Origin of the sequence: Ferrovibrio sp. (genome assembly GCF_041906005.1) — a bacterium.
Classification (GTDB): domain Bacteria; phylum Pseudomonadota; class Alphaproteobacteria; order Ferrovibrionales; family Ferrovibrionaceae; genus Ferrovibrio.
Genome location: NZ_JAYRJY010000001.1, coordinates 505,833 through 730,204 on the forward strand (window position 1 = coordinate 505,833; position 224,372 = coordinate 730,204).

Sequence of the window (224,372 nt, forward strand, 5' to 3'; positions counted from 1 at the left end):
ACCAGTTCGCCATTCTCATACCGCAGGCTGGCCGACAGGCCGTCGATCTTTGGTTCGGCGATCAGGGTGAGGTCGTCGTCGATCTTGAGATTGAGGAAACGCCGGATGCGGCCGAGGAAATCGGCAACGTCTTCTTCGGCGAAGGCATTGTCGAGCGACAGCATCGGCCTGGCATGGCGCACCTTGGCAAACCCCGCCGCCGGCGCGGCGCCGACCCGGCTGGAGACGCCGCCCAGAGTGGCAAGATCGGGAAACTGCGCCTCGATTTCCAGCAAACGACGCTTCATCGCGTCATAATCGGCATCCGAGATGACCGGGGCATCCTGCTGGTGATAACGCTTGTCATGCTCGGCGATTTCCTGTTCCAGCCGGGCATGCTCCAGCTTGGCCTGGCGCGGCCCCAGTTCGGCCACCGGCTTGGCGCGCTGGCGGCTCATCTTTAAGCCTCCTGTCCGGCCAGCAGGCTGTCGGCAGCGGCGCGGGCCGCGTCGGTGACCGTGGCGCCAGCCAGCATGCGGGCGATTTCCTCGCGCCGCTCGGTGGCCGCCAACGGCGCGACTTCAGTTAGCGTTGTGCGATTCTTCACCGGGCCGGTCTCACGCTTGGCAATGCGCCAGTGGTGGCTGCCCTTGGCGGCCACCTGCGGCGAATGCGTCACCACCAGCACCTGCACGCGCTCGGCCAGCCGGGCAAGTCTTTGGCCCACGGCAGCGGCCGTCGCGCCGCCGACGCCGCGATCGACTTCATCGAAAATCAGCGTGCCGGCCGAGCCACGGCCGGCCAGCACAACCCGCAGGGCCAGCATGAAACGGCTGAGTTCGCCACCCGAGGCGATCTTGGCGAGCGAACCCGGCGCCGTGCCCTGGTTGGTGCTGGCCAGAAATTGCACGCGGTCGGCACCTTCGGCACTCCATTGCTCGGGCGGCAGCGCCTCGACCGATGTGGAGAATTTCGCCGCGCCGAGTTTCAGGGGGCTAAGTTCAGCCGCCACCGCCTTGTCGAGTTTGGCGGCTGCCTTGCGACGTGCGGCAGAGATCGTTTCTGCTTTTGCTTGATATGCCGTCCTGGCCGCCGCGGCGGCCTTCTCCAGTTTGCCCAGGCTGGCGGCCTGATTGTCGATCAGGGCCAGCCGCTCGGCATAGCGGTCGGTCATGGCAGCCAAATCATCGACGGCGACATTATGCTTGCGGGCGGCGGCGCGCAGGGCAAACAGCCGCTCCTCCACTTTATCCAGCCGCTGCGGGTCGAGATCCAGCTCACGCGCGGTCTGGTCCAACGCCGCCGACAATTCGCCGGCCTGCAACAACACCTGGTCGGCCTGGGCAATCACCGCATCCAGCTTGCCGCCGGCTTTCTCGGCCACGCGTTCCAGAGCCCGCAGGCAGGCCCGCAGGCGAGCATCCACACCGCCACCCTGCTCCAGCGCGCCCTGCGCCTCCTGCATGGCGGCGGCCAGTTTTTCGCCCGCCTGCAGCAGGCTGCGCTGCTGCGCCAGTTCCTGCTCCTCGCCGGGTTTGGGCGACAGCTCCTGCAATTCGTTCACCACATGGCGCAGGAAATCCTCCTCGCGCCGCGCCTGTTCGGCCGTCTGGGCGGCATCGGTCAGGGCTTTCTCGGCATCACGCATCGCCAGATAGGCATCGCGCAAGCCGGCCACGTCTTTTTCCAGTCCGGCATACTCGTCCAGCAGCGCGCGATGGATAGTGGCATCCGTCAGACCCTGTTCGTCATTCTGGCCATGGATTTCCACCAGCGTATCGCCCAGCCGGCGCAGCAAGGCGATGCTGACCGGCTGGTCATTGACGAAGGCGCGGCTTTTGCCATCGGCGCCCACCACGCGGCGCAGCACGAGTTCATCGGCGCTGTCGAGCCCCTGTTCGGACAGGATGGCATGAGCGGGATGTTTGGCCGGCAGATCGAATACGGCGGAAACCACGCCCTGGGCTGCGCCGCTGCGCACCAGTCCGGCATCGGCACGACGACCCAGCGCCAGGCCAAGGGCATCGAGCAGGATGGATTTGCCGGCACCGGTCTCGCCGGTCAGCACACCGAGGCCATCGCCACAGGCCAGATCGAGCCGCTCGATCAGCACGATGTCGCGGACACTCAGGCCGGTCAGCATGGCGTCAGAAAATCGAATTCCAGGTGCGACCGAACCAGCCTTTGCCTTCGCCGTCAGCCGTCTTGGCGCCTGGCACCGTTTCGCCGGTCACCAGGGTATAGGTGTCGACATACCATTCGCTGCCCGGATAGTTGTAGCCAAGCACGGCCGCAACATTCTGCGCCTCGTCCAGCACGCCGAGCGACATATACGCCTCGGCCAGACGATGCAGTGCCTCCGGGACATGGGTGGTGGTCTGGTATTTTTCGATCACCGTGCGGAAACGGTTGATGGCGGCGATCTGCTGGCCCGAACGGAGATAATAGCGACCGATGGTCATTTCCTTGCCTGCCAGGTGATCGCGGGTCAGGTCGATCTTCAGGCGGGCGTCGCGGGCGTATTCGCTGTTCGGATAGCGGCGTACCACTTCCTCCAGGGCATTCAACGCCTGCTGCGTGATCTTCTGATCGCGGCCAACATCGGTGATCTGCTCGTAATAGCAGATCGCCATCAGATAATAGGCGTAGGGCGTTTCCTTGTTGCCGGGATGCAACTGGATGAAGCGATCGGCAGCCGAAATCGCGTCGGTGTAGGAATTCTTCTGGTAATAGGAATAGGCGGCCATCAACTGGGCCTTGGTCGCCCAGACCGAATATGGATGCTGGCGCTCGACTTCGTCGAAGCCACGGGCCGCAACGTCCCACTCATTTGCGGCCATGGCGTCCATGGCGGTGTTATAAAGTTCCTCGACCGGCCGCTCGACATAGGGCGGGTCTTTGGCGCCGCAGGCAGCCAGGGCCAGGGCAAGAGCAAGTGGCAGGAGCAGCCTGAGCCCCGCTGCGGTTTTCCGGCCATACGCCGCGCTCAGGGCCCGGTTCAGGGCCGGGGCGGCAAAATCGCGGCGCGCGGAAGGCACAACCCGCGACGAATCCAATCGGCGAAGCATCGGCATGGGCGGATTCTGTCGCATGGGGGCCTGTGAAAATCAAGGTTGCCGCCTGATTCGGCACCCTGCCCTCGGGATAACTCACTGTCCGGCTACGCCTTTGGGATAGCCCCATGGGCCGCACCAGCCTATGTATGCAATATTCCTGCGATTTTTCCCGCGCAATACAACCTATGCTTCTGAACGATTTTCACTATCTGTAAATTCTCCTATTACAGGTATCAACACCCGGTTTCAGACAGTTTCGGTATAGGTTTAATCGCGCGCCGCGAGTAGCGCCGGCCCGAAAGACGGCTAGAATAGGCCAAGGATAAAATCAGGGCACGGATGATAACTCCGCCCCCTGATCCGCCAAGATCGGCGGGCTGAATCGTTATCGCGTAAAACAGTTATCGAGTGACGTAGCTGTTATCGAGTGACACAGGATGCCGGCCCCGGCCGGCCTAAAGTATCCAAGGCCGGTTCGCCCGGCACCGCCATGAGGTGAGACTATGGGCAAGATCGCAACGCGTGTTGATGAATATGTCGGCGAACGGATTCGCGCCCGCCGTACTGAACTTGGCCTGACCCAGGAAGAACTCGCGAACTCCCTGAAGATTTCCTACCAACAGGTCCAGAAATACGAAACCGGTGCCAATCGCGTCAGCGCCGGCCGCCTGTTCGAAATCGCCCAGCGCCTGCAGGTCGACATGGCCTACTTCTTCGAAGGCCTGGAAGCCAAGCTGGAAAGCAAGCCCCTGGAGCATGGCGGCAAGAACCGCTCGACCATCGAGCTTGTGCGCAATTTCAGCGATATCGAAGACACGACGATCCGCTCCGCGGTGGCCGGCCTGATCAAGAGCATCGCCAGCCGCTACAAGGAAGAGGAAGAGGCCGCCAGCGCGGCCGACTGATCCGCACAACCGGCATCCGGATATGCAAAAAGCCCCGCTTGCGCGGGGCTTTTTTTATTGGAGCTATCAAACCGGTGTCAGAGCGAGGCTTCGGCCACTGCTGCGGGCCGCTGACGCAGGCCGGCTTCGGCCGCGGGCATCAGACGTGCCGTTTCGCGGCCCTTGGCATGCGTCGTCCAGACGTAAGCGCTCTGATCGGCAAACAGCGTCTTAAGCAGTTTGTTGTTCAGCGCATGGCCGGAACGACGGCCTTCGTAACGGCCAATGATCGGCGCACCGGCCAGATAGAGATCGCCCAGCGCATCGAGGATCTTGTGGCGCACGAATTCATCGTCGTAGCGCAGGCCGTCATCGTTCAGGATGCGGTCATGCCCGAGCACAACGGCATTCTCCAGCGAACCGCCACGGGCCAAGCCCATTGAGCGCAACTGCTCAACTTCCTGCACGAAACCAAACGTACGCGCCCGCGCGATATCAGCCTTGAAACGCCCGGGTTCCAACTGGAACTCGGCGCTCTGGCGGCCAATCATCTGGTTGGCGAATTCGATCTCGAAATCGATGGTGAAGCCATCATCGGGATGCAGGGCAGCACTGGCATTGCCTTCGCGCACGTCGATGCTCTTCAGCACCTTGAGATAACGGCGCGCCGCCACCTGCTCGATCACATCGGCACATTCGATCAGGAACACAAAGGGGGCCGAGGAGCCATCCATCACCGGCACTTCCGGGCCGTCGATATCGATCAGCACGTTATCGACGCCCATGCCCGAGAGGGCTGCCATCAGATGCTCGACGGTGCCGACCGACACCCCTTCGCCCGCGGCGACAGTGGTGCACATGCGCAAATCGGTAACCTGGTCGAAGCGGGCGCGGATCAGCGGCTGGCCGGGCAGATCGACGCGGCGGAACACCACACCGGTATCCGGCGCCGCCGGATTCAGCACCATATGGACCCTGGCGCCGCTATGCAGGCCAATACCCGAGCACTTGATGCGGTTCTTCAGCGTCTTCTGGGCGATTTTACCAGCAGTGAGCACGCATTGAACTCCTTGAACCGGAACGGCGAATCGGGCGACCCGCGCAAAAAACAAAACCGGGGATGGTTGTAGCAACCACCCCCGGCAACAACAAATCACTCTATGTTTCGAACTGTAACGCGGCCGATGCCATTTAACTCATTGAATCGGCTCTATTATTCGAACATCAATTGGCCTGGCGACGCAGGAAGGCCGGGATGTCGAGCAAATCGTCCTGCGGACGGCTCGGCACCGGGCGTTCGGCCGTCGTGATCAGGCCCAGATCGGCCTGTCGCGGCGCTGGCTCGGTACGGGTCACCGTGGCGGCTGGCGCCGCCGGGGCCTGAGGCGCCGAAGCCTGGGACACCGGAGCCTGGGCGGCAGGTGCCTGAACGCGGGTGAACTGCGGTTCGGCCTGACGCATCGGCGCCGGTTCGGCATCGGCCGCACGACCGCGAGCCGCGCCGGTGATGCGATCGAACAGGCTCGCCTTCTTCTTCGGCTCGGCCGGCTTGTTCACCATGTCGGCTTCAGCGAAGGGATCGGGCTGGCGCAGGGCTTCCGGCGCGCGGGTCGGCAGCGGCTGGGCAGCCGGCGGCACGAATTGCGGCGCGACAGCCTGGGCTTCAGCCAACTGGGCGGCAAACGGCCGCGCGGCAGCAGGCTCGAAGGCCGGCGTGGCGGCGACCGCAACGGCAGGCTGGGCCACCGGCTGGGCAACAGGCGCGAACTCCACCTCCGGCAAATCGGCCGGGGCCGGCAGATCGATGCTGGCCTCCATCGTGACAGGCGCAGCTTCCGGCATGGCCAGAGCGGTGGCGCCGGCCGTCATCGGCTGGGACGCCACCGGCATGGCCGGAGACTGAACCTGGGCCGCAACCGTCTGGGCCGGCCGCGGCATGGCACCGAAAGCGATCGGCTTGGCCTGCGGCGGGGTCACCAGACGCAGCGACGGGCTGGTCTGCGGCTGCGGCATTTGCTGCGCGGCGGCATCGATACCGGTGGCAACCACGGAAACCCGCATCTTGCCCTGCATGTTCTGATCCAGGGTGGAGCCGACGATGATGTTGGCCTCGGGATCGACTTCCTCGCGGATGCGGTTGGCGGCCTCATCCACCTCAAACAGGGTGAGATCCGGGCCACCGGTGATGTTGATCAGCACGCCGCGGGCGCCCTTCATCGAGATATCGTCCAGCAGCGGGTTGGCAATCGCCCGCTCGGCCGCCTCGATGGCACGATGCTCGCCGTCGGCCTCGCCGGTGCCCATCATCGCCTTGCCCATTTCGCTCATGACCGAGCGGACATCGGCGAAGTCGAGATTGATCAGGCCCGGCATGACCATCAGGTCGGTGATGCCGCGGACGCCCGACTGCAGCACGTTGTCGGCCATCTTGAAGGCATCGGCAAACGTGGTCTTCTCGTTGGCCACCCGGAACAGGTTCTGGTTCGGGATTATGATCAGGGTGTCGACATACTGCTGCAGCTCGCGGATGCCGGCCTCGGCCAGCTTCATGCGCTGGCTGCCCTCGAACGAAAAGGGCTTGGTCACCACGCCGACGGTCAGGATGCCCATTTCCTTGGCGGCCCGGGCAATCACCGGAGCCGCGCCAGTACCGGTGCCGCCACCCATGCCGGCCGCCACAAAGGCCATGTGGCTGCCCTGCATGTGCTCGAGGATCTGGTCGAGCGATTCCTCCGCCGCGCCGCGGCCGACATCCGGCTTGGCGCCGCAGCCCAGACCCTGGGTCAGGTTGACGCCGAGCTGGATGCGCCGCTCGGTGAGCGACATGTTCAGCGCCTGCGCATCGGTATTGGCCGCAACGAATTCGACGCCCTCAAGCTGGGCGGCGATCATGTTGTTGACAGCGTTGCCGCCGGCACCGCCGACGCCGAAGACGACGATGCGGGGCTTCAGCTCCCGCGTGGCCGGCATGGTGAGATTGATACCCATGTTCTCCTCCAGGGTTAACTGTTGCTTTGACCAAAGTCGCTGCGCGATGCAAGCGACAATGCAAAAACCGCGTGGATGCTGGTTGTTTTGAATGTGGTGTTCATCGTCTTGGCCACGCGATCAGAAATTGGCCCGCAACCAGCGGCCGATTCGTGAAATCGTGCCGTTGGGTGCGGGCTCGGGTTCGGGCAGGCGGATGGTGCGTTCAGCCGCCTGCTGTTGCGCATAAGAGAGAAGGCCGGCGCAGGCCGAAAAGGCCGGACCGCCGGTTGCTTCAGCCAGGCCGCCGACTCGAATCGGCCGGCCCAGTCGCACCTGTTTGTCGAGAATACGGGCCGCCAATTCGCGCACGCCCTGCAGCTGGCTGGCGCCGCCGGTCAATACGACGCGGCGCCCGGCCAGCTTCTCGAATCCCGATTGCGCGAGTCGCTCGCGCACCTGCTCCAGCGTCTCTTCCAGACGCGGCTTGATGATGCCGGTCAGAATCGAACGCGGCACCTGGTTATGGGCATGATCGTCGGTCTCACCCACCTGCGGCACGTCGATGGTCTCGGTGTCGTCGGACGGGCTGGGCAGCACGGTGCCATACAGGGTCTTGAGCCGTTCGGCATGGGCGAGCGGGGTGGAGAGGCCCCGAGCAATATCGTTGGTGACATGGCCGCCACCCAGCGGCACGACGTCCACATGCACGAGCTGGCCGTCGTAAAACACCGCCAGGCTGGTGGTGCCGCCGCCCATGTCGAGCAGGGTCACGCCCAGGTCCATCTCGTCCTCGACCAGGCAGGCCAGGCCGGAAGCGAACGGCGCCACGATACGGCCGGCGATGCGCAGGTGGCCGCGGGCGACGCAGGTGGCCAGGTTGCGCAACGGGCCGGAGCCGGCGGTGATGACATGCATGTTCACGCCCAGCCGCTCGCAGGCCATGCCGCGCGGATCCTTGATGCCGCGCGAACCATCGATGGTATAGCCGACCGGGATGGAGTGCACGATCTCGCGGTCGCCGGGATGCTCATGCCGGCGCCCCTGGTCGAGCACCAGGGCGACATCATGTTCCGTCACCTCATGGCCGGCCAGATCGACTTCAACACCGACGCTGTGCGATTGCGGGCTGCCGGCATTCACGCTGACATAGACGTCGCGGATGGTTTCACCGCACATGCGCTCGGCGGTTTCGACCGCGGCGCGGATCGACTGCTCGGCGCCGTCCATGTCGATCACATTGCCGTTGCGCAGGCCGCGTGAGAGCTGATGTCCGATGCCGATCACCCGCAGGGTGCCGCCATCGGCGCGGGCAATGAAGCAGCAGACCTTGGACGATCCCACGTCCAGGGCAGCGATCAATCCGTTACGCGATACAGCCATGGCTTACTTCCCCTCGCGCTTATGTGCGTTTGCCGGCCGGTTTCTTGCCCGGCGCCGTCTGCGGCACCGGTGACTCGGCTTCCGGGTTGAGCTGAACGGTCAGACGATCTTCGAGACGCAGGTCCACCGTCTTGATGTCGCGGCGCAACAGGCCGTATTGCCGCTCCAGTTCGATCAGGCGCAGCCAGGCCTGTTCCGGATTTTCTTCCGGCAGCCGAGCGACAATGCCGTTGTCGAATTCGATATCCCAGCGACGGTTGCGGATACGGATCGCATTCACGACCCGTCCTGCCAGCGCCGGTTCGGTCTGCAGCATGGCCAGCAGGTCATGCGCCTTGTCAGAAGCGCCGGCGCCGACCAGCAGGAAGAGATGGTGGAATTCGGCGCGGTCGCCCTCCTCCAGTATCTTGCCCTCGGCATCGATCAGATAGACGCGACCGTCGATCTGCCAGCGGGCGAAGGCCTCGCGCTCGACAACCTCGATGTGCAACGTATCCGGTAGTTGACGCCATACCGTGGCCTGACGGACCCAGCCGATCGCCTCGACGCGGCGGCGGATGGCATCCAGATCAAGCGAGAGCATCGGATCGCCGCGGTCCACGCCAACGGCTTCGGCCAACGCCTCCAGCGGGGCATGCTCGCGGCCCTGGAGATTCACCTCGCCCAGCCGCATGTCGACCGTGGCACCGGCCTCGCCGGCGAAATCCTGCACGGCCAGCCGAACCTGAGCCGGCAGATCGGTGCGGAACCACACGTAACCGCTGCCGCCTGAAAGACCGATCACGGCAGCGCCAAGCAAACCCCATTTCAACCGGCGCCATAGCACCGATTTCGGCTTCCGGCGCGCCGGCGGCAGTGGCCGGCAATAGCCCTTGGGCCGCGCTGGCGGCAGGCTGGGCGCGCAGGGTGCGCAGGGGCGATCTTCAGGCAGCACGACTAGCGACCGCATGAGGCATCCTCCACCATCCAGCGCACGAGCTGGCCGAACGAGAGGCCCTGATGCGCGGCAATTTCCGGCACCAGCGACAGCGGCGTCATGCCCGGCTGGGTGTTGATCTCAAGCAGGTAGAATTTGCCCGGCTCGCCAGCGGTGTCGTCATAGCGCCAGTCGGAGCGTGTCACGCCACGGCAGCCCAGCACCTGATGCGCCTTCAGCGCCAGCGCGCAGACTTCCTCATAAGCCGATTTCAGGATCGGCGCCGGCATCAGATGCGTGGCCTTGCCGTCGGTATACTTGGCTTCGTAATCGTAGAAGCGGCCATGGGCGCGGATCTCGATGGCGCCTAGTACCCGGTCGCCCATCACCGCCACCTGAATCTCGCGGCCGGGGATATAGCGTTCGACCAGCACATGCTCGCCGAAATGCCAGCCGGCATCGTCCTGCGGCTGGTAGTTGTCGCCGTTCATGACGATATGCACGCCAACGGAAGACCCCTCGTTCAGCGGCTTGATCACGTAGGGATGCGGCATCACCGCGCCGCCGGTGAAAGCCGAGCGGTGCACCACCTTGCCTTCGGCCATCGGCAGGCCATGGGCGCGCCAGACATCCTTGGCCATCGGCTTGCTCATCGCCAGCGCCGAGGCCAGCACGCCGGAATGGGTGTAGGGGATGCCCACGATCTCGAGCAGGCCCTGCACCGTGCCATCTTCGCCATAGGGGCCATGCAGGGCATTGAACGCCACATCGGGTTTGATCTTTGCCAGCTGTTCGGCCAGATCGCGACCCACATCAACCTCGGTAACCTTGAAACCTTCCTCGCGCAGGGCCTTGGCGCAGGCACGGCCCGAGGTGAGCGAAACCTCGCGCTCCGACGACCAGCCCCCCATCAGAACCGCAACATGCCGGGTCATTGGCCGCCATCCTTCTGCCTGCCGATACGCTTGATTTCCCAGCGCAGATCGATGCCGCTGGTTTCCTTCACCCGGCGGCGCACGGTTTCACCCAGCGTCTCGAGGTCGGCGGCCGTGGCATTGCCGCGGTTGATCAGGAAATTGCAGTGCTGCTCGGATACCTGGGCATCGCCGACCACCAGGCCACGGCAACCGGCGGCATCGATCAGTTGCCAGGCCTTGTGGCCTTCCGGATTGGCAAACGTGCTGCCACCGGTGCGCGAGCGGATCGGCTGGCTGCCTTCACGCGCCGCCTGGATCTCGTCCATGCGGGCCTGGATGTCGGTCTTCTCGCCCGGCCGGCCTTTCAGGCGGCAGGACAGGAAAATCCAGTCTTCCGGCACGCCGCAATGGCGATAGCCGAATTTCATCTCGGCCGGCGTCAGGCGATGCAGGTTGCCCTGCGCGTCCATGGCCTCGGCCCAGACCAATACATCCTTGAATTCGGTGCCGTAGGCGCCGGCATTCATGCGCAGGCCCCCACCGACGGTGCCGGGAATGCCGCGCAGGAATTCCAGCCCGGCGATGCCATGCATCTGCGCGGTCTGCGCCACGTTGACATCCAGCGCACCAGCGCCAGCCTCAAGCTCGCTGCCGTCTTTCGCTTCAATCCCCGCGAAATCGCGACCCAGGCGGATCACCACGCCATTCACGCCGCCATCACGCACCAGCGTGTTGGAACCCACGCCCAGCACGGTGACCGGCACATCGGCAGGCTTGTCCTTCAGGAAGGCGATCAGATCGTCGCGGTCGGCCGGGCGGAACATTACATCCGCCGGCCCGCCGACGCGGAACCAGGTGATATCGGCAAGGCCGGTCTGCGCCGACAGCCGACCACGCACGGCGGGCAGCCGCGCGATCAGGTCGTCATGCCGGAGCTGTTCGGCCGCCATCATGCCTGCTCCTTCGCCTGCAGAGCCTGCAATTCACCCGGCAGGGCATTCGCCCAGGTGGTGATGCTGCCAGCACCCAGGCAAACCACGAGGTCACCCGACACGGCTTCCTGCCTGATGATGCCGGCGAGTTGTTCCGGCGCGGGCAGTGGCAACACGCGACGATGGCCGCGATTGCGCAGGCCCTCCACCAGGGCATCGCGGCTGACGCCCTCGATCGGGCTTTCGCCGGCGGCATAGACATCGGCCACGATCACCGTATCGGCATCGTTGAAGCAGGCGCAGAAATCCTCGAACAGGTCGCGCAGGCGGGTGTAGCGATGCGGCTGCACCACGGCGATCACCTTGGCCCCTTCGCGGCCACCGATGGCCAGCCGCGCGGCAGCCAGCACGGCCGAGATTTCCACCGGATGATGGCCGTAATCGTCCACCACGGTGATGCCGCCCGCCTCGCCCGTGATGGTGAACCGGCGCTTCACGCCGCGGAAGCCGCCCAGCGCGCGTTTGATCACGTCGGCGCCGAAACCCATCTCGCGGGCTATTGCTGCAACCACCAGAGAATTCTGAACGTTGTGGCGGCCAAACATCGGCAGGTGCACGCCGGCCACGATGTCGCTTTCGCCGCGGGCACGATCAGCCATCAGGATGTCGTAATGGGCGCCACGATTGTCGAAGCGCACGTTCACGGCACGCACATCGGCCTGCGGCGAGAAACCATAGGTAACGATGCGGCGGTCGGTGATGCGGCCGATCATCGCCTGCACTTCCGGATGGTCGATACACAGCGTGGCGAAGCCGTAGAACGGAATGCTCTCGACGAACTGCTTGAAGCCCTCGCGCACCTTGTCGAAGGTGCCGTAATGGTCGAGATGCTCGGGGTCGATGTTGGTCACGACCGCGATGGTGGCCGGCAGTTTCAGAAAGGTGCCGTCGCTTTCGTCGGCTTCCACCACCATCCATTCCCCGGCGCCTAGGCGGGCATTGGTGCCATAGGCGTTGATGATGCCGCCGTTGATCACGGTGGGATCCATGCCGGCAGCTTCCAGCAACGCTGCCACCAGTGAAGTCGTCGTGGTCTTGCCATGAGTGCCGGCGATGGCGATGGCCCATTTCAGGCGCATCAGCTCGCCCAGCATCTCGGCGCGACGCACCACCGGGATCAGGCGGGCACGGGCCGCCTTCACTTCCGGATTGTCGGGCTTCACGGCCGAGGAGATCACCAGCACCTCGGCATTGGCGACATTCTCTTCGCGATGCCCTTCGAACACCGTGATGCCCAGGTCGCGCAGACGCTTGACGTTATAGTTGGCCGACAGGTCGGAGCCCTGCACCTGATAGCCGAGATTGTGCATCACCTCGGCGATGCCCGACATGCCGATGCCGCCAATGCCGACGAAGTGGATGATACCGATATCGAGCGGCAAAGCTCTCATGCCGCGGTCCTTTTCACTGACGGAGTCGTTGACTGAGATTGATTCTTGGCAGCTGTCGTTTTCGGCTGTGCATGGTGCTGTTCGGTCACGGCGCGCTCGACCAGATCGGCCAGCGCCTGGGTGGCCAGCGGCCGGCCGACGCTGCGGGCATGGGCCGCCATGGCAGCGAGCTGGGTGGGATCGGCAAGCAAGTCAGCGAAAGCGGCCGAGGCGCGTTCGATGGTGAACTTGTCCTGGGCGATCACCACAGCGCCGCCGGCCAGGGCCAGGGCCTGGGCATTGGCAGTCTGGTGATCGTCGGTGGCATGGGCATAGGGCACCAACAGCGAAGGCCGGCCGATCACGGCGATCTCGGCCGTGCTGCTGGCGCCGGAACGGCTGACCACCAGATGCGCGGTCGCGAGGCGGTCGGCCACGTCGCTGAAGAAGCTTGCGGTATCGGCGGCAATGCCGGCGGCGGCATAGGCGGCACGCACGCGTTCCAGGTCCTCCGGGCGGCATTGCTGCTGCACACGCAGGCGGCGCTTCATCTCAGGTGGCAGTTGCGCCAGTGCAGCCGGCACCACATCGGACAGCACGCGCGCCCCCTGGCTGCCGCCCATCACCAGCAGGCGCAAAGTCTGCTCCGGTGCAGCATAGGGAACATCGGCCGCCGTCAGGATCGCCGGCCGCACTGGATTGCCGGTGACGGTAACGGCCGCCTGGGCCGGCAGGAAATGCGTGGCAGGAAACGACGTGGCAATGCGCGCGGCCTGTTTCGCCACCAGGCGGTTGACGCGGCCCAGCACGGCATTCTGTTCGTGGATCAGGATCGGTGTCTTCTTCAGTCGCGCGGCCAGCAGCAGCGGCAACGACGGATAGCCACCAAAACCAACCACGGCTGCCGGCCGGGTCAACGCCAGCAGCGACAAGGCCGCCAGCACGCCCCGCACGATCTCGACCACGCTCAACAGCTTGCCCATGATGCCGCGGCCACTCGGCGTGCCGGCCGGAATGCGATACAACGGCAGTTCCGGCAGCGACTGGCCAAAGCCCTTGCCGCGCGTATCGGTGACCAGTCCAACACGGTGGCCGCGCCGCAGCAGTTCCGCCGCCAGCGCCTCGGCCGGAAAGACGTGACCGCCGGTACCGCCGGCTGCGAGCAGGATGGTCGTCTCGGAGGCAGCCATCATCGCATCGCTCCGCTATCGGGCCGCCAGCGGGTCAGCGCCAGCAGCATGCCCATGGCAAAGGCCAACGCCAGCAGCGAGGAACCACCATAGGAGATGAACGGCAGCGTCATGCCCTTGGTGGGCAGCAGATGCAGGTTCACCCCGATATTGATCACGGCCTGCAAGCCAAATTGCGTGGTGAGACCTGCTGCGGCCAGCAGCACAAACAGGTTGCTTTCAGTCATCAGGCGCGAGAAGCAGCGCAGCACGATGAAGGCAAAGATGCCGACGATGAACAGGCAGGCAAACAAGCCGAATTCCTCGCCGGCCACGGCGAAGATGAAATCAGTATGGGCGTCGGGCAGCACGCCCTTCACTGCGCCCTCGCCCGGGCCGCGCCCCCAGACGCCGCCAGTGGCAAAAGCCTCCATGGCGCGCTCGATCTGGTAATTTTCCTTGTTGGCCGGGTCGATGAATTTGTCGATGCGGCTGGCGACATGGGGGAAGACCAGATAGGCGCCGAAGATGCCGGCCAGGCCCATGCCGCCCAACGCCAGCACAAACACGATCGGCAAGCCGGCGATGAAGAACTGCGCCAGCCACACGGCGCAGACCACCACCGCCATGCCCAGATCGGGCTGCAGCAGCAGCAGGCCAACCACGAGGCCGCACAACCCGGTCGAGATTGCCCACCCGGGAAAACCGGTGCCCTTGCGCCATTCCGAAAACAGCCAGGCAGCCACCACGGCGAAGGCCGGCTTGACGAATTCCGAAGGCTGCAGCGACACGCCGCCGAACGAAATCCAGCGATGGGCGCCCTTCACTTCCATGCCCATGAAGAAGGTGAGCCCGACGCCGCAGAGCGCGCCAAGGAAGACAATGGTGGCCACGCGGCGCACACCCACCGGATCGAGCAGCGACGTGCCGATCATGATCAGCAGGGCCGGCATCAGGAAAACGAGCTGACGCTGTACGAAATGGAAACTGGCCAGACCGATGCGATTGGCAACGGCCGGCGAAGCGGCCAGGGTGAGCACCGTGCCTACGGCGATCAGCACGGCGATGGCGACCAGCAGCCAGCGATCGACCGTCCACCACCAGCGGCCCAGCACGGAGGTATCGGTGCGAGAAAAAGTGATCATGCCGCAGCTCCCTGTTCCGTCTGGCCGCCGCGCTCGGCCACCAGCCGGATGAATTCATCGCCGCGATGTTCGAAACTCTTGAACTGGTCGTAAGAAGCGCAGGCCGGCGACAGCAGCACCACCGCGCCTTTCAGCCTCTCGCGCTTCGCCGTCGCCAGCGCATCATCCAGCGCCTTGTCCAGCGTGCCGCACAACGTGTGCGATACCGCATCGCCCAGCGTGGCGGCAAAATCCTTGGCCGCATCGCCGATCAGGCTGGCATGACGGACGCGCGGGAAGAACGGCCGCAGACTGGCAATCCCGCCATCCTTGGCCTTGCCGCCGGCGATCCAGTAAATCGCCTCGAAGGAGGCCAGCGCCTTGGTTGTAGAATCGGCGTTCGTGGCCTTGGAATCGTTGATGCAGGGGATGCCATCAATGACCCCGACCCGTTGCAGGCGATGCTTCAGGCCCGGGAATGAGGCGATGCCGACACGGATCGTGGCAGCATCCAGTCCCGCCGCACGGGCGGCGGCATAGACACAGGCGATGTTCTGGCCGTTATGGGCGCCGGGCAGAGCCGGAAAATCCAGCGCAAACACTTCCCGGCCGTTATCGTACAGCTTGCCGTTCAGAGCGCTGATACCGTCTTTCTGGAGACGCTCGATGGAAACCGGCACGATGTTGCGGCCGCTATTCTCGCGCACCAGTTCGGCATGGATGGCTCGGCAGTGATCGTCGTCGACGCCGATCACGGCAATATCGCCGCTTTCCTGGCCGGCGAAGATGCGCGCCTTGATGGCAGCGTAATTCGCCAGTGTGCCATGGCGATCGAGATGGTCGGGCGTGATGTTGAGCAGGATCGCGATCTTGGCCCGCCAGTCCGGCGTGAGGTCGATCTGGAAAGACGACATCTCAAGCACATACACACCCGCGCCAGCGGCGAGGTTCGGCAGGGCCAGAACCGGCGTGCCGATATTGCCGCCCAGCGCGATCGTCCGGCCGGCATTGGACAGCACATGCGCCAGCAGAGCCGTGGTGGTGGATTTGCCGTTGGTGCCAGTGACGCCATAGACCACCGGCTTCAGTTCACGCAACAGCAGCTCGATATCGCCCAGCACCGGCACGCCCGCACGATGGGCATTCACGACCACCTGATGCGGCACCGGATGGGTGAGCGGTACGCCCGGCGCCAGCACCAGCCCGGCACAACCGGCCAAGGCGGCATCATCCAGCGGCGTCGTGCGGAATCCGGCCGCTTCGGCCGCAGCCCGCGACGCCTCGTTATCGTCCCATGCACGCACCTCCGCACCGCTGGCGACAAGCGCCTGCGCCGCTGCCAGCCCGCTACGTGCGAGGCCAAACACCGCCCAGGTCTGTCCGCGGGTATGCGTGAGTGCGATCATGCCAATATCACCGCAGCTTGAGCGTGGACAGGCCGGCCAGCGCCAGGATCACCGCGATGATCCAGAAACGGATCACGATGGTCGGCTCCTTCCAGCCCTTCTTTTCGAAATGGTGATGCAGCGGCGCCATGCGAAAGACGCGCTTGCCGGTCAGCTTGAAACTCGCCACCTGCACCATCACCGACACGGTCTCCAGCACGAACAGGCCGCCGATGATGGCCAGCACCAGTTCGTGCTTCACGATCACGCTGACAGTGCCCAAAGCACCGCCCAGGCTAAGCGAGCCGGTATCGCCCATGAACACCATCGCGGGCGGCGCATTGAACCACAGGAAGCCGATGCCGGCGCCCACCAACGCGCCACAGAACACGGACAGTTCGCCCGCACCGGCGACATTGTGGATCTGCAGGTAATTCGCGAACACCGTATTGCCGACCAGATAGCAAATCAGGCCGAAGCTCGCGGTCGCGATCATCACCGGCACAATCGCCAGGCCATCAAGACCATCGGTCAGGTTGACGGCATTGGATGCGCCAATCATGACGAAGGCGGCGAACGGGATCATGAACCAGCCGAGATTCAGCAGCACATCCTTCAGGAACGGCACGGCCAGGCTGGTATTGAGCGGCGCGGCGGCAATCTGGTTGATCCAAACCGCGGCAATGCCGGCAATGATGACCTGCAGGGCCAGCTTCAGTTTGCCGGGCACGCCCTTCGGGTTCTGCTTGGTGACCTTCAGATAATCGTCGTAGAAGCCGATCAGACCGAAACCGAAGGTAACCAGCAGCACCACCCAGACATAGCGGTTGGTCAGGTCGGCCCAGAGCAGCGTGCCGACGCCAATGCCGAGCAGGATCAGGAAACCGCCCATGGTAGGCGTGCCGCGCTTGGTGACGAGATGGCCTTCCGGACCATCTTCGCGGATCGGCTGCCCCTTGCCCTGCTTGGCACGCAGCCAGTTGATCAGCGGCTCTCCGATCACGAAAGACAGCACCATGGCGGTTAGGATGGCACCGCCGGTGCGGAAGGTGATGTAGCGGAACAGGTTCAGGACGTTGAACTCGTCCGCCAGGGGATACAGCAAGTGATACAGCATTCTTTCGGTGTCCTTATCACCAGCCGTTGGCGGCACGTGGCTGCGGCGCCGGATTCAGAAGATCGTCGACGATGAGGCGCATGCGGCTGCCGAGTGAACCCTTCACCAGCAACACGTCGCCGCTGCGGATGGCGCGACGCAAAGGCTGCACCAGTTCGGCCGAATTGGCGGCATGGTGGCCGCGCATCTGCGGCGGCAGGGCGTCGTAAAGCGCGCGCATCAACGGCCCGCTGGCGAAAACCAGATCAATCTGTTCGCGCACCAGATCGGCGGCCAGGCCGGCATGCGCCGCCTCGGCATCGGGGCCAAGCTCCAGCATGTCGCCCAACACGGCGATGCGCCGGCCACGCGCAGCACCCGGCTTGGCCATGGCGAGCACTGAGAAGGCAGCGCGCATACTGGGCGGACTGGCATTGTAACTGTCGTCGATCAGATCGATGCTGCCGCCATCGCGCCAGTCAATCGTGTGTCGCTCGCCACGGCCCTTTGGCGCGGTCACGCCGGCCAGCGCCATGCCGGCTTCGGCCAGGTCGGCACCCGCGAGATGGGCCGCAGCCAGCACAGCCAGGGCGTTCAGCACCCAATGCCGACCCGGCGCACCGATCTTGAATGTCATCGGATGGCCGAGGATATCGGCGGCAACACAAGAGCAGGACGTATGCGGCGCGTATTTCACCAGCTTTGCCTGCGCCTGCGGATGCTCACCGAAGCCGATCACCTCCGCCGCACCGGCCGCCTTCGCCGCGGCGGCAACGCGCTCGAAATGCGGATTGTCGCGGTTCATGATGGCGATGCCGCCCGGCTCGATGCCGGCGAAGATTTCCGCCTTGGCATCGGCAATGCCCTCGATGCTGGAGAAATTCTCAAGATGCACGCCTTCCACCGCCGTCACGATGGCGATATGCGGCCGGGCCAGCAAAGACAACGGCCGGATTTCGCCGGCATGGTTCATGCCCATCTCGATCACGGCGAAACGGCTGTCGACCGGCATGCGCGACAGCGTCAGCGGCACGCCCCAGTGATTGTTGAGGTTGCCGATTGTGGCATGGGTAGCCGCCTGTTCGGCCAGCACATGGCGCAGCATCTCCTTGGTCGAGGTCTTGCCGACGCTGCCGGTGACGCCGATCACTTTGGCTGCGCAGCGCTGCCGCGCCGCCGCCGCCAGATCATTCAGCCCCTGAAAGGTATCCTTGACGCGCAGCAGATTGGCGCCGGGCTGCAGCGTCTCGGGATCGCGATCCACCATCGCCGCGGCAGCGCCCTTGGCCAGCGCATCGGCGACGAAGACATGACCGTCGAAATTCGGCCCGCGCAGGGCGATGAAAAGATCACCGAAGGTAACGCTGCGGCTGTCGATCGAGACGCCGCTGGCGGTCCAGAAGCCGTCGCTGTTGCCATGGGTGGCAGAAGCGGCTTCGGCGGAAGTCCAGAGGGCGAAAGCTTCCATTAATATTTACCCCCGTATGGTGCGCTGCCCGAAGCAGACCCTGCATCCGCCACAAACACGGCTTCGCGTGCGACAGACAGGTCATCGAAGGGGCGCGTTTCGCTGCCGACGATCTGTCCCTGCTCATGCCCTTTGCCGGCCACCAGCAGCAGGTCGCCGCTCTCGAGTTCACGGATGGCGGTAAAAATCGCCGCGCGGCGATCGCCGATTTCCGTGCCGCCTTTTGCAGTCGCCATGATCGCGGCGCGGATCGCTTCGGGCTGTTCGCTGCGCGGATTGTCGTCGGTGACATAGACGCGATCGGCCAGCCGGCTCGCGATCTCGCCCATCAGCGGCCGCTTGCCGCGATCGCGATCGCCGCCGCAACCGAACACCACAACCAGACGCCCGCCCGCATGGGGCCGCGCGGCTTTCAGCACGGTTTCCAGAGCATCCGGCGTATGGGCATAATCGACATAGATGCTGGCGCCATTGGCGCGGCGCGCGGCCTGCTGCATGCGGCCCGGCACACCATCGAGACCCGCAAGAGTTTCCCAGGCTGCCGCCGGATGGGCACCGCAGCCAACAGCCAGGCCATAGGCGGCCAGGACATTGCCGGCCTGGAAACCACCGATCAGCGGCAGATCGACGGATCGGAGCACACCGAAGACTTCCGCTTCGACCTGCAAGCCGCCTGCGTGCGGCAGAGTGGAAATCAGTTTCAGTTCGCTGCCCAGCAGGCCGTAACGGATCAGACGATGGCCGCGCCGCAGGCAGATTTCCTCAACCTGCTTGCCGAAATCGCTGTCCATGTTGATCACGGCCACGCCCTTCTCGGACAGCAGCGTATCGAACAAACGCATCTTGGCCGCGAAATAGGCCTCGACCGTTGGATGGTAATCCATGTGGTCGCGGGTGAGATTGGTGAAGGCGGCGGCCTCCACCGTCACGCCATCGAGCCGGAACTGGTCAAGACCATGACTGGATGCTTCGAGCGCCAGGTGATCGACACCGGCCCGCTTGGCGGCACTGAGCAATTCATGCAGGCGCACCGGATCAGGCGTGGTATGTGCCACAGCTTCGTTCAGGCCCGCGCCATGCAGGCCGAGCGTGCCGAGGCTGGCGCTTTTCAGGCCAAGCCGCTGCCAGATCTGGGCCGTGAAACTGGCTACCGAAGTCTTGCCATTGGTGCCGGTCACAGCGGCGATGTGCCGGGGCTGCGCGTTGAAGAAGGCCGCCGCCATCAACGCCAGGCGGCGGCGGGGGTTGGCATCGGTGACGAAGGCGATCTGGTCGGCGAAGGCCGGATCGACATGATCGCTCAACACCGCGACAGCGCCCTTGGCGCGCGCATCGGGAATGAAGCGGTGGCCGTCGGCCTGCGTGCCCTTCAGTGCGGCAAACACATAGCCCGGACGCACGGCGCGGCTATCAGCCGTCAGACCGGCGACATCGAGCGATGCGGCGCGCGGGTCGAGGCTGAGATCGGCGCAGAGATCACTGAGACGCAAGTTTCTTCTCCTGCGTCCGGCCGGTGACAGTGACATTCGGGTTGCTGAAATTGGGCACCGGCTGGCCGGGGATGGGCACATACATCGCCTGCTTGAGTGCTGGCGATGACTCATCCACTGGCGGTACGCCGAGCAGCGGCGCGATGCGGCTGATGATACGGCCGGCAGCCGGAGCAGCAGTCCAGCCGGCGGTGGCGAAGCCGTAGGTGCTCTTGTTGCCCTTCGGCTCGTCGATCATCACCTGCACGATGTAGCGCGGGTTATGCATCGGGAAGCCGGCGACGAAAGTGTTGAAGTTGGCCTTCTTGTTGTAGCCGCCGCGCTCGTTGACCTTTTCCGACGAGCCGGTCTTGCCGCCGACCATATAACCGTCCACCTCGGCCTTCTTGCCGGTGCCTTCCTCGACCACCAGCAGCATGAGCTTGCGCATCACGTCACTAACGTCGCGCCGGATCACCTGGCGGCCAGGCGCCGGCAGACCGGGCGGACGCTTGATCAGGGTCGGCGGATGCAGCACACCGCCATTGACGATGGCCGCCGTGGCGGAGGCGAGCTGCAGCGGCGTGACCGACAGGCCGTGGCCGAAGGAGATCGTCATGGTCTCGACGGTCTTCCAGTTGCGCGGCACCAGCGGGCCGCCCACTTCCGGCAACTCTATGGCCGGCTTGTTCAGCATGCCCATGCGCTGCATGAACTCGCGCTGGCGCTCGGGCCCGACATCGACAGCCATCTTGGCCGAACCGATATTGGACGAATACATGAAGATTTCCGGCACGCTGAGCCAGCGCTTCTTGGGATGGTCATCCTTGATGGTGAAGCGCGAAATCTGAATCGGATGCGTGGCATCGTAACCGCTGCTCAGCTTGACGGTGCCGTAATCCAGCGCCATCGCCGTGTTCAGCGTCTTCATGGTCGAGCCCATTTCATAGACGCCCAGCGTGATGCGATTGAAACGGGAGTCTTTGCTGGCAGTGCCGGGCTCGGCCGGATCGAAATCCGGCAGGCTGACCATGGCGATCACTTCGCCGGTATAGACATCCAGCACGATGCCGCCGCCGCCGATCGCATTGAAGAATTCCACCGCCTTGGCGACCTCGTCGCGCACCACATGCTGCACCCGGATATCGATGCTCAGCTCGAGCGGATCGCCGGTCCGCGAAGGATCGCGCAGTTGCTCGTCGAAATACTGCTCGACGCCGGAAATACCCTTGCCATCGATATCGGTGTAGCCCAACACGTGCACGGCCATCGGCCCTTGCGGATAGACGCGGCGCTGCTCGTTGTGGAAATACAAACCCGGAATGCCCAGGCGGTTGACCTCATACTGCTCACGCGGCGTGAGGCCGCGCTTGAGCCACACGAAGCTCTTGCCCGAGGCCAGCTTGGCCTGCACCTCGCCAGCCGGCAGCTCCGGCAGGGCCTGGGCAAGCCGCGTGGCCGCCTCGACCGGATTCAGCACCTTGCGGGGATCGGCATAAAGCGAGGCAATCTTCAGATTGGTCGCCAGGATATTGCCGTTGCGATCAACGATGGGCTGGCGCTCCATCAGCGCGGTCTTGGCGATCAGCTCCGGATTGACACCACGCGCCACCACCGGTTCGGTTGCACCGCGCAGCACGGTGAGTTCGACCAGACGGCCAGCCAGCACGATAAAGGCCAGCGAGAACAGACCGATGCCGATCACCAGGCGGCCGCGGCTGGCCTCCAATGCCTGCTTGGCGGCGCCTTCCAGGCGCACCAGCCCCGGATTGCCGGGAATGTCGGCCGGCGTGCAAGGCGGCTTCGGTTTCGGCTGACGGCGGAACAGCGCCATTACTGGGCCCTCCGCTTGTCATTGGCGGGGCGCTGCATGGCGCCCAGCACGGCGGCGACTTCGGCGTCGAAATTGACGGCGGGCGCGGCTGCAGACGGCGCGGCTTCTGGCTTGGCGGCAACCTGCATCGACGGCACGGCCGGCGGCACGACCGGCGACGCGGCGCTGGCGGCGGCCGGCTGGGCTGGCTGCGCGGCGGGCGCGGCCGCCATCGGCTGACCTCGATCCGGGCCCCGATCCTGACGCCAGGGCAGCGCTTCGATGGCAACGATGTCCTTTGCCGTGGCGGGGCGCATTCCCAGCAGACGCAGCGCCTTGTCCTGCAAATATTCCGGCCGGCTGAGATAGCTCCACTCGGCTTGCAGCACGCCGATGGTCTCGCGCTCCTGGCTCAGGGCGCGATTCATCTCGATCAACTCTTCTTCCAGCCGCTGCACTTCGTAGGACAACTGATAAAGGCCGAAGGATACGGCAGCCAGCAGCAGCAGGGCGATGAGAGACAGGCCGCGGCTCATGCTGCCTCCCGCATGTCGTCGTCGGGCCAGACCGGTGCGGCCGTGCGTTTCGCGGCCCGCAGCTTGGCTGAACGCGCCCGCGGATTGCCGGCGATCTCCGCCTCGCCGGCCGCCAGCGCGCCCTTGTGCAGCGGCACGAAAGACGGCGCCCGCACCTCGCCAGCCGCCTGGGGCAGATGGCGGGACGCGCCGGCCTGCTTGCCGCTGCGCCGGTCCAGGAAACGCTTCACCACGCGGTCTTCCAGCGAATGGAACGACACCACAGCCAGACGACCTTCGGGCTTGAGCAGCCTCTCGGCGGCCAGCAAGCCGCGCTTCAGCTCGCCCAGCTCATCATTCACCACGATGCGCAGGGCCTGGAAGGTGCGGGTCGCCGGATGGATGCCCGGTGCAGCACGCACCACGCGGGCCACGATTTCGGCCAGTTGCCGCGTGCGGGCGATCGGTGCCTCGGCGCGGGCGGCGACAATGGCGCGCGCCACGGCACGGGCGCGGCGCTCCTCGCCATAAAGATAGATGATATCGGCCAGCTCGGCTTCGTCACGACTGTTCACGATGTCGGCGGCCGTCTCGCCCGCGGCCCCCATGCGCATGTCGAGCGGGCCATCCTGCTGGAAGGAAAAGCCGCGCTCGGCCTGATCAAGCTGCATCGACGAAACGCCGATATCGAGCGCCACGCCATCCACCGCCTCCACGCCAATACCGGCGAGCAGATCGACCATGTCGCCGAAGCAGCCCTCCAGCAGACGGAAACGATTGGGGTATAAGGCGCTGAGCCGGTCGGCATGGACACGGACGCGCGGATCGCGGTCGATGCCAATCACCTGGCACTCCGCCGCAGCCAACAGGGCCGAACTATAACCACCCGCACCGAACGTACCGTCCACCACCAGGTCGCCGGCACGAGGATCAAGCGCCGACACCACTTCCGCACACATCACTGAAAGATGCGCTGTCCTTGCGGCTTTTTCGTGGCCGGTTTTCGTGGCGGTGCGGGAACGGTCCGCCGCGCTCACGGTTTGCCCTCCCCGCGCAAATACGCGGCGGCCTTGGCGCGCGCCTCTGCGGCGCGGGCATCCCAGGCCTTGGGTTCCCAGATTTGGAAGGAGTGGCGCCGGCCAACGAAAACCGCCTCGCCCGGGGCGGCCAGGCCGGCGTGATCGAGGAATTGCGGGCCAAGCTGGATGCGGCCCTCCTGATCGAGATTCAGCTCGCTGAGAAACGGCAGCAGGCCGTCGATCAGCATTTCGCGCTCGGGATGCAGATCGGGCAATTCGTCGATGCGGCGGTTGACGCCATCGAGATAGTCACGGCCGCCAGCCACCAGTGCCGGCGCGGCGATATCGGGCCCGAGGATCAGGCCGCCTTCAGGCTGCTTGCGAGACAGCAGGGCGCGATACGGCGCGGGAACGGACACTCGTCCCTTCGCGTCGATCCGGTTCCGAAAGGTTGAGAGGAAAAACTCCACTCAGCCGCCCCCAAAGCTGCATCCCTGGTCGCACACCCCCCTCGGGTGGCCGTAACCTGGGATAAGATGGGATAACATGGGCCTATATGGGCGTCAATGGATTTTAACGGTTTAGAATGGCGATTCCTGCCAATGATCACGGATACTTGCGCCAAGTTCGATCCTACAAAATACCCTATATGTTCGATTAATATTCCAACGATCTTTGCTTGTCTCCCGACCCGGCTCCGTTTACACATCGACCAAGGGGAGCGCCGGCGCAAAGCAGGCCATCCATTGCGGCCATACAACCAAAAGAAAGCCTAGATGCGGGCAATTCTCTTTCTATGCGCGATGCTGCTGGCCACCCTGGCTACCTTCGGCGGGACCTTTGCCCAGGGGGCCGTCAACGAATTCCTGCCGCGTGACGTTCCGGCACTGAAGCGTTTTGCCATCGTTGCCGGCACCGCCAACAACCAGTGCTTCACCGCCCAGCTGGTGAACAACGACCCCAAGCGCGTGCGCGCCGCCGCCCTGCTCTCGCCCTGCGAATTCAACATCGATAACCAGAGCCAGGGATTTTTCGTCAGCCGCCCGCTGCAGCCCGGCGGCTATCAGATCTTTTTCGCCGCCAATCCCGCCTATTGCCTGGCCATGGAACCGCGCAGCCAGTTGCTGGTGGTTTCGGCCTGCGCGCTGAACACGTCGATGCTCGAGCAATTACCGCAATTGTGGGACATCAAGGGCGGCGGTCTGTCGCTGAAAGGCACCGATGGCAAGAAATGGTGCCTCGATACACGTTCAAAGCCTGGTTTCTCGGCGATCTTCGAACCGCATTTCAGCGAATGCCCGGAACAGATTCCGGATGCCTTCCTGTTACGCGTGAACCGCTAGGCATCCCGTTGAAAACTAATAAAGCGCCAGACGGCCTGTAAGCCGGGTTCTGTCCCCCTACTCGCGTAGGATGGACGGCCATTCCTCTGGGATGCCCGTTGCCGGACACCTCGCGCGACCGACCCGGATGGCGAGCCGAAAACCGCCCCGCAGGCTTGCGCCTGCCGCCATCCCTATTTGGTCTTGCTCCCGGTGGGGTTTGCCGTGCCGCTTCCGTTACCGGTCGCGCGGTGCGCTCTTACCGCACCCTTTCACCCTTACCATGAGATCCGGAGATGTCATGGCGGTCTGCTCTCTGTGGCACTGTCCCTGGGGTCGCCCCCGCCGGGCGTTACCCGGCACCGTGTTTCCGTGGAGCCCGGACTTTCCTCGACATCTTGCCCGAAAAGGCAGATGCCGCGGCCGTCCAGCCGTCTGGCACGGCGCACAGGTAGGCTCAGGCAACTCCGCCGTCAAGCTGAAAGCGCGTCAGGCGCTTTTTTCCGAGCAGGACCGCCGCATGCTGACCAGGGTTGAAATATGATGGATCAGGCTGGTGGTTTCCGCATCGCTGACCCCATCCACCTGGGATTGCCGATAATGTCGCTGGAAGGCGCGGACCACCGCCTCGGTGAGCGGATCGTAGGTGCCGCTGCCCTCGATGCCGTATCCGATGCGATCCAGCGCCACCTGCAATTCCAGTACCGCACCGCCGCGGTCGCCCGGCTGCAATGCCGGGGCAGTCTGGGACACTGTGAAGTCCCAGGCCGGCCAACGGCCGAAGCCGGCCGCTGCCAGACGATGCCAGGGAAACAGTTCGCCGGGATCTTCCTTACGCTGGGGCGCGATATCGGAATGACCGACATAATTGCCGGGCATTACCTCGTGTCGCGCGGCGATGTCGCGCAGCAGTTCGAGCAGCGCATCGATCTGCACGGTCGGGAATTCGCGATAGCCGAACTCATGGCCGGGATTGACCAGTTCGATCCCGATCGAGCGCGCGTTGACATCGCGCACACCACGCCAGAACGACACACCGGCATGCCAGGCACGCTTGTCTTCCGGTACGAGGCGGTAAATCGTGCCGTCTTCATCAATCACGTAATGCGCGCTGACCTTGGCCTCTGGATCGCACAATCGTTGCAGAGCCGCCGCTGCATTCGGCATGCCGGTATAATGCAATACGACAATGCTGACTGGGCGACGCCCGGTACGCTCGTCGAAATTTGGTGAAGGATGATCGATCAACCGCATAGCAACTACTCGCCTGCTACTTTACCAACTGATCTTTCCACGGCCGCGTCCAACGGCTTAACGCCTCGGGCCTCGGCCGCCTTGGCCTCACGCAAGGCCACGATCAGCACGCCGACCAGAGTGATGACGGAACCGATCACCACCCGTTCGCTGAGGCGTTCACCGAGGAAATAGACACCAGCCAGGATGCCGAAAACCGGCGCCAGCGTGAACCCGGGGTTAACGATGCTGATCGGATAGCGCCGCAGCAGGAAATACGTACCGCCATGACCGATCAGCGACACCGCGACTGCAGCATAGACAACCGAAGCCCAATGCCAGGGTGTGGCCGCTACCATCTGCTCGATCTGGTTATCTTCCATCACAAGCGAAATCACCAGCAGGCTGGGCGCGCTGATCACGCCGACCCAGGCCTGCATGGTGAAGGTATCCACATCGCGGATGCGCCGGACGACGATCTGGCCATAGGACATCACGATCACCGCGGCCAGAATCAAACCGATGGCGATCTGATAACTCATGACTTTCGGATCGAAGCTGATCACCATGGCACCGAGGAAGGCAAGTGCTATGCCCAGTCCGCGCTTCCAGCGCACCCGTTCGCCCAGCAGCACAACCGCCATCAGCGTCGCAATCGGCACGCCCAGTTGGGTGACGACGGCCACCACGGAGACATCGTCGGCCTTGGCGATGCCAATAATGATCAAGGCGAAATGCAGCGTCCCCATGCACAGGGCGGCCAGCAGCACGCTGCCCATCTGGCCGGGCTTCCATTTGAGCCAGGGCACCATCAGCAGGGCGAGCAAGGCAAAGCGCAAGGCCGTGAAGAGCACGGGCGGGAAATGGCCGACCGCGAGCTTGGAAACGACAAAATTGCCGCCCCAGATGGCGCAGATCAGCAGCATCAGGGCAAGGTGCTGGGGCTTCATGGGCGGGGACCCTAGCAAACCCGGCCGGTCAGGGGCTACGCTTCTTTCGGGTATGGTTATGCGCCCGATGCAAGGGGGGTATGCGCAAGGTCTTCCAGACCATGCGGACTGCCCGCCTTTGCGGCAGCGCAGAACATCAAACAGGCACAACATGGCAAAAACCAAAGCAACCGGGAAACGGACCAAAGCCGGCACCGCCGCTACGGCACCGCGACGCCCCATCGTCTCCTCCGCTCATCTGGCCAGCGAGAAACTGACGGCCCTGAGTGAATTCGAATTCGCCCTGATGATGAGCGGCAATGCCTTTGCGCGCTGGATCGTGCGCTGCATGACGGCGGCCGGACAACCCGACCTCGCCGCGCTGGATGTCATGGTGCTGCACAGCGTCAATCACCGCGACCGCCCCAAGCGACTGGCCGATCTCTGCCTGGTTCTGAATGTCGAGGACAGCCACACGGTGAATTACGGTCTTAAGAAGATGGTGCGGCTGGGCCTGGTCAGCGGCGAGCGGCGCGGCAAGGAAATCTTCTATTCGACCACAGCGAAGGGCCGGGCATTGTGCCTCGAATACCGCAAGATCCGCGAGGAATTGCTGGGCGAGGCCTACGCCCTGATCGGCCAGCCCCAGATGGGCCAAGCCCAGATGCGGGGAGCACAGATTGGAGAGGGCCAGGCCGATCTGTCGCGGATTGCCGAACTGATGCGGATTTTATCCGGGATGTACGACCAGGCGACCCGAGCGGCGGCCTCGCTTTAGCCGGCCACCCGGAACGTTGACAATTTATCAACGTTTTGTAACCGTGTGATCCCACCCTCGTTTTGCCCGAACCCTCCGGAGCCCCGCATGAGCCAGCCCACATCCACCGCCGCCTCCACTTCCGGCCAGTGGGAATTCTGGATCGACCGCGGCGGTACCTTCACGGATATCGTCGGCCGCAAGCCTGATGGCGGCATCGTCACCCACAAGCTGCTGTCGGAGAACCCCGAGCGCTACAAGGATGCCGCGGTGCAGGGCATCCGCGACCTGCTGGGCCTGAAGGCCGGCGACCCGCTGCCCAAGGGCAAGATCGCCGCGGTGAAGATGGGCACTACGGTGGCGACCAACGCGCTGCTGGAGCGCAAGGGCGACCGCGTTCTGCTGCTGGTGAGCGAGGGCTTCGCCGACCAGCTCCGCATCGGTTATCAAACCCGTCCGAAGCTGTTCGCGTTGCATATCGTGCTGCCCGAGATGCTGTATGAGCGCGTGGTGGAAGTGCCCGAACGCGTGCGCAACGATGGCAGCATCGAGACGCCGCTGGACCTGGCTGCTGCCGAAAAAGCGCTGAAAGCCGCCTATGCCGACGGCATCCGCAGCGTGGCAATCCTGTTCATGCATGGCTACCGCTACACCGCCCATGAGGCGAAGGTGGCCGAACTGGCGCGCAAGCTGGGCTTCACCCAGGTGTCGGCCAGCCACCAGGTCTCGCCGCTGATCAAGTTCGTCAGCCGTGGCGATACCACCGTGGTCGACGCCTATGTCTCGCCGATCCTGCGCCGCTACGTGAACCAGGTGGCCGACGAACTGGACGCCGCCAACACGGCCCTGCGGCTGATGTTCATGCAGTCGAATGGCGGTCTGGCCGATGCCCATTTCTTCCAGGGCAAGGACAGCATCCTGTCCGGCCCGGCCGGCGGCGTGGTCGGCCTGGTCGAGACCTCGACGCGGGCGGGTTTTGACAAGGTGATCGGCTTCGACATGGGCGGCACGTCGACGGATGTCAGCCATTATGCCGGCGAATACGAACGCGCCTTCGAGACGATGGTGGCTGGCGTGCGCATGCGCGCGCCGATGATGATGATCAACACCGTGGCGGCTGGCGGCGGATCGATCCTGCATTTCGACGGCGCGCGCTATCGCGTCGGACCTGACTCGGCTGGTGCCAATCCCGGCCCGGCCTGCTATCGCCGCGGCGGGCCTTTGGCGGTGACCGACTGCAATGTGGTGCTGGGCAAGCTGCAGCCCGATTTCTTCCCTGCCGTCTTCGGCCCCAATGGCGACCAGCCGCTGGATGCCGAGGTGGTAAAGCAGAAATTCGCCGAGCTGCAGGCGCGCGTGCAGGCCGAGACGGGCGATACGCGCAGCATCGAGGAGATGGCCGAAGGCTTCCTCGCCATCGCCGTGGAGAACATGGCCAACGCGATCAAGAAGATCTCGGTGGCGCGCGGCTATGACGTGACCAAATACGTGCTGTCCAGTTTCGGTGGGGCCGGCGGCCAGCATGCCTGCCTGGTGGCCGATGCGCTGGGCATGACGGAAGTCCTGCTGCATCCGCTGGCCGGCGTGCTGTCGGCCTATGGCATGGGCCTGGCCGACCAGCGCGTGCTGAAGGAGAAGTCGGCGGAAGTGACGCTGGAGCCCGCCGCCCTGCCCGGCCTGGCCAAGGAACTCGACGCATTGGCGGACGAGTCGCGCAACGACATGCTGAAACAGGGCGTGCCAGCCGAGAAGATCACGGTGATCCGCAAGCTGCATGTGCGCTATGGCGGTTCCGACTCCGCCCTTGAAGTCGAGTTCGGCGACATGGTGGCGATCAAGACCGCCTTCGAGGCGGCACATCGCCAGCGCTTTGGCTTCATCAGCCCGGAAAAGGCACTGATTGCGGCTTCCGTGGCCGTCGAGGTGGTGGGCCAGGGCGAGCGTGCCCCGGATGCCGTGGAGACGATCACCGATCCGCGTCCACAGGCTGCGATCCCCACGCTGGCCAGCCGCAAGGCCTATATGGCCGGCGCCTGGCGCGACACGCCGGTTTACGACCGCGCCGCCCTGCGGCCGGGCGAAACGATCAAGGGCCCGGCCATCGTGATCGAGCCGACCAGCACCATCGTGCTCGAACCCGGCTGGCAGGCCCGCCTGACCGAACGTCGCGATCTGGTGCTGAAGCGCATCGAAGCCCTGCCCGCCCGCAAGGCGATCGGCACCGATGTCGATCCGGTGATGCTGGAGATTTTCAACAACCTGTTCATGTCGATCGCCGAACAGATGGGCTCTGTGCTGGAAAAGACCGCCTATTCGGTGAATATCAAGGAGCGGTTGGATTTCTCCTGCGCCATCTTCGATCTCGACGGCGAGCTGATCGCCAACGCGCCGCACATGCCGGTGCATCTGGGCTCGATGTCGGAAAGCATCAAGACCATCATGCGCAAACGCGCCGGCCAGATGAAGCCAGGCGACGTGTACATGCTGAACGCGCCTTACGCGGGCGGCACGCATCTGCCCGACGTCACCGTCATCACCCCGGTATTCGACAAGGCCGGCAAGGACGTGCTGTTCTACCTGGGCAGCCGCGGCCATCACGCCGATATCGGCGGCACCACGCCGGGTTCGATGCCGCCCGACAGCAAGACGGTGGAAGACGAGGGCGTGCTGCTCGATAACGTGCTGCTGGTGGATGGCGGCAAATTCCTGGAAGCCGAAACCGTCGCCATCCTGAAATCGGGCAAATATCCCTCGCGCAATCCGGCGCAGAACATCGCCGACCTGAAGGCGCAGATCGCTTCCTGCGAAAAGGGCGCGCAGGAACTGCGCAAGATGGTGGACCAGTTCGGCCTGGATGTCGTGCGCGCCTATATGCGCCACGTGCAGGACAATGCCGAGGAATCCGTGCGCCGGGTGATCAGCCGCCTGAAGGACGGCCAGTTCACCTATCCGATGGATGACGGCTTTGAAATCAAGGTCAAGGTGACGGTCAACCACAAGGACCGCACGGCGAAGATCGACTTCACCGGCACCTCGGGCCAGCACCCGACCAACTACAACGCGCCGAAAGCCGTGTGCGTGGCCGCCGTGCTGTATGCCTTCCGCTGCCTGGTGGATGCCGACATTCCGTTGAATGGCGGCTGCCTCAAGCCGCTGGAGATCATCATCCCCGAGGGCTCGATGCTGGATCCGGTCTATCCTGCTGCTACGGTGGCCGGCAATGTCGAGACCAGCCAGTGCATCACCGACACGATGTTTGGCGCGCTGGGCGTGATGGCCGCGGCCCAGGGCACGATGAACAACTTCACCTTCGGCAACAACGACTACCAGTATTACGAGACGATCTGCGGCGGCAGCGGCGCCGGCCCGGATTTCGACGGCTGCGATGCCGTGCACACCCACATGACCAACGCGCGGCTGACCGACCCCGAAGTGCTGGAATTCCGCTTCCCCGTGCTGCTGGAAAGCTTCCGCATCCGGCGCGGCTCGGGCGGCAGGGGCCGGCACAAGGGCGGCGACGGCACCATCCGGCGCATGCGCTTCCTCACCGACATGGTGGCGACGCTGCTCTCCTCCCATCGCAAGGTGCCGCCGTTTGGCCTGGAGGGCGGCAGCGAGGGCGAGACCGGCCGGCAATGGGTGGAGCGCGCGGCGACCGGCGCGAAGGAACCCATGGAAGGCCGCTGCTCGACGCCGATGAAGCCGGGCGACGTCTTCGTGATCTCCACCCCTTCGGGCGGTGGCTTCGGCAAGGCGGACTAGCCTACAGCCGCATTCACCCGATCGACCGGTGGAATGATATCAGTGATATCACTGATATCATTTCGACCCTTTTGCGTCGGTTTTCGACGTGTTTGAGCCTTCCCGGACACTTTCCGGCGAAGGCGGCCGCTTGCCAGCCTGTGCGATCCGTTTTCCGTCAATTTGCGTCGTTTTGCGGGATTTTCGTCCGCCTGCTCCAAACCGGCTGGACAGGCCACACTGGAACATATATGGAACTCTAACCTTCCGCCTTCAACCTGAGTCCATCCGTGGCCGACGCCCTCAAGGATTTTTACAACAGCGCCGTCGTGGGCGGCATCGCCGAGCGCGTCAGCGCGGCCCATCCCGCCTTCCCGGCCGATCATTTCCGCAAGCAGGTGATGGCCGCCCTGCCGCCGCTGTCGCTGATGCAGCGGGCCCGGGCCATCGCCGATGGCCTGCACCACCATCTGCCGCCGGATTACCCCGACGCGCTGCAGATCCTGCTGAACAGCCTGGGTCCCGATGACAACAAGGGTGGCATCGACGGCATGGGCGGCTTCCGCCATCTGCCGTTTCTGAATTTCGTCGGCGCCTACGGGCTGGAGCATCCCGGCCTGTCGCTCAACGCCCTGCGCCGGATGACCAAATATTTCAGTGCCGAGTTCGATATCCGCTATTACGTGGAACGGCATTACGATCAGACGATGCAGGCCGTGCGCAGCTGGACCAACGATCCGCACTGGGCGGTGCGGCGGCTGTGTTCGGAAGGATTGCGGCCGCGCCTGCCCTGGGGTTTACGGCTGAAACGGTTTATCGCCGATCCATCGCCCGTGCTGGACATCATCGAAACGCTGCGCGCCGATCCACACGAGTCCGTGCGCCGGTCTGTCGCCAACACCCTGAACGACATCGCCAAGGATAACCCCGATGCCGTTATCGCCACGGTCCGGCGCTGGCAGGCCGAAGATCGCGACGGCACGGCGGACAGTGTGCGCCACGGCCTGCGGACCCTGGTGAAAAAAGGCGACCGCCGGGCGCTCGACCTGCTGGGGTTCGATCACAGGGCTCCGGTGACCGCGCTGGACTTCGCCATCGCCAAACAACGCTATCGCGTCGGCGATATGCTGGCCTTCAGCCTCAGCCTGCGCCATGACGGCAAAAAACCGGCCCGCTTATCGGTGGATTACGCCATCCACTGGCGCAATGCGCGCGGTGGTTTGCAGGCCAAGGTGTTCAAGCTGGCCAAACCGCAGCTCCGGCCCGGCGAAACCGTGACGCTGGAAAAGACCCATGCGCTGAAACCGATCACCACGCGGCGCTATTATGCCGGCGAACACCGGGTGGAAATCCTGGTGAACGGGCAAAGCCTGGCGGACGGAACCTTCAAGCTGCAAGTGTGAGTCAGGCCGTTACGCGCGGCAGGCTCAGGCCCTTGGCGATCTGCTGGGCGGCCTCCGCCGGCTTGAGCTTGGCGGTATCGACGGTCAAATCGGCTTTGGGCATATGCGCGGTGTTGAACACGCCGGCCGCTTCCAGCCTTTCATATTCCTCATGCGAGGTGAGCTTGCCGGTGTTGCGGCGCGATTTGTTGTCGATGCGGCGATAGACCTCCTTCATCGGGCAGGTCAATTCGACAAAATGCACCCGGCTGCCAGCTCCGGCGACGATATCGATGGCGCGGTCAACAAATGTTTTCCGCACCGTGGTTTCCGGGGCAAAGGTGAAAATCAGACCATTCAGCCTGGCCTTGGCGGCCTGCTCGAAGACTGACAGCCAGATCTGCTCGCGCAGTTCCACGAAGGGCGGGCTACCGAATTCAAAGACCGACAGCAGCAAATCGACGGTCTGGTGGTTGTGAAACAGCTTGTAGCCGGTCAACGCCGCCAGCTCGCGGGCAACGGTCAGCTTACCCGTGGCGGGTTTGCCATAGATGAATACCAGTTTCATGGACCTGTCATGCTCTTGTGGGCCGGTGGCCTGTTGTCAAATCCGGTGCCGCAATCTTGCCACAAGACTCTGCAAAATCGGAACCCTTCGCGTATGAGGGGGGAGTTGTCCTGGCCCGCGGTTCCGGCATCGTCGTCCTGATTCTCGCGCTCGTCGCTGGCGATGCAGCCGCGCAGTCGACCCTGCCCGACTGCCCGCTTTTCCTCAGCGCTGCGGCACCGGCCTTTTGCAGTGTCGAGCCGACATCGCCGCCCGGCCCGCCGGAGAGTTTTTCGCCGGGCTTTTCGCCGTTGAGCTTCGACCCCGATCTCGGCCTGCACCTGCTGGAGCGACGGCCGATCTTCGGCCCCGGCGATATCGCCCGGCTGGCCAATCCCCAGCCTTTCTATGGCCGCGACCCCGATGGCGATCTGAAGTTGCGTGTCTATAGCGAGGATCTGGCTGCGTTGCAGCCCGGCGGCATCAATGCCGATTACGATCTGCCGGTCTTCGATGGGCTGCGGCTCACCAATGCCAGTGCGCTGGGCCAAACCGACAGTGAGGATGACACGGCGGCGAAATCCTTCGACAGCCGCTTCGGCCTGGCCTACGAAGATTATGGCATCCGGTTCAGGATGAACCCGGCGGCCGCAATCAACTGGGGCGAACTGGCGGGCAGCGCCAGTCGGCGCGTCGGCATCGACAACCAGATCTCGACCACGCTGGCGCAGGACCTGACCCTGACGCTGTCGTCGGGTTATGACGCACAGTTCCATCCCGGCAACCCGACCGCCGACAGCAGCACCGAGCGCCACCGCATCGCCCTGGCCCGGCATTTCGCCAGCGGCTGGCGCCTGGGCAGCTCGGTACAGCGGCGCATCGAATATGGCTACCAACAGGAAAAAGACCTCAACATTCTTGGCCTGATGGTGGGCGTGCCGCTGGGGCAGGATCTGGCGCTCACCGCCAGCCACGAATTCGGCCTGAGCGAAAAACGCGATTTCAGCACCGGAAGCGCGCTGCCGATTGCCGGCAACCGCCAGAGCCTCGACCTGCAACTACACTGGACACCGGCGGCACTGGCCAGCCGCGCCATGACCCTGATGGCCGGCTACAGCCTGAGCCAGGAAGCCACCGACGGCGTGGCCGATCCCTACCTGACCCAGGCCCGGCTCAATCTGGCGATGAAGTTCTGACATTTTTCTCTCTTGCCCAAAGAAGTGAACCATGTTTCACTTCTTTGCAGGAGGAGATACCGGCATGGCCTATCGCCGCACCGAGACTGTGGTGGCGCGTCTGGCCGAGACGCGCGAGCGCATCGTCACGGCTGCGCTGAAGCTGGTGGCAAAGGAAGGCTATGGCGGGGCCGGGATTCCCGCGATTGCCGCCGAGGCGGGCCTGAGCACCGGCGCGCTGTATCGCTATTTCCCCTCCAAGGCCGAATTGTTCGACGAGGTGTTCCGTCGCGGTTCGCAGCGCGAGATCGACGTCTGCGCCGCGGCAGCCGGCCAGCCCGGCCCGGCGCGCCAGCGGCTGGCCCGCGTGGTCGAGGTATTTGCGCGGCGTGCCCTGAAAGGCCGGCGGCTGGCCTATGCCCTGCTGGCCGAGCCGGTCGACCCGCTGATCGAGGCCGAACGCCTGCGCTATCGCCTGCCCTATCGCGATATCTTCGTCGGCATCATCGAGGATGGCATGCGCGCGGGCGAGATCGCCGAGCAGGATGCGCTGCTGACCGCCTCGGCCATCGTTGGCGCGCTGAACGAGGCCCTGATCGGGCCGCTGGCGCCGCAGGCGAAAAAGACCGACCAGGAAAAACTGATCAACGGCCTGGCGCTGTTCTGCGTGCAGGCATTGGGGCCAATGCCGCCCCGCAAAATATAAAAAGAAAGGAAACGCCATGAGTACCGCCGCCTACGAGACTCACGAGGTGCTGAACCAGCCGCCCGCGCTGGAAAACTACAACCTTTTCACCAGCGACCGCGCGCTGATGGAAGCGGCCGAACGCGACGGCGCTGCCTGGGCGAAAGACCGCCTCACCGTTTATGGCAGCCGGCTGGGCGACGCCGAGACCATCGAAATGGGCCGGCTGGCGCATAAGTTTCCGCCGCAGCTGAAACTGTTCGACCGCTTTGGCCATCGCCGCGACGAAGTGGAATTTCATCCCGCCTGGCATGGCATCATGAGCCTGATCATCGGCGAGGGTCTGCATTCCGCGCCCTGGGCCGAGCCGAAAGCCGGCGCCCATGTCGCCCGCGCCGCCGCCTATATCATGCATGCGCAGATCGAGCCGGGCAGCCAATGCCCCACCACGATGACCTATGGCTGCGTGCCGGCGATCAAGCGCGATGCCGCGATCGCCGCCGAATGGCTGCCCAAGATCTATTCCCGGCAATACGACCCGGCCAACAGGCCGGTGGCGCAGAAGACCAACGCCCTGATCGGCATGGGCATGACCGAGAAGCAGGGCGGCTCGGATGTGCGCGCCAACACCACGAAGGCCACCCCCGTCGGCGCCGGCGGGCCGGGGGCGGAATACATCATCAGCGGGCACAAATGGTTTTTCTCCTGCCCGCAGATCGACGCGCATCTGGTGCTGGCGCAGTCGCCGGGGGGCTTAAGCTGCTTCTTCGTGCCGCGCTGGCTGCCCGATGGATCGAAGAATGCCATCCACATCCAGCGCCTGAAGGAAAAGGTCGGCAACAAGTCGAATGCCTCGTCGGAAGTGGAATTCCACAATGCCCATGGCTGGTTGCTGGGCGAGGAAGGCCGCGGCGTGCCGACCATCATCGAGATGGGCACCTATACGCGGCTGGACTGCGCGCTGGGCTCGGCCGGCCTGCTGCGCGGCGCGGTCAGCCAGGCGCTGCATCACGTGTTCCACCGCCGCGCCTTCCAGCGTCACCTGATCGACCAGCCGTTGATGACCAACGTGGTGGCCGACCTGGCGGTGGAATCGGAAGCCGCCACGGCCTTGGCCATGCGGCTGGCCCGCGCGTTTGATCGCGCCGAAACCGATGCGCAGGAGGCCGCCTTCCGCCGGCTGTGCACGCCGGCGGTGAAATACTGGGTGTGCAAGCGCGCGCCCAATGCCGTGGTGGAAGCGATGGAGGTGCATGGCGGCAACGGCTATGTCGACGAGGGCCCGCTGGGCATGCTGTACAAGGAGATTCCGCTCAACTCGATCTGGGAGGGTTCGGGCAACGTGATGTGCCTGGACGTGCTGCGCGCCCTGCAGAAGAACCAGGACGGGCTGGATGCCTATTTCGCAGAACTGAATTCGGCCCGAGGCGGCGACCGCCGGCTGGACGCCGCGATTGCCGGCGTGCAGGCCGAGTTTGCCGACCTGCAGGAGATCGAGCATCGCGCGCGACGCGTGGTGGAAAAGATGATGGTGACCCTGCAGGCGGCCCTGCTGGTGCAGCATTCCACGCCTGCCGTGGCGGATGCCTTCTGCGCCAGCCGCCTGGGCGGCGACTGGGGCCAGGCTTTCGGCACCCTGCCCAAGGGCGTGGATGCGCGCGCCATCGCCGAGCGGGCCAGGCCGGTTTAATTCAGGCCGCGGCCTCGCCGGGCATGCGCACCTTCAGCGCACGGGGCGCGACGCTGTAGCTGATCGGGCCGGGCAGCATCTCCACTTCGCCGTCGCTGGCCACCGGTTTCACGCGGTCGAAACCGATGCGCAGGTTATGCGCCTTGATCATTTCAAGGGCCGGGTCGCCGTCCAGCGTGCCGAGGAAAAGCCGTGCGAGCTGGCCGGCGGAGCCGAACCAGCGCTTCTCGTGGCTGACATAGACGGTAAGCTCGCCGCTCTGCAGGTCGGGCCGCCCGAACAGGCGCGCGGTGCGGAATTCGTATTCGCCCACCGCCACCACGATGGCCGGCGAGACGATCTCGCGCGTCTGGCCGCCGTATTCCAGGGTGATTTCCATCAGGCGGTGCCGACGCAGCGCGCGCCAGGCCGATTTCAGCATCGCCGGCCATTTCGCCAGGCCGAACAGGCGGCGGCGGCGTTCGCGGTCGACGATCATCTCGGGATAAAGGCCAAGTGCCGACTTGTTGAGAAAGATGCCGCGGTTGACCCGGCCGATATCGATAGGGGCGATCTCGGCCCGCGCCAGAGCGCGTACGGCCGCATCCACTTCCAGCGGGATGTTCAGATCGCGCGCCAGCAGGTTCATGGTGCCCAGCGGCAGCACACCCAGCACGCCATCGCGCCGCAGCATCAGCTCGGCGGCCGAACGCAGCGTTCCGTCGCCACCACCGACCCAGACCTCGTCGCTGCGCTCCGCCGCCTGAACCAGAGCCTGGGGCAGCAGCTTGGGCGGCACCACCTGCACATCGACGGCGCCCAGTCCGGCTTCCGTGGCAGAGGCCCCGATCAGGTCATGCAGCGCCACGGCACCATGCCGGCGCGCCGTGCCCGAAGCCGCATTGATCACGACCGACAGCGCCATGCGTCACCAGGGCAGCAGGCTGGTCAGAGAACCGCTGGCATTCACCACGCCCATGCCCAGCAGCACGAAGCCGGCGGTGCTGGCCAGACCGATGACATGGCCGGCCAGGGCGCCAAGCCCGTCGCCAGTCAGCAGACCCAGCGCGATGAGCACGATGCCAAAGGCAAATGGCAGATTGCCGAAGGGCAGCGGCAGGGCCAGGCCGATGCCCTGCACGATGATCACCAGCGCCGCGAGCACGAAACCGGCGCCGCTGACCAGCCAGGACAGGCGCGGCCGGAATTTCCGTTCCAGCCGGCGCACGAAGGGAATGGCAAAGCTCATGAAGCGATTCAGCAGGTCGGCAGACAGTCGACGTCGGCCGAGGCTGCGCGGAATCATCGGCTGGCGCGGCCGCAGCAGCATGCCGATCGCGATACAGACCACCAGGCTGCCGGTGATGGTGCCGAGCGGTATGCCGGGTGACGGCACCAGGCCGAGCAGCCCGAGAAACAGCAGAAGCAGTGGCGTGGAGCGGTCAGCCAGCGACTGCACGGCCTGATGCAGGGTCAGGCCATCGGCGCGGCCGAGACGGCGCAGGCGCGACAGGTCGCGGGCAATGCTGGCGGAGGGCAAGGGGCGCGACGCAGATGACGGCGTGCCGGACGACTCGTTGCTCATGAGCGGACCCTGCCGGAGGAATGCGGCGAAAGCGCGGCGGCCATGATGCCGCCGCGCGACGCAGCTTTAGCTGACCTGCTTGCGGGATTCCGGTTTTTCCGCCGTCAGCACCAGCGAGGCAACGATGCCCGCCGCGATCAGGCCGAGCGTGACGCCCAGCGAAATACCGGCCGGAATCTTGCCAATGATGTTGACCAGGAAGATCTTGCCGCCGATGAAGACCAGCACCGCCGCCAAAGCATATTTCAGATAATGGAAACGGTGGATCATCGCCGCCAGCGCGAAATACAGGGCACGCAGACCGAGGATGGCGAAGATGTTGCTGGTATAGACAATGAAGGGGTCCTGGGTGATCGAGAAGATCGCGGGCACGGAATCCACCGCGAAGACCAGGTCGGCGGCTTCCACCAGCAGCAGCGCGAGGAACAGCGGCGTGGCCCACAGAACCGGCCTGCCGCCCGGCACCTTGGGCTGGCGGACGAAGAAACGCTGGCCGTGCAGGTCCGGCGTCACACGCATGCGGCGCCGCAGGAACTTGAGCAGCCAGTTGTCGCCCAGGTCCTTCGGCTGGTCGGAGGCGAACAGCATCTTGATGCCGGTGAGCACCAGGAAAGCGCCGAAAATGTAGAGTATCCAGTCGAACTCGCTCACCAGGGCGGCACCGAGGCCGATCATGATGCCGCGCAGCACGATGACGCCGAGGATGCCCCAGAACAGCACACGATGCTGATACTGCCGGGGAACGGCGAAATAGCCGAAGATCAGGGCGATGACGAAGACGTTGTCGAGCGACAGGCTCTTTTCGACGAAGAAGCCGGTATACCAGTCCATGCCGGCGGTGGCGCCGAACTGCCACCAGACCCAGCCGCCGAAGATGCAGGCGACCGCGATATAGCCGGCGCTCAGCGCCAGGCTCTCGCCCACCTCGATCTCGCGCTGCTTGCGATGCAGCACGCCGAGATCGAAGGCCAGCAGAACGGCGACCAGGGCCATGAAGGCGGCCCAGAGCCAGAGCGGTTTGGTGAGGAACTCGGCTGACAGGAACGAGGTCCAGGCCGCGAGGAGGATATCCATGCTGGTGCTCCGTATCCGGAATGTGGCGGCGATGGCATCCGACATCGCTGCCGTCCGGAACGCGGCAACCAGAGGGGCCCGAATGCAAGGGCTGATCTAGGCAGCCCGCCGCCACCGTCAAGGCCCCGGAACCAAAAAAAGAGGCGGGTCTCCCCGCCTCTTTCCGTCCGCCCTGCGGGCAGGAGTCAGTCGGCTTCGCTGCGCCCTTCCGGATCGCGGATCGCGCGGTAGGCGCGGCTGAGCTGGGCACGGCGCGACAGCATGTTGAGCATCTCCACCGCCACCGAGAAGCCCATGGCGCCATAGATCATGATCTTGGGGATCTCGACGTCGAAGCCCTCGGCCACCAGCGCCATGCCGATCATCACCAGGAACGACAGCGCCAGCATGACCACGTTGGGATTCTTGTTGACGAAGCGGGCCAGCGGCTCGGCCAGCGCCACCATGATGGCCACCGACAGCAGCACGGCCACCACCATGATCTCGATCTGGCGCGACAGGCCAATGGCGGTGATCACGCTGTCCAGCGAGAAGACGATGTCGAGCACGGCGATCTGGCCGATCACCGCCCAGAACGCCGGGTATTTCTTCTTCGCCGGCGCGGCGGCAGAAGCGCCAGCACCGGCCGGGGCATCATCTTCCATCTCGTCGCTCGATTTCGGCGTGACGCGCTCATGGATTTCCATGGTCGCCTTCCAGATCAGAAACAGGCCACCCAGAATCAGCACCAGATCGCGGCCGGAAATCTCCATGCCGAACACCGTGAACCACGGCGCGGTCAGCGTGATCAGCCAGGCGGCCGAGAGCAGCAGCATGATACGGGTGATCACCGCGCCGAGCAGGCCGAGCTTGCGGCCCATCGGCTGCTGTTCCGGCGGCAGGCGACCGGTGAGGATGGTGATGAAGATCAGGTTGTCGACGGCAAGGACGAGTTCGAGGGCGACGAGGCCGGCCAAAGCCAGCAGGGCCGCCGGTTCGAGGAAAACCGAGAGATCCATGGATATATCCTGGGCGGGGGCTTTTTAAGGAAGCCGTCCGACATCACTGCCATCCCGTTCATGGCAGCCAGAGGGGCCCGGACGTGGCCGAGAATTTAAGAAATCCGCCGATAATTTCAAGTAAATTGAGATTATTCCGGACGACGGAACACATATTCGTCGCAGCCAGACCCCAGCAAGCCCGTCTGCAACCCTTCGACCCAACGGGCCACCGGTTGAAAATTCAGCTTCTGCATCAAGGCATCGACCTGGGATTCGGATATCTCCTCGTAAGGATATCCACCGATCCAGTCATGCACGTCATGGAGAAAGTCCATGCCGCGGGATCCCTTGTAGTCTCTTACATAGGCCGCGAAATCGCGGCCGGTCAGATAAAACCGCAGCCGCATCACCAGAAGGTACACAGCCCTGGCCCGGGCTTGGGCGGCTGGCGAGGCACTGGAATACCAGCGCTTGATCGCCGTCCATACCGGGCCGAGCCGAGTCTTTCGATACAGGGCAAAAACTAAGATGCCGCCAGGCTTCACCAAGGCGGCGGCCTGCTCGAGCGCACGATACATCGCGCCGGTGTGATGCAGAACGCCCCAAGAATAAACGATATCATGCAAGGCCGTCTCGCCACCCTCAAGGATGCTTAAGACCCGGATATCGCGCGCCGCGTGCGGCGCATGACGGGCAAACAGGGCTTCCGCCGTTGCGACGGAAACCGGATCGATGTCGATGGCGGTCACCTTGGCCGCGCCAAGCCGGGCCGCAGCAAGCGCATGCAACCCGGAGCCGCAGCCGATATCGAGGAAATGCCGACCCTGGATCGCCCCGGCGCCGATCAGGCGCTCCAAGCCGCGTTCCGCTTCGCGGATTCGCGTTTCGTCGATCAATTCGGCATAGCTCTCCCAGTTCTTTCCAAAGGCAAAATGGGATGAAAGCTTGGTGAGATCAGAGGAAGTCAAATGCCGTACCTGTTTAGAAGGACAAATTCCGTTCAGTATAAACGACTGAGGGAGAGCCGCAATCTGCCGCGATCAGTCGGCCGCGCCAGCAGCCGCGGCCGACTGGCGCAATTCGGCCCGGGCATGACGCAGCACCTGGACCGAGCCCCACAGCGCCAGCCCCGCCATGAACGCGGCCACGGCCAGGTCGGGCCAGGGCGTGCCGGTGACGAAGACACCGCTGGCGGCCAGCAGCACGGCGACGTTGCTGAGCGCATCGTTGCGACTGCAGATCCATACCGCGCGCAGATTGCTGTCGCCGCTGCGAAAGCGATAGAGCAGCAGCGCGACGGCCACATTCACCACCAGCGCGGCAAAGCCGACCGCGCCCATGGTGAAGGGTTCAGGTAGCGTGCCGGCCAGCAGGTGGCGGATCACCATGCCGGCAACCCACAGGCCAAACAGGCCCATGGCGATGCCCTTCAGCAGGGCAACGCGGGCGCGCCAGACCAGTGCCATCGACAGCACGGCCAGCGCCAGCGCGTAATTAACCGCATCGCCGAGGAAATCGACGGAATCGGCCAGCAGCGAAGTGGAACCGGCCGCCAGGCCAGCGCCGATCTCGACCATGAACATCGCGGCATTCAGCACCAGCGCAATCCACAGGGCAAACCGCGGGCTGCCGGCGCCATGGTCGTGGTCGTGGCCGTGATGATGGTGTTCGTCGTGCTGGCAGGTGGCGCCCATGACTTCAGCCCTTGTCATCGTGATGCGGTTCGCTGACATGCGCGACCATGTCGGCCAGCATGTGGCGCACATGGTCGTCAGCAATGTCGTAATGAATCTCGCGGCCCTTGCGCATCGCCCGCACCAGCCGCGCCGCCTTCAGCAGACGCAGGTGATGGCTGGCCAGCTGCGGCGACAGGCCGGCCCTGGCAGCGGCGGCCGAGGCCGCGCTGGGACCCTGGCAAAGGATCAGCACCAGTTTCAGCCGGCTGGGATCGCCAAGCAGGCGAAACATATCGGCCAGCAGGTCGGTACGATGATCGGCAAGAGGCTGCGCATCAAACATTTAAATAGTTGTTTAAATGTTTGATGCGGAACTGTCAAGCTCGGCCGTCCGTATCATGACAATTGACACAATTGTCGCCTCGCCCACCCCATACAACCGGGCTATGCTACGGTTCCATAACGAAAAAGCCGGTCCGTCCTGTTCATGCTCCCACCTGCCCGCCCCACCACCAAAGGGTTAGCCCCATGATCCGCACCCTATTGCTGGGGCCGCTGGATTATGTCGGCCGCCATGCCACCAAATTCCTGTTCGGCGGTGTACTGGTCGGCCTGGCCCTGCCCCCGCTGGCGGCCCTGCTGCGGCCGGGCCTGGTGGTTTTCCTGCTTCTGCCCTTGACCATGGCGTTGATGCGGCTGGACTGGAGCGCCTTCCATGCCTATGCGCGGCGACCGCTGCTGGTGCTGCCGATGGTGGTCTTCCTGCTGCTGGCCTGTCCGCTGCTGGTCTTCGCCACCCTTGAGCCGCTCGGCCTGCCGCGCCCGTTGATGGAGGCCATCGTGCTGATGGCCGCAGCGCCGCCGATCACCGGCACCGTGGCGATCTCGCTGATTCTCGGGCTTGATGCCGCCCTGGCGGTGATCGTGATGGTGATCGCGACCGCGCTGGTGCCATTCACCCTGCCGCCGCTGGCACTGATGCTGCTCAATATCGAGATTCAGATGTCGCTGGCCGAATTCATGGGCCGACTGGCGCTGATGGTGGGTGTCGCCTTCGGCGGCGCGCTACTGGTGCGCTGGCGCATCAGCAACGAGACGCTGCGCGCCAACAGCCGGCTGATCGACGGCTGTTCAGTGATGGCGCTGGTGCTGTTCGCCATCGCCATCATGGATGGTGTGGCCGCCAAGCTGATGGCCCAGCCGGGCTATGTGATCCTGGCCACGGTTTCCGCCTTTATCGCCAATCTGCTGCTGCAGGCGCTTGGCTATGTGGTTGGCCGTCATATCTTCCGCCTGGACCAGCCGGCGGCGCTCACCCTCGGGATTCTGACCGGCAATTGCAACATGGGCCTGGTAATGGTGTCGCTGGCCGACCGTGCGGTATTCGACATGGTGGTGTTCTTCGCCATGGGACAGTTGCCGATGTATATGCTGCCCGGACTGTTGCAGCCGATCTATCGCAAGCTGGCCGCGCGGCCAGCGAGAAGCTGAAGACTGTGAGAAGCTGAAGATTGTGAGAAGCTGAAGACTGGTGACAAGCTGAAGAGGAGTACCTTATGCCGACCCTGCTGATCACCGGCGCCAATCGCGGCATCGGCCTTGAATTCGTCAAACGCTATGCCGCCGAGGGCTGGCAGGTGATCGCCTGCTGCCGCGATCCGCAGGCTGCCGCTGCATTGCAGGCCGTGCCCGGCAAAGTGGTCATGGAAAAACTGGAAGTGACCGACTATGCCGCAGTGGATCGCCTCGCCAAGGCCTATGCCGATAGCGCCATCGACCTTCTGCTGAACAATGCCGGCATCTATGGCAACCGGGACGGCACCCTCAGCATCAGCGATTTCGATACCTACCTGAAAGTTCTGCAGGTCAACAGCGTGGCGCCGATGAAAGTGGCGCTGGCCCTGCTGCCCTCTCTCAAGAAAGCCAAGGCGGCGAAAATTGCCACCATCTCCAGCCGCATGGGCTCAATCACCCATGGCGCAGGCGGGTCTTATGTCTATCGCGCCTCGAAAGCGGCGATCAATGCGGCGATGCATAATCTGGCGCTCGACCTCAAGCCAGCAGGTATCACCTGCATCGTGCTGCATCCCGGTTGGGTGAAGACCGACATGGGTGGCCAGGGTGCGGATATCACGGTGGAAACCAGTGTCAGCGGCCTGAAGAAAACCATCGATGGCGCGACATTGAACGACACCGGAAAATTCTTCAATTACGACGGCAGCGAACTGCCATGGTGAAAACGATCCTGATCACGGGCGGCAGCAGGGGGATAGGTCGCGCCACCGCCATAATGGCGGGCCGGCGCGGCTGGTCGGTAGGCGTGAATTATGCCGGCAATGAAAAGGCCGCACAGGATACCGTACGTGCCGTGCAGCAGGCCGGCGGCAAAGCCATCGCCATCCGGGGTGACGTGGCCGTGGAGGCCGATGTGATCGCCATGTTCGATGCGGTGGAGAACACCTTCGGCAGGCTGGACGGCCTGGTGAACAATGCCGGCATCGTGGCGCCGACTGCCGATCTGGCCAACATGTCAGTGGAACGGCTGAAACGCCTGTTCGATATCAACATCCTGGGCAGCGTACTCTGCGCCCGCGAGGCGGCACGGCGGCTTTCGACCCGACGCGGCGGCCAGAATCCAGGCCGGGGTGGCGCCATCGTCAACCTCTCCTCGGCGGCGGCACGCATCGGCTCGCCCAATCTGTTTGTCGATTACGCCACCTCGAAAGGCGCCATCGACACTCTCACCATCGGCCTGTCGAAAGAACTGGGGCCCGAAGGCATCCGCGTGAATGCCGTGCGACCGGGTATCATCGAAACTGATATCCATGCCAGCGCCGGAGAACCGGATCGCGCCACACGATTGGGCCCCACGGCTCCGCTGGGCCGGGCCGGCACCGCCGATGAAGTGGCCGAGGCGATCATCTGGCTGCTGGACGATGCGTCAAGCTATGTGAATGGCGCGCTGCTGGACGTGGCTGGCGGACGCTGACGCTCAATTGGCGGCTGAGGTCACCAGGACAGGCTTCGGGTCGTTGGTCTGGGCGAATACCAGCATGAAGTAATCGGCCTTGGCACCAAGGGCGGCACGGCGATCCTCGAACTTCTTCACCCACCAGCGCACATCCTTCAGGGTGACATGCACGTTCTCGCCGTTCGGAAAAGTCTTGCCGGCCGGATATGTGGCGATGCAGACATAGACCATCTTGTTGGCGAAGCCATATAGCTCGTCGATGACCCAGTCCATATCCTGTTCGGGGATATGCTCCATCACGTCGGTACAGATCACGGCATCGAATGTCTCACCCAGCGGCAGCTTGGACAAAGGCTCGTAGCCGGGATCGTATAGCCGGATTTCGTCAACGCCCCAGAAGGTGCGCAGATCGACCTTGCGGGTGCCATCGGCCGACGGGAACAGCGGATCGCTGTAGAATTTGGCCTTGCCGGCACCGTAATCAAGCACAGTCTTGATGCCGAACTTCTGGATCAGCGATTTAATCGTGGTGATATGGGGCAGCAGGCTCATCCCTGTGAAGGTTTCCGCTGCCGGCAGCGCCTTGTTCAGTTCCAGCGTGCCTTCGGCATGCATCTGCTTGTAAAAGCCGACCAGCTCGTTATAGCGCGGACTGGGATTGGCACGGCTGTAGGTCATCATCCGGTCTCCGGAAACTGGCGCGGTGGGCGCGTTTTGGCCCGAAATATACCATAATCAGCCATAGCCGGCGTAAAGAAAGCGTTACGCAGAGCCTGCGGCGACCCGGTAAAACTCAATCCAGGGCCAACTTCATGCCCACATGGCTGGCCTTGAAGCCCAGGCGCTCATACAGGCGATGTGCGCCCTGACGGCTGTTGTCGGAGGTCAGTTGCACCAGCTTGCAGCCATGCTGCTTCGCACGGTCGATGGCATAGCTGATCAGCTGTGACCCCAGCCCCCTGCCGCGCAACGTGGACTCAATCCGCACCGCCTCGATCTGTGCGCGTGGCTTGCCCAGGCTGCCCAGGCCGGGCAGCACCAGCAACTGCAGGCAGCCGATGATGCGATCCTCGTCATCCAGCGCCAGGATCACCTCGGCGCCGATCCGCTGCAGGCCATCGAAGGCGATGCCGTATTCCGCCGGCAGCGGATCGACGTAACGCTCTCGTTTGCCGCCGAGATGGTCGTCGGCCAGCAGCCGCACGATCTCGGGCAGGTCGGCCTTGCTGGCGGAGCGGAATCTCACTCCGCCGCCTCGGCATCCGCACGGGCGGGATCATAGGCCAGGTTGGGCGCCAGCCAGCGTTCCATCGTGGCCAGATCCATGCCCTTGCGCCTGGCATAGTCGGCCACCTGATCGCGCTCGATGCGGCCGATGCCGAAATAGCGTGCCTCGGGATGGCTGAAATACCAGCCGCTCACGGCGGCAGACGGCCACATGGCGAAGCTTTCGGTCAATGTGATGCCGGCCTTTTCGGTGGCATCCAGCAGTCTGAACAATGTCGCCTTCTCGGTGTGGTCCGGGCAGGCCGGATAACCCGGTGCCGGCCGGATGCCGCGATATTTCTCGGCAATCAGGTCGTCGTTGGTGAGAGTCTCGTTGGCAGCATAGCCCCAGAATTCCCGGCGCACGCGTTCATGCATGCGCTCGGCGAAGGCTTCGGCCAGCCGGTCGGCCAGGGCCTGAGCCAGGATGCCGGAGTAATCGTCGTGCTTTGCCGTGAATTCGCGCTTGATCCAGTCGTCCAGCCCGATACCGGCCGTGACGGCGAAGGCGCCGACGTAATCGGCCAGACCGGATTCCTTGGGCGCGACATAGTCGGCCAGGCTGAAATTCGCCCGCCCGCCATCGCGTTTCATCTGCTGGCGCAGCATATGCAACCGCGCCACCTCCTCGCTCTGCGCCTCGTCGGCATACAGCGCGATATCGTCATCCTCGACCTGCGCCGCCGGCCAGAAGCCGATCACCGCACGGGCCTTGATCGGCTTTTCCGCCACCATGCGCTTCAGCATGGCCTGGGCGTCGCGGAACAGGTTGCGAGCCGCCTCGCCTACCGTCGCGTCCTGCAGGATGTCGGGGTATTTGCCACGCAACTCCCAGGAGGCGAAGAAGGGGGACCAGTCGATGCGCTCGATCAGTTCCGGCAAGGGATAATCGTCGAATACCTTGAGCCCGAGGAATCCCGGCCGCGGCGGGACATAGCCGCTCCAGTCCAGTTTCTGCTTGTTGCGGCGAGCATCCTGAATGCTCTGGCGCGGACCGGTATTGCGTTCGCGGGCGTGGATGTCGCGGATTTTCTGATACTCGTTGGCGATCTCGCCGGTATAAGCCGGCCGGTCATTGGCCGAGACCAGCTTGCCAGCCACGCCTACGGCGCGCGAGGCGTCGGTGACATAGACCACCGGGCCCTTGTAGTTCGGCGCGATCTTCACCGCCGTATGGACCTTCGAGGTGGTGGCGCCGCCGATCAGCAGTGGCAGCTCGAAACCCTCGCGCTGCATCTCGGAGGCCACATAGCACATCTCATCCAGGCTGGGCGTGATCAGGCCGGACAGGCCGATGATGTCGACCTTGTGCTTCTTGGCCTCTTCCAGGATGCGGGCGCAGGGTACCATGACGCCGAGGTCGATCACCTCGTAATTGTTGCACTGGAGCACGACGCCCACGATGTTCTTGCCAATATCGTGCACATCACCCTTCACGGTGGCCATCAGCACCTTGCCGTTGGTCTGGGCCGGGCCGGACGCCTTCTCGGCCTCGATGAAGGGCAGCAGATAGGCCACCGCCTTTTTCATCACGCGGGCGGATTTCACCACCTGGGGCAGGAACATCTTGCCGGCGCCGAACAGGTCGCCGACCACGTTCATGCCATCCATGAGCGGACCTTCGATCACCTCGAGCGGCTTCGACACGATATGCCGGGCCTCTTCGGTATCCTCATCGATGAAATCCGCGATGCCATGCACCAGGGCATGGGTGAGGCGCTCGCGCACATCTTTCTCACGCCAGCTCAAATCCGCTTCCTGGGTCTTGCCGGCGCCCTTGAAGCGTTCGGCGATCTCCAGCATGCGCTCGGTGGCATCGGGCCGACGGTTGAGCAGCACATCCTCGACGCGCTCGCGCAGTTCCGCCGGGATATCCTCATAGACCGGCAACTGGCCGGCATTGACGATACCCATATCCATGCCGGCCTTGATGCCGTGATACAGGAACACGGCATGCATCGCCTCGCGCACGGATTCGTTGCCGCGGAAGGAGAATGACACGTTGGAGACGCCGCCCGAGATATGGCAGTGCGGCAGATTCTCGCGGATGTGGCGCGCGCCCTCGAAGAATTCGACAGCGTAGTTGTTATGCTCCTCGATGCCGGTCGCGACCGCGAAGATATTCGGGTCGAAGATGATGTCTTCCGGCGGGAAGCCGATCTTCTCGGTCAGCAGTTTGTAGGCGCGGGCGCAGATTTCGTATTTGCGATCGGCGGTGTCGGCCTGGCCCTGTTCGTCGAACGCCATCACCACGGTCGCGGCGCCGTAGCGGCGAACCTTGCGGGCCTGTTCCAGGAAAGCCGCCTCGCCTTCCTTCAGACTGATCGAATTGACGATGGCCTTGCCCTGCACGCATTTCAGGCCGGCCTCGATCACCTCCCATTTCGAGGAGTCGATCATGATCGGCACGCGGGCGATATCCGGCTCGGAGGCGATCAGGTTCAGGTATTTCACCATCGCCGCCTTGGAGTCGAGCATGCCCTCGTCCATGTTGACGTCGATGATCTGGGCGCCGTTCTCCACCTGCTGGCGCGCCACCGTCAGGGCGGCTTCGTAATCGCCGCTGACGATCAGCTTGCGGAACTTGGCCGAGCCGGTGACGTTGGTCCGCTCGCCCACATTGATGAAGACGGGGCCGTTGAAGCCACGGTTCTCGGCTTCAGGCGAAAAGGGTTCGTCGATATCGGTCATGCGGCAGGCACTGCAAATGGTTCGAGGCCAGACAGGCGAAGTTGCGGCGGGATGGTGGGTACGCGGCGCGGCTTGACGCCTTTCACGCTCTCGGCGATCGCCCTGATATGATCGGGCGTGGTGCCGCAGCAGCCACCCACGATATTCACCAGGCCGGCTTCGGCCCATTCGCGCAGATGCGTGGCGGTGGCATGCGGCGGCTCGTCATATTCGCCGAACTGGTTGGGCAGGCCGGCATTGGGATAGGCACTGACCTGCACATCGGCCACGCGGCTGAGCTCGGCCACATAGGGCCGCATCTGCTGGGCGCCGAAGGCGCAGTTGAGGCCGACCGAAAACGGCCGGGCGTGGCGCAGACTGTTCCAGAAGGCTTCTGTGGTCTGGCCCGAGAGCGTGCGGCCGGACAGGTCGGTGATGGTGCCCGAGATCATGATCGGCCATTCCTCACCCAGCTCATCGAACAGCTCGTAGACGCCGAACACGGCGGCTTTGGCGTTCAGGGTGTCGAAGATGGTCTCGATCAGCAGCAGGTCAGCACCGCCCTCGACCAGGCCGCGCGCCTGTTCCTTGTAGGCATCCTTCAGCTCGTCGAAGGTGATATTGCGGAAGTCCGGCCGGTTGACGTCAGGCGACAGCGAGGCCGTGCGGTTGGTCGGGCCGATGGCGCCGGCGACAAACCGCGGCTTGGACGGATCCTTCGCCGTATATTCGTCGGCAGCCTGGCGGGCCAGTTTCGCGCCCTGCTCGTTGATGTCGCGCACGGCGGCTTCCAGATGGTAATCCGCCTGGCTGATCCAGGTGCCGCTGAAGGTGTTGGTCTCGATGAGATCGGCTCCGGCGTCAAGATATTCCTTGTGAACGGCCAGGATCACGTCGGGTCGCGTGATGTTGAGGATATCGTGATTGCCCTTCAGGTCGCTGTTGGCGCCCTTGAAGCGGTCGCCGCGATAATCGGCCTCGGTCAGCTTGCGCCGCTGCAGCATGGTGCCCATGGCGCCGTCCAGCACCAGGATGCGCTCGCTGGCGGCTTTCTTGAGTGCGGCGCGGCGCGCCTTGCGTTGTTCAGGCGTATCGAACATCAGGCCGCCGCCTCCCCGGCAATCGTCGGTTTCGGACGCACGCCGAGCACGTGGCAGATCGCATAGGTAAGATCGGCGCGGTTCAGCGTGTAGAAATGGAATTCGTCGATGCCGGCGGCCAGCAGGCGGCGGCACTGCTCGGCCGCCATGTGGGCGGCCACCATGCGGCGCGTCTCCGGGTCCTCATCAAGGCCATCGAACATGTCGGCCATCCAGGCTGGCACGCTGGCGCCGCAGGCGGCGGAGAATTTCACCACCTGGCGGAAATTGGTGACCGGCAGGATGCCCGGCACGATCGGCACGGTGATGCCGGCCGAACGAGCCCGGTCGAGGAAACGGAAATACACGTCGGTATCGAAGAAATACTGGGTGATACAGCGGGTAGCGCCGGCATCGACCTTACGCTTGAGATGCTCGAGTTCCACGCGCGGCGAGGTCGAGTCCGGATGGCCCTCGGGATAGCAGCCGACGCTGATCTCGAAATCGCCGATCTTCTTCAGGCCGGCGATCAGGTCGGTCGAATTGGCATAGCCCTGGGGATGCGGCGCGAAACTGCCCGTACCCTCCTGCGGATCACCGCGCAGGGCCACGATATGGCGAATGCCGGCCTGCCAGTAATGCTGCGCCACTTCATCGACCTCGCCTTTCGTGGCGCCGACGCAGGTAAGATGCGCGGCAGGCTTGAGACCGGTTTCATTGAGGATGCGGACCACCGTGTTGTGCGTGCGCTCGCGCGTCGAACCGCCGGCGCCATAGGTGACCGAGACGAAGCGCGGGCCGAGCGGCGCCAGGCGGGTGACGCTGCGCCACAGGCTTTCCTCCATTTCCGCCGTCTTGGGCGGGAAGAATTCGAAGGAAACCTTCAGCGGGCCAGGCCGGCGGGCGGCATAGGCATTGAAATCCGGGCTGGTCATTCGGCGGCACTCTTCTGCGCGGCGGAGAAAAGCTGGGTGGCGCGTTTGATGGCGCGCCAGACATGAACGGTGAGCGGCTGGCCCGGCAGGGCGGCGACCGGATCGAGGTCGAGTCCGGCGGCCGCGCACCAGCCACGCAATTCCGCATCGGCAAAACCGAGCCGGCGATGGGCATGGCGGGCGCGCAGGTCTTCCAGGTCATGCGGGGCGAAATCGACGATCACCAGGCGGCCGCCGGGCTTCAGCACACGGGCGGCTTCCTGGATCGCCTTCAACGGTTCGTCGGCGAAATGCAGCACCTGATGGATCACGGCGGCATCGACCGAAGCCTTATCCAGCGGCAGGGCATACATATCGGCCTGGCGCACCTGACAATGGCGGATGCCGGCGCGCTCCAGATTGGACCGGGCGATGCTGAGCATGTCTCGGCTGAGATCCACGCCCAGACCGCGCTTGATATGGGGTGCCAGCACTTCCAGCAGGCGGCCGGTGCCGGTGCCGATATCGAGCAGATCATTGATCGGCGCACCGCCCAGCAGCCGCAGCACCGTGGCCTCGACCTGGGCCTCGTCGACGTGCAGCGAGCGGATCGCCGACCATTGCGCGGCATTGTCGCGGAAATACTGTTCGGCTGCTTCGGCACGGGCGCGCTTCACGGCGGCCAGACGCTCGGCGTCACGGGCAAGCGTGGGGTCCTGCGGCGGCAGCAACGAGCTCAGCGCGCGCACCAGCGGCGCTCCGGCCAGCCGCTCGCCCACGCGATAGAAAGCCCAGGTGCCTTCCGGCACGCGCTCAAGCAGGCCGGCCTCGCAGAGCAGTTTGAGGTGGCGCGAGACCCGCGGCTGGCTCTGGCCCAGAATCTGGGTCAACTCTGAGACGGTCAGTTCCCCCTGGGCGCAGAGCGCCAGCAGCCGCAGGCGGGTCGGCTCGGCGGCCGCCCGCAGGGCGGCCATCAGGGTGTCTAGGGTCTGGGCAGGGTCGGTCTGCATGGCTCGAAAGACATAAACATATCTTTATCTATTTGTATAGGATGAAATGCGATGTGATCAAAAAAGGACATGGCCTTACACTTGGCAACAAGCTATGTATTCAGCCGTTACCATAGCCATATCCCAAGCCGAAAAGCCATTTTCTTCCATGGCTTAGACACATCCCCCGCATAGCATCGAGTCTTCAGGCCATCTCCATGTCCACCCTGCTTTCCCCAAAGCCTTTCTCCCGCCGGAATGTGCTGGCCATCTTTGCCAGCTTCGGCCTCGTCCTCGCCCTGACGGCCCTGCCCGCCCCAGCCGCGCCGGCCGCCGTACCGGCGGACCAGTTCATCCGCGAGGTTGGCACCGAGACCCTGCAGGCGCTGGGCGACCGCTCGCTGACTGCGGAAAAGCGCGAGGCGCTGGTGCGCGATCTGCTCACCACCCATCTCGATCTCGAGGCGGTGGGTCGTTTCTGTCTCGGCCGCTACAGCCGGGGCCTGAACGACGCGCAGAAACAGGAATACGCCAAGCTGTTCGAGGATTATCTGGTCAAGGTCTATGCCCAGTTGCTGTCGCAGTATAACGGCGAGACCCTGGATGTGCGCGACAATGCGCGCGCGGTCGGCAACGAAACCATCGTCGATTCCCAGATCAACCGGCCGAACGGCCCGCCGATCCGTGTGGAATGGAAGACCCACGAGAAAGACGGCAAGCCGTTGTTGACCGATGTGGTGGTTGAAGGCGTGTCGATGGCCTTCACCCAGCGCCAGCAGTTTGAATCGGTGATCCAGAATAACGGCGGCAAGATCGATGCCCTGTTCGCCGCCATGAAAAAGCAGATCTCCGGCCGTCGCTAAACCGGCCGGACACAAAAAAGCCCGGCTTTGGCCGGGCTTTTTTATTGGCTGCGTCGCCGCCGTTCAGGCCATCGCGGCCGCAGGCGTCAGCTCCAGGGCGTAGCCGGCCGACCGCACCGTGCGGATCACATCGGATTCGCCGCTGGCATTCAGCGCCTTGCGCAGGCGGCGGATATGAACGTCGACCGTGCGCTGTTCGACATAGATATCGCGGCCCCAGACCGCATCCAGCAGCTGGTCGCGCGACAGCACGCGGCCGGGATGTTCGAGGAAATACCGCAGCAAGCGGAATTCCGTGGGGCCGAGATGGATATCCCGGCCATTGCGGGTGACCTTGTGGGTGGCGATATCCATCACCAACCCGCCATAGGTGAGCACTTCCTCGGCCAGGGCCGGACGAATCCTGCGCAGCACGGCGCGAATGCGGGCCAACAGCTCGCTGGGTGAAAACGGCTTGGCGATGTAATCGTCGGCACCGGCATCCAGGCCGCGCACGCGGTCGGCTTCCTCGCCGCGCGCGGTCAGCATGATGATCGGCACGTTGCGGGCATTGGGATCGCGACGCAACTGGCGACAGACCTCAAGGCCCGACAGACGCGGCAGCATCCAGTCGAGCAGGATCAGGTCCGGCATATGCTCGGCCACCTTCAGCAGCGCCTGCTCGCCGTCCATCGCCTCGTCGACGATGTAGTTTTCCTTCTCCAGATTGTAGCGCAACAGCGCCAGCAGCGCGGCTTCATCCTCGATGACGAGAACGCGCGGCTTGATCGTCACGTTCATCGCGTGCCTCCCGGCGCGTTGACCACCGCATAAGCGGTGTCGTCGCCCTTCGGCCGGTCTTCCTTGGGCAACTCACCGGTCACGGTATAGTGGATCAGTTCGGCGATATTGGTCGCGTGATCGCCGATGCGCTCGATATTCTTGGCGATAAACAGAAGATGCGTGCATGGCGTGATGGAGCGCGGATCCTCCATCATGTAGGTCAGCAATTCACGGAACAGGCTGGTATACAGCTCGTCCACCTCTTCATCGCGCGCCCAGACCGCATCGGCCTTGGTGGCATCATCGGTGATATAGGCATCCAGCGTATCCTTGATCAGGGCCTGCACCAGGGCGGCCATGCGCGGAATGGCATGGACCGGCCGCACCAGCGGCGCCTGGTTCAGCGCCACCGCCCGCTTGGCCACATTCTTGGCATAATCGCCGATCCGCTCGATCTCCGAGGAAATGCGCAGAGCGGCGACGATGACGCGCAAGTCGGCGGCCATCGGCTGGCGCCGGGCCAGCAATTCGATGGCGAAATCGTCAACCTGGTTGCGGAGCGTGTCGATTTTCGCATCACCCTCAACCACCTTGCCGGCCAACTCGCTGTCGCGCTTTACGATGGCCTCCACGGCGGAAGCCAATTGCGACTCCGCCAATCCACCCATCTGTACGATGAGGGTTGAAAGCTTCTTCAGCTCTTCGTCGTATTTCTGGACGATATGTTGCGGCATTGCCTTGTCCTCGTTCTGCTCAGCCGAAGCGACCGGTAATGTAATCCTGGGTCTGCTGCTTGTTCGGGTGGGTAAACATCCGCTTGGTATCGCCAAACTCGATCAGTTCGCCCAAGTACATGAAAGCCGTGAAATCGGACGTACGTGCTGCCTGCTGCATGTTATGCGTCACGATCACGATCGTATAATCGGCTTTCAGCTCATCGATCAGCTCCTCGATCTTCGCCGTCGAGATCGGATCCAGGGCCGAGCAGGGTTCATCCAGAAGGATGATCTCCGGCCGCACCGCGATGGTGCGGGCGATGCACAGGCGCTGCTGCTGACCGCCAGACAGGCCCAGGCCACTGGTGTTCAGCTTGTCCTTGACTTCGTCCCACAGGGCGGCGCGGCGCAGCGCGCGCTCGACCCGTTCGTCCATCTCGTCCTTGGAAATCCGCTCATAGAGGCGAACGCCGAAGGCGATGTTCTCGTAGATCGACATCGGGAATGGCGTCGGCTTCTGAAACACCATGCCGATCTTGGCGCGCAGCATGTTGAGGTCCTGGCCACTGTCGAGGATATTCACCCCGTCCACGATCACCCTGCCCTCGGCACGCTGGCGCGGATACATCTCGTAGATCCGGTTCAGCACGCGCAAAAGGGTGGACTTGCCGCAGCCCGACGGGCCGATGAAGGCCGTGACCTTGCGATCATAAAGCGTGAGGTTGATGTCCTTCAGCGCTTTCGTATCGCCGTAATAGAACGCCAGATTCTCGATCGAAACTTTCGGCTGCAGCGCGGCAGACGTAGCGGCGGACGTCACGGGTTCCATGAGCTCGATGTTCATTGGGTCTTCTTTCCGCCGGCAAGGGCGCGGGCACCGATGTTGAGGGCAAGAATGGCGAGGGTGATCAGCAGCGCGCCGACCCATGCCAGCTCCCGCCAGTCTTCATAAGGGCTGAGCGAGAACTGGAAGATCACCACGGGCAGGTTGGCCATGGGCGCGTTGAGATTAAGGCTCCAGAACTGGTTGTTGAGCGCCGTGAACAGCAATGGCGCGGTTTCGCCGCTGATCCGCGCCACGGCGAGCAGGATGCCGGTGACGATGCCGTTGCGCGCTGCGCGGTATGCCACCCGGCGGATCACGAAATAACGCGGCGCGCCTAAGGCCGTGGCCGCCTCGCGCAGGCCATTGGGAACCAGATTGAGCATGTCCTCGGTCGTGCGCAGCACCACGGGGATCACGATGATCGCCAGGGCAACCGCGCCGGCCCAGGCCGAGAAATGCCCCATGTGGATCACCATCACTTCGTAAACGAAGAGACCGACGATGATGGAAGGCGCGCTGAGCAGCACGTCGTTGATGAAGCGCACCACCATCGACAGCCTGCTGGCCCGGCCATACTCGGCCAGGTAGGTGCCAGCGAGGATACCGATTGGCGTTCCAATCGCGACGGCAATGCTGGTCATTACCAGGGTGCCGGCAATGGCATTCCGCAAGCCACCGCTCTGTCCCGGCGGCGGGGTCATCTCGGTAAACACAGAAAGCGTCAGACCGCCGAAGCCTTCGATCAGCAATTCGGCCAAGATCAGAACCAGCCAGGCGATACCGAAGGCAGCAGCAGCCACGGACAGGGAAACGATGATCCGGTTCGTCATGCGCCGGCGCGCATACAAGCCAACCATGTTAGGCCCCCTTCACATTCGTACGCAGCAGCATGATCCGCGCCGCCGCCAGCACCACGAAGGTGATGAAGAACAGAATCAGGCCCAGCGCGACCAGCGACGAGGTATAGATATCACCCACCGCCTCGGTGAACTCATTGGCGATGGTGGCCGAGATGGTCGTGCCCGGCCCAAGAATGGATGCCTGGATCTTGTGGGCGTTGCCGATCACGAAGGTAACCGCCATCGTTTCGCCCAGCGCGCGGCCAAGGCCGAGCATGATGCCGCCGACCACGCCGACACGGGTATAAGGCAGCATCACGCTGCGCGCGACTTCCCAGGTTGTGCAGCCCAGGCCATAGGCGGCTTCCTTCAGCACGGGCGGAACGGTTTCGAACACGTCGCGGGTAACAGCCGTGATGAAGGGCAGGATCATGATCGCCAGGATCAGGCTGGCGGTGAGAATGCCGATTCCGTAGGGCGGGCCGGCAAACAGGTTTTCCAGCACGGGCACGCCACTGAAGGCGTTGATCAGGGCCGGCTGCACATGACGCTGCATGAAGGGAGCAAAGACGAACAGACCCCAGATGCCATAGATGATGCTGGGAATGCCCGCGAGCAGTTCGATGGCCGTTCCAATCGGGCGCCGCAGCCAAAGCGGGCAGATTTCAGTAAGGAAAATGGCAATGCCGATGCTGATCGGCACGCCGATCAGCATGGCGATGAAACTGGTGATCAGCGTGCCGGAGATTGGCGCCAGCGCGCCGAAATTCTCTTTTACGGGGTTCCATGCCTGCGTGGAGACGAACCCGAAGCCGAACTTGGCCAGCGCCGGGATGGCGCCTTCGATGAGGGCCACGATCACTCCACCGAGCAGCAAAAGAACCGTCACGGCCGCAGCGAAGGTCAAGCCATGAAAGAACTTGTCGGTGGGAGCAAACCAGCGTGAAACTGGCTTCCGGGGACTGGCCTCAGCCGGCGTCGTCACTGCCATATCGGTCACCTTGCACCCCGTCGTTTATCTGCTTGTACGCCATTCAAACCGAAACGATATACGGTCAACCCGCCGATGAACTTCTGTGGCGGGACACGGAAGGCCGGCTTAAGCACCGGCCTTCCGCTTTCCCAGAACAGGTTGGCCTTACTTGGCGGCGAAAATCGGCTTACCGCCCTGCTGGATCTGACTCCAGGCCTTATCCTGGACCAGCTTCGACACAGTTGTCGGCATGGCGATGTAATCAAGCTCGTCGGCCATCTTGTCGCCATTCTTGTAGGCCCAGTTGAAGAACTTCAGGGCTTCGGTGGCGGCAACCGGATCGGACGGATTCTTGTACATCAGGATGAAGCTGGCACCGGTGATCGGCCAGCTCTTGTCGCCCGGCTCGTCAGTCAAGATGACCTCGAAGCCCGGAGTAGCGGCCCAATCGGCATTCGCAGCGGCAGCCTTGAACGCATCCGAGTCAGGACGCACAGCCTTCCCGGCCTTGTTGATCATGCCCATGTAGGTCAGCTTGTTCTGCTTGGCATAGGCATATTCGACATAGCCAATGGCGCCATCGGTCTGGCCCGACATATTGGCCACGCCTTCATTGCCCTTGGCGCCGATGCCCGTGGGCCACTGTACGGCAGTGCTCGCGCCGACCTTCTCGTTCCAATCCTTGCTGGCCTTGGAGAGATAGTCGGTGAAGAGGAAGGTGGTGCCCGAACCGTCCGAACGATGCACCACGGCAATGGCGGTGGCCGGCAGGTTGGCGCTGGGATTCAGCTTCTTGATGGCTGCGTCGTTCCAGGTCTTGATCTCGCCCATGTAGATCTTGGCCAGCGTCTCGCCGTCGATCACCAGCTCGCCGGGCTTGATGCCCTTGATGTTGGCCACCGGCACCACGCCGCCCATGATCATCGGAAACTGCACAAGACCGGCTTCATCCAGTTCCTTGGGCTTCAGCGGCATGTCCGAGGCGCCGAAGGTCACGGTCTTGGCCTTGATCTGCTTGATGCCGCCGCCGGAACCGATCGACTGGTAGTTCAAACCAATGCCGGTCTCCTTTTTATAGGCGTCAGCCCACTTCGCGTAGATCGGGTACGGGAAGGTAGCGCCGGCGCCAGAGATGTCGGCGGCCTGGGCGGCGCCGAGGCCGAGCGTGGTCGCAAACGCGACAACGGCGGCCTTGAGCAGGATTGGCTTGAACTTGAGCACGGGTCTCTCCCTCTGCTGAAAATGTATAGACGTCGATCACCTGATCGGACGCCGCGGAAGATAGAGAGGGCATATGACGGATAGTTTGCAGGAATATGACAGTTGCAAGAATCATCCGGCCTGCCGAGCCTGCTGGCATAAATAATTCTTGTGAATATCAACCTTTTCCGACTGTCACATTCCGGAGATCCAAGAAACGAAACTCAGTAAAAAAACAACATATGATATTTATTATTTTATTCTATCTTCTGTTTTATTATCGCTTCACTGATTTAAAATATTCAATATTCTCCAGTAGCCTTAATAAATAATAATTACAGTTGATCTACCTTTGCCGCATTCATCCAAGCCCGGGCAAAGCCGGGCGGCGGTTTACGGCGCCTGGGACCCCGCGGGCAGACGCACCATGAAATGGCTGCCCTGCCCCGGTTCCGACTCGATCACAAGACGGCCCCGGTGCCGGTTGATGATGTGCTTCACAATGGCCAGGCCCAGGCCGGTGCCGCCCAGATCGCGGCTGCGGGCCGAGTCGACCCGGTAGAATCGCTCGGTCAGGCGCGGCAGGTGCTCGCGGGGGATGCCCTCGCCATGGTCGCGTACCCCCACCTCCAGCAAACCGGCCTCGGCCCCGCGCAGACTGACCTCGACCGCGGTTTCAGCACGGCCGTACTTGATCGCGTTGTCGATCAGGTTCTGGAATACCTGCATCAATTCATCCCGGGCGCCGCGTACCGGGGGCAGGTTTTCATCCAGCGTAAGCTGGATCGGCATCTTCTTTGCCCTGGCCTGCGGCTCCAGCGCGGCGGCGGCATCACGCAGCAGCGGCGCCAGGGCGATGGTTTCCGAGGGCCGGTCGTGTTCGCGCATCTCGATCTGCGACAGCGACAACAGGTCCTGGATCAGCCGGGCCATACGCGCCGCCTGGTCGCGCATGATCCCGAGGAAACGGATGCGCGCCGCCTCGTCGTCGCGGGCCGGCCCCTGCAGGGTTTCGATGAACCCCACCAGCGAGGCCAGTGGCGTACGCAGCTCATGGCTGGCATTGGCGACGAAATCGGCGCGCATTTTCTCGGCCTTGCGCAAAGCGGTCAGGTCATGCAGTGCCAGCACCGCGGCCGAGCCTTCGCGGCTGACCGGCAGGGCCACCACGCGCAAGCTGAAGCTGCGGCCATCGGGCACCGGCAGGGTAAGATCGGCCGAAGCCATGCCGGTTTCGCCCCGCAGCACGGTGTCGGCGGCATCCAGCACAGCCGGATGGCGCATCGCCACCGAAAGGTCGTTGCCGATGATGTCATTGCCGAAGAATTTGCGGGCGGCAAAATTGGCGCGCGCGATATTCCGCCCGCCATCCAACAACAACACCGGATCGGGCAGCGCATTCAGGATGGCATCGGAGGTGGTGCTGTGCAGGGCCACCTGGCCCTGCTCGTCCAACAGGGTCTGGCGCAGCCGCTCCACCGTCGCGCCAAGCTCGCCGATCATGGTGAGAGCGTCCCATTCGCCGCTTTTGCGCGGCTCGCCACCGAGAATCTCGTCGGTACGTCGCAGCACGCGCCAGGCAGCATGGGTGTGCCAGGCGGCGAACAATGCCGATACCGCCAGGAGGGCAAAAAGCATCAGCCAGGCGGTAGCATCCGTCAGGGCGTCGCCGAGCCGGGCGAGCAGAACGATGACCGCCTGTGGCGCGCCCAACAGCAGAAACAGCGCAAACCAGCGAGTGACGGGAAAACGGGCACCATTGCCAGCTGGCGGTGTAGCCGGGGAAATGCTGGATGGTGCGTGCGATACGCCCGGTGGCTCGCTCACGGTTTACTCCTCCCGACTCCTGCCATTCGGCCCATTCAACGATGGCCAGCCGGCTGCCAGCGCAACAGGGCTTCTACCAGTCGCCGCAGCACGGCGATCAGCGGCGCGGCACGGACAGCATCCCAGTGTTCAAGCCGCGCCTCGTCCATGTAACAGTCACGCGCGATCTCCAGCTGCAGGGCATGCAGGCCCTCGGCCGGGCGCCCATAATGGCGGGTGATGAAACCGCCCTTGAAGCGGCCGTTATGCACATGGCTGAAGCCTTCGGACGCACTGAGTATACCATAAGCGCATGCGGCAAGGCCGGGATCGCAACTGGCGCCATCATTGGTGCCGAGATTGAGATCGGGCAGCCGGCCGGGAAAAAACCGCGGCACCTCGGCCGCGATACTGTGGCCATCCAGCAGGATGGCATAACCGTGACGAGCGCGGATCGCCTGCAATTCGGCGGCCAGGCGCTGGTGATAGGGATGCCAATAGACGGCGGCCCGTGCCGCAACTTCCGACGTATCGGGCCCAGCGCCCTCGCGATAGAGTGGTTCACCGTCGAAACCACGGGTCGGGCAGAGTTCGGTATTGTCGGCGCCGGGATAGAGCGCGCGGCCCTGCGGGTCGCGGTTGAGGTCGACCACATAACGCGAATGGGTTGCCACCATCAGCCCAATGCCCAATTCGGCGGCAAAGCCATAAAGCTTCTCGACATGCCAGTCGGTGTCGGTCAGACGACGGCCGGAATCGGTCAGGCGGTCAGACAGGCCGGGGCTCAGGCCCAGACCGGCATGGGGCACATCGACCAGCAATGGCGTTTGGCCGGGAACAAGAGTGAACAGTGCGGCGGGTTCGGTCATGTCTGCGGACTGGAAAAATGGGGCTGACATAGGTAACAAAGCGCACTGCCCGCGCCAAGCCGCGTTGCCCGCCGACATGGATATTTCACAGGCCATCTCCGTATGGCCGGCGCGGCATTTGAGCCCCGGCGCGCTTTACCCTAGAGTGCGGCGGTTTTTCGACGCTTCCCCAGTCGCATAACGCCCCAGTCGCATAACGTAAGGCACAGTTCGATGGACCTCACCCTGCTCGGCTATACGATCAGCGCTTCGCATATCAGCGCCTTCCTGCAAGTCATCATGATCGACGTCATCCTGTCGGGTGACAATGCCATCGTCATCGGCCTGGCCGTCGCCGGCCTGCCGCCGCAACAGCGCAACAAGATTATTATATACGGCATCCTCGCCGCCACGGTGCTGCGCATCATGTTCGCCGGCATCGCCGTGCAGTTGCTGCAAATCATTGGGCTGACGCTCGCCGGCGGCATTCTGCTGCTGTGGGTGGCCTGGAAGATGTGGCGCGAACTGCGCGAACAGGCCAAGGGCGAAACCGGCGAGGACGGCGATACCGGCAAGCCCGCCCCCAAGACACAGCGCGAAGCCGTGATGCAGATCATCATCGCCGACCTTTCGATGTCGCTGGACAACGTGCTGGCTGTCGCCGGCGCGGCCCGCGAACACCCTTATATCCTCGGCTTCGGTCTGGTGCTGTCGATCGCGCTGATGGCGGTGGCATCGAAATTCATCGCCCGCCTGCTCGATCGTTATCACTGGATCGCCTATATCGGCCTGCTGATCATCGGCTACGTGGCCTTGCGCATGATCTGGGAGGGTGGCTTCCAGGTGATGGATGCCACCGGCCTGCAGGCCATGCTGAGCAGCAAATAGCGCTATTCGGCCCAGAATTTGGCGATCGCGTCGGCGAGGTCCTCGCCATAGAGATCCTTGAAGAAATGATCCGCACCATCCACCGTGATGGTGCGGATTTTTTCTGCGCGCGGCGCCGCCTGCAGTTTCTGCGGCAAATCCTTCACCACCTCGTCGCCGCCGGCAACCGCCAATAGCACCGGCCGCCGGATCCGCGACAACTGACTGGGCGCATCGTTACGGCCATCGCCGTTGTGGTAATCAAGGAACGTAGCCGCCGCGACGCTGGTTTTCGGGCAATACATGAAATCCGTGTTGGTCAGCAATTCGTCACCCTTGCCGGCAGAAGCCAGTGTCTCGGCCTTTGCAATGACCGCGTTGAAATCACCGCCGAAACGCGCCTTGTATTCGGCTGGCGCAACGGCGCGATCGAAGGTTGCCGGCGCGGCCAGCACGATCTTCTGCAAAGCCGGTGGCAATGCATCGCCTTTCTGCGCCGCGTAATACGCCACCTGCGCTCCGCCGCGCGAATGGCCCAGCAGACCGATCTTGCCTGCGCCGGCCTTGCCGGCCCAGTCGATCCAGGCCGCGATCTCGGCCACCGCCTGCGCGTTGCTGTGGCGGTGGGGCACGGCGCAGTCATACATGCCTTTGCGATCCGACACGCCGAGCGACAGCGTCACCGCGACCGTCGAGAGTCCACGCTCGGCCAGCGTCTCCTGCAGGGCCTGCATGATCTCCATGCGGTTATGCGCCAGTGTGCCATGCACCAATACCATGAGGCCGTCGCGCGGCGTCTTGCCTGCAGCCAGTTTAAGTTCGCCATCGAGGCCCCGGCCCTCATGAACCAGCCGCACCGGCTCTGCCCGGGCTGTGGCGAAGCCCGCGGGCGACAGGATCACGGCCAAGCTCAACACAAGACTGTGACGCAGCGACATCTGTTTCTCTCCCCCATTGGCCGGTCCGGCTATTGATCGCATACGGACCCTGAAATAACGTCAGCCTATGCTATTTCATCGATTAGCACAATTTGTTTGTGTTATAATGACTATCCTGGCAGCAACGGCTTCCCCCCTTGCTCAGGCCCAGACCATGGAACTGGTCATGTTCGAACGCGAGGACTGCGCCTGGTGCCAGGCCTGGCACCGGGAAATCGGACCGGGTTACGGGAAATCGGCGGAAGGCGAATTGGCGCCGCTGCGCCGGGTCGACCTGGATCGTCCGTGGCCAACCGACCTGCCTAAGCTTGGCATCCGCTTTACGCCAACCTTTGTACTGATGCTATGTGGCCGCGAGTCAGGGCGACTCATTGGGTATCCAGGCGCGGATTTCTTCTATCCTAAGGTAGAAAGCCTTCTGACAGAGTCGCAGGAAAAGGGAAAAACCCCGGGAAACTGCGGTTAATTTGCCGTTACGGAATACCACTTGCAATGTGTGAAAAGAGTTTGCTATGGACACAACAACACTCAGCTCAGAAGCTGACCTGACCGGACCTAGCCCGGCAGAGACAACGGGAGGAACGATGCGCCACACGCGCCTTGCCGATATTAGCCTTGTCGCCGGCATCATGGCCGGAACCGGGCTCATGCTGCTGGCGGTTCCAGCCCCGGCCCAGGAAATCCGCGACGCCAATCTGGTTCCTTACGCAGTCAAGGATTATGCGATCGAAAAATCCCTGACCGGCAAACCGGGCGATGCCGCCAAGGGCCGGCAATGGGCCATCACCAGTGGCCAGGGCAATTGCGTGATCTGCCACAAGCTGCCGATCCCCGAAGTGGCCTTCCGGATCGGCAATGTGGGCCCGGACCTGACCGAGGTGGGCAGCCGGCTGACGCCGGCCGAAATCCGCATGCGTATCGTGAACCCCAAGCTGCTGAACGAACAGACGATCATGCCAGCCTATTATCGCGTGACCGGTCTGCATCGCGTGGCCAAGAACGCTGAAGGCAAACCGATGCTGACTGCCGAACAGGTGGAAGACCTGGTCGCCTATCTCTCCGCCCTGAAGTAACGCCCCGGATCTGGAACAGGAGTGTCCGATATGACTGCAACCTCTGAAGCCCTGCCCCGCCGCGGCCTGAGCCGTCGCCAGGCTGTCGCCGCGCTGGGCGCCGGCACCGTGGCGATCACACTGGTTCCCTTGAGGGCCGAAGCAACACCGGAAAGCGCCAAGAAGCTGCTGGGCGAGTTGGTCAAAGCTGCGCCGAAAGCCGGCAAAGTGCAGATCAAGACCCAGGAAATCGCCGAGAACGGCAACACCGTGCCAGTCACCATCGCGGTCGAGAGCCCGATGACCGACGGCGACTATGTGAAGGAAATCCACGTGGTTTCCGACAAGAACCCGCAGCCGGGCGTTGCCAGCTTCATGCTGACGCCGGCGAACGGCAAGGCGGAAGTGCAGTTCCGCATGCGCATGGCGGAAACGCAGAACGTGATCGCCGTCGCCCTGATGAGCGACGGCAGCGCCTGGACCGCGGCCCGCGAGGTCAAGGTCACCATCGGCGGCTGCGGCGGCTGAAGCGGCGGCATCCAGGCACACAGACACAGGAAAGGATCGAACCATGGCTGAAGACATCAAGCCGCGCATCCGCGTCCCGCAGACCGCGAAGAAAGACGAAGTCATCGAGATCAAGACCCTGATCTCGCATCCAATGGAATCGGGCCAGCGCAAGGATTCGCAAGGCAAGATCATCCCGCGCAAGATCATCAACAAGATGACCGTGGCCTATAACGGCAAGCAGGTCTTCGAGGCCAAGCTGGAACCGGCGATTTCGGCGAACCCATATCTGTCGTTCTTCCTGAAATGCACGGCCAGCGGCAACCTGGACTTCACCTGGACCGACGATGACGGCAGCGTCTACAAGGCGACGCAAGCCATCACCGTGGCCTGAGGTGGTGCAGATGCCCCACCTGCACCGCTCCCTGTTCACCGCCGCCGCCGCGCTGGTCCTGATCGGCAGTCTGACAGCGTGTGATGGCGACAAGTCGAAATCTGCCGCCACCGCCGACAGTGGCGATCCGCTGGCCCAGTATCGCGCCAATCCGAAATACAAGGATTTCATGGTTGGCGAAAAAATGTCGGGCTACGTCTTCGCCTCGCCGGAAACCCAGGCTATGCAGGATGACGAGTTTGAAAACCCCGGCATGTTGGCCGTGCAGGATGGCGAAGCGGAATGGAGCAAGGTGGAGGGCGCCGCCGGCAAATCCTGCGCATCTTGCCACCAGGATGCGGCGAAGACCATGAAGGGCGTCGCCGTCGCCTATCCGAAATTCGAACCCAAGCGCGGCAAGCTGGCCAGCCTGGAACACCGGATCAATCTCTGCCGCACCGAGAATATGAAGGCGGCCGAGCTGAAATGGGATTCCAAGCCCCTGCTGGGCCTGACCGCCTATGTCGAATACCAGTCGCGTGGTTTACCGATCAACGTGAAGGTGGACGGCCCCGCTGCCCCCTTCTTCGAGGAAGGCAAGAAATTCTACTACACGCGTCGCGGCCAGATGGATATCGCCTGCGCCCAGTGCCATGAGCAGAATGCCGGCATGAATATCGGCGTGGAGAATCTGAGCCAGGGCCAGTCGAACGGTTATCCGACCTATCGCCTGAAATGGCAGTCTTTCGGCTCGCTGCATCGCCGTTTTGAAGGCTGCAATGAGGAAGTCCGCGCCCTGCCTTATCCGCGCGGCTCCGACGAATACACCAATCTTGAGCTTTACGTCGCCTGGCGCGGCAACGGGCTGAAGTCCGAAGCGCCTAGCGTCCGCCGCTGAACGCCGGCCACTCCGCTTTTTGGAGTGGCCGTTTGCATATTTTGTACAGAAAAATACTGCTGATAAATGCAGCTGATTAAACAGGAAGCGAGCGCCCCATGCTGAGCCGTCGCGACATTCTCCAGGCCTCTGCTGCCGCTGCCGTTCTGCTCGGTGGCGGTGCGCGGATCGGCGCAGCCGCCGCCGCGCAGAAGATCAGCCAGGCCGATCTCCTGCGGTTCCAGCCGCTGGGGCAGGTTACCCTGCTGCATTTCACCGACATCCATGCCCAGATCGTGCCGCTGCATTTCCGCGAACCCAGTGTCAATATCGGCGTGGGCGAGGCGCTTGGCCTGCCGCCGCATCTGGTGGGCCAGCATCTGCTGACGCAGTACGGCATCAAGGCTGGCACGCCCGAAGCCCATGCGCTGGCCTATCCCGATTTCGTCCAACTGGCGAAAGACTACGGTAAGCTGGGCGGCATGGCGCATCTGGCGACGCTGGTGAAGGCGATCCGCGCCGAGCGACCGAACAACACGCTGCTGCTGGATGGCGGCGATACCTGGCAGGGCAGCTATACCTCACTGGCGACCAAGGGCGCCGACATGGTGAAGGTGATGGAAGCCCTGGGCGTCGATGCCATGACGGCACACTGGGAATTCACCTACGGCGCCGAACGGGTGAAGGAGCTGGCCGGCGGGATGAAAATCCCGTTCCTGTGCGGCAATGTGAAAGACAACAGTTTCGGCGACGCCGTCTTCGACGCGATCAAGATGTTCGAACGCGGCGGCGTGAAGATCGCCGTGATCGGCCAGGCCTTCCCCTACACGCCGATCGCCAATCCCCGCTACATGATCCCGGAATGGTCGTTCGGCATCGAGGAAGAGAAGGTGCAGGAGCATGTGGAGACCGCGCGTGCCCGGGGCGCCGACCTTATCGTGCTGCTGAGCCATAACGGCTTCGACGTCGACCGCAAGCTGGCCGCCCGCGTGAAAGGCATCGACGTCATCCTCACCGGCCATACCCATGATGCCATCCCGGCGCCGGTGAAGGTAGGCAATACCCTGCTGATCGCACCGGGCAGTCACGGCAAATTCCTCGCCCGCCTCGACCTGCAGGTGAAGGACAAGCGCGTTGCGGATTATCGTTTCCGCCTCATCCCCGTATTCTCGGATGCCATCACGCCTGATCCGGCGATGGCGAAACTGGTGGACGATATCCGCGCGCCGCACAAGGCAGTGCTCGACAAGGTGCATGGCCGGGCCGACTCGCTGCTGTATCGCCGGGGCAACTTCAACGGCACCTTCGACGACCTGATCTGCCAGGCGATGCTGGCCGAACGCGACGCGGAAATCGCCCTGTCGCCCGGCTTCCGCTGGGGCGCCACTTTGCTGCCCGGCCAGGATATTACCGGCGACATTCTTTATTCGCAGACCGCGATTACCTATCCCAATGTCTATCGCAACCAGATGACCGGCGAATTCCTCAAGACCGTGCTGGAGGATGTGGCCGACAATCTGTTCAACCCCGACCCCTATTACCAGCAGGGCGGCGACATGGTGCGCGTCGGCGGCATGGCCTACACCATCGATGTGGCCAAGTCGATCGGCCAGCGCATCTCGAACATGACGCTGCTGCGCACCGGCCAGCCGATCGATCCGGCCAAATCCTACACCGTGGCCGGCTGGGCCTCGATCAACGAGGGCACCGAAGGCCCGCCGATCTATGATCTGGTCGGCAAATACATCGCCACGCAAAAGACGGTGAAGATCGAAGAAAACCGCAGCGTGAAAGTTGTCGGCGCCGACCAGCGCGGCATCGCCGGCTGACCGGACCCCGGAGGAGGAAACGACAATGACCGAGACGAAAGACAAACCTTCGCGGCGCAGCTTCCTGAAAAAATCCGCGGCCGCCGGCGGTTTCACCCTGCTGGCCGGGGCGGGCGTGGGCGAGGCGATGGCGGCCGGCGACGACAATCTGCCGCCGAATGTGCCGGAATGGATGAAGTCGCTGGGCCCGGGCGTTACGGCCAATCCTTATGGTTCTCCCTCGCCATTCGAAAAAAATGTGGTCCGCCGCAATGTCGGCTGGCTCACAGCCACCGAGGAATCCTCGATCAACTTCACGCCGATCCATGAACTGGATGGCATCATCACGCCCAGCGGCCTGTGCTTCGAACGCCATCATGGCGGCGTACCCGAGATCGACCCCGAACAGCATCGCCTGATGATCCACGGCCTGGTGGATCGGCCGCTGATCTTCAACATGAACGACCTGATGCGTTTCCCATCGGTGAGCCGCATCCACTTCCTCGAATGTCCGGCCAATGGCGGCATGGAGTGGAAAGGCGCGCAGATGGCCGGTGTGCAGTTCAGCCACGGCATGGTGCATTGCTGCGAATGGACCGGCGTGAAGCTCTCCACCCTGCTGGCCGAGGCGGGCGTGCAGAAGGCCGCGAAGTGGTTGCTGGCCGAAGGCGCCGATGCCGCCGCCATGACCCGCAGCATCCCGCTGGACAAGGCGATGGACGACATCATCGTCGCCTATTCGCAGAATGGCGAGCGCATTCGGCCGGAAAACGGCTATCCGCTGCGCCTGCTGGTGCCGGGCTGGGAAGGCAACGTCAATGTCAAATGGCTGCGCCGCATCAAGGTTGGCGACCAGCCCTGGCATCACCGCGAAGAAACCTCGAAATACACCGATCTGATGCCCGACGGCAAAGCCCGGCAATTCACCTTCGTACAGGAAGCCAATTCCGTGATCACCTCTCCCTGCCCGGAAAAGCCGATGAAGTTCGGCAAGGGATTTTACGAGATCCGCGGCATTGCCTGGTCGGGTTATGGCAAGATCAAGAAAGTGGATATCAGCATCGATGGCGGCATGAACTGGAAAACCGCCGAACTGCAAGCGCCGGTTTTCTCGAAAAGCCTGACGCGTTTCCGCCTGCCGCTGCAATGGGATGGCCGGCCGATGCTGCTGCAGAGCCGCGCCGCCGACGACAGCGGCTATGTGCAGCCGACCATCGAGGCCCTGCGCAAGGCGCGTGGCCTGAACTCGATCTATCACAAGAACTCGATCCATACCTGGCGCGTGCTGCCGACCGGCGAGGTGCAGAATGTCCAAGTCGCTTAAGCTGGTCTCTCTCCTTTTCGCCTGCAGCATTGCCCTGCCGGTGCTGGCGCAGGACAAGGCGCCAGCCAAGCGTTTCGGCTTCGGCCAGCCGGCCAGCAAGGAACAGATCGCAGGCTGGGATATCGATGTGCGTGGCCCCGATGGGGCCAATCTGCCGCCCGGCAAGGGCAGCGTGGCGGCCGGCGAGGAGCTGTATATGGCGCAATGCGCCGCCTGCCATGGTGAATTCGCCGAGGGTGCGGGGCGTTATCCCGAACTGATCGGTGGCAAGGGCACGCTGAAATCGGAAGACCCGCGCAAGACCATCGACAGCTACTGGCCGCACGGGCCGGGCCTGTTCGACTATATCCGACGCGCCATGCCCTTTGGCGCGCCGCAGAGCTTGTCGCCGGACGAAGTCTATTCCATCGTGGCCTGGCTGCTGAACCAGGCTGACCTGTGGCCCGCCGACAAGGACATGGACGCGGCCGCCCTGCGCCAGGTGAAGTTGCCGAACCGCGACGGCTTCATTGCCGGCGGTGACCCGCGACCTGACGTGAAGCCCGACACATGCATGACCAATTGCCGCAAGGACCCGCCGAAAATCACCAGCGACCTGGCCGCGCGCCTGGGCGTGACCCCGACGCAGAAGACCGGCGACTGAGCATGTCCGGGTCTGTGGGAAGGCGCAGCCTGCTGGTGGCAGGACTCGCCCTGCTGCCGGTTGCCGTCGCCACTCAAGTTCGGGCCCAGGCGCAGAAATTCGCCGATCCGCAGCCCAGTATCGACAATCCGCGCAAAATCATCATCAGCCTGGCGGAGGACGATCCGAAACGGATCAACGCGGTGATCAGCAATATCGTCAACATCCAGAAGTATTATGATGCCAGCCAGGTGAAACTGGCCGTCGTGGCCTATGGCCCCGGCATCGTCGCCGTGCTGAAAGACCAGAGCCCGGTGGCGCAACGCATCGCCGCCCTGCAGGACCTGGAGGTCGAATTCCTTGCCTGCGGCGCTACATTGGATACCCTGAAGAAATCCGAAGCCGACCTGCTGCCCGACGTAGCGGTAGTGCCCAACGGCTTGCCCGAGATCGTCGAGCGCAGCCTGCGCGGCTGGATTCACCTGCGCCCATGACCCGGAGGCCAGCCATGCTGTCGCGCCGCACCCTGCTCCACTCCGCTCTCGCCGCCGGCATCGTGCCCGCGCTGCTGCCCACCCTGGCGCGCGCGGCCAGGCTGAACGATGACGGCCTGCATGTACAGGACTGGTGGCTGGAGAGCTTCCTCGACCTGAAACAGGATATCGAGGATGCCGCCGCCAAGGGCAAACGCGTGGTGTTGAGCTTCGAGCAGCGCGGCTGCATCTATTGCGCCGAGATGCATGAGAAGCACCTGGCCAGCCCGGTGATCAGCGGTTATATCCGCAACCATTTCGAGATGATCCAGCTCAACCTGTTTGGCGCCCGCGAGATCACCGATCTGGACGGCAAGGCCCTGCCCGAAAAAGACATGGCGCGCAAATGGGCGGTGACGACCACGCCCACCCTGTTCTTCCTGCCACCCACGCCGGGCAGCGCCTCGGTGAAGGATGCCGCCCCGGCCCGCATGCGCGGCCTGCTGCCGCCGCCGGCTTTCCTGGCGATGTTCCGCTTCGTGGCTGAAAAGGCTTATGAGAAGGGCGAGTTTCCCGCCTATGCCCGCCAGCATGAAGCCGACCTTGCCAAGGCCATCGCCGCGGGCACGCCGATCAACTAGACTGGCGGCGTGACCCTGACGCGACAGGCCGCCTATGGCCTCACCCTTTTCCTCACGTCTGCTGCCGCGCTGATCGTCGAGATCGTTGCCGGGCGCATGCTGGCGCCTTATGTCGGCATGTCGCTCTATACCTGGACGGCGGTGATCGCCGTGGTCCTGGCTGGCCTGTCGGTCGGCCACTGGATCGGCGGCCGGCTGGCGGCGCCGCAGGTGGCTCATGCCACAGCGCTGCGCGGCATCGCGCTGGCCCTGCTGCTGTCGGGGCTGACCGCGGGCGGGGCCGCGCCGCTGCTGAAGGGCCTGGCCGCCCTGCTGGGTGGCGGGAACACGCCGCCGCTGCTGCTGATCAGCCTGCTGGCCGGCGGCGTCTTTTTCCTGCCCAGCCTGTTTGTCGGCATCGTCTCGCCGGTACTGACCAAACTGGCCATCGACGATGCCCCGCAGCACCAGGGCCCGATCATCGGCCGCATGTTCGCCCTCGGCGCCGCCGGCAGTATCCTGGGCACCCTCAGCGCCGGCTATGTGTTCATATCCTGGATCGGTTCGACCGGCACGTTGCTGGCCGTGGCGGCGCTGTATCTGGTTTTCGCCATCCTGTTCTGGGCCGGCACGAAGACCAAGGTCGCCCTGCCCCTTGTTGCGCTGGTTCTCGCTGGCGGCTTCGGCCTGGCGCAGATGCCCGGCTTCGCCGCGCCCTGCGAGCGCGAAAGCGATTACTACTGCATCCGCATTGTCGATTTCGCACCCCAGAGTGGCCGCGCCTCGGCGGCCATGGTGCTGGACCATCTGGCCCACAGCATCAACGACCGCGACGACCCCGGCCTGCTCTACAGCCCTTACCTGCATTTCGTGGCACTGCGCACCGAGCGCCTGCTGCAAGGCCGCGCCCCGCAGGCTTATTTCATCGGTGGCGGCGCCTTCACATTACCGCGCGCCTGGGCCGCGCGTTTTCCCGAGGCGAAACTCACCGTGGCCGAGATCGACCCGGCCGTGACGGCGATGGCGACAAAAGCGATGTGGCTCGATCCGGCCGCACCGGCACTGGATATCCGCCATGCCGATGCGCGCCGCACGCTGGACATCCTGCCCAAGGACCGGCATTTCGATCTGATCCTGGGCGATGCCTTTCACGATTACGCTATCCCGCCGCATCTGGTGACGCGCGAATTCCACCAATTGCTGCTGCGCCGCCTGGCGCCAGGCGGCGCCTACGCGATCAACGTGATCGACCAGAGCGAGAATCCGCGTTTCACCTTTGCGCTGGTGAAGACGATGCAACGCGATTTTTCCGCCGTGGAAGTCTGGCTGGATGACGACAGCCGGCGACGCGGCGGACGCGTGACGTTCGTGGTTTTGGGCTTGCGCGAACCCAGCGATGCCGCCGTGCTGCGGGCCACCGAACCATTCCGCCGCACCTGGCTGCGCTGGCCGCAAGAGGATCTCGATGCCCGGATCGCCGCAGCCGATGTGCCGGTTCTGACCGACGATTTCGCGCCTGTGGACCGGCTGATGGCGGGGTTTGTCCTGCGTCCGGACGAAATGCTGCGCTGAACAGCCTAGGACGGAATCTCGCCGGCATTCTGCGCGGCCTTGCGAGCACGAAACCGGTCGATTGCCTCGGCCACCTCCCCTGCCAGGGCCGATGCATCGCGATCGGGATTGAAAAAGGCCAACACGGCTTCGCCCAGAGTCTTGAGCAGCTCCAGCGGCTTGTGCCATTCGGGCCCGTAGACGAAAGTAACGCCCTGTTCGGCGATCTGTCGTGCGGCCTGCAGCAGCCGGTCACTGATCTGCCCCACATGGGCGAATTCGGTGTCGGCCACACGGCGCTGGATGTCTTCGGTGGAACTGATCAGATCGCCCAACATCGTCAGCGTCCCCTCGTCGGGCGACAAACCGGATTCATAGACCGGCACGATCTGCTCGGCGACGAAGGCGATGCGGAAGGCCGAAGCGCGCAGGCGCTGGCGGTTGATCTCCTCGTTCGCCACCATGATCTCGTGCTGCAGGCTATGCGGATCGAGCGGTTCGCCCGCCAGTTTGGCCCGCATCGGGTTCGGCACATGAATCAACTGGATAGCACTGCCGCCGCGCGCCTCGCTGCGTCGCCGGTCAGGCCCGATATAATCCGACGTCACCACGAAAGGCTTGCGTTTCAGCCCCACGGCCTCCACCCGATCCAGCAATGCCCGGGTCGATAACGGCTTGACCAGCAGGTCGTCGGCGCCGGCATCAATGATCTGCCGCACCCGGGATTGCTGCGGCTCCCAGGTCGTGAGGATGATCGGAAGGTAGGGATTCACCCCAAGCCGGCCGTGGCGCAGATCATTGGTCAGCGCGATGGCGTTGCCGCCCGGCATCTCCACATCCATGAAGACCAGATCGGGCTGCGCCACGTGCAGCAGATCGGCGAACCCGTCCAGGGTCTCGAATTCACGCAAATGCGTGTAGCCAGCGCTCACCAGAGCCTGACGGTACAGCCGTCGCGTGCCCAGTGCGGGATCGCCATAAAGTATCCGCACATCGGCGCGCCGCTCAGCAGGTATCATGCGCCGATCCTACGAAGCCTTCGCGCCTGCAACAAGAGACAGACTAGGATTTAGGCCGTGGTTTGGCGCGATTGGTTGGCTGGGCAGCCAACGGATTCTCCGGCCAGTCGTGTTTGGGATACTGGCCACGCATTTCTGCCCGCACTGCGCGATAACTCGTCTGCCAGAAACCCGCCAGATCGCTGGTCACTTGCAACGGGCGCCGTGCCGGCGACAGAAGATGCAGCACCAGTTTCACCCGGCCGCCGGCGATTGCCGGCGTATCGGCATTACCAAACATTTCCTGCAGGCGCACGGCCAGCACCGGCGCTTCGCCATGGGCATAGTCGAGCGGGATATTCGACCCCGAGGGGACATGCCAATGCGTTGGCGCCTCGGCATCCAGCAGTTTCTGCTGCGCGTAATCAAGCTGATGCGTCAGGGCCGCATGCAGATCGATGCCATCAAGCTGTGAGAATTTCGCCACGCCATCAAGATACGGTCCCAGCCATTGCTCAAGGCGATCCAGCAAGGCGGCATCGCTCATATCGGGCCAGCCGGCGGCCGCCGGCAGATACCGCCGCAACAGGGCGACACGCGCCTGCCATTGCCGCAAGGCCGGTGTCCAGGGCAGTACATCGAGACCAGACTTGCGAATGGCCTGCAACAATGCATTGCGGATGGCATCCTGTGGCGACTCCTTCAGCGGTTGCTCGCGCAGCACCAGCGCGCCCAGGCGTTTCTGCCGCCGCGCCGCCACGGCCTGGCTGCGTTCGTCCCACTCCACGGCATCGATGGTTTCGATCAGATCGCCGAACAGGTCTTCCAGATCGCTTTCGGCAATCGGTGCCGCCAGGAAAACCCGCGCATCGGCCTGGGCGCCATCCACTTCAGCAACCGCCAGATAGGCCTCCCCGCTCAGCGGATCGAGCGGATCGAGTTTGGCGCCGCGTCCGCCGCTGAGCAGAAAGCTGCCGGCTGCGCTGCGCTTCTTCGCCACGCGATCGGGATAGGCCAGCGCCACCAGCCGGCCAGCGTCTTCCACCGGCCCCGCATGCACCGGCACACCGATCTGCCGCCGCCAGTCGGACGCCAGGCGGCGAATCTGCCGCACCGCATTCATGTCGACCCGCAGGCCATGCGGGGCACTGTCTCGTTCGCTTTCGCCGGCCACGATTTCCAGGCGCCAGCGCAAATCGCTATCGCGCGCCGTGCCTTTGGGGATTCTCGCGATATCGCGTTCACCCAGCAAAGCCGCTAATGCGCAGGCCAAACCGCCCAGGCCGAGGTCTTTGCCACGGATCACCATATGCGCCAGGCGCGGATGCAGTGGCAGTTCGGCCATCGCCTTGCCATGCGGGGTGATCAGGCCGGCCCTGTCGATGGCCCCCAGTTCACGCAGCAATTCCTGCGCATAGGCCATGGCCGCATCGGGCGGCGGATCGAGCCAGGGCAGGGTTTTCGCATCGCGCACACCCCAGACCGCCAGATCGAGCGCCAGCGGCGTGAGATCGGTGACCGCGATTTCGGGAGCGGTGAATTTTGCCAGCCCGCCATGGGCGGCTTCGGCCCAGAGGCGATAGCAGGTGCCGGGCCCCAGTCGGCCGGCACGACCACGCCGCTGATCGGCGGAAGCCTGGCTGACACGCAGCGTTTCAAGCCGGGCCATGCCCGTGGCAGGCGAGAAGCGCGGCTGCCGCATATAGCCGCCATCGATCACCACCCGCACGCCCTCGATGGTCAACGAGCTTTCGGCGATGGACGTTGAGAGCACCACCTTGCGGCGCCCGGGCGGGCTGGGTCTCAGCGCGGCATCCTGCTCCTCACCGGCCAGATCGCCATAGAGCGGCATTATTGCCACCTGCGGCGGCAAGCGCGCCTCGGCCAGCAGGCTTTCCACGCGGCGAATTTCGCCCACGCCGGGCAGGAAAACGAGCATGTCGCCCTCGGTTTCGTCCAAAGCGGTGCGTATGGCATCGACAACGGCCGGTTCAAGCCGGCCCTGCGGTGTCATGGGCAGCCAGCGCGTGTGGACCGGATAGCTCTGCCCTTCGCCGGTCACCACCGGGCAATCGCCCATCAGACGGGCAAACGGTGCTGCGTCCAATGTGGCCGACATGGCGATCAGCTTCAGGTCGGGACGCAGCGCACCCTGGGATTCCAGACACAGGGCAAGCGCCACGTCGGATTCCAGGCCGCGTTCATGGCATTCATCGAACAGGACGGCCGCGATGCCTTTCAATTCCGGATCACGCTGCAGCCGACGCAAAAAGACGCCATCGGTATTGAGTTCCAGGCGCGTCCCGGGGCCAACCTTGCTATCCAGCCTGACGCGATAGCCAACCGTTTCGCCCACGGCCTCGCCCAGCAGGCCGGCCATACGCCTGGCCGCCAGCTTGGCCGCCAGCCGGCGCGGTTCGAGCACGATGATGCGGCCGGCCTTTGCCCAGGCTTCATCCAGCAAGGCAAGCGGCAGCAGCGTCGTCTTGCCTGAACCCGGCGGTGCTTGCACCACAAGGTTCGGCGATTGGTTCAATGCCTCGACGACAGCAGGCAGCACGGCCTGGATCGGAAGCGCATGGGTGAGTTGCAATTTTTGCAATGTTCGCGAGTCCGGCAACCTGAAATGTTAACGCTTTAGAGCCATTCCAGAGCAATGTCAGAAATTCCACTCCCCGCCGCCACCTCCGGTTCCACGACGCTTCTGAAAGCGATGGCGATGATGGTGGGGTCCACCCTCTGCTTCGTCATCATGCATGCCTTGGTCGCCAAGGTGTCGCAAGAGCTGCCGCCGGTGGAAGTGGCGTTTTTCCGCAACCTGTTCGGCTTTCTGGTGCTGTTCCCGGCCATCGTGCGCAGCCGTTTCACGGCTTTCCGCACCACCAAGCTGCATCTGCACGCGGTGCGCGGGGCGTTGAACAGCACCTCGATGATGATGTTCTTCACCGCGCTGGCCATCACCCCCCTGGCCGAAGCCACCGCGCTGTCCTACACCGCACCGCTGTTCATGACCATCGGGGCCGTTTTCGTGCTGGGCGAGACGCTGCATGCCCGCCGCATCGCCGCCCTGGTGATCGGCTTCGTCGGCGCGCTGATTGTCCTGCGGCCAGGCTTTGTACCAATCGGACTTGGTCCGATGCTGGTGATCGCGTCGACGGTGCTGTGGGCCGGTTCGATGATCGACATCAAGATCCTGGCCCGCACCGATTCAAGCCTGACCATTGCCACCTATATGACCGTGTTCCTGATGCCAATCACCCTGGTGGCGGCGCTGTTCGTCTGGCAGTGGCCGACCTGGGAGCAGCTCGGTTGGCTGTTGCTGCTGGGGACCTGCGGGTCGGCCGGCCATTTGCTGTTCACCGAATCGTTCCGTCATGCCGACACCACCGTCTTGATGCCGCTGGACTTCACCAAGCTGCTCTGGGCCTCGGCGATCGGTTTCCTGATTTTTGGCCAGGTGCCGGATATGTGGACCTGGCTGGGCGGCACCGTCATTTTTGCGAGTGCCACTTATATATCCTATCGCGAGCATCAGCTGGCCCGGCGGAGGGCCCGCGAGGCTGCAGATAGCGGATCGGCCGGCTAAATGCCGCGAAGTTGGGCATAAACTTCGTTAACTTCCGCTCAAAATGTTGTCACCACAGGGCTATTTACAAGTTCGGTCGAATCCCGTTTGATTTGCACCGCGTCCGGAATACCGGCGCCAGGGAGCAAACAACACACGTCCGGGATAATGGCCGAAGACAATATTCTTGCGACTGAAGGCCTGACGAAAGAATTTGCCGGCTTCGTCGCCGTCAAAGACGTCAATCTCAAAATCCGCAGGCACAGCATCCATGCGCTGATCGGCCCCAATGGGGCTGGCAAGACGACATGCTTCAACCTGCTGACCAAGTTCCTCACCCCCAGCCGGGGACGGATCACCTATAACGGCCGCGACATCACGAGCCAGAAGCCGGCCGATATCGCCCGCAGCGGCATGGTGCGTTCGTTCCAGATATCGGCGGTCTTCCCGCATCTCAGCCTGCTGGAAAACGTGCGCGTCGCCCTGCAGCGGCCGCTCGGCACCTCATTCCACTTCTGGAGGCCGGAAAACAGCCTGAATGTGCTGAATGCCCGCGCCGAGGAGCTGCTGGAAGCCGTCGGACTGATCGAATACCGCAAACACACCGCTGTCGAACTGCCCTACGGCCGCAAGCGCGCCCTCGAAATCGCCACCACTTTGGCGCTGGAACCCGAGATGATGCTGCTGGACGAGCCAATGGCAGGCATGGGGCACGAGGATATCGAGAAGATTTCCGACCTGATCAAGCGCGTGGCCGCCAAACGCACCGTGCTGATGGTGGAGCATAACCTGAGTGTGGTGGCCAAACTGTCGGATACCATCACGGTGCTGCGCCGCGGTGAGGTGCTGGCGGAAGGCAATTACGAGACCGTCTCGCGCAATCCGGAAGTGATCGAAGCGTATATGGGGACCGGCCATGCATAACGGCAGCAGCGAATTGGCGGTCCGCGACCTGAATGCCTGGTATGGCGAGAGCCATATCCTGCATGGCATGCAGTTCGAGGTGAAGAAGGGCGAGGTCGTCACCCTGCTCGGCCGCAATGGCGCCGGCAAGACCACGACGATGAAGGCCCTGATGGGCATGATCGCCAACCGCAAGGGCTCGGTGCTGTTCGAGGGCGAGGAACTGATCCACCTGCCGTCCAACAAGATCGCCAAGCGCGGCCTGGCCTTTTGCCCGGAAGAACGGGGGATTTTCTCCAGCCTGAATGTCTATGAGAACCTGACCCTGCCGCCGGCCGTGCGGCCGGGCGGCATGAGCCTGGACGATATCTACCAGATCTTCCCCAACCTGAAGGAACGCCTGAAAAGCCAAGGCACCAAACTGTCGGGCGGCGAGCAGCAGATGCTCGCCATCGGCCGTATCCTGCGCACGGGCGCGAATTTCCTGCTGCTGGACGAACCGACCGAGGGCCTCGCCCCGGTGATCGTGCAGCAGATCGGCGCCATGATCCGGCTGCTGAAATCCAAGGGCTATACCGTATTGCTGGTGGAACAGAATTTCCGCTTCGCCAGTACCGTTGCCGACCGCCATTACGTGGTCGAGCACGGCAAGGTGATCGACATGATTGCGAACGATCAGATCGCCGCCAATACCCAGAAACTCGAGTCCTATCTCGGGGTATAAGTTCAACCAGGAGGAAGCGACCATGCGATTCAAGCATTTGTTTGTGACGACGGCGGCCGTGCTGGCGGCCGGGGCGGCCAATGCCCAGATGTCTGACGGCGTGATCAAGATCGGCGTGATGAACGACCAGTCCGGCCTGTATGCCGACGTATCCGGTCCGGGCGGCACCTGGGCGGCCAAGAAGGCCGTCGAGGATTACGGCGCCGCCGCAAAAGGCCTGAAAGTGGAAGTGGTCTTCGCCGACCACCAGAACAAGCCCGATGTCGGCTCCAACATCGCGCGCCAGTGGTACGACGTCGACAAGGTTGACGTGATCGTCGACGTGCCGACCTCTTCGGTGGCCCTGGCGATCAACCAGATCACCAAGGAAAAGAACAAGGTGTTCCTCGGTTCCGGCCCGGCGACCGCCGACCTGACCGGCCCGGCCTGCTCGCCCAACACCGTGCACTGGACCTACGACACCTGGGCGCTGGCCAACGGCACCGGCAAGGCGATCGTGCAGACCGGCGGCAAGAGCTGGTTCTTCCTGACCGCTGACTATGCTTTCGGCCATGCGCTGGAACGCGACACCAAGGCGGTGGTTGAATCCAATGGCGGCAAGGTGCTCGGCGCCGTCCGCACGCCCTTCCCCGGCACCGACTTCTCGTCCTTCCTGCTGCAGGCGCAGGCATCGAAGGCGCAGATCATCGGTCTGGCCAATGCGGGCGGCGATACCATCAACTCGATCAAGCAGGCGTCTGAATTCGGCATCGTCGAAGGCGGCCAGAAGCTGGCCGGCATGCTGATGTTCATCACGGATGTCCACGCGCTGGGCCTGAAGACCGCCCAGGGCCTGAACTTCACTACCGCCTGGTACTGGGACGCCAATGACAACAACCGCGCCTTTGCCAAGGACTTCGCGGCGGCCAATGGCGGCAAGTATCCGACCATGGTTCAGGCCGGTATCTACTCCTCGGTGATCCACTACCTGAAGGCCGTGGAAGCGCTGAAGAGCGATGCCGACGGCGCCAAGGTGGTGGCCAAGATGAAGGAACTGCCCAGCGAGGATAAGCTGTTCGGCAAGGGCACCGTCCGCGAAGACGGCCGCCACATGCACGACATGTATCTCGTCGAGGTGAAGAAGCCGGGCGAGTCGAAGAAGCCCTGGGATTACCTGACCGTGAAGAAGACCATTCCGGCGAACGAGGCTTTCCGTCCGCTGAACGAGGGCAATTGCCCGCTGGTGAAGAAGAGCTGATCCAAGCTGCAACCGGAGCCGCCGCATAGCCGGCGGCTCCGGCCAGTCTTTGAGCCTGGGGTCGCCCGGCTGGCCCCAGCCTCAAAGACTGCCGATAGGCGGATTAAGTGAAACGACAGGGTAAAGAGGGGGCGTTTTAGCGATGTTCGAACTGCTCGGCATACCGCCGCAGGCATTGTTCGGCCAGCTGCTGCTCGGTCTGATCAATGGTGCTTTCTACGCCATGCTCAGCCTTGGACTGGCGGTGATCTTCGGCCTGCTCAACGTGATCAACTTCACCCATGGTGCCCAATACATGATGGGCGCCTTCGCGGCCTGGATGCTGCTGGAATGGGCGGGCGTGCCTTACTGGGCCGCCCTCGTCGTGGTGCCTGTGGTGATCGGCTTCACGGGCATCGTGCTGGAAAAGCTGTTCCTCAAACGGTTGTATCATCTCGATCACCTGTATGGCCTGCTGCTCACATTCGGCCTGGCCCTGATGATTGAGGGTTTCTTCCGCAAGCAGTTCGGCTCCAGCGGCATGCCCTATCCGAACCCGCTGCCCGGCGGCACGCGGCTGGACTTCATGTTCCTGCCCAATTACCGCGCCTGGGTCGTGGTGGCTTCACTGGTGATATGCTTCGGCACCTGGTTCCTGATCGAACGCACCAAGCTGGGCTCCTATCTGCGTGCCGCCGTCGAGCGCCCCGATCTGGTGCAGGCCTTCGGCATCAACGTGCCGCGCATGATCACGCTGACCTACGGCTTTGGTGTCGGTCTGGCCGCCTTGGCCGGCGTGCTGGCCGCGCCGATCTACAACGTCAACCCGGTGATGGGATCGAACCTTATCATCATCGTCTTTGCCGTGGTGGTGATTGGCGGCATGGGTTCGATCCTTGGCGCCATTATCACCGGTTTCGGGCTGGGCATCATCGAGGGCCTTACAAAAGTGTTCTATCCGGAAGCCTCCAACACCGTCATCTTCATCATCATGGCCATCGTGCTGATGCTGAAGCCGGCCGGCCTGTTCGGCACGCCGAAGTGAGGACCGGATCATGAGCATGATGACCGCCGGCACGACCAAAAACCGCGACCTGCTGTTTTTTGCCGTCCTGATCGCCATCGCCGCCGTCGCTCCGGCGGCGGTCTACCCTGTCTTCCTGATGAAGGTGCTGTGCTTCGCGCTGTTCGCGCTCGCCTTCAACCTGCTGATCGGCTATGTCGGCCTGCTGTCTTTTGGCCATGCCATGTTCTTCGGCGGTGCCGCCTATATCAGCGGCTATGTCGTGAAGGCCTGGGGCTGGTCGCCCGAGATGGGCATCCTGGCCGGCACGGCCTGCGCCGCCCTGCTCGGCCTGGTGACCGGCAGCCTGGCGATCCGCCGCCAGGGCATCTATTTCGCCATGGTGACCCTGGCACTATCGCAGATGGTGTTCTTCTTCTGCGTTCAGGCACCCTTCACCGGCGGCGAGGACGGCATCCAGGCGATCCCGCGCCGGCCGCTGTTCGGTGTATTCGATATCAAGGACGACACCAGCTTCTACTACCTCGTGCTGGCGATTTTCGCCTTCGGCTTCCTGGTGATCTGGCGCGCCATCCACTCGCCCTTCGGTCAGGTTCTGAAGGCGATCCGCGAGAACGAGCCGCGCGCCATCTCGCTCGGCTATCGCGTGGATCAGTACAAGCTGCTCGCCTTCGTGCTGTCGGCGTCATTGGCCGGCATGGCCGGCGCCACCAAGGCTCTGGTGTTCCAGTTGGCCTCGCTCACCGACGTTACCTGGCAGATGTCGGGGGAGGTGGTACTGATGACCCTGGTCGGCGGCATGGGCACGGTGTTCGGCCCCATCGTCGGCGCCGGTGTGATCATCACCATGCAGAACTACCTCGCCGGCTTCGGCGAATGGGTCCTGGTGATCCAGGGGGCTATCTTCGTGGTGGTTGTGATGGCCTTCCGCAAAGGCATCGTGGGCGAAATCCAGGCCTGGTGGCAGCGGCGCAGCCGCGGCCAGGCCTGAGCCTGGATTGAAAGCAGCAAAGCCGGCTCAGCCGGCTTTGCTTCCAAGCCCGATCCGGCCCCGGTCATAAGCCTGTGTCGCCCGACGGCACCAGGCCGAGTTATCCAGATACCATTGCACCGTCGCCTTCAGGCCGGCCGCCAGATCGTATTGCGGGCGCCAGCCCAGCTCGTGCTCGGCTTTCGACGGATCGATGGCATAACGGGCATCATGGCCGGGCCGGTCGGTGACGAAGGTGATCAGTTCGGCGTATTTGCGGCCGCCCTGCTGTGGCACCAGATCGTCGAGGATGGCGCAGAGTCGGTGCACCAGATCGATATTGCGCTGCTCCCCGCGTGCGCCGACCAGATAGGTCTCGCCCGCCTGCCCCTTCTCCACAGCCAGTTGCAGGGCGGCGGCATGGTCCTCGACATGGATCCAGTCGCGCACCTGCTCGCCCCGGCCATAGATCGGCAGGGATTTGCCTTCCAGGGCATTAAGGATGGTGAGCGGGATCAGCTTCTCCGGGAATTGGTACGGCCCGTAATTGTTGCCGCAATTGGTGACCAGCACAGGCAGACCATAGGTGCGACCGAAAGCGCGGGCCAGATGGTCGGCCGAGGCCTTGCTGGCGGCATAGGGTGAATTGGGTTTGTAGGGGCTGTTTTCATCAAACAGGCCGGTGGCGCCCAGCTCGCCATAGACCTCATCGGTCGAAACCTGCAAATGGCGGAACTGCCCCTGCGCCGTGGCATCAAGGCCGCGCCAGTGATCCAGCGCCGCCTCCAGCAGCACGAGGCTGCCGGTCACATTCGTCTCGATGAATGGCGCCGGGCTGTCAATCGAACGGTCGACATGGCTTTCGGCCGCCAAATGGTAGACCGCCACCGGCCGGGTTTCGGCGTAAATGCGCTTGATGGCTGCCCGGTCGCAGATATCCACCTGCTCGAAACGGTGCAGCTCGGGATGCGGCAGGCTGGCGATATTGTCCGGGTTGCCGGCATAGGTCAGCTTGTCGATGGTGACGACGCGACGCTTCTGCGCATTCAGCCGGCGGACAAGGGCGGAGCCGATGAAGCCGGCGCCGCCGGTAACGATGACGGTCATGGATGGGGTCTCCCTCGGCCCTATATAGCGGAGCCCTGGATGCCCCGGAAGGTCCGGACCGCCGGTGCTGCCAGGAGGTGGCAGCAGGATGGCAGCCAATCCCACCCTGCCGCTTGGCGCTGGCCCCGTCCCACCCCATATTGGCAGCCATGAGCCAGTCCCCCGCCCCCCAGAGCATGGAACGCGAGATCGAGGATCCGGACCGCTTCGCGGACGCGAATTTCCCGGATTTTGTGCCTCATCGACCGCCCCGCCCCGAAAAAAGCGAAGGCGGCATCGCCTATGACCTGCAGGCTCCTTACGAACCCCGCGGCGACCAACCGCAGGCCATCGCGGAACTGACCGGCGGCGTACAGGCCGGCGAGCGGGATCAGGTGCTGCTGGGCGTCACCGGCTCGGGCAAGACCTTCACCATGGCGCAGATCATTGCCCGCTCCGGCCGGCCCGCCCTGATCCTGGCCCCGAACAAGACCCTGGCCGCCCAGCTTTACGGCGAGATGAAAGCCTTCTTTCCCAACAACGCGGTGGAATACTTCGTCTCGTATTACGACTATTATCAGCCCGAAGCCTATGTGCCGCGCAGCGACACCTATATCGAGAAGGATTCGGCGGTTAACGAGCAGATCGACCGCATGCGCCATTCGGCCACGCGCGCCCTGCTGGAACGCGACGACGTCATCATCGTCGCATCCGTATCCTGCATCTACGGTATCGGCTCGGTCGAAACCTACTCGGAAATGACCCTGCCGCTGCAGGCCGGACAGGTGATCGAGCGCGACGCCCTGCTGCGCCGTCTGGTGGATCTGCAATACAAGCGCAACGATGTGGCTTTTGCCCGTGGCGCTTTCCGCGTGCGCGGCGATGGCGTGGAGATTTTTCCCTCGCATATGGAAGATCGGGCTTGGCGCCTGTCGCTGTTTGGCGACGAGTTGGAAAGCATCGTCGAGTTCGACCCGCTGACCGGGCAGAAGACCGGCGACATGACAACCGTCAAACTATATGCCAACAGCCACTATGTGACGCCAAAGCCGACGCTGAACCAGGCCATCAACCAGATCAAGGTGGACCTGCAACTGCGCCTGGATCAACTCACCAAGATGGGGCGTCTGGTGGAGGCCCAGCGGCTGGAGCAGCGGACGAGTTTCGACATCGAGATGATGATCGCCACCGGGGCATGCGCGGGCATCGAGAATTATTCCCGCTATCTCACCGGACGTGGCCCAGGTGCGCCGCCGCCGACATTATTTGAATACCTGCCGGATAATGCATTGCTGTTCGTCGACGAAAGCCATGTGACGGTGCCACAGATCGGCGGCATGTTCCGTGGCGACTTCCGTCGCAAGGCCACGCTGGCGGAATACGGATTCCGCCTGCCTTCCTGCATCGACAACCGGCCGTTGCGCTTCCGCGAATGGGATCGCCTGCGACCGCAGAGCGTGTTCGTTTCCGCCACGCCGGGCAAATGGGAACTGGAGCGCACCGGCGGCGTCTTCGTTGAACAGATCATCCGACCAACCGGCCTGATCGATCCGGTGACCGAAGTGCGCCCCGTGGAACACCAGGTCGACGACCTGCTGGCCGAATGCCGCGAGGTGATCCGCAAGGGGCACCGCGTACTGGTGACCACCCTGACCAAGCGGATGGCGGAAGACCTGACCGAATACATGACCGAGGTCGGCCTCAAGGTGCGCTATCTGCATTCCGATATCGATACCATCGAGCGCATCGAGATCATCCGCGACCTGCGTCTGGGTGTGTTCGATATCCTGATTGGCATCAACCTGCTGCGCGAGGGCCTTGATATCCCCGAATGCGCGCTGGTCGCCATCCTGGATGCCGACAAAGAGGGTTTCCTGCGTTCGGAAACGTCGCTGGTGCAGACCATCGGCCGCGCCGCCCGCAATGTCGAAGGCCGCGTCATTCTCTATGCCGACAAGATGACCAACAGCCTGCAGCGCGCCCTGGCCGAGACGGATCGCCGCCGCGCGCGACAACAGGCTTATAACGAAGAACATGGCATCACGCCGGAAAGCGTGAAGAAGCAGATCGGCGACATCCTGCAATCCGTATATGAGCAGGATCACTACACGGTGGATGCCGGCGTGGCGGCGGAAGGCCATCTGGTTGGCCACAACCTGAAAGCCTATCTTGCCGAACTGGAAAAGCGCATGCATGACGCGGCCGGCAATCTGGAATTCGAAGAAGCCGCCCGTCTGCGTGACGAGATCAAGCGCCTGGAAATGAATGAGTTGGAGCTGCCCGGTTCGATCGCGCGCAAGCCGCTGGGCTTGGCGGAAGACGCCGCCGCCGCGCCACGGCCGGCCGGCCGTTCGACGGCGGGTCGCGCCGGTTCGCGCCGAGCCTATCGCGGACGGAAACACTGATGCCCGTCTCTCCTCTTGCCCCCACGGCGCTCATCACCGGCGCCAGCCATCGCATCGGCCGCACCATTGCCCTCTTCCTGGCCGGGCGCGGCTATGCCGTTGCCCTTCATTGCAACAATTCGCGCGCGGCCGCCGAAGCTCTGCAGACGCAGATCCGCGATGGCGGCGGCCGGGCCACCGTCGTGCAGGGCGACCTGGCCCGTCATGCCGACGTGATGCGTCTGGTGGATGAAGCCGCAGCCCTTGGCCCACTCTCCGTATTGGTCAATAACGCTTCGCTGTTCGATTACGATCATGTGGAAACTGCCACCGAGGAAAGCTGGGACAGCCATCTCGATACGAACCTGAAGGCGCCGTTCTTCCTGTCGCAGACCTTCGCCCGCCAATTGCCTGAGCAAGTCGCCGGCAACATTGTTAACCTGGTCGACATGCGCGTCTGGCGCCTGACGCCCCATTTCGCATCCTATACCGTGGCCAAGGCCGGCCTGTGGACATTAACCCAGACGCTTGCCATGGCGCTGGCGCCCGGTATCCGGGTGAATGCCATCGGTCCCGGCCCGGTACTGCCCAGCCCGCGCCAAACCGAGGAACAATTCCGCAAGCAATGGGCCAGCACCCCGCTGCAGCGCGGCGCCGAACCGGGCGAGATTGCCGCAGCCGTCGGATTCCTGCTTGACGCACCCGCCATGACCGGCCAGATGATCGCCCTGGATGGCGGCCAGCACCTGCCCTGGCAACAGAGCGGCCGTCCCTTCACTGCAGGCACCAGCGAGCCGGAGGAGTGACATGACGATCCATGCCCGCGCCCGCGCCGCCTGGGCCGAAATTCCCGTTCCGGCCATTAGCGAGGCCAGCCAACCGGCCCGCCGCGTCTTCGTTCGCGACCTGCTGCTGGATGCCTTGATCGGGATTTATCCCGAGGAACGGGTCAAACCCCAGAAAATCCTTATCAATCTGGAACTCTGGGTGGCCGAGACGCCGAGCGAGCCGCCCCGCTCGTATGACGAGGTGGTGTGCTACGAACAACTGGTGAAGCGCACCAAGGCCTTGCTGGCTGAAGGTCATATCGATCTGGTGGAAACCCTGGCCGAACGGCTGGCGGTGCTTTGCCTAGCCGATGAGCGGGTATTGCGAACCCGGGTTCGCGTGGAAAAACCCGAAGCCATCGCTGAAGCTGCCGGAGTCGGAGTGGAAATCGAACGTCGCCGCCGCTGAGGTTGCAATCGATTACATCGGGCGTTTGAGTCTTGACTTTCACAACCGGCTTCTATCGCGCGCCGATTTGTACACAGGCATATTCAGCGACTCGGAATGGCGCAAAACCGCACCCGAGTCGGCAATATATCTGTGGATAACCCGTATTATCTTTATAAAGCAGATAGTTACGGGGAGTCTGGGATGCTGGATGCCGCCGCGGATTCCGTAACTGTTATCCTATGCGACATTCTGCCCTAAGTTTCCCCACAAAGTTATCCACAGCCTTGGGACGCTTTATGTCAACGCTGTGTAATCATTGAGTTTTTATGAGTATGGTAATGCGAATGACCGAACGCGATCCGCAGGCCGATCCTCTTCAGACGGGCATTGCGCCGGCTGACATCGGAGCCGCGGTCATCGCGCGCCACCTGCCGACCCTGCCGCTCGGGCCGGGCGTCTACCGCATGATCGATGCCAAGGGCGAGGTGCTCTATGTCGGCAAGGCCCGGTCGCTGCGCAAACGGGTCACCTCCTACACCAAGACCGATGCCTTAAGCATCCGCATCCAGCGCATGGTGCGCCAGGTTGCGCTGGTGGAGATCACCACCACGCATACCGAGGCAGAAGCGCTGCTGCTGGAAGCCAACCTGATCAAAAAGATTCAGCCGCCCTTCAATGTGCTGCTGAAGGACGACAAATCATTCCCCTATATCGTAGTCGAACGGGGGCATCCCTTCCCGCGCATCACCAAGCATCGCGGCGCGCGCGACATGCCGGGTGACTATTTCGGCCCCTTTGCCTCCACCGGCGCGGTGCATGTGACGCTGAATGCCATGTCGCGGGCCTTTCCACTGCGCAGTTGCACCGACAGCGAATTCGCCAGCCGCACCCGCCCCTGCCTGCAATATCAGATCAAGCGTTGCAAGGCGCCCTGCGTCGGACGCATCAACGAGGCCGATTACGCCGCCATCGTGCAGGAAGCCTGCGATTTTCTCAGCAACCGCAATCGGCATGTGCTGGAGGATTGGGGCCAGCGGATGCAGGCGGCCTCCGACGCGCAGGATTATGAAGCGGCGGCCGAACTGCGCGACCGCATCCGGGCGCTCGCCCATATCACGCAAAAGCAGGATATCAACCTGTCCGAGATCGAGGATGCCGATGTGATCGCCATCCATGCCGAGGGCGGCCTCGTGTGCGTGCAGATCTTCTTCTTCCGCGCCGGGCAGAATTTTGGCAACCGCGCCTATTTCCCGGCTCATGCCCGAGACGTGGAACTGAGCGAGGTGCTGGATGCCTTCATCGGCCAGTTTTATGCAACCCGCGAACCGCCGCGGCTGATCCTGGTGAACCACGCCGCCGAGAATGTGCCGCTGATCGAGGAAGCCCTCAGCAAGCATGCCGGCCATCGCGTGGAACTGCATTGCCCGCAACGCGGGGTGAAACGGCATCTGGTCGAACTGGCGGCCGACAATGCCCGCGACGCGCTGCATCGCCGCATGGCGGAAACCAGCACGCAGCAGCAGCTACTGGCCGGCGTGGCGGAACTGTTTGGACTGGAAGCCCCGCCGCAACGGATCGAGGTCTACGACAACAGCCATATCATGGGCCGTCATGCCGTGGGCGGCATGATCGTGGCCGGGCCGGAGGGCCTGCGTAAAAATGCCTATCGCAAGTTCAACATCAAAGGCGAAGACATCGAGCCCGGCGACGATTATGCCATGATGAAGCATGTGCTGACGCGCCGCTTTCAGCGCCTGCTGAAAGAGGATGCCGAGGATGATAACGCTGCCGACTGGCCTGATCTGCTGTTGATCGATGGCGGCAAAGGCCAACTCAGCGCCACGCTGAAGGTGCTGGAGGAACTCGGGATCGACGATGTACCGGTGGTGGGTATCGCCAAGGGCCCCGACCGCAATGCCGGCCGCGAGCAGTTTTTCCTGCCGAACCGCGAACCCTTCATGCTGGAACCGCGCCATCCGGTGCTGTTCTTCCTGCAGCGGCTACGTGATGAGGCACATCGCTTCGCCATCGGCACGCATCGCGCCAAACGGGCCAAGGACCAGATTCGCTCCCCGCTGGACGAGATCCAGGGGATCGGCGCCGCGCGCAAAAAGGCCCTGCTGCTGCATTTCGGCTCCGCCAAGGCCGTTTCACGGGCCGGACTGGCCGATCTGGAAGGGGTGCCGGGTGTGAATAAAACCGTCGCGAAACGCATCTATGACCATTTCCATGGCGGCTGATCTTCAGGCAGGCGCCGGCCGGCCCGACTCTGGCCCTGCGCTTCGGCCCATGCGATAATCCCGCCGCATGCTGAACGGCCTTCCCAATATCCTGACCGTCTCGCGCATCCTGGCGATTCCGGCGATCTGCGCGGCGTTTTTCCTGCCCGGCGCCTGGAGCGCCTGGATCCCGCTGGCTCTGTTTGCGGCGGCCGGCATCACCGATTGGTTCGATGGATACCTGGCGCGGAAATGGGGCCAGATGTCGGATCTGGGCCGGTTCCTCGATCCGGTGGCCGACAAGTTGCTGGTCGCCGCTGTGATCTTGATGCTGATCGCCTTCGAACGGATCGACCGCATCACCTGCCTGGCTGCTGTCGTGATCATGTGCCGCGAGATCACTGTAACCGGCCTGCGCGAATTCCTTGCCGAATTGCGGGTCAAGGTTCCGGTCTCCCGGCTGGCGAAGTGGAAGACCACCGTGCAGCTGATCGCATTGGCGATCCTTATCGTCGGCGATTACGGTCCGGCCGAACTGCCGGTGCGCCTGCTGGGCGAGATCGGCCTGTGGCTGGCGGCTATCCTGACCATCTATACCGGCTGGGATTATCTGCAAACCGGCCTGCGCCACATGGCGTCTGAGCCTGCGAAGGCGCCTGCCGCACCGGCTCAGGGCAAGGGGGCGGAGTGATGCGTGTGCTGTATTTCGCCTTGCTGCGCGAACGCGTCGGCGTGGCGGAGGAAACCATCGACCCGCCATCCGACATCCGCACCGTGGGGGATCTGGTTGACTGGCTGCGTCGCCAGAGCCCGCAACACGATCATGCCCTGGCCGACCCGGCAATGGTCCGCATCGCCGTCAACCAGGATTATGCGCGCCCCGATCAGACCGTTGGACCGAACGATGAAATCGCCTTTTTCCCCCCGGTGACCGGAGGCTAGGCCATGACGGTTCGGGTCCAGCGCGAGGATTTCGACACGGCCGCCGAGCTGGAACGCCTGTCGACCGGCAATCCCAGGATCGGCGCGGTGGTGACCTTCACAGGCCTCGTGCGGGATTTCGCCGCAGAGCAACCCGGCACCACCCCGCAAAGCATGACGCTGGAACATTATCCCGGCATGACCGAGCGGCAGTTGGGCGACATCCTGGCGGAAGCCGAAAGCCGCTGGCCGCTGGAAGCGGCCCTGATCATTCATCGATATGGCGAGCTGGCACCGGGTGATCGTATCGTTCTGGTAGTGACGGCCTCGGCACATCGCCAGGCGGCCTTCGAAGCCAATGCCTTTCTGATCGACTGGCTGAAGACCAAAGCCCCGTTCTGGAAACTGGAACAGGCCGGCGGTGAACGCCGCTGGGTGGAGGCGAAAACCAGTGACGATACCGCCGCCGCCCGCTGGCAACGCTGACCCGTTTACACACTACTGGAACTTAAAGAATATCGGTTTACTACTGCCTCCCCGTGTGGCATGTCGTATCTGTTAAAAGCCGGCACCTGTTCCGGTACCGGCTGCATACAGTGTGAAGCACATCTTTCCACGATTGCTTGCGGCTCATGGTCATTCCCAGCGTTCCGAATGCTCCTCCAACTGATGGTATTGCACCGGTTGCGCCAGATCGTATCCGCAGCAAGTCCTTGAGGAATCTGCTCAGCTACTGGGATTCCAAAGTCGCGCATCTGCAACGCCTGCCCTCGCGCGCCGATCTCCAGCCCGACGAAATGGTGCCGTTCCTGCCCTTCGTCGCCCTGATCAATGTGCAAAAGACCACCCCGCGATTTCAGTTCCGCCTGGTCGGTACCGGAATCGTCGGCGCCATGGGGCGCGAGGCCACCAACCGGAATGTCGACGAAGCCCTGTTCGGCGCCAACGCTCCGAATGTCGAGACATTCTTCAGCATGCCGCTTGGCAATCACGGGCCGGCCTATGCCAGCGGGCAATACACTGTTGCGCCAAGCGGACGGACGCTCGCTTTCGAGACGCTGCTGCTGCCGCTCTCCAGCGATGGCGCCGTCATCGACATGCTGCTGGGCGGCCTGGTGGGCGAGCGGGTGCAGCGGGACGAACAGATCTGCGGCTTCCAGTACGATTCCTTCTCGCCGCTCATGCAAACGGCCGCGCCATAGGCGCGGCCGTCAAATCACGCCTCGAATATTCCCGGCCTAAGCAGCCGCCTTACGCCGGGTTGCGGCATCAAATTCCGCTAGCAGGGTCTGGCAGATTTTGCCCGGCGTGAATTTATAGGGCCCGATTTCCGATACCGGCGTGACCTCGGCAGCGGTGCCTGTGAGGAAGCATTCCTGGAAACCACTCATTTCCTCCGGCATGATCGCCCGTTCAATCACCTCGATGCCGCGCGCCCGCGCCATTGCCATCACGGCTCGGCGGGTGATGCCATCAAGGAAACAATCCGGCGTCGGAGTGTGCAGTTTGCCGTCCTTGGCGAAGAAAATATTGGCGCCGGTGGCTTCCGCCACCTGGCCGCGCCAATCCAGCATCAGCGCATCCTGATAGCCATCGCGTTCGGCCTTGTGCTTGGACAGCGTGCAGATCATGTACAGGCCAGCCGCCTTGGCCTTGGTCGGCGCGGTGTTCGGTGCCGGCCGCCGCCAGTCGCTGATCTGCAGACGCAGCCCCTTCATCTTGGCCTCCGGCGAGAAATAGCTTGGCCATTCCCACACCGCGATGGCGACATGGATTTTATTCTGCTGCGCTGCCACGCCCATCATTTCCGAGCCACGCCAGGCCACCGGACGCACATAGCAGTTCGGCATCTTGTTCGCCGCGATGGTTTCACGCGTGGCGCGATCGATTTCCTCGACCGTATAGGGAATGGTGAAATCCATCAGCTTGGCCGAGTCGAGCAGACGCTGGCTGTGTTCGGTCAGGTGGAAGACTTCACCGTCATAGGATCGTTCGCCTTCGAAAACGCAGGAGGCATAATGCAGACCATGGGTCAGGACATGCAGTTTGGCATCCCGGAAGGGAACCAGCTTGCCGTCGAGCCAGATCAGGCCGTCGCGGTCATCATAGGGGATCAGGGACATCGGCTGCTCCTTTGGCAAAACGGGATCAGGTATTATTATTACCATTTGGATGCCCCATAAGTAACAATATGATCGATATATGTCAACACTACTGCCATATTTTTCGTACAATGCCGCCCGTCCGTTTTCCCGCTGCCGGCAAAGGTCGCCTTGAAGCCGGCTATCTCTTTGCGCCATATAGAACATCATGACTGACCTGAAATCGCTGGCGAACCCCCTGTTCCTGCGCGAGGACGAACTTCGCCAGGGCATCGAGCTGCTGTTTTACGCCTACCGCGATTTCACCCGCGGCCCCGATGAGATCCTCGATCGCTACGGCTTCGGACGCGCCCATCACCGCGCCCTGCACTTCATCGGCGGCAATCCGGGGATCACGGTAGCCGAACTGCTCGCCATCCTGCGCATCACCAAGCAAAGCCTGTCGCGCGTACTGTCTGCCCTGATCGAGGGCGGATTTGTGCGCCAGCAGCAGGGCACGCGAGACCGTCGCCAGCGTCAGCTCTTCCTCACCGAGCAGGGCAAGAACCTGGAAAAGCAGATCAGCATGGTACAGCAGGCCAAAGTGGCCCAGGCCTATCGCGAAGCCGGAGCCGAGGCCGTCGCCGGCTATCGCAAGGTGCTGGCCGGCCTGATCGACGAGCAGGACCGGCCGGCCATTCTGCGCACCATCCAGCGGCGCTGAACCTGCCCATGGATCTCGCCGAACCGCATATCCTGATCGTCGACGACGACGAGCGCATCCGCAGTCTGCTGACGCGGTATCTTGCCGGCCAGAACTTCCGCGTCACCGGCGCCGAGGATGCCGCCGATGCCGCAGCCAAGCTGGCATCCGTGAGTTTCGATCTGCTGATCGTCGACGTCATGATGCCGGGGCAGAATGGGTTCGATTTCGTCGCCGAGCTGCGGCGCAAGCAAAACCATGTACCAGTCATTCTGTTGACGGCGCGCGGCGAGGCCGAAGATCGCATCAAGGGTCTGGAAACCGGCGCCGACGACTATCTGCCCAAACCCTTTGAACCGCGCGAATTGACGCTTCGCATCAATTCGATCCTCAAGCGCGCGGCCCGGCCCGCGCCGGCGCCGCCCAGCGCGGCGATCCGCTTCGGTGACTTCTCATTCGATGCGGTCCGCGGCGAACTGAAGCGTGGCGATGAGATCATTCCCCTGACCACTGGGGAGGCGCAGTTACTGCGTATCCTGGCGCGCAATCCAGGCACGACTGTGCCGCGGGCCGCACTGGCCGACCCCTCCAGCGGCGGCGAGAGTCGCGCCGTTGACGTGCAGATCACGCGCCTGCGCCGCAAGATCGAAGCCGATCCACGCAATCCGCGCTATCTGCAGACCGTCTGGGGCGAGGGTTATGTGCTCTGGACCGAATAAAGCGCGATAGGCTGCAGCATGTGGCTTAAACGTTTTCTGCCGCGTAGCCTTTTCGGACGTTGGCTGCTGCTGCTTGTGGCGCCAATCGCCGTGCTGCAGGCCCTGCTGGCCTATATCTTCTATGAACGGCACTGGGACACTGTGACCCGTCGACTTGGTCTCGGCCTCGCCGGCGAAATCGCCCTGCTGATCGAAATGCGCGAAGCAGGCACCGATCCGGCCACCCTGACCGATATGGTCATACAGATGGGCCGCACGCTGGAACTTGAAGTCGATTTCAAGGCCGGCAGGAATTTCCCGTCCAATATTCCTCCATTGCGCCGCTTCTCGATTCTCGACCGGATGCTGGTGCAAGCCATGGGAGAGAGGCTGAACCAGCCTTATCAGATCGACGCACAACGCAACGACCGCACCGTGGTTGTCTATGTTCAGCTACCCGACGGGTTGCTGACGATCACCGCGCCGGAAAGCCGGGTGTTCTCGGCCAGCACCTACGCCTTCATGATCTGGATGACGGCCGCATCCGCACTGCTGCTCGGCATCGCCCTGCTGTTCCTGCGCAACCAGATCAAGCCGATCCGACGCCTGGCCGAAGCCGCCGACGCTTTCGGCAAGGGCCGCGAGATCAAGGATTTCCGGCCCAGCGGCGCCAATGAAGTGCGTGCGGCCGCACGGGCTTTTCTGGCGATGCGCGACCGCATTCGCCGCCATATCCGCGAACGCACCGACATGCTGGCCGGTGTGAGCCACGACCTGCGCACACCGCTCACCCGCATGAAACTGCAACTGTCGCTGATGCCACCGAATGCCGAGATCGACGAGTTGAAACACGATGTCGATGAAATGGACAAGATGGTGAGCGCCTATCTGGCCTTTGCCCGTGGCCAGAGCGAGCAACCCGCGGAACCGACCGACCTGGCCGATCTGGTCAACGAACTGGCCGATGATGTACGCCGGCGGGGTCGCGAATTGCAGATCGCGATGCCAGAGCATCTGACCCTGCCGCTGCGCCGCCTGAGTCTGAAACGCGCCCTGGCGAATCTGATCGAGAATGCCCTGCGGTTCGGCCGCACGGTACGGCTGAGCGTAATGCGCTTGGAAAAGAGCGTTGAAATCTGCGTCGATGACGACGGCCCCGGCCTGCCGGAAAAGGAACGCCACCGGGTATTCCGGCCATTCTACCGCCTGGATCAGGCCCGCCACGGCAGCGGCAATGTCGGCCTGGGCTTGACCATCGCGCGCGACGCCGTACTGGCCCATGGCGGCGAGATCACGCTGGATAAGTCTCCGCTGGGCGGCCTGCGGGTGAGAATCCGTCTGCCCGGATAGGCGGGCTTACTCTTCGGCCGGTTTTTTCGGTTCGGCGACAGTGAAGTGCCGTTCCGCCTGCAGGCGGCCACTGCCGTCTTTCAGCAACACCGCCCATTCGCCTGGAAAAATGCGCGACTGCGACCAGATACGCCAGTTGCGACTGACATCGACACGCGCCTTGGAGCGGCCAACTTCCTGGTCGTTGCGCATCCAGTGGAACCAGAACGTCTCGCCGGCCCCGACCTGGGTGCAGTCGAGGCGCGCAAAGGCGTAGGCCCGCTCCGTGCCCGGCGGATAATCGCCCTCGACCATGCCTTGCGGTTCCAGGTTGATCACATTGCGGGTCAGGGCGAATTGGCGCACGACGCAGTCATGGTCCTGCGCACCGGCGGCGGGTGCGAAGGTCATGAGGGATGCGAGTAAGGCGATGGCCAGAGAAAAAGTCTTTTTTGTCATTGGGCTGGTCCGTGGCGGGATTGTCGGCCGAGGCATGCGTCGGGGTCAATATGCGACAGGGCCGGACATGGCATTCGGGATCAAAACATCCGGCCGCCATTCGGCACCGGCTGGTCCGGGCCGATCAGCACCACCTGGCCATCCGGGTCGGGCAGACCCAGCACCAGGATTTCCGACATGAAAGAGCCGATCTGGCGCGGCGGGAAATTCACCACGGCCAGAACCTGCCGGCCCGGCAGAAGCTCGGGGCTGTAATATTTCGTGATCTGGGCAGAGGATTTCCTGACACCGACCGGGGCACCGAAATCGACCCACAATTTGATCGCCGGCTTGCGTGCTTCCGGGAACGGCTCGGCGCGGACAATCGTACCGACCCGGATATCGACCCGATGGAAATCGTCGATGGTTATCTCGCCCACCCGTGCACCCTCCCCTCATGCCGCAGACTGCCAAAAACAGAAACGGGCGGGATTTGTACCCGCCCGTTTGATATCTGGCAAATCGCCGGTTGAGCGCTGGGCCCTACTTCTTCGGTTGGGCAAACGCCTTGCGGAATTCTTCCAGGTTTTCGTTCATCCGCTGGTTGATAAGCTCGAAGGCTTCGCTGTTGGTCTTCGACATCATCTCGGCCAGTTCGCGCAGGTTGGCCATCGCCTTTTCCATCGCCAGCTTGGCGGCGTTCGGATCGGGCATGCTGGGAGAGACACCGCCCTTCACCAGGGAAGCCACCTCGGCCGCGGCTTCCTGGAAAATCTCGGCCTGACGCTTGGCCACCGCCTGATAGCCTTCCAGCGCCCGCTTGTTGGCCGCCGTAATGGCTTCGAGATTCTTCTGCTGGGTCGCCGCCAGGGAGGTCGGATCGATGCCCGGCAGCTTGAGTTCAGAGAACAGTTTGGTCGGATCGAAAGCAGCGAAGGCGGCGAAAGGATTCTCGGCACTCTTGCTCATGACTGTCTCCCGTGATGCGTGTCTGGAAATCGAGCGAACCATACCGGGGGCTGCGCGTAGCGTCAAGCATTTATTGTGCAGTGCACAATAAATTATTATTCAATTAATACAGTAATATAATTCGCTACCCCGCGACTTTCTCTCGCATATGCGAAAGTGGCCCCCGGGCCATCAGAAACCGCATCGCCTGCCCCAGCCGTTTATCCAGATGGGCCATCGTGGCCGACAGGTCGGCACTTTCATCCTTCAGCCAGACCCGCAAGGTATCGAGGTAGACCGCCCCCAGGGCCTTGCGTCGCAACAGGCCGCCCAGGCCGGGGCGATCAAGGCCGGCCGAAGCCAGCGTCCAGTCCAGACCACGCCGCAGGCCGCCATACAGAAAACAGGCCAGGGCGGGTGGATCGGCCGGCAATTCCCGCATCAGCACCCGGATCGCCGCCTTGTGTGTCGCCAGGGCATCCAGCCGGGCCATCACAGCCTCAAACAACCGATCCTTGGCATGATCGGGATTGCTGGCCTCCGACGGGGCGATATCACCCAACGCGGCCAGCATTGCCGCATCCATCCGATGGGCATATTCGGCCAGCATATCGGTTTTCGAGGCGTATTTCTGATACAGCGCGCCAAGCGTCAGGCCACTGGCCTCGGCGATCTGCGAAAGCGTGACCTGGCGCCAGCCATATTCGGCCACCAGGTTCAGCATCACGTCGACAGGATCATGTCCCGCACCCGTCGCGCTGCCGGCCTTGCCGGCCGCGCGCTTGCGGGTCGATTGTTTCGCTGCCTTGGCCATCGCCATCTCCCCATTCGGGATGCCTTTAATCTGGTATCGGCCATGGCCGCCGGCAAGGTGTCTCAGCCGGCCAATTCCCGCGACCGTTTCGCCGCCGCGGCCACGGCGCGCTCCATCAAGGGCGCCAGGCCATCCGCAGCCATCAGCACATCCAGCGCCGCCTGGGTGGTGCCGTTCGGGCTGGTGACATTCTTGCGCAATTGCGTCGGGTTGTCGGGACTCTGGCGCATCAAAAGACCGGAACCACTGACCGTGGCCCGCGCCAGACGGTCAGCCAGCGCTGCATCCAGCCCTGCTTTTTCGCCAGCCGCCGCCAGGCATTCGGCCAGCCAGAACACATAGGCCGGCCCCGAACCGGATACGGCGGTGACGGCATCGATCAGTTCCTCGTCCTCCACCCAGGCCACCTCGCCCACGGCAGCGAGCAGATTGCCGCAAAACGCGCGCTGGTCGGAGGTGACATCAGCATTGGAGCAGCAGACCGTGATGCCTGCACCGACTGCGGCCGGTGTATTGGGCATGGCGCGCACGATGGCGGCCTTGCAGCCCAACAGCCGGTTCAATGTGGCAATAGTTTTACCGGCGGCAATCGACAGGATGCAGGCGCCCCTGCCGGCATAGGCAGCATAGGCCGGCGCCACCGCATCCATCACCTGCGGCTTGACCGCCAGCATCACCAGAGCGGGGGAAAAATCGGCGGGAATGGCCTCTGCTGCCTTGGCCTGGCGGATGCCCGCAGGCAGATCCGGCACGGGGTTGGGCTCGACGATGATGATATCGCTGGCCGCAATGCCCTGATGCAGCCAGCCAGCCAGCAAGGCGCCGCCCATCTTGCCGCAACCGACCAAAAGAATGCCCCGGCTCATCCTGCTCTCCTCGCCAGCACCAGAAACGATGCGGGAAAAGTAACCGGATGCCGGGGCCGGGTTAAGGCTTGGCCCTGAAAATCAGGCCATGGAATTCAATCTGTGCGAATCAGGCCTCGCCGACACACTCGAACATGGCGGCGGCAACCGCGTCTTCCGGCGTGCGGCCACCCCAGACCAGGAACTGGAAAGCCGGATAGAAGCGTTCGCATTCCGACAGGCCGATTTCCATCAGGTCTTCGATCTGCTCGGTGGTGGCGCCATGGCCGCCGCGCAGCAGCAGGGCCTGGCGGAACACCACCATGCCTTCTTCCACCCAGTAATCGAAATGGCCAATCAGGGCCTTTTCGTTCACATAGGCCAGCAGGGAATGCAGGTCGCGCCGGCGATTGGCCGGCACTTTCATGTCAAAGGCGCAGGTGAAACTGAGCGCGCCGAGTTCGTCGCGCCAGGAAAACCACATCTGCTGTTCGCAATAGCGGCCGGACACGCCCACGGTAAGTTCGTCGGAACCCTGGCGGTCGAACGGCCATTCATGCTCGCCGACGATCTGTTCGACCAGGTCAAGCGGGTTGAGGCGGCTGGTGGTCTCGGCTTCGATCAGTGTCCGCATGCGCTAGCGCTCCCCCTCTGCGGCGTGCCGGTTCTCGGCAGGTGTTCCGAAACGGCTGATAAGGTTGGGAATTTGACCCCAGACGGGGACAACATCGGCCTTCGCCGAGCAAGCCCCCTTCCCCTCGGCTGACCATATATGTAGGTGTCGCGAAACAGTAGGCACCATAGATTTAGAGTATGCGGTGGAATCCCACTGTGCAAGGGCGTATTTACGAAAAATTCATGAAATTCGCCTGATCCGGGCGAGAGTTAGGACTGATCGCCGAATCAGCCATTCTGCTTGGATTCGAGGGCGGCGAGCCGTTCGGCCAGGCGGATATTTTCCTCCCGCGCGGCCTCGGCCATGGCCTTCACGGTGTCGAATTCCTCGCGGGTGACAAGGTCCATGTCGGCCAGGGCCTTTTCCAGCCGCTGGCGGAAGGCCTGTTCCACCTCGCCTTTCACGCCATGCAACGCCCCCAGCGCGCCGGTGGCGATGCGGCTGAGATCGTCGAGCAGGCGGTTATCGGTCTGCATGGGGCGACTCCGTGGCGGAATGGTCCTTCCGATATGGCGGGCCATGGCATGAGTCGCAAGCGCCGGGGCCCCTTTTCCACAGGTATTCCGCACCCAGATAGCCGGGGCCGAAGTGTTGGAAAGCCGGGGGGCGGGTGCTAGGTTCCGCCCCCAACGCACAGATTTACCGGCAGAATTATCGTGACCGAGCAGACCCCCGTCGACGTTTCCGGCGAACGCGCCAATCGTGAAGCCAAGCTGGCCCAACTGCGCCAGTTGGGGCTGGATCCTTATGCTGCGCCGAAATTCCCCAAATCGCACAAGAACGCGGCGGTGCATGAGGCCTATGCCCATCTGCAGCCCGACGAACGCACCGACGACAGCGTGGCCGTGGCCGGCCGCGTGATGGCGATCCGCAACAGCGGCATGTTCATCGATCTGGTCGACGATACCGTGAAACTGCAGGTCTATTCCGCCAAGGAAGACGTGCAGGGCATTTTTGCCACAGTGATGAAGGCGCTCGACCTGGGCGATATCATCGGCGTGCGCGGCACCGTGCGCCGCACCAAGCGCGGCGAGATCACGGTGGATGCCAAGGAGATAGTCCTGCTGGCCAAGGCGCTGGAACCGCCGCCGGAGAAATGGCACGGCCTGAAGAATGTCGAGCAGCGTTATCGCCACCGCGAATACGACCTGATCGGCAACGAAGAGAGTCGCACCACCCTGCGCACACGCTTCCGCATCATTCAGTCGGTGCGCAACTTCCTCAGTGGCGAAGGCTTCCTGGAAGTCGAGACGCCGATGTTGCACACGATCCCGGGCGGCGCCATCGCGCGGCCTTTCGTGACGCACCACAACGCGCTGGACATTCCGCTCTACATGCGCATCGCGCCCGAGCTGCATCTCAAGCGGCTGGTGATCGGCGGCCTGAGCGAGAAGGTCTTTGAGATCAACCGCTGCTTCCGCAACGAGGGCATCTCGCCGCGCCACAATCCCGAATTCACCACCATGGAACTCTATCAGGCTTATGCCGATTACGAGGACATGATGGACATCGCCGAACGCACCATCGCCAACGCGGCGATTGTCGCCACCGGCGGCACCAAGGTGAAGTTCGGCGAGCATGAGATCGATTTCACGCCGCCCTTCCGCCGCGCCACCATGCTGGGTCTGATCGAGGAACACGGCAAGGTGAAGCTGGAAGGGCTGGACGATGCCCAGGCCCGCGAAGCGGCGAAGAAGGCCGGCGTCGAGATTGCCGACGGCGCGAGCTGGGGCAAGGTGGTGGAAGCCTGCTTCGAGCATTTCGTCGAACCCAACCTGATACAGCCGACCCACGTGGTGGCCCTGCCCAAGGCGATTTCGCCGCTGGCCAAGGCCAATCACGCCAATCCGGCGATTGCCGAGCGTTTCGAGACCTTCTGCAACACCTGGGAAATCGCCAATGCGTTTTCCGAGCTGGCCGATCCGCTGGAACAGCGCGCCCGTTTCGAGGACCAGCAGAGCCAGCGCGACGGCGGCGATGATGAAGCGCATCGCATCGATGAGGATTTCCTGAAAGCCCAGTCGGCCGGCATGATGCCGATGGGTGGCCTGGGCATCGGCATCGACCGCCTGGCCATGCTGCTGACCAACTCGCCCACCATCCGCGAAGTGATCGCCTTCCCGACGCTGCGCCCGCGTGGCGCAGGCGAGCCACAGGACGAGTGATGCTGTTCTCCACCCTGCCCGTTCTCGCCTTTCCGGTGGTTGATCCGGTCGCGGTGGCGATCGGGCCGTTTGCCATCCGCTGGTATGCGCTCGCCTATATCGTCGGCCTGATTGCGGGCTGGCGGCTGGCGATGCGGATCGCGAAACGCCCCGGCAGCATGGTGACGCCCGAGCAGGTCGATGGCTTCCTGCTCTGGGCCACACTGGGCGTCGTGCTCGGCGGCCGGCTTGGTTATGTGCTGTTCTACAATCTGGGTTATTACCTGCAGCATCCGGCCGAGATCTTCGCGGTCTGGCAGGGTGGCATGTCGTTCCATGGCGGCATGCTGGGCGTGATTGTCGCCATGATCGGCTATTGCCGCTGGAGCGGCATTCGTTTCCTCGCCTTCACTGATACGATTGCCTGCGTGACGCCGATCGGCCTGTTTTTCGGCCGCATCGCCAATTTCATCAACGGCGAGCTTTGGGGCCGCGTTGCTCCGGATGTCGCCTGGGCCATGGTATTTCCCACCGGCGGCCCTGTACCGCGCCATCCCAGCCAGCTTTATCAGGCGGCGATGGAGGGCGTTCTGCTCTTTCTGCTGCTCAACCTCGTGCGCTGGAATTCCAGGGCGATGGATCGCCCGGGCCTGCTGTCGGGCCTGTTCCTGGTCGGCTATGGCACGGCGCGCATCGTCGGCGAGCTTTTCCGCGAACCGGATGCGCAGATCGGCTATCTGGTCGGCGGCACCACGATGGGGCAATGGCTTTCGCTGCCCATGGTGCTGGTCGGGATCGGCGTGATCTGGTGGTCGCGTCGCCTCAAGACCGCATGACCGACGCGCCGCTGCGCGACATCCTGCTTCGGCGCATCGCCGCCGAGGGACCAATCACGGTGGCGGCTTACATGGCCGACTGCCTGCTGCATCCCGAACATGGCTATTATCGCACCCAGCAGGCCATCGGCCTGGGCGGCGATTTCACCACCGCGCCCGAGATCAGCCAGATGTTCGGCGAATTGCTGGGTCTGTGGGCGGCCGATTGCTGGCTGAAACAGGGTGGCCCGTCGAAATGCTATCTGGTCGAACTCGGCCCCGGCCGCGGCACGCTGATGCACGATGCCCTGCGCGCCATCCGTGCCCTGCCGCCGTTCCGCAAGGCGTTGCAGCCGGTATTGATCGAGGCATCGGCCCGGCTGCGTGGCATGCAGGCCGAATTGCTGGCCGGCGAGGATGCCGTCTGGCACGAGGATATCGCGGCCATCCCAAAGGATGCGCCGATCTTCGTTTTGGCCAACGAATTCCTCGACGCTCTGCCAATCCGGCAATTCCAGCGCGGCGACGACGGCGCCTGGCATGAACGCTGCGTCGGTCTGGACGATTCCGGCAGCCTCTGTTTCCTGCTCGATCCGCGCGCCCTGCCCTTCGACGATCTGCTGCCACCGGAATTGCGTGAAGCACCACCCGGAGCCATCGTCGAATCGAGCCCCGCCATGCGCGCCGTTGCCGTCGATATCGCCGCACGCCTGCGCCTGCAGGGCGGGGCTGCGCTGTTTGTCGATTACGGCTATGCCACGCCGGGCATCGGCGAAACCCTGCAGGCGGTATATCGCCACACCTACGCCGATCCCCTGAGCGATCCCGGCCTGGCCGACCTGACCGCCCATGTCGATTTCGCGTCTTTCGCCTTGGCCGCAACGCGCGCCGGCGCCGCTGTCTTTGGCCCCGCCGGTCAGGGGACATTTCTTGAAGCGCTGGGCATCCGCGCACGCGCGGCGGCATTGAAACAGGCAAATCCCGCCGTGCAGGGCGATATCGAACGCGCCGTGCAGCGGTTGACCGGACCGGAAGCGATGGGCACCCTGTTCAAGGCTTTGGCCCTGTTGCCGCCAGAGTCGCCTATGCCCGCAGGATTTGCATGACGCACCCCGTGCCCGCTCAGATGTCCGGCGATATTGCACCCGTCACGGCCTCAGGCCTGGCGGGCCTGCCGCATGGTTTTTTCACCCGGCGCGGCGGCGTCTCGACCGGGCTGTATGCTTCGCTCAATTGCGGCCCCGGCTCGGGCGATGATGCAGCCGCAGTGCAGGAAAATCGCCGCCGCGTGGCTGCATATCTACAGGCCCCCCTGGGCCTGATCTCGTTATACCAGGTGCATGGCCGCGATGTCGTGACCGTCGATGCCGGCTACGATGCGGCACAACGCCCTAAGGCCGATGGCATGGCAACAACGCAACGCGGCATCGCATTGGGCATCCTGTCGGCCGATTGCGCCCCTGTGCTGTTTGCCGATGCGGACGCGGCCGTGATCGGCGCCTGCCATGCCGGCTGGCGCGGCGCGCTGGCCGGTGTGACTGATGCCACCATCGCCGCGATGGAACGTCTGGGCGGACGGCGCAATCGCATGCGCGCCGTCATCGGCCCCTGCATCGGGCAGGCTTCCTATGAGGTCAGCGTGCCATTCCGTGAGGAATTCCTGAAGGCTGACGCACAAAATGCCCGCTTCTTTGCCGACGGCAAGCGGGCCAGCCATTGGCAGTTCGACCTGCCGCGCTATCTGCTGCAGCGTCTTGAGCGCATGGGCGTGGAGGCCGATAATCTGAACCTTGATACCTGCAGCGACCCGGATCGTTTCTACAGCTATCGCCGCATGACGCTGGCTGGAGAATCCGATTACGGCCGGCAGGTTTCGGCGATCGCCCTGCCGGTCTGACATCCGTTCGGGCTAAACGGCAATGCCGCACCTGTTCATTTTTCTCGCGATGTTTCTTCTGGCCATGATGGTGAGCTGTGTCCTCGGTTAAAACCTTGCCCCTGTTCCTGATCCTGGCTGGCCTAGTGGCGTGCCAGCCGCTGCCGCAGCCGTTCCAGGCCGATTCCCGCACCAAGGCAAGCAGCTCGCTGGTGCGGCCGATTGGCGAGACCAGCATTTTCGTGCCGCCGGTGGCCGGTCTGCCGGCCGGGCAAGGCGCCGCCCTGGCCGAGGCCCTGGCCGAAGCCCTGGCGGAAAAGGAAGTCGCCGCCAGCGCCTTGGCGCGCAGTCGGTTGTCGTCCACCCTCAGTGTCAGCCTGGAACCGCGCGGGGACGACACGCTGTGGCGCTGGGCCGAAACATCGCTGGATGGCGGCCAGCCGCAGGCCGGCGGTCGCCCGCTCGGCGTGCCGGCGGCCCGTCTGGCGGCGGGGGATGCCGGCGCCGTGAAACAGGCGGCCGAGGTGATGGCCGTCGCCATTGCCGCCCGGCTGAGCGAACACACCATTGCCGCAACGCAGGGGGCCGAGGCGGCGCCGGCCAAACTGGCGGTACGGGAATGTCAGGGCGCGCCGGGTGACGGCAACCGCAGCCTGCGCCAGGCCATGCGCGAAATCCTGATCCTGGGGGGCCAGGCGCCGCTGCCCGATCCGGCCGGCGCGGATTTCGTGATCGCCTGCGAGGTTCAGGTCTGGGCCGATGGTCCGGCCTCGGAACGGGTGACCATCGAATGGACCCTGCTGGGCGCCGATGGCAGCAGGCTGGGGGAGGTGAAACAGGCCAACCGCATCCCCAAAGGCCAGCTCAGCCAGTCCTGGGGCACCACCGCCCATATCATCGCCCAGGGCGGCTGGCAGGGCTTAAGCCAGATCATCGAGAGCCGGCGCCGCACCCGCCCCGCATTACCACCTGCAAAATCCTGAAATTAAAGGATAATTCCGGGTTTACAGCAGTGTAACCGGCGGTTATAGTCCGCGCGGTTTTTCACCCCTGCTCCGGCGCATCCACAGAGCTCTGTCATGAAAGTTTTGGCGGGTAATTCCAATCGTCCGCTGGCGGAAGCCATTGCGGCTTATCTGTCGGTCCCGCTCGCCAAAGCCAGCGTGCGTCGCTTCTCCGATATGGAAGTCTTTGTCGAGATCCACGAAAACGTCCGCGGTGAGGATGTCTTCGTGATCCAGTCGACCTCCTATCCGGCCAACGACCATCTGATGGAACTGCTGGTCTGCATCGACGCGCTCAAGCGCTCCTCGGCCCGCCGCATCACCGCCGTGCTGCCCTATTTCGGCTATGCCCGGCAGGACCGCAAGCCAGGTCCGCGCACGCCGATCTCGGCCAAGCTGGTCGCCAACCTGATCACCGCTGCCGGCGCCAATCGCGTGCTGACGCTGGACCTGCATGCCGGCCAGATCCAGGGCTTCTTCGACATCCCGACCGACAATTTGATGGCCGGTCCGGCATTGACCGCAGACATCAAGCAGCATCTGCAGGGCGACGACCTGATGGTGGTATCGCCTGACGTCGGCGGCGTGGTGCGCGCCCGCAATATCGCCAAGCGCCTGGATGCCGACCTTGCCATCGTCGACAAGCGCCGTGAAAAGGCCGGCGTGTCGGAAGTGATGAACATCATCGGCGACGTCGAAGGCCGCCGCTGCATCCTGGTCGACGACATCGTCGACTCGGCCGGTACGCTGTGCAACGCCGCCGAGGCGCTGAAAAAGCACGGCGCTAAATCCGTTTATGCCTATGTGACCCATGGCGTGCTGTCGGGCGGTGCGGTAGCCCGCGTCACCGCCAGCCAACTGGAAGGCCTGGTCATCACCGACTCGATCCTGGCGACCGAAGCGGTCCGCCTGGCGCGCAATATCCGCCAGGTGTCGATCGCGCCGCTGGTTGGCGAGGCGATGCGGCGGATCAGCGAGGAGGCTTCGGTCTCCAGCCTGTTCGATTGAACGAGTTTCAGAGTTTCGGCGTGCGGCACCCCTGGAGGCCGGCGTCGGAAACGGGCCTGGCATGGTGTCGGGGCCGTACTTAAGTAAGGAGCGCAATCATGCGTGACGTAACCACCATCGCCGCCGAGGCGAGGTCGAGGGCCGGCAAGGGGACCGCCCGTGCAACGCGACTGAAGGGTCGTGTGCCGGGGGTCATCTATGGCGAAAAGCAGACCCCGGAACTGATCTCGGTTGATTCCCGTGAACTGCTGAAGGAACTGCACAAGGGCAGCTTCTTCTCGCGTCTGTTCACCATCGACATTGCCGGCAAGACCGAGCGCGTTCTGGCGCGCGACGTGCAGCTCGATCCGGTCAGCGACCGGCCGATCCACGTCGACTTCCAGCGCATCGGCAAGGACTCGAAGGTCCGCATCTTCATTCCCGTGCACTTCCTGGATCAGGACCAGAGCCCGGGCATCAAGAAGGGCGGCGTGCTCAATATCGTGCGCCACGAAGTCGAGTTCTTCTGCCAGCCCGACAACATTCCGGAAGCGCTGTCGATCAGCCTGGCCGGCATGGAAATCGGCCACTCGATCCACATCTCGGCCTTCCAGCTTCCTCAGGGTGTCAAGCCGGTGATCCAGGATCGCGACTTCACCGTTGCGACCATCGCCGCGCCGACCAAGGAAGACGAAGCCGCGCCGAAGGCCGAAGCTGCCGCTGCGGCTCCGGCTGCTGGTGCCGCTGCCCCGGCTGCCAAGGCCGCTCCGGCTGCGGCTGCCAAGCCGGCGGCCAAGAAGTAACGCTTATCCGGGTGGCGCCTTTTGCGGGCGCCACCCGGCCTTCTTCGCCCACTCACGATCTTTACCCCGGACGCTGAACCGCCATGCTGCTTCTCGTCGGACTGGGCAACCCGGGCAGCGAACACAAACGCCAGCGCCACAATGTCGGTTTCATGGCCGTCGATGCCATTGCCGAGCAGCATAATTTCCAGCCGTTCAAGAAGCGCTTCCAGGGTGAGCTGGCCGAAGGCGTGTTGAGCGGCACCAAGACCCTGCTTCTCAAACCGCAGACCTATATGAACCTGTCGGGTAAATCGGTCGGGGAAGCTGCGCATTTCTACAAGCTGCCGCCGGCCCAGGTGGTGGTCGTGCATGACGAACTGGACCTGGCCGCGGGCAAGATCCGCATGAAGACCGGCGGCGGCCATGCCGGCCATAACGGCCTGCGCTCGGTGGACGCCGCCATCGGCGCGGATTACCGCCGACTGCGCATTGGCATCGGCCATCCCGGCAAGGATCGCGTGCTGGGCTATGTGCTGCAGAATTTCGGGGCGGAAGAGCACGATTGGCTCGATCCGCTGCTGGCCGCCATCGCGGCCGAGGCCGGCTACCTGGCCCGGAACGACGATACCGGCTTCATGACCAAGGTGGCGCTACGCCTGCAGCCACCCAAGACAGAGAAAACGAAGGAAAGTTGATATGGGTTTCAAGTGCGGCATCGTCGGTCTTCCCAATGTAGGCAAGTCGACCCTGTTCAATGCCCTGACGCAAACCGCGGCCGCCCAGGCGGCCAATTATCCGTTCTGCACCATCGAGCCCAATACCGGCCTGGTGGGTGTGCCGGATGAACGCCTGGACGTGCTGGCCGGCATTGCCGGTTCCGCCAAGATCATTCCGACCCAGCTTACCTTCGTCGACATCGCCGGCCTGGTGCGCGGCGCCTCGAAGGGCGAAGGCCTGGGCAACCAGTTCCTGGCCCATATCCGCGAGGTGGATGCGATCTGCCATGTGCTGCGCTGTTTTGAGGATGGCGACATCACCCACGTCGAGGGTCGGGTCGATCCGGTCGCCGATGCGGAGACGGTCGAGACGGAGCTGATGCTGTCCGATCTGGAAAGCCTGGAACGTCGCGTCGACATGACCGCCAAACGCGCCAAACAGGGCAATGAAGAAGAAAAAGCCCGACTGGCGGTGATGGAAAAGGTGCTGGCCGCGCTTCGCGACGGCAAGCCGGCCCGCACCGTGGTACCGACCGACGACGAGAAGAAGCTTTACAGAGAGCTGATGCTGATCACCGCCAAGCCGGTGCTCTATGTCTGCAATGTCGAAGAGGCTTCCGCCGCGGAAGGCAATGCCTTCTCGGCCCGCGTGAAAGCCAAGGCCGATGCCGAGGGCGCCGCCATGGTGGTGATCTCGGCTGCCATCGAGGCCGAAGTGGCTCAGCTCGACTCCGATGAGGAGAAGCAGGCTTTCCTGGCCGATCTGGGCCTGAAGGAAACCGGCCTGGCCCGCGTGATCCGCGCCGGCTACAACCTGCTCGATCTGCTGACCTTCTTTACGATTGGCCCCAAGGAGGCCCGTGCCTGGACCGTGCGCAAGGGCGCCAAGGCGCCGGAAGCCGCCGGCGCGATCCATACCGATTTCGAAAAGGGCTTCATTCGCGCCGAAACCATCGCCTATGCCGATTATGTCGCCGGCAAGGGTGAGGCGGGCGCCCGCGATGCCGGCAAATTGCGTCTGGAAGGAAAGGATTACATCGTGCAGGATGGCGACATCATGCACTTCCGCTTCAACACATAAGAAACGACATGAAATATCTGGAAGATTTCGCCGTCGGGCAGGTGTTGGAATTTCCGCCTCGCACGGTGAGCGAAGAAGAGATCATCGGCTTTGCGCGCGATTACGATCCGCAGCCCTTCCATCTCGACAAGGAGGCCGCCAAGCAGTCGCTGTTTGGCGGCCTTTGCGCATCCGGCTGGCACACGGCCGGGCTGATGATGCGCATGCTGGTCGATCATATGATCGGCAAATACGCCAGCATGGGTTCACCCGGCGTCGATCAGTTGCGCTGGGTAAAGCCGGTTTTTCCAGGCGACACCTTGCAGCTTCGCGGCGAGGTTCTGGATGTGCGCCCCTCGCAGTCCAAGCCCGACCGGGGCGTGATCACCTCCCGCTACGAGATGCGGAACCAGAAGGGTGAGGTCGTGCTGACCATGCAGGCCAAGGGCATGTATGGCCGCCGGCCGACGCAGGCCTGAGGAAGGATCGGATGCAGTATTTCGAAGACATCGAGATCGGCGCCGCACGCGACCTGGGCAGCCATACCTTTACCCAGGATGCCATCATTGCCTTCGCCCGGCAGTTCGACCCACAGCCCTTTCACATCGACCCTGAAGCGGCCAAGTCATCGTCCTTCGGCGGCCTGGTGGCGTCTGGCTGGCATACGGCCGCGACGGTGATGCGGCTGCTGGTCGATGCTGCCGTCGACCTGGAGGCCAGCCTGGGTTCGCCCGGTTTCGACGATCTGGCCTGGCTGAAACCGGTGCGGCCGGGTGACACCATCCGCGCCCGTATGACCTGCGTTGAGAAGACCCCGTCGCGCAGCCGGCCCGGCATCGGCTCCGGCCGGTTCCTGATCGAAGCCTTCAACCAGAAGGACGAGCTGGTGATGCGCTACACCAGCATCGGCATCATGCGTTTCCGCAATCCGGCCTGAGGAGACCGTAATGGGTGCAATGACCAGCCTGACCGCCGCCGATGGCCATCGCTTCGGCGCATATATCGCCGAGCCGAAGGGCACGCCGAAGGGCGGCATCGTGGTGATCCAGGAAATCTTCGGGGTGAACGGCCATATCAAGGCGGTGACCGATGGCTTTGCCGCCGACGGCTATTACTGCGTCGCCCCGGCCCTGTTCGACCGCCTGCAGCCTGGCATCGATCTGGGCTACAGCGCCGAAGACGTGGCCAAAGGCCGTGAATGGCGCGGCAAGATGAACTGGTCGGATTGCATGAAGGATGTCACCGCGGCGGTGACGGCGGCCAACAGCGCTGGTCGCGTCGGCACCGTGGGCTATTGCTACGGCGGCGGCGTCACTTGGCTGGCGGCCGCGCTGGTGCCCGGCCTGGCGGCTTCGGTGGGTTATTACGGCGGCCCGTGGGCGGAACTGATCGATCGCGCTCCGCTCTGCCCTGCCCTGCTGCATTTCGGCGCGCGGGACGCCATGATCCCGCTCAGCCTCGCCGAGGGCATGAAAGCCAAACATCCGACCATCACGACCCACATCTACGACGCCGATCACGGCTTCAACTGCGACCAGCGCGCCAGTTATGACGCCCGGGCCGCCACCCTGGCGCGGCGCCGCACGCTGGCCTTTTTTGAAGCGATTCTCTAAAGCCGCTTAAGCCCGGCTGGAAAACTCCAGGAAGCAGCCATTGGCTGCGGCGGCCGGCACCAGCACGGTTCCATCCATGCTGCGTGCATGATCGATGCCGGCGGCGCTGAAATAAGACGCGGCCGCTTCGGTATTATGCACGCGCAGTCGCAGCCCGGCGATATAGGGCGTCGGCCGTGCCGGATGCTCGATATCGGGGAACAGCGTGTCGAGGTCATCGGGCGTGACGAACAGGATCGACTCGCCGCCGGCGCGCACCGCCAGCATACGGTCGGTGCGCACGGCACTGCCTGCGCCGACCAGGATTTCATAAGGCAATTCCAGTGCCGGCGGATCATCGGTCACCACGACGATGCCGTTGATGGTCTGGGCGCCGTTGGGATGCAGCAGCCATTCCGGCTTGCGCAGCAACTCCGGCGTCAGATGCTGGCACAGGAAGGCCGGCAGTTGCGGCGATGCTGCGGCGGGCAGCATCAGTAGCGTGAAGGCCGGCAATACCGTGCCCTCGGGCAGTTCCAGTTCGCGTTTCAGACTCTGCGGCTCGGGCGGATTGAGGCCGGACGCCGTCATCTCGGCCGCGGCGGCCAGCGCGTCATCGGTGGCGAAAGCCACTTTCTGCAGCCCCTCGCCTCGGGCCTTCAACGCATCTTCCAGCCCGGCGGTATAACCGCCCGGCTCGGCAATGCCGAGCAGTTCGTGGTAGTTGCGCGGAAACATGATGCAGTAATTGCCGGTGGCCCAGCCGATATGCCGGCCGCGCGGCGTGAGCGTGAACCCCAGCCGCTGCCAGTTGGCTTTTGCCGCCTCAAGGTCGGCGACGGCATGGACGGTATGGTCCAGACCGAGGATGCGGTGCGCCAAATCAGTGCCCCTCGAATTCGCAGAGCGACAGCACCTTCACATCCAGCGCTTCCAGCCGCTTGCGACCACCCAGCTCGGGCAGGTCGATGATGAAGGAGCAGCCAACCACCTCGCCCTTATGGGCGCGGATCAGCTTCACGGCAGCCTCGGCGGTGCCACCCGTGGCGATGAGATCGTCGACGATCAGAACCTGCTCGCCCGGCTGGATGGCATCAACATGGATTTCCATCGCATCGGTGCCGTATTCAAGCTGGTATTCCTGCGACAGGGTTTTGGACGGCAGTTTGCCGCGCTTGCGCACCGGCACGAAACCGATCGAAAGCTGATGCGCGATGGCGCCGCCCAGGATGAAGCCGCGCGCCTCGATCCCCACCACCTTGTCAATCCGGGTGCCGGCGAAGGGCTGCACCATCTCGTCGACGGTCTTGCGAAACCCGCGCGCATCCTGCAGCAGCGTGGTGATATCGCGGAACATGATTCCCGGCTTCGGATAATCGGGGATGGTGCGGATCTTGTCCTTGATGCCCTGCATGGCGATCGGAATCCTTCTGCGTATCAGGCTTTCAGAATGCGGCCGGCGACCGCATCGAGCTTCTTGATCAGCGCCGGATCGCGTTTTTCCGGCGCGGTAATCAGCGCGGTATCCAGAACGCGGTCACATCCCTGGTGGCAATGTTCCGGACGTTCCTTCAGATACGGCACCGCCTTGGCAACCAGGTTCTGGCCCTTTTCGGCATTTCCGAGCAGAACCCGGATCACCGAGGCGACATCCACATGGTCATGGTCGGGATGCCAGCAATCATAATCCGTGACCATGGCGACCGAGGCATAACAAAGCTCGGCCTCGCGGGCCAGCTTGGCTTCCGGTGCATTGGTCATGCCGATCACATCGCAACCCCAGCTCTTGTAGAGGAAGCTTTCCGCCTGGGTGGAGAATTGCGGTCCTTCCATGCACAGATAGGTGCCGCCACGCTGCACGACGATGCCGGCATCCCTCGCGGCCGCTTCCAGCGCGTCGCCCAGCCGGTGGCAGACCGGATGCGCCGCCGAGACATGCGCCACCAGGCCGGTGCCGAAGAAGCTTTTTTGCCGCATGAAGGTGCGGTCGATGAACTGGTCGACGATCACGAAGGTCCCCGGCGCCAGCGCTTCCTTGAACGACCCGCAGGCTGAAACCGAGATCACGTCATGGCAGCCGACCCGCTTCAGCGCGTCGATATTGGCACGATAATTCACTTCTGACGGCGAATGGACATGGCCGCGGCCGTGGCGCGGCAGGAACACCAGTTCGGCGCCATCCAGCGTGCCGAACAGCAATTCGTCCGACGGATCGCCCCAGGGCGTACCGACCTTGCGCCACTTGGTGTTTTTCAGGCCGGCCATGCCGTAGATGCCGCTGCCGCCCAGCACGCCGATACGCACGGGTTCGCCGGACTTCACGACATATGGCTTGGGGATGCCTGCGGCCCGGCCCGCACCACGCACCGAGCGCGCCGCCGCGCGTGCAAAACCGACTGTGGCCGCACTGGCGCCTTCCAGTTCGACCGGGCGCCGCTTGGCCACCTTCTTCGCCGGCTTGCCTTTGGCTGCGGATTTCGTCTTGGCCACCGCCACCTTGCGCCGCGCAGCCGTCTTTTTCGCCTTGCCGGCTTTTTTCGCCTTGAGCGCCATGGCCATTGCTCCTGCTATCCGTAATCGGCCCTGAACGAGCCGAAATGCCGCGCGCGACTTAAGCAAACCCCCCCACGCCGCGCAACAAAAAAGGCCGCCGAAATGGCGGCCTTTTCCGTGTTGTCAGAGTGTTTGCTCAGTGCACGCTGCGCCAGATGCGCTTCTTGGCGGCAAAGAACAGGCCGGTCAGCACGACCAAGAAAATGATGACCTTCAGACCCATGCGCTTGCGGTCTTCCAGCTTGGGCTCGGCCGCCCACATCAGGAAAGCCGAGACATCATGCGCCATCTGCTCGACGCTGGCCTTGGTGCCATCGGCATAGGTGACCTGATCGTCGTTCAGCGGCTGCGGCATCGCGATCTGGTGGCCGGCGAAGTACTCGTTGTACTGCAGGCCTTCGCCAACGGTGAAACCGGCCGGCGCCGGCTTGTAACCGGTCAGCAGGGCCTTGATATAATCCGGCCCGTGGACACGGGCCTTGGCGATCAGCGACAGGTCCAGCGGATAAGCGCCACCGTTGGAAGCCCGCGCCGCCTTCTCGTTCGGGAAAGGCGACGGGAACTTGTCCTGCGGCAGGCCGGGACGCTGGAACATCTCGCCGGAATCGTTCGGACCATCGGTGATCTGGAAGGTGGCGGCCAAGGCCTTCACCTCGGCCTCATTGAAGCCGATGTCGCGCAGATTACGGAACGCCACATACTTCATCGAGTGGCAGGCGGCGCAGACTTCCTTGTAGACCTGATAGCCGCGCTGCAGCTCGGCCCGGTCAAAGGTGCCGAACGGCCCGTTGAAGCTCCAGTTCTGCGCCGGCGGAGTCGGCTGGGTGCCGGCCGCGAAAGCCGGCGTGGCAGCGCCGAGCGCCAGAACGGCGAGGATCGCACGCATTGTCATTTTCATTGTCCGATCCCCCGCCTTAGGCCTTCAGCACTGGTTCGCTGATCGAAGCCGGCAGCTTGAGCGGCTTTTCGAACCAGCCGACCAGCGGCAACAGGATGATGAAATGGGCGAAGTAGTAGATGGTGCAGACGCGACCGATGATCAGCGCCATGCCTTCCGGCGGCTGGCCGCCGGCATAGGTCAGACCGATGCAGGCCAGCACGAAAACCCAGAAGAGCTGCTTGTAGATCGGCCGGAACTTGGCCGAACGCACCTTGCTGGTATCCAGCCAGGGCAGCACGAACAGGATCAGGATCGCACCGAACATCAGCAGCACGCCACCCAGCTTGTCGGGCACCGAGCGCAGGATCGCGTAGAACGGCAGGAAGTACCATTCCGGCACGATATGCGCCGGCGTCACCAGCGGGTTGGCCGGAATATAGTTGTCCGGGTGACCCAGGTAGTTCGGGGCGTAGAACAGGAAGAAGCTGAAGAAGATCAGGAACACGCCGACGCCGAACGCATCCTTGATGGTGTAGTAGGGATGGAACGGGATGCGGTCCTGCGGACCCTTGGTATCGATGCCCAGCGGATTGTTCGAGCCGTGCTGGTGCAGGGCCAGAACGTGCAGGATCACGATGCCGACGATCACGAACGGCAGCAGATAATGCAGCGAGAAGAACCGGTTCAGCGTCGGGTTGTCGACGGCGAAGCCGCCCCACAGCCAGGTGACGATCGGCTCGCCGACCAGCGGCAGGGCCGAGAACAGGTTGGTGATCACGGTGGCGCCCCAGAAGCTCATCTGGCCCCAGGGAAGCACATAGCCCATGAAAGCGGTCGCCATCATCAGCAGGAAGATGACAAGGCCCAGCCACCACAGGATTTCACGCGGCGCCTTGTAGGATCCGTAATACATGCCGCGGAAGATATGGATGTAGACCACGATGAAGAACATCGAGGCGCCGTTGGCATGCATGTAGCGCAGCAGCCAGCCATAGTTCACGTCGCGCATGATGTGCTCGACGGAGTCGAAGGCCATCGAGGTGTGCGGCGTGTAATGCATCACCAGCACGATGCCGGTGAGGATCTGGATGACCAAGCACAGCCCGGCCAGCGAACCGAAGTTCCACCAGTAGCTGAGGTTCTTCGGGGTCGGATACTGCGAACCGACCATGTGATCCAGGGTGGAGAAAACCGGCAGGCGGTATTCGATCCACTTGACGACGGGGTTGGCAAAAAAGCCGGAAGTATTGTCAGCCATCGGTTGGGGTCCTTAGCCGATGCGGATGCGGGTATCGTTCAGGAAGGCATAGTCCGGAACCGGCAGGTTCAGCGGAGCAGGGCCTTTCCGGATACGGCCGGAGGTGTCGTAGTGCGAGCCGTGGCACGGGCAGAACCAGCCACCGAAATCGCCACTCTGACCGAGCGGCACACAGCCCAGATGGGTGCACACGCCCATCATGACCAGCCATTCGGGCTTCTTGACGCGATCGGCGTCCTTGGCCGGATCCGGCAGGGCAGCGGTATCGTCCTTGCGGGCCTGCTCGATCTCGGCCTGGGTGCGGTGCCGCACGAAGACCGGCTTGCCGCGCCACAAGATCGTGACGCTCTGGCCGGCGGCGATCTGGCTCAGATCGACCTCGGTGCTCGAGAGCGCCAGCACGTCGGCCGACGGATTCATCTGGTGAATGAACGGCCAGACGGCCGCCGCCGCCCCTACGGCACCGAATGCCCCCGCTGCGACAACAATAAAGTCGCGGCGGGTCGGCTCAGTGCCGGCCTTTTGGGTCGCTGTCCCTGCCATAGCTCCCTCGAAGATAATAAGGACTTGGAAACGAGAGGGGATATTTCTCACTATATGTGGGCGAAGTCCAGCGCTTAGCCGGAAGCATGCGACAGGTTGCCGCAGGGGTCTTGGGGTTGGAATCGCCCCGGCAAACCGCGAAAAAACCGGCATATATCGGATCCCTTGGAAGACCCCATGCGGCTAGCCCTATTCGAACCCGACATCCCGCCCAATCTGGGCACGATTCTGCGCCTGGGCGCCTGCCTGGATATACCCGTGCATGTAATCGAGCCTTGCGGCTTCCCTTTTTCGGTACAGGCCGTCCGGCGCAGCGCCATGGATTATCTTGAGCATGCGGATATCACCCGTCATGACAGCTGGGAGCATTTCAAGGCCGAACGCCCGGTCGGGCGCCTGGTGCTGATGACCACCAAGTCGGCCATTCCCTATACCGAGTTCCACTTCGCCCCGGACGATATCTTGCTGATGGGCCGGGAAAGCAAAGGCGCACCGGATTACGTGCACGACGCTGCCGATGCCCGCCTGCTGATCCCGCTGAAGCCCGGACTGCGTTCCATCAATGTCGCAACCGCCGCAGCCATGGTATTGGGCGAGGCCTTGCGCCAGCTCGATGCCTTTCCGCGCCGCCCCTAGATTAAGGAGACCTGTCGCCATGACGACTGCCCCGATCACTGAACGCCAGACCCGCGCGCGCGAATGGTTTGAATCCCTGCGCGACCGGATCTGCGCCGCTTTCGAATCCCTGGAGGATCAACTGAACGGGCCGCTCAGCGACCGACCCGCGGGCCGGTTCGAACGTAAAAGCTGGGATCGCCCGGGCGGCGGCGGCGGCGTGATGAGCGTGATGCGCGGCCGTGTCTTCGAAAAGGTGGGCGTCAATGTCTCCACCGTGCATGGCGAGTTCTCGCCCGAATTCCGCAAGCAGATCCCCGGTGCGGCCGGGGATGGCCGGTTCTGGGCCTCGGGCATCTCGCTGGTTGCCCATATGCAGTCGCCGAAAGTGCCGGCCGTGCACATGAACACCCGCTTCCTGGTCACCAGCAAGGCCTGGTTCGGCGGCGGAGCCGACCTGACGCCGATGGTCCCCGATGAAACCGACACCCGCGACTTCCATGCCGCCCTGAAGGCGGCCTGCGATCGCTTCGACCCGGCCTACTACCCCCGATTCAAAACGTGGTGCGACGAGTATTTCTATCTGCCTCATCGCGACGAGCCCCGTGGGGTCGGCGGCATCTTCTATGACCAGCTCGACAGCGGTGACTGGGAACGCGATTTCGAGTTCACGAAAACGGTCGGCGAATCGTTCCTTGAAACCTACCCAAAAATCGTCCTCCGGCACCTCAATGATTCGTGGTCCGAGGCCGAAAGGGAGCATCAATTGATCCGTCGAGGCCGCTATGTCGAGTTCAATTTGCTCTATGATCGCGGCACCACATTCGGTCTGAAAACCGGCGGCAACACCGAAGCAATCCTGATGTCGATGCCACCGATGGTAAAATGGCCCTAGTTAAAAAAAGCCGCAATTCATGCGGATTTTTTTAATGTCGTGAAATTCTCAAGTCTTCGTTTTCGTTTTACTTGAGTGATGCTTTTCCGTTCGTGCAGTGTGCCGCCGGGCGTGGCGGATTCGCCACGCAATTAAGGATTTTTTAGTACTACGCAAGATTTAGTGGTTAATACCGCGGCGTTGTGCTACAGATACGCTTGTTCGGGAAACATTTCCCGAAACTTCGTTGCGGTGAAAACCGTACTCAAATCCATGGAGGAGAACATGGCTGCTGCGAAAAAGAAGGCCGCTAAGAAGAAGGTGGCTAAGAAGGCTGTGAAGGCGAAGAAGGCCCCGAAGGCCAAGAAGGCGCCGAAGGCCAAGAAGAAGGCCGCCAAGAAGAAGGCTGCCAAGAAGTAAGTCGTAGCGTTTCATAGTTCTTGGCCTCGAGCTCCACATCGACGTCCGGGTTTACGGCGCCGACGTGGAGCTCGAGTTCTTTCTAGGGGTATGTATTTCCGCATCGGACTAGCGTCCCACCCCAGCCGCACAACGGCGAACATTCGCGAAAAATCAAATAATTTTATATAGTTACGACGTTCCGCCGGTCCGGATTATGGTCCTTCGGCAGTCGTCTGCACCCGGGCGCGCAAGCGTTTGAGGCAGGCTTCGCGATCGGCCCGGAACCCCCCCGCCACCCACCAGGATTCCAGGTCGTTGAGCAGCGCGCTGACCGTCGGCCCCGGCGAAAACCCGAGGGCCAGGACGTCGGCTCCGCGCAACGGAAAGATCGGCCGCTGCCATGTGGCCGTGGCAACCGCCCGGCGGATGACCACGTCCTGCTGCTCCGGCGCCACGCTGGCCAGTAACAGCAACTGGTCGCGGCAGCGTTCGGTCCCACAGCGATAGAGAATTTCGGAAAAGGCCGTGTCGTCTGCCAGGGCGGCGATGTCGAACGTTGGCGGCGCCAGCAATCCGTTCAGCCGTAACCGCTGGGCATTCGACAGACGCAGCCGGTCGGCAATCCTGTCGGCCAGCCCTTCCCTCGCCGGGCCTGCATCGCCAGGCACCAGCAGCACCGCCAGCCGCGGCCAGACTTCCGGCTCCACGCCGCCGCTGGCGGCAACCGCCCGCTGCAGGTCGACCAGGGCATCGAAGCGCGCCGGTTCGAACCGTGCCTCCGGCAACAGGGCCTGTAATACGCCGCTTTGGTACATCAGTCCCAACGCGGCAGCGGCATTCGGCAGCGCCAGTATCTTCAGCAGTTCATCACGGATTCGTTCGCCCGACAGACGGTCGAGCCGGTTTTTCGCCGCGGCACAGGCGGCCAGAGAAGCCGCATCCGGCTCACCCTTGGCGAAACGGGCGTGAAAGCGGAAAAACCGCAGCACCCGCAGGTAATCCTCGGCCACGCGGCGCTCGGGATCGCCGATGAACCGCACGATGCCGGCAGCCAGATCGGCCCGCCCGCCGGTAAAATCATGCAACCGGCCATCGGCATCGGCATAGAGCGCGTTGATGGTGAAATCGCGGCGCTGGGCATCCGCGGCCCAGTCGGTGCCGAACACCACTTCGGCATGACGCCCATCGGTGGCAACGTCATGCCGCAGGGTCGTGACCTGGAAGGTGCCCGGCGGCGCCACCGCGGTAACCGTGCCATGGGCGATACCGGTGGGCACCGCCTTCAGCTTCGCCTTTTCCAGACGACGGATCACCACATCCGGCGTCTCCGGGGTTGCCAGGTCGATGTCATCGGGCTTGAGGCCGAGAATGGCATCGCGGACGCAGCCGCCAACGAATCGCACCGTCGCGCCGCCAGCCCCCAGAGCGGCCAGCACGGCACGGGTTGGCGCGGCCGTCATCCAGTCGGTGGGAGGGATATGTTCAGGCAGGGCCGCCGTCATTCGTCATGCGGCCTATTTATCGATGTGACCGGGTACGATGCGGCCATCCTCGAGTCGGGCCGGAATATAGCTGCCGGTGCCATCTTCGAAAAACGCACCCCAAACGACGAAGCTGACAATCACCAGGCCCAGGCCGATGGCCGCCAGCCAAAACCATGGCGTGGCCTCCGGACCATCCTTACCGCTGCGCTTCACATGCCAGATGTAAAGGCCATAGAGCAGGAAGGGCAGCAGCAGCGGCAGCAGATGAACGATGAAGCGGCTCATGCCAGATCTCCCGCGACGGCGCCGTGCAACAACTCATGCAGGTTGCGCAGCATGCCTGCCGTGGCGCCCCAGATGTAATACTCGCCATAGGGCATGGCCCACCATTGCCGCTCCACGCCGTTGAATACGCCCTTGTGGCGCTGATGATTGCGCCGGTCCATCAGGAAGCCCAGCGGCACTTCAAAAACCTCGGCCACCTCATGCTGGGCCAGTTTCAGGCTGAAGCCGGGCTGCACCTGGCCGACCACGGGCACAACCACAAATCCGGTGCCGGTGACATAGGGATCAAGCGCGCCGAGGATGGTGATATGGCTGCGATCGAGGCCGATTTCCTCCTCCGTCTCGCGCAGGGCGGTGGCGATCACGTCCGGATCGTCACGGTCGACCCGGCCGCCGGGAAAGCTGATCTGGCCGGCATGATTGCTTAAATGCGCCGTACGTTTGGTCAGGATGACTCTTTCGCTGTCGTCGTAGGACACCACCGGGACCAGCACGGCCGCCGGCATCAGCGGCCCGGACCGCAACGGCGCGAATCCCGGATTGAGCTGGAAATCGCCTTTCGCCGCAGCCTGGTATTCCCGCGGCAGATCGGCAAAGGCCGGCACCGGCTGCAACCGCTGGCGCAGCTCCTCCAACAATGGCGTGGCCTGGGTAATCAGGCGGGGCTCGGCATTCATGCCGCGTCTCCCCATGGCACGTCCCCCAATGGAAACCACCGCCCCGCGCTGCGCACGGCAAAAACTCGCCGTCCGCCAAGTTCCGTTTCTTCGGCCATATTCACCAGTTCATAATACACTGAACGCCCGATCAGCGCCTCCAGCCGGTCGCGCACCAGGATGTAGGGCGACGGCTCGCCGGTGGCAGGGTTCACAGACACATGCAGGGGGTGCTCGGCATCCAGCGGCACGATGTCATCCACATTGGTACGGAAGGCGATCAATCGCTCCTCCCCCTCGCCTGCCCCATCGCCCACCACCGTCAGTTCGACCGCCGTGAATGGCGCATCGTCGACCCGGATGCGGCATTTCTCGGCCGGGGTGACCAATACGTAACTTTCATCCGGCTCGCGCCGCAGGATGCTGGAAAACAGCCGGACCATGGCCGGTCGGCCGATCGGCGTCCCCATGTAATACCAGTCGCCATTGCGGGCGATCCGCATGTCGATTTCACCGCAAAATGGCGGATTCCACAAATGAACCGGCGGTTTTTTGCGCAGGTTGGCCTCGCCGCCGAACCGGGCGATCACATCTTGGAGACTGGGCGTTTTGGCCGAGGGGACTGTCATATGAGACATATGGGCTTTCGTTTCGCTTCTACTATATACTCATTTCCATGCACAATTTGAGCGATACCGCCGAACATATCCTTCCCGAGATCGAGCGGATCGGCGGCCGCCTCGCCACCGCTCGCGACGCGATCGGCCGGGTGATCTTCGGACAGGACGAAGTGGTCGAGGAGACGCTCATCACCCTGCTGGCGGGCGGCCATGCCCTGCTGGTCGGCGTGCCGGGCCTGGCCAAGACCAAGCTGGTGGAAACCCTGGCCCGGGTCCTGGGACTCGATGCGCGCCGGGTCCAGTTCACCCCCGATCTGATGCCAGCCGATATCATCGGCTCGGAAGTGCTGGAGGAAAGCGAAACCGGCCGCCGCGCCTTCCGTTTCCTGCCCGGCCCGGTCTTCTGCCAGTTGCTGATGGCCGATGAGATCAATCGCGCCAGCCCTCGCACGCAGTCCGCCTTGCTGCAGGCCATGCAGGAGCGCCAGGTTTCGGTGGCCGGCCAGCGCCATGAACTGCCCGCCCCCTTCCATGTGCTGGCAACCCAGAACCCGCTGGAACAGGAAGGCACCTATCCGCTGCCCGAAGCCCAGCTCGATCGTTTCCTGCTGCAGATCGACGTGCGCTACCCTGACCGCGAAGCCGAGCGGCGCATGCTGTTTGCCACCACCGGCGCCGCCGAGGAAGCCATCCCCACCGTACTGAATGCGCCCGATCTGATGGCCGCGCAGCGGCTGGTGCGACGGATCCCGGTCGGCGAAAGCGTGGTGGAGGCGATTCTCAATCTGGTGCGTGCCGGCCGGCCGCAGGAGAGCGACATCCCGGGCCTGCAGGATCTGGTGGCCTGGGGCCCCGGTCCTCGCGCCAGCCAGGCCCTGATGCTAGCAGTGCGTGCCCGCGCCCTGCTGCAAGGACGCCTGGCCCCCTCCATCGAGGACGTGCTGGCTCTGGCCGGGCCGATTCTGCGCCATCGCATGGCGCTGACCTTCGCTGCCCGCGCTGAAGGTGTCACCGTCGCCGACGTCATCGCCAAACTGACCGAACCGCTGCGATGAACCAGACGGCAGCGGCCGGGGCAGCACAAGCGAATGCCCGGCGCCAGCGCGCCGAACACTTTGCCGCATTCCTGCCGCCCCTGCTGGTTGCTGCCGAACGGGTCGCCGCCACCGTCGAACAGGGTGTCCATGGCCGACGCCGCGTGGGTCCCGGCGATGCCTTCTGGCAGTTCCGCCGTTACAGCCCCGGCGACGCCATCACCCGCATCGACTGGCGCCAGACCGCGAAACGCAGTCACGCCTTCATCCGCGAAAACGAATGGGAAGCCGCCGAAAGCGTGTGGCTGTGGCGCGACCCTTCACCATCCATGCGCTGGAAATCAGCACAGGGCATGGAGCAGAAGGACGAGCGCGGCGACCTGCTGCTGCTGGCTTTGGCCAGCCTGCTGCTGCGCGGTGGCGAACGCGTCGCCCTGCTTGGCCACCCCCAGCGTCCCTCCGCTGGTCGGCTGGTGCTGGAACGCATCGCCGAACGCCTGATCCGATCGCGTTTCGAAACCGCCGAGGCCAGCCTGCCGCCGGTGCAACCCCTGCCGCGGTATGCCCATGTGGTGCTGATCGGCGACTTCCTCTATCCGGTGCCCGAGATCGCGATCCGCCTGCGCGCCATTGCCGATATGGGCGTGCGCGGCACCTTGCTGCGGCTGGTCGATCCGGCCGAGGAGGATTTCCCTTACAGCGGCCGGACGCGCTTTCTCGGGCTGGAAGGCGAAAGCCCCATGCTGGCGCCCCGCGCCGAGTCGCTGGCCGAGGAATGGCGCAGCAGTTTTGCCGCGCACCAGCATGAACTGGCCGAGGTCTGTCGCCGGCTCGGCTGGCGTCACCTGAAACATCGTACCGACAAGGCGCCGCAGACTGCCCTTCTGGCTCTGTATCAGGCCATGCAGGGCGAACGGGCCCTCGGCCCCGCCGGAGGGCGCTGAGCATGCTGGCGCTCGGCAGCCTTGCCTTTGCAACGCCGCTGGCGCTGATCGCGCTACTCAGCCTGCCTGTGCTGTGGTGGCTGTTGCGCATCACCCCCCCCACTCCCAAACAGGTGACCTTTCCACCATTGCGACTGCTGTTGCTGCTGCGTCCAAAGGAAGAGACGCCGGCCCACACGCCGCTCTGGCTGCTGCTGCTGCGCCTCCTGATCGCAGCCCTGGTGATCCTTGCCCTGGCTGAACCGGTTCTGAATCCGCAAACCAGCCAGAACACCGATCGCCCCCTGCTGCTGGTGATCGACGATGGCTGGACCGCCACGCCGCGCTGGCGTGAACGCCTGACCCGCGCTGATGCAATCCTGGAAAGCGCCCAGCGCGACGGCCGCGCCGCGCTGCTGCTGACCACGGCCGCCCCTGCCAGCGGCGAAACGATCCAGCCCGGCCAATTGATGCCGGCTGGCGAATTGCGGCCCGTTGTTGCCGCCCTGCAGCCAAAAGCCTGGCCCAGCGACCGCGCCGCCACCGTTCAGGTGCTCAATCAGGCCCGCCTGCCCGAGGCGGCCGAAATCATCTGGTTGAGCGATGGCCTGCGCGATGATGAATCGGGTGAAGCCGCCTATGCGCTGGCGGAATGGCTGCTGCGGCTGGGTCCGCTCAGCGTGATCGACACCGGACGCGAGGATCTTTCGCTTACCCTGCTGCCGCCAACGACAAGCGCGCAGGGCGATACCGTCACCCTGCGTCGGCCGGCTGGAGCGAATGGCACGCGCAGCGTGACCCTGCGCGCGGCAACCGATCAGGGCCGCATCCTGTCGCGCGAAACCATATCCTTCGCACCCGGCGCTGAAACGGCAACGCTGAAACTCGACCTGCCAAGCGAATTGCGCAACCAGCTTTCGCGACTGGAAATCGAGGAGCAGCCGGCCGCCGGCACGGTGCAACTGCTGGACGACCGCTGGCGCCGGCGACCGGTCGGCCTGGTGTCCGGCGGCGCGGTGGAAACGCGCCAGCCGCTGCTGAGCGACCTGTTCTATCTGGAACGCGCGCTCACCCCTTACGCCGAACTGCGCAACGCCCCGGTCTCCGAGCTGCTGCAACGCGAGATTGCGGTGATCGTCATGGCCGACGTGGCGCAACTGGTCGGTGGCGAAGGTCGCCAGTTGGAGGACTGGATCGAACGCGGCGGCGTGCTGCTGCGTTTTGCCGGGCCGCGCATGGCGGAAGCCACCGATAACCTGCTGCCGGTGCGGCTACGCCAGGGCGCACGGCAACTGGGCGGCGCGCTGTCGTGGTCGCAGCCGCAGCGCCTGGGCCCAATGCCGGAAACCAGCCCCTTCTATGGCCTGGGCGGCGCCAGCGAGGTGAGCGTCAGCCGCCAGGTACTGGCCGAACCCGAACCGCAACTGGGGGAGAAAACCTGGCTGCGACTGGAAGACGGCACGCCGCTGGTGACCGCCGCCCAGCGCGGCAAGGGCTGGGTGATCCTGGTACATACCTCGGCCAATACGCTGTGGTCGGATCTGGCGCTGAGCGGTTTCTATGTCGATATGCTGCGCAAGGTGATCGACCTGTCGCAGGGTGTCGCCGGCAGCGGTGAAACCGCCGATCTGCCGTTGCCGCCGCTGACCATGCTGGACGGTTTCGGTCGTTCGGTGGAACCTGCTCCGGCCGTTAAGCCCCTGCCCGCCCGTGCACTGGCGTCAACGCAACCCAGCCCGCGTCATCCGCCGGGCTGGTATGGCCGCCTCGACAGCCGCCAGGCGCTCAACGCCGTGAATGCCGATACCCTATTGCGCGCCATTGATCGCTGGCCTGCCGATGCAACGCTGCTGAATCTCGACCAGACCAGCCGCGAAACCCGCCTGTTGTCCTGGCTGCTCACGGCCGCCCTGCTGCTGTTCCTGGCCGACTGGCTGATCGGCCTGGCCTTGCGCGGCCTGTTGCCGCGCCTGCGCCGGCCGGCGACCGCTGCCGCTCTGCTGTTGGCAATACTGCTCGCTGCCGGGGCCCAAGCCCAGCCACGCCGTGGCACACTTTCGGCCAGCGACGAATTTGCCTTGAAGGCTTCCCTCGACCTGCGCCTGGCCTATGTGGTCACCGGCCAGGCCGATATCGACCAGATGAGCCGTGCCGGCCTGTATGGCCTGACCGAGGTGATGTATCGCCGCACCTCGATCGAGGCCGCCGAACCGCTTGGCGTCAATCTGGAAGCCGACGACATCTCGCTGCTGCCGTTCCTCTACTGGCCGATCAGTCCGGCCCAGCCGCAGCTTTCCGACGCCGCCCTGCGCCGGCTGGACCAGTTCATGAAAACCGGCGGCTTGATCCTGTTCGATACCCGCGACCAGGCCATGGGCCTGAGCGGAACGGCAGCCAGCCCGAATACCGAAAAGCTGCGCCAATTGCTGGCCAAGCTTGATATCCCGCCGCTGATGCCGGTGCCGGACGATCATGTGCTGACCAAGGCGTTCTATCTGATGCAGGATTTCCCCGGCCGTTATAGTGGCGGCACATTATGGGTGGAACGGAATCCCGGCGGCGACAAGGATGGCGTCACCTCCATCGTGATCGGCAGCCACGATTACGCCGCCGCCTGGGCGATGGACGCCAATGGCCGGCCGCTGGCCGTCACCGTGCCGAACAATCCGCGGCAGCGAGAATTCGCCTATCGCTTCGGCATCAACCTGCTGATGTACACGCTCACCGGCAACTACAAGGCAGATCAGGTGCATGTGCCAGCCCTGCTCGAGCGGCTGGGCAACTGATGACCAGCGCCTTCACCTTCGACTTCGTCCCGCTTGTGCCCTGGCCGCTGCTGGCGGCCTGCGCGGTGCTGGCACTGCTGCTCACCGGCTTTGGCCTGTGGCGTGGCGCACGCGGCACGCTGCTGCGCAGCCTGGTGGCCCTGCTGGTGCTCGGCGCATTGGCCAACCCCGTCGCCCGGCGCGAGGAACGCTCTACCCTGCCCGACATAGCCGTGGTGGTGATCGACGAAAGCGCCAGCCAGGGCATCGCCGATCGCCGCCAGCAGGCCGAACAGGCCGAAGCGGCCCTGCGCGAGAAGCTGGGCGCCATCGAGAATCTGGAAGTGCGCTATGTCCGCGGCGGCAAGCCGGCGGCCGAGAATGCCGACCGCGACGAAGGCACGCGCCTGTTCTCGGCCCTGACCCTGGCCTTGAGCGATCTGCCGCGCCATCGTCTGGCCGGCAGCATCCTGGTCACCGATGGCCAGGTGCATGACCTGCCCGACATTGCCGCGGCCCAGGACGTGACCGGCGCGCCGGTACATGTGCTGTTGACCGGTCGGCCGGATGAACGCGACCGCCGGCTGGTGGTGAAGAATGCCCCCACTTTCGGCATGGTGAACCAGGACCTCGAGGTCACCCTGCGTGTGGACGATACCGCCGCAGCCCCCGGCGAGATGGCCGAACTGCGCTTCCGCCAGCAGGACGTCGGCGAACGGAGCCTGTCGGTGCCGGTCGGGCGCGACATCACGGTGCCGTTCAAGCTGCCGCGCGCCGGACGCAGCCTGCTGGAATTCGAGGTCCTGCCGGTGCCGGCCGAGCTGACGCCTCTGAACAACCGGGTCGCGCTGTCGGTCAATGGCGTGCGCGACCGCCTGCGCGTGCTGCTGGTTACTGGCGAGGCCCATGCCGGCGAACGCGTCTGGCGCAACCTTTTGAAAGCCGACCCCAATGTCGACCTGGTGCATTTCACGATTCTCAGGCCGCCCGACAAGCAGGACGGCACGCCGATCCGCGAGCTGTCGCTGATCGCCTTTCCGATCCGTGAATTGTTCGAACTCAAGCTGAGCGAGTTCGACCTGATCATCTTTGACCGCTATCGGCGGCGCGGCATCCTGCCGACCTCGTATTTCGAGAATATCGCCAATTACGTGGCGCGCGGCGGCGCCTTCCTCGAAGTATCTGGCCCGGCCTATGCCACGCCTTTGAGCCTGTATCGCACGCCGCTGGCCGATATCTTCCCCGGCCGCCCCACCGGCACCGTGCGCACCGAACCGTTTCAGGCGCGGCTGAGCGATCTGGGCCGCCGCCATCCCGTCACGGCCGGCCTGCCGGGATCGGTGGGCGAAAGCGGCAATCCAAGCTGGAGCCGCTGGTTCCGGGTGATCAATGTGGATGTCCTGCGCGGCAACAATCTGCTCGAGACACCAAACCGCGAGCCGTTACTGGTGCTGGACCGCATCGAAAAAGGCCGCGTGGCGCAGTTCTATTCCGATCATGTCTGGCTGTGGTCACGCGGCTTCGAAAATGGCGGGCCGCAGGGTGAATTGTTGCGCCGGCTGGCGCATTGGCTGATGAAGGAACCCGACCTGGAGGAAGAAGCCCTGCGCGCCGAGGCACGTGGCAACCGCATTGAGGTGGAGCGCCGCAGCCTGAAGGAAAGCCGGGAGCCGGTGACAATCACCCATCCCGACGGCAGCGAAACCAGGCTGATGCTGGATGAACGCGGCAACGGGCTAGCCAGCAACGCGCTGAGCGTCGAACAGCCCGGCATCTACCGCATCCGCGATGGCGAGAGGGAAACCGTGGCCACCATGGGTGCAATCAATCCGCGCGAATTCGCCGATCCACGTGCCACGCCGGCATTGCTCAAACCCCTGGCCGATGCCAGCAATGGCAGCCTGCGCTGGCTGCGCGACGGCATGCCCGACATCCGCATGATGGATAAACCGACCCGCACCGCCGCCCGCGAGGCCGGCGGCCGCAACTGGATGGGGCTGTATCGCCAGAATGATTATGTGGTGACCGGCCTGAGCATCACGCCACTGGTCCTGCCCCTGGCACTGCTGGCCGTGCTGCTCGGTGCGCTGATGCTGATGTGGCGGCGCGAGAGCCGCTAGCCGCGCCTCAGCAGCAGGCGGGCCGCCGCCTGCACCGTCATTCCCGTTTTCAGCCCCGCGGCTTGCGCGTCTCCGTTCAAAGCCGTGACGATCCCGTTCTGCCAGCCATCGGCCGCATCGCCGATCCGCGCGCTGGCATGGCTGTAGGCCAGCGTCGGGCAGGCCAGCAGTGACAGGCCGCTGATGCCGGCATGGTCCTTGCCGATGCCGGCGTCGTTGAAGAAACAGCCCAGCAGCGGAACTGCCAGCGCATAGCGCACGGCGCTGCCACCGCCATGGCTGCCCGCCACCACGATCTGGCCGGCATCCTCGGGGCGAATTTCGGTGATGCTGTCGAGCAGCAGGACGGCGCAGTCATCGCAGGCGACAACGGCGCGGGCCAAGTCACGCCGCCTTGCGCTTGCCGCGCGGCGGCTTGCCCACCATGCCCGATACATCCTTCAGCGCGCCGGCGGCCAGTTCCATCACCTGGAACCGCTCGCGCTCGACCCAGCCCGGCATTTCCATGCCACGATCGGCCGCATTCACGAAGCCGAAGGGTTCGTAATAGGGCTTGTCGCCGACCAGGATGCAGAGCCGGTGGCCCAGCCTTGTGGCGGCATAGAGGCTGTGGCGGATCAGCGCGCGACCGATCCCCTGGCCCTGATAGTCGGGATGCACGGCGACGGGCCCCAGCATGATGGCCGGCGATGCCTGTTCGCCGATGGCGACCGGCCAGTAGCGGATCGAGCCGAGCACGACGCCATCCTCGTCGCGCACGACGAAGGCCAGCGGCTTGAGATGCGCGACATTCTCGCGCAGCCGATAGACGGTCTTCTTGGTCCGCTCGGAACCAAAGGTGAGGTCGAGCAGGGTATCGATCTGGGCGGCGTCAGTCGGCCGCTCGGGCAGAATAGGGAACATCAGCTTGCTTCCGGCAACAAGTTCGGAGACCACAGGCGGACGGGTGGCCTGAGCCTTCCGTCCGTTCGGCCGGCGGTTCGCGCTCATCGGTGAAGCTGATATCGGTCGGAGTCTTGAGAGACGATGATCCCGCTTCAGTAGGCGCAAACGGCCGCCGCGCACCGCTTTCGCGATTGCAGATGCATTTGCATCTGTCGTCGCTGGGCCGGTGCGCCGGTACGAGCTCGTCGATGTCGCCACTGGCGGGTCATGAGACTGCGTCCTCTTGTCGCGCCCGTTCGATAGCATAGCCGGACGGGGTCGTAAACGGGCTTCATGCAGGCCGGCCACCGCCCTGTCCGGCTGTGTCTATCAGGACACACTCCCAGGGCGGATGGGGCGCGAAACGTTCGGCCAGGAAATCAATGAAGGCGCGCACCTTGGGCGTCAGGAAACGCTGGGCGGGATAAACGGCATGGATGCCCAGCGGCGCCGGCTCGTACGCCTCCAGCAGCGGCACCAGCCGGCCGGCGGCAATATCAGGGCCGGCGATGAAGCTGGGCGAGCGCACGATGCCATGGCCCGCCACGGCGGCGGCGCGCAGCACGTCGCCGTTGTTGGCCACCAGCCGGCCGCCGACTTTCACCGCCCAGGGTCCACCCGGCCCCTCGTAGCGCCACACGTCCGGTTCAGGCAGGTATTTGTAGAGCAGGCATTCATGCTGGCGCAGGTCATCGGGCTTCAGCGGCACGCCGGCCTTGCGCAGATACGATTCGGCGGCGCAGGTGATCGGCCGCACCGGTGCCAGCCGCCGCGCGGTCAGGCTGGAATCGGCCAGATGTCCGATACGGATCGCCACATCGACCTCTTCCTCCATCAGGTCGACCAGGCGGTCGTTGAAAGTGAGGTCGACGCGCAGTTCCGGATACAGGGCCAGCAACTCGGGCAGCAGCGGTGAGACATAGGCCAGCCCGAAGCTCATCGGCAGATTCACCCGCAACAGGCCACGCGGCATGGCCTGCAGGTTCTGCACAGCGGCCTCGGCGGCCTCGGCCTCGATCAACACGCGCTGGGCATGCTCCAGCACGATGCGCCCGGTTTCGGTGAGCGACAGCCGCCGGGTGGTACGCTGGAGCAACTGGGCGCCCAGCCGTTGCTCCAGCCGGGCGATCTGTTTCGACACGGCGGATTTCGACAGGCGCAGGGAATCGGCCGCCGCACTGAAACCGCCAGCTTCCACCACCCGGGCAAACACGGCCAAATCGGCTAAATGGTCCATGCCTCACATTTGTTTCTAAATGGAAACAATAATATTCCAAATATCAGATTGTTTCTTTCTGGTCCATGCATAAATGTCCTAGCGAGACCACACCACCCCACCGCCAAGGAGGCGACCATGACCAAGGTTCTCGTGCTTTACCACTCCATGTACGGCCATATCGAAAAGATGGCCGAGGCCATCGCGGCCGGCGCCCGTGAAGTGGCTGGCGCCCAGGTGACGATCAAGCGCGTACCGGAAACCATGCCGGAAGAAGCCTTCAAGAAGGCTGGCGGCAAATGGGACCAGGCCGCTCCCATCGCCAATCCGGCCGAGCTGGCCGACTATGACGCCATCATCTTCGGCACCGGCACCCGCTTTGGCAACATGAGCGGCCAGATGCGCACCTTCCTCGACCAGACCGGCGGTTTGTGGGTGAAAGGCGCCCTGGTCGGCAAGGTCGGCAGCGTGTTCGTCTCGACCGGTACCGGCGGCGGCAATGAAACCACCGCCAGCAGCTTCCACACCACCCTGCTGCACCATGGCATGGTGATCGTTGGCCTGCCCTACGCCATCCCCGAGACCATGGATGTCAATGCGGTGAAGGGCGGATCGCCGCTGGGCGCCGGCACCATCGCCGGTCCGGATGGCAGCCGCCAGCCGACCGAAGTGGAACTCAAGACCGCCCGCTTCCAGGGCAAACACGTGACGGCTATTGCCGCCAAGCTGAAAGCGTAACAATCATCTCCGGGGCGACGGCCTGCGGGCCGTCGCATCCGATGGAGGATACCGTGATCCATGTCATTCCCTTCGACCGCCTCGGTCGCATGCAGATCGATTGGCTGAACAGTCGGTTCCATTTCAACTTCTCGGGCGTTGCCGCGCCGATGGGCTACGGTTTTGGTCCCCTGCGCGTGTGGAACGACGACGAGATCCAGCCGCAATCGGGTTTCCCGATGCATGGCCACCGCGACATGGAAATCATCACCTATGTCCGCAAGGGCGCCATCAGCCACGAGGACTCGCTCGGGAACAAGGGGCGCACACCGGCCGGCGACGTGCAGGTGATGTCGGCCGGCACCGGCATCATGCATTCGGAATGGAATGCCGAGGATGAGCTGACGCATCTGTTCCAGATCTGGATCGAGCCGCGCCAGGCCCGGCTGAAGCCGCGCTGGGATCAGGCCCAGTTCCCCAAGGGCGACCGCGCCAACCGCCTGGTGCCGCTGGCCTCGGGCGAACAGCCGGTGCTGGATGCCAATCCGGGCACGCTGCTGATCCATCAGGACGCCACGCTGTACGGCGCCCTGATCGACAAGGGCGCCACGGCCAGCTTCGACATGCCGGAAAACCGCATGGGCTATCTGGTGGTGGCCGATGGCAAGGTGACGGTGAACAACCAGGAAGTCACGACCCGGGCCGGCGTCGCGCTGGTCGGCGAGGGCAAGCTGGAAATCACTGCCGCCGATGGCGCCGAAATCCTGCTGTTCGATCTGCCGCGACCGAATTGACCGTTGCACTGATCCGGAAGATCAACCTGCTTCAACCGGTCGCGGCTAGTCCGCGGCCGGTTTTTTGTTGCCCGCGAGAGTCAGGACCAGTTTTTCCAGTCGGTCGATATCGGCCAGATGCACATCGCTCTGGGCATAGGGGATCTCGATGCCATTGGCATTGCAGGCCTTGTAGATGGCAAAGCGCAGATCGCTTTCGATCGTCATCCGCCGCTCGACATCGGCGATGAAGCCGCGCAACGCGAACACCAGCGCGCTGTCGCCGAAATCGCGGAACACCACCATCGGCGCGGGGATGCCCAGGATGTCGGGGTGCTTGTTCAGGCAATCCAGCAGCACGTCGCGTGCCTTGTCTACATCGGTGCCGTAAGCCAGGCCGATATTGATGTCGACCCGGCCCAGGCGATTGCGATGCGTCCAGTTCATCACCGGGCTGGAGATCAGGTCGGAATTCGGAATGATCACCGAGGCGCGCGGGAATGTCTCGATTTCTGTCGAGCGCACATTGATGCGACGGACGTAACCCTCGCGGTCGCCGACCACCACCCAGTCGCCGACCTTGACCGGCCGCTCGATCAGCAGGATCAGGCCGGAGACGAAATTATTCACGATATTCTGCAGGCCGAAACCGATACCGACCGACAATGCACCGGCGATGATCGCCAGATTCGACAGGTCGAGGCCGACCGCGCCGATGGCAGCAACGCCGGCCAGCAGATAACCGGCATAGGTCAGGCCGGTGACCATCGAATTGCGCACGCCGGGATCGATGCCGCTCTGCTGTTCCAGCCGGGCATTGAGGCCGCCACTCAGCAGACGGGTGACGCCGATGCCGATCACCAGCACAACGACGGCCCCCAGGATGTTACCCAGCGATATGGTCACCGGGCCGATGGTGACGCCGTAGAAGAGTTCCAGCGTATAGGCAACCAGCGTTGCGCCACTCATGCCCCAGGCCAGCGCCAGGGCAATCAGCAACAGGAAAAACAGGACGATATCGATCAACAGGCCCAGGAAGATCTGGGTCGTGGTGCTCATCGGGCCGCTCAGGCCCAGCATCTGACGCCAGGTGCGGAACCGGCTGTCGGGGCTGTCCGCCAGGTTGTTCAGGCCATCGCGGATGGCCGTGCGCACGACGCTGTAGGCCGCCAGCGACAGGGCAGACCCCAGCAATGCAAAGGACAGGAACGCGGCGAAACTGTAATACCCGAGCAGGATTGCCGCCAACGCCACCAGATTGAGCGCGAAAACCACCCCCGTCAGCAGACGAAGTGGCCGCAATTCGTCGCCCAACTGCCGCCAGAGCCGGGGATCGGCAAAGCCCAGATTGACACTCGCCAGAAACAGCGCCACGGCGGCAATGACCAGATCACGGCCCGCCGTGCCGAAATCCGGCGTGCGCGATGGCGCCACCAGAATGCTTAGCAGCACGATACCGACGGCAAAAACCGCCACGCGGCGGAGCAGGCTGTCGCGTTGCGTCTGCGGCAGCTGGATCACCGCCCAGGCCGGGTTGCGCGGCGCCAGGATGGCATAGACCAGACCATGAGCCAGCAGGGCCATGCTGAGGGCCTGCATCAGGGCATGCAGCAGAGTTCCGACCAGACCACTCGCCCAGCCATTGCCGGCCACCACGCCATAGGCCGCCCACAATACGGCCAGAGGCATGGCCGTTCGGTTCATCAATTCCGTGAAGGCCGCGACCGTACGGCGAACCGGCGATGGTTCCTGCACATCGGAATGAACACCGTAATGACGATGCAACCAGCGCTGCATCGGGATGACCAGCACCACGGCCAGCAGGGCCACGACAGCCATCTGCATCAGGGTGGTTGACCCCGCACGGCGGTTATCAGCAGCCTCCCACCATGCCTGCGGCGCAGCCTTCACCGCTTCGGCAGCAGAAACGATATCGGCCAGTCCATCGCGCCAGAAAGCCGGACTGAAAGGCGATGCGCCGCGATAAATCAGTTGCCGGGTAAATTGCTGCCGCGCCTCGTCGGCCACCTCGTCCTGCATGGCGACAATCCGGGCCAGCGCCAGTTCGGACTGCTTCACGCCGTCCTGCATGGCCTGAAGCCGGGCGGAAAGCTGCCGGCGCGAATCGGCGATCGCCGCCGACTCGCGAGGCTGTCCGGCGGCAGGTGCCGGGCCGAGAGCATCGAGCTGGGTCTGCGCGGCGCTCGTCGCCTGCTTGAACTGATCCCGTTCCTCCGTGGCCGCCACGCGCAACCGATCCAGACTGGCGCGCAACGCGATGAAGCCCTCGTCGTCCATGCGGGGGTCGCGCAGTTGTCGCACCACGGCACCCAATGCCGCGTCCCAGTCGGTGGGCTTGCGGGATTCAATCGACCCTGCCGGCGCCGGAGATTGCGCCTGTGCCGAACCAACACTTGCTGCCGGCAATGCGAGGGTTATGGCGAGCGCAAGGCCGATGGCGCGACCGAACGCGCCCACCGCGCGGAGGATGGTTTTGGCTGAATGGAATATGTGCGGCATATGCAGATGGATGATGCGGCCGGATGGCAGGGTAACGTTTCGGTGAGTCGGGTCGGCCGGACGATCCGGCTTGGATGCATTTTACCCCCTTTGCTGTCAGATTGGGGCAAAAACAAGGCTCCGACAATTCGGTCTAGGAATACCCCAAAGATCAACCCTGATGCAGGCTCGACAGCTTTTTCCGTTGCTTCTGCTGGCCCTTGGCCTGGCGCTGTTCCTGGCCCTGGACCTGAACCGGTATTTCGACCTGGCCACGTTACGCGACCAGCAGGCCGGTCTGCGCCACTGGGTCGCCGGTCATCCGCTTCTGGCTGTCATGGGATATATTGCGTTTTACGCGGCGCTGGTCGCCTTCTCGCTGCCGGTCGCCAGCCTGGTCACCCTGACCGGCGGGTTCCTGTTCGGTCCCTGGCTCGGCACGGCATGGACTGTCCTGGGCGCCACTCTGGGAGCCATTGCGATTTTCCTGGCCGCCCGCGCCGCGCTGGGCAACCGCCTGGCTGCCATGTTGCATCACAAGGCCGGATCTCGGCTTGCCGCACTGGAGCACGAGCTTCGCTCCAACGGGTTTCATTATCTGCTGTTCCTTCGACTGGTGCCGGCCTTTCCGTTCTGGCTGGTGAATATTGCGCCCGCTTTCTTCGGGATTCCGCTTCGCACCTACATCGCGGCCACCGTGATCGGCATCTTGCCCGGTACGTTTGTCTTCGCCTATCTCGGTCATGGCCTTGACACAACGCTGGCACAATCCGGCAGCGTTGACGCGGCCGATCTGCTCAGCCTGGAAATCCTGATTGCCTTGACTCTGCTGGCGCTGCTGTCTTTGCTGCCGGTCTGGCTGAAGCGGCGGCGCCGTCCCGGACAGGAGTGAAGGCATGGCAGAGCGGATCGATTGTGACATCGCCGTGATCGGCGGTGGTTCCGGCGGATTGTCGGTCGCTGCGGGCGCTGCCCTGATGGGCGCCAGCACAGTGCTGATCGAACGTGGCCGCATGGGCGGCGACTGCCTGAATTACGGCTGTATTCCCTCCAAGGCGCTGATTGCTGCGGCACGGCAGGCCGTGATCTGGCAACACAGCGCCAAACTCGGCATCCGTTATGACGAGCCGGAAATCGATTTTCCGGCCGTGATGCGGCATGTCAAAAACACCATTGCCGCGATAGCGCCGCATGACTCGGCGGAACGCTTCGCCGCGCTCGGCGTCCGCGTTCTGCAGGCTGAAGCCTACTTTGCCGGTCCGGGCATTGTGCAAGCGGGCACAACGATGGTTCACGCCCGCCGCATTGTCATCGCAACCGGCTCGAAACCGGCCATTCCGCCGATCCCCGGGCTGGAGGCCATTCCCTACCTGACCAATGAAACCGTCTTTGACCTGACCGAAGCGCCGATCCACCTGATGATCCTGGGGGGCGGGGCCATCGGCGTCGAGCTGGCTCAGGCCTTTCGCCGTCTCGGCATCAGGGTCACCCTGATTGAGCGCCTCACCTGCCTGTCCCGTGAAGACGAGGAACTCAGCGACCTGCTCATCAATGCCCTGCGTGAGGACGGCGTCGTGCTGCACGAGCGGACCGAAGTGACGCAGGCGGAAAACACCGTCTCAGGCATCGTGCTGACCCTGCGCCATGCCGATGGCAGCACCGATCGCATTGCCGGATCGCACCTGCTGGTGGCCACCGGCCGCAAACCCGATCTCGCATCGCTCGACCTGGCCAGAGCCGGCATTCTCGCCGATGCCCGCGGCATCACGGTCGATAACAGGCTGCGCAGCACCAATCGCCGCGTCTTCGCGCTGGGCGACGCCACCGGACTCAGCCCCTTTACCCATACCGCGAGCTATCATGCCGGCGTGGTGCTCAAGAATGCCCTGTTCCGGTTCCCGGCCAGGGCCGATCACAGCCTCATCCCTCGGGTCACCTACGGCGATCCCGAGCTGGCTGCGGTGGGACTGAGCGAGGCCGAAGCCCGCGCCAGCCATGGCCGCATCACCATCCTGCGCTGGCCTTTTGCCGAAAATGATCGGGCCCGCGCGGAAGGGCGCATGGAGGGTTTGGTAAAGGCCATCGTGTCGCCGCGTGGACGCATCCTGGGCGTCGCGATTGCGGGACCGCAGGCGGGGGAACTGATCCAACCCTGGATTCTGGCCATGCAGAAGCGGCTGGGCATCGGCGCCATGCAGGCCATGCTGGTCCCCTATCCGAATCGCGGCGAGGCCAGCAAACGGGCGGCCGGCGATTTCTACCGTCCAAAACTGTTCTCCCCCCTTACCCGCCGCATCGTGCAGTTTCTCGCCCGCTTCGACTGACCGGCAGCGTATAATACCCGCCATGGATGCTTCGCCTTTGCATGATGGATCGGCCGTACCGCCGGACCGGCCAGCCAGCGCCGCCAGCCTGTCAAGCAGACTGCTGTTGCTGACCATCCTGTTTGTCATGTTGGCCGAAATCCTGATCTACCTGCCGTCGATGGCGCGTTTCCGCATCAGCTATCTGGAGGCACGCATCGAACTGGCTGACCAGGCAGCACTAGCCCTGCTGGCTGCACCCAACGGCATGGTCAGCGCCGAGCTGGAAAACGAGCTGCTGCGCAATGTTGGCGGCAAGCTGGTGGCGATGCGCCGGCAGGAATCGAATGCCCTCATCCTGAGCGACCGCCAGGAATTGCCGATGCTGGGCAAACCGGTCGACCTGTCGAAATGGATGTGGTGGGAAGCCATCGTCGACGCTGTCGTCACGCTGTCGGGTAATGCCGATCGTTATATCCGCGTGGTCGGCCCCTCGCCGCGCGATCCGCAAACCCGTATCGAACTCGTGTTGCCAACCGCACCGCTGGCCGAGGCGTTGCGCGACTTTTCGTGGCGCATCTTTTCATTGTCGCTGCTGATTTCGCTGGTTACCGCCGGCCTTGTCTACCTCAGCCTGCAATGGCTTCTGGTCCGGCCGATGCAGCGCCTGATCGGCAGCATCGTCGGTTTCCGCTCGGCCCCCGAAGATGCGCGGCAGATCATTCGCCCCTCGGCACGGCGCGATGAACTCGGCCTGGCCGAACGCGAGTTGCGCGTGATGCAGCAGGACCTGCGCCATGCCCTGACCCAGCGCGCCCGCCTGGCCCAGCTCGGCATCGCCGTCAGCAAGATCAGCCACGACCTGCGCAACATGCTGGCTTCGGCGCAGTTGGTGTCGGATCGCCTGGCCGCCTCTGACGATCCCACCGTGCGCCAGGTCGCCCCACGCCTGGTGAGCGCCGTGGATCGTGCGATTGCGCTCTGTGCCCAGACCCTGCGTTACGGCAAGGCCGAAGAGCGCGCACCGGAACCGGAAATCATTGCCCTGCGCGACTTCATCGAGGATGTGGCTGCCGGCCTGGGCCTGGCCGATGACGGCGGCATCTGCTGGCACAATGCCGTGCCGGAGGATCTGAAACTGCCGGCCGATGCCGAGCACCTTTATCGGGTGTTAAACAATCTGATGCGCAATGCGATCCAGGCCATGCCGGGAAATGGCGATCTGCGCGCGGCGGCGGCGGTCAGCAACGGCGAGGTCGTGATCGAGATTGCCGATACCGGTTCTGGCCTGAGCGAAACCGCAAAAAGCCATCTGTTTGAACCCTTTCGCGGTGGCCGCAACGGCGGCAGCGGCCTGGGGTTGGCTATTGCCCGCGAACTGGTCCGCGCCCACGGCGGCGAACTGGAACTGGTTCGCACCGGCCCATTGGGCACCACGTTTCGCGTCCGCCTGCCCGGTATCGGTTAACCATATCGTTTAACTGTATGTTGACTGCGGATCGCGCGATAATGCGTTCAGCCAGAATAGCTGACAGGCGCCCAAAGGGTGCCGCGCAGGAGAATGACCATGCGTACGATGACCATGCGTACCGCCATCTGCAAACTGCTCATGCTGCCACTGCTGCTGGCCGGACTTCTCGCCGGCTGCTCGACAGAACGTGAAAGCCTGACCCCAGCAACCCAGGCGTTGGCGCTTGGTGTTGGATTCGAGCTGGTCAAGACCAGGATCGAACGGCGGCTGGAGGTGACCTGCAATCCGCTCAATCTGGTCAGCGACGGCACCTATTGCGTCAGCAACTACAAGCCGACCGACCGCCAGGAGGTCTGGTGCTTCAAGACCCTGGGCGGCGTTGACTGCTATGGCGAACCAGACCCCTATTCTCTGGAAGGCCGCGCCCTGCCTGCGCCGCCGAGGCCGCTGGCCGATCCCCGCATGCCGATGACGCCGCCGGGCCGCCGCAATCCGCCACAGGTGGCCGTTGCGCCGACCGGCATGCAGATGGAAGAGCCCGAAGAGCCGATGGCGACAGACCCGCAGCCGATGCCCGTCGAACCGCCGGCTGTGCCCTCCCGCCAATAAACCTCCGGTAAATATCGTATCCGGCTGACCTCCTGCCCCTTGCCATGGCGGGCGATGCGCTAGTTTCTCCTGCGGGATTCCACGCATGCCACGCCAACATGATCGCGTCTGGGCCTGGGAGCTTGCGGCGCCGCCCGCCGCGCTCTGGCCGTACCTGTCCGACACCGCCCGCTTCAACGAGGCCGCCGGCACGCCACGTTATGCCGTGGAGGAAGTCGTCCAGCCCGACGGTTCGGTAAAACGCAGGGCCAGCGCCAACTACAAGGGTGTGGCGGTGGAATGGGACGATCCGCCGTTTGAATGGATAGCGGAACGGGAATTCCGCCAGCGTCGCGTGTTCCGCCGCGGCCCGCTGCGGTATCTGGCGCCGACCCTGAAACTGGAGGCAACCGCCGATGGCGGCAGCCGGGTCACCTATCGCCTGAGCGGCGCGCCGCGCGGACTAATCGGCCACCTGCTATTCGCCACCGGCATGCTCGACAGGATCGGCAAGGGTCTGGAAGACATGGTTCGCCATGCGGCCGCCTTTGTGCAGGGTGAAGCCGAAACCCCCTTCGCCTACACGCCGCCACCCGCCAGCCTGGAACAGCAGCAACGTTTGGCCGGACTGGCGCAACAGCTTGCGGCGGCCCCCTATGCCCACGATCTGACTGACAAACTGGTCACCCACATCGCAACCGCGCAGGAGGTTGATCTGGTGCGCTTGCGTCCGCGCAAACTGGCGCGGGACTGGCAGGTGCCTTTACGGCATACGGTGGAGCTCTGCCTGGAAGCAACGCGGGTCGGCATGCTCGGCTTGTCCTGGAACCTGCTCTGTCCACGTTGCGGCGGTGCCAAGGCCAGTGTCGCCAGCCTCGACCAATTGCCGCGCCACGCGCATTGCCCATCCTGCAATATCAGCTACGACGGCGATTTCACCCGGAATGTGGAGATCAGCTTCAGCCCCACATCCAGTATCCGCAACATTGCCGAAGGCGAATTCTGCATGGGTGGCCCGCATGTCTCGCGGCATATCCTGGTGCAGCAGATCCTGCAGCCGGGCGAGCAGCGCACAGCGTCGACCATCCTGCCGCCGGGGGAATACCGTCTGCGTACGCTGGAACCCGGCGGCGAAAGCCTGGTGCAGCATGACGGAGGCGCCTTCCCGACCGTGATTGCCGAAACCAGCACCGCGCCCGGCTTCATCATCCGCAATGAGCCAGGCCAGATGATCGGCGGCATCGTCTTCCACAACCGCACGAGCCGCGAACTGACCTTCGTGGTCGAGACGCGCGACTGGCGACGCGACGCGCTCACCGCGCATGAAGTCACCACGATGCAGGCTTTCCGCGATTTGCTGCCGAATCAGGTGCTGCGCCCGGGCGAAGATATCGGCATCGATCATGTGACGCTGATGTTCACCGACCTGGAAGGTTCGACCGCGTTGTACGAACGGCTGGGCGATGGCGCCGCTTATCGGCTGGTGCGCCGGCATTTCGCTTTCCTGGCCGCCACCATCCGCCAGCATGATGGCGCCCTGGTCAAGACGATCGGCGACGCCGTGATGGCCGCCTTCGCCACGCCCGAACAGGCGGTGCGCGCCGGACTGGAAATCCGCGACCGCATCGGCGCCTTCAATGCGGAATACCGGGCGGAAACCGTTGCGGAAGGTCGTGCCATAGACGCCGCGATCGGGCTGAAGATGGGCCTGCATGGCGGGCGCTGCATCGCCGTGAACCTGAACGAGCGGCTGGATTATTTCGGCAGCACGGTCAACCTCGCCGCCCGTTTGCAGGGACGATGCCGCGGCGGCGAGATGATCCTGTCACAAACCCTGGCCGCCGATCCTGCCGTCGCGCCCCTGCTGCAGGATCGCAACCTGTGCCAGGAAGCGGCCGAGCTGAAAGGTTTCGACCAGCCCGTGCCCTTCGTGCGTCTCCTGACCTGATCGGTTCAGTCTTCCGTCAGGGCAGACAACCCAAGCAATGCACGGCGGCGCAGCCACAGGCTGGGACGGTAGCGATCGTCGCCGGTGATGGCCTGCAATTGGGTCAGCACCGTATGCACGGCTTCGACGCCCATCGCATCCGCCAGCGCCAGCGGACCAAAGGGATAATTCAGGCCCATGGTCATCGCCTTGTCGATATCGTCAGGAGCGGCCACGCCGATCTGCGCCATCTCGCAGCCCAGATTGGCCACCATGGCAGCGATGCGCTGCCCGATGAAGCCGGGGCTGTCATGAATGGCGGTGACCGCTCGGCCGGCAGCATGGAAACGCGCCACCAGCCCATCCAGCAGATCGCGGCGTGCGCCCGGCGGCCGCATCAGCGTGATGCGCTTGTCCAGCTTGCCGGCGATGTCGAGACCGAATAACCGCCGGTGATCAAGCTGCAACCGGGCCGCATAGGTGGTGCAGTCTTCGCCCAGGGGCGCGCAAAGCATGGCGCTTTCGCCATCGTCGAACCCGCTGACTTCCAGGCCGAGTCCACGCAGCAATTCGCCCAGGGCCTCGTCTTCCTGGGCCAGCACCACGCGTGTTGCGGGCGACGCGGCGCTGGTGGTGTCGGCAGAGGGCGTCTGGGCCTTGCCGTCCTCGCCATAGGCGAAAAAGCCCTGCTTTGTCTTGCGGCCGAGCTGACCGCTTTCGCGCAGCGACTGGTGCAGCGGTGTCGTCGCCAGCCGGCGATCGTAGAAATAGCCCTCGTGGATGATCTGACTGACCGGAAAATTCACATCGATGCCGGTCAGGTCCATCAACTCGAACGGCCCCATGCGAAAGCCCCAGTTGTCGCGCATCACCGCATCGACCTGGGCCGGAGTCGCCACACCTTCCGAGACGATACGCAGGGCTTCCTGCGTATAGGCACGGCCGCCCAGATTGACCAGGAACCCCGGGCTGTCCTGCACCACCACCGGCACACGCCCCATCCGCTCGCCGGCACGAATCAGCGCCGCGACGGCGGCATCGCTGGTGGCTGGCGCGCGGATCACCTCGACCAGCTTCATCAACGGGACGGGGTTGAAGAAATGCAGGCCGGCAATCCGGTCGCGCTGCCGGCAGGCACTGGCAATGCTGGCAATCCGCAGGGACGACGTATTCGAGGTCAGCAGGCAATCCGGCCGCACAACGGCTTCCAGCTGACGGAAAACCTCCTGCTTCACGGCGAGGTTCTCGACAATCGCCTCAACCACCAGATCGGCCGGCGCAAAGGCATTCAGATTATCGACCACGCTCAGGCGCTGTTTGGCGGTCTCGGCGGCTGCCGGATCAAGCCGCCCCTTGGTGGCCATCTGGTCGAGCTGGGCCAGAATCGCGTCTTTCGCCTTTGCGGCCGCGCCGGGCGCTGCGTCATACAACAGCACGGCCATGCCGCCGGTCATGCCGACCTGGGCGATTCCACGCCCCATCGCCCCGGCCCCGACGACCCCTAAAGTCGCGATTTCCCGCCCCGAATCGACCACAATTCCCTCCATTTTCAGTATCGGTATCCTGCCGGGCCGGGTCTTGATCTGCAAGCCGCCACTCCCCACATCATTGTCGTTGAGGTGCCTCCCAGGGCCTCAACGGGCACTCGCTTACTCAAGGAGTCCAATGGCCATGACGCGCGTATCCGTTTTTTCCAGCCCCTTGCTGCTGGGTTTCGATCATGTCGAGCGCATGATCGAACGAGCCGCCAAAACCGGTTCGGAAGGCTACCCGCCCTACAATATCGAGCAGATCGGTGAAGACGGCCTGCGCATCACCTTGGCTGTGGCCGGCTTCGGCAGTGGCGATCTGTCGATCACCACCGAAGACAACCAGCTTGTCATCCGCGGCAAGCAGGTTGACGACAAGGACCGCGTTTATCTGCACCGCGGCATCGCCGCGCGCCAGTTCCAGCGCAGTTTCGTGCTGGCTGACGGCATCGAGGTGGTTGGTGCCGAACTGGTGAACGGGCTGCTGCATATCGACATGCGCCGGCCCAGGCCGGAACCGCAGATCCGCTCCATCGTCATCCGCACAGGCAATGGCGACAGCGGCAATACGATCGGCGTCAGTGGTAAATCAGGTGGCAGCGTCTGAGACGGGCCACGAAAGGAGTACAGTCATGAGCACCCCCAATAATCACGATAATGCCTATTACAATAACAACCCGCTTTATCCGGCAATGACGGCGGAAGGCTTTGCCAATCTCGGCGCGCCTGACCTTGCCTATGTTCGCCCGGTGCATATGCCCGAAGGCGATGGTTGGGGCATCTTCTCAGCCAATGGCACCCAGCTTGGCTGGGCGCCGGCCCGCGACCTGGCTTTTGCCGCCGCAGTGCAGAACGAGTTGATCCCGGTCAGCCTGCACTAAGGAAAACCGCGTCAGCCACCTGCCTGCGGGCAGGTGGCCGCGAGGCGGGGCTGTCCCTCGATCTCTCGCCCGCCCATGGAGGCGGCAACCTCGAAAACATGGCCCTGTCCGGTCAAGCTTCCCAATCCCCAGTCAAACTTCACATAGCTTGACTGATTCGCCACCGCCGCGATGGCCAGGGTATATGTCTGGTTGGCGCGAACCGTGATTTGGTGGCGCCCAGGCAACACATCACAGAAAAACACGCTGCCGGCCGGCACCTCGGCCACAGGTTTATCGTCCAGCGTCAACAATGGCCGAGCGACGGTGCCCAACAGGCCATTGTCGCTGCCGAGGCTGAATGTCGTGCGATAGAAATAAATCCGGCTAAGCCCGGCCGCCAACGGCGGATCGGCAACAGGGGCTTGGGGCACCGGCGCGCAACCGGCAAAGGCCAGCAACGCGGCCAAAACGAATACAGGGCGGATGATCATGCCCAGCCTCCTGATGCAAGATTTCCAGCGCAGGATTGGCGGTAACGCTTACCTGCATCTTACAACAGCCGCCTTGTCGGGCTGTCTCAGGCCGCGTGGCTGGCCGGACTGTCCGTCAGAAGGGCGTAAATTGCGTCCGCGCTTTCGGCGCCGCGCAGTTTTTCGCATACGGCCTTGTCGCGCAGCAGGCGCGACACCCGGGCCAGCGCCTTGAGATGATCGGCACCCGCCGATTCCGGCGCCAGCAGGAGGAAAACCAGGTCGACGGGCATTTCGTCGATCGAATCGAAGTCGATCGGCCGCTCGACGCGGGCGAACAGGCCATAGAGCTTGTCCAGCCCGGCCAGGCGGCCATGCGGGATAGCAATGCCGTTGCCAACGCCGGTCGTACCCAGGCGCTCGCGTTCCAGCAGCGTGTCGAAGATCGCCCGCTCATGCTGACCGGTGATCTTGGCCGCGCGCGCAGAAAGTTCCTGCAGCGCCTGCTTCTTGCTGTTGGCCTTGAGGTTGGCGATGACGCCGTCAGGGCTCAAGAGCTGAAAGATTTCCATAGGGAAAAATGCCTCCGCGGCTGAATGCCATATCGCGTCTGTCATCCTTGCGGATGATCAGGCGACATCTCCGGCATCGGGTAGCCGCGCATGATGATTGCGCCGCTTGCGCTTATCGCGCCGAATCTGCTTCGCCAGTTTTTCAAGTGCCTGATCGAAGCTGAGATATATCTCACTCCCCTCTGCCTCGGCCTGCGCATCGATGCCGGTGCCGACATGCACCGAACACTGGCAATGGTACATTCCGCGTTCACGGCGGAAGACCACCTGGGCCTCAATCGCATTGTCCATGTATTTGGACACTGCGGCAGAGAGATGTTCCTCGACATAGGCGCGAAGTGAGTCACCAAGGTCGAGCTGCTGTCCGGAAGTCAGGATTTTCATGATGTCTCGAAATCCGAGTTCGATCGGTCAGGGCATGATTGTAGTACGGCGCATCGCGCCCGTCATGCGGTCGCGGACCATAGAGAAGCCCCCTCTGACTGTCAACCGCATAGGCGCCTCCTAACTCTTTGATTTTATTAATATCCACAACCTTCTCTGCTGTGGATGCGTTAACCACTGGCTTAACCGCGCTCCGGCTTCGATTCAGTGCGGAAAATTTCCGCCAGAGCCTGTGGATTGGATATGGTAACGCCGAGATCGCGGATCAAGCCATTCGAAATGCCGTAGACCCAGCCATGCAGGCTCAGGTCCTGGCCGCGATGCCATGCGTTCTGAACAATGGTGGTTTTGGCCAGGTTAAGAACCTGTTCGCGCACATTCATTTCACATAGCGCGTTCAGGCGCTTGTATTCGTCCACGACGGTCGCCAGGTCGTCCTGGTTCTTGTCATACACATCCCGGATCGGCCGCAACCAATGATCGATCAGGCCCAGCTGTTGCGGCTGCATCGCCGCGCGCACGCCGCCGCAGCCATAATGGCCGGTGACGATCACGTGTTTCACCTGCAGGAATTCGATCGCATATTGCAATACCGCGAGGCAATTCATGTCGGCCGGATGCACCAGATTGGCCACGTTGCGATGCACGAAAAGCTCGCCTGGATCGAGGCCAACGATTTCATTGGCCGGCACACGACTGTCGGCGCAGCCGATCCACAGATAGGCCGGATTCTGCTGGTGGGTCAGGCGATCGAAAAAGCCGGGGTCACCCCGCAGCTTCGACATCGCCCAGGCGCGGTTGCTTTCAAACAGCGGTGCAATATCGGTCATGATCTCAGGCAGTTTTCAGCAGGCCAGCCTTCTTGAGGCGCCGGCGTTCCACGGATGATGGGATGTTCATGGCTTCGCGATATTTGGCGACGGTACGGCGGGCGATATCGACACCCTTGCCGGCCAGGATCTCCACGATCTTGTCATCTGACAATACATCATCGGCCGGTTCGGCATCGATCAATGCCTTGATCCGGTGGCGGATCGATTCAGCCGAAAATGCCTCTCCGCCATCGGTGGCTGCGATGCTGGCGGTGAAGAAATACTTCATTTCGAAGATGCCGCGCGGCGTCGCCATCGTCTTGTTCGATGTCACGCGACTGACCGTGCTTTCATGCATCTCGATCGCCTCTGCCACGGCGCGCAGATTCAGCGGCTTGAGATGCGCCACGCCATGGCGGAGGAACGCGTCCTGCTGCCGGACGATCTCGCTCGCTACCTTCAGGATCGTCTGGGCCCGCTGGTCGAGCGATTTGACCAGCCAATTCGCCGAATTCAAACAATCCGACATATAGCTCTTGGTCTGTTTGTCCTGCCCATTGCCGCCCTTCTCGGCCCGCGTCACCTTGGCGTAATAACGGCTGTTGACCAGAACGCGCGGCAGCGTATCGCTGTTCAGTTCCACCATCCAGCTGCCATCATTGGCCCGCCGCACGTAAACGTCGGGCACCAGCGTCTGCACCGGTTCGCTGCCGAACAGCAACCCCGGCTTGGGATTCAGCGCACGGATTTCCTGCACCATGTCGGCGATGTCTTCCTGGTCGACACCGCAAATCCGCATCAGGCCGGCAATATCCCGCTTGGCCAGCAACTCCAGGTTCTCCAGCAGAGCCTGCATGGCCGGGTCGAGGCGATCGCGTTCGCGCAGCTGCAGCGCCAGACACTCCTTCAGGCTGCGCGCGAACAATCCGGCCGGTTCGATGGTCTGCAGATCGAGCAGAACCGCTTCCACATCGTCGGCGCCCACGCCCAACCGTTCCGCGATCTCCTCCAGCGGCTCGGTGAGGTAGCCGGCCTCATCCAGCGCATCGATCAGGGCCTGTCCGATCAGGCGGTCGCCAGCATTGGCCGGCATCAGCAGCCATTGGTCCTGCACATGCTCGCGCAGGGAGCGGCTTTCGGTCAGGCTATTTTCCAGCCCGCCGCTTTCATCCTCAAAGCGCGGATCGCCGCCGCGCCCGCTGATGTAATTGCTGCCCAGGCCGCTTTCCGGCCCCATCGCATCATAGCCGCTGTCGTTATTGAAGGTGCTGTCGGCTTCGCTGTCGACATCGAGCGATTCCCGGGCCTTCTCGGCGATACCATCGGAAGCGAGATCGATCCGCTCGACCGCCGGCCCAGCTTCAGCCACTTCAAACGGGTCCTTGGCATCCTCGCCGCCGGGATTTTCAGAATCAACGCGCTCCAGCAGCGGATTGCGCTCGAGTTCCTGCTCGACATAGGCCATCAGCTCGAGATTCGACAATTGCAGCAGCTTGATCGCCTGCTGCAACTGCGGCGTCATGACAAGGGCTTGCCCCTGCCTGAGCTCGAGACGGGGACCGAGCGCCATGGGCTACAGCTCCATCACCAGCTGAACCGCTCGCCCAGATAGACACGCCGCACATTCTCGTCTGCAACGATCTGGTTCGGACTGCCTTCCATCAGAACTTTGCCGTCGTGCAGGATATAGGCGCGGTCGATGATATCGAGGGTTTCACGCACATTGTGGTCGGTGATCAGCACGCCGATGCCACGATCCTTCAGATGCGAGACCAGCTGGCGGATTTCCCCCACGGCGATCGGATCGATACCGGCCAGCGGCTCGTCCAGCAGCATGAAGGAAGGCTGGGTGGCCAGGGCGCGCGCGATCTCGCAGCGGCGCCGCTCGCCGCCCGAGAGGGCCAAAGCGGGTGTGCGCCGGAGATGGGTGATGGAAAATTCGGCCAACAGGTCGTCGAGCATCGATTCACGCCGATCAGCCTCGGGCTCCACCAGTTCCAGAACGGCGCGGATATTCTGTTCCACGGTCAGGCCGCGGAAGATCGAGGCTTCCTGCGGCAGGTAGCCCATGCCCAGTCGGGCCCGGCGATACATCGGCAGGCCGGTAATGTCGTGGCCATCCAGCGTGATGGTGCCGTGATCGGGGCGGATCAGGCCGGTCATGATGTAAAAGGTGGTGGTCTTGCCGGCGCCGTTGGGGCCCAGCAGGCCAACGGCCTCGCCGCGCTGGACATACAGCGACACATCGCGCAGCACCGGCCGTTTCTTGAAACTCTTGCCCAGGCGATGCGCGGCCAGCCCGGGAAAGGCATTCTCCGCCACCAGCCGCAGGCCGTCGCCGCCCAGTTTTTCGCCTTCGATATTCATCAGGGCTTGTCTCCGGCCTTCGGTGCCGTGCCGGCGGCCGGCTTCTCGTCGCTCTTCGGCACGAACACGCCGCGCACGCGACCACCGGATATCGGATCGCAGGTGCTGCGCCCGGTATCCTGATACATCACCGCGCGGGCGCAACGCACTGTGCCCTGGTCGTTGCTGAGCACCACATTGCCGGTCAGCGTGATGGTTTTCTTGTCCACATCATAAACGCCGAAATCGCCCTGGCCGCGCTCCTGGGGCGTCGAAACGAACACGTCGCCCTTGGCTTCGATCTTGGTGATCGAACTGGCATCCGGCCCGCCCCCGGAAGCCGGGGGCTGGGCTGGCTTGGCGCCGGTGGTCTGGCCCTGCGGGTTGCTGCGCTCGCGATAATAGACGAAAAGCTCGGCCGAACGCAGGCGGGTATCACCCTGTACGGCATCGACATTGCCGCGGAAAATCGCAAGCTGCTTGTCCTGCTGCACCTCCAGCGTATCGGAGGCGATTTCGATCGGCTGATCGCTGTTCTTGCGGCCGGTGAAACCGATCTGACCAAAAGCCGGCGCCAGGGCGAAAGTCGCACCGGCGGCTAGCATGACGAGGAAAAGCGCAGAACGACGCATTCCGATCATCCCCGTTGTTCGCGCGGGAAGATCGTGGTCTTCACGCCGTTGATAAACACGATACGCTGGCCTTTGTCGTAAATCCGCATGCCATTGGCATTGATCTTGCCCAGTGCGGATTGCCCCCAGACCTTCTCGTCGCTGGACACCACCTTGGTCTCCAGGTTGATCTCGGCCGAATGGCCGTGCATCTCATAGCCCTTGTCGCTGAACACGGCGATGTTCCCGTACAGGTCAAGCAGTTGCAGCTTGCCCTGATACAGGCCGGTATCGGACGTCAGCGACCACCATTCGCCATTGTTCATGGTGATGTCTGCCTGCACGCGATCAAGCGTCACCTGCTTGTCGTCCTGCGGATCCTGCACCGCGCGATCGGCAGTGACGATATAGGGCTGGCCGCTGGCATCGGTGCCGCGATATCGCGGATTGTTCATCACCAGTGCGGCATTGGTGCTGTCGACATTGCTGAAGGTCAGCGGCAGCATGTTGTGCTTCTTGGCAAGCTGCGGCCAGGCGATCACTGCAACCACGATGCCGAGCGCGATCAGCGGCAGGACGAATTTCATGAACCGCACGAAACGGCGACGGCGTGTCAACGCCGCCAGCGCCGTCGTGGCACTGCGCGGCGTGAAGCCAGCCGCACGCTCGCGCGGCCGCGGCGTGGCGACGATCGGATCGCTGCCGGCGGTCATGCACGATCTCGTCGCATCAGGTGATCCCGGCCCGCACGCAATCGTGCATGTGCAGGATGCCGATTGGATGCCCGTCTTCGACCACGAAGAAGGCCGTAATGCGGCGGCTGTTCATCAACCTCAGCGCCTCGACGGCCAGCAGCTGGGGCCCGATGGTGATCGGCGATTTGGTCATCACCGCATCCACGACCTGCGACAGCAGGTCGCCTTCGATATGGCGGCGCAGGTCGCCGTCGGTGACAATGCCCACCAGGCGACCCTTTTCGCGGCCCTTGGCGCCGACAATGCCGATACAGCCAAAGCTGCGACCGGCCATGGTCACCAGCGCCTCGCGCATCGGCGTGCCGGAAGCCACCAGCGGCATCTCTGGGCCGCCATGCATCAGGTCGCTGACCTTGATCAGCTGCTTGCCCAGGCGGCCGCCCGGATGAAAAACCCGATAATGGTCGTGGTTGAAACCCTTGCGTTCCATCAGCGCCACCGCCAGGGCATCGCCCAGGGCCAGCATCATGGTGGTGGATGTGGTCGGCGCCAGCCCCATCGGGCAGGCCTCTTCCACCGGCGGCAGGATCAGCGCCACATCGGAGGCCTGTCCCAGCGCCGAACGCGACTTCGAGGTGATCCCGATCAACGGAATGCCGAACCGCTTGGCATGGGCGATCAGGTCGGCCATTTCCGGCACGTCGCCCGAATTCGACAGGCAGAGCAGAACGTCGCCCTGCATCACCATGCCCAGATCGCCATGGCTGGCTTCGGCAGGATGCACGAAGAAAGCGGGCGTACCGGTAGAGGCCAGGGTGGCGGCGATCTTGCGGCCGACATGGCCGCTTTTGCCCATGCCCGACACGATCACGCGGCCGCGCACCCCGCTGGACAGGCCGGGATTGCTGCCGCTCACGCCCAGCAGCAGGTCGAGGGCACGATCGAAGCTTTCATTCAGGCCGGCCGCCAGGGCCGCGAGGCCATTGGCCTCCATGAGCAGGACGCGGCGGCCAGCAGCGATATCGGGGCCAGCCGAAGATTGCCGGCCGGCGACACTAACCACTTTCGACCGGGCAGCAGACGACCGGCTCTCTTTGGCGACGGCTTTCGCACGTTTCTTTCCGGCGCGCTTGGTGCGCGCGGCGGACGGCGCGGAGGTCATGGGCTACCCACGGCTTGCAAGATACAAACAAGAATCGTGCCAAGTATGGAGAATCGGCCGCCAAATTGCAAACCCGGCCGGCCTCTTACTGTCTGATTCCTCAGACAGGCTAAGAATTAATGGGCAAAAATGTCGTCTTCCGGCCAACCGGCCAGATCCAGCGCGGCCCGGGCCGGCAGGAAGTCAAAACAGGCCTGCGCCAGGACGGCACGACCTTCGCGGGCAAGCATGCCGTCCAGTACCGCCTTGAGCTGGTGCAGGTGCAGGACATCGGAGGCCGCATAGCGCTGCTGCGCCTCGGTCAGGTCCTTCTGCCCCCAATCGGAAGACTGCTCCTGCTTGGAGATTTCCACGCCGATCAGGTCACGGCACAGATCCTTCAGGCCATGGCGGTCGGTGAAGGTGCGGACCAGCTTGGAGGCCGTGCGGGTGCAATAGACCGGCGCGGTTTCGGCGCCCAGATACTGCTTCAGCGCCGCCAGATCGAAACGGGCGAAGTGAAACAGCTTGAGGATTTTCGGATTTTCCAGCAGCCGCTTCAGGTTCGGCGCGTCATAGCCGCTGCCGGCGCGGAACTGAACCAGATGGGCGTTGCCATCGCCTGAGGAAAGCTGCACCACGCAAAGCCGGTCGCGCAGGGTGCGCAGGCCCATGGTTTCGGTATCGACGGCCACGACGGGGCCGAGGTCAAGGCCGGCAGGCAGGTCGTTCTGATATACGGTGATCGCCATCTGCGGTGCACTCTCTAGGGTGCGGCACTCTCTTGCGGGTGCGCTCGGGATCCGGCGCGGCAATCGAGGAATTGGTGCCCAGGATAAGACTCGAACTTACACGACCTTTCGGTCACTAGCACCTGAAGCTAGCGCGTCTACCAATTCCGCCACCTGGGCAGGCGGTGCGGGGTCCGGATAGGCGACCGTCGCGACCGAGGCGTGTCTTTACGGCCCCGGCCGGGAGAAGTCAAGCGCCCCCAATGGTTATCCCGCAGGTATCTCACAGGTATCTCACGACGCCCCCCTGCAGGGCTTGCCTTGCCACGCCGCCCTGCCGATAACGGGCGGATCGAGCAGGAGATTGGCGGCCAATGGATACGGTGGAATGCTTGGTGATCGGAGCCGGCGTGGTGGGGTTGGGCGTGGCCCGCGCCCTGGCCCGTCGGGGCCGCGAGGTGGTGATTGTCGAGGCCGCCGGCCTGATCGGCAGCGAAACCAGCTCGCGCAATTCAGAAGTGATCCACGCCGGCATCTATTATCCGGCCCGCAGCCTGAAGGCACGGCTTTGTGTGGATGGCAAGCAGGCCCTCTATGCCTATTGCGCGGAACGCGGCATAGCGCATAAGCGCTGCGGCAAGCTGATTGTCGCGGCCGACGATGCGCAGATCGCCGATCTGGAAGCGCTGAAAAAGAAGGCCGAGGCCAACGGCGTCGACGACCTGCAATGGCTCACCCGCGACCAGGCCCTGGCGCTGGAGCCGCAGCTTCACTGCGTGGCCGCCCTGCTCTCGCCCTCGACCGGCATCATCGACAGCCATGGCCTGATGCTGGCCTATCTGGGCGAGGCAGAAGAACATGGCGCCATGCTGGCGCTGGGCTCGCCCGTGTTGCGCGGCACGGCGACAAATGATGGCATCGTGATCGAAACCGGCGGGCAGGATCCGATGCAGTTGAAGGCCAGGCTGGTGATCAATGCCGCCGGGCTCTCTGCCCAGCGCATCGCGGCGTCCATCGACGGCATCCGGACCGATAGCGTGCCAGGCTGCTATTACGCCAAGGGCAATTACTTCATCCTCTCAGGGATGAAGCCGCCGTTTTCGCGGCTGATCTATCCGGTGCCCGAACCCGGCGGTCTGGGCACCCATGTCACCATCGATCTGGGCGGACAGATGCGGTTCGGGCCCGATGTGGAATGGATCGACGCCATCGATTACGCGGTCGATCCGGCCCGCGGCGAGAAATTCTATGCTGCGGTGCGGCGCTACTGGCCCGGCCTGCCCGACGGCGCGATCCAGCCGGGTTATGCCGGCATTCGCCCGAAGCTTTCACCATCGGGGGGCAAAGCGGACGATTTCGTCATCCATGGTCCCGAACAGACCGGCCTGCCGGGCCTGATCAACCTGTTCGGCATCGAAAGCCCGGGCCTGACGGCGTCGCTGGCGCTGGGCGAATATGTCGCCGATCTCGCGGAAGCCACAGGGGGATGATCCGGGGATGACGACACCGGCCTGCATCCTCGACGGTCATTTCGACCTGGCGGAATCGCCGGTCTGGTCGGTTGCGGAACAGGCACTCTGGTTTGTCGACATCAACGCGCCAGCCCTGCATCGATACGATCCGGCGAGCGCCGCACATCGGCACTGGTCGATGCCGGAAGCCATCGGCTGCATCGCCTTGGATCGCCATGGCAGACTGATCGCTGCGCTCCGCGATGGCCTGTACCGCCTCGATCTCACCAGTGGCAGGCATCACCTGCTTGCGGCAGCGCCCTATGATGCGGGGCTTATGCGTTTCAATGACGGCCGTTGCGACCGCCAGGGCCGCCTCTGGGCCGGCACCATGACCGATGATCGCCGGCCCCATGGCGCGCTGTATCGTTTCGATGGCCGGCAATTCGTAAGGCAGGAACTGGCCGGCTCCATCGCCATCTCGAACGGTCTGGCCTGGAGTCCCGATGGCCGCATCCTGTATCACGCCGATACGCCGGCGATGCAGGTGCATGCCTATGATTACGACATCGCGACGGCGGAATTATCGAACCGCCGGCTGTTCCTCGACCTGCGCGCCGTCGGCGAACGGCCCGACGGCGCCACGGTTGACAGTGCCGGCAATTACTGGCTGGCGCTCTATGGAGCCGGCAAGGTGGCGCAGTTTTCGCCAGCCGGCGAACGTCTGCGTGAAATCCACCTGCCGGTGAAGGCGCCAACCATGCCCTGCTTTGGCGGGCCCGATCTGCGCACGTTGTTCATCACCACGGCACGCCAGAAACACACACCCGAAGAGCTGGAAAAGATGCCGCTGGCCGGCGGCATCTTCAGCCTTCGCGTCGAGATTCCGGGCTTGCCGGAGGCCCCGTTTATTTCTGCCTGATTACTTCTGCCTGACCACGCGGTTGCGCAGGATGCCGATCTTCTCGACTTCCAACTCCACCACGTCGCCATCCTTCAGATAACGGCCGTGTTCCAGGCCGCAGCCGTCGCCGACCGTGCCCGAGCCAAAGAATTCACCGGCATGCACGGTCTCATCAGCCGAGACGCGGGCCAGCAGGTCTTCGAAGGTGTGGTGGATGGTGCTGGAATTGCTGTCGCACCAGGTTTCGCCATTCACGCGCGCCTGCATGCGCAGCTTGTAGGGATCGCCGATCTCGTCCAGCGTCACCAGGAACGGCCCCATGCTGTTGCCGGTATCGAAATCCTTGCCCTTGCAGGGCCCCAGCATGCTCTGCATTTCGATGCTCTGGGCATCGCGCGCCGAGAAATCGTTGAAAATGGTGAAGCCAAAGATGTGATCGCGGGCTTCGCTCGGCTTGATGTTCTTGCCGCCCTTGCCGAGGAAGAAACCGAATTCCAGCTCAAAATCCATCACCTGGCTGTAGCGCGGCCAGATCACGTCGCCATCGGGTCCATTCACCGAGAAGCGGTTGGACTTGTAGTAGATCGGAATCTGATACCAGGTCGGCGCCACCTTGATCATGCCCAGCTTGACCAGCAGCGGGCCAAGGATCGGCTTGCGCATGATGGCGATACGCTCCATCGCCTGCTGCACATGCTTCTCGAACAGCATGGAATCGCGGATCTGCTCGGGCACCGGCACCGGCGCATGCAGTTTCGCCTCGCTCAGCGGCACGCGGATTTCCGCTTTTTCCTGCAGCGCGCGGGCTTTCGCCTTGGCCTCGTCGCCACCCTTGATGATGGAGAGCATGTCGGGGAAGGCATCGCCCAGATCAACGATATTGGCGCCGTCGCCGGTGAGTACGCCCGGACGCATGGAACCGCGCGCCGGATGGCTGAAAGTGCAGAATTTCATATCTGGTTATTCCTCGAAAATGGCAACCGCGCGGGTCCAGCCGGCGGAAGCGCCGCGAATCTTGTGCGGGAAACAGGAGATGGTGAAGCCGAACGGCGGCAGCACCTCCAGGTTATGCAGCTTTTCCAGATGGCAGTAGCCGATGTGGCGGCCAGCCTTGTGGCCTTCCCAGATCAGCGACGCGTCGTGGCTTTCCTTGAATTTCTCGGCCGTATGCACGAAGGGCGCATCCCAGCTCCAGGCATCGGTGCCGGTGACGCGCACGCCGCGTTCCAGCAGATACATCGTGGCCCTGTAGCCCATGCCGCAGCCGGTGCTGACATAGCTGGGCTGGCCATAGGCTTTGCCGGCCGCTGTATTCACCACGACGATATCGTGTTCCTTCAGCGTGTAGCCGATCCGCTTCAACTCGGCGTCCACATCCTTGTCGGTCACCACATAGCCGTCGGGCAGATGCCGGAAATCCAGTTTCACGCCATCGCCGAAGCACCAGTCCAGCGGCACCTCGTCGATGGTCCAGGCGCGTTCGCCATGGTTCATGGTCGAATGGAAGTGATACGGCGCATCCAGATGGGTGCCGTTATGGGTGTTGAGCGTGACATTCTCCACCGCCCAGCCTTCGGCATCGGGCAGGTCTTCCTCCTTCAGGCCGGGGAAGAACTTGATGACATCGGACGCGCTCTGCTGGTGGCGGATGTATTCGATCTTCGGGCTGAAGCCCGGCGGATCGGATTGCACGTCATTTTCCAGGTAGATGGAGAGGTCGACAAAGCGACGGGGCATTTTTCCTCCCAAGAAAATCTATTGGGCCGATTCTGAAAGGCGGCTTGCGGTAATAATAACGACGAAGATTTATTTTGTCGATTTTTTTTCTTTTTGTCGTTGACAGTCCCCCCTCGCGCCTCCCAGAGTGAGGCCATGACAGACGGGAGGACAAAAGCGGATATCCGCGATCTGGCAGCCGAAGCCGGCAGCCTGACCGAATTCGCATACCGGAATATTCGCTCCGACATCATCGCCGGCCTTTTCCCGCCCGGCGCCAAACTGCAGATCGACGAACTGAAAACCCGCTATGGGCTGAGCGCCAGTCCGCTGCGCGAGGCGCTGGCCCGGCTGATCAGCCAGGGTTTCGTCTCGGTGGAAAGCCAGCGCGGCTTTCGCGTCGCCGCCATGAGCCCCGACGATCTGGCCGATATCACCATCGCCCGCCAGGTGATCGAGACCGCGGCGCTGCAACGCGCCATCGAACGCGGCGATGATGCCTGGGAAGCCGGCATCCTGGCGGCCTATCACCGGTTGGATCGCTATGTCGCCCGCCTGGGCGGCCGGCCGGTGGAGAACCTGGCCGAGTTCGGCGAATTGCACAAAGCCTTCCATGTCGCCCTGGTCGCGGCCTGCGGTTCGCCGCGCCTGCTGGACGAACAGAGCCGCCTCTACGACCAGGCCGAACGCTATCGCCATGGCATGATGCAGAATTTCCTGGTCGAGCAGGGCACCGGCATCATGGACGAACACAAACAGCTCATGGAACTGGTGCTGGCACGCAAGGCAGAGGATGCCTGCGCCATGCTGCACCACCACCTGAGCCATACCTACGATTTCTGTTTCGGCCCTGACGGCGCCGGCAAGCGATTGGAGGACGCCGTCAACCAATAACCGCGGATAACCTTCGGGAGGAAACCAATGACCGCGATCAAGACCATGGCCTGCACCATCGGTGCCACGGCCGTATTGCTGCTGGCTGGCCATGCACAGGCCCAGACCGTGAAGATGACCGCCGTGGCGGGCCATCCGGTGATCTTCCCCTGGGTGAAGCTCGCTGACGAATTCTTCATTCCCGAAGTCGACAAGCGCCTCGCCGCCGCCGGCAGCAAGGCCAAGTTCGAATGGACCAAGGCCTGGGGCGGCACCGCCGTGAAGCTGGGCAGCGAGTCCGGCGCGATCAAGGACGGCCTGGCCGAGCTGGCCTTCGTCTCCACCATCTTCGAGGCGCCAAAATTCCCCCTGCAGAACGTGTCTTACGTCGCCCCCTTCATGACCGACGATGTCGCGGTCATGTCGAAGGCGATCAAGAACATGCAGGCCAAGATTCCGGCCATGGCCGAAGCCTGGACCAAGAACAACATGATCTTCCTGGGCGGCACCGGCCTGGACAGCTATCACCTGTTCACCAAGACGCCGATCAACACGCTGGCCGACCTGAACGGCAAGAAGATCAACGCGCCCGGCCCCTCGGCCAATTGGGTGAAGGGCACCGGCGCCGTGGCCGTCGCCGGCACGCTGCAGACCTACTACAACGACATCCAGACCGGCGTGACCGAAGGCGCGCTCACCTTCGCCACCGGCGCCTTCCCTGCCAAGCTGACCGAAGTCGCCCCCAACATCACCAAGGTGAATTACGGCGCGCAATTCGCCGGCGCCCTGGTGATGAGCAAGCGCGTCTTCGACAAGCTGCCGAAGGATGCCCAGAAGATCGTGATGGAGGTCGGCGCCGAATATGACGCCAAATTCGCCACCCTGCTGGCCGCCACGTCTGCCTCGCTGATGCAGAAGATGGTGGAAGGCGGCGCCAAGGTGCGCGACCTGTCGCCGGAAGAGCGCAAGCAATGGGCCGCCGTGCTGCCCAACGTGGCGCTGCCCTGGGCCAAGGATCTCGACTCCAAGGGCCTGCCGGGTACGCTGGTGCTGAACGCCTTCGTCGCCGAGATTCGCGCCGCCGGCGTGCAGTTCCCGCGCGACTGGAGCAAAGAGTAATCCCGCTTAATCGGTGGTGCCGTGATGTATAGCCGTCTGCTGGGGGCGATGAACGCCCTCGGCACCGTGTGGATTTTTCTCCTCATGGTGCTGATCAATACCGACATCCTGGGGCGCGAATTGTTTTCCAGCCCCGTGCGCGGCACCACCGAATTACTGTCGCTCTCCATCGTCGGCATCGTGTTTCTGCAGCTTGGCCATGCCCTCATGGTCGGCCGCATGACACGATCCGACATGGTGATCGAAACCCTGCTGATCAAACGCCCGCGGGCGGGCCGCGTGCTCCAGGGGCTGTTCGCCCTGCTCGGCGCCGTGTTCCTCGCCATCATCTTCTGGGGCAGCATTGCACCATTCCAGGAGGCCATCGAGATCGGTGAATATGTCGGCGCCGCCGGCGATTTCACCGCGCCGACCTGGCCGATCCGGCTGTTGATCCTGATCGGTTCGGCGGCCACCGGGCTGCAATACCTGATCATGGCCTGGCAGGATTTCCGTTTCGCTTTTGCAGGTGGCAAATGACCGGCCTAGAGATTGGTTTCCTTACCCTGGCCGGCATGATGCTGCTGATCTGGCTCGGCCTGCATGTCGCGGTCGCGCTCGGGCTCACCTCCTTCATCGGCGTGTGGCTGCTGAAAGACAGTCCTGATGTCGCCATGTCGATGCTGGCCCAGGGCGCTTCGGATTCGATCGCCAGCCACATCTTCGGCGTGGTGCCGCTTTTTGTGCTGATGGGCTTCCTCGTCTCGATTGCCGATATCGGCAAGGACGCTTTTGAAGTCGCCAATCAGGGGCTGCGCCGCCTGCGTGGTGGACTGGGCATCGCCACGGTCGCTGCCAATGCCGTGTTCGCCGCCATCACCGGCATCTCGATCGCCTCGGCCGCCGTGTTCACCCGCGTCGCCGTGCCCGAGATGCTGCGCTACGGCTACAAGCCCGGTTTCGCCACCGGTGTCGTGGCCGGTTCCTCCGTGCTGGGCATGCTGATCCCGCCCAGCCTGCTGATGATCCTTTACGGCTTCCTCGCCGAGGTTTCGGTCGGCAGCATGTTCATGGCCGGCGTGGTGCCGGGCCTGCTGCTGGCGCTCACCTATTCCGTCGGCATCATGCTGATGGCGCGCTTCTGGCCGTCTTATGTGGGCGGCCGTCCCGAGGGCGATGCCGGCCAGGAAACCCTGATGGGCGGGCGTGAAATGACCGCCAAGCTGCTGCCGATCATGGCGCTGATCGCCGTCGTGCTGGGCGGCATCTATGCCGGCTTTTTCACCGCCACCGATGCGGGTGCCGTGGGTGCGGCCGGCGCGCTGCTGATCGCGCTGTGGAAGCGCAAGCTGGATCCGAAGAAATTCTGGCAGGTCCTGGTCGAGACCGGCCACGTCACCGTGGCCGTCTCGTTCCTGATCATCGGCGCCAGCCTCTATACCCGCATGCTGGCGCTGTCCGGCGTGCCGCAATTCCTGGTCGCCGAAATCAGCGCGGCCGGCCTTGGCCCCTTCGCCTTCCTGGCCGTCTATATCCTGCTGATCATCATCCTTGGCTGCTTCATCGATTCCAGCTCGATCCTGCTGATCGTTCTGCCGCTGATGCTGCCGATTGCCAGCGGCTTCGACATGAACCTGATCTGGTTCGGCATCATCACCATCGTCGCCGTCGAGATCGGTCTGCTGACGCCGCCATTCGGATTGAGCGTCTTCGTCATCAAGAGCACGCTGAACGATCCGAAAATCACCCTGCGCACCATCTTCCTCGGCGCCCTGCCTTTCGCCGTGATCATGCTGCTGACCCTGATCATCCTGGTGATTTTCCCCAGACTCACCCTCGCCCTGGTGTGACATGCCCGCTGCCAACCCGCTGAAAGGCTTCCGCCTCAGCCGCGACGACCTGAATTTCATCGGCCACGACCTGCAGCGGCCGGAATGCATCCTGGCCGAGCCCGACGGCACGCTGTGGTCGGCCGATGCCCGCGGCGGCGTGATGCGCATCGCATCCGATGGCAGCCAGCGCCTGATCGCCCAGCAGGCCGATAGTCACTTCGCCGGCACGACCGATCTGGCCAAACGCTTCACCGAGGGCACCCTGCCCAACGGCCTGGCTTTCGCCCGCAACGGCGACATCCTGATCTCGAATTTCGGCACCGACCGGCTGGAAGTGATGGACCGCGACGGCCGCAGCCGCGTGCTCTATGACAGCATCGACGGCCAGCCGATCGGCAAGGTCAATTTCGTGCTGCGCGATTCGAAAGACCGCATCTGGCTTACCGTCTCCACCCGCATCAAGAACTGGATGGAGGCGATCCGGCCCGGCATCGATGACGGCTTCATCGCCCTGGCCGACGAGCGCGGCCTGCGCATCGTGGCCGATGGCCTGCATTTCACCAACGAAATCCGCTTCGATGCCCGCGAGGAATATCTCTACGCCGTGGAAACCTGCGGCCGCCGCATCACGCGGTTCCGCGCCGCTCCGGACGGCAGCCTGAGCGACCGTGAGATTTTCGGCCCCGGCGATTTCGGCCCAGCCGGCTTTCCCGATGGCTGCGCCTTCGATTCTTTTGGCAACCTCTGGGTCACGCTGGTGATGGCCGAGAAGCTGATCGCGCTGACGCCCGAGGGCGAGATGCTGACCCTGTTCGACGATGGAAACCCGCAGGCCGTGGCCGCGCTCGAGGCCGCCTATCAGGCCGGCAACGCCACGCCCGAGCTGATGATGGCCGCCCGCAGCAGCGTCACGCCCTGGATCGCCAGCGTCACCTTCGGCGGCCCCGATCTGCGCAACGCCTATATCGGCACCCTGTTCGGCACCAACATCCCGTGGTTCCGCAGCCCGGTTGCCGGCCTGCCCATGGTGCACTGGAAGGACCGCCCATGAACCGCACGCCCCGCCGCATCGTCACCGGCCATGATGCCAACGGAAAGTCCGTCGTCGCCATGGATACCGCCATGCAGCCGACCCTGGAAAAGCCCGAAATCGGCGTCGCCTTCTATGAAATCTGGAACACCAGCGGCAGCCCGGTGCGCGTCGACAATGGTGCCGACCCCACCACCCGCCCGCTGCAGATCGAGCCGCCGAAGCAGGGCAGCATCATCCGCTTTGTCGATTTCGGCCCGAAACAGGCCGCCCGCCCCGCTATGACGCGCGAAATGGCGGAAGCCGCCTTCGCTCTGGTCGGTTCGGGCCATGCCTCGACCTGGAAGCCAGACAGCCCGCATCCGATGATGCACCGCACGGAATCGATGGATTACGGCATTGTCGTATTCGGCGAGATCGTGCTGGTGCTGGACGACGGCTCGCGCACGCATCTGAAAGCCGGCGACGTGGTGGTGCAGCGCGGCACCGACCATGCCTGGGAAAACCCGTCCGAGACCAATCCCGCCCGCATGGCCTTCATCCTGCTGGATGGTGCATTTTCCCCGGAGATCGCTAAGCTGATCGAAAAGGCTTGAGAATCTCCGGAGGAAACATGAGCGCCAGCGACGCCCCAGCCCAGTTGTGGTCCCCCTCGGCCGAACGGATCGGCCGCAGCCGGCTGCACCATTACATGGACTGGCTGAAGCGCGAGCGTGGCCGCGATTTCGCCGATTACGACGCGTTGTGGCGCTGGTCGGTCAGCGATCTGGAAGGCTTCTGGGCCTCGCTGTGGGACTTTTTCGAGATCAGGGCGCACAAGCCCTATACGAAAATCCTGGGCAAACGCGACATGCCCGGCGCGGAATGGTTCACCGGCGCCGAGGTGAATTTCGTCGACCAGGTGCTGCGGCATGAAACCGATGCGCGGCCCGCCATTCTCTATGCTTCGGAAACGCAGCCGCTGCGGCAGATGTCGTGGCGCGAGATGCATGGCAGAGTCGGCAGCATGGCCGCCTATCTGCGTGGCCGAGGCGTCAAACGCGGCGACCGCGTGGTGGCCTATGCGCCGAATACGCCGGAAACCATCATCGCCTTCCTGGCGACCGCCAGCATCGGCGCAATCTGGTCGGTCTGCTCGCCGGATATGGGCCTGAACGCGGTGCTCGACCGCTTCCGCCAGATCGAACCCAAGGCGCTGTTTGCCGTGCCGTCCTGCGATTATAACGGCAAACACCATGACAAGGGCGAGGTGCTGGCCGAAATGGTCGCCGCCCTGCCCAGCCTGACCGATCTCATCCTCATGCCGGGCCAGGAAAGCGCATTCCTGGGCAGCCATGCCATGCCTGCGAATATCTGTATCGGCGACTGGGCCGACATCGTTGCCGAACCAGCCGAATTGAAGGTCGAACCCGTGCCCTTCGACCATCCGCTCTGGGTGGTCTATTCCTCGGGCACCACCGGCCTGCCCAAGCCGATTGTGCACGGTCATGGCGGCATCCTGATGGTCATCATGGCGATGATGGCCCTGCATAACGACATCGGCCCCGACGATGTCTATCACTGGTATTCCAGCACCGGCTGGATCATGTGGAACGCGCAGGTCTCCGGCCTGCTGGTCGGCGCCACCATCGCCATCTACGACGGCGCGCCCAGTCATCCCGACTGGACCACGCTGTGGCGGTTTGCCGGCGAGACCAAGGCCACCTTCTTCGGCGCTGGTGCCGCTTTCTATGCCAATTGCCAGAAGGCGGGCGTGCATCCGCGCCAGATCGCCGACCTGTCGCATCTGCGCAGCGTCGGCTCCACCGGATCACCGCTGTCGGAAGAGTCTTACGCCTGGATCTACGGCGAACTCGGCCAGGATGTCTGGCTGACCTCGATATCCGGCGGCACCGATTTTGCCGGCGCCTTTGTTGCCGGTTGCGTCATGCTGCCGGTTTATGCTGGCGAGATGCAGGTGCGCTGTCTCGGCGCCAACATCCAGGCTTATGACGATCAGGGCAAACCGCTCGACAATGAGGTCGGCGAACTGGTCTGCGTCTCGCCCATTCCCTCCATGCCGCTGTTCCTGTGGAATGACAAGGACGGCCAGCGCTATCGCGACAGCTATTTCGACATGTATCCCGGCGTCTGGCGCCATGGCGACTGGATCAGGATCACCCCGCGTGGCGGCGCGGTGATCTATGGCCGTTCCGACGCCACCATCAACCGCTACGGCCTGCGGCTCGGCACGGCGGAAATCTACCGTGCGGTGGAGGAACTGCCCGAGATCCTCGACAGCCTGGTGATCGACCTCGAATATCTGGGCCGCGACTCCTACATGCCGTTATTCGTGGTGCTGCGCCCGGGCATCACGCTGGATGCCGCGCTGAAGGAACGCATCAACCAGGCGATCCGCAAGGCGGTATCGGCACGCTTCGTGCCGAACGACATCTTCCAGGTGGCGGAAGTGCCCCGCACATTGTCGGGCAAGAAGCTGGAAGTGCCGGTGAAGAAAATCCTGCTCGGCCAGCCGGCCGAGAAAGTCTCCAATCCCGGCACCATGGCCAATCCCGGCAGCCTGGCCTGGTTCGTCGATTTCGCGGCGAAGCGCGCGGCCAGTTCGGCGGCCTAGCCGGCCTTGAGCTGGGCGCGACGCGCCAGCAGGATTCCGCCCAGCACCACGATGCCGCCGGCGATCTGCAACGGCTGCAGCCCCTCGCCCAGCCAGAGCCAGCCAAAAAAGGCCGCCGCCACCGGCTGGATCAGCACCACCAGCGAGGAAAACGACGCCGGCAGGTGGCCCAGCGCATAGGCGATCAGGCTCTGGCCCAGGGCATGGCTGATCCAGGCCAGGCCGAACAGCGTCGCCCAGCCGGTGAGTGTCGGCGGCAGCAGGCCCTCGCCCATCACCCACACCATCGGCAGCAGGGCCAGGCCGCTGACCAGGCTGGACCACAACATCAGTTGCTGCGTGCTGTGCCGACCACGCAGCTTGGCCACCGCGATCATGTAGGCGCCATAGAAAATCGCCGTGGTGAAAGCCAGCAGGTCGCCAAAAACATAATCGCCGCCAAGCTGGAAACTGGCCCCCACCAGCATCAGCGCGCCGCAGATCGATACCAGCAGCGCGACCAGGAAGGACGGCGTGATCTTCTCGCGCAGCACCAGCCAGGCCCCCAGCGTCACGATCACCGGGGCAAAGTTGCTCAGCAGGGTGGCATTCGCCACCGTGGTATACTGAATCGACAAATGCCAGAAAAACAGGTCGCCGGCGAACAGCAGTCCCGGGATCAGGATCAGGGGGGGCAGTCCCGGCGCATCCATGCTCTTTGTGCTGGCCGGGCGGAACTGCCAGAACAGCCAGAGCGGCGGCACGGCCAGGATGGTGCGATAGAACCCGGTGGCCGTCGGCCCCACTTCCGACAGGCGCACAAAGATCGGGGAAAAGGCGATGGCAAGCGCGCCGATCACCAGGCCGGCCAGGGCAAGGCGCTGACCACGGGTAACGAGATTGGCGGACGGGGACGGCATGGCGAACGGTATCGTTATGAATGATGTACCGGCTTAGCCCTGCCGCCGCGGAAACACAACCGCGACAATGTCATCCAATTGCCCCGATCCTGATATCGATGCACTTGGAGCTGTCCGGCTTGCCCTGTATCCTGTTCCGGTCCGTCGTCATGGAGTTGTCGATGCCGTCCGTCAGCCCCAATCGGCCTGCAGCCATATTCTCGCCCAGCCGCCGTGGCGTGTTGCGCGGTGCCGGGCTCACCGCCGGCGGCCTGCTGATCGGACTGGCCCTGCCGCCTGCGGCACGTGGCCAGACGGCGGTATCGGTACCACTGGTCGCGCGCCTCGATGCATGGCTGCATATCGGCCGCGACGACCGCATCACCTTCCTGATCGACCGTTCCGAGATGGGCCAGGGCGCTCATACCGGCCTCGCCACTCTGCTGGCCGAGGAACTGGATGTCGATCCCATGAAGGTGGTCATCCGCAACGCGCCGGCCGACAAGGCCTATCGCAATGTCTACATGATCAAGAGCATGCTCAGCGGCGGCAAGGCGGAAAGCCTGAGCGGCCTGCCGCTCTGGGGCCTGGAGCAGCTTGGCCGCCTGATCGGCCAGCAGGTGACCGGCGGCTCGACCTCGATCCGCGGCGGCTTCGACAGCCTGCGTCGCGCCGGGGCCGAAGCCAGATTTCGCCTGGTGCAGGCTGCTGCCGAGCGCTGGAAACTGCCGGCTGGGGAATGTGACACCGCCGATGGCATGGTGCTGCACAAACCAAGCAACCGCAGCCTCAGCTATGGCGCGCTGGCTGACACCGCTGCCGCGCTGGATGCCCCGAACGTACCTGTGCTGAAGCCGCGCTCGGCCTGGCGCCTGATCGGCCGGCATGACAAGCGGGTGGATACGCTCGACAAGATCAACGGCAATGCCGATTTCGGCCTCGATGTGCGCGAACCGGAGCAGCTTTTTGCCGCCATCCGCTGGGCACCCGCTTTTGGCGCCCTGCTGAAAACCCTGGATGACAGAGCCGCGCTGGCCCAGCCCGGCGTAAAGGCCGTGGTGCCGCTGGCAGACGGGTTTGCCGTCGTGGCCGACAACACCTGGCGCGCCATGCAGGCCTGCGATGCGGTGACGGCGGAATGGAACCGGCCGGAGGTGGATGGCGGCTTCGACGATGCCATGTTGTGGCGCCGACTCAATGCGATGGTCGACACCGAAGGCAAGGAGGCCCACAAGGCCGGCGATGTCGACAAGGCCCTGGGTGCGGCGGCGACCGTGATCAGCGCCGATTATCGCCTGCCCTTCCTGGCCCATGCCACGATGGAACCGATGAATGCCACGGTGCGCGTCGGTCCCGATGGCGTCGATGTGTGGGCGCCGACCCAGGCCCAGACCATGGCGCAGAAAGCCGCGGCGGCGGTGACGGGCGTATCGGAAGACCGCGTGCGCATCCACACGACATATCTGGGCGGCGGTTTCGGCCGCCGGGCCGAGGCCGATTTCATCGCCGTCGCGGCAACCGTGGCCAAGGCCATGATGGGCAAGCCGGTGCAGGTGATGTGGCCGCGCGAACAGGACATGCGTCGCGATTTCTATCGTCCCGCGGCATTGCATCGCGTGAAACTGGGCCTTGATGCCCAGGGCCGGCTGGTGGCCTGGAAACATGCGCTGGCCTCGCCGTCGATCATGAAGCGGATTTTCGTCGCCGCCACCTGGCTGGGACCTGACGAAACCGCCATCGAGGGCTGCCTCGACAACACCTACGCCATTCCCAGCACGGCACTGAAATACGTCAGCGTCGATACGCCGGTACCGGTCGGCTTCTGGCGCTCCGTCGGTCATTCGCATTCGGCCTTCGTGAAGGAGAGCCTGATCGACGAGGCGGCCCATGCGGCAAAGCAGAACCCGCTCGATTACCGCCTGCAATTGCTGGCCAGCCGGCCACGTCATCGCCGCGTGCTGGAACTGGCCGCCGAGAAAGCCGGCTGGGGATCGCCGCTGAACGAAGGCCAGGGTCGCGGCATCGCCCTGCATGAAAGCTTTGGCAGCATCGTCGCCATGGTTGTCCAGGTGACGATGCGCGATGGCGACGTTGCCGTCGACCGCATCACCATCGCCGCCGATGCCGGAACGGTGGTCAACCCGGCCATCGTGCAGGCGCAGCTATCCGGCGGCGCCATCTTCGGCCTCAGTGCCGCGCTGCACGGCAAGGTCACCCTGAAGGATGCCGCCGTGCAGGAAGGCAACTTCGACAGCTATCGCGTACTCCAGATGGCCGACACGCCGCCGATCGACGTGCATCTGGTGGACAGCGAGGCCCCGCCCGGCGGTATCGGCGAACCCGGCGTGCCGCCGGTGGCGCCGGCCCTGACCAACGCGATCTTCGCCGCCAGCGGCAAACGCCTGCGCGCGCTTCCCGTCGTCGTTTAAGGACAGGGCTTCAGGATCATGTTCTGATCCGGCGCACTGCCGGGGAAATAGCTGCCGACCGCCCGGCAATTGCCCTTGATGCAGATTTGCCAGTCGCTGCCGGTGTAGCCTGACCGCGTGAGGATCAGTTCGGGCTGTGCGGGCCGTTGCGGCCGCCAGATCCAGAAGCCGTTCTCCAGCGTCGCGCCGTCGCCCGGCTCCATGCCGGCGCCGCTGCCCTGCACGGCGGCAAGCTCAAGCTGCAGGCCGCCAGGCGTGGCGCGCCAGGTTTCGCGCCATTCGGTCTTCTGCACGCTGTGAGTCCAGCGCAGCTCGGCCATGTCGGCGCCGAGCACGGCAATCGCCGCCCCCAGCGCCAGACAGAGACCAGACATCAGGCGGCGGCCGGTGTGGCCTTCTTGGTCTTCCACCAATGATAGGCCAGCACGCCAGCAGCCAGGGCAAAACCAGCGATCTCGAACTCGCGGATACTGACCACCAGGAAGAAAGCGGCTGCCGTGGCGACAATGCGCTCCGGCCAGCCCATCCGGCCAATCAGCCAGGCGCTAGCGGCGCCGCCCCACAAGCCGACTGAAACCAGCGCCTTGAACAGCACATAGGTGGTGTCGAACCAGGTGCCGCCCTGCAGCATCAATGCCGGTGTATAGACCGCCATGAAAGGCACCACATAGCCGGCAAGGCCGATCTTGGTCGCGATCCACCCGATCGTCATGTGCGGCGCCTTGGCGATCGACTGTGCCGCCAGAGCGGCAAGCGCGACTGGGGGCGTCAGGTCGGCCATGATGCCGAAGTAGAAGCAGAACATGTGGCTGACGATCAGCGGCACGCCCATTTCCAGCAGCACCGGCGCGGCCATGGCGCTGGTGATGATGTAATTCGGAATGGTCGGCAGGCCGGTGCCCAGGATGATGCAGGCCACCATGGTCATGACCAGGGCCAGCAGCAGGTTGTCGCCGGCCACGGCCAGGATGCCGCGGGCGATATCGTTGGCCAGGCCGGTCAGCTGGGCGATGCCGATCAACACGCCGACCAGCGCGCAGGCCATGCCCACGCCGAGCGCGCTCTTGGCCGCGTCGGCCATGCTGTCGAGCAGCAGCTTCTGCGTCGCCACACCGCCCTTGATGAACCAGGTGCCGACCACCAGCACCGCCACCAGCAGGAAGCAGGCGCGTTCCAGTGCACCGCCCATCAGCTTGTACAGGCCGGCGGCGATGAAGCCGAGCACCAGCCAGAACAAGATGCGCATCACCATGGTTTTGGCCTGGCTGGTGACCTGGGCGCCAAGAATCAACGTCGCGGTCAGCGCCAGACCGACCACGCCCGCCAGCAGCGGGGTGAACCCGTGGAACAGCATGAACACCAGCACCACCAGCGGCAGGGCGAGGTACCATTTCTCCTTGATCGCCTGCCAGGCGCTCGGACATTCCGATTTCGGAATGCCGACCAGGTTCTGCCGGCCGGCCTCCAGATGCACCATCCAGAAAGCAGAGCCGAAATACAGCATCGCCGGTATCACGGCGGCCAGCGCGATCTCGGAATACGGCACGCCGATCGTCTCGGCCATGATGAAAGCGACAGCGCCCATCACCGGCGGCATGATCTGGCCGCCCATCGAGGCGCAAGCCTCCACCGCGCCGGCGAAGGCCGGCCGGTAGCCGAATTTGATCATCAGCGGAATGGTGAACTGGCCGACGGTGAGCACGTTGGCAACGCCCGAGCCGTTGATGGTGCCCATGAAGCCCGACGAGATCACCGCCACCTTGGCCGGACCGCCTTTCTGGTGGCCGACGGTGCCGAGCGCCACCTTGTTGAACAGATCGATCATGCCCGCCCTCTCAAGGAAGGCTCCGAACAGGATGAACAGGAAGATGTAGGTTGCCGAAACGAAGGTTGGCGTGCCGTAAACACCCTCGGTACCAAGATACAGCGTATCGATCACCTGATCGAAATCGAAGCCGCGATGCATCATGAAGCTTGGCAGCGAACGCCCCCAGAGCGCATAGGGAATGAACACCGCGCACATCAGCGGCAGTTCCCAGCCCATGATCCGGCGGGCGCCTTCGAAGATCAGGATAACGACAATGCTGCCGACCACGATGTCGGCCAGGATCGGATCGCCGGCCCTCTGGATCAGGTCGGCCTCGAATACCCAGTGATAGAAACCAAGCGCAAAGCCGCCAATGGCGAACAGCCAGTCATACCACGGCACGTGGTCGCGCTTCTGCCGCTCGCTGAAGCGGAACAGGATGAAGGTGAGCAGCAGCAGGAAACCGACATGCAGGCTGCGCAGGATCTGCGACGAAACCGGATTGAAGGCTGCGGTGTAGACCTGGAATAGCGAAAAGGCGACCGCGATCAGGAAAACGATGCGCCCCGTCATGCCGGTGAATTGCCCGACGCCGTGGCCGGATTCCTTGTCGATGAAGGCCGGCGTCTCGTTAGCGGTGGCTGCGGTCATGACGTCTACTCCGGATATTCTTGCAGGCTCTTTCTAAACGAAACGCCGGCACCCGTTTCCGCGGTGCCGGCGCTGATCTTGCAGGCTGTGCCGATGCTTACTTCAGCACGCCCTTTTCCTTGTAGTACTTGATCGCGCCCGGATGCAGCGGCACCGGCGAGTTCTTCGGGCCGTTTTCCAGGGTGATCACCTTGGCGGCGGCATGGGCCGCATGCAGCGCGCCGAGATCGTCGAACAGCGCCTTGGTCATCTTGTAGGCAAGGTCATCGCTGATCTTGTCGTTGGTGACCAGGAAATTGTTCACCGCCACGGCCGGAATATCGGCACCCTGGCCGTTATAGGTATTGGCCGGGATGGTAGTGGCAACATAGGCCGGATCGCCGATCTTCGGCACCAGATCTGCCGGCACGGCCACCACGGTTATGGCGATCGAGCTGGCGAGGTCGCGGATCGAGGCGACACCCAAGGCGGCCGACTGCAGGGTGACGTCGATCTGGCGGTTCTTCATCAGGTCGACCGATTCACCGAAGCCGAGATACTCGACCTTGGAGAAATCCTTGTAGCTGAGGCCGGCGGCGGCAAGCACCGCGCGGGCATTCAGCTCGGTACCCGATTTCGGCGCGCCGACCGAGATGCGCTTGCCCTTCAGGTCGGCCAGGGTCTTGATGCCGGAATCGGCATTGGCAACGATCTGGATGTAGTTGGGATAGATCGCGGCGATGGCGCGCAGGCTGCTCAGCTTGGTCGTGAAGCCGGCATCGGCCTTGCCGTTCCAGGCGTCACTCAGCGAGTCACCCAGGGTGAAGGCGATCTCGCCCTTACGCGCATGCAGCAGGTTGAGGTTTTCGACGCTGGCCTTGGTCGGCTGAACCTGTACCTTGGAATTGGGGATCGCCTTGGCATACACGTTCGACAGCGCAACGCCGATCGGATAATAGGCGCCTGAAGTGCCACCGGTCAGGATGTTGATGAATTCCTGTGCCTTGGCCGAGCCGCCAGCAACGACAAGGGAAAGGGACAGCGCCGCAGCGGCGACAAATGTCCGACGGGTATGGCTCATAAGGTTCCTCCCAGAACTTAACGTTGCGTCATACAGGTGAGCGTCGGTTTTACCGGCTGGGGGAGGATTGGGCAATTGCTTTGTCTGCCGCCCCGCCTCTGGCAGCGGCCTCTGTGCCGGTCACGGCACGGACCATCAATAGGTTACCCAGCAGCGGCAGCGCATAGAGCGCCATGATGACACACCAGTAAATGGCCTCGCGGTTGTGCAGGGTCTCGATCAGCAGGACCAGCACCGGCAGACTCAGCAGCAGAAACACCAGCATCGCTTCCCAGCCCAGCCGCAGCCCGGCAACAGCTGCAGTGGCCGGACGCGTGAAGCCCGCGGCCAGGGCAAAGCTGGCCAGGCCGCGCTCGCGCCCGCCACTGAGCAGCCGCAGCATGATGAATCCGGCGATCGGCAGAAGGAAATAATCGATCGGGAAATCGCGGTAGCGGCCAGCCACCACCTGCATGACGCCGTGATAGACCGCCCACAGCGCCAGCAGGCCGTAAATCCATTCCGCCAGTCGCGCGCGCTGCAAAGCCGCATGGCTGGCCAGCGTGGCGGCATCGGCCCGCGCGCGGCCGATCCCGACATAGAGCGGCGCAAAGCGCCGCAGATCCGCAAGGCTGGTTCCCAACGGCCGCAATGGCGAAACGCCGGGATCGCGACCGGCCAGACGATCGAGCAGCTCGGCGAACAGCAAGGCCGCGAACACGCCCTGGATGGCGGCCAGCACGGCGAATTCGATCAGGTGACGCGGCGAGTAGTTGTATTCCAGGCCATGTTCGATGGTGGCACCCAGCAGGATGCCAAGTCCTTGCGCGAACAGCACGGCCGTAACCATGGCGCGTGGCGGCAGGGCGGCAAGCTGCTGTGCCCGCACCACCATCAGGATCAGGGCCAGCAGCAGCGACAATCCGGCAAACAGCGGCCATTGCGGCAGATTGGAAACCTTGCCGCCGATGTCGTATTTCGGCTGCCGCACTTCATCCAGCACACCCCAGGCCGCACCGACCGTGCCTTCCAGGCGTTCCTTCCATGGCTGGTCGAAAGCCTCGACCAGGTTGTAGGACAGCTTCTCGCGCTCGGCCAATTGCAGGAAGTCGGTGATGAAACCGGCCGCCTCGATGGGCGACGGGATCGCCTCGCGGCGCGACCGGCCCTGGCTGGGCCAGCCCACCTCGCCGATCACCACCGGCTTGCCCGGCAGCCGGGCCTGCACCGTGCGATAGACATCCATGATATGCGGCATGGAATGCGCCACGCTGATCGGCATGTCTTCCCAATAGGGCAGGAAATGCACGGTGACGAAATCGACCTCGTCCAGCAATTGCGGGAAGCGCAGCCAGAATTCCCATACATCGGCATAGGTGACGGGCTGTTTCACCGCGGCCTTCACCTTGCGGATCTGCGCGATCAGCTGATCGACCGTGAGGTCCTTGCGCAGCAGCACCTCGTTGCCGACGATCACCGACTTGATGGTGTCGGGATACTGGTTGGCGAGCTTGATCCCCGCCTCCACTTCGGCTGCATTGATATCGGGTTCGCGTCCCAGCCAGATGCCCTGCATCACCTGCAGGCCGTATTGGCCGGCCTTGGCCGGCACGATCTCCAGGCCCTCGCGCGCCGTGTAGGTGCGCACGCCCCTGGTGATGCCCCGCAGGCTGGCCAGATCCTCTTCCACCTGCGCGGCCGACGGATAAACCTTGTTCAGCGGCCCCTGCCCCCGCCGGAATGGCGCAAAGGACAGGCTTTCGATCATGCCCACTTTCGGCCCGGCTGGATCATGGCCCACCTGCACCGGACGATTGGGCAGCCACCAGGCCAGGATGGTAAGACCCGCCGCCAGCGCGATGCACAGCAACAGCAGCAGGAAACGGGTGGCCGGCTTCGGCGTCGGCGCATGCATGTCTGAATCCGTTACGCTAGAGAACAGCCGCCGCCATTACTGGGCCGGCGTACCTTCCACAGAGGAGGCCGGCGCAGCCGGCACCGGCACGGACGATACTGGCACGGGCGCCTCTTTGCTCGGCGGTTTCGGCGCGGTGCTGATCGCGGCCAGCACCAGCGAGGCCCAGTATGGCACCGACTGGGCCCACATCACGATCGCCCACAACCGCGCTTCCGGATCCTCGCCGCCCTGGAAATTCCACATGCCAATGCCGGCCAGCACCAGCAACGCGCCCAGCAGCACCTCTTCCTGCGCCATGATCAATGCCTGCACGAAGGCGGCCTGGTCTTCATGCTTGGGCGTGCGGATGAAGGGCAGCTTGGAGGTGAACAGGCCATACAGCATCGCCTTGGCGATGGTGTAGGTCAGCGCCAGACCGGCGAGGCCCGCCCCCAGGCGCTGGCGCAGGGTGCAGGGCACACGGATCTTGTAGAGCCAGAGGAACTGCGCCAGCTTGGCGCCGAACACCGCCACCACCGGCAGCAGGAACAGCGCCAGCGGCAGTTCGAAATACTTGGGCAGCACCAGCACGCCGACTGTCCAGGCCAGCGAGGCGACGGCGAAAACCAGCCCCAGCGCGTCGGCAAACCACGGCATCCAGCCGGTGATGAAGTGATAGCGCTGCATCGGATCCAGCTTGCGGTCGCTGCCCGGCAGCATGTCGCGCCAGTGCCGTTTGATGATCTGCACCGCACCATAGGCCCAGCGGAAACGCTGGCTCTTGTAGCCGCCGAAGCTGTCCGGGGTCAGGCCATAACCGAAGCGGCGGTCGGTGTAGACCGAATGCCAGCCGCCGGCCAGCAGGCGCAGGCCCATCTCGGCATCCTCGCAGATGCACCATTCCGCCCAGGGGCCGACATGCTCGATGGCGGCGCGACGCACCAGCGTCATGGTACCATGCTGGATGATCGCGTCGCGTTCGTTGCGCTGGACCATGCCGATCTGGAAAAAGCCGGCATATTCCCAGTTGATGAATTCCTTGAAGGTATCGTCCTTCCAGTCGTAATGGTCCTGCGGCGCCTGCACGAAGCCGATATCGGCGCGGTCGAAATACGGCACCAGGGATTTCAGCCAGTCGGGCTCGACGAGGTAATCGGCGTCGATCACGCCGACGATCTCGACATCCTTGGCGGTATGGCGCAGCGCGAAGTTCAGCGCGCCCGCCTTGAAGCCCTTCAGGGGCGAGACGTGGAAGAAACGGAAGCGTTCGCCCAACTGCCGGCAGTATTCCTCGACCGGCCGCCAGACTTTCTCGTCCTTGGTGTTGTTGTCGATCACCAGCACTTCGAAATTCTGGTAATCCAGCCGCGCCAACGCATCCAGCGTCTGCTTCAGCATCTCGGGCGGCTCGTTATAGGCCGGGATATGGATCGAAACCTTGGGCCAGCTGCGCTCGACATCGGTCTTGAAGGGCAGGAAATGGCGCTGGCGCCGGCTGGCCCAGATCACTTCGGAAAGCTCCAGCCCCTCGGCCAGCACCACCATGAACAGCAGCAATAGCAATGGCAGCAGCATCGCCCACATCAGCGCGATACCGGGGCTCATGTAACTGCGCAGGCCGGAATCCACCACCATCACCAGCGCGCTGGTGACGATCTGGATCAGCGCGATGAAGAAAAAGCGGCCGGAGAAGCGCAGGTCGGCCCAGCGCGCCAGGAACCACGCCATCAGCGGCAGGGCCAGCAGGATCGAGGCGGCCGCCAGTTGCGGCCAGTGCGGCCGGTCGCTGACCGGACCAACCATGGGGAATTTCGGCGTGCGGTCGGCGTTATAGACGCCCCAATAGGCGCCCACCGAGCCTTCGATGTTGCGTTTCCACGGCTGGTCGAAGGCTTCCTGGATGAAATAATCGAGGCCGCGCTGATTGGCGATGTTGAGGAAGGCGCGCAGGAAGGCGGCCTGGCTGGTCGGGCTCGGCACGGCATCGCGGCGGATGCGGCCTTCCGACGGCCAGCCGATTTCAGTGATCACCACCTTCTTGGTCGGGAAGGCATCCTTGACCTGCTGATAGCGCGACAGGGCATATTCCACCGCCTTGTCCGGCGCCTGGCCTTCCCAGTAGGGCAGCAGATGGATGGCGATAAAATCGACCTCGCGGCCGAGCTGCGGATAGCGCAGCCAGATATCCCAGGTTTCCGGCGTCGAGACTTCGACATGCTTGCCGCGATTGGATAGTTCGGTGCGGACCCGGCGGATGTATTCCACCAGATCCTGGATCGGCATGTCGGCGCGCAGCAGGGTTTCGTTGCCGACCAGCACGCGACGGATGTTGTTCTGCGTCGCGACCGTCTCGATCAGCTTCTTGATTTCCTCCTCGTTGCGTTCGAGGCGGCCATCCAGCCAGCTACCCTGCATCACTTCCAGACCGTAACGGCCGGCGATCTTGGCGATCTCGCCCTGACCATCCAGCGTCGAGTAGGTGCGGATCTGCTTCACCTGGCCGGACAGGATCTGCATGTCCTGCTCGATCTCGGCCTCGGAGGGATAGCGGTTGTTGCGCGGATCCTGGTCGCCGCGGAACGGCGAATAGTCGACGCCGTTGATCACCTCGCCCCAGGGCCGCGGCTCGATCGAACGGTTGAGATAGGCCCAGCCAGCCAGATTGAGGACGGCAACCAGGAAAAGGACAAGAAGTCCCGAATAGCGCATGACAGCCTGCAGCTAGATACGAACCACGACCCCGGCCGGCAGCGCTCCGTATCGTCCCGCTCCGCCCCATGCGGCTTTCCGGCGGGGCAGTGATTAGGCAGGCAATATGGCGGCTTTGCGGCAGTCGCCGGACTATACGGTGACACCCGAAAAGAGTCGAGGGGACGGCGGTTTACCGGCCGCCGGCCGGGCTCACTCGGGCGCCAGATGGCTCAAGGGCAGCGCGGCGTCGGTCTTGACCTGCCGGATGACGAAATTCGACCGCACATCCTTCACCATCGGCAGGCTCAGCAGCCGCTCTGTGAGCAGCGTTTCATAGGCCGCCAGGTCGGGCACCACCACCTCTGCCACGAAATCGGCCTCGCCCGACACCATATGGGCCGCCACCACTTCCGGAATCGCCTCCAGCAGGCGCTGATGCATGGCGGCATTCTCGGTGGAATGCTTCTCCACCTTGATATCGACATAGACGGTGAGGCCCAGCCCGACCTTGCGGCGGTCCAGCACGGCACGGTAGCCGCGGATATAGCCGTCCTGCTCCAGCCGTTTCACCCGCCGCAGACAGGGTGATGGCGATAACCCGACCTCTTCGGCCAGGTCGACATTGCTGAGCCGCCCGTTGCGCTGCAGGGCGGCCAGGATCTTGTGGTCGAAGGCGTCGAGGTCCGAACTTGGCATGATATGCCCAAAAAAGAACTATAAAATTCAGAATATTGCTCTGATTATGACGAAATGAGCATAAATAGCAAGGACATGCCTGGGCCAATGCGACATCCTGCCGCCACGCAACCTTCCTGGATTCCGAGCCATGACCACTGACAGCAGCCTCGCCGCCCCCACGTCGTCAACCCGGCCGGACTCTGCCCGCCTGCTGGGCGCCGCAGCCGCCTTGTTCACCGTGATCCTGTGGGCGGCCGGTCTGGTCGCCACCCGCTTCGGCGTCACCGGCAGCCTGACATTGTGGGACGTCGTGTTCCTGCGCCTGCTGCTGCCCGCCGTGATCCTGCTGCCCGTGCTGCTGCGCCATCCCCCGCGGGCGGAAGGGCGGACGGGCTGGCCCCTGCTGCTGGCCGTGCTGGTGGCCGGCGCCGGCCTGCCCTTCATGCTGGTCGGCAGCGGCGGCATGGTCTTCGCCCCCGCCGCCCATGCCGGCGCCCTGATGCCGGGCAGCATGCCGCTGTTTGCCGCGCTGCTGGCCGTGCTGCTGCTGGGAGAGAGATTCACGTCATCGCGTCGCCTGGGCATCGCGCTGATGCTGATGGGCGCGATGGCCGTCGGCGGCTGGCAGGTGCTGCATGATGCGGGCGACACCTGGCGCGGCGACCTGATGTTCGTGGCGGCCGGTGCCATGTGGGCCTGCTACACGATTGCGATGAAAAAAAGCGGCCTGGGAGTCTGGCAGGCCGCCGGCGTGGTCTATGTGGTCTCCTGCCTGGCCTACACGCCGGTCTATCTGCTGGCATTGGAGAGCCGGCTGCTGGTCGCGCCGCTGTTCGAGGTTGGCGTGCAGCTCGCCCAGTCGGTCGGCTCCGGCCTGCTCAGCATGGCCGCCTATGGTTTTGCCGTGCGCCGCCTGGGCGCGGCCAGTGCCGCTGCCTTTGGCGCCCTGACCCCGGCCCTGACCGCCCTGCTCGCCATCCCGCTGCTCGGCGAATGGCCCGAGCTTGTCACCTGGGCCGGCATCGCCGCCGTCAGCCTCGGCGTCGCACTGGCGAATGGCGCATTTGTCCGTTATGCTCCTCCTAACCGTTAAGGAGGTTATACATGTTCGACCATGTTTCCATCGGCGTGCGCGACCTGGCCGCGTCGGGGCGTTTTTACGATGCCGTGCTGCTGCCGCTGGGCTACAAGCGGCTCTATGAGGGCGCGCATGGCCTGGGTTATGGCCGTACCCGGCCGCAATTCTGGCTCGACACCAGTCCCAGCCCGGTGCCCGACGATCCGAAGTCGGGCCTGCATATCTGCTTCCGGGCCGATACGCGCAGTGCCGTGGATGCCTTCCATGCCATTGCCTTGGCCCAGGGCGGCCGCGACAATGGCGCGCCGGGCCTGCGGCCGCAGTACACGCCGACCTATTATGCCGGCTTCGCCTTCGACCCCGACGGCTATCGCATCGAGGCCGTCACCTTCTCGGTGGATTGACACCAGCATGCTCGCCAATGCCGATCGCGTTTTGACCACATCTCTGCCTGGGCCCCAGCCCGCCCCCTTGGCTTCACCGCGCAGCGACGTGGAGATCTACCAGATGTGGGAGATCTTCAAGGCGGTGAATGCGCGGGTGAAAGCCGGCGGCGAAGTGGTGAATCTGCTGGTGGGCGAGCCGACCCTGCCGCCGCCGCAGGCCGCCATCGCCGCGGCCCAGAAGGCCCTGGGCAGCGGACGGCAGCTTGGTTACACCGAGGCGCTGGGCATCATGCCTTTGCGCGAGGGCATCGCGAACCTGTATCGCCGCCGTCATGGCCTGGATATTCCGGCGTCGCGCGTGGCCGTCACCATCGGCACGTCGTCGGGCTTCATGCTGGCTTTCCTCGCCTGCTTTTCCGCCGGCGACACCGTGGCCGTGGTGGAACCCAGTTATCCCGCCTATCGCGGCACGCTGAAGGCGCTCGACCTGATCCCGCATCGCGTTGCCACCGATGCCGCCACGCGCTTCCAGGTCACGCCGGCGATGATCGCCAGCCTGCCGCCACAGGTGAAAGGCATTGTGGTCGCCAGCCCGGCGAATCCCACCGGCACCATGCTGTCGGCGGCCGAACTGCGCGCCATCTATGATGCCTGCCGCCAGCGCGGCCTGTGGCTGATCGTCGACGAGCTGTATCACGGCGTCACCTACGACCAGCCGGCCGACACGATCCTGGCCGCCGGCGACGACGCCATCGTGATCAACGGCTTTTCGAAATACTGGGGCATGACCGGGTGGCGGCTCGGCTGGCTGGTGCTGCCCGAACGGCTGGTGCCGCGCATCGAGGCGCTGCATGGCAGCCTGCAGATTTCCGCGCCGACGCTCTCCCAGCTTGCCGGCGTCGCCGCCCTGGATGCCGACGGGGAACTGCAGCCCCGCGTGCTGGCCTACAGGCGCAACCGCGATGCGCTGCTCGCCGCGCTGCCGCGTTTCGGCATCACGCGCTTCGCGCCGCCCGACGGCGCCTTCTACCTCTATGCCGATATCGGCGATTTCAGCGACGATTCCGTGGCTTTCTGCAAGCGCATGCTGGAGGAAACCGGCGTGGTGACCGCGCCGGGCGTGGATTTCGACACCGCCGATGGGCACCGCTTCCTGCGCTTTTCCTTCTGCATGGATGCCACCGTGGTCGACGAGGCGATCCGCCGCCTGGAGCCGTGGTTCAAAAGCCTGAACCGGCGCTAGCTCAGTCGAGCTGCAGGATCTGCCATTTCAGATAGGCGCTTTCCGGCAGGTGCGGATGCACCGGATGGTCGGGCCCGGCGCCGCCCTGATAGAGGATGCGGCCGCTGCGGCCGGCATTGCTCAGGCCGATCGCCACTTCCTTGGCGAACAACTCGCCCGGCAGCAGATGGGCGCAGCAGGCGACAAACCACAATCCGCCCGGCGCCACCAATGGCGCGGCCAGTTTCGCCAGCTTGCGATAGGCGCGGCTGCCCGGCCCGAGATCCTTGCGGCTTTTGACGAAATTCGGCGGATCGGTGACGACGATCCCGAAGCGCGCGCCGGACTGGCCCAGCTTCTCCAGCGCGTCGAAGGCCTCGCCTTTTTCGAAACGCGCGATTTTCGCCAGGCCATTCTGCTTTGCGGCGTCCGTCGCCTGCGTCAGCGCCAGGTCGGAACGGTCGATGCCCAGCACGCTTTTCGCGCCGGCCTTCGCCGCTGTCAGGGCGAAGGCGCCGGAATTGCAGTAGCAGTCCAGCATCTCCTGGCCTTTCGCCAGCGAGGCCAGAATGGCCCGGGCGCCGGCGAGGTCGAAATACCAGCCGGTCTTCTGCCCTTCCAGCAGATCGAGGGCAAAGCGCACGCCGCCTTCCTCGACCAGCGCCGGTTTGTCGAGCGCGCCGGCCGCGAGCCGGATGTCCTGCTCCAGACCCTCCAGTTTGCGCACGGCGGAATCGTTGCGCAGCACCACCGCGCGCGGCTTGAACTCGGCCCGCAGCGCATCGACCAGCATGGGTGTGAGCATCTCGGCGCCGGCCGTGTTGACCTGCAGGCAGAACACGTCGTCGTAACGATCGATCACCACGCCAGGCATGCCGTCGGCCTCGGCATGCACCAGTCTGTAATACGGGGAGGAAAAGCAGCGATCCCGGAGCATTTTTGCGGATTGCAGCCGGGCGCTGAGGAAGTCTGCATCAATGCGCGCCTCGGTGTCGCGCGACCACAAACGCGCCGCGATCAGCGAATGGGGATTGAAGCTTGCGACGCCGATACCCGCACCATGAGCATCGAACAGCCGCACCAACACACCTGCCGGCAGTGCTTTCGCCGTGGCGTCGAGTTCCAGCTCGTTGGAGTACACCCAGGGATGTCCACCCTTCACACGGCGCTCTTCGCGCGCTTTCACGCGCAATACGGGCAGCGTTTTCGCGGCCATGGACAAATCCTCTGTGAATGGTTTATCAGCCGATACGCGACGCGTATCGCTCGTTCAGAAAGCGAAGATAGACGATGTTCACCCTGCATGACCAGTTGCGCCGGGATACTCTTCCGGTCTGCCGCATGAAGCTTTGCCTCGTGCAGTTGATGAACGACGCCCAGTATCCCTGGCTGGTGCTGATCCCCGCGGTGGAAAACATCACCGAGATCCACGAGCTCAATGAAAAGCAGCGCAAGCTGCTGATCAACGAGATCGCCCAGACCCAACGCGTGCTGCAGCATTGTTTCGAACCACACAAGCTGAATGTTGGCGCGCTTGGCAATATGGTGCCGCAGTTGCACGTCCATGTCGTCGCCCGTTTCCGCGAGGACCCGGCCTGGCCGGGGCCGATCTGGGGCAAGCTGCCGGCCCGGCCCTATGAGGACACCGCCCTGCGCAGCGCCATCGCCCGGCTGCAGAACGCCTTCATTACCCGGGTCTGACCGCCTATACTGCGGCCATGTCTGCTGAACTCGTCGAATCGACCGGCCTGCTCGCCGGTTTCCTCACCACGCTGGCCTATGTCCCTCAGGTTCTGAAGGTGTGGCGCACGCGCACGGCGCGCGACATTTCCCTGATCATGTTCCTGCTGATGAATATCGGCATCGCGCTGTGGCTGATCTACGGCCTGCTGATCGGTTCGCCCGGTCTGATCGCCGCCAACCTGGTCACGCTCGGCCTCACCGCCGCCGTGCTGGCCGCCAAGCTGAAATTCGACCGCCCCTTCAGCCGATCCGGCCGGTCGCGGGAATAGCCGCCCGCCTGCCTTCGGCGGATCCGCCATATCGAAGCTGTCACCCAAGCGTTGCTGGTCAGCCGCCGGCACCGGGCGTATAAACGCCTGATGCGTCGCCGCGATTTCCTCACCAGCACGATCGCTTTGGGCCTGGCCCAGGGTTTCGGCCGCGCCTATGCCCAGGATACGTCCTCCCCCGCCGCGCCGCCCGCCGCCACTCCGCCCGCCGCCGCGCCGGCGCCCGCCACGCCGGTCACCGGCGGCTTTTTCCGCATCCTGACCGGTTCGGCCCATACCACCGCCTTTCCGGTCGGCGTCACCATCGCCTCCGCCATTTCCAATCCGCCGGGCAGCCGGCCCTGCGACAAGGGCGGCTCCTGCGGCGTGCCCGGCATGATCGCGGTGGCGCTCTCCAGCGCCGGCTCGGTCGCCAACCTGGCCGCCGTGGGCAACGAAAGCATCGAATCCGGTTTCGCCCAGGCCGATCTGGTGTTCAGTGCCTGGCAGGGCGAGGGCCTGTATTTCCGCCGCGCCAAGCAGGCCAATCTGCGCGTGCTGGCCAACCTCTATCCCGAAACGGTGCATCTGGTGGTCCGGCGCGGCAGCGGCATCGCCGAGTTGCGCGATCTGGTGGGCAAACGCGTTTCCATCGACCGCGGCGGATCGGGCACGCGCTTCAATGCCGAGATCATCCTGGCCGCCTATGGCGTGCGGCTGCAGCAGGTGAAGGTTCTTGAGGTCGATCCCGGCGAGGCGGCCGACCTGATGGCCCGCGACGAACTGGATGCCTTTTTCCTGATCTCGGGCCAACCGGCCCCCACGGTGGGCGACCTGACCGACCGCAAGATCGCCGATCTGGTGCCGCTGTCGGGCCGCCAGATCGAAGGTGCCCTGCGCCGGCATCACTTCTTCAGCCGCGACCTGATCCCGGCCCTGACCTATGCCGACGTGGCGCAGACCGAAACGGTCAGCATCGGCATGCAATGGGTGGTGCCGGAAAGCCTGGACCCCGATCTGGCTTACGAAATCCTGCGCGCACTGTGGCATCCGCAGAACCGCCGCATCCTCGATGCCGGGCCGGCCATGGCGCAGAAGATCCGCCTGGGCACGGCCCTGCTCGGCGTCTCCACGCCACTGCATCGCGGCGCGGAACGCTTCTATCGCGAGATGAAACTGATCACCTAGACCGGCTCAGGCCCCCTCGGGCATCAGGCCTCGGGCAGCGGTTCTTCTTTGGCGGCGGCCGCGATCCATTCCTGCATTATCGGCAAGGCATAGATGGCATCCACATAGGCCGCGCTCACCGGATCCATCGCCACCCCATAGGTGCGGAAGCGGGTAGCCACCGGTGCATACATGCAGTCGGCGAGGCTGAAACGACCGAACAGGAAATCGCCATCCTTGCCGAACCGGCCGCGACAATCCTGCCAGACCTGCTGGATGCGGGCGATGTCGAGCCTGGCCTCTTCCGAGGCAATCCCCGACGCCTTGCCCAGGCGACAGATATCCATCGGCAGGTCGCGGCGCAGGGCGACGAAGCCCGAATGCATCTCGCTCATCACGCTGCGCGCCACGGCACGGGCACGGCGGTCCTCGGGCAGCAGCTTGGCCTCCGGCCATGTCTCGGCGATATACTCGCAGATCGCCAGACTGTCCCACACCAGCAGGTCGTCATGTTTCAGCACTGGCAGCTTGCCGGCGGCGGAATGGCTCAGGATGTTGGCCTTGCTGTCGGGCTGCCGCAGCGGGATCAGCACCTCGGCGAAGGCCTGGCCGGCGGCCTTCAGCGCCAGCCAGGGCCGCAGGCTCCAGCTTGAATAGTTCTTGTTGCCGATGACGAGGGTGAGTTTGCTCACGGGAGGCTCCTGATGATGGCAGCGTATTTCGTTCCGGACGCGCAGCCCTTATAAACGAGGCAGGCCCGTTCGCCCAGACATCGTCCTTCTTTCAGCTTCCCGAGGCTAAAGTGACCGCCACCCTCACCGCCAAGGCCGCCGCCGCCATCCCCGTCGAGACCTGCACGGCCAAACAATGGCCGACCCGGCTGGCGCGCGAGAAGACCGCCGTGGCCGGTCAGGCCGAAAGCCAGGGCTTCAAGGCCAGGCCCGGCCAGGTGCTGGTGCTGGCCGATGCCAGAACCGGCAAGCCCGCGCGCGTGATTGCCGGCCTGCCCGAACAGCCCGACCTGTGGTCCTATGCCGCCATCGCCGCCGCCCTGCCCGGCGGCGAATACCGGCTCACCGATGGCAAGGCGGGTGATGCCGCGGCTTTGGGCTGGACGCTCGCCGGTTATCGCTTCGATCGCTACAAGAAGATCGAGAAGAAATCCGCGCGCCTGATCTGGCCGGCCAAGGCCAACAAGCAGCGCGTGGTGGCGCTGTATGACGGCATCGTGCTGGCGCGTGACCTGATCAACACGCCGGCTGGCGACATGGGCCCGGCCGAACTGGCCGAAGCGGCCCGCGCGGTCGCCCTGATTGGCGGCGCCGACTTCAACTGCATCATCGGCGAAGAGCTGCTGGACCAGAATTATCCGATGATCCATGCGGTCGGCCGCGCTTCGCATCGCCTGCCCCGCCTGATCGACATCCGCTGGGGCAATCCCAAGCACCCGAAACTCACCCTGGTCGGCAAGGGCGTGTGTTTCGATACCGGCGGCCTCGACCTCAAGCCCTCGGCCGGCATGCTGCTGATGAAAAAGGACATGGGCGGCGCGGCCGTGATGCTGGGGCTGGCCGCCGCGATCATGGCGATGAAGCTGCCGGTACGGCTGCGCGTATTGATCGGCGCCGTGGAGAACAGCGTCTCGGGCAATGCCTTCCGCCCGGGCGATGTGCTGCACAGCCGCAAGGGTTTGACGGTGGAGATCGGCAATACCGACGCCGAAGGTCGCCTGGTGCTGGGCGATGCGCTGGCCGAGGCCGATTCCGAGAAGCCTGACTGGCTGATCGATGCCGCCACGCTCACCGGCGCGGCCCGCGTCGCCGTTGGCCCGGACCTGCCGGCTCTGTTCAGCACCGACGATGCCATGGCGCAGGCATTGCTGGATGCCGGCCTGAGCGTGGGCGATCCGCTCTGGCGCCTGCCGCTGCACCAGCCCTATCGCGAATATATCGAGGGCAAGGTCGGCGATATCAGCAATTCGGGCGACACGCCTTTCGCCGGTTCGATCACGGCGGCCCTGTTCCTGAAGGAATTCGTCAGCAAGACGAAATCCTATGCCCATCTCGATATGTTTGCCTGGAACCCCAAAGCCCGCCCCGGCCGGCCGCTCGGCGCCGAAGCCACCGGTCTGCGCGCGCTGTATGCGGCCATCGAAAAGCGATACGGCGAGAAGCGGCACGCCAAGCGCTGAACAAGTCAGGTCACAACAGGGTCACAGGGGTCACAGCCTTATCGGCGGCGCGAATCAGCCGCCGCCCCTAATCTCCGCCCATGCCGCCGCCAGATGCGGCACAACAAAAACGGAGACGACCATGACTCTGCCCGGCACCTCTCCTGGCGCACCGTTCTTCATCGCACTCGCCATTGTCCTGTTCTTCTTCGTAGCCGACGGGCTGGTGAGCTGGGGTGCCATGGATTGGGTCGAGGCGGCGGGCATCGCCGCCCTGTTCAGCAGCCTGCCGCTGGTCCAGGCGCTGCGCGACACGCGCCGGCAGGAAATCTGATCATTTGTCCTGGCGCCTCAATTCGCCAATCGCGCAATCACCAGATCCAGCAGGGCGCGCAGGCGCGCCAGCCGCCGCAGGTCGCGATGATACCCGATCCAGGTGATGCGGCCGGGCGGTTCCTCTCCCAGATCGACACGCTCGAGTCCGGCAAGCCCATCGCCCAGCGGCCGCGGCAGCACCGCCAACCCAACACCCTGCGCGCACAGGCTGGCCTGCACATCGCGGTTGTTGCTGCGGATCGCCACCCGGGCCTGCGGCAGCAGGCGACGCAGCCATGCCACGTCGGGCATGCCATCGAACGCGGTGTCCATGGTCACCAGCGCAGCGCCGCTGCCATCGCCGGGATGCGGATGCGGCATTCCGGCGCGGGTATACAGGGCATAGCTCACATGCAGCAGGCGGCGTGAGATCACCTCCGCCTCGTCGAAAGGCGCGATGCGGAACACCATGTCGGCTTCACGACGCGACAGACTGTAGAGCCGGCTGTCGGTCAGCAGCTCGACCTCGACACCGGGATGAAGCTGTTTGAATTCCGCCAGCACCGGCGCCAGCATGTGCAGGCCAAACCAGTCCGAGGAGGACAGTCGCAGACTGCCCTCCAGTTGCTGCTCGCGCCCGGCCAGTTGCCGCTGGAAGGCCAGCACCTCTTCCTCCACCCGCTCGGCATGACCAAGCACCGCAGCGCCTTCGTCCGTCAAAACGAAACCGTCGCTGGTGCGCTGGAACAGCGTCTGTCCCACTGCCTGCTCCAGCGCGCGCAGCCGCCGACCCATGGTGGGCTGGGTCTGCCCCAGCCTGCGCGCCGCCTTGCCCAGGGTGCCCTCGCGGGCGACAGCCAGGAAAATCCGCAGATCGCTCCATTCCAGCATCGCCGCACTCCGCCACATCCATGCAAAAATGCATGGATAGAGAACATTATCTTTAATTTCCAAACACATCAATCCGGTTCACCTTGCTCCTCGCCACCTCAACCCAGACCGATGGAGACCATCATGGCGAAGACAATGAATGCCCTTATCCTGGAAACCCACGGCACCCCTTTCCGCAGCACCGAAATCGCCAGGCCGCAGCCGCGCTCGGGCGAGATCCTGGTGCGGATCGCGGCGAGCGGCGTGAATCCGCTCGACCTGAAGATCCGCGCCGGCCAGGCAGCCCATGCGCGCCATCCCTTGCCCGCCGTACTGGGCCTGGATCTCGCCGGCGTGGTCGAAGCCGTCGGTCCCGGTGTTGTCGGCTTCCTGCCCGGCGACGAAGTGTATGGCATGACCGGCGGCGTTGGTGGCCTGCAGGGTTCCCTGGCCGAATATGCCGTGGTCGATGCCACCCTGCTGGCGCCCAAGCCGGCCAATCTGACGATGCGCGAGGCCGCGGCCATGCCGCTGGTCTTCATCACCGCCTGGGAAGGTTTGGTCGACCGCGCCCGCGTGCAGGCCGGACAGAGCGTGCTGGTGCAGGGCGGTGGTGGCGGCGTTGGCCACATGGCCATCCAGATCGCCCGCGCTTTCGGCGCCGAGGTTTATGCCACCGACAATGCCGAAAAGCGCGACTTCATCCAGCAGCTCGGCGCCACCGCCATCGACTTCCGCACCAGCGATGTGGAGGATTATGTGACGCGCTACACCGCGAGCCGCGGTTTCGATCTGGTCTACGATACCGGCGGCGGCCCGATGCTCGACGCCTCGTTCAGGGCCGTGAAGCATTTCGGCCATGTGGTGAGTTGTCTGGGATGGGGCACGCATGCGCTCGCGCCGCTGTCTTTCCGCGCCGCCAGCTATTCCGGCATCTTCACCCTGGCGCCGCTGCTGACCGGCGAGGGCCGCTCGCATTACGGCGACATCCTGCGCGAGGCCACCAGACTGGTCGAAGCCGGCAAGCTCAAACCCAGCCTTGATCCGCGGCATTTCGGCATGGAACAGGTGGAAGCGGCTTACGCGGCCATCGAAAGCCGCACTGCCAATGGCAAGATCGTGGTCAATATCGCCGCCTGATCCACGCGGCGCGAAACATCAGGCCCGGATTTCAGGACCGGATTTCTGACCCGGCCGCGCGATCATCGGCGCGGCCGGGTCTTTTTCACTGCTGCGGCCTTCTTCACGGCAGCCTTCTTCACGGCAGCTTTCTTCACAGCGACTGTCTTCGCCCTCTTGGGCTTTTCCGGCTTGGCCGTGCGCCGCGACGCCGCCAACGCGTCATGCACCCAGTCGCGCAGGTCGGCGGGATCGAGCAGCACATCCTCGGGCAGTTCATACCAGCGTTCGATGGCCTGCTGCGCATCCTTGCGGCTGTAGCGGAACGGCCCCATGCCGGCCTCGATGAACCGCGGCCGGGTCTGCTCATCCACCACGAAATACAGCGCACCGCGCAGGATCACGCCGAACAGCAGGCCATCGATCCGCAGCCCGCTGCCGCTGAACAGCCGCTCGCGCGTCACCGGCCCGACCCGGGCGGCGTTCAGGCAGTCCAGCACATAGGCGGCGAAATCGTCCGTAGGCATGGCCTCTTGCCTCCAGGAAATTGTTCTTTATATGTTCTATATATTCTTACCGTTCTTGGCTATCGTCAATATGCATCCGAACCGGGACGATCTCCGGTCGCCAGAGCCTCAGACGCCCGGCGGCACGCCGCAACAATTGGCCACTTTTGGCGATGATTGGCGATCATTGGCTAAAATTGGCGATGATTGGCAATTATTGGCGAGGGTGTGGCCACCCTTTCAGCCAAAATAAGCCGGATGGAAATCAGGATTTCCCGGATTACCAGGCCGGACCAGGCCCCGGATCAGGCCCCGGATCAGGCTCTGGCGGCGCGGCGGGCCAGTTTGTGGCTGTACATCATCTGGTCGGCGGCAGCCAGGGCCGAGCCCGGATCCTCGCCGGGCTTGAGCGGATAGACGCCATAGGCGGCATCCAGCGGCAGGCTCTTGCCTTCCCAATGCAGCGGCCGGCGGCGGATCGCCTCGGCCAGATGATCGGCCTTCTCGCGGCCCTGCTGGGCATCGGTCTCGCTTAATATCACGCCGTATTCGTCGCCGCCGAGGCGGGCGATCACGTCCACCTCGCGGGTGTTGTCGAGCAGGATCTGGCCCACCTGGATCAGGGCGGCGTCGCCGGCGGCATGGCCGTGTTTGTCATTGATCTCCTTCAGACCGTTGAGGTCGAAATAGATCAGGCAGGATGGTCGGTTGTAGCGTTCGACATGGGCCATGGCGCGAGACAGCTCGCGCACGAAGGCGCGCCGGTTATACAGCGGCGTCAGCGTGTCTCGATCCGCCAGGCGCTCCAGTTCGGCCAGGCGGTGGCGCGTGCGGTTCAGTTCGTTGCGCAACTGGTCCACCTCGCCCATCAGCCGCATGATGGCGTCGCGCACGCGCGGGGTGAGTTCGGGTTCGGGGATGCCCATCACCGTGGCGGTGACGGCCGGCTGGCCGGCGGCCTGGGCCGGTGCCGCGGCCTGGCTCGTCGCCACGGCAACCGGACGCGCCCCGCCGCCTGACGCCCCTATGGGCGCGGCGCCGGGCCCGAGCCCCACCGGTCGACGATCCTCGATCTTGGTCATGCTCCGCCTGGTCGGACGGTATCCTGCCTTAGTCTTGCCTCGGCAGGCGTTAACAAAGCATGGATCGGCCGGCCTTGCCACCACGGCCGGCCCTGGGCTGTCTCCTGCCGGCGGCACCGCTTTACAGGCCGACCCCGCCCCCTATAATCCGCCGCTTTCCGCGACAGGAGCAAACGATGGCGGCGCGTAAAGGTTCGTCCGGCCAGAAGCCTTTGGTCGGCATCATCATGGGCAGCCAGTCCGACTGGGCGACCATGGAACATGCCGCCGAGATTCTGAAGGTGCTGAAAGTCCCGGCCGAACACCGCATCGTCTCGGCCCATCGCACGCCGCAGCGGCTCTATGATTACGCCCATGGCGCGGCGGGCCGCGGCATCCAGGTGATCATCGCCGGCGCCGGCGGCGCCGCCCATCTGCCCGGCATGGCTGCCGCCATGACGCATCTGCCGGTGCTGGGCGTGCCGGTGGAAAGCAAAGCCCTCAAGGGACTCGACTCGCTGCTTTCGATCCAGCAGATGCCGGGGGGCATTCCGGTCGGCGCGCTGGCCGTCGGCAAGGCTGGCGCCATCAATGCCGGCCTGCTGGCCGCCGCCATCCTGGCGCTGAACGACGCGGCCCTGTCGAAACGCCTGCAGGCCTGGCGCGCGAAGCAGACCAAAGCCATCAAGCTGAAGCCCACCGCCTGACATGAGCGCGCTTCCGCCCGGCAGCATGATCGGCATTCTCGGCGGCGGCCAGCTCGGCCGCATGCTGGCGATCGCGGCCGCGCGCCTGGGCTATCATTGCCATATCTTCTGCCCGGAAGCCGATCCGCCGGCGGCGGAAGTCGCCGCGAAACATACCCGCGCCGACTACACCGATGCCGCCGCCATGGCCGCTTTCGCCAGAAGCTGCGCGGTGGTGACCTACGAATTCGAGAATATTCCCTTCGAACCGGTGCAGGCGATCGCCGGTCTGGTGCCGGTGCGGCCGGGCACCGAAGCGCTGCGCATAACGCAGGACCGTTTGTTCGAGAAGGATTTCTGCACCAGTCGCGGCATCCATACCGCGCCCTATCGCGCCGTCGCCAACACGGCCGATCTGTGCGCCGCTGCCGACGCGCTGGGCCTGCCTCTGGTGCTCAAGACCCGCCGCATGGGCTATGACGGCAAGGGCCAGTACAAGGTCACCGCCACCGAAGATGCCACGCGCGCCTTCGCCGCGCTGAAATCCGACGCGCTGATCGCCGAGGGCTTCATTTCCTTCCGGCGAGAATTGTCGGTGGTGCTGGCGCGGGGGCTGGATGGCAGCATCGCCTCATGGGGCCCGGTCGAGAACATTCATCGCAACCATATCCTGTGGCGCACGCATGCCCCGGCCGTGATCGAGCCGGCGCTGGCAGCGCAGGTGGAGCAACTCGCCACCAGCCTGGTCGAGGGCCTGGATTATGTCGGGGTGCTGGCCGTCGAGCTGTTTGATTGCGGTGACCGTATCCTGGTCAACGAGCTGGCGCCGCGCGTGCACAATTCCGGGCATTGGACGCTGGATGCCGCCGTCACCTCGCAGTTCGAGCAGCATATCCGCGCCGTCTGCGGGCTGCCGCTGGGCTCGCCCGAGCGCCTGTGCGATGCCGTGATGGAAAACCTGATCGGCGACGAGATCGATGCCTGGCCCGCCCTGCTCGCCGAACCCAACGCCAAGCTGCATCTGTATGGCAAAGCCGAGGCCCGGCCCGGCCGCAAGATGGGGCATGTCACCCGTCTCTACCCAACGGGGCAGGCACCACAACCTTAAGTCACGACAATATTGTCGTCTTTCCCTTGGCGGGCGGGCGGCACTGGCCTATATTCTGAGCAAGATGTCTCCAGGCCGCCGAGAACGGTGGTCCGTCCGGATTGAGCGCCAGAACCGCGTGGCCTCCGGGTGGAGTGAATGGCATGGCCATCGACAGCATTTCGTCCGGCAGCGTCGCGCCGCAGTTTCCGATCCGCCAGCAGCCGAGCAATCCGGCCAGCGGGACCGACAACAATGCCGTGCGCGACTCCCTGCAGAATAGCCAGCAGGACAGCAGCCGTTTCCAGGTGAACACGGCAGCCCCCACGCAGCCCCAGACCACCAGTGCCGTGCCGCAATCCAATGCCGGTCAGCGCAGCGAAACCACGCAGCAGAGCGGCACCAATGATGGCGGCACCATCATCAACGGTCTGACCCAGCAGTTGCAGCAGCAACAGCCGGCGAACAATACCGAGCCGCCGAATTCGCGGAATTCAGCAATCAACTATGGCGCCAACGGCACTCCCAACGCGCAGCCCAATCCGGCTTCGTCGGGTCGGCTGATCAGCCTTTCGGTCTGATCCGCGTTTCAGGCGCGGCGCGCACGCCCCAAAGGATTGGGCAGGCGATCGAGCAGTTTGCCCAGCTTGCCCTTGGCCTGCTGGATACGCATGACATCGGCCAGCCGGCGATCCAGGAAAGCCGCCGTCGAGGCAAAGCCCTCCGACTTGTCATCCAGCCAATGCAGCAATGTGGCGGCATAGACGCCGCCCAGCAGCATGCGCTTGGTATAGAAGTTGAAATCCGTCGCGGTATCGCCGGCGGCATACCAGATCGCATCCACCGTACGATAGAGCTGTCGCAATGCCTTTGGCGCATGCTGCGGCAGCGCTTCCAGATTCAGCGCACGGCGCACCGCCTCGCGATGGGGCGCGGCCAGTTCCAACCGCACCAGCACCGCGGTTCTCACCCGCTGGCCGGTTTTCATCGCGGCGAGGTCGCGCCCTTCCAGAACACGCAGCATCGCCCGGTCGGTTTCCGCGACCCAGAAATCCAGCGCCTCGGCCGGGCCATTGGGAAATGCGCGTGTCAGCAGGCCGGCATCATAACCGCAATCTTTCGCGGCCTGTGCCATTGCCCTGTCGGTCCAACCGTCGAACGGCACATGGGTCAGCATGGCTTCAAGCAGGGCGCGCCTCTCGGTCAGCAGATGCTCGTCGTTCATCACGGCCTCCATCAATCTTCCTGCTCCTGCGGCCGCAGGCTGGCGCGATGCCGCAGTTCGGTCTCGAATACCAGGTCCTTCAGATCGGTCATGCGCTGCGGATACAGGATACCATCCAGATGGTCCAGTTCATGCTGCACCACCCGGGCATGCCAGCCCTGCACCTCGCGCTGCAGCCGCCGGCCGTCGGGCAGATCGCCCTCATAGGCGATGCGGGTATAGCGCGGCACCAGGCCGCGCAGGCCGGGCACCGACAGGCAGCCTTCCCAGGCCAGGTCCTGCGCCTCGCCCAGGGGGCGCCAGCTTGGATTTACCAAGGTGACCAGCTCCCGCTGGCCGTCGCCCTCGTCGGGGGTCAGAAACACCGCCACCCGCAGCGGCACATGCACCTGCGGCGCCGCCAGGCCCTGGCCGGGGGCATCGAGCATGGTGTCGACCATGTCGGCGATCAGCTGGTGGATTTCCGGGGCTGTCGGGTCCGGCACCGAGTCGGCCGGGCGTGCCAGCACCGGATGCCCCATACGGGCGATTTTCAGAATGGCCATGAGCATTAACCTAAGCCAGGGGACCCGGGCGGCCAAGAGACAGCCCGGAATCCGCAAATAATTGCCAAAATGAGGCTTTTCCAGCCTCATTATTACCGTCGGGCCGGGTATAAAGCCGCTTCACAAAGCCGGGGGGGCATGCTAGAAGGCGCGACTTGCCGGGGCTGGCGCCCCGCAACCGGATTCTTATTGCCAACCCGAAAGGATGGGACCCACGTGCAAGTCCTGGTTCGCGACAACAATGTCGATCAGGCCCTGAAGGCGCTGAAGAAGAAGATGCAGCGTGAGGGCATTTTCCGCGAGATGAAGCTGCGCGGTCATTACGAGAAGCCGTCCGAGCGCCGGGCCCGCGAGAAGGCCGAGGCGATCCGTCGCGCCCGCAAGCTGGCCCGCAAGCGCGCCCAGCGTGAAGGCTCGATGTAAGGCTTTTTGCCTGTCGACCCGATAAGAATGAAGCCGCCTCCGGGCGGCTTTTTTCATGGCTGCTCCCCATCCCGGCCCGGCCCGGATTATTCTAGACTGAGTCGGAACAACCATGGAGCGCGTCGGCGTGCACCAGAATGTGCTGCTCCTGCAGGGTCTCGATCATCTCGATCAAGGCATCAGCATCTTCGACCGGGACCTGAAGCTGGTCGCCTGCAACCGGCGCTATCTGGATCTGCTCGGCTTTCCTCATGAACTGGGCATACCGGGAACGCCTGCCGAAAGCTTCTTCCGCCTGAACGCCGAACGCGGCGAATACGGCCCCGGCGACATCGAAACCCAAGTCCGCGAACGCGTGGAACTGGCCCGCCGTTTCCTGCCGCACCACCTGGAACGCCAGCGCCCCAACGGCACGGTAATCGATATCCGCGGCACCCCTCTGCCCGATGGCGGCTGGGTCACCATCTACAGCGACATCACCGCATCGCGACACAACGAACGGGCACTGATGCAGGCGCATCAGCAGCTCGAGCGCAAGGTGCAGGAACGCACCGCCGAACTGCAGGACAAGAAGCGCCTGCTGGATGTCGTGGTCGAGAATATCAGCCACGGCATCACCCTGTTCGATACCAATCTCAATCTGCTGATCTGCAATCAGCGCTTCATCGACCTGTTGGAATATCCCGCAAACTTCGCCAGGCCAGGCACGCCATTCGAGGATTTCGTGCGCTGGAACGCCGAACATGGAGAATATGGCCCCGGGGACGTGGAGGCGATGGTGCGCGAGCGTGTCGACCTTGCACGCGCGATGATACCGCATCGCATCCAACGGCGACGACCGAATGGTCGCACCATCGAGGTGATCGGCACGCCGATCCCGGGCATCGGTTTCGTCACCTCGTATTCCGATATCACCGATCTGCGCCGTGCGCAGGATCAGCTACGCGAGCTGGCCGATACATTGGAAGCGCGCATCGAGGAACGCACCGAAGCCCTGACCCGCTATATCGCCGAACGGGAAGGCACCGAACGCGAATTGCTGCGCGCGAAGGAAATGGCCGAGGTCGCCAACCGCTCGAAAAGCGCCTTCCTGGCCAACATGAGCCATGAATTCCGCACGCCGCTGAATGCCATCATCGGCTTTTCGGAATCCCTGCTTGGCGGCTATTTCGGCGCGCTCTCGGGAAAGCAGGCGGAATACGTCAACGACATCCACAAATCCGGAATCCACCTGCTGCAGCTTATCAACGACGTGCTGGATCTGGCGAAGGTGGAAGCCGGCCGGATGGAGCCGCATATCGAGATGGTGGATCCCTGGCTCACCATCGGAGACAGCCTGGAAATGATGCGCGGCCAGGCCGAGCAGGCCGGCGTAGCCCTGAGCGAGGATCTGCCGGCCAACCTGCCCCTGGTGCCGGCGGACGAACGCATGTTGCGCCAGATTCTGCTGAATCTCTTGAGCAATGCCGTGAAGTTCACGCCGCGCGGCGGCAGGGCTTGGGTCACCGCCCGGACGGACGGCAAAACCCTGGGGATCAGCGTGCATGACAGTGGCGTCGGCATGGCGCCGCAGGATATCCCCAAGGCCCTCGCCCCCTTCGAACAGGTGCGCGGCGTGCTGACTCGCGAGCATCAGGGCACCGGCCTTGGACTGCCTCTGGTGAAGTCGCTGACCGAGCTGCTCGGCGGACAGTTCGACCTGGCTTCCGAACCCGGCCGCGGCACGGTGGCAACCATCATACTGCCGCTGCGCCAGATTACTTCAGGGACATAACCGGCGCGCTTCCGCCTTGAGCGTTTCATAGTCCGACGCCGCCGCCACGGCCGGCGCGCTGAGACTTTGCAGGAAGGCCACAAGATCGCGGCTTTCTTCGGCACTGAGCCGCAGCGGCCTGAGAATGGCTTCGCCATCGCTGTGCAGCCGATCCTCATCCAGATCGGAATAATGCTGCACCACCGATGCCAGATCAGGTTTGCTGCCGTCATGCATGTAGGGCCCGGTGAATAACAGGCTGCGCAGACTGGGCACCTTGAATTCGCCCCAGTTGCGATGTTGTTGCGCCACATGGCGCACGGGAAGAACGGCTGGCGATTGAGGATCCGCGTTGTACCGGCCGAGCCGGTTGAACGGATTCGCCTTCAGCCGCGCGATACCACGATGCCGGCCGGGATCCACGCCCCGCGTACCATCGGCGCCGATGACGAAGAAGGGCATGCCGGTATCGTGAAACTCGCCATTGGTGAAAGCCGGGCCGCTATGGCAGGTGGCGCATTGCCCACGGCTGGTGAACAATGCCAGACCGCGCTGCGCCGAAACGGGATAGCGCGCCATCACAGCGTGATCATTGGTCAACAGGGCGTCACGGAAATCGTCAAACGCCGTGCGGGGGCTGACCAGCGTTTCCTGGAAGGCCGCCAGGGCCCGCGCCGCCAGCACCAGCAAGGACTCGTCATCCGGCGATGTGGCCGCCGCGTCATCGGCCTGGCGGGCGAGGCAGGCCAGCGCCGGATCGCGCCGCAGCAAATCGGCCACAATGGCCGTGCTGCCACCCATTTCGCGCGGATCGAGGATCGGGCGGATCGCCGCGGCCCAAAGGCTGTCGCTGGCGCCATCCCAGCCGAACCAGCGGTGCAGCCGGCTGTCGAGCAGGCCGGGCGCATTGCGATCAAGCCGGTCCAGGCCGTGGCTGCGCGCGACAGGCTCGGCCCAGCCATGCTGCGGCTGATGGCAATTCTGGCAAGCCAAGGCTCCATTTTTCGAAAGGCGTGGTTCCGCAAACAGCACCGCGCCGAACCGCACAGCCTCTGGCCGGCCGGACAACGGATTGCCGGAATCGATACGGAAAGCGGGTGGCCACGGGCCAAAACTGCGGATCAGGCGGCGTTGCGTGGCGTCGAAAACGGGAGGCTCGTCAGCCCGTGCGGCCGTTGCGAACAGAACCAGCAGCAGCCCCAGACAAGCGCGCAATATGCTCATTGCGCATCGAAGCGGAAGCCGAGCCGCTCATCCTGCTCCAACCCGGCAAAATCGAAGGTGAATTCCCATTCGCCCGGCATGTGCAGCAGCAGGCCCTCGGCACGGTAATGCCCCCAGTCCAGCTTGGTAAGGCTGGGCGCATAGTTCATGCCATGACGATGCGCCGGCATCTGGGCATCGACGCGCACCAGCCGCGGCAATTCCGCCATGCGGGCATCGCAGAGCCGGATATCGAACGCAAAAGGCGCATTAAGCGGGATTGGCGCCGGCTCGGAGAGCACCACCAGCTTGAAGCGTGGCCCCTCGATCACCTGGGCGGCCACCGGAATCTGCTCGCAGGCCCAGGCTGGCAACGATACGCTCAACAACAATCCGATGAATGAAGCCAGGCGCAGCATGCGCGATCTCAATGGGCCGGTTTAAACCCGGTGCGCGCAAACAGCGCCTCGGCATTGCGATAGGCGATCCTTTCCGCAAGCGGAGCGGGCAGATCGGCCAGCCAGCCGCGCGACCATTTGGCGTGTTCCTCGATATAGAACCAGCGTTCCGGCGTGAAGGTGTCGGTGCCGACCATGAAGCGATCCGGAAATTCCTCGAACAACACCCGCCAGGCCGGATCGACCTTGCCCTGCGATGCATGGTCGCTGCGGAACGCCAGGTCGGCCCAGAGGGTGGGATAGCGTTTCAGCATCGCCCGCACCGCATCGGGCCGGTCAAAGCCGGAATGCGCCCACAGGACCAGGGCCTGGGGATCATGTCTGAACAGCCGTTCGACCGCATCGGCATCGCTATGGGCATGCAGGAACAGCTTGTGCTGTTTCGCCAGCGCCACCACGCGTTTCAGCACCGGCAGATCGGCATCGGCACCATAGACATGGAACTCGCCGATCCCGACATAGCTGTATTTCGCCAGTCGCGCCTCGATATGCTGCAGGACCGTATCATCCCGCATCCAGCTGCTGAGTTCGCCCCGGCTGCGATAGGGCCGCAGCTCTGGCACGATCAGGTCGGGTGCGGCTTCATAGAGTTTCTGCGTGCCATCGTCGCTGGAACTGGAGACCAGCACCTTGCGCAACCCGGCCCGGCGCAAGATGGCGATGGCATCGGCCGTGGGCACCATCTGCCATGCATCGTGGCTGTAATGCACATGCGCGTCGATCAGCGGCAGATCGGCCGCCTTGCCATCGCGCGCCGGCAGCAGGCCAAGCCCGAATAGCGTCACCGCAACCAGAAGAGAGCCGGCTCGAATCATGGCATGCCACCCCTGTTTGGCCCGATTTACCACAGAAGCCGATTTACGACAGAAGCCAATTTACGACAGAAGATAGAGCCCGGCCAGACCACGTCCAGCCGGCCCTTGCCTGTCGCGGGCCGGTGGCCGATCATTCCCGCATCCTGCCATCGCCCAGCCCCGGAAATACCATGCCCGCCATTCAATCCAACTGGCAGCTTTCGGCCACCGACCTTCATCAGCACTACCGGAGCGGCGCGTTGTCTCCGGTCGATGTGGCATCGCAAATCCTGGCCCGGATCGAGGCGCTCAATCCGATGCTGAACGCCTATGTGCATGTGGACACGGCCGGCGCCATGGCCGCCGCGCAGGCCAGTGCCGAGCGGTATCGCGCCGGCCGGCCGCTTGGTCCGCTGGATGGCGTTCCGGCCTCGATCAAGGACAGCCTGCTGGTTGGCGGCATGCCGGCTACCTGGGGCAGCCGGCTGCTGGAACGCAATATCCCGGCGCAGGACGAATTGCCGGTCGAACGCCTGCGTGCGGCTGGTGCCGTGCTGCTGGGCAAGACCAACGTGCCGGAATTCACCGTGCAGGGTTACACCGACAACCTGCTGTTCGGTGCCACCGGCAATGCATGGAACCCGGCACTCACCCCGGGCGGGTCCAGCGGCGGCGCGGTCAGCGCCGTGGCTGCCGGGCTCGGCCCCGTCGCGCTGGGCACCGATGGCGGCGGCTCGACGCGTCGCCCGGCCGGCCATACCGGTCTGGTCGGCCTGAAGCCCAGCACCGGCCGCATCGCGCGCACCGGCGGTTTCCCCGAAATCTACAACGACCTCGAAGTGATCGGGCTGTTCGGCCGCTGCATCGAGGATGTGTCGACGATCCTCTGCACGCTTTCCGCCCCCGATGCGCGCGACCGTCATTCGCTGGCCTTCCACGCCGCCGTGACGCCCGATGAAACCCGGCATCTGCCGAAAACACCGCGCATCCTGTATGTGCCGCGCTTCGGCCGGCATCCGGTGGACCCGGAGATCATTGCCGCCACCGATACCGCCGCAGAAGTTCTGCAGAAGGTGGGCTGCGGAATCGAGGCCGGCGCCCTGCCCTTCGACATCGACGCCGCCATCGCCGCATTGGCGGTGCTGATGCCGACTGGCTTGGCGATGATCGTTGACCGGCTCGGTGGGCCGGGAAAGATCACACCGGCCCTCCTGCCGATGTATGAAGCCGGCAGGGCGGTGAGCGGCAGCGCCTATCTGGCCGCCCTCAACCATGCCGTCGAGCTGCGCCGCCAATTGGCCAGTTTCTATACGCGATTTGATGCGATCCTCACCCCCAGCACTGCCGCCCAGCCATGGACGAAGGACAAGGTCTATCCGGACAAAATCGACGGCCAGGACGCCGGACCACGCGGCCATGCCGTCTATACCGGCTGGGTGAACCTGGCCGGGCTGCCCGGCCTGAACCTGCCGGCGACACCGGATGCCAAGGGCATGCCGATCGGCGTGCAGCTGGTCGGTGGGTATGGCAACGATGCGCTGCTGCTGGCGATCGGCCGGCGTTATGAAGCCGTGGCGCCCTGGGCGGACCGCTGGCCCGCCTTCGCACTCTAGGCGGGCCGCCGTCCCGCCCTGGCGCTTTAAGCAGCCGGTACGTCGCGATAGAGCTTGGCCAGCTTGGCCTGGAAATCAGGCCGGGTCTTGGCCAGACTACCGGCCACCGGATCGGAACCCGCCAGCATGGTATCGGTGGCGTCGCGCGAGAAATCGACCACGAATTCCACGCGGGCACGACGCTGCTGCTCAATCGCTTCCAGTGCCGTGCCGATATCGCCGCCGCCATGCAGCGCCTTGCGCAGCCGGGTGACCGCCACGCAGGCATCCTCGATGGCCTGGGTGGCGCCCTGCCCCAGCGTGGGCACCATCGGATGCGCGGCATCGCCCAGCAAGAGGATGCGCTGGCCCGGATCGCTGAAGACCGGCGGCGCCTCCTGCAGCCGCGCCCAGTGGATATCGGCCAGGTTCTGGCAGATCGCATCGATCAGGAAGGCACATTGATCGCTGGGCGCGCCATCGCGCGGCGTGTAGAGCGCGCGCAGGGCATCGGCCCGTTTGACCCCGTCCGGCACATCCTCATCGGGATCGATGGGAAATGACCCGGCGATATAGGTGCCGTTGCCGGGCACGCGGAAAGCCAGCAACCGGTTCGGGCCATTGAACCACTGCTCGTAATCGTCGACCAGATCGATCCTGCTCTGCTCGATCAGCAAACGGAAAATGCAGACACCGAGAAAATAGGGCCTCGGCCGACCCAGGAAGGTCTCGCGCACGCGCGAATAGCGGCCATCGCCGCCAACCAGCAGATCGACGCCATCGATGACCCCGCCTGCGCCGGTGGCGCGATCGATCGTCTCGACCACGATCGGCCCGGCCTCGCCGGCACGGGCATAGCGCATCGCCGTCACCTCCACGCCAAACCGCACATGATCCAGCACGGGCTGCCGCAACAGGGCATAGAGCTGCGACCAGCGGATGCGGATGCCGTCGTTATCCGCGACCTGGGATAACGGCAGATTCATCAACTCACGGCCGCCGGTCAGCGAGATGCGCCAGCTTTTCCACGGCAGGCTGGCGGAAACCAGCAGGTCGGCCAGATCGGGCAGGAAACGCCGCAGCGCCTTGATCGCGTTGGGGCCGACATTCAGACCAGTGCCCGCATCGCTGTGATCGTCGGCGCTGGCACGCTCCAGGCAGATGACCTCGGCATCGGGAAGGTCGCGCAGGCCATAGGCCAGGATGCTGCCGGCAACGCCAGAGCCGGCGATGACGATGCGTTTGCGCCGACCACTCATTTGCCGCCCCAATGCACAAAGGTTTTCTCGATGGTCAGGAAGATCCAGTTCATGCCATATCCCAGCGCGCCGGCGGCAAAGATCGCGGCATACATGGTCGGCATCTCGAACAGCATCTGCGCCTCGATCAGGCGATGGCCGATGCCATCGGTCGAGCCGATGAACATCTCGGCCACCACGATGATGACCAGGCAGAGCGAGATGCCGTTGCGCATGCCGATGAAGGTCTGCGGCAGGGATTCCCAGAAATACACATCCTTCAGGATCTGCAGACGGTTGGCCCCCATCACCTTGGCGGCGAGGACGCGGGTCTTGCGCGCATTCATCACGCCATAGGCCACGTTGAACAGGATCACCAGCACGGCGCCGAAGGCCGCCACGGCGATCTTGGTCTTGTCGCCGACGCCGAACAGCACCAGGAACAGCGGAAAGACCGCGGAAGCCGGCGTGGAGCGGAAGAAATCGATCACAAACTCGACCGAACGGTAGAGCTTGTCGGCGGCGCCGAGCGCCACGCCGAGCGGAATGGCGATGGCGGAGGCGATCAGGAACGACAGAACCGTGCGGTAGATGGTCTGGGCGAAATCGGCCAGCAGCGGCCCGCCGATCAGACCATCATAAAGCGCCCTGAAGGCCTTCTGTGGCGGCGGCAGCAGCACGGGATCGGCCACTTCAAGGGCGGTGGCGACCCACCAGACCAGCAGCAGCAGTCCCACCCCCAGCATCGGCCGCAAGCGGCCCAGTGTCGCGGCGATATCCATTACAGTCTGGCCTCCCGCCGGAAGATATCGAGGCAATGGCTCTTGATCTCGATGAATTTCGGGTCCGACAGCGTCTCGGCCGAACGCGGACGCGGCAGCGGCACCTCGACGAAATCGGCGATCTGCGTCGGCCGTCGCGTCAGCAGCAGGACGTAATCGGCCAGGTAGACGGCCTCTTCCAGGTCATGGCTGACGATGACCATGGTGGTATTCGTCTCCATGAACGCTTTCTGCATCTGGTCGCGCATGAACAGCGTCATCTCGTAATCCAGCGCTGAAAACGGCTCATCCAGGAACAGGACCTCGGGCTCCATGACCAGGGAACGCAGGATCGACACCGTCTGCTGCTGGCCGCCGGACAATTCGTAGGGATAGCGATTGAAATCGATCTTGACCTGAAAGCGGCTCAGCAGTTTCTCGACCTTTTCCTGGCGTTCGCGACGGCCCAGCCCCATCAACTTGAGCGGATAATGGATATTGTCGATGGCGCGCAGCCAGGGAAACAGCGCCTCGCGGTAATTCTGGAACACGTAGCCGATACGGGTTTCATCAATGGTCTTGCCATCGAACAGGATATCGCCCTTGTCGACCGGGATCAGGCCCGCGATCATGTTGATGATCGTGCTCTTGCCGCAGCCATTCGGCCCGAATACCGACACCACCTTGCCGCGCGGCAAATCGAGGTCGAAATCCTGGTAGAGCGGGCTGCCCTGGAACTGCTTCGACAGCCCGCGCACCGTTATGTGTGTGCCGGGCGGGAACCAGCGATAGGACTTTTCCGCTTCACCCGTCGGCTGCGGAGCGGGCACCGCCGCCGCGGCCCCGCCCGTCACCAGCCGCATGGCCGCCCGCGTACGTCCGATCATCAACTGCCCGCCTTCTTGTCGAGCACAACCAGGTATTTCTGGGTATCGACCTTTTCCTTGATCACGCCGCTCTCGATGGTGAAGTCGATCACCTTCTGGAAATCCTTCTTGTCCTGGGCCGAAAGCTGGTCGACCATCAGCATCCGCGGCAGCGGAATGGTCATCGCCAGTTCCGGCGGGGTGAAGGTATTGCCTTTCAGCAGCTCGCGGGTGGTGGGGTCCTGCTCGATGTCCTTCAGCGCCTTGCGCCAGGCCGCCGAGAAACGCCGCGCCACATCCGGTTTTTCCTTCATGAATTTTCCGGTGATCGCGCCACCGGCCATATAGGCATAGGCATCCTCGCGGCCGATAATGTATTTGGCCACCACGCCGGCCTCGACCGTTTTCGCGGCACCCGTATTGTTCATCACCGTGGCATTCGGTTCCAGGGTGTAGCCGATGTCGAAGGTGCCGGCCTTCATCGCATCGACATGCAGGTTCATCGCCAGTTCGGTCAGGGTGTAATCGGCACCTTCCTTCATGCCAACGGCACCCAGCACCGCGCGGGCCATGGCCATGTTGCCGGCGCCGGGCGCCGACATGATCTTCTTGGGCGAACCCTTGAAATCCTTCACGCTCTTGGCATCGAGGCCGGTCTTGGCGACGAACTGCTCCATCTGGGCGAACTTGTTCTGCCCGTAGAGCGACATGTAATACACCAGACCCTCTTTCTTGGTATTGGCGTTCATGCCATCGACGGTGACGAGATTGGCGCCGGCATCCAGATCGCCGGTCAGCATCCCCTGCACGATGGGCGGCGCGCCCATCAGCTTGACCATCTCGGCATCGATATTCTGTTCCTTGAAATAGCCGCGCTCGAGCGCGACGAAATAAGGCAGCGCCGACGAAACCGGGAACACGCCGACCTTCACCTTGTCGGCCGCCTCGACACTGCCGGCGGTGCCGATGGCGATCAGCGCGGCGCCTGCCAGCGCGGCGATTTTGATGGAGCGGATGGTCATTGGTTTCTCCTTGTCGGTCAGGCGTATTCTTTTTGCGATGGAACGAAGAAACTGCTGCCCGCCACATAGCGGCGGCCGGGCGACATATCCGGCAGCGGCCCCTGCTCGGCGCGGCCATCGAATGTGAGCTCAAGCTGCACGCCGCTGGGGTCGTAGACGAAGAGCTGCCAGTATGTGGTGTTGGGCACGAGGAATTCGCGCCAGTCCACGCCATGCTGGCGGAACCGTGCGATGAAATCGTGATAGCCCACGCCGGTCAGCGAGATATGGTCGATCGCGCCGCTGCCGCTGGGAACGACATTATCGGTGCCAAGCGCCGGACCACCGGCATAGATATGGATGATGGCCTCGCCCACCGGCGTCGGCACCGCGATCCAGGCGCCGGGATAACCGAAATCAGGCCGCGCCACTTCCGACAGGCCAAGCAGATCGCAATAGAACCAGCGGGTCTTCGCCAGATCCGCGGTCTTGATCGCCACATGGAACAGGCCAGTGATGGTACCGGGCATGATGATGCGTGCCGTGCAATTTCGCTGACCGTTACTGTGCATACACTGTGCCAGCCGTGACGATCGCGAGATTCCGGCACGGACTCGACGGCGTTGCAGCTTTGCCGTGCAGCCTTCCTCATGCCGGGTTGCAGGCCGCCCATCCCATCGGCATATGCCGCCCAATTATCAGGCAACATGGCCGGCAAAGCCGGCAATACGGCGCCACGGTGCCGGAATGCATCTTGCTACGGATGGAATGTCTCGCTTAGGAGCATCCATCATGCAGGCTTATGTATACCGGCTCGCCATGAGCCACCCCGGCGATTTGTCCGCCCTTGCCGCGCTGTTTGACAGCGGGCAACTCGATCCCGCCCATGTGACGGCCGTGATCGGCAAGACCGAAGGCAATGGCGGCGTGAACGATTTCACGCGCGGCTATTTCACCCTGGCTTTTTCCAGCCTGCTGGCCGAGCGGACGGGCCGGCCACGACAAGAGATCGTGGCCGGCATTCCCTGCGTGTTGTCTGGCGGCACCGAGGGCGTTCTGTCGCCGCATTATCTGGTTTTCGCGCGGTCTCCGTCAGACTCCGACAGCCCGGCCAACAAACGCCTGGCCATCGGCGTGGCGTTCAGCCCGTCCCTGCCGCCCGAAGCCGTGGGCCGTAGCGCCCATATCGAGATGGTGGCCGACACCGTGCGGCAGGCCATGGCAGATGCCGGCATCGACGATCCGGCTGATGTGCATTTCGTGCAGGTGAAGGCGCCTTGTGTGACGGCGGCACGGGCCCAGGCGGCTGCGGCGCGCGGCGCCAGCGTCCTGACCGCCGATTCCAACCGCTCGATGGCCTATGCCCGCGTGGCCGGCGCCTTCGGCGTGGCGCTGGCGCTGGGCGATGTCCCGCCGGAGAAGATCACCGAGGCGGCGATGTTCAGCGACTACGCCGTGCAATCCGACCGCGCCAGCATTTCATCGGGCGTGGAGGTGGACTGCAACGAAGTGATTGTCCTGGGCAACTCGCCGCGCTGGCAGGGCGATCTGATGATTGCGCACCGGCCGATGCAGGACGCCCTGGATATCGCCGCCATCGGCACGGTGCTCGGCGACCTGGGGATTCCGGCGCTGCCGCAGGTATCGTCCGCCGATGCGGGACGCATCCATGGCGTGCTGGTGAAATGCGAACCCGACCGGCGCGGCCTGGTGCGCGGCAACCGGCATACCATGCTGGACGACACCGACATCAACGCCCAGCGCCATATCCGCGGCGCGGTGGGCGGCATGGTGGCCGGCATGCTGGGCGATGGCCGGGTTTTCGTATCCGGCGGCGCCGAGCATCAGGGCCCCGATGGCGGCGGGCTGATTGCCGTGATCGCGAAAGCGTAAACCCGTTGCCCGGCGATCCTGTTCCCCGGCCTCAGAGGCCGAGGATCAGCTTCGACATGATGTTGCGCTGGATCTCGTTGGAGCCGGCGTAGATCGTCACCTTGCGCATGTTGAGGTAACGCGGCGCCGCGCCGTCGGCATAATCCGGGCCGATGGTGGGTTCATTCGAGCCCTCGATCAGCGGCGTGAACGGCGAGGCGTAATACCCCACCGCCTCGGCCGACAGTTCGGTGACCAGCTGCTGCAGCTCGGTGCCGCGCGTCTTCAGCATGGACGAGGCCGCGCCCAGATTCTGGCCGCTCTTGGTGCCGCCCAGCACACGCAGCTCCAGCATCTCCATGGCCATGATGTCCATTTCGGCCTGGGCCAGCTTGGCGGCGAAATCGGGGTCCTGCGCCAGCGGCGCGCCATGGGCCTGTTCGGCTTTGGCCATCTTGCGCAGATGCGCCAGATGCCGCTTGAGATGGCCGGAATAGGCATTGCCGCGCTCGAATTCCAGCAGGTATTTGGCGCAGGTCCAGCCCTGGTTCAGCTCGCCGACCAGATTCTCCTTCGGCACCTTCACATCGTCGAAGAAAACTTGGTTGACCTCCTGCATGCCCTCGCTGGCCTCGTCGATGGTGACGATGGGCGAAACGGTGACGCCGGGCGATTTCATGTCGATCAGCAGGAAGGAAATGCCCTCCTGCGGCTTCTTGGTCTGGGCTGTGCGCACCAGGCAGAAGATCATGTCGGCATGCTGGGCCTCGGAGGTCCAGATCTTGCTGCCGTTGCACAGGAAATGGTCGCCCTTGTCCTCGGCCTTCATCTGCAGGCTGGCGAGGTCGGAACCGGCGCCCGGTTCGGAATAGCCCTGGCACCACCAGGTGTTGCTGGCCAGGATGTCGGGCAGATATTTCTTCTTCTGCGCCTCGGTGCCGAATTTCATGATCACCGGCGCCAGCATGCGCGGGCCGAAGGGCACCACGATGGGGGCACCGGCCGAGCTCATCTCCTGCTCATAGATATAGCGCTGGGTGGGCGTCCAGCCCGGACCGCCGTATTCGACCGGCCAGTTCGGCGCCAGCCAGCCCTTTTCGTTCAGCGCCTTCTGCCAGCGGATATGCAGATGCTTGGCGATATAGCCGGTGCGGGTGCGCGCCATGGCGGCGCGCATCTCGCTGTCGAAATTCTGCTCGATGAACCGGCGGACCTCGTCGCGAAAAGCCAGTTCGTCGGCTGTGAAATTCAGGTCCATTTCCTCGCCTCCGGATTTTCTGTTCGCGCCAGATTATCCCAGCCGCCGCCGGCCGCAAGACGCGCGTAAGCCTGCCCTAGCGTCAAGCCAGGGCAGGCTCGGCAGCCCTAAGGGGCCGTTAAATATCGAGATTGACGACGTTCAGCGCGTTGCTCTGGATGAAGTCGCGGCGTGGTTCCACCACATCGCCCATCAGGGTCTCGAACACGTTGTCGGCATCCTCGGCGTGATCGACCTTCACCTGCAGCAGGCTGCGCGCTTCCGGATCCAGCGTGGTTTCCCAGAGCTGATCGGGATTCATCTCGCCCAGACCCTTGTAGCGCTGCATGGTGATGCCGCGGCGGCCGATGGTCTGCACCCGGTCGAGCAGGTCGAGCGGGCCCTGCACCGGATGCACTTCATCCTTGCGGCGCAGTTCGGCCGGCCGCAGATAGGTGGCCTGCAGTTCGCCGGCCATCTCGTTCAGCTTGCGCGCCTCGGCCGAACGGAACAGCTGGGCATCCAGCAGATAACTTTCGGTATAACCGCGCAGGCTGCGCTTCACGCTCATGGCGCCCTCGCCGGCCGCCTCGCAAACCCAGCCGCGCTCCAGCTCCGGCGTCAGCGCGTTCAAACGCCTGGCCAGCGCCTCCGCCGCCGGGCCGGCCTTGGCCGGATCGGCCACCAGCTCGGGCACCAGCATGCCGAGGATGGCGGCCTGCTCGACGATCCACGGATTGTAGCGCTTGCCGATCGCCGTCAGCAGGGCCTTGGCCATGCGGGCATGATCGAGCAGCAGCTTCAGGTCCGGCCCGGCGCGCTGGCTGTCGTCATGCAGGCGCAGCACGGCATTCTCGATGCCCTCGTTGATCAGGAAATCCTCCAGCGCCGCCTCGTCCTTCAGATAGCGCTCAGACTGGCCGCGCTTGACCTTATAAAGCGGCGGCTGGGCGATATAGAGATGCCCGGCATCGATCAGCGGCTTCATCTGACGGAAGAAGAAGGTCAGCAGCAGGGTGCGGATATGCGCGCCGTCCACGTCGGCGTCGGTCATGATGATGATCTTGTGATAGCGCAGCTTGGCCGGATCGAAATCCTCATGGCCGATGCCGGTGCCCAAGGCCGTGATCAGCGTGCCGATTTCCTGCGAGGACAGCATCTTGTCGAAGCGCGCGCGCTCGACGTTCAAGATCTTGCCGCGCAGCGGCAGCACGGCCTGGAAGGCGCGATTGCGCCCCTGCTTGGCCGAGCCGCCCGCCGAGTCACCCTCGACGAGGAAGAGTTCGGCCTTGGCCGGATCGCGCTCCTGGCAATCCGCCAGCTTGCCGGGCAGCGAGGAGATATCGAGCGCGCCCTTGCGCCGGGTCAGTTCACGCGCCTTGCGCGCGGCTTCGCGGGCGGCGGCGGCCTCGACTACCTTGCCGACGATCTGGCGCGCATCGGCCGGGTGTTCCTCGAACCACGACGCCAGCAGTTCGTTGACTAGGCTTTCCACCGCCGGGCGAACTTCCGACGACACCAGCTTGTCCTTGGTCTGGGAGGAGAATTTCGGGTCCGGCACCTTCACCGACAGCACGCAGGTCAGGCCCTCGCGCGCATCGTCGCCGGTCAGCGACACCTTCTCCTTCTTGGCGATGCCGCTTTCATTGGCATAGCCGTTCACGCAGCGCGTCAGGGCGCCGCGGAAACCGGCCAGATGCGTGCCGCCATCGCGCTGCGGGATGTTGTTGGTGAAGCACAGCATCGTCTCGTGGTAGCCGTCGTTCCATTCCAGCGCCACTTCGATGCCGATGCCGTCGCGCTCGCCCCGGATGGCGATCGGCGGCTTGTGCAGGGGATTCTTGTTGCGGTCGAGATAGGTGACGAATGCCTCGACGCCGCCCTCGTAGCGCAGCTCCACGCGCTTGGGCTCGACGCCGCGCATGTCTTCCAGCACGATCTTCACGCCGTTATTGAGGAACGCCAGTTCGCGCAGGCGATGCTCCAGCGTGCCGTAATCGAATTCGGTCTTGGTGAAGGTTTCCGGCGACGGCAGGAACGTGACTTCCGTGCCGCGCTTGCCATCGGCCTCGCCCACCTCCGCCAGCGGCGCTTCCGGATCGCCGTGACGGAAGCGCATGGCATAAGCCTTGCCGCCGCGCCAGATCCTGAGATCGAGCGTGGTGGACAGGGCGTTCACCACCGACACGCCCACGCCATGCAGGCCGCCCGAGACCTTGTAGGAATTCTGGTCGAATTTGCCGCCGGCATGCAGCTGGGTCATGATGACCTGCGCGGCCGAAACGCCCTCTTCCGGATGGATGTCGACCGGGATGCCACGGCCATTGTCGCGCACGGTGCAGGACCCATCGGGATTGAGGCCGACATAGACCTCGTCGCAATAGCCGGCCAGCGCCTCGTCGATGGCGTTGTCGACCACCTCGTAGACCATATGATGCAGGCCGGTGCCGTCATCGGTGTCGCCGATATACATGCCCGGGCGCTTGCGTACCGCGTCCAGGCCCTTCAGCACCTTGATGGCGGAAGAATCATAATTCTCGCCATTGCCTTCATTGCCCTGCGGATTCACTGCTTCGCTCATGTCGTCACTGCCTCAACTGAGAGTGTGCCGCGGCGTCACCACGCCATCGGCCACCGTGAAAAACTCCGCCTGACCGGCCAGACCCGCAAACAGGTCGTCATCGGTGCCGGTCAGCCATACCTGCCCGCCGAGCGCGAGCAATTCCTCATACAGCGCCGCCCGCCGCCGGGCGTCGAGATGCGCCGAAATCTCGTCCAGCAGCATCAGCGGCGCCATCTGCCGGCGGGCGCGGATCAGCCGCGCATTGGCCAGCGTGATGGCGATCAGCAGCGCCTTCTGCTCGCCGGTCGAACACTGCGCCGCCGGCTGATCCTTCTCCGCGTGCCACACCGCCATGTCACTGCGATGCGGGCCCTCGGTAGCCGCGCCGGCCTCGCGATCGATGCCGCGGCGCTCGGCCAGCGTGGCGCGGTATTTCTCTTCCGCCGCCAGCGCCGGCATGTCGGCCAGCCAGGCCTCGATCACGCCCTGTGCCGCCAGCCTTGCCCGCGGAAACGGCCCGGTGGCCAGCGCCATGCCGGCCTCGATCCGCCCCAGCGCCTCGCGCCGCGCCGCAGCCACCGCCACGCCATGCTCGGCCATCTGGCTTTCCAATGCCGCCAGCCAGGCCAAGTCCGCGCCGCCGCTCTTCAACAGACGATTGCGTTCCCGCATCGCCCGCTCGAAGGCGGCCACCTGGCGGGCATGACCGCCATCCAGGCCGTAAACCAGCCGGTCCATGAACCGGCGTCGCGTCGACAACCCCTCGACGAACAGACGGTCCATCTGCGGCGTCAGCCACACCACATCCAGATACTCGGCCAGGCCATTGGCGCTCGCCGCCGGCTCGCCATTGATCCGCACGATGCGGCGCTCGGCCATTTCCTCGTCGCCGGCCACCTCCGCCAGACCGGTGCCAATGGCGACCGGGCCGATGGCGCTGACCAGATCCGCATGGGCGGCCCAGCAGCGCCGCGCCGGCTGGGCAGAAGCACGGCTCACGTCCGACAATCTGGCGCGCCGCAGACCCCGACCGGGGCTGAAGAAGGACAGCGCCTCCAGGATATTCGTCTTTCCGGCCCCGTTCGGCCCGGTCAGTACCACAGGCTGCCCGCTCAGACGCAGATGCAGCTCGGCGTAATTGCGGAAATCGCGCAGGCTGAGCGAGAGAACGGCGGTGCCGCCCGCTGTCGCGCCTTCGTACGACTGTTCCGCAACCAGAGCTGCGCTACGCACCAAACTCAGACTCGCATCGGCATCAGCACATACAGCGCGCCGTCGTCGCTGGGGTCGCGGACAACGGTGGGCGCCAGTGCATCGGCCAGCAGGAAGCGGGCATTCTCGCCCTCGATCTGGCTGGCGATATCCAGCAGGTAGCGCGAGTTGTAACCGATCTCGATCGGCTTCGCGCTATAGGCCGCGGTGAGCTGCTCGGAAGCCGAGCCCTGGTCCGGGCTGGTGGCCGACAGTTCGATGCCGTCGGGCTTGAGTGACAGCTTCACGGCGCGGCTTTTCTCGGTCGAGATGGTGGCGACGCGGTCGACGGCGGCGGCGAACGCCTTGCTGTCGACTTCCATCACCTTGTCGTTGTCGCGCGGAATGACGCGTTCGTATTCCGGGAAGGCGCCGTCGATCAGCTTGGAGACCAGGACAAGATCGCCGAAGGCGAAGCGGATCTTGGTATCGCTCAGTTCGATCTTGGCTTCGGCCGCGCCGCCTTCCAGCAGCTTGCGCAATTCATTCACCGTCTTGCGCGGCACGATCACGCCGGGCATGCCGGCGGCACCGGCCGGCAGCGGCGCCTCGACGCGCGCCAGGCGATGGCCATCGGTGGCCACGGCGCGCAGCATCGGCACACCGGCGCTGCTGGCGGCATGCACATAGATGCCGTTCAGGTAATAGCGGGTCTCTTCGGTGGAGATGGCGAAGCGCGTCTTGTCGATCAGGCGGCGCAGCTGCTCGGCCGGCAGCGTGAAACTGTGCGGCAGGTCGCCGGCGGCCATCACCGGGAAATCATCCTTGGGCAGGCAGCTCAGCTTGAAGCTGGAACGCCCGGCGCGCAGATCGAGGCGCTGCTCGGCCGCGGTATAGGTCAACTCGACCTCGGCGCCCTCGGGCAACTTGCGCACGATGTCGTAGAACGTATGGGCCGGAACCGTGGTCGCGCCCGGCTGCGCCACCTTGGCCGGAAGTTTCTCGACCACGGCGATATCCAGGTCGGTGGCGGTGAGCGCCAGGCGGTCGCCTTCGGCTTCCAGCAGCACATTCGACAGGATCGGGATCGTGTTGCGGCGCTCGACCACGCTCTGGACGTGGCTCAGGGCGGTGAGCAGGACGGCACGCTCGATGGTGAATTTCATGGCTGGAAACCAGTGATGTTTTTGTTGGTTTCGGCAGGGTTTTGCCGAGTCCGTCAAATATATCAAACCCCCCTTTTGTACGCGAGGGATTTGGCCTGGTTTCGAACCGTTTTTGCAGGTGCGAAGAAGCCGCCTTGCGGCGGCCTCAAATCGATCTTAAATTACTGAAAAACAATGATATTTTTAAAATATCAGCTTTCCAGTTTGCGGCGCAGCAAATCGATGTCTTCCGCGAATGCGGCGTCGATCTCGCGCAGCTCCTCGATCTTGCGCACGGCGTGCATCACCGTGGTGTGGTCGCGGCCGCCGAATTTGCGCCCGATCTCGGGCAGGGACCGCGAGGTGAGCTGCTTGGCCAGATACATCGCCACCTGGCGCGGACGGGCCACGGCGCGGGCGCGGCGTGGGCTGTGCATGTCGGCGAAGCGGATCGAGTAATGCTCGGCCACGCGCTTCTGGATTTCCTCGATCGTCACCTTGCGGTCGTTGGCGCGCAGCAGATCCTGCAGCACTTCCTGGGCCGAGGTGACGGTGACGGGCTTGCCGACCAGGCTGGCATAGGCCGAGATGCGGTTGAGCGCGCCTTCCAGCTCGCGAACGTTCGACGTGATACGGCGGGCGAGGAACTCCAGCACATCCTGCGGAATGTTGGTCAGGCCGTTCTTCTCGGCCTTGGCCTGCAGGATCGACAGCCGCAGCTCGAAATCGGTCGGATGAATGTCAGCGACCAGGCCCCAGCCCAGACGCGAGCGCATGCGCTCCTCGATGCCCTCCAGATCCGACGGCGAGCGATCGCCCGAGACGATGATCTGGCGGTTCTGGTCGCACAGCGCGTTGAAGGTATGGAAGAATTCTTCCTGGGTGCTTTCCTTGCCGGCGATGAACTGGATGTCGTCGATCATCAGCACATCGACCGAGCGGAACTGCTCCTTGAAGGCCATCGTGTCCTTGAAGCGCAGCGCCCGGATGAACTGGTACATGAACTTCTCGGCCGAGAGATAGACCACCCGGCGCTCGGGGAAGCGCTGGCGGATATGCCAGCCGATGGCATGCATCAGATGGGTCTTGCCCAGGCCCACGCCGCCATAGAGGAACAGCGGGTTATAGGTCACGGTCGGGCTTTCGGCCACGCGCAGCGCGGCGGCACGGGCGAGCTCGTTCGACTTGCCGGTGATGAAACTGTCGAACGTGAAACGCGGGTCGAGCGGCGCGGACAATTCGCGCTCGATGTCGTCCATGTCGCGCACCTGCAGGGTCGGCAGGGTGGACGGGGCACGGGTCACTGCCGGGCGGACGATCGGCGCGGCCATCGACTGTTCGCCGGCGGCGATCATCGGTTTGGCCTGCGATGCCTGAATGGCGCCGGTAGGACGGACATGGATCACGACGCGACGCACGGCGGCATTTTCCAGCCGCCAGATTTCGCGCAGGCGTTCGCTGTAGTGATTGGCGACCCAGTCGCGCATGAAGCGCGTCGGCACCGCCAGATGCACATCGCCGTCATCGGCCAGCCCTTCATCGGCCAGGGCCAGCGGCTTCAGCCAGGAATTGAAGGCGGCGTCCCCGAACGAGACGCGCAGACGGGCGCGGACACGCTGCCACTGCACATCGAGGGGTTCGCCATTCTGCCCGGCGCGGGCGCTTTCCATTGAGGAATCTTCAGTCATGGAGACAGATTGCGGCTGTGGATGAGACGACTTCGCCATGACTGACCTCAGCTCTGGATCCAGCCGAGACCAGCAGCCTTCCAGCCGCTCAATCGTCCGCGATGTTTATCGGCATCGAGGTCACCCTCGAAACCGCCGGCAACGTTATAGCAAGGCGAGAAACCCGCAGCCGTCATGGCTTTTGCCGCCGCCCGCGACCGTGCGCCGGAACGGCAAAGAAAGAACAGCGCCTGCCCGGGCCGAATGCCCTGGGCACGCAATTCATCAGCAAAACGCGGATTGACGCTCATTTCAGGATACACTTGCCAGGATACGAACAAAGGGCGCTTGCCAAGCTTGCCGAGATCCGGCGCGCCGACGAAGCTCCATTCCGGTTGGGTTCGGACGTCGATCAGTTGGGCGTCAGGATTGCTCGCAAGCTGGTTCCAGGCTTCGGTAGTCGTGACATCACCTGCATAGTCCTCGTCCCCCGCCATCACCGAAGCCAACATCCCCAACCTCGCGCCACGTTTATTGTTTAAAAAAATCTATCTTGTCCGTCACGCGTGCTGCCGGTTTCCGAAGGGCGTCCGCCTTATATCGCGAGCGCTTTCTTGCGCTTCACGAGGCATCTTCAATCCCCTTCGTCGCGCGGTAGCAGAGGCATTAAAGGGAAATCGCCCGGGCCACGCAAGCGGACAGATGAAGACTCCCCGAAAAAAATTTTTCCTTGTTGCAGAATTGGAACTTGTATCGCGGCACTGCCGCTTTGGGCGCATAGCGCACGGACTAATCGCCTCTATGAAAACGTCCGCGAACGAGGCATATCTGCGATGAAGCCGTTCGCAGTCGCATAAAAAAACATCGCCCGCTGTCACCAGACGGGCGATGTTTTGAACCGATACCGGTTGCTGTCGCGCGAGGCCCGCGCGGCAACCGATCAAGCCATAGCTTTGACGCGGGCGTTCAGACGCGACAGCTTGCGCGAGGCGGTGCGTGACTTCACGGCACCCTTGGTCACGCCCTTGTCGAGGGCGGGCTGCGCTTCCTTCAGCGCGGCGGAGGCGGCGGACTTGTCGCCGCTGGCGATCGCGGTCTCGAGCTTCTTGACGGCGGTGCGGACTTTGCTGCGCCGCGCGCGGTTGACGGCCGTGCGCTTCTTGGTCTGGCGGGCGCGCTTCTCCGCGGACTTGTGTTGAGCCATAGCTTGTGATTTCCGATAGTTGGCACTGCCTTGCGGCATAAATCGAGGCGGGGGTTATAGCCCCGCCCCAGGCAGGCGTCAACCCCGCAGAAAGTCTCGCGGCAAGCCGCGTTTCCGGCCCGATTCCTGCCTCTTGTGGCCCCACCCATGCCTTCGCGGCAGGCTTCTGCTCGGCTTGCCGAGCGGGGATGCCGCCGGGCATAGTACCCGTATGCCTGATATCGCCTTGATCGCCCACGCCGTCTATCTGGCCGGCGGCATTCTCTTTCTCATCCTGGTCAGTCGCAGCCCCCTGCCGGCCGCCCTGTTCTGGGGCACCGGCGCCGTCCTGTATGTTGCTGTGGCCGGAGCCGAATTCGCCGCCGCCATGGGGTGGTCGGCTTTTGCCGGGCTGGAAGGCGATATGCGGTATCTGGCCTCCAGTCTTGGCCTGGTCGGACTGGCATTGGGCGCCGTGTTCAGCCTGATCATCCCGCCGGGCAGCAAACGACTGACCCTGTTCACCGGCATCGGCCTCGCCATCCTGATTGCCGTAGCGGCAGACCGGCTGCCGATCGGAATGCTGCCCCTGCCGATGATCGTGCTGGGCATCCTGCTGCTGGCGGCTCTGATCGGCCTGCGTTATCGGCCTATTCCGGGCCGCTGGCTGCTGGCTGCAACTTTGGCCATGGCTCTGGCCGAGTTGGCGCGCTACCGCTATCTGGGCTTTCTGCCGGTTCCGCCGGCGGCATTGGCCAAAACCATCCTCGGGGTCGCCCTGATCTGTTTCGGCATCACCGCCTCCCGGGCGCGCTGACATCCGGTTACGATCCGACGGCAACGATCCGGCTTGCCGGAATATATTTTAAATATAAAATATCTCCACGACGATCTCGGGCGGCCCCATACCGGATGCGCCGCCGATCAGACGGGGAGAACCCATGCGCGTCACGATCATTGGCGGCGGGCCGGCCGGCCTCTATCTCGCCCTGCTCATGAAAAAGGCGGACAACCGCCACGAGATCACCATCTACGAACGCAACCAGCCAGACGATACGTTCGGCTTCGGCGTGGTCTTTTCCGATGAAACACTGAACCAGTTCCTGGCTGAGGATGCCGGCACCTACGAGGCGATCCGCCAGAATTTCGCCTATTGGACGGAAATCGATGTGGTGGCTGGCGGTGAAACCATCCGCTCGGGCGGCCATGGCTTCTGCGGGCTGTCGCGCAAGCGGTTGCTGCAGATCCTGCAGGCCCGCTGCGCCATGGAAGGCATTCGGCTGGAATTCGGTACCGAACAGAAGGATTTCGAGACCCTGCGTCGCAACTGCGACCTGCTGATCGGCGCCGACGGCATCAACAGCCAGGTACGCGAAACCTGGAAAGAGCAGTTCCGCCCCAGCATGGACTGGCGGCGCAACAAGTTTGTCTGGCTTGGCACGAGCCTGCCGCTCGACACCTTCACCTTTATCTTTGAAGCCAACCAGCATGGCCTGTTCCAGGTGCATGCCTATCGCTTCGAGGAAGGACTTTCGACCTTCATTGTGGAGACGACGGAGGAAACCTGGCGTCGGGGCGGCCTGGATCAGGCCAGCGAAGCCGACACCATCGCGTATTGCGAAACCCTCTTCGCCAAACACCTGAAAGGCCACCGCCTGCTCAGCAACCGTTCGATCTGGCGCACCTTCCCCACCATCAAATGCGAGCGCTGGGTTCATGACAATGTTGTGATCATCGGCGATGCCGTGCATACGGCGCATTTCTCGATCGGCTCGGGCACCAAGCTGGCGATGGAAGATGCGATCGCGCTGAACCGCGCCCTGCATGCCGGCCATCCGGACCTGCCCAGCGCGCTGAAAGCCTTCGAGGATGCCCGCCTGACCGAGGTCTCGATCCTGCAGCATGCCGCCCAGGTCTCGCTGGAGTGGTTCGAGCAGACCGAACGCTATCGTGATTTCGAGCCGATCCAGTTGGCCCTCAGCCTGCTGTCGCGCTCCAAGCGCGTGACCTACGACAACCTGCGCCTGCGCGATCCGGCCTTCATTGCCCAGATCGATCGCTGGTTCGCCGAGAAGGCCGCCCGGCAGGCCGGCATATCCCAGCCCACCGGCGCCAATCCGCCGCCACCGATGTTCACGCCGTTCCGCCTGCGCGGCATGATGCTGGAAAACCGCGTGGTGGTTTCGCCGATGTGCCAATACTCGGCGGAGAATGGCATGCCCAACGACTGGACGCTGGTGCATCTGGGCAGCCGCGCCATCGGCGGCGCCGGCCTGATCCTGACCGAGATGACCGATATCGCGCCTGAGGCCCGCATCACGCCGGGATGCACGGGCTTGTGGAGTGCCGAACAGGCAAAAGCCTGGCGCCGCATCACCGATTTCGTCCACGACCACAGCCGGGCCAGGATCGGCATCCAGTTGGCCCATGCCGGCCGCAAGGGCGCCACGTGCCTGCCCTGGGCCGGCGGTTACGACCGGCCGCTGCCGCCGGATCAGGCCTGGCCGATCCTGTCTGCTTCGGCAATCCCCTATCTGCCGGAAGGGGCGGTGCCGAAAGCCATGACGCGCGCCGACATGAATCGCGTACGCGACGATTTCGTGCAATCGACGAAGCTTGCCATCGAAGCCGGCTTCGATCTGGTCGAATTGCACATGGCCCATGGCTATCTGCTGTCGAACTTCATCTCGCCACTCAGCAACACGCGCACGGATGAATATGGCGGCAGCCTGGAAAACCGCATGCGTTTCCCGCTGGAAGTGTTCGATGCCATGCGCGCCGTCTGGCCGCAGGACAGGCCGGTGTCGGTCCGCATCTCGGCCGTCGACTGGGTGCCCGAGCGCGGACTGAGCGTCGAGGATTCGATCGCCATCGCGAAAATGCTGAAAGCGCACGGTTGCGACCTGGTCGATGTGTCGGCCGGTCAGACCTCGACGGAAGCCAAACCGCAATACGGCCGCATGTTCCAGACGCCGTTTTCCGACGCGATCCGTCAGGAAGCCGGCATTGCCACCATCGCCGTTGGCGCCATCACCAGCGCCGATCAGGTCAACACCATCGTCGCCTCGGGCCGCGCCGATCTCTGCGCCCTGGCCCGGCCGCATCTGGCTGATCCGTATTTCACGTTGCATGCGGCCGCCGATTACGATTGGCGCGGTGCAGCATGGCCGGTGCAGTACGAGGCCGGGCGGGACCAATGGTACCAATTGCGCACCCGCGAACGCGAAGAAGCGCGGGCGGCCGATGCTTTTGCAAAGCAGCGCGCGCGACGCGATGAAATCTAGAATCGGCGATGAAGTCTGTCCGCAAACTCTGTCGCATGCGGATGGCTCTGGTGTAGGCTTTCCGAAGCCCAACAGAGTCCAGGAAAATCCCAATGCGTGATCTGCAATTGCCCGGCCGCTCGGTGGTCATGGGCCGCAACGGCGCCGCTGCCACGTCTCATGCGCTCGCAACGCAGGCCGCCATCGAGATTCTGCGACGCGGTGGTAACGCGACCGATGCGGCGATCGCCGCCTGCGCCGTGCAATGCGTGGTCGAACCTGGTTCGACCGGCATCGGCGGCGACAATTTCGTGCTCTATGCGCCGGCCGGCACCGACCTGCGCGCCGGCGGCAAGGTCTATGGCCTGAACGGTTCGGGCCGCGCACCCAAGGGCCTGAGCGCGGATTACCTGCTGAAGCAGGGGATCAGGGAAATCGGCCTGACCTCCGTGCATGCGGTCACCATCCCCGGTGCCATCGACGCCTGGAGCAAACTGAATGCGCGTTTCGGCAGCATGCCGCTGGCCGAATTGCTGCAGCCCGCCATCCGCCATGCCGAAGACGGTTTCCCCATCACCGAACGCGTCGCCACCGACTGGGGCCGCAACGAGACCAAGCTGAAAGCCGACGCCAACACGGCGCGCATGTGGCTGAAGGACGGCCGCGCGCCGCGGGCCGGTGAGGTTTTCCGCCAGCCCGAGCATGCGAAGGTGTTCCGCGAAGTGGCGGCAAAGGGTCGCGACGGCTTCTATACCGGCTGGGTCGCCGAGGACATGGTGGAATACCTGCGCAGCCTGGGCGGCACCCATGCGCTGGAGGATTTCGCCACCCAGGAGGCATTCTGGGTCGAGCCGATCAGCACCAGCTATCGCGGCATTGAGCTGCTTGAGATTCCGCCCAATGGCGTGGGCATCACCACCCTGCTGATGCTCAATATCCTGAGCGGCTTCGACTTGAGCAAATACGATCCGGTCGGTATCGAACGTTTCCATATCGAGGCGGAAGCCACGCGGCTCGCTTTCCAGATGCGCGATACCTACGTGGCTGATCCCGCCTTTGCCGAGGTGCCGGTCGAGAAGATTCTGTCCGCGGGCTTCGCCGACGAATTGCGCAGCCGCATCGACCTGAAGAAAGCCATGCCGGTACTCAGCCCGGCCGGCGGCACCACCTATCGCGACACCGTCTATATCAGCGTGGTGGACGACAAGGGCAATGCCTGCTCCTTCATCAACTCACTGTTCTGGCCCTACGGCACCGGCCTGAGCAGCCCCAGAACCGGCGTCCTGCTGCAGAATCGCGGATCCGGTTTCCGTGTCGATCCGGCGCATCCCAATTGCGTCGCGCCGCATAAACGTCCGCTGCATACCATCATCCCGGCGATGGCGATGAAGGATGGCAAGCCCTGGCTGTGTTTCGGCGTGATGGGCGGTGGCTTCCAGCCAGTCGGCCAGTCGCATGTGCTGACCAACATCCTGGATTTCGGCATGAATGTTCAGGAAGCCATCGACTGCGCGCGCGGCTTCTTCCAGATGGGCCGTTTCGAGGCCGAACGCGGCATCCGCGAGGATGTGCTGAACGGCCTCGCCGCGCTGGGGCACGAGATCAAGATGGCCGAGATGCCCCATGGCGGCGGCCAGGCCATCATGATCGATCGCGCCAATGGCGTGTTGCAGGCCGGTTCGGATCCGCGCAAGGACGGCTGCGCGCTCGCCTATTGAGAACTGGCTTACTGCCCCCACTCAAGACCGTCACCTCGGGCGAACCTTGGGGTGAGGCCGGGGTCCCATTTTGCCGACACGGAATGGCATCCCGGCTCGCGCGCCGTTAACGACGGCGTTTGACCGGGATGACGGAGTTACCCCCTCGGCGGAAAGCCCGGCGCCCCCGGCTCCCGCTCAACGCCGGTTGCGTTCACCATGAACGAGACCATGTGGTAAAAGCCGACCAGCGAGATGATCTCCACCATCTGCGCGGCATCGAAGCAGGCGCTGGCCTCGGCCCACAAGGCATCGTCGATGCCGGCGCCGTGCACCAGCGCCCCCACCAGCCGGATCAATATGGCCTCGTCGCCCTGCCAGTCACTGGCCTGGCCGTGCACCGTGGCGGCAATTTCGGCCGGCGTGAAGCCGGCCTTGGCCGCGAAGAAGGCGACATGCACGCCCCATTCGTATTCGGCCCTCAGCAGGGCGGTGGTGCGCAGGATCACCACTTCACGCTGCCGCAGGGTGATCGACCCCTTGTCGAGCAGCCCGCCCTCCTTCCAGCGCGTCAGGACGCGCGGGTTATGGGCCACCGTGCGGAACAGCGCGATGTCGGCCGGCATCTGCGCCAGGGCGGCGGCGGCTTCGGCGGAATGGGGCGGAGCCAGGGGGCTGAGGCGAGGCATGGCGGCGGGCCTTTCTTTGTGCTATGAATTCCGTAGCACAATACCGCTACGAAATCCGTAGCGCAAGCCCCGTGTGAGGTCCGCATGCCTGTTTCGCCCCGTCGCTCCGTCCGCGGTTCCGCCACCGGCCGGCCGATCATGGCCGTGCTGGACCTGCTGGGCCGGCGCTGGAGCCTGCGTGTGCTGTGGGAATTGCGGGATGGTCCCCTGACCTTCCGTGCGTTGCAGGCCGCCTGCGACGACATCTCGCCCAGCGTGCTGCAGCAGCGGCTGAAGGATCTGCGGCAGGGCGCACTGGTGGATCATGACGGCGAAGGGTATGCCCTGACCGCTTCGGCGCGGGCACTCATGCCGACCCTGCTGGCACTGAACGACTGGGCAGAGGATTGGGCTGAAACCCGAGCCTAGAAAAAGATCAGCAATCCCAGGAGCACGAAGCCGAGCAGGATGACGGTTTCGGCCAGGATCAGGACCAGCGGCTTCCAGCCGAGGGCGAAGAGTTCGGCGAACGACGTCTTCACGCCCAGCGCCGAGATCGCCACCAGCAGGCACCAGCGCGATATCTCCGAAACGCCGTTCACCACGATCGCCGGCAGGGTCACGACGCTGCCCAGCACAACCAGTGCCACGAACCCGATCAGGAAATGCGGCAGCAGCGGCTGCGTCTGTGTCGCCTGGCCATCGCCCGCGACGCGAAAGGCCCAGCCAACCATCACCACCACCGGCAACAGGCAGGCCACGCGCACCAGCTTGACGAAGGTCGCCACATCGCCGGCCTGCGGCGACACGGTCAGACCGGCGCCCAGCACCTGGGCCACATCGTGGATGGTGGCGCCGAACAGCACGCCGGCGGCGGTTTCATCCAGGCCCAGCGTTTTGGCCAGCAACGGATAGACGATCATCGCCAGTGTGGAAAGGGCGGTAACGCCGATCACGGTGAGCAGGGTCAGGCGTTCGGATTGCGGCGACCGCGGCAGCGCCGCCGAGATCGCCATCGCAGCCGAAGCACCGCAGATGCCCACCGCGCCGCCCGACAGCACGCCCTCTGCCGCAGACCGCCCCGCCAGCCGCGCCAGCAGCAGGCCGCTGCACAACGCCACCGCCACGCCGCACACGGCCAGCAGCACCGGCACCAGCCCGAGATCGGCGATGCGGTCGAAGGTGATGCGGATGCCCAGCAAAGCCACGCCGATGCGCAGGACGCTGCGTGCGGCCAGGTCGATGCCGGGGCGTACCCGGGCATCGGCGCTGAGGAAATTGAAGGCCATGCCCAGCAGCAGGGCAAGCAGGAAGGGCGGGCCGCCGTAATGATCGGCGATGAACCCGACAGCCAGCGCGACGGTGACGGCCACCGTCAGGCCGGGCAAGGGGCGGCGCAACTGTTCCATGATCGGGAAACGCCGGTCAGAAGCCGCGCTGCTGGCGGTTTTTCTCCAACTGGTCGCGTGGCATTTCCAGGCCGATCAGGATTTCGAAATCGCTGGTGCGGCGGCCGGTCAGCGGTACGCGCTGTTCCAGTTCCTCGATCACCACGACACGGCGACGACCTTCGCGGAAGGGCACGCGGGCGACAAAGCGCTCGCGCGAGAGCACATTCTGCTGCTTGTCGACGATGGCGATGAAATAAGGCACCTGCGCCTCGGCAACCGTCGCGGCCGGGCCGCGCGTGGCGGCCACCTGCAGCGTGAAGGTCACGACCACCACGCTCTGTTTGTCTTCGTATTTGCACTCGCCGTTATAATCGAGCAACTCAGTCTCGAAGGTCACGTCGGTCAGATCGCGGCCGGGACCATCGCGGAACTGGGTGGACTTCTGCGCATCCCCCAGGATACCGACCCGCGGACAGGGCGGCAGATTCGGCCGCTTGGAACTGCAGCCTGCCAGCAATCCCGCCGTGATCAGCAGGGCCAGAACGGAGAACGTGGTCAGGCGGGAAAAACGCAGGGTCATGTGCGGCACTCACCGGTCGGGATGTGCGCTTGGGGCATGCCGCCGGCCATGGCAGCCTTTCCTTCGCGCGACGAGTGTACTAGCTTGCCCGGCAGTTTCAGGGCCCCCTCTGTATAGAAGAGGGCACCGCCCCAGACAAGCGACTGGCCCACGCAACCGGGCCGCAACCCGTTGATCTGCAAAGGCTGATTTAGGCCCGTTCGTCATGATCCCCGCTGACCGCCCCCCGATCACCCTCGTCCTGGCCGCCCCGCGCGGTTTCTGCGCCGGCGTGGATCGGGCCATCCAGATCGTGGAACGGGCGCTGGAGCGTTTCGGCGCGCCGGTCTATGTGCGCCACGAGATCGTGCATAACCGCTTCGTGGTCGACAGCCTGGCCGCCAAAGGCGCCGTCTTTGTCGACGAGCTGGACGAGGTGCCGCCGGGCGCGCATGTGGTCTTTTCGGCGCATGGCGTGCCGAAGTCGGTGCCGGCCGATGCCCAGGCCCGCGCCCTCTCCTATCTGGATGCCACCTGCCCGCTGGTCAGCAAGGTTCATCGCGAGGCCGAGCGCCATCACCGTGAAGGCCGCCGCATCGTGCTGATCGGCCATGCCGGCCATCCGGAAGTGATCGGCACCATGGGCCAGTTGCCGATGGGCGCCGTGTTGCTGATCGAAACCGTCGCCGATGTGGAACGGCTGGCCGTCACCCCCGGTGAACCGCTGGCCTATATCACCCAGACCACGTTGTCGGTGGATGACACGGCCGAGATCATCGCGGCTCTGCGCCGGCACTTCCCGCAGATCGAAGGGCCGAAAAAGGAAGATATCTGCTACGCCACCACCAATCGTCAGGCCGCGGTGAAGGCGATCGCCAGCGATTGCGACGCCGTGCTGGTGATCGGCGCGCCGAATTCCTCCAACTCGCTGCGCCTGGTGGAAGTGGCCAAACGCGCCGGCTGTCGCCAGGCATTGCTGGTCCAGCGCGCCGCCGATATCGACTGGGCCTTGCTGAACGGCATCCGCAGCGTGGGCATCACGGCTGGCGCCAGCGCGCCGGAAGTGCTGGTCGAGGAAGTGATCGAGGCCTTCCGCCGGCGCTTTGACGTGACCGTGCGCGAAATCGAGACCGCCACGGAATCCGTGCAGTTCAAGCTGCCCACCGCCCTCGAAACTCCCGCTGCCTGATCCCGCTCCATGGCTGTCTATACCGAAATCGACGACGACCAACTGGCCGCCCTGCTGGCCCGTTACGACCTCGGCACGGCCATCTCCTGCAAGGGGATCGCCGAAGGCGTGGAGAATTCCAATTATCTGCTGGTCACCGAGAAAGATACCTACATCCTCACGCTCTACGAGCGCCGGGTGAAGCGCGACGACCTGCCCTATTTCCTCGACCTGATGAACCATCTGGCGGCCAAGGGACTGGCCTGCCCGACCGCGATCCATGACCGCGAAGGCAACACGCTGAACGAGGTGGCCGGCCGTCCCTGCGCCATCATCAGCTTTCTTAAAGGCGTCTGGCCGCGCAAGCCGAATGCCAGGCATTGCCAGGAACTGGGCATGGCCACGGCAAAGCTGCACCTGGCCGGGCGCGACTTTCCGATGCAGCGCGTCAACGCGTTGAGCGTGGATGGCTGGGCCAAGCTGGTGGCCGATTGCCAGCCCAATGCCGACAGCGTGCGGCCGGGGCTGGCCCAGGAAATCCTGCGCGAATTCGATGGGCTGAAGGCCGGCTGGCCCGATGCACCGGGCCGCGCCGGCGACCGCCCCCTGCCCCACGGCGTGATCCATGCCGATCTGTTCCCCGACAATGTCTTTTTCCTGGGCGAGCAGTTCAGCGGCTTCATCGACTTCTACTTTGCCTGTAACGACTATTTCGCCTACGACCTGGCGATCTGCCTGAATGCCTGGTGCTTTGAGGCCGATGGCGCCTTCAACGTCACCAAGGCCAGAGCCTTGCTGAACGGCTATGAAAGCGTGCGCCCCCTGACCGATGGCGAGGTGCACAGCCTGCCCCTGTTTGCCCGCGGCGCGGCGCTGCGCTTCCTGCTGACGCGTTTATATGACTGGCTCAATCAGGTGCCCGGCGCGCTGGTCAAGCCGAAAGACCCGCTGGAATACTGGCAGAAGCTGAAATTCCATCGTCAGGTTCTGGGCGCCTCGGCCTATGGCATCGAGCGCTGAGATCATGGCCGAAGACAATGTCGAAATCTTCACCGACGGCGCCTGCCTGGGGAATCCCGGCCCTGGCGGCTGGGCCGCCCTGCTGCGTTTCAACGGCACCGAGAAGGAACTGAGCGGCGCCGAACCGGCCACCACCAACAACCGCATGGAAATGATGGCGGCGATCATGGGACTGGAGGCACTGAAGCGCCCCTGCCATGTCGCGGTTTATGCCGACAGCCGTTATGTGATCGACGGCGTCACCAAATGGCTGCGCAGCTGGAAGGCGCGTGGCTGGAAAACCGCCGATCGCAAGCCGGTGAAGAATGTCGACCTGTGGCAGCGGCTGGAAACCGCCATGGCGCCGCATCAGGTGGACTGGCACTGGGTACGCGGCCATGACGGCCATGTCGAGAATGAACGTGTCGATGTGCTGGCGCGTTCTGCCGCCACCGAAATTGCCGGCAGCATAACCGGCAAATAAAAAGCCGGCCCGCGCAGGGGCCGGCTTTTTTAGCTGAGACTCCCGACGTCAGATCTGGCCGAGCAGCGTGTTGGCATCCGACACCTCGAAGGCGCCGGGCTTTTCCAGGTTGAGCTGCTTCACCACACCATCGTCGACCAGCATCGAATAGCGCTGCGACCGCACGCCAAGGCCGCGGGCCGAAAGATCGAATTCCATGCCGATGGCCTTGGTCAACTCGCCCGAGCCATCGGCCAGCATCACCACCTTGTCGCCGGCATTCTGGGCCTTGCCCCAGGCGCCCATGACGAAAGCGTCGTTGACCGACAGGCAGGCGATGGTTTCCACGCCCTTCTTCTTCAGGTCGTCGTATTTCTCGATGAAGCCCGGCAGATGCTTGGCCGAACAGGTCGGCGTGAAGGCACCCGGCAGGGCGAACAGCGCCACCTTCTTGCCCTTGAAGAATTCGCTCGCCTTGACGGCTTGCGGACCCTGATCGGACATCACATACAGCGTTGCTTCGGGAATGCGGTCGCCAACCTTGATGGTCATGGTTTCCTCGTTATCGTCTGTTGTTTAGGGGTCTGTCGTTGAGCGGAAGGTCCAACGCCGCGGAAACGGCCGGCCTAAAATGGTCCGGCGCGCGGCCGGAAACAAGCCCCATCCGGTGACAAGCCCATAACAATGCCGGCCATAACAATGGCATCAGGGTTTGAGCACCATCTCGGCCGCCAATGCCTGATCCACCAGGGTCAGCCGCAGCGGCTGGCTCACGCTTTCGGTCGGCGCTGCCGCCAGCCTGAATTTTGCCTCGCGGCGATCCGCACTGAACGATACCTCGGGGCGGCCAAACCAGTTCTCGGTTCCAGCCTCGACGAACAGGTCCGGATTATTGAATGGCGCGCCGCTCTGCAAGGTGACGACCAGGGCATCGGGCAGACGCTTGATCGCCATCAGCTGCAACCCGGCCGCCATGGCAGGTTGCGGCACCCGCGCCCGCCATCGGGCCAGCTGCGCCAGGTCGGCAGGCCCCGGCCGTGTTCCGGCCTGATGCTGCAGCCGATCGGTGCGCAGGATGCATATGTCCTTGCATACGCCGTATTCGAGAGTGAGATGCACGCTGACCGGCTGACCGGCTTCCATGGGTTTCAGACGGATCGGCAACACCACTTCATCGGTATAGCCATAAAGATCGGCCTGGCCGACGGCGATGCGCTGGGGCGCCGGCCAGGCGATATCCGCGCCGGCCAGATTCTGCGAACCGCTCCAGTCGAATTGAGCCGGCACGCCGCCCTCGCCGGGGGTCCGCCAGTAGAACTTCCAGCCTGGTGCCAGCCGCACCTGCAGACCGATCTCGTTTTCGCCGCCCGGGATAAGGGCGGCCCGCACCGCCGCGGGAGACAATTGCATGGCCTGGGCAAAGACCGCACTGCCCCAGGGAAGGCTCAGAACGGTAAGAAACAGGACGGCTGCAGCGAGTCGGCGGGGCAGGATTGCGATCATGCCCTGAATCTGAGGCCTGGCCTGCCAATTGCAAGGGGCTGGATCGACCCCATATATGGACAAGCGGAAAGACTGGGGTAACATTCCAGTGAAACCGGAGCAGGCGCATGACCATGAGCGAGAGCAGGGCGATATCCGGATACCTTGAGCGGCAGTTGCTGATCGCCATGCCCAGCATGGGGGATCCGCGTTTCTCCCGCACCGTGATCTACATGTGCTCGCATAACGCGGAAGGCGCCATGGGGCTGGTGATCAACAAGCCCTATCCCGGCCTGACCTTCCCCAACCTGCTCACTCAGCTCGGCATTGAATCGACCGCCGACAACGACATCATCGTGCGCCAGGGCGGGCCGGTGGAAACCGGACGCGGCTTCGTGTTGCATTCCACCGACTACATGCGCCAGGGCAGCGTGAAGATCGACGAGGATATCGGCATCGGACTGACCGCGACGCTGGATGTTCTGCGCGCCATCGCTGCCGGCACGGGGCCACAGCACAGCCTGTTCGCGCTTGGCTATGCCGGCTGGGGCGCGGGGCAGCTCGATACCGAAATCCACGACAACGCCTGGCTGGCCGCGCCAGCCGATTTCGATCTGATCTTCGATCCCGAACTCGACTCCCTGTGGGATCGCGCGGTGCGCAAGATCGGCATCGACGTGGCCAAACTGGCCAGCGTCTCGGGTCACGCCTGAAAAACCAGACTAGCCCCGGTCCGTCGCCAGACGCGCATAGAGCTGGTGATCGCGCCAGGCGCCGTCGATCTTGAGATATTCGCGCAACAACCCCTCGCTGCGGAAACCAGCCTTGCTCAACAATTGCCGGCTGGGCGCATTCTCGGGCAGGCAGGCCGCTTCCAGGCGATGCAATTTCAACGTGGCAAAGCAATGCTGCACCATGATGGTCAGGGCTTCGGTCATATAACCCTGGCCGGCATGCGGCTTGCCGATCCAATACCCCAGTTCCCCGCATTGCGAGGCACCGCGCCGGATATTCGACAAGGTGATGCCGCCCAACAGCATGTCGTTGCGCCGCAGATAGATGAAATAGGCTTCGCCATGTTCCTGCCGGCGCAGGCGTTCGAACCAGGCCAGCCTCCGGCGATAGCCGTCGCGGCTCAAGGAATCTTCCGCCCAGGTCGGCTCCCACGGCTGCAGATGGTCGCGGCTGACCGCGCGCAGCGTGGCCCAGGCTTCGTAATCGTTGATTTCGGGCGCCCGCAGATACAGCTTGTCGCCGTTGAGGACCGGGGTGGCCCCGGGAAGGAAGCGCCCGAACAGCATGCCGCCTTCCCTTCCCCCTTATCGCCTCAGCCGAACCGCGCGGCGAAGCGCTGGTAGGGTTCCAGTCGCTCGACCGGGCCCAGTGCCGCCACCGTGGGCGGCGCCGTGCGCATCACACGTTCGGCCACCTTGCGCACAGCAGCCCCATCGACGCGGTCGACGGCGGCCAGAACCTCGTCGATATCGAGCGGCCGGCCGAACAGCAGCATCTGGCGACCCAGTTGCTCGATGCGTGCGCCCGAGCTTTCCAGCGACATCACAAGGCCCACTTTCAGCTGCGCGCGGGCGCGCTGCAATTCGGCATCGTCGACCCGGCCGCACAGCTTGCCCAGTTCATCGGCCAGCACCGGTGTCAGGTCGGCCAGCTTCTCGGCACCCGTGCCGGCATAGATGGTGAGCAGTCCGCCATCGCGATAGGAACTCGGATAGGCATAAACCGAATAGGCCAGACCGCGCTTCTCGCGTACTTCCTGGAACAGCCGCGACGACATGCCACCGCCCAGCACGGTGGCATAGACCTGCATGGCGTAATAATCGGGATCGTCGAAGGCCAGGCCCGGCAGCGCGATGGCCACATGGGCCTGCTCCAGATCCCGTACCGCCCGCTTCTCTCCGCCGCCGCCGTAACGCGCATCCTGCTGCTTCGCCCGGGGCGTCTGGCGCAGGCGGGCAAACAGCCGCTCGGCTTCGGCCACCAGCATGTCATGCTCGACCGCGCCGGCCGCCACCAGCACCAGGCTGGGGCCATGGTAGAAACGGTCAAGGAAACCCTGCAGGTCGCCGCGCTGCATGGCCGAAACGCGTTCCACCGTGCCGAGGATCGAACGGCCCAGCGGCTGCCCCGGAAAGGCGGTTTCCTGAAGATGATCGAAGATGATGTCGTCGGGCGTATCTTCCGACTGGCCGATTTCCTGGATGATGACTTCGCGTTCGCGTTCCAGTTCCTCGGCATCGAAGACGGAATGCTGCAGGATGTCGGCCAGGATATCGAGCGCCAGGCGGGTATCGCCGGCCATCACGCGGGCGTAATAGGCGGTCTGTTCGCGCGAGGTGAAGGCATTCAGGTGGCCGCCGACCGCCTCGATCTCCTCGGCGATGGCCAGCGCCGTGCGGCGCTCGGTGCCCTTGAAGGCCATGTGTTCAAGCATATGCGCGACGCCGTTGATCTCGGGCGTCTCGTCACGGGCGCCGGCATCGACCCAGATACCGACCGACACGGTCTTGACCTGCGGCATGGCCTCGGAGACCACCCGCATGCCGTTGGATAGCGTGCTGATGCGTACAGTCATGCCTTCACTCTACGGCTTTCGATGAAGGCGCGCACCCCTGCCACGTCGTTGGGCAGCACGGTCTGCCGCTCCGGCCGCTCGAACAGGTCGGCCATGCGCGGCGGCAGGGCCGGATGCTGGCCGGTGGCTTCCTCGACGGCGGCCGGGAATTTGGCCGCATCGGCAGTGGCGAGCGTCACCAGCGGGGTATCCGGCGGCAAACCGGCCTTGGTGCGCTGCTCGGCCGCCACCGCCAGGCCCACGGCGGTATGCGGATCGACCAGCTGGCCGTTGCTGGCGGCAAAGGCCGTTTTCAGCATCGCCTTGGTGGTTTTTTCGTCAGCCCGGCCGGCGGCGAACAGCCGCTTGGTCTCGGCCAGCGCATTGGCCGAAACGGTAAAGCCGCCAGCGCTGTCGAGTTCGCCCATCAACTTGCGCACCTGGGCTGCGTCGCGGCCATGCATGTCGAACAGCAGGCGCTCGAAGTTGCTCGCCACCTGGATGTCCATGCTGGGGCTGATGGTGGGATTCACACCATCCTTGCGATATTCGCCAGTCTCGAAGAAACGCGCCAGGATGTCGTTGCGGTTGGTGGCGACGATCAGCTTGGCGATGGGCAGCCCCATCCTCGCCGCGCAGTAGCCGGCGAAGATGTCACCGAAATTGCCGCTCGGCACGCAGAAGGCCGGCGCGCGCTCCGGCCCGCCCAGGCTCAGGGATGCCGTCACGTAATAAACGATCTGGGCCATCACCCGGGCCCAGTTGATCGAGTTCACCGCCGTGAGGCCCGCCGCATTGCGGAAGCCGGCGTCGTTGAACAATGCCTTCACCATCGCCTGGGCATCGTCGAAGGTGCCCTCCAGCGCGATGGCATGCACGTTGGCATCGGGCACCGTCGTCATCTGCCGGCGCTGCACGTCCGAGACACGGCCATGCGGAAACAGGATGAAGATATCCAGATTGGCGCGGCCACGGCAGCCCTCGATGGCGGCCGAACCGGTATCGCCCGAGGTGGCGCCCACGATGGTCGCACGCCTGCCCGAACGCGCCAGCGCCCAGTCGAACAGCCGGCCGAGCAATTGCAGGGCCACGTCCTTGAAAGCCAGCGTCGGGCCATGGAACAGTTCCAGCAGCCAGTCATTGGCATCGATCTGCCGCAGCGGCACCACGGCCTTGTGGCCGAAGGTGGCATAAGCCTCATCGATCATGCGCCTGAGGTCGGCATCGGGGATGCAGCCGCCGACGAAAGGCTTGATCACCCGGAAGGCGATTTCGGCATAAGGCAGGCCGCGCATGGCACGCCAGTCGGCGGCCGAAAACTGCGGCCATTGCGCCGGCACATAAAGGCCGCCGTCGGTTGCCAGCCCGGCCAGCAGCACACCTTCGAAATCGAGTTCCGGCGCCTGGCCGCGGGTGGAGATGTAACGCATGGTTGGCTCAGTTCAGATAACGGGCTTTGAGATGCGCCTTGAAGGCGGCGGTGCTTAAGGGCTTGCCCGTCGCCTCGCGCAGCACTTCGTCGGTGGTGAGCAGCGATCCCTTGCCATGCACGTTGACGCGCAGCCAGCGCAGCAGCGGCTTGAAATCGCCCTTGGCGATGCCCGGCAGGATGTCGCCATCCTGCTCCTTGGCGGCAGCGAAAAGCTGCGCCGCCGAGAGCGCGCCGAGCGTATAGGTCGGGAAATAGCCGATGGAGCCGACCGCCCAGTGGATGTCCTGCATGCAGCCCTGGGCATAATCGGGCACATCGACGCCCAGCAGGGTCTGCATGCCGTCGTTCCAGGCATCGGGCAGATCGTCGATCGGCAGGTGGTCG

222 protein-coding genes, 1 tRNA gene, 1 other RNA gene and 1 pseudogene (2 of these 225 cut by a window edge) are annotated in these 224,372 nt (G+C 64.0%); 103 read left to right on the forward strand and 122 right to left on the reverse strand.

The features are described 5' to 3' along the window. The 3 genes in view from ligA to ACE3OO_RS02475 are tightly spaced (at most 4 nt apart) and all read right to left on the reverse strand, a layout consistent with a single transcriptional unit that may run on beyond the window. On the reverse strand, positions 1–437 hold the beginning of the coding sequence (gene ligA, locus ACE3OO_RS02465) for an NAD-dependent DNA ligase LigA (protein ID WP_374299374.1). Its footprint begins 1,669 nt before the window's first position; 437 of the gene's 2,106 nt are visible here — the first part of the coding sequence; its start codon is at positions 435–437; its stop codon lies off the left edge, out of view. A 2-nt stretch (positions 438–439) separates the two neighbouring features. Then, complete coding sequence (gene recN, locus ACE3OO_RS02470; protein ID WP_374299376.1) at positions 440–2,122, reverse strand: DNA repair protein RecN; 1,683 nt, start codon at positions 2,120–2,122, stop codon at positions 440–442. A gap of 4 nt (positions 2,123–2,126) precedes the next feature. Further along, positions 2,127–3,053 (reverse strand): outer membrane protein assembly factor BamD, encoded by a 927-nt coding sequence (locus ACE3OO_RS02475; protein ID WP_374299378.1) that lies wholly within the window; start codon positions 3,051–3,053, stop codon positions 2,127–2,129. Positions 3,054–3,538: 485 nt separating this feature from the next. Between ACE3OO_RS02475 and ACE3OO_RS02480 the strand changes: the two genes are divergently transcribed. After that, positions 3,539–3,940: a helix-turn-helix domain-containing protein gene (locus ACE3OO_RS02480; RefSeq protein WP_374299380.1), complete on the forward strand. Its 402-nt coding sequence runs from the start codon at positions 3,539–3,541 to the stop codon at positions 3,938–3,940. Positions 3,941–4,017: 77 nt separating this feature from the next. On the opposite strand, the gene lpxC is transcribed toward ACE3OO_RS02480, so the two are convergent. From lpxC to ACE3OO_RS02565, 17 genes are all read right to left on the reverse strand, one after another. Beyond that, complete coding sequence (lpxC, locus tag ACE3OO_RS02485) at positions 4,018–4,977, reverse strand: UDP-3-O-acyl-N-acetylglucosamine deacetylase (RefSeq protein ID WP_374299382.1); 960 nt, start codon at positions 4,975–4,977, stop codon at positions 4,018–4,020. Between the two features lie 166 nt (positions 4,978–5,143). Then, a complete protein-coding gene (gene ftsZ, locus ACE3OO_RS02490; protein WP_374299384.1) occupies positions 5,144–6,907 on the reverse strand; it encodes a cell division protein FtsZ in 1,764 nt (587 codons plus the stop codon). A 120-nt stretch (positions 6,908–7,027) separates the two neighbouring features. Then, positions 7,028–8,269 (reverse strand): cell division protein FtsA, encoded by a 1,242-nt coding sequence (gene ftsA, locus ACE3OO_RS02495; RefSeq protein ID WP_374299387.1) that lies wholly within the window; start codon positions 8,267–8,269, stop codon positions 7,028–7,030. A 19-nt stretch (positions 8,270–8,288) separates the two neighbouring features. Further along, positions 8,289–9,218, reverse strand: coding sequence for a cell division protein FtsQ/DivIB (locus ACE3OO_RS02500; protein WP_374299389.1), 930 nt, complete (start codon positions 9,216–9,218; stop codon positions 8,289–8,291). Beyond that, positions 9,206–10,120, reverse strand: coding sequence for a D-alanine--D-alanine ligase (locus ACE3OO_RS02505; RefSeq protein ID WP_374299390.1), 915 nt, complete (start codon positions 10,118–10,120; stop codon positions 9,206–9,208). The genes ACE3OO_RS02500 and ACE3OO_RS02505 overlap by 13 nt, the downstream gene beginning before the upstream one ends. After that, positions 10,117–11,055: a UDP-N-acetylmuramate dehydrogenase gene (gene murB / locus ACE3OO_RS02510; RefSeq protein WP_374299392.1), complete on the reverse strand. Its 939-nt coding sequence runs from the start codon at positions 11,053–11,055 to the stop codon at positions 10,117–10,119. The genes ACE3OO_RS02505 and murB overlap by 4 nt, the downstream gene beginning before the upstream one ends. After that, entirely contained in the window at positions 11,052–12,485 is a 1,434-nt protein-coding gene (murC, locus tag ACE3OO_RS02515) for a UDP-N-acetylmuramate--L-alanine ligase (protein ID WP_374299394.1), read from the reverse strand. The genes murB and murC overlap by 4 nt, the downstream gene beginning before the upstream one ends. Further along, complete coding sequence (murG, locus tag ACE3OO_RS02520) at positions 12,482–13,654, reverse strand: undecaprenyldiphospho-muramoylpentapeptide beta-N-acetylglucosaminyltransferase (protein ID WP_374304650.1); 1,173 nt, start codon at positions 13,652–13,654, stop codon at positions 12,482–12,484. Before murG ends, murC begins: the two co-directional genes overlap by 4 nt. Continuing rightward, positions 13,654–14,778: a putative lipid II flippase FtsW gene (gene ftsW, locus ACE3OO_RS02525; RefSeq protein WP_374299396.1), complete on the reverse strand. Its 1,125-nt coding sequence runs from the start codon at positions 14,776–14,778 to the stop codon at positions 13,654–13,656. Before ftsW ends, murG begins: the two co-directional genes overlap by 1 nt. After that, entirely contained in the window at positions 14,775–16,163 is a 1,389-nt protein-coding gene (murD, locus tag ACE3OO_RS02530; protein WP_374299398.1) for a UDP-N-acetylmuramoyl-L-alanine--D-glutamate ligase, read from the reverse strand. The genes ftsW and murD overlap by 4 nt, the downstream gene beginning before the upstream one ends. Before the next feature lie 7 nt (positions 16,164–16,170). Then, positions 16,171–17,259: a phospho-N-acetylmuramoyl-pentapeptide-transferase gene (mraY, locus tag ACE3OO_RS02535; RefSeq protein WP_374299400.1), complete on the reverse strand. Its 1,089-nt coding sequence runs from the start codon at positions 17,257–17,259 to the stop codon at positions 16,171–16,173. A gap of 16 nt (positions 17,260–17,275) precedes the next feature. Beyond that, positions 17,276–18,706, reverse strand: coding sequence for a UDP-N-acetylmuramoylalanyl-D-glutamyl-2,6-diaminopimelate--D-alanyl-D-alanine ligase (locus ACE3OO_RS02540; RefSeq protein WP_374299402.1), 1,431 nt, complete (start codon positions 18,704–18,706; stop codon positions 17,276–17,278). Beyond that, on the reverse strand, positions 18,706–20,196 hold the full coding sequence (locus ACE3OO_RS02545; protein WP_374299404.1) for a UDP-N-acetylmuramoyl-L-alanyl-D-glutamate--2,6-diaminopimelate ligase: 1,491 nt from the start codon (positions 20,194–20,196) through the stop codon (positions 18,706–18,708). The genes ACE3OO_RS02540 and ACE3OO_RS02545 overlap by 1 nt, the downstream gene beginning before the upstream one ends. Further along, the gene (locus ACE3OO_RS02550; protein WP_374299405.1) at positions 20,183–22,009 is read right to left on the reverse strand and encodes a peptidoglycan D,D-transpeptidase FtsI family protein; all 1,827 of its coding nucleotides are present in this window, start codon (positions 22,007–22,009) and stop codon (positions 20,183–20,185) included. Before ACE3OO_RS02550 ends, ACE3OO_RS02545 begins: the two co-directional genes overlap by 14 nt. Next, positions 22,009–22,524 carry a hypothetical protein gene (locus ACE3OO_RS02555; protein WP_374299407.1) on the reverse strand — a complete coding sequence of 172 codons (516 nt, stop codon included), beginning with the start codon at positions 22,522–22,524 and terminating at the stop codon, positions 22,009–22,011. The genes ACE3OO_RS02550 and ACE3OO_RS02555 overlap by 1 nt, the downstream gene beginning before the upstream one ends. Continuing rightward, entirely contained in the window at positions 22,521–23,540 is a 1,020-nt protein-coding gene (rsmH, locus tag ACE3OO_RS02560; protein ID WP_374299409.1) for a 16S rRNA (cytosine(1402)-N(4))-methyltransferase RsmH, read from the reverse strand. The genes ACE3OO_RS02555 and rsmH overlap by 4 nt, the downstream gene beginning before the upstream one ends. After that, positions 23,537–23,941, reverse strand: a complete 405-nt coding sequence (locus ACE3OO_RS02565; RefSeq protein WP_374299411.1) for a division/cell wall cluster transcriptional repressor MraZ — start codon at positions 23,939–23,941, stop codon at positions 23,537–23,539. The genes rsmH and ACE3OO_RS02565 overlap by 4 nt, the downstream gene beginning before the upstream one ends. A gap of 357 nt (positions 23,942–24,298) precedes the next feature. On the opposite strand from ACE3OO_RS02565, the gene ACE3OO_RS02570 reads away from it, so the two are divergent. Then, complete coding sequence (locus tag ACE3OO_RS02570; RefSeq protein WP_374299413.1) at positions 24,299–24,865, forward strand: hypothetical protein; 567 nt, start codon at positions 24,299–24,301, stop codon at positions 24,863–24,865. Positions 24,866–24,887: 22 nt separating this feature from the next. Here ACE3OO_RS02570 and rnpB read toward each other — a convergent pair. The 3 genes from rnpB to ACE3OO_RS02585 all read right to left on the reverse strand — a co-directional run bounded on the left by rnpB (position 24,888) and on the right by ACE3OO_RS02585 (position 27,027). Then, positions 24,888–25,283: RNase P RNA component class A (rnpB, locus tag ACE3OO_RS02575), an RNA gene on the reverse strand. A 50-nt stretch (positions 25,284–25,333) separates the two neighbouring features. Beyond that, the gene (locus ACE3OO_RS02580) at positions 25,334–26,098 is read right to left on the reverse strand and encodes an N-acetylmuramoyl-L-alanine amidase (RefSeq protein ID WP_374299414.1); all 765 of its coding nucleotides are present in this window, start codon (positions 26,096–26,098) and stop codon (positions 25,334–25,336) included. A gap of 5 nt (positions 26,099–26,103) precedes the next feature. Continuing rightward, positions 26,104–27,027 (reverse strand): DMT family transporter, encoded by a 924-nt coding sequence (locus ACE3OO_RS02585; protein ID WP_374299416.1) that lies wholly within the window; start codon positions 27,025–27,027, stop codon positions 26,104–26,106. 151 nt (positions 27,028–27,178) lie between these two features. On the opposite strand from ACE3OO_RS02585, the gene ACE3OO_RS02590 reads away from it, so the two are divergent. The 3 genes from ACE3OO_RS02590 (at position 27,179) to ACE3OO_RS02600 (ending at position 32,907) form a co-directional block, all read left to right on the forward strand. After that, positions 27,179–27,784 carry a winged helix DNA-binding protein gene (locus tag ACE3OO_RS02590; protein WP_374299418.1) on the forward strand — a complete coding sequence of 202 codons (606 nt, stop codon included), beginning with the start codon at positions 27,179–27,181 and terminating at the stop codon, positions 27,782–27,784. Between the two features lie 87 nt (positions 27,785–27,871). Then, entirely contained in the window at positions 27,872–31,525 is a 3,654-nt protein-coding gene (locus tag ACE3OO_RS02595; protein WP_374299420.1) for a hydantoinase B/oxoprolinase family protein, read from the forward strand. 269 nt (positions 31,526–31,794) lie between these two features. Continuing rightward, positions 31,795–32,907 carry a DNA alkylation repair protein gene (locus ACE3OO_RS02600; RefSeq protein WP_374299422.1) on the forward strand — a complete coding sequence of 371 codons (1,113 nt, stop codon included), beginning with the start codon at positions 31,795–31,797 and terminating at the stop codon, positions 32,905–32,907. A gap of 1 nt (position 32,908) precedes the next feature. On the opposite strand, the gene ACE3OO_RS02605 is transcribed toward ACE3OO_RS02600, so the two are convergent. Then, positions 32,909–33,454: an AAA family ATPase gene (locus tag ACE3OO_RS02605; protein WP_374299424.1), complete on the reverse strand. Its 546-nt coding sequence runs from the start codon at positions 33,452–33,454 to the stop codon at positions 32,909–32,911. A 56-nt stretch (positions 33,455–33,510) separates the two neighbouring features. Here ACE3OO_RS02605 and ACE3OO_RS02610 point away from each other — a divergent pair, with 56 nt between their 5' ends. The 3 genes from ACE3OO_RS02610 (at position 33,511) to ACE3OO_RS02620 (ending at position 36,983) form a co-directional block, all read left to right on the forward strand. Continuing rightward, a complete protein-coding gene (locus ACE3OO_RS02610) occupies positions 33,511–34,629 on the forward strand; it encodes a hypothetical protein (RefSeq protein WP_374299426.1) in 1,119 nt (372 codons plus the stop codon). A 64-nt stretch (positions 34,630–34,693) separates the two neighbouring features. Then, entirely contained in the window at positions 34,694–35,314 is a 621-nt protein-coding gene (locus ACE3OO_RS02615; protein ID WP_374299428.1) for a TetR/AcrR family transcriptional regulator, read from the forward strand. 16 nt (positions 35,315–35,330) lie between these two features. Next, the gene (locus ACE3OO_RS02620) at positions 35,331–36,983 is read left to right on the forward strand and encodes an isovaleryl-CoA dehydrogenase (protein WP_374299430.1); all 1,653 of its coding nucleotides are present in this window, start codon (positions 35,331–35,333) and stop codon (positions 36,981–36,983) included. Position 36,984: 1 nt separating this feature from the next. On the opposite strand, the gene ACE3OO_RS02625 is transcribed toward ACE3OO_RS02620, so the two are convergent. From ACE3OO_RS02625 to ACE3OO_RS02655, 7 genes are all read right to left on the reverse strand, one after another. Next, entirely contained in the window at positions 36,985–37,887 is a 903-nt protein-coding gene (locus ACE3OO_RS02625; protein WP_374299432.1) for a diacylglycerol kinase family protein, read from the reverse strand. 3 nt (positions 37,888–37,890) lie between these two features. After that, on the reverse strand, positions 37,891–38,547 hold the full coding sequence (locus tag ACE3OO_RS02630) for an exopolysaccharide biosynthesis protein (RefSeq protein WP_374299434.1): 657 nt from the start codon (positions 38,545–38,547) through the stop codon (positions 37,891–37,893). 66 nt (positions 38,548–38,613) lie between these two features. Then, positions 38,614–39,621 carry a TerC family protein gene (locus tag ACE3OO_RS02635; RefSeq protein ID WP_374299436.1) on the reverse strand — a complete coding sequence of 336 codons (1,008 nt, stop codon included), beginning with the start codon at positions 39,619–39,621 and terminating at the stop codon, positions 38,614–38,616. 185 nt (positions 39,622–39,806) lie between these two features. Continuing rightward, positions 39,807–40,619 (reverse strand): TerC family protein, encoded by an 813-nt coding sequence (locus ACE3OO_RS02640; protein ID WP_374299438.1) that lies wholly within the window; start codon positions 40,617–40,619, stop codon positions 39,807–39,809. 131 nt (positions 40,620–40,750) lie between these two features. Further along, positions 40,751–41,569 carry a class I SAM-dependent methyltransferase gene (locus ACE3OO_RS02645; RefSeq protein WP_374299440.1) on the reverse strand — a complete coding sequence of 273 codons (819 nt, stop codon included), beginning with the start codon at positions 41,567–41,569 and terminating at the stop codon, positions 40,751–40,753. A gap of 72 nt (positions 41,570–41,641) precedes the next feature. Beyond that, a complete protein-coding gene (locus ACE3OO_RS02650) occupies positions 41,642–42,295 on the reverse strand; it encodes a cation transporter (RefSeq protein WP_374299442.1) in 654 nt (217 codons plus the stop codon). 4 nt (positions 42,296–42,299) lie between these two features. Next, on the reverse strand, positions 42,300–42,620 hold the full coding sequence (locus ACE3OO_RS02655) for an ArsR/SmtB family transcription factor (RefSeq protein ID WP_374299444.1): 321 nt from the start codon (positions 42,618–42,620) through the stop codon (positions 42,300–42,302). A gap of 185 nt (positions 42,621–42,805) precedes the next feature. Between ACE3OO_RS02655 and ACE3OO_RS02660 the strand changes: the two genes are divergently transcribed. The 3 genes from ACE3OO_RS02660 (at position 42,806) to ACE3OO_RS02670 (ending at position 45,266) form a co-directional block, all read left to right on the forward strand. Then, positions 42,806–43,768: a hypothetical protein gene (locus tag ACE3OO_RS02660; protein WP_374299446.1), complete on the forward strand. Its 963-nt coding sequence runs from the start codon at positions 42,806–42,808 to the stop codon at positions 43,766–43,768. A gap of 65 nt (positions 43,769–43,833) precedes the next feature. Next, complete coding sequence (locus tag ACE3OO_RS02665) at positions 43,834–44,514, forward strand: SDR family oxidoreductase (RefSeq protein WP_374299448.1); 681 nt, start codon at positions 43,834–43,836, stop codon at positions 44,512–44,514. Beyond that, a complete protein-coding gene (locus ACE3OO_RS02670) occupies positions 44,508–45,266 on the forward strand; it encodes an SDR family oxidoreductase (RefSeq protein WP_374299450.1) in 759 nt (252 codons plus the stop codon). The genes ACE3OO_RS02665 and ACE3OO_RS02670 overlap by 7 nt, the downstream gene beginning before the upstream one ends. Positions 45,267–45,269: 3 nt before the next feature. Here ACE3OO_RS02670 and ACE3OO_RS02675 read toward each other — a convergent pair whose 3' ends face one another. The 5 genes and pseudogenes from ACE3OO_RS02675 to ACE3OO_RS02695 all read right to left on the reverse strand — a co-directional run bounded on the left by ACE3OO_RS02675 (position 45,270) and on the right by ACE3OO_RS02695 (position 52,187). After that, positions 45,270–45,929 carry a class I SAM-dependent methyltransferase gene (locus ACE3OO_RS02675; RefSeq protein ID WP_374299452.1) on the reverse strand — a complete coding sequence of 220 codons (660 nt, stop codon included), beginning with the start codon at positions 45,927–45,929 and terminating at the stop codon, positions 45,270–45,272. 112 nt (positions 45,930–46,041) lie between these two features. Further along, positions 46,042–46,494 (reverse strand): GNAT family N-acetyltransferase, encoded by a 453-nt coding sequence (locus tag ACE3OO_RS02680; RefSeq protein ID WP_374299454.1) that lies wholly within the window; start codon positions 46,492–46,494, stop codon positions 46,042–46,044. Beyond that, a pseudogene (metH, locus tag ACE3OO_RS02685) lies at positions 46,491–50,284 on the reverse strand (methionine synthase). Before metH ends, ACE3OO_RS02680 begins: the two are co-directional and overlap by 4 nt. After that, the gene (gene metF / locus ACE3OO_RS02690) at positions 50,284–51,198 is read right to left on the reverse strand and encodes a methylenetetrahydrofolate reductase [NAD(P)H] (RefSeq protein ID WP_374299457.1); all 915 of its coding nucleotides are present in this window, start codon (positions 51,196–51,198) and stop codon (positions 50,284–50,286) included. The pseudogene metH and the gene metF overlap by 1 nt, the downstream one beginning before the upstream one ends. Next, entirely contained in the window at positions 51,195–52,187 is a 993-nt protein-coding gene (locus ACE3OO_RS02695; RefSeq protein ID WP_374299459.1) for an ArsR/SmtB family transcription factor, read from the reverse strand. Before ACE3OO_RS02695 ends, metF begins: the two co-directional genes overlap by 4 nt. Before the next feature lie 197 nt (positions 52,188–52,384). Here ACE3OO_RS02695 and ACE3OO_RS02700 point away from each other — a divergent pair, with 197 nt between their 5' ends. Then, positions 52,385–53,029, forward strand: a complete 645-nt coding sequence (locus ACE3OO_RS02700; protein WP_374299461.1) for a phospholipid-binding protein MlaC — start codon at positions 52,385–52,387, stop codon at positions 53,027–53,029. 63 nt (positions 53,030–53,092) lie between these two features. Here ACE3OO_RS02700 and phoB read toward each other — a convergent pair whose 3' ends face one another. The 8 genes from phoB to hutG form a co-directional block, all read right to left on the reverse strand. Continuing rightward, positions 53,093–53,809, reverse strand: a complete 717-nt coding sequence (phoB, locus tag ACE3OO_RS02705; RefSeq protein ID WP_374299463.1) for a phosphate regulon transcriptional regulator PhoB — start codon at positions 53,807–53,809, stop codon at positions 53,093–53,095. Beyond that, entirely contained in the window at positions 53,806–54,525 is a 720-nt protein-coding gene (phoU, locus tag ACE3OO_RS02710) for a phosphate signaling complex protein PhoU (protein WP_374299465.1), read from the reverse strand. Before phoU ends, phoB begins: the two co-directional genes overlap by 4 nt. A gap of 19 nt (positions 54,526–54,544) precedes the next feature. Beyond that, a complete protein-coding gene (pstB, locus tag ACE3OO_RS02715; protein ID WP_374299467.1) occupies positions 54,545–55,351 on the reverse strand; it encodes a phosphate ABC transporter ATP-binding protein PstB in 807 nt (268 codons plus the stop codon). Then, positions 55,348–56,190 (reverse strand): phosphate ABC transporter permease PstA, encoded by an 843-nt coding sequence (gene pstA, locus ACE3OO_RS02720; protein WP_374299469.1) that lies wholly within the window; start codon positions 56,188–56,190, stop codon positions 55,348–55,350. The genes pstB and pstA overlap by 4 nt, the downstream gene beginning before the upstream one ends. 1 nt (position 56,191) lies before the next feature. Continuing rightward, positions 56,192–57,163, reverse strand: coding sequence for a phosphate ABC transporter permease subunit PstC (gene pstC, locus ACE3OO_RS02725; protein ID WP_374304651.1), 972 nt, complete (start codon positions 57,161–57,163; stop codon positions 56,192–56,194). 147 nt (positions 57,164–57,310) lie between these two features. Next, a complete protein-coding gene (gene pstS / locus ACE3OO_RS02730; RefSeq protein WP_374299471.1) occupies positions 57,311–58,366 on the reverse strand; it encodes a phosphate ABC transporter substrate-binding protein PstS in 1,056 nt (351 codons plus the stop codon). A gap of 372 nt (positions 58,367–58,738) precedes the next feature. Then, positions 58,739–60,172: an ATP-binding protein gene (locus ACE3OO_RS02735; protein ID WP_374299473.1), complete on the reverse strand. Its 1,434-nt coding sequence runs from the start codon at positions 60,170–60,172 to the stop codon at positions 58,739–58,741. A 35-nt stretch (positions 60,173–60,207) separates the two neighbouring features. Further along, positions 60,208–61,020: an N-formylglutamate deformylase gene (gene hutG / locus ACE3OO_RS02740; RefSeq protein WP_374299474.1), complete on the reverse strand. Its 813-nt coding sequence runs from the start codon at positions 61,018–61,020 to the stop codon at positions 60,208–60,210. Positions 61,021–61,233: 213 nt separating this feature from the next. Between hutG and ACE3OO_RS02745 the strand changes: the two genes are divergently transcribed. Beyond that, complete coding sequence (locus ACE3OO_RS02745) at positions 61,234–61,887, forward strand: TerC family protein (protein ID WP_374299476.1); 654 nt, start codon at positions 61,234–61,236, stop codon at positions 61,885–61,887. 2 nt (positions 61,888–61,889) lie between these two features. Here the strand turns inward: ACE3OO_RS02745 and ACE3OO_RS02750 are convergent, their stop codons facing one another. Beyond that, positions 61,890–62,804 carry an alpha/beta hydrolase gene (locus tag ACE3OO_RS02750; protein ID WP_374299478.1) on the reverse strand — a complete coding sequence of 305 codons (915 nt, stop codon included), beginning with the start codon at positions 62,802–62,804 and terminating at the stop codon, positions 61,890–61,892. Positions 62,805–62,970: 166 nt separating this feature from the next. Between ACE3OO_RS02750 and ACE3OO_RS02755 the strand changes: the two genes are divergently transcribed. From ACE3OO_RS02755 to ACE3OO_RS02805, 11 genes are all read left to right on the forward strand, one after another. Continuing rightward, the gene (locus ACE3OO_RS02755) at positions 62,971–63,270 is read left to right on the forward strand and encodes a thioredoxin family protein (protein ID WP_374299480.1); all 300 of its coding nucleotides are present in this window, start codon (positions 62,971–62,973) and stop codon (positions 63,268–63,270) included. Positions 63,271–63,388: 118 nt separating this feature from the next. Continuing rightward, on the forward strand, positions 63,389–63,877 hold the full coding sequence (gene soxX, locus ACE3OO_RS02760; RefSeq protein ID WP_374299482.1) for a sulfur oxidation c-type cytochrome SoxX: 489 nt from the start codon (positions 63,389–63,391) through the stop codon (positions 63,875–63,877). A 30-nt stretch (positions 63,878–63,907) separates the two neighbouring features. Beyond that, complete coding sequence (gene soxY / locus ACE3OO_RS02765) at positions 63,908–64,384, forward strand: thiosulfate oxidation carrier protein SoxY (RefSeq protein WP_374299484.1); 477 nt, start codon at positions 63,908–63,910, stop codon at positions 64,382–64,384. 43 nt (positions 64,385–64,427) lie between these two features. Further along, positions 64,428–64,757 carry a thiosulfate oxidation carrier complex protein SoxZ gene (gene soxZ, locus ACE3OO_RS02770; protein ID WP_374299486.1) on the forward strand — a complete coding sequence of 110 codons (330 nt, stop codon included), beginning with the start codon at positions 64,428–64,430 and terminating at the stop codon, positions 64,755–64,757. 10 nt (positions 64,758–64,767) lie between these two features. Next, positions 64,768–65,634 carry a sulfur oxidation c-type cytochrome SoxA gene (gene soxA / locus ACE3OO_RS02775; protein ID WP_374299488.1) on the forward strand — a complete coding sequence of 289 codons (867 nt, stop codon included), beginning with the start codon at positions 64,768–64,770 and terminating at the stop codon, positions 65,632–65,634. A gap of 98 nt (positions 65,635–65,732) precedes the next feature. Beyond that, positions 65,733–67,442 (forward strand): thiosulfohydrolase SoxB, encoded by a 1,710-nt coding sequence (soxB, locus tag ACE3OO_RS02780; protein ID WP_374299490.1) that lies wholly within the window; start codon positions 65,733–65,735, stop codon positions 67,440–67,442. Positions 67,443–67,467: 25 nt separating this feature from the next. Further along, positions 67,468–68,745, forward strand: coding sequence for a sulfite dehydrogenase (gene soxC / locus ACE3OO_RS02785; protein ID WP_374299492.1), 1,278 nt, complete (start codon positions 67,468–67,470; stop codon positions 68,743–68,745). Then, positions 68,729–69,388 (forward strand): c-type cytochrome, encoded by a 660-nt coding sequence (locus ACE3OO_RS02790; protein WP_374299494.1) that lies wholly within the window; start codon positions 68,729–68,731, stop codon positions 69,386–69,388. The genes soxC and ACE3OO_RS02790 overlap by 17 nt, the downstream gene beginning before the upstream one ends. A 2-nt stretch (positions 69,389–69,390) precedes the next feature. Continuing rightward, positions 69,391–69,861 (forward strand): DsrE family protein, encoded by a 471-nt coding sequence (locus ACE3OO_RS02795; RefSeq protein WP_374299496.1) that lies wholly within the window; start codon positions 69,391–69,393, stop codon positions 69,859–69,861. Between the two features lie 14 nt (positions 69,862–69,875). Beyond that, on the forward strand, positions 69,876–70,481 hold the full coding sequence (locus ACE3OO_RS02800) for a SoxW family protein (RefSeq protein WP_374299499.1): 606 nt from the start codon (positions 69,876–69,878) through the stop codon (positions 70,479–70,481). A gap of 9 nt (positions 70,482–70,490) precedes the next feature. Beyond that, positions 70,491–72,032 (forward strand): fused MFS/spermidine synthase, encoded by a 1,542-nt coding sequence (locus ACE3OO_RS02805; protein WP_374299501.1) that lies wholly within the window; start codon positions 70,491–70,493, stop codon positions 72,030–72,032. Between the two features lie 5 nt (positions 72,033–72,037). Here the strand turns inward: ACE3OO_RS02805 and ACE3OO_RS02810 are convergent, their stop codons facing one another. Next, a complete protein-coding gene (locus ACE3OO_RS02810; RefSeq protein WP_374299502.1) occupies positions 72,038–73,030 on the reverse strand; it encodes a response regulator transcription factor in 993 nt (330 codons plus the stop codon). Positions 73,031–73,073: 43 nt separating this feature from the next. Beyond that, positions 73,074–75,629, reverse strand: coding sequence for an ATP-dependent helicase HrpB (hrpB, locus tag ACE3OO_RS02815; RefSeq protein ID WP_374299503.1), 2,556 nt, complete (start codon positions 75,627–75,629; stop codon positions 73,074–73,076). A gap of 36 nt (positions 75,630–75,665) precedes the next feature. Here hrpB and ACE3OO_RS02820 point away from each other — a divergent pair, with 36 nt between their 5' ends. The 6 genes from ACE3OO_RS02820 (at position 75,666) to ACE3OO_RS02845 (ending at position 81,432) form a co-directional block, all read left to right on the forward strand. Beyond that, positions 75,666–76,595: a DMT family transporter gene (locus ACE3OO_RS02820; protein WP_374299505.1), complete on the forward strand. Its 930-nt coding sequence runs from the start codon at positions 75,666–75,668 to the stop codon at positions 76,593–76,595. A gap of 147 nt (positions 76,596–76,742) precedes the next feature. Then, positions 76,743–77,498, forward strand: coding sequence for an ABC transporter ATP-binding protein (locus ACE3OO_RS02825; RefSeq protein WP_374299507.1), 756 nt, complete (start codon positions 76,743–76,745; stop codon positions 77,496–77,498). Beyond that, entirely contained in the window at positions 77,491–78,201 is a 711-nt protein-coding gene (locus ACE3OO_RS02830) for an ABC transporter ATP-binding protein (RefSeq protein ID WP_374299509.1), read from the forward strand. Before ACE3OO_RS02825 ends, ACE3OO_RS02830 begins: the two co-directional genes overlap by 8 nt. A 22-nt stretch (positions 78,202–78,223) precedes the next feature. Then, positions 78,224–79,438 carry an ABC transporter substrate-binding protein gene (locus ACE3OO_RS02835; protein ID WP_374299511.1) on the forward strand — a complete coding sequence of 405 codons (1,215 nt, stop codon included), beginning with the start codon at positions 78,224–78,226 and terminating at the stop codon, positions 79,436–79,438. A gap of 142 nt (positions 79,439–79,580) precedes the next feature. Beyond that, on the forward strand, positions 79,581–80,462 hold the full coding sequence (locus ACE3OO_RS02840; RefSeq protein ID WP_374299513.1) for a branched-chain amino acid ABC transporter permease: 882 nt from the start codon (positions 79,581–79,583) through the stop codon (positions 80,460–80,462). Positions 80,463–80,481: 19 nt separating this feature from the next. Continuing rightward, complete coding sequence (locus tag ACE3OO_RS02845) at positions 80,482–81,432, forward strand: branched-chain amino acid ABC transporter permease (RefSeq protein ID WP_374304652.1); 951 nt, start codon at positions 80,482–80,484, stop codon at positions 81,430–81,432. Between the two features lie 27 nt (positions 81,433–81,459). Here ACE3OO_RS02845 and rfbB read toward each other — a convergent pair whose 3' ends face one another. Further along, positions 81,460–82,518 carry a dTDP-glucose 4,6-dehydratase gene (rfbB, locus tag ACE3OO_RS02850; protein ID WP_374299515.1) on the reverse strand — a complete coding sequence of 353 codons (1,059 nt, stop codon included), beginning with the start codon at positions 82,516–82,518 and terminating at the stop codon, positions 81,460–81,462. 176 nt (positions 82,519–82,694) lie between these two features. Here rfbB and uvrB point away from each other — a divergent pair, with 176 nt between their 5' ends. The 8 genes from uvrB (at position 82,695) to ACE3OO_RS02890 (ending at position 90,441) form a co-directional block, all read left to right on the forward strand. Next, positions 82,695–84,902: an excinuclease ABC subunit UvrB gene (gene uvrB, locus ACE3OO_RS02855; protein ID WP_374304653.1), complete on the forward strand. Its 2,208-nt coding sequence runs from the start codon at positions 82,695–82,697 to the stop codon at positions 84,900–84,902. After that, the gene (locus tag ACE3OO_RS02860) at positions 84,902–85,687 is read left to right on the forward strand and encodes an SDR family oxidoreductase (RefSeq protein WP_374299517.1); all 786 of its coding nucleotides are present in this window, start codon (positions 84,902–84,904) and stop codon (positions 85,685–85,687) included. Before uvrB ends, ACE3OO_RS02860 begins: the two co-directional genes overlap by 1 nt. Before the next feature lies 1 nt (position 85,688). Then, the gene (gene folB / locus ACE3OO_RS02865) at positions 85,689–86,117 is read left to right on the forward strand and encodes a dihydroneopterin aldolase (RefSeq protein ID WP_374299519.1); all 429 of its coding nucleotides are present in this window, start codon (positions 85,689–85,691) and stop codon (positions 86,115–86,117) included. A gap of 326 nt (positions 86,118–86,443) precedes the next feature. Then, complete coding sequence (gene uvrC / locus ACE3OO_RS02870) at positions 86,444–88,339, forward strand: excinuclease ABC subunit UvrC (RefSeq protein WP_374299521.1); 1,896 nt, start codon at positions 86,444–86,446, stop codon at positions 88,337–88,339. A gap of 67 nt (positions 88,340–88,406) precedes the next feature. Next, a complete protein-coding gene (pgsA, locus tag ACE3OO_RS02875; protein ID WP_374299523.1) occupies positions 88,407–89,009 on the forward strand; it encodes a CDP-diacylglycerol--glycerol-3-phosphate 3-phosphatidyltransferase in 603 nt (200 codons plus the stop codon). Then, a complete protein-coding gene (moaD, locus tag ACE3OO_RS02880) occupies positions 89,009–89,260 on the forward strand; it encodes a molybdopterin converting factor subunit 1 (RefSeq protein WP_374299525.1) in 252 nt (83 codons plus the stop codon). Before pgsA ends, moaD begins: the two co-directional genes overlap by 1 nt. A 3-nt stretch (positions 89,261–89,263) precedes the next feature. Continuing rightward, the gene (locus ACE3OO_RS02885) at positions 89,264–89,725 is read left to right on the forward strand and encodes a molybdenum cofactor biosynthesis protein MoaE (protein ID WP_374299527.1); all 462 of its coding nucleotides are present in this window, start codon (positions 89,264–89,266) and stop codon (positions 89,723–89,725) included. Positions 89,726–89,952: 227 nt separating this feature from the next. After that, on the forward strand, positions 89,953–90,441 hold the full coding sequence (locus ACE3OO_RS02890) for a PAS domain-containing protein (RefSeq protein WP_374299529.1): 489 nt from the start codon (positions 89,953–89,955) through the stop codon (positions 90,439–90,441). A gap of 36 nt (positions 90,442–90,477) precedes the next feature. Here ACE3OO_RS02890 and ACE3OO_RS02895 read toward each other — a convergent pair whose 3' ends face one another. Further along, positions 90,478–91,362, reverse strand: coding sequence for a branched-chain amino acid aminotransferase (locus tag ACE3OO_RS02895; protein WP_374299531.1), 885 nt, complete (start codon positions 91,360–91,362; stop codon positions 90,478–90,480). A 187-nt stretch (positions 91,363–91,549) separates the two neighbouring features. Here ACE3OO_RS02895 and ACE3OO_RS02900 point away from each other — a divergent pair, with 187 nt between their 5' ends. Genes ACE3OO_RS02900 through ACE3OO_RS02910 form a run of 3 tightly spaced genes read left to right on the forward strand, consistent with a single transcriptional unit; the run spans position 91,550 to position 94,071 of the window. Then, on the forward strand, positions 91,550–92,044 hold the full coding sequence (locus ACE3OO_RS02900) for a MarR family winged helix-turn-helix transcriptional regulator (protein ID WP_374299533.1): 495 nt from the start codon (positions 91,550–91,552) through the stop codon (positions 92,042–92,044). Between the two features lie 8 nt (positions 92,045–92,052). Further along, positions 92,053–92,742, forward strand: coding sequence for a response regulator (locus ACE3OO_RS02905; RefSeq protein ID WP_374299535.1), 690 nt, complete (start codon positions 92,053–92,055; stop codon positions 92,740–92,742). Between the two features lie 18 nt (positions 92,743–92,760). Continuing rightward, positions 92,761–94,071: an ATP-binding protein gene (locus ACE3OO_RS02910; RefSeq protein ID WP_374299537.1), complete on the forward strand. Its 1,311-nt coding sequence runs from the start codon at positions 92,761–92,763 to the stop codon at positions 94,069–94,071. Positions 94,072–94,077: 6 nt separating this feature from the next. Here the strand turns inward: ACE3OO_RS02910 and ACE3OO_RS02915 are convergent, their stop codons facing one another. The 7 genes from ACE3OO_RS02915 to ACE3OO_RS02945 form a co-directional block, all read right to left on the reverse strand. Further along, complete coding sequence (locus tag ACE3OO_RS02915) at positions 94,078–94,461, reverse strand: DUF2914 domain-containing protein (RefSeq protein WP_374299538.1); 384 nt, start codon at positions 94,459–94,461, stop codon at positions 94,078–94,080. A gap of 128 nt (positions 94,462–94,589) precedes the next feature. Next, positions 94,590–94,928, reverse strand: coding sequence for a tRNA-binding protein (locus ACE3OO_RS02920; RefSeq protein ID WP_374299540.1), 339 nt, complete (start codon positions 94,926–94,928; stop codon positions 94,590–94,592). A gap of 103 nt (positions 94,929–95,031) precedes the next feature. After that, on the reverse strand, positions 95,032–95,457 hold the full coding sequence (locus ACE3OO_RS02925) for a phasin family protein (RefSeq protein WP_374299542.1): 426 nt from the start codon (positions 95,455–95,457) through the stop codon (positions 95,032–95,034). A 124-nt stretch (positions 95,458–95,581) separates the two neighbouring features. Next, a complete protein-coding gene (locus ACE3OO_RS02930) occupies positions 95,582–96,250 on the reverse strand; it encodes a TetR family transcriptional regulator (protein WP_374299544.1) in 669 nt (222 codons plus the stop codon). A 62-nt stretch (positions 96,251–96,312) separates the two neighbouring features. Beyond that, positions 96,313–97,116 carry a pyrroline-5-carboxylate reductase gene (gene proC, locus ACE3OO_RS02935; RefSeq protein WP_374299546.1) on the reverse strand — a complete coding sequence of 268 codons (804 nt, stop codon included), beginning with the start codon at positions 97,114–97,116 and terminating at the stop codon, positions 96,313–96,315. A gap of 109 nt (positions 97,117–97,225) precedes the next feature. Continuing rightward, positions 97,226–97,729: a YbjN domain-containing protein gene (locus tag ACE3OO_RS02940; RefSeq protein WP_300302940.1), complete on the reverse strand. Its 504-nt coding sequence runs from the start codon at positions 97,727–97,729 to the stop codon at positions 97,226–97,228. Between the two features lie 269 nt (positions 97,730–97,998). Beyond that, positions 97,999–98,247, reverse strand: a complete 249-nt coding sequence (locus ACE3OO_RS02945; protein WP_374299548.1) for an accessory factor UbiK family protein — start codon at positions 98,245–98,247, stop codon at positions 97,999–98,001. 180 nt (positions 98,248–98,427) lie between these two features. Here ACE3OO_RS02945 and lysS point away from each other — a divergent pair, with 180 nt between their 5' ends. The 12 genes from lysS (at position 98,428) to ACE3OO_RS03005 (ending at position 108,771) form a co-directional block, all read left to right on the forward strand. Further along, a complete protein-coding gene (gene lysS, locus ACE3OO_RS02950) occupies positions 98,428–99,936 on the forward strand; it encodes a lysine--tRNA ligase (protein WP_374299550.1) in 1,509 nt (502 codons plus the stop codon). After that, positions 99,936–100,751 (forward strand): prolipoprotein diacylglyceryl transferase, encoded by an 816-nt coding sequence (gene lgt, locus ACE3OO_RS02955; RefSeq protein ID WP_374299552.1) that lies wholly within the window; start codon positions 99,936–99,938, stop codon positions 100,749–100,751. The genes lysS and lgt overlap by 1 nt, the downstream gene beginning before the upstream one ends. Further along, positions 100,679–101,836, forward strand: coding sequence for a class I SAM-dependent methyltransferase (locus tag ACE3OO_RS02960; RefSeq protein ID WP_374299554.1), 1,158 nt, complete (start codon positions 100,679–100,681; stop codon positions 101,834–101,836). Before lgt ends, ACE3OO_RS02960 begins: the two co-directional genes overlap by 73 nt. Further along, positions 101,833–102,627, forward strand: coding sequence for a peptidoglycan editing factor PgeF (gene pgeF / locus ACE3OO_RS02965; protein WP_374299555.1), 795 nt, complete (start codon positions 101,833–101,835; stop codon positions 102,625–102,627). The genes ACE3OO_RS02960 and pgeF overlap by 4 nt, the downstream gene beginning before the upstream one ends. Positions 102,628–102,704: 77 nt before the next feature. After that, the gene (locus tag ACE3OO_RS02970) at positions 102,705–103,589 is read left to right on the forward strand and encodes a hypothetical protein (RefSeq protein WP_374299557.1); all 885 of its coding nucleotides are present in this window, start codon (positions 102,705–102,707) and stop codon (positions 103,587–103,589) included. A gap of 96 nt (positions 103,590–103,685) precedes the next feature. Continuing rightward, complete coding sequence (locus ACE3OO_RS02975) at positions 103,686–104,618, forward strand: ribose-phosphate pyrophosphokinase (RefSeq protein WP_374299559.1); 933 nt, start codon at positions 103,686–103,688, stop codon at positions 104,616–104,618. A 98-nt stretch (positions 104,619–104,716) separates the two neighbouring features. Next, entirely contained in the window at positions 104,717–105,400 is a 684-nt protein-coding gene (locus ACE3OO_RS02980; RefSeq protein ID WP_374299561.1) for a 50S ribosomal protein L25/general stress protein Ctc, read from the forward strand. Between the two features lie 83 nt (positions 105,401–105,483). After that, the gene (gene pth / locus ACE3OO_RS02985) at positions 105,484–106,077 is read left to right on the forward strand and encodes an aminoacyl-tRNA hydrolase (RefSeq protein ID WP_374299563.1); all 594 of its coding nucleotides are present in this window, start codon (positions 105,484–105,486) and stop codon (positions 106,075–106,077) included. 1 nt (position 106,078) lies between these two features. Further along, the gene (ychF, locus tag ACE3OO_RS02990; RefSeq protein ID WP_374299565.1) at positions 106,079–107,179 is read left to right on the forward strand and encodes a redox-regulated ATPase YchF; all 1,101 of its coding nucleotides are present in this window, start codon (positions 106,079–106,081) and stop codon (positions 107,177–107,179) included. 8 nt (positions 107,180–107,187) lie between these two features. Continuing rightward, positions 107,188–107,637, forward strand: a complete 450-nt coding sequence (locus ACE3OO_RS02995; protein ID WP_374299567.1) for a MaoC family dehydratase — start codon at positions 107,188–107,190, stop codon at positions 107,635–107,637. 11 nt (positions 107,638–107,648) lie between these two features. Continuing rightward, entirely contained in the window at positions 107,649–108,095 is a 447-nt protein-coding gene (locus ACE3OO_RS03000) for a MaoC family dehydratase (protein WP_374299569.1), read from the forward strand. A gap of 10 nt (positions 108,096–108,105) precedes the next feature. Next, positions 108,106–108,771 carry a dienelactone hydrolase family protein gene (locus ACE3OO_RS03005; RefSeq protein ID WP_374299570.1) on the forward strand — a complete coding sequence of 222 codons (666 nt, stop codon included), beginning with the start codon at positions 108,106–108,108 and terminating at the stop codon, positions 108,769–108,771. Positions 108,772–108,777: 6 nt separating this feature from the next. On the opposite strand, the gene ACE3OO_RS03010 is transcribed toward ACE3OO_RS03005, so the two are convergent. The 6 genes from ACE3OO_RS03010 to petA form a co-directional block, all read right to left on the reverse strand. Then, the gene (locus ACE3OO_RS03010; RefSeq protein WP_374299572.1) at positions 108,778–109,632 is read right to left on the reverse strand and encodes a VOC family protein; all 855 of its coding nucleotides are present in this window, start codon (positions 109,630–109,632) and stop codon (positions 108,778–108,780) included. Between the two features lies 1 nt (position 109,633). Then, on the reverse strand, positions 109,634–110,164 hold the full coding sequence (locus ACE3OO_RS03015; RefSeq protein WP_374299574.1) for an adenine phosphoribosyltransferase: 531 nt from the start codon (positions 110,162–110,164) through the stop codon (positions 109,634–109,636). Positions 110,165–110,187: 23 nt separating this feature from the next. Further along, positions 110,188–111,015: an S-methyl-5'-thioadenosine phosphorylase gene (locus tag ACE3OO_RS03020; protein ID WP_374304654.1), complete on the reverse strand. Its 828-nt coding sequence runs from the start codon at positions 111,013–111,015 to the stop codon at positions 110,188–110,190. Between the two features lie 424 nt (positions 111,016–111,439). Next, the gene (locus ACE3OO_RS03025; protein ID WP_374299576.1) at positions 111,440–112,195 is read right to left on the reverse strand and encodes a cytochrome c1; all 756 of its coding nucleotides are present in this window, start codon (positions 112,193–112,195) and stop codon (positions 111,440–111,442) included. Positions 112,196–112,217: 22 nt separating this feature from the next. Further along, the gene (locus ACE3OO_RS03030; RefSeq protein WP_374299578.1) at positions 112,218–113,441 is read right to left on the reverse strand and encodes a cytochrome bc complex cytochrome b subunit; all 1,224 of its coding nucleotides are present in this window, start codon (positions 113,439–113,441) and stop codon (positions 112,218–112,220) included. A 12-nt stretch (positions 113,442–113,453) separates the two neighbouring features. Next, on the reverse strand, positions 113,454–113,984 hold the full coding sequence (petA, locus tag ACE3OO_RS03035; RefSeq protein ID WP_374299580.1) for a ubiquinol-cytochrome c reductase iron-sulfur subunit: 531 nt from the start codon (positions 113,982–113,984) through the stop codon (positions 113,454–113,456). Positions 113,985–114,161: 177 nt separating this feature from the next. Here petA and ACE3OO_RS03040 point away from each other — a divergent pair, with 177 nt between their 5' ends. The 3 genes from ACE3OO_RS03040 to ACE3OO_RS03050 all read left to right on the forward strand — a co-directional run bounded on the left by ACE3OO_RS03040 (position 114,162) and on the right by ACE3OO_RS03050 (position 115,893). Then, positions 114,162–114,620 (forward strand): tRNA (cytidine(34)-2'-O)-methyltransferase, encoded by a 459-nt coding sequence (locus ACE3OO_RS03040; protein ID WP_374299582.1) that lies wholly within the window; start codon positions 114,162–114,164, stop codon positions 114,618–114,620. Between the two features lie 19 nt (positions 114,621–114,639). Beyond that, positions 114,640–115,494, forward strand: a complete 855-nt coding sequence (gene hemF, locus ACE3OO_RS03045; protein WP_374304655.1) for an oxygen-dependent coproporphyrinogen oxidase — start codon at positions 114,640–114,642, stop codon at positions 115,492–115,494. 264 nt (positions 115,495–115,758) lie between these two features. Beyond that, the gene (locus ACE3OO_RS03050) at positions 115,759–115,893 is read left to right on the forward strand and encodes a hypothetical protein (protein ID WP_300302980.1); all 135 of its coding nucleotides are present in this window, start codon (positions 115,759–115,761) and stop codon (positions 115,891–115,893) included. A 194-nt stretch (positions 115,894–116,087) separates the two neighbouring features. Here ACE3OO_RS03050 and ACE3OO_RS03055 read toward each other — a convergent pair whose 3' ends face one another. From ACE3OO_RS03055 to ACE3OO_RS03070, 4 genes are read right to left on the reverse strand one after another with little or no spacing between them, the layout of a single operon-like run. Beyond that, positions 116,088–117,377, reverse strand: a complete 1,290-nt coding sequence (locus tag ACE3OO_RS03055) for a CCA tRNA nucleotidyltransferase (protein ID WP_374299585.1) — start codon at positions 117,375–117,377, stop codon at positions 116,088–116,090. A gap of 12 nt (positions 117,378–117,389) precedes the next feature. Then, positions 117,390–117,644, reverse strand: coding sequence for a DUF6111 family protein (locus ACE3OO_RS03060; protein WP_374299587.1), 255 nt, complete (start codon positions 117,642–117,644; stop codon positions 117,390–117,392). Continuing rightward, a complete protein-coding gene (locus tag ACE3OO_RS03065) occupies positions 117,641–118,321 on the reverse strand; it encodes a CoA pyrophosphatase (protein WP_374299589.1) in 681 nt (226 codons plus the stop codon). Before ACE3OO_RS03065 ends, ACE3OO_RS03060 begins: the two co-directional genes overlap by 4 nt. Next, positions 118,318–118,890, reverse strand: coding sequence for a DUF1285 domain-containing protein (locus tag ACE3OO_RS03070; RefSeq protein WP_374304656.1), 573 nt, complete (start codon positions 118,888–118,890; stop codon positions 118,318–118,320). The genes ACE3OO_RS03065 and ACE3OO_RS03070 overlap by 4 nt, the downstream gene beginning before the upstream one ends. A gap of 86 nt (positions 118,891–118,976) precedes the next feature. Here ACE3OO_RS03070 and ACE3OO_RS03075 point away from each other — a divergent pair, with 86 nt between their 5' ends. Genes ACE3OO_RS03075 through ACE3OO_RS03090 form a run of 4 tightly spaced genes read left to right on the forward strand, consistent with a single transcriptional unit; the run spans position 118,977 to position 125,762 of the window. Then, the gene (locus ACE3OO_RS03075; protein WP_374299591.1) at positions 118,977–119,975 is read left to right on the forward strand and encodes an AAA family ATPase; all 999 of its coding nucleotides are present in this window, start codon (positions 118,977–118,979) and stop codon (positions 119,973–119,975) included. Further along, complete coding sequence (locus ACE3OO_RS03080) at positions 119,972–120,898, forward strand: DUF58 domain-containing protein (protein ID WP_374299593.1); 927 nt, start codon at positions 119,972–119,974, stop codon at positions 120,896–120,898. The genes ACE3OO_RS03075 and ACE3OO_RS03080 overlap by 4 nt, the downstream gene beginning before the upstream one ends. Positions 120,899–120,900: 2 nt before the next feature. Then, positions 120,901–123,663, forward strand: a complete 2,763-nt coding sequence (locus ACE3OO_RS03085; RefSeq protein WP_374299595.1) for a DUF4159 domain-containing protein — start codon at positions 120,901–120,903, stop codon at positions 123,661–123,663. After that, complete coding sequence (locus tag ACE3OO_RS03090; RefSeq protein WP_374299597.1) at positions 123,663–125,762, forward strand: hypothetical protein; 2,100 nt, start codon at positions 123,663–123,665, stop codon at positions 125,760–125,762. Before ACE3OO_RS03085 ends, ACE3OO_RS03090 begins: the two co-directional genes overlap by 1 nt. Here the strand turns inward: ACE3OO_RS03090 and ACE3OO_RS03095 are convergent. The 3 genes from ACE3OO_RS03095 to ACE3OO_RS03105 form a co-directional block, all read right to left on the reverse strand. Further along, the gene (locus ACE3OO_RS03095) at positions 125,759–126,145 is read right to left on the reverse strand and encodes a hypothetical protein (RefSeq protein WP_374299599.1); all 387 of its coding nucleotides are present in this window, start codon (positions 126,143–126,145) and stop codon (positions 125,759–125,761) included. The two genes, ACE3OO_RS03090 and ACE3OO_RS03095, sit on opposite strands and share 4 nt — an antisense overlap. A gap of 1 nt (position 126,146) precedes the next feature. After that, positions 126,147–126,665: a GNAT family N-acetyltransferase gene (locus ACE3OO_RS03100; protein WP_374299601.1), complete on the reverse strand. Its 519-nt coding sequence runs from the start codon at positions 126,663–126,665 to the stop codon at positions 126,147–126,149. Positions 126,666–126,978: 313 nt separating this feature from the next. After that, positions 126,979–127,923, reverse strand: coding sequence for a LysR family transcriptional regulator (locus ACE3OO_RS03105; RefSeq protein WP_374299603.1), 945 nt, complete (start codon positions 127,921–127,923; stop codon positions 126,979–126,981). 117 nt (positions 127,924–128,040) lie between these two features. Here ACE3OO_RS03105 and wrbA point away from each other — a divergent pair, with 117 nt between their 5' ends. After that, positions 128,041–128,640, forward strand: coding sequence for an NAD(P)H:quinone oxidoreductase (gene wrbA / locus ACE3OO_RS03110; protein ID WP_374299605.1), 600 nt, complete (start codon positions 128,041–128,043; stop codon positions 128,638–128,640). Positions 128,641–128,693: 53 nt separating this feature from the next. Continuing rightward, a complete protein-coding gene (locus tag ACE3OO_RS03115; RefSeq protein WP_374299607.1) occupies positions 128,694–129,413 on the forward strand; it encodes a pirin family protein in 720 nt (239 codons plus the stop codon). A 45-nt stretch (positions 129,414–129,458) separates the two neighbouring features. Here ACE3OO_RS03115 and ACE3OO_RS03120 read toward each other — a convergent pair whose 3' ends face one another. Continuing rightward, on the reverse strand, positions 129,459–131,912 hold the full coding sequence (locus ACE3OO_RS03120) for a DUF3772 domain-containing protein (protein ID WP_374299609.1): 2,454 nt from the start codon (positions 131,910–131,912) through the stop codon (positions 129,459–129,461). Between the two features lie 160 nt (positions 131,913–132,072). Here ACE3OO_RS03120 and ACE3OO_RS03125 point away from each other — a divergent pair, with 160 nt between their 5' ends. The 5 genes from ACE3OO_RS03125 (at position 132,073) to ACE3OO_RS03145 (ending at position 138,201) form a co-directional block, all read left to right on the forward strand. After that, positions 132,073–132,783 (forward strand): TVP38/TMEM64 family protein, encoded by a 711-nt coding sequence (locus tag ACE3OO_RS03125; protein WP_374299612.1) that lies wholly within the window; start codon positions 132,073–132,075, stop codon positions 132,781–132,783. A gap of 4 nt (positions 132,784–132,787) precedes the next feature. Continuing rightward, positions 132,788–134,215 (forward strand): NAD(P)/FAD-dependent oxidoreductase, encoded by a 1,428-nt coding sequence (locus tag ACE3OO_RS03130; protein WP_374299614.1) that lies wholly within the window; start codon positions 132,788–132,790, stop codon positions 134,213–134,215. Positions 134,216–134,237: 22 nt separating this feature from the next. Continuing rightward, on the forward strand, positions 134,238–135,662 hold the full coding sequence (locus ACE3OO_RS03135) for a sensor histidine kinase (RefSeq protein ID WP_374299617.1): 1,425 nt from the start codon (positions 134,238–134,240) through the stop codon (positions 135,660–135,662). Between the two features lie 99 nt (positions 135,663–135,761). Further along, positions 135,762–136,274: a hypothetical protein gene (locus tag ACE3OO_RS03140; protein ID WP_374299619.1), complete on the forward strand. Its 513-nt coding sequence runs from the start codon at positions 135,762–135,764 to the stop codon at positions 136,272–136,274. Between the two features lie 85 nt (positions 136,275–136,359). After that, entirely contained in the window at positions 136,360–138,201 is a 1,842-nt protein-coding gene (locus tag ACE3OO_RS03145; protein ID WP_374299621.1) for an adenylate/guanylate cyclase domain-containing protein, read from the forward strand. Between the two features lie 5 nt (positions 138,202–138,206). On the opposite strand, the gene ACE3OO_RS03150 is transcribed toward ACE3OO_RS03145, so the two are convergent. Beyond that, positions 138,207–139,715, reverse strand: a complete 1,509-nt coding sequence (locus ACE3OO_RS03150) for a 3-hydroxyacyl-CoA dehydrogenase (RefSeq protein ID WP_374299623.1) — start codon at positions 139,713–139,715, stop codon at positions 138,207–138,209. 136 nt (positions 139,716–139,851) lie between these two features. On the opposite strand from ACE3OO_RS03150, the gene ACE3OO_RS03155 reads away from it, so the two are divergent. Both ACE3OO_RS03155 and ACE3OO_RS03160 read left to right on the forward strand, forming a co-directional pair. Beyond that, the gene (locus ACE3OO_RS03155; protein ID WP_374299625.1) at positions 139,852–140,316 is read left to right on the forward strand and encodes an Hsp20 family protein; all 465 of its coding nucleotides are present in this window, start codon (positions 139,852–139,854) and stop codon (positions 140,314–140,316) included. Positions 140,317–140,341: 25 nt separating this feature from the next. Further along, the gene (locus ACE3OO_RS03160; RefSeq protein ID WP_374299627.1) at positions 140,342–140,590 is read left to right on the forward strand and encodes a DUF1150 family protein; all 249 of its coding nucleotides are present in this window, start codon (positions 140,342–140,344) and stop codon (positions 140,588–140,590) included. Positions 140,591–140,601: 11 nt separating this feature from the next. On the opposite strand, the gene ACE3OO_RS03165 is transcribed toward ACE3OO_RS03160, so the two are convergent. The 11 genes from ACE3OO_RS03165 to ACE3OO_RS03215 all read right to left on the reverse strand — a co-directional run bounded on the left by ACE3OO_RS03165 (position 140,602) and on the right by ACE3OO_RS03215 (position 148,514). Then, complete coding sequence (locus ACE3OO_RS03165; RefSeq protein WP_374299629.1) at positions 140,602–141,063, reverse strand: hypothetical protein; 462 nt, start codon at positions 141,061–141,063, stop codon at positions 140,602–140,604. Between the two features lie 86 nt (positions 141,064–141,149). Beyond that, a complete protein-coding gene (gene ptsN / locus ACE3OO_RS03170) occupies positions 141,150–141,614 on the reverse strand; it encodes a PTS IIA-like nitrogen regulatory protein PtsN (protein WP_374299631.1) in 465 nt (154 codons plus the stop codon). A gap of 57 nt (positions 141,615–141,671) precedes the next feature. After that, positions 141,672–141,998, reverse strand: a complete 327-nt coding sequence (gene hpf / locus ACE3OO_RS03175; protein ID WP_374299633.1) for a ribosome hibernation-promoting factor, HPF/YfiA family — start codon at positions 141,996–141,998, stop codon at positions 141,672–141,674. Between the two features lie 182 nt (positions 141,999–142,180). Then, a complete protein-coding gene (can, locus tag ACE3OO_RS03180; RefSeq protein ID WP_374299635.1) occupies positions 142,181–142,828 on the reverse strand; it encodes a carbonate dehydratase in 648 nt (215 codons plus the stop codon). Between the two features lie 4 nt (positions 142,829–142,832). Continuing rightward, positions 142,833–144,380, reverse strand: a complete 1,548-nt coding sequence (gene rpoN, locus ACE3OO_RS03185; protein WP_374299637.1) for an RNA polymerase factor sigma-54 — start codon at positions 144,378–144,380, stop codon at positions 142,833–142,835. A 14-nt stretch (positions 144,381–144,394) separates the two neighbouring features. Next, the gene (gene lptB / locus ACE3OO_RS03190; RefSeq protein ID WP_374299639.1) at positions 144,395–145,177 is read right to left on the reverse strand and encodes an LPS export ABC transporter ATP-binding protein; all 783 of its coding nucleotides are present in this window, start codon (positions 145,175–145,177) and stop codon (positions 144,395–144,397) included. Next, complete coding sequence (locus ACE3OO_RS03195) at positions 145,177–145,788, reverse strand: LptA/OstA family protein (protein WP_374299641.1); 612 nt, start codon at positions 145,786–145,788, stop codon at positions 145,177–145,179. Before ACE3OO_RS03195 ends, lptB begins: the two co-directional genes overlap by 1 nt. A 5-nt stretch (positions 145,789–145,793) precedes the next feature. Further along, positions 145,794–146,480 carry an LPS export ABC transporter periplasmic protein LptC gene (gene lptC / locus ACE3OO_RS03200; RefSeq protein WP_374299643.1) on the reverse strand — a complete coding sequence of 229 codons (687 nt, stop codon included), beginning with the start codon at positions 146,478–146,480 and terminating at the stop codon, positions 145,794–145,796. A 16-nt stretch (positions 146,481–146,496) separates the two neighbouring features. Next, positions 146,497–147,624, reverse strand: a complete 1,128-nt coding sequence (locus ACE3OO_RS03205; RefSeq protein WP_374299646.1) for an SIS domain-containing protein — start codon at positions 147,622–147,624, stop codon at positions 146,497–146,499. Positions 147,625–147,740: 116 nt separating this feature from the next. Continuing rightward, complete coding sequence (locus ACE3OO_RS03210; RefSeq protein ID WP_374299647.1) at positions 147,741–148,355, reverse strand: ribonuclease D; 615 nt, start codon at positions 148,353–148,355, stop codon at positions 147,741–147,743. 72 nt (positions 148,356–148,427) lie between these two features. Continuing rightward, positions 148,428–148,514 (reverse strand) — tRNA-Leu (locus ACE3OO_RS03215). Positions 148,515–148,708: 194 nt separating this feature from the next. Here ACE3OO_RS03215 and ACE3OO_RS03220 point away from each other — a divergent pair. Both ACE3OO_RS03220 and ACE3OO_RS03225 read left to right on the forward strand, forming a co-directional pair. Further along, a complete protein-coding gene (locus ACE3OO_RS03220) occupies positions 148,709–149,824 on the forward strand; it encodes an NAD(P)/FAD-dependent oxidoreductase (protein WP_374299649.1) in 1,116 nt (371 codons plus the stop codon). Positions 149,825–149,831: 7 nt separating this feature from the next. Next, positions 149,832–150,707, forward strand: a complete 876-nt coding sequence (locus ACE3OO_RS03225) for an SMP-30/gluconolactonase/LRE family protein (protein ID WP_374299650.1) — start codon at positions 149,832–149,834, stop codon at positions 150,705–150,707. Here ACE3OO_RS03225 and ACE3OO_RS03230 read toward each other — a convergent pair whose 3' ends face one another. Both ACE3OO_RS03230 and ACE3OO_RS03235 read right to left on the reverse strand, forming a co-directional pair. After that, a complete protein-coding gene (locus tag ACE3OO_RS03230; RefSeq protein ID WP_374299652.1) occupies positions 150,708–151,643 on the reverse strand; it encodes a fumarylacetoacetate hydrolase family protein in 936 nt (311 codons plus the stop codon). 6 nt (positions 151,644–151,649) lie between these two features. After that, positions 151,650–152,426 carry a cyclase family protein gene (locus tag ACE3OO_RS03235; protein WP_374299654.1) on the reverse strand — a complete coding sequence of 259 codons (777 nt, stop codon included), beginning with the start codon at positions 152,424–152,426 and terminating at the stop codon, positions 151,650–151,652. A 135-nt stretch (positions 152,427–152,561) separates the two neighbouring features. Between ACE3OO_RS03235 and ACE3OO_RS03240 the strand changes: the two genes are divergently transcribed. From ACE3OO_RS03240 to ACE3OO_RS03270, 7 genes are read left to right on the forward strand one after another with little or no spacing between them, the layout of a single operon-like run. Then, the gene (locus ACE3OO_RS03240; protein ID WP_374299656.1) at positions 152,562–153,299 is read left to right on the forward strand and encodes an FCD domain-containing protein; all 738 of its coding nucleotides are present in this window, start codon (positions 152,562–152,564) and stop codon (positions 153,297–153,299) included. Positions 153,300–153,326: 27 nt separating this feature from the next. Beyond that, positions 153,327–154,397 (forward strand): C4-dicarboxylate TRAP transporter substrate-binding protein, encoded by a 1,071-nt coding sequence (locus tag ACE3OO_RS03245; RefSeq protein WP_374299658.1) that lies wholly within the window; start codon positions 153,327–153,329, stop codon positions 154,395–154,397. 24 nt (positions 154,398–154,421) lie between these two features. Then, the gene (locus ACE3OO_RS03250) at positions 154,422–154,916 is read left to right on the forward strand and encodes a TRAP transporter small permease subunit (protein ID WP_374299660.1); all 495 of its coding nucleotides are present in this window, start codon (positions 154,422–154,424) and stop codon (positions 154,914–154,916) included. Beyond that, positions 154,913–156,226, forward strand: coding sequence for a TRAP transporter large permease (locus tag ACE3OO_RS03255; RefSeq protein WP_374299662.1), 1,314 nt, complete (start codon positions 154,913–154,915; stop codon positions 156,224–156,226). The genes ACE3OO_RS03250 and ACE3OO_RS03255 overlap by 4 nt, the downstream gene beginning before the upstream one ends. A 1-nt stretch (position 156,227) precedes the next feature. Continuing rightward, positions 156,228–157,259 carry an SMP-30/gluconolactonase/LRE family protein gene (locus ACE3OO_RS03260; RefSeq protein ID WP_374299665.1) on the forward strand — a complete coding sequence of 344 codons (1,032 nt, stop codon included), beginning with the start codon at positions 156,228–156,230 and terminating at the stop codon, positions 157,257–157,259. Then, entirely contained in the window at positions 157,256–157,834 is a 579-nt protein-coding gene (locus ACE3OO_RS03265; RefSeq protein WP_374299667.1) for a cupin domain-containing protein, read from the forward strand. Before ACE3OO_RS03260 ends, ACE3OO_RS03265 begins: the two co-directional genes overlap by 4 nt. A gap of 17 nt (positions 157,835–157,851) precedes the next feature. After that, positions 157,852–159,852 (forward strand): acetoacetate--CoA ligase, encoded by a 2,001-nt coding sequence (locus ACE3OO_RS03270; RefSeq protein ID WP_374299669.1) that lies wholly within the window; start codon positions 157,852–157,854, stop codon positions 159,850–159,852. Here the strand turns inward: ACE3OO_RS03270 and ACE3OO_RS03275 are convergent. Next, complete coding sequence (locus tag ACE3OO_RS03275) at positions 159,849–160,751, reverse strand: DMT family transporter (RefSeq protein WP_374299671.1); 903 nt, start codon at positions 160,749–160,751, stop codon at positions 159,849–159,851. The genes ACE3OO_RS03270 and ACE3OO_RS03275 overlap by 4 nt on opposite strands. Before the next feature lie 161 nt (positions 160,752–160,912). On the opposite strand from ACE3OO_RS03275, the gene ACE3OO_RS03280 reads away from it, so the two are divergent. Next, positions 160,913–163,159: a molybdopterin cofactor-binding domain-containing protein gene (locus ACE3OO_RS03280; protein ID WP_374299673.1), complete on the forward strand. Its 2,247-nt coding sequence runs from the start codon at positions 160,913–160,915 to the stop codon at positions 163,157–163,159. Here ACE3OO_RS03280 and ACE3OO_RS03285 read toward each other — a convergent pair. The 6 genes from ACE3OO_RS03285 to ACE3OO_RS03310 form a co-directional block, all read right to left on the reverse strand. Then, positions 163,156–163,533 (reverse strand): DUF1850 domain-containing protein, encoded by a 378-nt coding sequence (locus ACE3OO_RS03285; RefSeq protein ID WP_374299675.1) that lies wholly within the window; start codon positions 163,531–163,533, stop codon positions 163,156–163,158. The two genes, ACE3OO_RS03280 and ACE3OO_RS03285, sit on opposite strands and share 4 nt — an antisense overlap. Then, the gene (locus ACE3OO_RS03290; protein WP_374299677.1) at positions 163,533–165,617 is read right to left on the reverse strand and encodes a TRAP transporter permease; all 2,085 of its coding nucleotides are present in this window, start codon (positions 165,615–165,617) and stop codon (positions 163,533–163,535) included. The genes ACE3OO_RS03285 and ACE3OO_RS03290 overlap by 1 nt, the downstream gene beginning before the upstream one ends. Before the next feature lie 97 nt (positions 165,618–165,714). Further along, positions 165,715–166,677, reverse strand: a complete 963-nt coding sequence (locus ACE3OO_RS03295; RefSeq protein WP_374299679.1) for a TAXI family TRAP transporter solute-binding subunit — start codon at positions 166,675–166,677, stop codon at positions 165,715–165,717. A 49-nt stretch (positions 166,678–166,726) separates the two neighbouring features. Then, entirely contained in the window at positions 166,727–168,571 is a 1,845-nt protein-coding gene (locus ACE3OO_RS03300; RefSeq protein WP_374299681.1) for a glycoside hydrolase, read from the reverse strand. A 36-nt stretch (positions 168,572–168,607) separates the two neighbouring features. Continuing rightward, entirely contained in the window at positions 168,608–171,262 is a 2,655-nt protein-coding gene (locus tag ACE3OO_RS03305; protein WP_374299683.1) for a glycosyltransferase, read from the reverse strand. 192 nt (positions 171,263–171,454) lie between these two features. After that, positions 171,455–171,940 carry an Lrp/AsnC family transcriptional regulator gene (locus ACE3OO_RS03310; protein WP_374299685.1) on the reverse strand — a complete coding sequence of 162 codons (486 nt, stop codon included), beginning with the start codon at positions 171,938–171,940 and terminating at the stop codon, positions 171,455–171,457. 130 nt (positions 171,941–172,070) lie between these two features. On the opposite strand from ACE3OO_RS03310, the gene ACE3OO_RS03315 reads away from it, so the two are divergent. From ACE3OO_RS03315 to ACE3OO_RS03325, 3 genes are all read left to right on the forward strand, one after another. After that, positions 172,071–173,015, forward strand: a complete 945-nt coding sequence (locus ACE3OO_RS03315; RefSeq protein WP_374299688.1) for a DMT family transporter — start codon at positions 172,071–172,073, stop codon at positions 173,013–173,015. An 11-nt stretch (positions 173,016–173,026) separates the two neighbouring features. Then, entirely contained in the window at positions 173,027–173,404 is a 378-nt protein-coding gene (locus ACE3OO_RS03320) for a VOC family protein (protein ID WP_374299691.1), read from the forward strand. Between the two features lie 103 nt (positions 173,405–173,507). Beyond that, positions 173,508–174,629 carry a pyridoxal phosphate-dependent aminotransferase gene (locus ACE3OO_RS03325; protein WP_374299693.1) on the forward strand — a complete coding sequence of 374 codons (1,122 nt, stop codon included), beginning with the start codon at positions 173,508–173,510 and terminating at the stop codon, positions 174,627–174,629. A gap of 1 nt (position 174,630) precedes the next feature. On the opposite strand, the gene ACE3OO_RS03330 is transcribed toward ACE3OO_RS03325, so the two are convergent. Further along, entirely contained in the window at positions 174,631–175,824 is a 1,194-nt protein-coding gene (locus tag ACE3OO_RS03330; RefSeq protein ID WP_374299695.1) for a class I SAM-dependent rRNA methyltransferase, read from the reverse strand. 74 nt (positions 175,825–175,898) lie between these two features. Between ACE3OO_RS03330 and ACE3OO_RS03335 the strand changes: the two genes are divergently transcribed. From ACE3OO_RS03335 to ACE3OO_RS03345, 3 genes are all read left to right on the forward strand, one after another. Next, positions 175,899–176,309, forward strand: a complete 411-nt coding sequence (locus ACE3OO_RS03335; protein WP_374299697.1) for an HIT family protein — start codon at positions 175,899–175,901, stop codon at positions 176,307–176,309. A 17-nt stretch (positions 176,310–176,326) separates the two neighbouring features. Beyond that, positions 176,327–176,620, forward strand: a complete 294-nt coding sequence (locus ACE3OO_RS03340) for a SemiSWEET family sugar transporter (RefSeq protein WP_374299700.1) — start codon at positions 176,327–176,329, stop codon at positions 176,618–176,620. A 90-nt stretch (positions 176,621–176,710) separates the two neighbouring features. Then, positions 176,711–177,787, forward strand: a complete 1,077-nt coding sequence (locus ACE3OO_RS03345) for a TAXI family TRAP transporter solute-binding subunit (RefSeq protein ID WP_374299702.1) — start codon at positions 176,711–176,713, stop codon at positions 177,785–177,787. Between the two features lie 23 nt (positions 177,788–177,810). Here the strand turns inward: ACE3OO_RS03345 and ACE3OO_RS03350 are convergent, their stop codons facing one another. Next, complete coding sequence (locus tag ACE3OO_RS03350) at positions 177,811–178,458, reverse strand: glutathione S-transferase family protein (RefSeq protein WP_374299704.1); 648 nt, start codon at positions 178,456–178,458, stop codon at positions 177,811–177,813. A gap of 110 nt (positions 178,459–178,568) precedes the next feature. On the opposite strand from ACE3OO_RS03350, the gene ACE3OO_RS03355 reads away from it, so the two are divergent. Beyond that, on the forward strand, positions 178,569–179,957 hold the full coding sequence (locus ACE3OO_RS03355; RefSeq protein WP_374299706.1) for a M17 family metallopeptidase: 1,389 nt from the start codon (positions 178,569–178,571) through the stop codon (positions 179,955–179,957). Between the two features lie 121 nt (positions 179,958–180,078). Then, the gene (locus tag ACE3OO_RS03360) at positions 180,079–180,270 is read left to right on the forward strand and encodes a hypothetical protein (RefSeq protein ID WP_374299708.1); all 192 of its coding nucleotides are present in this window, start codon (positions 180,079–180,081) and stop codon (positions 180,268–180,270) included. 17 nt (positions 180,271–180,287) lie between these two features. On the opposite strand, the gene ACE3OO_RS03365 is transcribed toward ACE3OO_RS03360, so the two are convergent. After that, the gene (locus ACE3OO_RS03365) at positions 180,288–181,142 is read right to left on the reverse strand and encodes a LysR family transcriptional regulator (RefSeq protein WP_374299710.1); all 855 of its coding nucleotides are present in this window, start codon (positions 181,140–181,142) and stop codon (positions 180,288–180,290) included. A 123-nt stretch (positions 181,143–181,265) separates the two neighbouring features. Between ACE3OO_RS03365 and ACE3OO_RS03370 the strand changes: the two genes are divergently transcribed. Then, positions 181,266–182,261 carry a zinc-dependent alcohol dehydrogenase family protein gene (locus ACE3OO_RS03370; protein WP_374299712.1) on the forward strand — a complete coding sequence of 332 codons (996 nt, stop codon included), beginning with the start codon at positions 181,266–181,268 and terminating at the stop codon, positions 182,259–182,261. A gap of 62 nt (positions 182,262–182,323) precedes the next feature. Here ACE3OO_RS03370 and ACE3OO_RS03375 read toward each other — a convergent pair whose 3' ends face one another. Together ACE3OO_RS03375 and ACE3OO_RS03380 are read right to left on the reverse strand one after the other, a co-directional pair. Beyond that, on the reverse strand, positions 182,324–182,767 hold the full coding sequence (locus tag ACE3OO_RS03375; protein ID WP_374299715.1) for a TfoX/Sxy family protein: 444 nt from the start codon (positions 182,765–182,767) through the stop codon (positions 182,324–182,326). A 296-nt stretch (positions 182,768–183,063) separates the two neighbouring features. Next, positions 183,064–183,828 (reverse strand): GGDEF domain-containing protein, encoded by a 765-nt coding sequence (locus ACE3OO_RS03380; RefSeq protein ID WP_374299717.1) that lies wholly within the window; start codon positions 183,826–183,828, stop codon positions 183,064–183,066. A gap of 176 nt (positions 183,829–184,004) precedes the next feature. Between ACE3OO_RS03380 and purE the strand changes: the two genes are divergently transcribed. The 3 genes from purE (at position 184,005) to ACE3OO_RS03395 (ending at position 186,161) form a co-directional block, all read left to right on the forward strand. Then, positions 184,005–184,514 (forward strand): 5-(carboxyamino)imidazole ribonucleotide mutase, encoded by a 510-nt coding sequence (gene purE, locus ACE3OO_RS03385; RefSeq protein ID WP_374299719.1) that lies wholly within the window; start codon positions 184,005–184,007, stop codon positions 184,512–184,514. 1 nt (position 184,515) lies between these two features. Next, entirely contained in the window at positions 184,516–185,601 is a 1,086-nt protein-coding gene (locus tag ACE3OO_RS03390; RefSeq protein ID WP_374299721.1) for a 5-(carboxyamino)imidazole ribonucleotide synthase, read from the forward strand. Positions 185,602–185,744: 143 nt separating this feature from the next. Next, positions 185,745–186,161, forward strand: a complete 417-nt coding sequence (locus ACE3OO_RS03395) for a hypothetical protein (RefSeq protein ID WP_374299722.1) — start codon at positions 185,745–185,747, stop codon at positions 186,159–186,161. 8 nt (positions 186,162–186,169) lie between these two features. Here the strand turns inward: ACE3OO_RS03395 and ACE3OO_RS03400 are convergent, their stop codons facing one another. Together ACE3OO_RS03400 and def are read right to left on the reverse strand one after the other, a co-directional pair. Next, complete coding sequence (locus tag ACE3OO_RS03400) at positions 186,170–186,805, reverse strand: COQ9 family protein (protein WP_374299724.1); 636 nt, start codon at positions 186,803–186,805, stop codon at positions 186,170–186,172. Between the two features lie 11 nt (positions 186,806–186,816). Continuing rightward, positions 186,817–187,350: a peptide deformylase gene (gene def, locus ACE3OO_RS03405; protein ID WP_374299726.1), complete on the reverse strand. Its 534-nt coding sequence runs from the start codon at positions 187,348–187,350 to the stop codon at positions 186,817–186,819. A 216-nt stretch (positions 187,351–187,566) separates the two neighbouring features. Between def and rpsU the strand changes: the two genes are divergently transcribed. Both rpsU and ACE3OO_RS03415 read left to right on the forward strand, forming a co-directional pair. Further along, positions 187,567–187,773 (forward strand): 30S ribosomal protein S21, encoded by a 207-nt coding sequence (gene rpsU / locus ACE3OO_RS03410; RefSeq protein WP_144069020.1) that lies wholly within the window; start codon positions 187,567–187,569, stop codon positions 187,771–187,773. Between the two features lie 112 nt (positions 187,774–187,885). Then, positions 187,886–189,547, forward strand: coding sequence for a PAS-domain containing protein (locus ACE3OO_RS03415; RefSeq protein ID WP_374299729.1), 1,662 nt, complete (start codon positions 187,886–187,888; stop codon positions 189,545–189,547). Here ACE3OO_RS03415 and ACE3OO_RS03420 read toward each other — a convergent pair. Genes ACE3OO_RS03420 through ACE3OO_RS03430 form a run of 3 tightly spaced genes read right to left on the reverse strand, consistent with a single transcriptional unit; the run spans position 189,536 to position 192,002 of the window. Next, complete coding sequence (locus tag ACE3OO_RS03420) at positions 189,536–190,750, reverse strand: cytochrome-c peroxidase (protein WP_374299731.1); 1,215 nt, start codon at positions 190,748–190,750, stop codon at positions 189,536–189,538. The two genes, ACE3OO_RS03415 and ACE3OO_RS03420, sit on opposite strands and share 12 nt — an antisense overlap. Beyond that, positions 190,747–191,148, reverse strand: a complete 402-nt coding sequence (locus ACE3OO_RS03425) for a hypothetical protein (protein WP_374299733.1) — start codon at positions 191,146–191,148, stop codon at positions 190,747–190,749. The genes ACE3OO_RS03420 and ACE3OO_RS03425 overlap by 4 nt, the downstream gene beginning before the upstream one ends. Positions 191,149–191,156: 8 nt before the next feature. Continuing rightward, positions 191,157–192,002, reverse strand: a complete 846-nt coding sequence (locus ACE3OO_RS03430; protein ID WP_374299735.1) for an amidohydrolase family protein — start codon at positions 192,000–192,002, stop codon at positions 191,157–191,159. Between the two features lie 170 nt (positions 192,003–192,172). Between ACE3OO_RS03430 and ACE3OO_RS03435 the strand changes: the two genes are divergently transcribed. Further along, a complete protein-coding gene (locus ACE3OO_RS03435; RefSeq protein ID WP_374299737.1) occupies positions 192,173–193,594 on the forward strand; it encodes an amidase in 1,422 nt (473 codons plus the stop codon). 26 nt (positions 193,595–193,620) lie between these two features. Here ACE3OO_RS03435 and ACE3OO_RS03440 read toward each other — a convergent pair whose 3' ends face one another. Genes ACE3OO_RS03440 through ACE3OO_RS03460 form a run of 5 tightly spaced genes read right to left on the reverse strand, consistent with a single transcriptional unit; the run spans position 193,621 to position 197,969 of the window. Further along, positions 193,621–194,832: an FAD-dependent oxidoreductase gene (locus ACE3OO_RS03440; RefSeq protein WP_374299739.1), complete on the reverse strand. Its 1,212-nt coding sequence runs from the start codon at positions 194,830–194,832 to the stop codon at positions 193,621–193,623. Next, complete coding sequence (locus ACE3OO_RS03445) at positions 194,829–195,593, reverse strand: ABC transporter permease (protein WP_374299741.1); 765 nt, start codon at positions 195,591–195,593, stop codon at positions 194,829–194,831. Before ACE3OO_RS03445 ends, ACE3OO_RS03440 begins: the two co-directional genes overlap by 4 nt. Beyond that, entirely contained in the window at positions 195,593–196,459 is an 867-nt protein-coding gene (locus tag ACE3OO_RS03450; RefSeq protein WP_374299743.1) for an ABC transporter ATP-binding protein, read from the reverse strand. The genes ACE3OO_RS03445 and ACE3OO_RS03450 overlap by 1 nt, the downstream gene beginning before the upstream one ends. Continuing rightward, entirely contained in the window at positions 196,459–197,460 is a 1,002-nt protein-coding gene (locus ACE3OO_RS03455; protein WP_374299745.1) for an ABC transporter substrate-binding protein, read from the reverse strand. Before ACE3OO_RS03455 ends, ACE3OO_RS03450 begins: the two co-directional genes overlap by 1 nt. 17 nt (positions 197,461–197,477) lie before the next feature. Further along, positions 197,478–197,969, reverse strand: coding sequence for a VOC family protein (locus tag ACE3OO_RS03460; RefSeq protein ID WP_374299748.1), 492 nt, complete (start codon positions 197,967–197,969; stop codon positions 197,478–197,480). 262 nt (positions 197,970–198,231) lie between these two features. Between ACE3OO_RS03460 and ACE3OO_RS03465 the strand changes: the two genes are divergently transcribed. Next, complete coding sequence (locus tag ACE3OO_RS03465) at positions 198,232–199,332, forward strand: ring-opening amidohydrolase (protein ID WP_374299750.1); 1,101 nt, start codon at positions 198,232–198,234, stop codon at positions 199,330–199,332. A gap of 31 nt (positions 199,333–199,363) precedes the next feature. On the opposite strand, the gene ACE3OO_RS03470 is transcribed toward ACE3OO_RS03465, so the two are convergent. The 7 genes from ACE3OO_RS03470 to rpsT all read right to left on the reverse strand — a co-directional run bounded on the left by ACE3OO_RS03470 (position 199,364) and on the right by rpsT (position 208,318). Then, the gene (locus tag ACE3OO_RS03470; RefSeq protein ID WP_374299752.1) at positions 199,364–200,569 is read right to left on the reverse strand and encodes an acyl-CoA dehydrogenase family protein; all 1,206 of its coding nucleotides are present in this window, start codon (positions 200,567–200,569) and stop codon (positions 199,364–199,366) included. A gap of 118 nt (positions 200,570–200,687) precedes the next feature. Continuing rightward, positions 200,688–203,129, reverse strand: a complete 2,442-nt coding sequence (gyrB, locus tag ACE3OO_RS03475; protein WP_374299754.1) for a DNA topoisomerase (ATP-hydrolyzing) subunit B — start codon at positions 203,127–203,129, stop codon at positions 200,688–200,690. A 12-nt stretch (positions 203,130–203,141) separates the two neighbouring features. Next, positions 203,142–204,344, reverse strand: a complete 1,203-nt coding sequence (recF, locus tag ACE3OO_RS03480) for a DNA replication/repair protein RecF (protein ID WP_374299756.1) — start codon at positions 204,342–204,344, stop codon at positions 203,142–203,144. 5 nt (positions 204,345–204,349) lie between these two features. After that, positions 204,350–205,468 (reverse strand): DNA polymerase III subunit beta, encoded by a 1,119-nt coding sequence (gene dnaN / locus ACE3OO_RS03485; protein WP_374299757.1) that lies wholly within the window; start codon positions 205,466–205,468, stop codon positions 204,350–204,352. 191 nt (positions 205,469–205,659) lie between these two features. Next, the gene (gene dnaA / locus ACE3OO_RS03490) at positions 205,660–207,117 is read right to left on the reverse strand and encodes a chromosomal replication initiator protein DnaA (protein ID WP_374299759.1); all 1,458 of its coding nucleotides are present in this window, start codon (positions 207,115–207,117) and stop codon (positions 205,660–205,662) included. A 65-nt stretch (positions 207,118–207,182) separates the two neighbouring features. Next, entirely contained in the window at positions 207,183–207,626 is a 444-nt protein-coding gene (locus ACE3OO_RS03495; RefSeq protein ID WP_374299761.1) for a rhodanese-like domain-containing protein, read from the reverse strand. Between the two features lie 428 nt (positions 207,627–208,054). Beyond that, the gene (gene rpsT / locus ACE3OO_RS03500) at positions 208,055–208,318 is read right to left on the reverse strand and encodes a 30S ribosomal protein S20 (RefSeq protein ID WP_374299763.1); all 264 of its coding nucleotides are present in this window, start codon (positions 208,316–208,318) and stop codon (positions 208,055–208,057) included. A 211-nt stretch (positions 208,319–208,529) separates the two neighbouring features. On the opposite strand from rpsT, the gene ACE3OO_RS03505 reads away from it, so the two are divergent. The 3 genes from ACE3OO_RS03505 to ggt all read left to right on the forward strand — a co-directional run bounded on the left by ACE3OO_RS03505 (position 208,530) and on the right by ggt (position 213,278). After that, on the forward strand, positions 208,530–209,114 hold the full coding sequence (locus ACE3OO_RS03505; RefSeq protein ID WP_374299764.1) for a hypothetical protein: 585 nt from the start codon (positions 208,530–208,532) through the stop codon (positions 209,112–209,114). 124 nt (positions 209,115–209,238) lie between these two features. Continuing rightward, on the forward strand, positions 209,239–211,581 hold the full coding sequence (locus ACE3OO_RS03510; protein ID WP_374299766.1) for a bifunctional salicylyl-CoA 5-hydroxylase/oxidoreductase: 2,343 nt from the start codon (positions 209,239–209,241) through the stop codon (positions 211,579–211,581). A 92-nt stretch (positions 211,582–211,673) separates the two neighbouring features. Beyond that, positions 211,674–213,278: a gamma-glutamyltransferase gene (ggt, locus tag ACE3OO_RS03515; RefSeq protein WP_374299768.1), complete on the forward strand. Its 1,605-nt coding sequence runs from the start codon at positions 211,674–211,676 to the stop codon at positions 213,276–213,278. 137 nt (positions 213,279–213,415) lie between these two features. Here ggt and ACE3OO_RS03520 read toward each other — a convergent pair whose 3' ends face one another. After that, on the reverse strand, positions 213,416–213,946 hold the full coding sequence (locus ACE3OO_RS03520) for a carboxymuconolactone decarboxylase family protein (protein WP_374299769.1): 531 nt from the start codon (positions 213,944–213,946) through the stop codon (positions 213,416–213,418). Positions 213,947–214,030: 84 nt separating this feature from the next. On the opposite strand from ACE3OO_RS03520, the gene ACE3OO_RS03525 reads away from it, so the two are divergent. Continuing rightward, the gene (locus ACE3OO_RS03525) at positions 214,031–214,354 is read left to right on the forward strand and encodes a winged helix-turn-helix transcriptional regulator (RefSeq protein WP_374299771.1); all 324 of its coding nucleotides are present in this window, start codon (positions 214,031–214,033) and stop codon (positions 214,352–214,354) included. On the opposite strand, the gene ACE3OO_RS03530 is transcribed toward ACE3OO_RS03525, so the two are convergent. Together ACE3OO_RS03530 and ACE3OO_RS03535 are read right to left on the reverse strand one after the other, a co-directional pair. Then, complete coding sequence (locus ACE3OO_RS03530; RefSeq protein WP_374299773.1) at positions 214,351–215,334, reverse strand: YeiH family protein; 984 nt, start codon at positions 215,332–215,334, stop codon at positions 214,351–214,353. The two genes, ACE3OO_RS03525 and ACE3OO_RS03530, sit on opposite strands and share 4 nt — an antisense overlap. 16 nt (positions 215,335–215,350) lie before the next feature. Then, positions 215,351–215,896, reverse strand: a complete 546-nt coding sequence (locus ACE3OO_RS03535) for a hypothetical protein (protein WP_374299775.1) — start codon at positions 215,894–215,896, stop codon at positions 215,351–215,353. 205 nt (positions 215,897–216,101) lie between these two features. Here ACE3OO_RS03535 and ispH point away from each other — a divergent pair, with 205 nt between their 5' ends. From ispH to rnhA, 3 genes are read left to right on the forward strand one after another with little or no spacing between them, the layout of a single operon-like run. Next, positions 216,102–217,064 (forward strand): 4-hydroxy-3-methylbut-2-enyl diphosphate reductase, encoded by a 963-nt coding sequence (gene ispH, locus ACE3OO_RS03540; protein WP_374299777.1) that lies wholly within the window; start codon positions 216,102–216,104, stop codon positions 217,062–217,064. Between the two features lie 9 nt (positions 217,065–217,073). Further along, positions 217,074–218,063, forward strand: a complete 990-nt coding sequence (locus ACE3OO_RS03545; RefSeq protein ID WP_374299779.1) for a homoserine kinase — start codon at positions 217,074–217,076, stop codon at positions 218,061–218,063. After that, the gene (gene rnhA / locus ACE3OO_RS03550; protein ID WP_374299781.1) at positions 218,047–218,526 is read left to right on the forward strand and encodes a ribonuclease HI; all 480 of its coding nucleotides are present in this window, start codon (positions 218,047–218,049) and stop codon (positions 218,524–218,526) included. Before ACE3OO_RS03545 ends, rnhA begins: the two co-directional genes overlap by 17 nt. A 48-nt stretch (positions 218,527–218,574) precedes the next feature. Here rnhA and ACE3OO_RS03555 read toward each other — a convergent pair whose 3' ends face one another. Together ACE3OO_RS03555 and ACE3OO_RS03560 are read right to left on the reverse strand one after the other, a co-directional pair. Beyond that, entirely contained in the window at positions 218,575–219,057 is a 483-nt protein-coding gene (locus tag ACE3OO_RS03555) for a peroxiredoxin (protein WP_374299783.1), read from the reverse strand. 153 nt (positions 219,058–219,210) lie between these two features. Beyond that, positions 219,211–220,008 (reverse strand): protein-disulfide reductase DsbD domain-containing protein, encoded by a 798-nt coding sequence (locus ACE3OO_RS03560; protein ID WP_374299785.1) that lies wholly within the window; start codon positions 220,006–220,008, stop codon positions 219,211–219,213. A 107-nt stretch (positions 220,009–220,115) separates the two neighbouring features. Between ACE3OO_RS03560 and ACE3OO_RS03565 the strand changes: the two genes are divergently transcribed. Continuing rightward, positions 220,116–220,700: a YqgE/AlgH family protein gene (locus ACE3OO_RS03565; protein WP_374299787.1), complete on the forward strand. Its 585-nt coding sequence runs from the start codon at positions 220,116–220,118 to the stop codon at positions 220,698–220,700. Positions 220,701–220,709: 9 nt separating this feature from the next. Here the strand turns inward: ACE3OO_RS03565 and ACE3OO_RS03570 are convergent, their stop codons facing one another. The 4 genes in view from ACE3OO_RS03570 to ACE3OO_RS03585 are tightly spaced (at most 26 nt apart) and all read right to left on the reverse strand, a layout consistent with a single transcriptional unit that may run on beyond the window. Continuing rightward, entirely contained in the window at positions 220,710–221,288 is a 579-nt protein-coding gene (locus ACE3OO_RS03570; RefSeq protein ID WP_374299789.1) for a GNAT family N-acetyltransferase, read from the reverse strand. 26 nt (positions 221,289–221,314) lie between these two features. Then, the gene (locus tag ACE3OO_RS03575; protein ID WP_374299791.1) at positions 221,315–222,577 is read right to left on the reverse strand and encodes a M16 family metallopeptidase; all 1,263 of its coding nucleotides are present in this window, start codon (positions 222,575–222,577) and stop codon (positions 221,315–221,317) included. Further along, positions 222,574–223,986, reverse strand: coding sequence for a threonine synthase (gene thrC / locus ACE3OO_RS03580; RefSeq protein WP_374299793.1), 1,413 nt, complete (start codon positions 223,984–223,986; stop codon positions 222,574–222,576). The genes ACE3OO_RS03575 and thrC overlap by 4 nt, the downstream gene beginning before the upstream one ends. A 7-nt stretch (positions 223,987–223,993) precedes the next feature. After that, on the reverse strand, positions 223,994–224,372 hold the final stretch of the coding sequence (locus tag ACE3OO_RS03585) for a carboxypeptidase M32 (protein ID WP_374299794.1). It continues 1,112 nt past the right edge of the window; 379 of the gene's 1,491 nt are visible here — the last part of the coding sequence; its start codon lies off the right edge, out of view; its stop codon occupies positions 223,994–223,996.

Coding starts and splice junctions, on each gene's coding strand:
- recN (WP_374299376.1), bottom strand. CDS start 2,122: ATGCTGACCGGCCTGAGTGTCCGCGACATCGTGCTGATCGAGCGGCTC.
- ACE3OO_RS02475 (WP_374299378.1), bottom strand. CDS start 3,053: ATGCCGATGCTTCGCCGATTGGATTCGTCGCGGGTTGTGCCTTCCGCG.
- ACE3OO_RS02480 (WP_374299380.1), top strand. CDS start 3,539: ATGGGCAAGATCGCAACGCGTGTTGATGAATATGTCGGCGAACGGATT.
- ftsZ (WP_374299384.1), bottom strand. CDS start 6,907: ATGGGTATCAATCTCACCATGCCGGCCACGCGGGAGCTGAAGCCCCGC.
- ftsA (WP_374299387.1), bottom strand. CDS start 8,269: ATGGCTGTATCGCGTAACGGATTGATCGCTGCCCTGGACGTGGGATCG.
- ACE3OO_RS02500 (WP_374299389.1), bottom strand. CDS start 9,218: ATGCGGTCGCTAGTCGTGCTGCCTGAAGATCGCCCCTGCGCACCCTGC.
- ACE3OO_RS02505 (WP_374299390.1), bottom strand. CDS start 10,120: ATGACCCGGCATGTTGCGGTTCTGATGGGGGGCTGGTCGTCGGAGCGC.
- murB (WP_374299392.1), bottom strand. CDS start 11,055: ATGATGGCGGCCGAACAGCTCCGGCATGACGACCTGATCGCGCGGCTG.
- murC (WP_374299394.1), bottom strand. CDS start 12,485: ATGAGAGCTTTGCCGCTCGATATCGGTATCATCCACTTCGTCGGCATT.
- murG (WP_374304650.1), bottom strand. CDS start 13,654: ATGGCTGCCTCCGAGACGACCATCCTGCTCGCAGCCGGCGGTACCGGC.
- ftsW (WP_374299396.1), bottom strand. CDS start 14,778: ATGATCACTTTTTCTCGCACCGATACCTCCGTGCTGGGCCGCTGGTGG.
- murD (WP_374299398.1), bottom strand. CDS start 16,163: ATGATCGCACTCACGCATACCCGCGGACAGACCTGGGCGGTGTTTGGC.
- mraY (WP_374299400.1), bottom strand. CDS start 17,259: ATGCTGTATCACTTGCTGTATCCCCTGGCGGACGAGTTCAACGTCCTG.
- ACE3OO_RS02540 (WP_374299402.1), bottom strand. CDS start 18,706: ATGGAAGCTTTCGCCCTCTGGACTTCCGCCGAAGCCGCTTCTGCCACC.
- ACE3OO_RS02550 (WP_374299405.1), bottom strand. CDS start 22,009: ATGGCGCTGTTCCGCCGTCAGCCGAAACCGAAGCCGCCTTGCACGCCG.
- ACE3OO_RS02555 (WP_374299407.1), bottom strand. CDS start 22,524: ATGAGCCGCGGCCTGTCTCTCATCGCCCTGCTGCTGCTGGCTGCCGTA.
- ACE3OO_RS02570 (WP_374299413.1), top strand. CDS start 24,299: ATGCGGGCAATTCTCTTTCTATGCGCGATGCTGCTGGCCACCCTGGCT.
- ACE3OO_RS02580 (WP_374299414.1), bottom strand. CDS start 26,098: ATGCGGTTGATCGATCATCCTTCACCAAATTTCGACGAGCGTACCGGG.
- ACE3OO_RS02585 (WP_374299416.1), bottom strand. CDS start 27,027: ATGAAGCCCCAGCACCTTGCCCTGATGCTGCTGATCTGCGCCATCTGG.
- ACE3OO_RS02590 (WP_374299418.1), top strand. CDS start 27,179: ATGGCAAAAACCAAAGCAACCGGGAAACGGACCAAAGCCGGCACCGCC.
- ACE3OO_RS02595 (WP_374299420.1), top strand. CDS start 27,872: ATGAGCCAGCCCACATCCACCGCCGCCTCCACTTCCGGCCAGTGGGAA.
- ACE3OO_RS02605 (WP_374299424.1), bottom strand. CDS start 33,454: ATGAAACTGGTATTCATCTATGGCAAACCCGCCACGGGTAAGCTGACC.
- ACE3OO_RS02615 (WP_374299428.1), top strand. CDS start 34,694: ATGGCCTATCGCCGCACCGAGACTGTGGTGGCGCGTCTGGCCGAGACG.
- ACE3OO_RS02620 (WP_374299430.1), top strand. CDS start 35,331: ATGAGTACCGCCGCCTACGAGACTCACGAGGTGCTGAACCAGCCGCCC.
- ACE3OO_RS02625 (WP_374299432.1), bottom strand. CDS start 37,887: ATGGCGCTGTCGGTCGTGATCAATGCGGCTTCGGGCACGGCGCGCCGG.
- ACE3OO_RS02630 (WP_374299434.1), bottom strand. CDS start 38,547: ATGAGCAACGAGTCGTCCGGCACGCCGTCATCTGCGTCGCGCCCCTTG.
- ACE3OO_RS02635 (WP_374299436.1), bottom strand. CDS start 39,621: ATGGATATCCTCCTCGCGGCCTGGACCTCGTTCCTGTCAGCCGAGTTC.
- ACE3OO_RS02640 (WP_374299438.1), bottom strand. CDS start 40,619: ATGGATCTCTCGGTTTTCCTCGAACCGGCGGCCCTGCTGGCTTTGGCC.
- ACE3OO_RS02650 (WP_374299442.1), bottom strand. CDS start 42,295: ATGGGCGCCACCTGCCAGCACGACGAACACCATCATCACGGCCACGAC.
- ACE3OO_RS02655 (WP_374299444.1), bottom strand. CDS start 42,620: ATGTTTGATGCGCAGCCTCTTGCCGATCATCGTACCGACCTGCTGGCC.
- ACE3OO_RS02660 (WP_374299446.1), top strand. CDS start 42,806: ATGATCCGCACCCTATTGCTGGGGCCGCTGGATTATGTCGGCCGCCAT.
- ACE3OO_RS02665 (WP_374299448.1), top strand. CDS start 43,834: ATGCCGACCCTGCTGATCACCGGCGCCAATCGCGGCATCGGCCTTGAA.
- ACE3OO_RS02670 (WP_374299450.1), top strand. CDS start 44,508: ATGGTGAAAACGATCCTGATCACGGGCGGCAGCAGGGGGATAGGTCGC.
- ACE3OO_RS02675 (WP_374299452.1), bottom strand. CDS start 45,929: ATGATGACCTACAGCCGTGCCAATCCCAGTCCGCGCTATAACGAGCTG.
- metF (WP_374299457.1), bottom strand. CDS start 51,198: ATGACCAGCCCGGATTTCAATGCCTATGCCGCCCGCCGGCCTGGCCCG.
- ACE3OO_RS02695 (WP_374299459.1), bottom strand. CDS start 52,187: ATGCAGACCGACCCTGCCCAGACCCTAGACACCCTGATGGCCGCCCTG.
- ACE3OO_RS02700 (WP_374299461.1), top strand. CDS start 52,385: ATGTCCACCCTGCTTTCCCCAAAGCCTTTCTCCCGCCGGAATGTGCTG.
- phoB (WP_374299463.1), bottom strand. CDS start 53,809: ATGAACGTGACGATCAAGCCGCGCGTTCTCGTCATCGAGGATGAAGCC.
- phoU (WP_374299465.1), bottom strand. CDS start 54,525: ATGCCGCAACATATCGTCCAGAAATACGACGAAGAGCTGAAGAAGCTT.
- pstB (WP_374299467.1), bottom strand. CDS start 55,351: ATGAACATCGAGCTCATGGAACCCGTGACGTCCGCCGCTACGTCTGCC.
- pstA (WP_374299469.1), bottom strand. CDS start 56,190: ATGGTTGGCTTGTATGCGCGCCGGCGCATGACGAACCGGATCATCGTT.
- pstC (WP_374304651.1), bottom strand. CDS start 57,163: ATGGCAGTGACGACGCCGGCTGAGGCCAGTCCCCGGAAGCCAGTTTCA.
- hutG (WP_374299474.1), bottom strand. CDS start 61,020: ATGACCGAACCCGCCGCACTGTTCACTCTTGTTCCCGGCCAAACGCCA.
- ACE3OO_RS02745 (WP_374299476.1), top strand. CDS start 61,234: ATGGACCTCACCCTGCTCGGCTATACGATCAGCGCTTCGCATATCAGC.
- ACE3OO_RS02750 (WP_374299478.1), bottom strand. CDS start 62,804: ATGTCGCTGCGTCACAGTCTTGTGTTGAGCTTGGCCGTGATCCTGTCG.
- ACE3OO_RS02755 (WP_374299480.1), top strand. CDS start 62,971: ATGTTCGAACGCGAGGACTGCGCCTGGTGCCAGGCCTGGCACCGGGAA.
- soxX (WP_374299482.1), top strand. CDS start 63,389: ATGCGCCACACGCGCCTTGCCGATATTAGCCTTGTCGCCGGCATCATG.
- soxY (WP_374299484.1), top strand. CDS start 63,908: ATGACTGCAACCTCTGAAGCCCTGCCCCGCCGCGGCCTGAGCCGTCGC.
- soxZ (WP_374299486.1), top strand. CDS start 64,428: ATGGCTGAAGACATCAAGCCGCGCATCCGCGTCCCGCAGACCGCGAAG.
- soxA (WP_374299488.1), top strand. CDS start 64,768: ATGCCCCACCTGCACCGCTCCCTGTTCACCGCCGCCGCCGCGCTGGTC.
- soxB (WP_374299490.1), top strand. CDS start 65,733: ATGCTGAGCCGTCGCGACATTCTCCAGGCCTCTGCTGCCGCTGCCGTT.
- soxC (WP_374299492.1), top strand. CDS start 67,468: ATGACCGAGACGAAAGACAAACCTTCGCGGCGCAGCTTCCTGAAAAAA.
- ACE3OO_RS02790 (WP_374299494.1), top strand. CDS start 68,729: ATGTCCAAGTCGCTTAAGCTGGTCTCTCTCCTTTTCGCCTGCAGCATT.
- ACE3OO_RS02795 (WP_374299496.1), top strand. CDS start 69,391: ATGTCCGGGTCTGTGGGAAGGCGCAGCCTGCTGGTGGCAGGACTCGCC.
- ACE3OO_RS02800 (WP_374299499.1), top strand. CDS start 69,876: ATGCTGTCGCGCCGCACCCTGCTCCACTCCGCTCTCGCCGCCGGCATC.
- ACE3OO_RS02810 (WP_374299502.1), bottom strand. CDS start 73,030: ATGATACCTGCTGAGCGGCGCGCCGATGTGCGGATACTTTATGGCGAT.
- ACE3OO_RS02820 (WP_374299505.1), top strand. CDS start 75,666: ATGTCAGAAATTCCACTCCCCGCCGCCACCTCCGGTTCCACGACGCTT.
- ACE3OO_RS02825 (WP_374299507.1), top strand. CDS start 76,743: ATGGCCGAAGACAATATTCTTGCGACTGAAGGCCTGACGAAAGAATTT.
- ACE3OO_RS02830 (WP_374299509.1), top strand. CDS start 77,491: ATGCATAACGGCAGCAGCGAATTGGCGGTCCGCGACCTGAATGCCTGG.
- ACE3OO_RS02835 (WP_374299511.1), top strand. CDS start 78,224: ATGCGATTCAAGCATTTGTTTGTGACGACGGCGGCCGTGCTGGCGGCC.
- ACE3OO_RS02840 (WP_374299513.1), top strand. CDS start 79,581: ATGTTCGAACTGCTCGGCATACCGCCGCAGGCATTGTTCGGCCAGCTG.
- ACE3OO_RS02845 (WP_374304652.1), top strand. CDS start 80,482: ATGACCGCCGGCACGACCAAAAACCGCGACCTGCTGTTTTTTGCCGTC.
- rfbB (WP_374299515.1), bottom strand. CDS start 82,518: ATGACCGTCATCGTTACCGGCGGCGCCGGCTTCATCGGCTCCGCCCTT.
- uvrB (WP_374304653.1), top strand. CDS start 82,695: ATGGAACGCGAGATCGAGGATCCGGACCGCTTCGCGGACGCGAATTTC.
- ACE3OO_RS02860 (WP_374299517.1), top strand. CDS start 84,902: ATGCCCGTCTCTCCTCTTGCCCCCACGGCGCTCATCACCGGCGCCAGC.
- folB (WP_374299519.1), top strand. CDS start 85,689: ATGACGATCCATGCCCGCGCCCGCGCCGCCTGGGCCGAAATTCCCGTT.
- uvrC (WP_374299521.1), top strand. CDS start 86,444: ATGACCGAACGCGATCCGCAGGCCGATCCTCTTCAGACGGGCATTGCG.
- pgsA (WP_374299523.1), top strand. CDS start 88,407: ATGCTGAACGGCCTTCCCAATATCCTGACCGTCTCGCGCATCCTGGCG.
- moaD (WP_374299525.1), top strand. CDS start 89,009: ATGCGTGTGCTGTATTTCGCCTTGCTGCGCGAACGCGTCGGCGTGGCG.
- ACE3OO_RS02885 (WP_374299527.1), top strand. CDS start 89,264: ATGACGGTTCGGGTCCAGCGCGAGGATTTCGACACGGCCGCCGAGCTG.
- ACE3OO_RS02895 (WP_374299531.1), bottom strand. CDS start 91,362: ATGTCCCTGATCCCCTATGATGACCGCGACGGCCTGATCTGGCTCGAC.
- ACE3OO_RS02900 (WP_374299533.1), top strand. CDS start 91,550: ATGACTGACCTGAAATCGCTGGCGAACCCCCTGTTCCTGCGCGAGGAC.
- ACE3OO_RS02905 (WP_374299535.1), top strand. CDS start 92,053: ATGGATCTCGCCGAACCGCATATCCTGATCGTCGACGACGACGAGCGC.
- ACE3OO_RS02910 (WP_374299537.1), top strand. CDS start 92,761: ATGTGGCTTAAACGTTTTCTGCCGCGTAGCCTTTTCGGACGTTGGCTG.
- ACE3OO_RS02915 (WP_374299538.1), bottom strand. CDS start 94,461: ATGACCTTCGCACCCGCCGCCGGTGCGCAGGACCATGACTGCGTCGTG.
- ACE3OO_RS02925 (WP_374299542.1), bottom strand. CDS start 95,457: ATGAGCAAGAGTGCCGAGAATCCTTTCGCCGCCTTCGCTGCTTTCGAT.
- ACE3OO_RS02930 (WP_374299544.1), bottom strand. CDS start 96,250: ATGGCCAAGGCAGCGAAACAATCGACCCGCAAGCGCGCGGCCGGCAAG.
- proC (WP_374299546.1), bottom strand. CDS start 97,116: ATGAGCCGGGGCATTCTTTTGGTCGGTTGCGGCAAGATGGGCGGCGCC.
- ACE3OO_RS02940 (WP_300302940.1), bottom strand. CDS start 97,729: ATGCGGACACTGATCGAAGCCGAGACCACCAGCCGCCTCAACCCGCTT.
- ACE3OO_RS02945 (WP_374299548.1), bottom strand. CDS start 98,247: ATGCAGACCGATAACCGCCTGCTCGACGATCTCAGCCGCATCGCCACC.
- lgt (WP_374299552.1), top strand. CDS start 99,936: ATGCTGTTCTCCACCCTGCCCGTTCTCGCCTTTCCGGTGGTTGATCCG.
- ACE3OO_RS02960 (WP_374299554.1), top strand. CDS start 100,679: ATGGCTTTCGCTGCCCATGGTGCTGGTCGGGATCGGCGTGATCTGGTG.
- pgeF (WP_374299555.1), top strand. CDS start 101,833: ATGACGCACCCCGTGCCCGCTCAGATGTCCGGCGATATTGCACCCGTC.
- ACE3OO_RS02975 (WP_374299559.1), top strand. CDS start 103,686: ATGAAAGTTTTGGCGGGTAATTCCAATCGTCCGCTGGCGGAAGCCATT.
- ACE3OO_RS02980 (WP_374299561.1), top strand. CDS start 104,717: ATGCGTGACGTAACCACCATCGCCGCCGAGGCGAGGTCGAGGGCCGGC.
- pth (WP_374299563.1), top strand. CDS start 105,484: ATGCTGCTTCTCGTCGGACTGGGCAACCCGGGCAGCGAACACAAACGC.
- ychF (WP_374299565.1), top strand. CDS start 106,079: ATGGGTTTCAAGTGCGGCATCGTCGGTCTTCCCAATGTAGGCAAGTCG.
- ACE3OO_RS02995 (WP_374299567.1), top strand. CDS start 107,188: ATGAAATATCTGGAAGATTTCGCCGTCGGGCAGGTGTTGGAATTTCCG.
- ACE3OO_RS03000 (WP_374299569.1), top strand. CDS start 107,649: ATGCAGTATTTCGAAGACATCGAGATCGGCGCCGCACGCGACCTGGGC.
- ACE3OO_RS03005 (WP_374299570.1), top strand. CDS start 108,106: ATGGGTGCAATGACCAGCCTGACCGCCGCCGATGGCCATCGCTTCGGC.
- ACE3OO_RS03015 (WP_374299574.1), bottom strand. CDS start 110,164: ATGCAGGGCATCAAGGACAAGATCCGCACCATCCCCGATTATCCGAAG.
- ACE3OO_RS03020 (WP_374304654.1), bottom strand. CDS start 111,015: ATGGCCGGCCTGAAAAACACCAAGTGGCGCAAGGTCGGTACGCCCTGG.
- ACE3OO_RS03025 (WP_374299576.1), bottom strand. CDS start 112,195: ATGACAATGCGTGCGATCCTCGCCGTTCTGGCGCTCGGCGCTGCCACG.
- ACE3OO_RS03030 (WP_374299578.1), bottom strand. CDS start 113,441: ATGGCTGACAATACTTCCGGCTTTTTTGCCAACCCCGTCGTCAAGTGG.
- petA (WP_374299580.1), bottom strand. CDS start 113,984: ATGGCAGGGACAGCGACCCAAAAGGCCGGCACTGAGCCGACCCGCCGC.
- ACE3OO_RS03040 (WP_374299582.1), top strand. CDS start 114,162: ATGCGGCTAGCCCTATTCGAACCCGACATCCCGCCCAATCTGGGCACG.
- hemF (WP_374304655.1), top strand. CDS start 114,640: ATGACGACTGCCCCGATCACTGAACGCCAGACCCGCGCGCGCGAATGG.
- ACE3OO_RS03050 (WP_300302980.1), top strand. CDS start 115,759: ATGGCTGCTGCGAAAAAGAAGGCCGCTAAGAAGAAGGTGGCTAAGAAG.
- ACE3OO_RS03055 (WP_374299585.1), bottom strand. CDS start 117,377: ATGACGGCGGCCCTGCCTGAACATATCCCTCCCACCGACTGGATGACG.
- ACE3OO_RS03060 (WP_374299587.1), bottom strand. CDS start 117,644: ATGAGCCGCTTCATCGTTCATCTGCTGCCGCTGCTGCTGCCCTTCCTG.
- ACE3OO_RS03065 (WP_374299589.1), bottom strand. CDS start 118,321: ATGAATGCCGAGCCCCGCCTGATTACCCAGGCCACGCCATTGTTGGAG.
- ACE3OO_RS03075 (WP_374299591.1), top strand. CDS start 118,977: ATGCACAATTTGAGCGATACCGCCGAACATATCCTTCCCGAGATCGAG.
- ACE3OO_RS03080 (WP_374299593.1), top strand. CDS start 119,972: ATGAACCAGACGGCAGCGGCCGGGGCAGCACAAGCGAATGCCCGGCGC.
- ACE3OO_RS03085 (WP_374299595.1), top strand. CDS start 120,901: ATGCTGGCGCTCGGCAGCCTTGCCTTTGCAACGCCGCTGGCGCTGATC.
- ACE3OO_RS03090 (WP_374299597.1), top strand. CDS start 123,663: ATGACCAGCGCCTTCACCTTCGACTTCGTCCCGCTTGTGCCCTGGCCG.
- ACE3OO_RS03100 (WP_374299601.1), bottom strand. CDS start 126,665: ATGTTCCCTATTCTGCCCGAGCGGCCGACTGACGCCGCCCAGATCGAT.
- ACE3OO_RS03105 (WP_374299603.1), bottom strand. CDS start 127,923: ATGGACCATTTAGCCGATTTGGCCGTGTTTGCCCGGGTGGTGGAAGCT.
- wrbA (WP_374299605.1), top strand. CDS start 128,041: ATGACCAAGGTTCTCGTGCTTTACCACTCCATGTACGGCCATATCGAA.
- ACE3OO_RS03120 (WP_374299609.1), bottom strand. CDS start 131,912: ATGCCGCACATATTCCATTCAGCCAAAACCATCCTCCGCGCGGTGGGC.
- ACE3OO_RS03125 (WP_374299612.1), top strand. CDS start 132,073: ATGCAGGCTCGACAGCTTTTTCCGTTGCTTCTGCTGGCCCTTGGCCTG.
- ACE3OO_RS03130 (WP_374299614.1), top strand. CDS start 132,788: ATGGCAGAGCGGATCGATTGTGACATCGCCGTGATCGGCGGTGGTTCC.
- ACE3OO_RS03135 (WP_374299617.1), top strand. CDS start 134,238: ATGGATGCTTCGCCTTTGCATGATGGATCGGCCGTACCGCCGGACCGG.
- ACE3OO_RS03140 (WP_374299619.1), top strand. CDS start 135,762: ATGCGTACGATGACCATGCGTACCGCCATCTGCAAACTGCTCATGCTG.
- ACE3OO_RS03145 (WP_374299621.1), top strand. CDS start 136,360: ATGCCACGCCAACATGATCGCGTCTGGGCCTGGGAGCTTGCGGCGCCG.
- ACE3OO_RS03155 (WP_374299625.1), top strand. CDS start 139,852: ATGACGCGCGTATCCGTTTTTTCCAGCCCCTTGCTGCTGGGTTTCGAT.
- ACE3OO_RS03160 (WP_374299627.1), top strand. CDS start 140,342: ATGAGCACCCCCAATAATCACGATAATGCCTATTACAATAACAACCCG.
- ACE3OO_RS03165 (WP_374299629.1), bottom strand. CDS start 141,063: ATGATCATCCGCCCTGTATTCGTTTTGGCCGCGTTGCTGGCCTTTGCC.
- ptsN (WP_374299631.1), bottom strand. CDS start 141,614: ATGGAAATCTTTCAGCTCTTGAGCCCTGACGGCGTCATCGCCAACCTC.
- hpf (WP_374299633.1), bottom strand. CDS start 141,998: ATGAAAATCCTGACTTCCGGACAGCAGCTCGACCTTGGTGACTCACTT.
- can (WP_374299635.1), bottom strand. CDS start 142,828: ATGACCGATATTGCACCGCTGTTTGAAAGCAACCGCGCCTGGGCGATG.
- rpoN (WP_374299637.1), bottom strand. CDS start 144,380: ATGGCGCTCGGTCCCCGTCTCGAGCTCAGGCAGGGGCAAGCCCTTGTC.
- lptB (WP_374299639.1), bottom strand. CDS start 145,177: ATGAATATCGAAGGCGAAAAACTGGGCGGCGACGGCCTGCGGCTGGTG.
- ACE3OO_RS03195 (WP_374299641.1), bottom strand. CDS start 145,788: ATGCGTCGTTCTGCGCTTTTCCTCGTCATGCTAGCCGCCGGTGCGACT.
- lptC (WP_374299643.1), bottom strand. CDS start 146,480: ATGACCGCCGGCAGCGATCCGATCGTCGCCACGCCGCGGCCGCGCGAG.
- ACE3OO_RS03205 (WP_374299646.1), bottom strand. CDS start 147,624: ATGACCTCCGCGCCGTCCGCCGCGCGCACCAAGCGCGCCGGAAAGAAA.
- ACE3OO_RS03210 (WP_374299647.1), bottom strand. CDS start 148,355: ATGGCGATCACCGTATATCAGAACGACCTGCCTGCCGGCCTTGACCTC.
- ACE3OO_RS03220 (WP_374299649.1), top strand. CDS start 148,709: ATGGATACGGTGGAATGCTTGGTGATCGGAGCCGGCGTGGTGGGGTTG.
- ACE3OO_RS03225 (WP_374299650.1), top strand. CDS start 149,832: ATGACGACACCGGCCTGCATCCTCGACGGTCATTTCGACCTGGCGGAA.
- ACE3OO_RS03230 (WP_374299652.1), bottom strand. CDS start 151,643: ATGAAATTCTGCACTTTCAGCCATCCGGCGCGCGGTTCCATGCGTCCG.
- ACE3OO_RS03235 (WP_374299654.1), bottom strand. CDS start 152,426: ATGCCCCGTCGCTTTGTCGACCTCTCCATCTACCTGGAAAATGACGTG.
- ACE3OO_RS03240 (WP_374299656.1), top strand. CDS start 152,562: ATGACAGACGGGAGGACAAAAGCGGATATCCGCGATCTGGCAGCCGAA.
- ACE3OO_RS03245 (WP_374299658.1), top strand. CDS start 153,327: ATGACCGCGATCAAGACCATGGCCTGCACCATCGGTGCCACGGCCGTA.
- ACE3OO_RS03250 (WP_374299660.1), top strand. CDS start 154,422: ATGTATAGCCGTCTGCTGGGGGCGATGAACGCCCTCGGCACCGTGTGG.
- ACE3OO_RS03255 (WP_374299662.1), top strand. CDS start 154,913: ATGACCGGCCTAGAGATTGGTTTCCTTACCCTGGCCGGCATGATGCTG.
- ACE3OO_RS03260 (WP_374299665.1), top strand. CDS start 156,228: ATGCCCGCTGCCAACCCGCTGAAAGGCTTCCGCCTCAGCCGCGACGAC.
- ACE3OO_RS03265 (WP_374299667.1), top strand. CDS start 157,256: ATGAACCGCACGCCCCGCCGCATCGTCACCGGCCATGATGCCAACGGA.
- ACE3OO_RS03270 (WP_374299669.1), top strand. CDS start 157,852: ATGAGCGCCAGCGACGCCCCAGCCCAGTTGTGGTCCCCCTCGGCCGAA.
- ACE3OO_RS03275 (WP_374299671.1), bottom strand. CDS start 160,751: ATGCCGTCCCCGTCCGCCAATCTCGTTACCCGTGGTCAGCGCCTTGCC.
- ACE3OO_RS03280 (WP_374299673.1), top strand. CDS start 160,913: ATGCCGTCCGTCAGCCCCAATCGGCCTGCAGCCATATTCTCGCCCAGC.
- ACE3OO_RS03285 (WP_374299675.1), bottom strand. CDS start 163,533: ATGTCTGGTCTCTGTCTGGCGCTGGGGGCGGCGATTGCCGTGCTCGGC.
- ACE3OO_RS03290 (WP_374299677.1), bottom strand. CDS start 165,617: ATGACCGCAGCCACCGCTAACGAGACGCCGGCCTTCATCGACAAGGAA.
- ACE3OO_RS03295 (WP_374299679.1), bottom strand. CDS start 166,677: ATGAGCCATACCCGTCGGACATTTGTCGCCGCTGCGGCGCTGTCCCTT.
- ACE3OO_RS03300 (WP_374299681.1), bottom strand. CDS start 168,571: ATGCATGCGCCGACGCCGAAGCCGGCCACCCGTTTCCTGCTGCTGTTG.
- ACE3OO_RS03305 (WP_374299683.1), bottom strand. CDS start 171,262: ATGCGCTATTCGGGACTTCTTGTCCTTTTCCTGGTTGCCGTCCTCAAT.
- ACE3OO_RS03310 (WP_374299685.1), bottom strand. CDS start 171,940: ATGCCAAGTTCGGACCTCGACGCCTTCGACCACAAGATCCTGGCCGCC.
- ACE3OO_RS03315 (WP_374299688.1), top strand. CDS start 172,071: ATGACCACTGACAGCAGCCTCGCCGCCCCCACGTCGTCAACCCGGCCG.
- ACE3OO_RS03320 (WP_374299691.1), top strand. CDS start 173,027: ATGTTCGACCATGTTTCCATCGGCGTGCGCGACCTGGCCGCGTCGGGG.
- ACE3OO_RS03325 (WP_374299693.1), top strand. CDS start 173,508: ATGTGGGAGATCTTCAAGGCGGTGAATGCGCGGGTGAAAGCCGGCGGC.
- ACE3OO_RS03330 (WP_374299695.1), bottom strand. CDS start 175,824: ATGGCCGCGAAAACGCTGCCCGTATTGCGCGTGAAAGCGCGCGAAGAG.
- ACE3OO_RS03335 (WP_374299697.1), top strand. CDS start 175,899: ATGTTCACCCTGCATGACCAGTTGCGCCGGGATACTCTTCCGGTCTGC.
- ACE3OO_RS03340 (WP_374299700.1), top strand. CDS start 176,327: ATGTCTGCTGAACTCGTCGAATCGACCGGCCTGCTCGCCGGTTTCCTC.
- ACE3OO_RS03345 (WP_374299702.1), top strand. CDS start 176,711: ATGCGTCGCCGCGATTTCCTCACCAGCACGATCGCTTTGGGCCTGGCC.
- ACE3OO_RS03360 (WP_374299708.1), top strand. CDS start 180,079: ATGACTCTGCCCGGCACCTCTCCTGGCGCACCGTTCTTCATCGCACTC.
- ACE3OO_RS03365 (WP_374299710.1), bottom strand. CDS start 181,142: ATGCTGGAATGGAGCGATCTGCGGATTTTCCTGGCTGTCGCCCGCGAG.
- ACE3OO_RS03370 (WP_374299712.1), top strand. CDS start 181,266: ATGGCGAAGACAATGAATGCCCTTATCCTGGAAACCCACGGCACCCCT.
- ACE3OO_RS03375 (WP_374299715.1), bottom strand. CDS start 182,767: ATGCCTACGGACGATTTCGCCGCCTATGTGCTGGACTGCCTGAACGCC.
- ACE3OO_RS03380 (WP_374299717.1), bottom strand. CDS start 183,828: ATGACCAAGATCGAGGATCGTCGACCGGTGGGGCTCGGGCCCGGCGCC.
- purE (WP_374299719.1), top strand. CDS start 184,005: ATGGCGGCGCGTAAAGGTTCGTCCGGCCAGAAGCCTTTGGTCGGCATC.
- ACE3OO_RS03390 (WP_374299721.1), top strand. CDS start 184,516: ATGAGCGCGCTTCCGCCCGGCAGCATGATCGGCATTCTCGGCGGCGGC.
- ACE3OO_RS03395 (WP_374299722.1), top strand. CDS start 185,745: ATGGCCATCGACAGCATTTCGTCCGGCAGCGTCGCGCCGCAGTTTCCG.
- ACE3OO_RS03400 (WP_374299724.1), bottom strand. CDS start 186,805: ATGAACGACGAGCATCTGCTGACCGAGAGGCGCGCCCTGCTTGAAGCC.
- def (WP_374299726.1), bottom strand. CDS start 187,350: ATGGCCATTCTGAAAATCGCCCGTATGGGGCATCCGGTGCTGGCACGC.
- ACE3OO_RS03415 (WP_374299729.1), top strand. CDS start 187,886: ATGGAGCGCGTCGGCGTGCACCAGAATGTGCTGCTCCTGCAGGGTCTC.
- ACE3OO_RS03420 (WP_374299731.1), bottom strand. CDS start 190,750: ATGAGCATATTGCGCGCTTGTCTGGGGCTGCTGCTGGTTCTGTTCGCA.
- ACE3OO_RS03425 (WP_374299733.1), bottom strand. CDS start 191,148: ATGCTGCGCCTGGCTTCATTCATCGGATTGTTGTTGAGCGTATCGTTG.
- ACE3OO_RS03430 (WP_374299735.1), bottom strand. CDS start 192,002: ATGATTCGAGCCGGCTCTCTTCTGGTTGCGGTGACGCTATTCGGGCTT.
- ACE3OO_RS03435 (WP_374299737.1), top strand. CDS start 192,173: ATGCCCGCCATTCAATCCAACTGGCAGCTTTCGGCCACCGACCTTCAT.
- ACE3OO_RS03440 (WP_374299739.1), bottom strand. CDS start 194,832: ATGAGTGGTCGGCGCAAACGCATCGTCATCGCCGGCTCTGGCGTTGCC.
- ACE3OO_RS03445 (WP_374299741.1), bottom strand. CDS start 195,593: ATGGATATCGCCGCGACACTGGGCCGCTTGCGGCCGATGCTGGGGGTG.
- ACE3OO_RS03450 (WP_374299743.1), bottom strand. CDS start 196,459: ATGATCGGACGTACGCGGGCGGCCATGCGGCTGGTGACGGGCGGGGCC.
- ACE3OO_RS03455 (WP_374299745.1), bottom strand. CDS start 197,460: ATGACCATCCGCTCCATCAAAATCGCCGCGCTGGCAGGCGCCGCGCTG.
- ACE3OO_RS03460 (WP_374299748.1), bottom strand. CDS start 197,969: ATGCCCGGTACCATCACTGGCCTGTTCCATGTGGCGATCAAGACCGCG.
- ACE3OO_RS03465 (WP_374299750.1), top strand. CDS start 198,232: ATGCAGGCTTATGTATACCGGCTCGCCATGAGCCACCCCGGCGATTTG.
- ACE3OO_RS03470 (WP_374299752.1), bottom strand. CDS start 200,569: ATGGACCTGAATTTCACAGCCGACGAACTGGCTTTTCGCGACGAGGTC.
- gyrB (WP_374299754.1), bottom strand. CDS start 203,129: ATGAGCGAAGCAGTGAATCCGCAGGGCAATGAAGGCAATGGCGAGAAT.
- dnaN (WP_374299757.1), bottom strand. CDS start 205,468: ATGAAATTCACCATCGAGCGTGCCGTCCTGCTCACCGCCCTGAGCCAC.
- dnaA (WP_374299759.1), bottom strand. CDS start 207,117: ATGGAAAGCGCCCGCGCCGGGCAGAATGGCGAACCCCTCGATGTGCAG.
- ACE3OO_RS03495 (WP_374299761.1), bottom strand. CDS start 207,626: ATGTTGGCTTCGGTGATGGCGGGGGACGAGGACTATGCAGGTGATGTC.
- rpsT (WP_374299763.1), bottom strand. CDS start 208,318: ATGGCTCAACACAAGTCCGCGGAGAAGCGCGCCCGCCAGACCAAGAAG.
- ACE3OO_RS03505 (WP_374299764.1), top strand. CDS start 208,530: ATGCCTGATATCGCCTTGATCGCCCACGCCGTCTATCTGGCCGGCGGC.
- ACE3OO_RS03510 (WP_374299766.1), top strand. CDS start 209,239: ATGCGCGTCACGATCATTGGCGGCGGGCCGGCCGGCCTCTATCTCGCC.
- ggt (WP_374299768.1), top strand. CDS start 211,674: ATGCGTGATCTGCAATTGCCCGGCCGCTCGGTGGTCATGGGCCGCAAC.
- ACE3OO_RS03520 (WP_374299769.1), bottom strand. CDS start 213,946: ATGCCTCGCCTCAGCCCCCTGGCTCCGCCCCATTCCGCCGAAGCCGCC.
- ACE3OO_RS03525 (WP_374299771.1), top strand. CDS start 214,031: ATGCCTGTTTCGCCCCGTCGCTCCGTCCGCGGTTCCGCCACCGGCCGG.
- ACE3OO_RS03530 (WP_374299773.1), bottom strand. CDS start 215,334: ATGGAACAGTTGCGCCGCCCCTTGCCCGGCCTGACGGTGGCCGTCACC.
- ACE3OO_RS03535 (WP_374299775.1), bottom strand. CDS start 215,896: ATGACCCTGCGTTTTTCCCGCCTGACCACGTTCTCCGTTCTGGCCCTG.
- ispH (WP_374299777.1), top strand. CDS start 216,102: ATGATCCCCGCTGACCGCCCCCCGATCACCCTCGTCCTGGCCGCCCCG.
- ACE3OO_RS03545 (WP_374299779.1), top strand. CDS start 217,074: ATGGCTGTCTATACCGAAATCGACGACGACCAACTGGCCGCCCTGCTG.
- rnhA (WP_374299781.1), top strand. CDS start 218,047: ATGGCATCGAGCGCTGAGATCATGGCCGAAGACAATGTCGAAATCTTC.
- ACE3OO_RS03555 (WP_374299783.1), bottom strand. CDS start 219,057: ATGACCATCAAGGTTGGCGACCGCATTCCCGAAGCAACGCTGTATGTG.
- ACE3OO_RS03560 (WP_374299785.1), bottom strand. CDS start 220,008: ATGATCGCAATCCTGCCCCGCCGACTCGCTGCAGCCGTCCTGTTTCTT.
- ACE3OO_RS03565 (WP_374299787.1), top strand. CDS start 220,116: ATGACCATGAGCGAGAGCAGGGCGATATCCGGATACCTTGAGCGGCAG.
- ACE3OO_RS03570 (WP_374299789.1), bottom strand. CDS start 221,288: ATGCTGTTCGGGCGCTTCCTTCCCGGGGCCACCCCGGTCCTCAACGGC.
- ACE3OO_RS03575 (WP_374299791.1), bottom strand. CDS start 222,577: ATGACTGTACGCATCAGCACGCTATCCAACGGCATGCGGGTGGTCTCC.
- thrC (WP_374299793.1), bottom strand. CDS start 223,986: ATGCGTTACATCTCCACCCGCGGCCAGGCGCCGGAACTCGATTTCGAA.